We start from the raw sequence: 229,554 nt of genomic DNA, 5'->3' as shown, positions 1-229,554 counted from the left end.
GGTTGGATAGGTTTTGTAGGTCGTGGCTTTAGCCCGACGAGACGTGATTTGTTGCGGTCATGTTTTTTGTCGGCATATTTTCTAAAGGGTAAATCACGACCTACCAGATCGGCGTAAACCAAAAAAAGCGCAGTAAAACTTCGTGCGCGAAGGTTGGATAGGTTTTGTAGGCCTGATGAGGGAGGTACGACCGTGATCAGGCGTGAGACGTTACGTATACCGTTAACCGTCAGATCACGCCTTCGTTCCTCGGCTCATCTGACCTACAAGATCCACAGAAGTCGTTTAGCAATAATCATGACGATTAACAAAATGAAGGATATGTTTTATGTATATCGGAATTGATCTCGGCACTTCTGGTGTCAAAGTAATTTTAATGGCAGAAGACGGTAATGTCGTGGCAAGCTGCTCTTCGCCTTTGTCAGTGTCTCGGCCGTTTGATCTTTGGTCCGAGCAGAACCCAGAAGACTGGTGGCAAGCGACGGATTTGGCCATGTTACAGTTGGCTGCAGAGAATGATTTGCAGGGTGTTAACGCCATTGGTTTATCGGGTCAGATGCATGGCGCAACCTTATTGAATAAAAAGGGTGACGTACTACGGCCTGCAATCTTATGGAATGACGGCCGTTCCCACGAAGAATGTTTGCTATTGCAAAGGCGCTGCCCAGAAGTGCAAGCAATTACGGGTAATTTGGTGATGCCCGGTTTTACCGCGCCTAAGTTGCTGTGGGTAAAACAGCATGAACCAGAAATTTTTGGGCAAATTGCGAAAGTGTTGTTACCAAAAGATTACCTACGTTTTCGGATGACGGGCGAGTTTGCTACTGACGTTTCTGATGCGTCTGGCACACTGTGGTTAAACATGGAACAACGCGTTTGGAGTGACACCATGTTGAGCGCCACAGGATTGACGGCTGAGCAAATGCCTTGTGTGTTCGAAGGAACCCAAATCACTGGTGTGATTTATGACGATTTAGCAAAACGCTGGTCTATGCCCATTGTGCCTGTCGTAGCGGGGGGTGATAATGCCGCTGGTGCCGTGGGAATGGGCATTATTTCACCTCAGCAAAGCATGTTGTCATTGGGTACATCTGGGGTGATTTTTGCAGTAAGTGATGGCTTTACCGCCAATCCTGCGGCGGCTTTGCACAGCTTTGGTCATGCTATTCCAAACACTTGGCACACCATGTCAGTGATGTTGAGCGCGGCAAGTTGTCTTCATTGGGTGACGAAATTAGCTCAGTTTAGCAGCGTGGAAGCAGCGCTTTTAGCCGCGGAAAATCGCATAGATCACGATACTAACCTCACCTTTTTGCCGTATTTAAGTGGCGAAAGAACGCCGCATAATGATCCTAATGCAAAAGGTGTTTTTTGGGGAATGACCCATGAAACCACCGCAGCGGATCTTGTTCAGGCGGTGCTTGAGGGCGTGACCTTCGCTTTGTTGGATGGGTTAGATGCTGTACGTTCTGCGCAAACCATCAACGACAGTATTGATGTGATTGGCGGCGGCGCTAAAAGCGCGTATTGGCTACAAATGTTAGCCGATGTCTTTAATGTGCCAATGGATTCCCGAGAAGGTGGTGAGGTTGGTCCCGCTTTGGGAGCCGCACGATTGGCGGCAATAGGTTATCAAGGCCAAGAAGCGTTAAAGACCATTTGTACCAAACCCGAGCCTCATTAAACAGTATTTGCCTAATCAAGCAAACGCCACTCGATATACTGAAAAGCGCGAGCGCTTTCAGGCGTTATATCAAAGAGTAAAAGGATTTTGATGCGCGAGAGCGGTGCCTTATGACACCGCTCTTTTTATGACAAACTTTCTCTCATTACGATTTCTGTTATTCCCTTTCTGATTTTTATCATTCTCTAGAACTAATGGACTCTCAGAGAGTATTATCGAGCCAGCTAGAATAAAAATTAGAGACGCTTTTGTATGTTTGAAAAACGCTACCGACTCAATCTCGTGTTCAATGCCAACAAGGTCTACGATCGACAAGTGATCGAAGGAATTGGTGAATATTTGCAAGCCGCGCAATGTGACTGGGACGTTTACTTTGAAGATGATTTTCGCTCTCGCCTTGATGCGCTAAAGCATTGGAAAGGGGACGGCATTATTGCCGACTTTGATAACCCAGAAGTGGAAGAGATTCTTAAAAACACAGATATTCCCACCGTGGCAGTGGGAGGGTCTTATCACCATAAAAAAGACTACCCTAGATTGCCTTATGTGGCGACGGACAATGCGGCCTTAGTGCGCTGTGCGTACCAGCATTTAAAGCGTAAAGGCTTGCCGCAGTTTGCTTTTTACGGTGTCCCCAGTACAGATTACAGTCGTTGGGCCAGTGAGCGGGAGCATGCGTTTGTTGAGCAAGTCCGTTCTGACGGCTTTGAACCCCATGTGCATCAAGGTTTTTGTACGTCGGCGGAAATTTGGGAAACGGCACAGCATGCGCTTGAAGCTTGGCTGAATAATCTGCCTAACCCCATTGGCATTATTGCCGTTACCGATTCCCGCGCGCGCCATTTGTTGCAGGTCTGTGATCATTTGAATATCTTGGTGCCGGAGCAAGTTGCCATTGTTGGGATTGATAATGAGAGCATGGCAAGGTATTTAAATCGCACCGCCTTGTCTTCCGTTGAACAGGGTAGTAAGCAAATGGGCTATGAAGCGGCAAAAATGCTGCATAGAATGTTGTTAGGTTATCCTGTTGAAAATTCGTTGGTGGTGGTCGATCCCATCGGTATTGCGGAAAGACAGTCATCGGATTATCGCGCGTTGCACGACCCATATGTCATCCAAGCCATGCACTTTATTCGTCATAATGCTTGTCGCGGGGTAAAAGTCGCACAAGTTGTGGACTACATTGGTATATCAAGAACTAATCTAGAAACCCGCTTTATCGACGAAATTGGCTGCTCAATGCACGAACAACTTCACATGACCAAGTTTTATCGCGCTTGTGAATTGATCACCTCAACTGATTTACCGTTTGATGAAATTGCCCGAACTTGTGGCTATCCTTCCGTGCAATACATGTACACGGTATCACGTAAAAACCTAGGCATGACGCCAGGGGAATATCGCGTGTCGTCGCGGCTTGGTAAAGACAATAAGCTGTGATTTGAATATTTAAAAAAACTCTTGCTGCATTTTGGCAGTGCCGTTAAGTATACTTCCCTAAAAGCTATTGGGTTCTGGATGATTGTTTGACGAATAAAATGGGCTGGTAAGCGCTTGATCTATTTGTCTTTATTTGGAAAACTTGGCGAGCTTTACATCTAATTAAGATCGTTCATGAAAGGGGAGTATAAGTTTGTCTGCGACCATCAAAGACGTTGCGTTACGGGCTGGTGTATCGACCACGACAGTCTCTCATGTTTTGAATAAAACGCGCTTTGTGGCGAAAGCGACACAAGAACGGGTTCTCCAAGCCGCTGAAGAACTCAACTATGCGCCCAGTGCCGTGGCACGCAGCTTAAAGGTAAAAAATACCAAAAGCCTTGGCATGTTAGTCACCACCACCTTGAATCCCTTTTTCGCCGAATTGGTCAACGAAGTAGAGAAGTGTTGTTACCGAGAAGGTTACAACCTTGTGCTTTGTAATACCGATGGCGAGCTAGAAAAAACCAATTCTTATCTACGCATGCTAACGCAAAAACGTGTTGATGGTATTTTGGTCATGTGTTCCGCCTATGACGATTCGCTGTTTAGCTCTTTGATTGGCCAGCGTAATTTGCCTATGGTGGTAATGGATTGGGGCCCCTCTGATGACTATGTTGATCGCATTCAAGACAACTCAGTAAAAGGCGCGCATTTGGCTATTCAGCACCTTATTGAGCAAGGTCATAAACGCATTGCCTACATTGGTGGCCCGTTAGAAAAGTTGCCCGCGAAGCAGCGTTTAGACGGTTTCATTGAAGCCATGGAGCAAGCAAATCTGGTCGTTCAAGACGACTGGGTGATTGAATCTGACTTCGAATTTGAAGGCGGTAAATTAGGGATGCGCCAATTGTTATCTTGTGCGAGTTTGCCAAGTGCGGTGTTTATCGGTAACGATGCCATGGCAATGGGGGCCATGAGCGAAGCGCAATTGTCTGGTATTAAGATCCCGCAGCAATTGTCTGTCATTGGTTATGATAACTGCCTGTATTCTGCCTATTTTAGCCCGCCGTTAACCACCATTAATCAACCTAAAGAGCGATTAGCCGAGTTGGCAATCAGTACCATGATTGAGCGGATTGAGAATCCGCGCCAAGAAGGCAAGATGATCATGTTGGTGCTCAACCTAGTGGTTCGTTCGTCGGTCGCTGCTGTATCGACAATATAGCGCCAATGTCTTGTTATTTTCTGTGTATTTTCCTTTCAGATTGTTGGGCTCTCTGCTCGATTCTAGATGAAAAACGCGTTTTAAGATTGAGAATAGGGCTTGTTGGAAGTCTTTTTATAGAGAAAAGTCCTTATAATTCAGTCGCTTGATTGTTTGTCGTTAAATTACACCAGATATTCATGTTTTAGTGTCTTAACTGTTTGATAAATAGGGTTTTTTTCTTATCGGTCAAGAATTCATTGACAAGCTCCATATGCTTAAGATAAAAATAGCAAACGATTACGCAATCGTTTGCTATTCGATATATTTTAATAAAAATAAGCATACCGGAGACATACAATGAAAAAGAAAACCTTCTTGAAATCTTGCCTTGCTGCGACATTACTGACCTTGGCTAGCACCAGCGTTTTAGCTAGCAATGGTTTGATCGCCATTATTACCCCATCCCACGACAATCCATTTTTTAAAGCCGGTGCCGAAGGCGCTGATGCGAAAGCCAAAGAATTGGGTTATGACACCTTGGTGGCGTCTCATGACGGTGATGTAAACAAACAAAACCAATTGATTGAAACAGCCATTGCTCGTCAAGCCAAAGCGGTGATTTTGGATAATGCGGACGCAGACGCCAGTATTGGATCGCTAGAGCGTTTGAAAAAAGCCGGCATTCCAGCTTTCCTATACGACCGTGAAATCAATAAAACCGGTATCGCTGTCACGCAAATCGTATCGAATAACTTCCAAGGCGCTCAGCTTGCTGGTGAGAAGTTTGTCGAATTAATGGGCGAAGGCGGTGAATACGTTGAGCTAGTAGGGCCAGAGTCCGATACTAACGCGCAAGTACGTAGTGAAGGTTTCCACGATATCGTTGATAACTTCCCTGAGTTCAAAATGGCGGCTCGTCAGTCTGCCAACTGGAGCCAAACTGAAGCGTTTAGTCGTATGGAATCGATTTTACAAGCGAACCCAAACATTAAAGGTGTGTTCACTGGGAATGATTCTATGGCCTTGGGTGCCGAAGCAGCACTTCAAGCTGCGGGCCGTAAGGATGTTTTCATCGTGGGTTTTGATGGTCTAGATTACGCACGTGATTCGATTCTAAAAGGCTCCAACATCAAAGCAACCGTTATGCAACCAGCCTACGCTCAAGCACAGCGCGTTGCGGAACAAGCCGATCTTTACATTCGTACAGGCTCAACAGGATTGCCAGAAAAACAACTCATGGATTGTGTATTGATTGATGGTTCTAATGCGAAAAACCTAAGTAACTTCGCGCTCAAATAATAACAACCTGACTCGGAGTCCTCGCCTATGAGGGCTCCGGCTCTTTGGGTATCATTATGTCTTATAAAAAACTCTTTCAATGTATCGGGCTTATTGCCTGCCTTAATCTGCTGACAGCCTGTACTGTTACGGACTTAGATGCTGAAGGCAATCCTATTATCCCTAAAGATCCAAATGCCGTGGTTAGCTTTGCAGACTTTACTTTGTCGGAAGTAGCCGATCAGCTTTGGCAGCCAAAAGTCTTGCCTGAAGCAACACAAGCATTCACCCCGTGGGAAAGCATTAAGTCCCAGTTGGATGCGCAGCAAATTAACACCAAGCAAAGCTTTTTTGTGCGTTTAGATGGCACCATCGAAAGCGTGGATTTAGGCAAAATGAAAGGCGTGGTTAAGCTTAAAGTAGGCGATACCAATATCGATCTGCAAGTTGGTCGCATCATCAAAGGTAATGCGATTCGTGATGCCTCTCAATATGTGTTGTTTGATGATTTTAAAAACCAAATTCGTTTCGCTCAAATCTCCCGAGAGTTGAACAATCGCGCTATGGCGGCTATTGGTGAACCAGATGCTAGCTGGGTCGGTGAAACAGCTTCTGTTATTGCTGCGATTACCATAGATCAAAACGTCATCAGTGATGCTGTGCCAATACAGATTACTCGTGGAGGCAAATGATGAGCCAAGCTAACGCAGACATCGTCATTCGCGCTGAAAAAATCTCCATGATTTACCCAGGCACTATCGCGTTAAACGAAGTGGATTACCGAGTTTATCGTGGCAAGGTGAACGTCATCATAGGCGAAAATGGCGCGGGTAAATCCACCTTGATGAAAATTCTGGCGGGTGTTCAGCAGCCAAGCAAGGGTACTATTTATCTCAACGATGAAGCCGTGTCTTTTCAGCACACACGGGACGCTGCTGCCAAAGGCATTGGCATGGTGCATCAAGAGTTGAATCTGTTTGGCAACCTCACGGTGGCGGAAAATATTTTCTTGGGACGGGAAAAACAGCGAGGCCTGCTGCCGCTAGACACAGCGGAGCAACATCGAGTGACTGCTGAGCCTCATGGCGCGTCTTGATCAAGACATTGCGCCATCTGAATTACTGTCTAACTTGAAAGTTGGTCAGCAGCAGTTGATTGAAATCGCCAAAGCCTTGGCCGATGAAGCCGATGTGCTGATTTTGGATGAAGCTCCACTTCGGCGTTGAGTAAAACCGAAGTCGAGCTGCTTTTCAAAGTGATTCGAGATTTAACCGCTCAAGGTGTTTCTATCATCTATATCTCCCATCGCTTAGAAGAGCTGATGGCGATTGGTGATTACATTACGATTTTACGCGATGGGTATTTCCAATCTGAAGCGCAGGTCAAAGACATCGATGTGCCGTGGATCGTCAGAGAAATGCTGGGTAGCGATCCGGTGTCTACTTTCTTAAAACCAGGTCGTGAATTTGGCGAACCGGTGCTCAATGTCAAAAACATTAAGCTGATCAACGAAATGGGTCATACCTTGGTTGATGACGTGTCGATGAATGTGAAATCCGGTGAAATTGTGGGCGTGTATGGAGCTCATGGGAGCGGGTCGAACTGAGCTAATGGAATGTCTGCTTGGTTTGCAAGAATACTCAGGTGACGTGAAGATTGCGGGGCATAAAGTGCCTGCGAAAATGGACACCAGCGAACGCATTAAATTGGGCATTTGTTTGGTACCAGAAGATCGAAAAAAGAACGGTATTTTTCCCATTTCGTCAGTGAGCAATAACATGACGATTTCGAGCTTGTGGCGTCGACTTAAGCATCGTTTTTCCATCGATGAAAAAGCCGAAGCCGAGGCGGTGACGTCCGCTATTGGCGATTTATCCATCAAGGTATCGTCTCCTGATATTGAAATACGCGCATTGAGCGGTGGTAACCAACAAAAAGTGGTGATTGGTCGAACCTTGTTAACCAGTCCGAAAGTGTTGTTATTGGATGAGCCAACGCGTGGCATTGATATCGGTGCCAAGGGCGACGTGTTTAACATGATGGTGACACTTTCAGAGCAGGGAATCGGCGTGTTGTTCTCAACCTCTGACCTGAAAGAAATCATGGCGGTTTCTGATCGCATTCTGGTGATGTCCGGAGGCAAACTAACCGCCAATATACTTCGATCTGAAGCCACAGAATCTGCACTTGTGTCAGCAAGCGCGCAAGGACTTTAATATGAAAATTTCTCAAAATATGGCGTCTCAACCATCGTCGGTTTTCTCTGGCGAAAGTCTGTTATTACTGGCGTTAAAAATGCGCACCTTTATTGCGTTGTTTTTAATCCTCGCTTTCTTCACCTTTATGGTACCGGGTTTCTTGGCGGCGAGTAGCGTGATCATCATGGTGAAGCACATTGCCATCAACGCCTTTTTGGCACTTGGTATCACCTTCGTTATTATCACCGCAGGTATCGACCTTTCTATTGGTGCGATTCTGGGATTTTGTGGCATGGTTGCGGGTTGGCTGATTACTAAGGGAATCGTCTTGCCGATGTTTGGCATCGCCATTTTTCCTAGCGTTTGGCTGATTGTTCCTATCGTTTTGGTTATCGGTGGTTTGATAGGCGCTGTTAACGGTATTTTGATCACCCGTTATAACGTCGCGCCTTTTATTTGTACCTTGGGCACCATGTATGTTGTGCGTGGCGCGTCCATGTTGTTGTCTGGTGGTGAAACCTTTACGGGTTTATCCGGTAATGAACAGCTGGGCAATACGGGGTTTGAGTTAATTGGTTCTGCGAAACTCTTGGGTTTACCTTACGCCATTTGGATGATGTTTATCCTTGCCGGCGTGATTGCCTACATCGCCAAAAGAACGCAATTTGGTCGTCACGTGTTTGCCATTGGGGATAACGAACATTCTGCCGAATTGTCTGGTGTGAAAGTGCGCAGTGTCAAAGTTTGGGTTTACACCATTTCTGGTTTTTGTGCGGCGATTGCGGGCATTGTGGTGTCTTCACAGTTGGTGGCTAGTCATCCAGCAACGGGTGTCTCTTTTGAAATGAACGCCATTGCCGCCGTGGTATTAGGTGGAACCTCATTGGCTGGTGGTCGCGGCACCATTATGGGTACGCTGATTGGCGCTTTCGTGATTGGTATTTTAGCCGATGGTTTGGTGATGATGGGCGTGAGCGAATTTTGGCAAATGGTGATTAAAGGTGTGGTGATTATTCTTGCTGTCATCATCGACCAAAAACAAAGCCGCTTACAGCATAAAGCCGCCATCGTGCAGCAAAAATAGATTATCAATATTTGCTTTCAGCCTATCTGTGATTAGGGAAAAAACATGCTAAAAAATATAGATCCTTTGCTAAGTGGTGAATTACTGAACGTGTTACGTACTATGGGTCACGGTGATGACATCGTTTTGGTTGATCGTAATTTTCCAGCGGCTTCGATGGCGGCTGGAAAACCAGTTATTCGTTTAGATGGTGTGAACGTCATTCAAGCCGCTAAGGCAATTTTATCGGTACTGCCGTTGGATACCTTTGTTGAGCAGCCTGTGACTCGTATGCAAGTGGTGGGCGAAGACGAATCTGTGATGCCAGAAGTGCAGCAAGAATTCGCCGCTGTTTTAAAAGCGGCTGACAGTGACAATGCGGAAATGGGGTCGTTAGAGCGTTTTGCTTTTTATGACGCAGCAAAAAAAGCCTACGCTTTTGTTGTGACTGGCGAAGGGCGAGGTTACGGCTGCTTTCTATTGAAAAAAGGCGTGATCTTTTCTTAATTTTTCGTAAAACCAAGTCATAAAAAACACAGGCCAGCTTTCGTTGGCCTGTGTTTTTTTGTCTTTATTGGTTCAGCTCTTACGAATGAACCTATTTAAAAATATAGCCATTCACCATGTTTTCTAGCATCTCTTGACGACCAGACACTGGCTTAGGATCGATGTTGTTTTTCTCGGCGTATTCCGCAAGATCTTGCAATGTGTGTTTGCCCGCTAGAATATCGGCACCCAAGGTGTCATTCCATTTCGCATAGCGTTGATCTACAAAGTTCGCCAATTTCTCATCTTCGATCATTTTCACCGCCCGTTCTAATGACAGGGCCAAGGTGTCCATGGCGCCAATGTGACCGTGGAATAAATCTTCCAGATCCATCGATTGACGACGTAACTTGGTGTCGAACATGTAGCCGCCCGTTTTGAAACCGCCCGATTTTAGAATTTCATAAGTAACCAGCGTGTATTCTTCCACACTAGTTGGGAATTGGTCTGTATCCCAGCCTAATTGCGCGTCGCCTTGGTTGGCGTCGACAGAGCCAAGAATACCCAATGAGCAAGCCGTGGCAATTTCATGGTGGAAACTGTGACCTGCCAAGGTCGCGTGGTTGGCCTCGATGTTGACCTTGATCTCTTTTTCAAGACCAAACTCTTTTAAGAAGCCATACACCGTCGCCGTATCGTAATCGTACTGATGCTTGGTTGGCTCCGCGGGTTTTGGTTCGATCAACAAGGTGCCTTCAAAACCGATTTTGTATTTGTGCTCAACCACCATTTGCATGAAGCGGCCAAGCTGAGCGCGTTCGCGTTTTAGATCGGTATTCAATAGGGTTTCATAACCTTCACGGCCGCCCCACAGAACGTAGTTTTCGCCTTTAAGGGCTTTGGTGGCGTTCATCGCATGAAATACCTGAGTCGCTGCGTAAGCAAAGATTTCAGGGTTCGGATTGGACGCTGCGCCAGACATGTATCTTGGATTGGAAAAAGCATTCGCCGTGCCCCACAATAGCTTGATGCCAGTGGCTTCTTGCTTGGCCTGAAGAACCTCAACCATTTGCGCGAAGTTATTAATGTACTCTTTGATCGTGCGGCCTTCTGGGCTGACGTCCACATCGTGAAAGCTGTAATAGGGCACACCCAGTTTAGTGAAAAACTCAAAGGCAGCATCGGTTTTTAGCTTTGCTGCTGCCATTTCTGAATCCGCTTTAAACCAAGGACGATCAAAGGTATTTGCGCCAAATACATCGCTGCCTTGCCAACAGAACGTGTGCCAATAACATACCGCCACGCGTAAATGCTCCGCCATGGTTTTCCCCATCAACACCTTGTTCGCATCGTAATGTTTGAACGCAAATGGGTTGTTTGAACTCGCGCCTTCGTACTTGATAAATGGCACGGTTTTGAAAAATTCGCTCATTTTAAAAACTCCTGACTATTGTTATTTTTTGTCCCTACGAATCATTGATTTTTTAGACTGGAGCATCAATTACGAAATTTTCTGAGCGCGTTATTGAATTTGTTGGGCATTTTGTGTGGAGTTGTATGGGTTAATGGCTTTGCTCCGATCGGGGAAGTTGTAATAAGATTAGGGAACAATTATTACGGAGGGCAAAGGAATGCCAGTTATTAGTCGTTTTTACGGTATATTGATTGCTATGTATTTTAATGATCATAATCCACCACACTTCCATGCGAAGTATTCAGGGTATGAAGCGTTATTCGCATTTGATGGGAGGATACTTGAAGGGAGTCTACCGAAACGTGCATCTGCTTTTGTTCAAGAATGGATTGCAATGCATCAAGCAGAACTAGAAGAGAATTGGTCTCGCGCGAAAGCGGGTGAACCTCTAAATGACATTGCCCCATTGGAGTAAACAATGCTGCATATTACGTCCGCTAAATATTTATCAGGCTATAAGTTGTGGATTGCCTTTGATGATGGAACCTCAGGAGAAGTGGATTTGGCCAATGAGGCTCAAAGGCTCGATGTTCGAACCTCTTAAAGATTTGGCCGAGTTTCAGAATGTCTCTGTCGATCCAGAGCTAGAGACTATTGTTTGGCCTAACGGCGCAGATTTAGCACCAGAGTTTTTAAAGGTATTGCAGAAAAAGCAGAGTAGTGCGTTTTAATATAAATTTGAGTTTAAACAGTCACATTTTAAATTTTTTGTTCAGTCTTAATCCTATTCTTAAAAATAGGAAGCAGAGGAAAAAGAGATTAATTTGAGTGACTGAAATAGTTGTGAAGTTATTTTTTCAGTCATCGGGTCAATTGGTTTCGTTAGTAGGTGTAATCTTGGCTTATATTGAATCTAAAAATCTGCTAGCTCTGTTGCTAAGGTTGAGGGTGTGAGGTATGAAATTATCAGTCAGTGTGAATTAATTAAAGTATCAAGAGTTCACCTCGAAACTGTATGAACTCTTTAAGTAACTTTTATTAAAATTGATGACTTTTAGTTGTTTAAACCGAATAGTTGGTTTTAATTTATAGGAAGTTTCCATCGAGATTGAAGCGTGTGCGATTTTTAAAAGAGAAGAATCCAAAAAAATTGAAGGACGATTATGGATGGAAATGAAGTTATCATTATTTTTATGGCAATTATATGGATCCCTCTATGTTTATGGTTGTTAATTAAAATGCCTAACGCAAGAAAGTGTGGTTCATGCGGCCAACCTTTAAATATTCAACGTCAAAAAACGTATCATTTTTTTATAGATAAAAAAAATATTGAGATATGTAGAAATTGTTCCAAAAAATAACTCCATTCATTCCTGGAGAAATTAATTTTAAGAAAAATAGTCCAGTTAGTATCAGTGTTGAAAACAATTCAATTAGTGAAATTATTGAAGAAATAAATCCAAAAAATAGAAGTGGCATAAAGCAAAAAGTTGGCCTTGTCAGTGCTCTTGATAAAAGTATTTCAACTAGTGAAGTGTTTGAAGAGATAAATCCAAAAACTAGAAATAGCATGCCGCAACAAGTTTGCCAAATTAGTGCTCTTGGTGAAAATATTTCAATTAGTGAAGTGCTTGAAGAAATAAAGGCTAAAAATTGTCTTTGGCTGGATACCGAAACTACAGGCCTTTCTAGTAATGATGAAATTATTGAAATATCAATATGCACGCATGATAAACAAGTTGTTTTTGACTCAATACTAAGCTCAAAAGTTACCTGTAATGCACAAGCTAGGGCTGTACACGGTATAACTGATGAACAAATTTCTAATGGAATGCCGATAGAGTCAGCGAAAGCGATCTTACTTAAATTGTTGGAAGGGAAAACGATAATATCGTTTAATGTAGACTTTGATTGTCAAATGCTATTTCAAACCATTGGGCTGAAAACTAACAAAAGATTCTGTGTAATGAAGTGGAGTCAATCTGTTCTTGATTACGAAAGATGGCCTCGACTTGAAAAAGTTTGCGAACGGCTTAACATTAAACAGCTAGAAACACATCGTTCTTTTTCTGATACTATTACTACCATTGATGTATTCAATAAGCTGCTTGATCTTACAAGTAATCATAAATCTCTTCTACGTGACTTTGCATCGATTGATCTAAACACTATAGATCGACTGGACGATGGTGATACTCTATTTTTATCGCCTAATTCAAATATCTTTGCTTTTGATCGTCTCATAGACCGATATGGGAACGATATTATTGGCATCCGTTCAAAGGCTCTAAAGAGGATGCTTAAAAAAGAAGGAACAAGGGTTTTTGTAAAAAATACTCGTAAAGGAAAGACGTTAAAAGTTCAATATATTGGTGAACCTGATATGCGGCTGCCAATATCCATGGGAGAGTTGAGCAATAGATTGGGTATGTTGAAATTAAAGAAAACCAATCCAAATAAATACTTAAAATTAAATGCAACGATTGCTCTATCAAGTATAAATAAAGCTACAAATAATGTTGTAGATGGCATGTGCTATTTTCCTTCAATTGCTATTAACGCAAAGATATATGAAGACTTAGAGTGTTTGCCAATTTTTCATAACAGCGACAGAGATAGCATTGCTTTTATAATCACCCACCCAAAAAGCACACTGAAAAGGTTATTTGCTCTGGGATTACAAGGATACTCATCAATTCTAACAGTGGTTGAGCATGATAAAAAAATCACCATTACTGCTTATCATCTTCTGGATGCACAAAACATAACTATTTTAAATAGTTGGAGCCTTGATGGAGAGAAGGCATGGTCAGGTGATTACTAATCAACAACAAATTAAAGAATACCAAGCCACCCACCTTTAGAAGCCAGTCATAGCAAGGGATTGGGTTTTACTTGGTGATTAAATGCTGCAAATAATGCTTCTGTTTTTGTGAAAATGATGAATACTGAACAGGCAAGTTTGTTTTCGTCTAGTATGAATCGGAGTGGTTATGTCTTTTTTAGTGTCTATGTCAAAAGCCTTTTTTGCTTCTTATATTGAAGAGTTGATTGTGCAGTATGCGCGAGAAAATGTAGAGTCTGGTCGTTGGCAGAAAACAGGATCATTGTCCCGAGCCAGACGAGATATAGAAAGATTGTTACCGCGTGGAATCGACACGGACAACAATCATTTTTTTGAAATGAGAGTACCAGAAGAGAGCGAAACAGTCGGTATGATATGGCTGTCGTTAGAGAACAGTAGTACTACGAGTACGGTGTTTATTTACGATTTAGAAATCAAGGCAGAACATCGCCGCAAGGGCTATGCCAAGCTTGCTCTCAAGGAAATCGAAGACTTCGCCGCAACGCACAATATCGTCAATATTGGCTTGCATGTGTTTTCTCATAATGACGCGGCCCAAAAGTTGTACGCTAAAATGGGTTATGAAACGGTCAGTGTGAATATGGTCAAGAGAATAGATCAAGCGACAATGCCATAGCGCTGGTTTTGTATCTGCGTTCAACTCTGATTGCTTCAAGCGCTGCGTTGCTCAGCGCTGATCCTTGTATCCTCAACGTTATTTTTCCCTATAAATCATTGTCTGTTTAGACTTGAATTTCCTTGGCCTTTATTTCTGAGGCGGTGGCATAAAAATCCGTAAAGAGTCGAGCCTCTCGCCGCGAGCGTAAAAAAATAGGATTTGCATTTTCTATTAATAGAAATAATAATGATTCTTCTTATCGTTATCTATTTTGGAGAATAAGATGCCTTTTACCTTACCCGAATTGCCTTACGCTTATACCGCTTTAGAGCCGCACATTGATGCGTTGACGATGGAGATTCATCACAGTCGTCACCATCAGACTTATGTGAATGGATTAAATGCTGCTCTAGAAGGAACAGCTTATGCGGATTGGTCTCTTGAGCGTTTGTTGCGCGAGATTGCGTCATTGCCAGAAAACGTTCAGGGGGCGGTGCGCAATCATGGTGGTGGTCATGCGAATCACAGTTTGTTTTGGTTGGTGATGTCACCAGAAGGGGGTGGGGAGCCACAAGGACCATTAGCAGACGCGATTCAGCAAAGCTTTGGTAGTTTTGAAGAATTTAAACAACTGTTTATTAAGGCGGCATTGAGCCGATTTGGCAGTGGTTGGGCTTGGTTGGTGAAAGATCAGCAAGGTAAATTGCAGGTGACCAGCAGCGCCAATCAAGACAGCCCATTGATTGATGGATTGACACCGATTTTAGGCTTGGATGTTTGGGAACACGCTTATTATTTGCAGTATCAAAATAAACGTCCTGACTACGTTGCGGCATTTTTTAATGTCATCAACTGGTCGCAAGTCGCTGTGTGGTTTCAGGAGTAAGCATGAAGTTGACTCTGTTGTCGTTACCTAAGATCCGCGTGAGAAAGTGGATCGGAAGCATCATTTTAGTACTAGGTGCTTACACCGCCATCGATCAGTTTGTGGTGTTGTTACAACAACATTCTCAGGTGCGTTATGCTTTTTATGCGGGTGTTGTGGCGGCAGCGGCGACGGCTATGGGCGCATTGCCTGCTTTGTTTCTGCATCGCTTATCGCAAAAATTGCATGACGTTATGCTGGGGTTTGGTGCTGGGGTAATGTTGGCGGCTTGTATGTTCTCTCTGATTATCCCTGCTTTGGCGTTGTTGGAAGGCAGTGGTGCTTCGCCATGGTATAGCTCCAGCTCTGTTGGGGTGGCAATTCTGCTTGGTGGCGCATTTATGTTGGTGTTGGAACGGCTTGTACCACACCAACATTTTATTAAAGAGGAAGACAGGTTACGTGGTCAGACTTTGCGGCGCAGCTGGTTATTTGTTTTTGCCATTGCTCTGCATAATATCCCGGAAGGTTTGGCGATAGGTGCGTCTTTTGCCAGTGGTAATGTGTCGGCGGCTACAGCGTTGACAACAGGTATCTCGATTCAGGATATTCCTGAAGGATTAGTGGTTGCCATGGCGTTGTTAGCCGTGGGCTACAGCCGTTTATTGGCGGTGGGTATTGCTGTGCTGTCAGGTTTGACGGAGCCTGTTATGGCCGTTATTGGTTCGGTGGTGTTGGGGGAATCTAGCGTATTGTTGCCTTTAGGGTTGGCTTTAGCGGCTGGTGCTATGTTGTTTGTGATCAGTCATGAAATGATTCCTGAATCTCATCGTCAAGGTCATGAGTTGGCGGCAACAAAAGGCTTAATGTTGGGTTTTGTGCTTATGATGCTGTTAGATACGGCGTTGGCTTGATTGCATAAAAGTGGTGCACTAATGACGAAATGGGCTTTTTTGGCCCATTTTTTGTTGTTTGTTAGTGACTGGTGGTGTCAAAAAAATGCCTTGGGCCTTTAAAATAAAGCGTTCTGTATAACTGGCACACAATCTGCTACATCAAAAATGTTCGTACCCTTGGAAAGTCGAACATTACAATTTAGATTATCAATAGAGAGCTAGGGTTCCGATTTCGATCTTATCGAAATGACTGGTCCGAGAGCTTTCGACCTTGACAGTTTCAAGGTTACACGGCGGGACAAAAGCCCAGGAGACCACATGGCGATATGGCCAAGGGTACTCCGTGTGTAATTAAACAAACTGAAAAGGTAGCTTCCATGAAAAATTCCGCAAAAAAAGTAACCGTTCTACTGTTTACGCTTCTCCTGTCTGCAAACACCTTTGCTGCTGATAAATTTAAAGTGTGTTGGTCTATTTATGTCGGTTGGATGCCTTGGGCCTATGCGGCGCAAGAAGGTATTGTGAAAAAATGGGGCGACAAATATGGTATCGACATCGATGTGGTGCAAATCAATGATTATGTCGAATCCATCAACCAATATACCGCAGGCCAATTTGATGCCTGTGCGATGACGAACATGGACGCGCTGACCATTCCGGCGGCGGGTGGCATCGATAGTACGGCATTAATTGTTGGGGATTTTTCTAACGGTAATGATGCGGTTATCTTAAAAGATAAAAACCAGTTGGCGGATATTAAAGGGCAGAATGTCAATTTGGTCGAATTGAGTGTGTCTCATTATTTGCTAGCTCGTGCCTTGGACTCTGTGGGTCTTAGTGAGTCCGATGTGAAGGTAATTAACACATCTGATGCTGACATGGTGTCTATTTATGGAACCCGTGATGTGACGTCCGTGGTGACTTGGAATCCTTTGCTAAGCGAAATCACGTCCATGCCTAATTCAAACAATGTGTTTGACTCTTCACAAATCCCTGGTGAAATCATCGATATGCTGGTCGTTAATACCGATACGCTTAAAACGAATCCTAATTTAGGTAAAGCCTTGGTGGGTGCGTGGTATGAAGTCATGGCGTTAATGAGTGGTACGGATCAAGCAGCGATTGATGCGCGTACTGCCATGGCGGAAGCCTCTGAAACGGATTTAGAAGGCTACGATGCACAACTTGCCAGCACGAAAATGTTTTACACCCCACAATCCGCGTTGGCTTTAACAAACAGCAAAGAATTGATGGCAACCATGCAACATGTTGCGGAATTCTCTTTTGACCATGGTTTATTAGGTGATGGCGCGCCAGATGCCGGTGCCATTGGTATTGAAACATCAGCAGGTGTGTTTGGTAACGCCGACAATATCAAACTTCGCTTTGACCCCACTTACATGCAAATGGCTGCTGACGGCCAACTCTAATCATCCAAAGTAAACGCTCTGCTTAATTAACGATGTTTAAGTGGAGCGTCATGGGATAAAAGCATGAAAAAACTCATAAATTATAAGCCGAATCGAACGAACGTCATCTTACTGGGATTATTGCCATTCGCCTTGCTCATCCTCGTGTATATGGTGAACTCAGATGCCCGGCTGGCTATTAATCCAGACGACAAACTGTTACCAGCGTTTAGCCAAATGGGAGAGTCCATGTATCGCATGGCATTTGAACCCAGTAAGCGTTCTGGTGAGTTGTTGTTTTGGCAAGACACGGCAAGCAGCTTGACGCGTTTGGCTTTGGGGGTCGTGATTGCCGCCATTGTTGGCTTGTTTGTTGGGGTATTAACGGGTGCCTTGCCTATTTTTGCAGCGGGCTTTTCGCCTTTGCTTACGGTTGTGTCACTGGTGCCACCACTGGCCTTGTTACCGATTTTATTTATTGTCGTTGGCCTTGGTGAAGTGTCAAAAATCACCTTGATTGCAATAGGGATAACGCCCTTTATTGCCCGAGATATCCAGCGACGTACTCAGGAGATTCCAGCTGAGCAACTGGTGAAAGCACAAACCTTGGGGGCCAGTACCAGCCAGATTCTAATCCGTGTGGTATTGCCGCAAATTATGCCGAAGCTGATTGATGCCATTCGTTTGTCTTTAGGGGCGGGGTGGTTGTTTTTAATCGCGGCGGAAGCCATAGCGTCAACAGATGGGCTGGGTTATCGAATATTTTTGGTGCGTCGTTATTTGTCTATGGATGTGATTTTGCCTTATGTGGCGTGGATTACACTGCTGGCATTTCTGGTGGATTACCTGCTCAGTAAATTAAACCGTCGACTCTTTCCTTGGAGTGTGGAGGCGCAATCATGAGCGAGAAAAAAGTAGCAAGAACCATGATTCAAGCGAACAACATCGGCAAGCGTTATGGTCAAGATATTATTCTTGAGCGTGTCAATGTCAGGGTGCAAGAAGGAGAGTTTGTCACTTTAGTTGGCGCGTCTGGCTGTGGCAAAAGTACTTTTTTGAAAATGATCTTAGGTATTGAATCGGCCACTGAAGGCGAGTTGCTTTTGGATGGTAAGCCGATACCCAATGAGCCAGGTTCAGATCGCGGCATTGTATTTCAGCAATATTCGGTTTTCCCGCACATGACGGTGTTGGAAAATGTCATCGCGGCAAAAGGTTTTCAAAAGTCGTCTATTACTGGTTACTTGTTTGGTAAAGAGAAAAAAATCGCCAAGCAAGAAGCCAGTGAAATGCTAGCGCAAGTGGGTCTTGGTCATGCTTTAAATCGCTATCCCCATGAGTTGTCTGGCGGTATGAAGCAGCGTCTTGCTATTGCCCAAGCGGTGATATGTAAACCGCGTATTTTGCTTCTAGATGAGTCCCTTTGGTGCGTTAGACCCTGGCATTCGAGCGGATATGCATACCTTGGTATTGGATCTTTGGCGCAAGCATAAGCTGACTATTTTTATGGTCACTCATGATCTGAAAGAAGGCTTTTACCTCGGAACGCGTTTATGGGTGTTTGACAAACTACGCCATGACCCTCATGCACCAAATGCTTATGGTGCTTCTATTACCTATGACTTACCAGTCGGCCATATGGCTGAGCCACTTTTTGACGAAATTGATCAACGTATTCGGCCGCTCTCCAATGTTGACCAGAATACGGAGGACACTGCATTATGAAGAAATACAAAACCCTTATCCCCGCTGCCAGTCATTGGTCGCTTCGTGTGCGTCGAGGAATGCAAATGACTCTGACGGATATGGAAGGTGAGGCCAATGTGGGCATGGTGTTTTACAACCCAGAAAACGTACTGGAGCGTTACAACGCACCTGACACCTTAAAAGGTCAACATACTTTTAAACTCACTAAAGGTGATTGTTTATATTCCGATATGGGGCGTATTTTTGCTTCCATCATTGAAGACACTGTTGGCTGGCACGAGACGGTCAGTGGTAACTGTCATGCTTCACACATCGAATCGAAGTGGGGTAAACGTGACTATCAAAATGATCGTAATGATTGGATGCAAAATGGCCACGATGCCATGTTGGTAGAAATGGCTAAATACGGTTTAAGCAAAGCCGACATTGTGGCGAATTTGAACTTATTTAGCCGAGTGGGTACCGACGCCGAGGGCAATATGTCCTTGGTAGAGGGCAATAGCCCAGCGGGTTCCAGTGTCACCTTACGTTTTGAAATGGACACCTTGGTAATACTGCATACTTGTCCGCATCCATTGAGCAAAGCAACAGACTACCCAAGAAAGCCGATTTTTGTCTTGTTGGAAAAAGCCGCGCCTGTGGCAGAAGATGACTTTTGCAAAATATCTCGCCCTGAAAATCAACGGGGTTTTGCCAATAACGAACTTTATTACTTTGGTGCGGGGGCCTAATCATGATCAAAGAAAGCCTATTAAAAGCAGAAAGCGCCAATGCGATTTACCACGTGGATGCCGGTGATTATTTTATCGGCGTCGTGAAAGCAGGTTCTACGTTTCGAATTGTTGACTTAGAAGGCAACCAAGCCGCGGATACTTTGTTTTACAACGCTAATGATCCGGCTGAACGCTACAGCGCCACCGATACGATTCGTGAACAAGGTAATGTGTATTTAACCGCTGGGTCGGCAATCCGCTCCAATCAAAACAATGTCATGTTGGAAATCGTCGCTGATACCTGTGGTCGCCATGACACCTTGGGCGGCGCTTGTGCTACCGAGAGCAATACTGTGCGTTATGACTTAGAAAAACGCTGCATGCACGCCTGTCGAGACAGCTGGATGTTGGCGATTGCCGAAAACCCAGAATTTGGTTTATCGAAGCGCGACATCAGCCACAACATCAACTTCTTTATGAATGTGCCTGTTACGGAAGCGGGTGGTTTGACCTTTGAAGACGGTATTTCTGCACCAGGTAAATACGTGGAAATGATCGCTAAAATGGATGTCATTGTGTTGATTTCCAATTGCCCACAGTTAAATAACCCTTGTAACGGCTATAACCCAACGCCAGTGGATATGTTGGTTTGGAATGCTTAAGGGATCTGTTCAGACGGTAATTGTCGTTATTTCAATAGTCTATATCAACTCAGTGGACGGCCACTGATGTTTATCTCGCTCCAGGACGGCCCGGCCAAGGTTGAACCATGTTTAACAAGGTTTTAATTGCTAACCGTGGCGCTATCGCGACACGTATTATTCGTACTCTCAACAACATGGGTATAGGCTCGGTGGCGGTATACGCTGAATCTGATGCGAAGAGCTTACATGTCAAACGCGCAGATGAAGCGTTTTCTTTAGGCGAAGGTGGTGCCAGTGATACCTATTTGGATATGGAGAAAATCCTGCGCATCGCCAAACAGTCTGGTGTTCAAGCGATTCATCCAGGGTATGGTTTTTTGAGCGAGAATGCGTCCTTTGTGCGACGTTGTGAAGAAGAAGGTGTCGCGTTTATTGGCCCCACCGCTGAACAAATGATTGAATTTGGCCTAAAGCATCGAGCACGTGAATTAGCCGAAAAAGCCAAGGTGCCATTATCGCCAGGTTCTGAACTGCTCACTGATTTAGAAAGTGCTTGCCAAACAGCCAGTCAGATTGGCTATCCAGTGATGCTGAAAAGTACGGCGGGTGGTGGTGGCATTGGTATGCATTTATGCCACGATGAGAAAGGCCTGAGAGACAGCTTCGATTCCGTACGTCGTTTAGGTGCTAATAACTTTGCCGACGATGGTGTTTTTTTAGAGAAGTTCATTGCTCGCGCTCGTCACATCGAAGTACAGATTTTTGCCGATGGTAAAGGCGGTGCATTGGCTCTGGGCGAGCGAGATTGTTCCAGCCAACGTCGTAACCAAAAAGTCGTCGAAGAGTGTCCCGCGCCAAATTTAACCGACGACGTGCGTAAACAGCTTCATCAAACCGCAGAACTATTATTGTCATCTGTTCAGTACCGTAATGCTGGAACGGTCGAATTTATCTATGATATGGACACTGATAAATTCTATTTCCTTGAAGTAAATACGCGTTTGCAGGTTGAACACGGCGTGACGGAAATGGTTTACGGCGTAGACTTGGTGGAATGGATGATACGCCTTGCCGCTGGCGAAGACCTTGCGCTAGAAGAGAAACGTGTTTCGCTTAAAGCACATGGACATGCGGTACAAGTACGTTTGTATGCGGAAGATCCTTATAAAGATTTTCAGCCTTGTGCTGGCTTATTGAGTCAGGTTCAGTGGCCGCTTGCTAACACTAATTCTGATGCTGTCGCGGGTGTTCGCATCGACTCTTGGATCGAAACCGGCATTGAAGTGTCGCCTTACTTTGATCCTATGCTCGCCAAAGTCATCGTTCATCAAGAAGATCGCGATGCCGCCTTTGCTAAACTCAAAACGACGCTGGAAAACTGCGTTTTATATGGCACAGAAACCAATCTAGATTATCTCAAGCAATTGGTTGTTGATTCTCTGTTGTTACGTGGTGAAGTGAGCACTCGTTATCTTAATGCATTTGTCTATCAACCTAAACGCATTGATGTGTTAAGTGGAGGAACTCAAACCACGTTGCAAGATTTTCCTGGCCGTCAACATCATTGGAATGTTGGCGTACCGCCTTCAGGCCCATTCGATAATTATCATTTCCGTTTAGCGAATCGCTTGCTTAATAATCTGGATTCGGCCGCGGCCATGGAAATTACTCTACAAGGCCCAAGCTTAAAATTCAGCTTTGAAACCTGTCTTGTGGTTTGTGGGGCAGTGATTGACGCGAAAATTGATGGACAAGCCATCGAGCAAAATACTGTGGTCACCATACAAGCGGGTGAAACGTTAACCTTGGGGCGAATCAAAGAGCAGGGTGCGCGGGCGTATTTAGCCGTGGCGGGTGGTTTTGATTGCCCAGATTATTTAGGCTCAAAGTCGACCTTCACCTTAGGGCAATTTGGTGGTCACAACGGTCGTGCTATTCAAACGGGTGACGTGTTGCATGTGCTTGAATCTCAGGGATCACTAGCTTCTAGTGCTTTGCCTGCTGAGTTGATGCCAGTACTTGGCAATCAGCATGAATTGCGGGTAATTTACGGCCCTCATGGCTCGCCCGATTTCTTCACCCCTGAAGACATCGAGATGTTCTTCGGTACAGACTGGGAAATTCACTACAACTCCAGCCGCACGGGCGTTCGTTTGATTGGCCCGAAACCCAAATGGGCACGTAACAACGGCGGTGAGGCAGGGCTTCATCCATCGAATATTCACGATAATGCTTATGCGTTCGGTAGCGTCGATTTTACGGGCGACATGCCAGTGATTCTCGGGCCAGATGGTCCATCTCTTGGTGGTTTTGTCTGCCCTGCGACTGTTATTACGGCGGATTTGTGGAAGCTTGGTCAGTTACGTGCAGGCGATAAAATCCGTTTTATTCCTGTGACCTTGGAAGACGCCGTGGTGTTAGAAGCCTCGCAAAATGAAGGCTTAGCTAATCTATCGGCGTTTGAACAAGCTGTTTCACCTTGTGAGTTTTCTTGTGAAGTGCAGACGCCGATTCTGAAAACCTTATCGGCGGACCGTTTCGGTGATGAAATTGTCTACCGTGCGGCGGGCGATCATTTCTTGCTGGTGGAATATGGCGAGCAAATGCTCGATATTCGTCTGCGCTTTCGTGCTCATGCCTTGATGCAATGGTTAGAGCAGAACCCGTTAAACGGCATGCGAGAGCTTACGCCTGGAATTCGCTCCTTGCAGATTCATTACGACAGCCAACAGCTGAGTTACACCGATTTATTAGCCCATTTAGAAGCGGCGGAGCAAGCATTAAGCACACAGCTTGATGAACTCACCGTGCCGTCAAGAACTGTCTATTTGCCACTGTCTTGGGATGATAAAGCCTGCCAAGAAGCCATCGATAAATACGCCCAATCCGTGCGCTCTAACGCGCCTTGGTGCCCAAGTAACCTAGAGTTCATTCGTCGTATTAACGGCTTAGACAGCATTAACGATGTGAAAGATATCTTGTTCAGCGCGAGCTATTTAGTCATGGGCTTGGGGGATGTGTATCTCGGTGCGCCAGTGGCCACGCCGGTGGATCCTCGTCATCGTCTCGTGACCACTAAATATAATCCAGCGCGTACATGGACGGCAGAAAACTCGGTTGGTATCGGTGGTTCTTATTTGTGTGTGTATGGCATGGAAGGGCCGGGCGGTTATCAATTTGTCGGCCGTACGCTACAAATGTGGAATCGCTACCGTTTGACCAGCGCCTTTAGTAAACCTTGGTTATTGCGATTTTTCGACCAGATTCGCTTTTACGAAGTGAGTCACGAAGAACTTGATCAGATCCGTAAAGATTTTCCGCACGATACTTTTCATGGAAATAAGAGCCCAATACGAATCGAAGAAAGCACCTTTTCCCTTTCTGACTATCAGGCGTTTATCGATGACAACAGCGACAGCATTGATGACTTTAAAAAAATTCGTAATCAGGCGTTTGAAGACGAGCTAGCGCGCTGGCACGCCAATGGACAATTCCATTTTGATACGGACGAAGGTGAAGCCGTCGCCACAGACATCACTTGGAGTGAAGACGCTACCGTCGTTGATAGCCCAGTCTCCGGCAGCGTATGGCAAACCCAAGTGAAAGTAGGTGATCAAGTGAAAGCGGGGCAACTTCTGGTGGTTTTAGAATCCATGAAAATGGAGATTCCTATTTATGCGACATCGTCTGGCGTGGTGTCCGATTTGCTATTAAAAGACGGTAGTCGCGTCAACGCCGGCCAGGCCATCGTTGTGCTAGAAGAATTAGTGACGGAATTAGTGGAGGGAAAAGCATGAGCATCAGTATGACGACTAACAATACAAGTGAGAACACATTAGACATGGGGTTCAGCGCCTTGCGTGAGTCTTATAAAACAGGTATAGCAACACCAACCAGCGTGATGGCCGACATTCGTCAGCGCGCGGCTGATTATAAAGATCACAATATTTGGATTCATCTATTAACCGAATCGGAACAAGCGGTTTGGCTGGATGCTTTAAAAGACAAAGACATGGACACACACCCTTTATGGGGGATTCCCTTTGCCATTAAAGACAATATTGATCTGGCGGGTATTCCCACTACTGCGGGTTGTGAAATCTTTGCTTACACGCCAAAAAAATCATCTCAAGTGGTACAGCAGTTGATCGATGCTGGGGCGATTCCAGTAGGTAAAACTAATCTAGACCAATTTGCCACAGGCTTGAATGGTACACGTTCACCTTATGGAGCTTGCCATAACGCTTTTAATTACGATTATATCAGTGGTGGCTCCAGCTCGGGATCCGCTGTTGCTGTTGCTCTTGGGTTAGCGAGTTTCAGTTTGGGAACAGATACGGCTGGTTCCGGTCGTATTCCAGCTTGCTTCAATAACTTGGTTGGCGTGAAGCCGAGCATCGGTTTGTTATCGGCTACAGGTATGTTGCCGGCTTGTCGTAGTTTGGATTGTATGACGATTTTTGCCTACAACACGGACGATGCCAATATTGCTTTGGGGGCGGCAGAAGGTTTTGATGAGAGAGACGGCTATAGCCGTCAGAACCCATTTGATAACCAAGCACGTCATTATGGTTTACGTACTGGCCCTTTGAAAGTAGGCGTGATTCCAGCTCATCAATTGAAATTCTTCGGTGACAAGAGCTACGAAAAAGCCTACTTGCAAACCTTGGCGTTATTGAAAGAACAGGGCTTTGCTTTCCAAGAAATTGACTACGCGCCGTTCGATGAAATCGCCCAACTTTTGTACGAAGGTCCTTGGGTGTCCGAGCGTTATATTGCTACTCAGCCATTAATCGATGAGAACCCAGACGTGATTTTCCCTGTGGTACGCGAGATCATCTCACCGGGCGGCAAACCGCCAGCAACATCATTGTTTAAAGCACAATATCGCATTAATGATTTGAAGCAAATTTGCCTAGCGCAAATGGCACAGGTCGATTGTTTGCTGACACCTACAGCAGGTCGTCACTTTACCGTGGCAGAAATGCTAGTGGAGCCGATTAAACGAAATAGTGAGTTGGGTTATTACACCAACTTTATGAACTTGATTGACTTGGCTTCCATCGCCGTACCTACAGTGATGACAGAGAACGACATGCCATTTGGTATCACGCTCGTTGGGCCAACTTTTAGTGATCGTATGTTGATGTCCATTGCTAACCGCATTCAGCAAGCGCTTCCACTTAAAAAAGGGGCTTTAGAAGTAATGGCGACGCCAAGCAACACGACACCAGTGGGTAATAATCAAACCATCGATGTGATGGTTTGCGGTGCCCACTTAGAAGGCCAACCGCTCAACTGGCAATTAACCGAACGCGGCGCTAAGCTGAAAAGCAAAACCACCACAGCGCCGGTTTATCGTATGTATGCTTTGGCAGGCGGCCCACCGCTGCGTCCTGGATTGCTATTGGACGAATCGAATGGGGCGGCGATCGATGTCGAAGTTTGGTCTGTACCGACGACAAACTTCGGCAGCTTCGTCGCTGGTATTCCAGCTCCCCTTGGTATCGGTAAAGTCAGATTGGCAGACGGCAGTCAGGTGGCAGGTTTTATTTGTGAACCTTATGGCATGGAAAACGCGAAAGACATTACGCACTTAAATAGTTGGCGAGCGTATTTAGCTACATTGGAATAGTCTTTTTTTTCAAAGCCACCCACCTTTGCAAGTCAGTTAAATCAAGGGGTTGAGTTTTGACTTGCTGAATCATAAATATACTGTATATAATTACAGTATATTTTCTCAGGAAGAGGGAGCCATTATGCCGCAGCCAAGAAGTCAGCAAATCAACGTTAGTGATACGCCATACTACCATTGTGTTTCTCGTTGTGTGCGACGGGCCTTTTTGTGTGGTGAAGATCCGTTTTCAGGTGACAGTTTCGAGCACCGTCGTGGCTGGGTTGAAAACAGGTTGCTGTTTTTAGCCGGCCTCTTTTCTATCGATATATGCGCTTATGCTGTGATGAGCAATCACCTTCATGTGGTACTGCATGTCAATGTTGAAAAAGCGGCGAAATGGTCGACACTAGAGGTGTTAGAGCGTTGGCATAAGCTTCATAAAGGCACTGTATTTACGCAACAATATGTAAAAGGTGAGGTGTTGCCTGAGTTTGCGTTAAGCCTAGTCGAGGCTTCAGCAGAGACATTTCGCAATCGGCTGATGGACATCAGTTGGTTTATGAAAGAGCTTAATGAGCCAATTGCACGACAAGCTAACGCCGAAGACAACTGTACAGGAAGATTCTGGGAGGGCCGTTTTAAATCTCAAGCGTTACTGGATGAAGCGGCATTGATTGCCTGTATGGCTTACGTGGACCTCAACCCAATACGAGCCAAGGTAAGCGATGCGCCAGAAGAGGCCGACTTTACCAGTCTTAAAAAACGTGTGGACTCAGCTAAGATGCAAAGGCAGCCAAAGCGATTGTTGCCTTTTATTGGTAATCCGAGAGAAAACATGCCTAATGGCTTGCCATTTTTCTTATCTGATTACCTAGAATTGGTCGATACGACGGGACGTATTATTCGAGATGATAAACGAGGTGTAATAGATGGGTCATTACTGCCCATTCTTCAACGGCTTAATATATCATCAGAGAATTGGCTGAGCATTACGACACAGTTTGGTGAAAAAACAGGTCATGTCGTCGGTAAGGAGCATTCAATCGCCTATTATTGTGAAGCGCATCAGCGACAGCGTAAACCTCGAGGCAGCGCTAAGCTCCTTGCTTAAATAAAATCTTAAACTGCCAATCATGTATTAGGGTTGTTTTCAAAACCGCCTTGTCTTGCCTTGTCTGAAATCCTATTAAATGCACTTTTTCTAGAGTTGAAGATTGTCATCCCACGTTTCGCTTACTTATATCGTCAATTGTCGCTATTTTATCTGTGTGCTCTGGTAGTAATCTTTGATTATTAGAGTGTGTGTCTTAGTTAATAGTTAAAATGTGTGTCCTAATTGTTGGTAGACAAGCTTTGATTATTAGAGTGTGTGTCCTGGTTGTTGTTTGAGTATTAGAATGTGTGTCCTAGTTGTTGATGTATTTGGAGTGGAGGAGGTTGGGGTTAGATTCTTTTTTAGGATATTTACGGTGAATTTGTTACAGTTTGCCGTTAGTTAAAAAAATAAGGTAGCACTTCTTTATTATGCCCATTAGAAATTTATTCGCTTCACTGCCTATGTTTGCGGTTGAGCCTGACCAGTTCCATGTTCTGCAATCTGCCCTTAGTTTTCGAGAGTATTTATTAAAAGCGATTCATAATGCGACCTCTAGGATTTATTTGGTGGCTCTTTATCTTGAAAATGATGAAGCGGGCAGGGAGGTATTGACAGCGGCTTATGAAGCCAAGCAGCGTAATCCTAAGTTAGACATTGTTATTTGTGTGGATTGGCATCGTGCGCAGCGTGGTTTGATTGGCGCGGAAAAAGCTGCAGGTAACGCGGCTATGTATCAAGAGTTTGCAGCGAAATATGAATACGATATTCCTGTGTATGGTGTGCCAGTTCGTAATCGTGAAGTGTTTGGCGTATTGCATCTAAAAGGTTTTGTTGTCGATGATACGGTGATTTACAGTGGCGCGAGTTTGAATAATGTGTATCTGCATTATCAAGAGCGTTATCGATTTGATCGTTATCATGTTATTCAGAATGCGGCATTGGCAGACAGTATGGTGGGATTCATTCGCAATGAGATGATCCGTCATCCCGCGGTGAATAATCTTGCAGACGCCGGATTGCCGTCGACGAAAGAGTTAAAGTCAGTGATTCGACAGTTTCGAGTTTCACTGGGCAAATCTGCTTATGCTGGCGAAAAGCAATTTGTCGGTGATCAGCATGTAGCGGTAACGCCTATGGTGGGTGTCGGTAAACGTTTTAATGCTTTGAACCAAAAAATTACAACATTGCTGGCGGAGGCGAAACAAGAGATTGTTCTTTGTACACCGTATTTTAATTTACCGAAAGTCGTGTTGAGGGAAGTGAAGCGCGCTATTAAGCGCGGTGTGAAAGTGCATGTTGTGGTGGGAGACAAAACTGCCAACGATTTTTATATCGCGCCAGATCAGCCTTTTAAAGCCATTGGTGGTTTGCCGTATTTGTACGAGATGAATTTACGTAAGTTTGCCCGTGCAAATGAAAGCCATATTGCGTCGGGTGGTTTGTCGATTCATTTATGGAAACACGAGTCTCATAGTTATCACCTAAAAGGGCTTTGGGTAGATCGTCGTATCATGTTGTTAACAGGCAATAACGTTAACCCAAGGGCTTGGGCGTTGGATTTAGAAAATGGTTTATTGGTGGACGATCCGCAGCAGCATTTGCTGGCAAAGTTTACGGCTGAGTTTGATAATATTCATCAGCATACCCAACGGATTACGTCCTATAGTGAGTTGGAAACCATCCATGATTACCCTGACAAGATTCAAAGGCTGTTGAAGAAAGTCATTCGGACTCGGGCGGATAGACTGCTAAAACGGATTTTGTAATAACAATTTTATAACCCACCAAAACTAAAAAAGCGAATCAAACGATTCGCTTTTTTAGTTTTGGTGGGTGTTTTTTGTGTGGTAAAGCTGAGCAGTATCATGCTGTTTTATTTATCATTAAGGTTTTTTTGAACCGTATTGGAGTACCAGTTCAAAAAGTTGATCACACCGAATTCGTAGGTTTCGGAATACGGTCCAGGTTGGTAACCAATGGAGTTGATGCCTAGCTGGTTGCGTTCACCTAATACTTTGTCCTGTTCATTGGTGGCATCCCACACTTTTCGTAGCGTGTCTGTGTTGTAGTCTACGCCTTCTACGGCGTCTTTGTGGACGAACCATTTCGTGGTGACTATGCTCTCTTGGGCGGAAATAGGTAGCACACGGAAGACGATGAAATGGTCAGATTGCATGTGGTTCCATGAGTTGGGTAAGTGCAATATGCGCATGGAGCCCCAGTTCGCGGTTTTTGATTCGCCCCAAGGTTTTCGTGCAAGCAGCGGCTCCATCTATGGTCATCACCTTAGTGCCTTTTTTAAGTGGCATGCGCACAATTCGGTTGCGCTGTATTTCACCAAAGCTTTGATGTTTGTGAGGAATGCCTTCTGCATCCCATTGCGCGGCTTGGGCGTTGTAGTGGTCGAGGAAGTCTTGTGGTGCCCGCGGGTCCTCGGTGTCGTCCCATTCTAATAAGGTATTCAGCAGTTCAGGGTGACTACCGGCACAGTGGTAGCATTCACGGTTGTTTTCTAATACCAGTTTCCAGTTGGCGCGTTCGTACATGGTCGATTCGACGGCCAGTTTGGTATTTTCTACATCGTAGGGTTCCATGTATTCGTCAAGTGTTGTTAGGAAGTCATCAAATCCATCATCTGGGGCAGTTTTGCCTAGGCAGACAAAGATAAAGCCTCCGCCAGTTCTGCAAAACGCCGATTTTAGGCCGTGTTGTTTCATGTCGAAGTTTTTATTCATTTCTGTGCCAGCAAACAATAGGTTGCCTTTTAGATCGTAAGTCCACTGGTGATAAGGGCAAACCAAGTTGGCGACTTTGCCACGGTGCTCTGTGCAAATAACAGAACCGCGGTGACGACAGGTGTTATGAAATGCATTCACCTTGCCTTCGGCGTCACGTACGATCAGAACGGGGTTTTGTCCAATTTCGACGGTAAAATAGTCGCCTTTTTTCGGAATTTCGCTGGTCATGCCAACAAATAGCCATTCTTTTTGAAAGACCTCTTCCATATCAATTCGAAACATATGTGGATCATTGTAGAGCTGTGCGTCCAATGAGTAGTTGCTAGAACGTTTTTCCAGCAATGTTGACATGGCAGTTTTTGCTTCATCTAGAGAAGCGTGGCGTACATTCAGCAGGTCGTGTTGTTGATTCATCTTTCTGGGCCTTACATGACAAAAAGAGTGATGGACTGTTTAACAGTGTCGTTTGTTGTGAGGCTATATTGGCGTAATCGAGAGCGAAAGAAATGACTATTCACGACACGATAAGATACCTAAATCGACTGGCAATCTCTTGTCTCTTCTGACGTTGGCTGCCATGAGCAACTTATTGTCGCAGAGAGTTAACTTGCATGGCTCAACAGGATCCAAAATGGCTCGAAAAGGTGCGGTTCAATTATTTTAGATACGCTACATTTATTAAGAGACTTCCATATGACTAACTCTACAAAGACGGTGAACGCTGATTATTTGGCACCAGTACATACTCAGACTTGGGTAAATGGACGACATAATGTTCGTTGTGTGAAGGTAATTCATGAAACTTGGGACGTAAAAACCTTTTGTTTTATGGCACAGCAGCCCGTTATGTTCTTTTTTAAGCCTGGACAATTTGTCACGTTAGAGTTGGAAATCGAAGGTAAGCAGGTGATGCGCTCTTATACCATTTCGAGCGCACCATCTGTGCCTTATAGCTTTTCGATTACGGTAAAGCGGGTACCTGGTGGTGAAGTATCGAATTGGTTGCATGACAATATGACAGTGGGTTCTGAGCTAGCGGTTCATGGTCCGGTGGGGCAGTTTAACTGTATCGATTTTCCAGCAGAGAAAGTATTACTGCTTTCTGGTGGTGTTGGAATTACCCCTGTTATGTCGATGGCGCGTTGGTGGTTTGATACGAATGCGGATGTAGACATCACTTTTATTCATAGCGCGCGTTCACCTCGGGATGTGATTTATTCTCGTGAGTTGGACCACATGGCGGCTCGCTTGGATAATTTTGGTTTGTACTTAATTGTTGAGCGTATGGAAAATGGTTTGCCGTGGCAAGGCTACCGAGGGTATTTGGACGCGGCGAAGCTGGATATGATTTCACCCGATTTTATGGAACGTGAGATTTTTTGCTGTGGTCCTGCGCCCTATATGAAGGCAGTGAAAAACCTGCTTCAAGCAAGAGGCTTTGATATGAGCCGTTACCACGAAGAATCCTTTGGTGCAACGCCAGCAGAGGTAGTGGAAGACGCTATTGAGCAAGCCGAAGTCGCGCAGGCAGAAGCCGAAGCGATGAATCAAGCGGATTTATTGCGTGTTGAGTTTTCTGGTAGTGGTAAAAGTATTCAAGTGATTGCGGGGGAGACCTTGCATAATGCTGCGGCAAGGCTTGATCTTATGATACCCAAAGCTTGCGGGATGGGGATCTGTGGTACCTGTAAGGTATTTGTCAAAGAGGGCGAGACTCAAATGGATCACAATGGTGGTATTACCGATGATGATGTTGAGGCCGGTTATGTGTTGTCTTGCTGTACTGTACCTAAATCGAATGTGGTTATTGAATATTGATTTTTATTAAATAAGCGTTCAACAAAAGCGCAATGCTGGTCTATTTTAGTGCGTGATGCTATGTTCTACTGGTTGGTCTTTGTAGAACAGGGGAGAGGTGATTTTGCTTCATTAAATTGCTATTGCTCTTTAAGCCTTGTGATACTTTGACTTTGTATCTCCTTAAAAATAATAAAAGCGCTTCTTGTCGTTATTTAGGAATGCTATCTAGAAAGTGGTCTGGATTTTGCCTAAGAGAGAAAGGAAGCACACATATGAGGACATTGATATGGCAAATAACTCGACCCTAGCTTTTAGTGCAAGGGGCACAACAAGAGTAGGATTTTTACTGCTTGACCATTTTACTATGATTGCGCTTGCTTCGTCGATTGAGCCTTTACGAATGGCGAATCAGTTGTCAGCGGAAGAACTGTATAGTTGGAGTTTGATCTCTGAAAATGGGCAATCCGTAACGGCCAGTGACGGTTTGAGTTTGACGCCAGATCTGTCCATGGAGGATAACGCTGAGTTCGATTTGATTATTGTGGCGGGTGGTATTGATATTACTCGTACTTTTACTGCGAAACAGGTTTCTTGGCTGGTAAAGCAATCTCGTAAAGGTGTTCAATTAGGCGGGATTTGTACTGGTGCTTATGTTCTAGCCTATGCCGGCTTGCTCAATGGTTATCAATGTAGTGTGCATTGGGAATGTTTGACCGCCCTGCAAGAAACGTTTCCTAAAGTGAACTGCAATAATAAGTTGTTCTCCATCGATAAAGATCGCCTGACGTCTTCTGGTGGCAGTGCGCCGATGGACATGTTTTTGAACATGATGACTAAGCAGCATGGTCCTAAATTATCGAATGCCATCTCTGATATGTTTATTTGCGATCGTATTCGCAGTGAATCTGACCAGCAACGTATGCCAATGCGTCAGTTTAATAGTGTGGGTATGTGTACGCCTAAGTTGGTGGATGTGATTGAGTTGATGGAAAACAACTTAGAAGAACCCATTGAGCTAGATGAATTAGCCACTTTTGTGGATGTGTCCCGCCGTCAAATTGAGCGAATGTTTCATCGTCATTTGGATTGTTCTCCTTCCCGCTATTATCTGCGTTTACGGCTTGAAAGAGCGCGCAAACTATTGAAACAATCGAACATGTCGATTGTGGAAATTTCCATGGCGTGTGGCTTTATCTCGACACCGCATTTTAGCCGCTGCTATCGCAAACACATTGGCGTGTCACCTCGTGATGAGCGAAAAATTGCTTGGAAAGGAGAAGTGGCGGAGTCGCTACTTGAAGAAAAAGGGGCGGCTATTATGTACATTGCCCATGCGCAAGATGCGTTAAATCATTCACACAGTGAGCCCCAGTTATGGGTCGGTTGCGGTGTAGTTTGTTGGTTTAGTATGTCAATAAGGAGCCATGCAAAAGGCTCCTTATTTTGAGGAAAACGGATGTCTATGGATTGTGTTCACAATACATAAGACTTTCTTTTCCTATCACGCTTCTCTCTTCACATAGCCAGTTTGCATAGACAGTATGCTCTTTGTTGCCTTGTACGATGAAAAATGGCTTGCGCTGTGATAGTAGCCAAGAATCTAAGTCTGTCGAGCGTTGTTTGGCCTTACCGGCTGAATAGTATTGCGCCGAGAAAGGGCGTTTATGCAGGTAGAATAAATCGCTTTGTGTGGCTTCAGATTGTTGTTTCCAGTTTGCCATTATTTTGTCTTCGGAACGTTTTTCTACCCAATCAAAATGCAGCGCACTGATGAGAATAACCAGTAAAATAGGGGTTATAAATCCTACTTTGTAAAGCCAGTTTGCGAGCGGCTTCTGGTGGTGCAAATGCACAACTAATAGCGCAGTTGCTGGCAGGGCTGGCATCACGTAGCTGGCTAAGATGTTGCCCGAGAAACTGAATAGAATCATTGGTGATAGCATCCATAACAGTAAGAAGCTACCAAAGCCATCAGGGCTTTCTTCCACGTCTTTGGCGTCTTTTATCGAGCGAATCCACTGCCAAATAACCAATGGGCTCCATGGCAGCATGGAAATAAAAGCGTATACCCAAATCGTACCGCGTGTTCTTTCGTGTGCGCTGCCATAAAGGTCGCCTTGCCAGCCGCTGACGATGAAACGTTTAACATGCTCGCCAATGATGAAATAGTCTAAAAAGCCCGGTGTTTTGTATTCTGCAATAAGGTACCAAGGCACGGAAATGAGCAAAAAGAGCAGTGTGCCAACGCCCCAAGGCAAGGTGCGCCATAGTTTTTTCCAACGTGCATTGGGAAACAGCCACACGCTTAGGCTGATGCCAATTAATACCAGCGCCAATGGGCCTTTTGATAGCATGCCTAAGGCCAGACCGATAAAGAATAAATAACCCCAGACCTTGCCTCTGTTGTTCCATGCTTGCCAGAAGCTGACCATGCTAAGGGCGATCGAAAAAGTCAGAGCGGTATCTGTCATGACCGCGCCACTTAAGACAATGAATGAGATGGTTGAGGCTAAGATACTCGCACAAAAAATACCCATGACGGTGGATTGAAAATGGTCTTTGCCAAGTTTGTAAATTAAGCCAATAACTCCCATTCCAACAAGTAGGTGTGGTACGCGTGCCGCAAATTCATTAATGCCAAATAGACTGAAACCTAGGCTGCTGAGCCAAGTGAAAAGAGGCGGTTTTCCCCAAAAGGGCACATTGTAGTCAAACATGGGGGTGATCCAATTGCCTGTTTCAAACATGATGCGCGCCATTTCACCATAGCGTGCTTCAGTGGTGTCCATTAATGGATACAAAGCAAGCGACAGCAAGCGCAGCGTCAATGTGCTGATTAGCAAGGTAAGCAGCAGTTTGGCAGAGGGGAGAGAGAGCATTGGCTTTTGCATTATTCAGCGTCCACAGAGTGAAGAGTTGGTTTGGTTAGGGTGTTTTCCATAAGTACATACAAGGGGCGTTGTTTGGATTCAATGAACAATCGGCCAACGTATTCACCCAGTACCCCAATAGATAAAAGCTGAATGCCGCCTAAAAATAATACGACAAGAATGGTGGATGGATAACCTGCTACAGGATCGCCCCAGACGAGGGTTTTGCTAAGAATAATCAGTGCCATGATAAATGCGATAGCCGATGTTGTCAGACCGGCCATAGTGGCCCAGCGTAAGGGTTTGGTGCTAAACGATGTGATGCCTTCCAGCGCTAAATGGATAAGTTTTGAGTAATTCCACTTTGTGTTGCCTGCTAAACGAGGATCGCGGTCAAAGGTAAGTATTTTTCGGGTAAAACCAGGCCAAGCCAGCAACCCTTTCATAAAGCGCGTTCTTTCTGGCAAAGTGTTGATGACTTGCACGACTTTTTGATCCATCAAGCGAAAGTCGCCGACATTTTCTGTTATTGGGTGATCACTTATTTTTGACATAAAACGATAAAAACAATGAGCCGTGGTACGTTTAACCCAGCTTTCACCATGACGCTCGCGGCGTTGCATTTCGACCACTTGGGCACCATCTTGCCACGCTTTTACCATTTCCGGAATGTATTCTGGTGGGTCTTGTAAATCAGCATCCAATAAAATGACGCCGCGACCTTCAGCCATTTTCATGCCAGCGCTCATAGCAGCTTCTTTGCCAAAATTTCGGCTGAGGCGTAAGTTGCGCACTTGATGCAAAGGATGTTTCAATTGGCTTACTAATGCCCAGCTGGCGTCTGTGCTTCCATCATCAACATAGACGATCTCACAAGGCTGCTTAAGCAAAGAAAGGGCATCACAGACGCGTTGGTGGCACACTGCCAAAACATCCGCTTCGTTTAGGAAGGGAATAATCACGGACACGAAAGGTTGGGCTTTGACTTTGGGTTCTTTTGCGGCCTGTTTAACGTTTGCATATTGTCTGTATTGGATGGCTTTCATGGCGGTTCTCCTGCTCAGGAAAAGGTTCTTGAGCCTCATCCTACTTACTGTCTTGTCGCAAAAAGGTGATTCACTTTTTTTCATGCTGTTGTGTGACAATAGGCCTTTATTAGGCCACTCTTCTTATATTGGCATTTTGGATGGTTGAGATAACGATGAAATTACTATTAGTGGAAGACCATAAAGACATTGCGGGCGTTATTTTTGATTATTTTGAAATCAAAAACTACGTGTTGGATTATGCGAGTAATGGCCTGCAAGGGTATGAGTTGGCAAAAACCGAACATTATGATGCGATTATTTTAGACGTTATGTTGCCCAAAATGGATGGCTTAACTGTCTGCAAATCGTTGCGCGAAGCGGGGATTGATACTCCGATCCTCATGCTGACGGCGCGTGATACCAAGGACGATATTTTATCCGGTTTTGAGCATTTAGCCGACGATTATTTGATTAAGCCTTTTGATTTGGAGATTCTTGATTCTCGATTGCAGGCTCTGGTTCGAAGGCGTAAAGGCAGTGTGGCAAATAAGATGCTGACCTTTGGCCATTTATCATTGGATATGAGTACAAGGATATTACAGCGAGAAGGCAGTCGTTATTCTTTAAATCCCTCTCAATACACGATTTTGAAATGTTTGTTACAAAAAGCCCCTGACGTGGTATCGAAAGAAGAGGTGTGTGATGCGTTATGGGGAGATGAAGAGCCAGACAGCAAGGTGTTACGAAGTCATATTTATCAATTGCGGAGCCTAATAGACCGTCCGTTTGAGCATGCGTATCTAAGAACCGTTTCCAAAGTGGGCTATCGTCTGGTTGCCGAAGGTGACGAATGAAACCGATTAAAACCGCTAAGCAGTTAACTTTTACATATTTCTCTATAGTAGCGTTCGCTATTATTGCTTTTCACTTTTCTATGTTTACTTCAATGATTGAAAACATAGAAATGATTTACGCCGAAAATCGTATGCTTAAAGATAGGAACACAGCCGTATCTCTATTGAATGGTACAGAGCAGACGCATGTGTCTGTTCCACCTTTCTCTGAAGTTTATGTGGGGAAAGAAAATCTACCTGCATGGGTGATATTAAATCCAAAAATGACAAACGATAAACCCTATGAATTAGATGACGGATCCGATACGCCGCTGGAAATTTTTTCAATGCACTCTCAGTTGACTATAAACGGTGAGTTAAAAGATCTTTACGTACTTCATTATGATGAGATTTATGAAATTTCCGAAGAACAAATGTTTGAAACGCAAAGTACGCAGTTGATTTTATCTTTGTTGTTGCTGGTGGTGAGCTTGTGGGTGGTGATGAGAATCTCGGATCGTTTAACGAAACCGCTTGCTCAGCTGTCTAAAAGCCTTGGTGAAAAAACAGCAGCGAATTTGTCTGCCATAGAGTTGCCGGAAGGGGCTGCGACGAGAGAGATTCGTCATCTGGTGGATCGGTTAAACAGTTACCAAGACCAAATCAAAGATCTGATCGAGCGTGAGAGAGCATTTAATCGCTATGCAAGCCATGAATTACGTACGCCTCTAATGGTGATTAAAGGCGCTACCACTTTGTTGGGCAAGTCCGACTCTAAAGTGTTTTTAGAGAGACAACGCGTTCGCATGATGCAAGCATGTCAAGAGATGGAAGATTATATCACTACGCTGTTGTCTCTTACTCGAGATGAAGATTTAGACGCTATTGCGTCGCGTGTCGTGCAATCCAGTGAATACGAGAGTATTAAGCAAACGCATTTGGCTTACCTAGCGGACAAATCGGTAGCAGTTGATATTATTGAAACAGGTCAGGTGGTGACCAAGTTGCCAATTCCTACTTTGCATATTTTAGTGGGAAATTTGTTAAAAAATGCCATGGCTTGTACTGATGAAGGCCATGTGAATATTGTTGTGGCTGAGAATGAAATTGCCGTTGTGGATACGGGCTGTGGCTTAAGTGGTAAGCCAGGTGGCGAAAGTTACGGTTTAGGTTTAATGATAGTGCGGGATATATGTGCTAAGTATCATTGTTCGTTTTCACTGGCGGACAATGTTGGACAAGTAGGGTGTACGGCGAAAGTGGTCTTTCCAACGCCATCATAATTCGAGCGGCTTTGCTGTATTTTTATCTAAAATATCGATCTTTTGAAACCAATAACAGCATAAAACAATCGACTTAGTAGATGATACTATAGGTGCATTCGTTACACTATTTCTTGATGGAGAAACAATATGAGGCTCATCCATTTTAAAACGTATACCACTGCAAATGTTTTGGCCAACGTTTGATCCCTTTTTATTTTGTGCATTTCATAATGATACCTACCCCAAAGCCAACGCTTTTATGGGGCCTGATGCGCCGTTGAACAATCGTCCAATAGGGCAAGATTTTGGCGGTATTGATGGCTGGCGTATGTATCACGGTAAAACGATTCCTGGTTTTCCGGCCCATCCGCATCGTGGCTTTGAGACAGTGACTATTGTCAATAAAGGTTTTGTTGATCATGCTGACTCTATGGGTGCCGCGGGTCGCTATGGAGAGGGCGACACGCAATGGATGACAGCGGGAGAAGGCGTGCAACATTCTGAAATGTTTCCTTTGTTGAACCAAGACGATGTGAATCCTTTGGAGCTGTTTCAAATCTGGCTGAATTTGCCCAGTAAAAATAAAATGGTGCCACCACATTTCACCATGCTTTGGAATGAAGATACGCCTGTGGTTAATGTGCCAGACAGTAATGGCCTAGAGACACAGGTTAAGGTGGTAGCAGGGACTTTCCAGCAGGTCGAGCCTTCGCCTTGCCCACCAAACTCTTGGGCGGCGGACAGTAAAAACGATGTTGCTATCTGGTTGATTGATTTACCAGAAAATGGAGAGTGGGTATTGCCAGCGGCAGGAGCGAATTTGAGTCGAGCTTTATACTTTTTTGAAGGTGAAAAGGTCTCGTTAGATGATGCGAATGCGTCTATTAATGAAGCGTTTGTTTTAAAAAGTGATGCGGCTGTGGTGTTGCGTAATAAGGGTAAAAAAGCCAGATTTTTATTGTTGCAAGGTCGTCCAATTGGCGAGCATGTGGAGCAGCATGGGCCGTTTGTGATGAATACACGTGCAGAACTTCAGCAGGCGTTTCAAGATTATCAGCGTACGCAATTTGGTGGTTGGCCTTGGCCGCGCCATGATCAAGTACACGATAAATCGAAAGGGCGTTTTGCTGAGTATAGCGCGGAACAAGCCAAGGCTTGATTGTTAAAAAGTACAGTTGATTAAAGCTTAGAGGGATAAAATACCCAAAAGCGAGAGAAAACATAATTGAGCATCATGCCTATGGCTACGCCGGGTATCATGGCTAAATAAGGCCATAAAAGAATCAGTGTCGTGTTGGGTGTTGCTGGTGGGTGAGACATTAGTATCAGATAGCAGCCCCAATTGGGCACAAAGGCAACCACTGAGCCGCCTAAAAATTGCAGCCATTGTAATACGGCGGCTTTTTTGTTGTCTTGCTCTGCTTTTTTGAAGGTGATGACGCGGTTCCACCACCAATTTGAGCTGGCAGCGACCCAAAATGCCATGGCACGCGCTAGCAGAGGAGCAATCCACATCGACAGCAGCAGCATGCTGCTCAAGTCGACCAGAAAACCTACACCACCAACAATGGCAAAGCGAAAAAATGTGTGTTTAAAAATTGAGTTCATGATGGCATTCTAAATGGGGAAACATCAAAAAAAGGTGAAATCACCTTAATCTGGATTATTGCTTAACAAACGAAAAAGGATCGAACATGAAAATACTTGCATTTGGTGCCAGCTCAAGTCGTCAATCCATTAACAAGGCTTTGGCTGGTTACACGGCTAACTTGGTGGATGGCGCTGACGTGACCTTGCTGGATCTTAATGATTTTGAGATGCCATTGTTTAGTGAAGACATTGAAAAAGCATCAGGGGTGCCAGCACAAGCGCACGCTTTTGTGAATGCTATCGCACAGGCCGATGCGATTGTGGCTTCATTTGCCGAGCATAATGGTTCGTATTCCGCAGCGTATAAAAATATTTTTGATTGGGCGTCTCGTGTCGAAAAAGCCGTTTATCAAAACAAACCGGTTATTGTGCTTTCTACCTCGCCAGGCCTGGTGGGGCAAGCAGTGTGCTTGCGCAAACGGTGAATAGTATGCCGTATTTCAAAGGTAATGTGGTTGGAAGTTTGAGCGTGCCGAACTTCTATGATGTGATGAAAGATGGCGATATTGTAGATGAATCGGTGAAGCAGTCTTTGGCAGCGCTGGTCGCAAAACTATAAGGAGCTACTGATGCCTTATATCAATATCCGGATTACCGATGAAGGGGTAACCAAAGAACAAAAACAGGCGCTTATTAAAGGCGCGACAGATTTGTTGGTTAATGTGTTAGGTAAAAATCCAGCCACTACCGTCGTCGTGATCGATGAAGTCAATACGGATAACTGGGGTGTTGCTGGGGAGCAGGTAACCGAATTAAGAAAGAAATAAAAACCACTTGTTAGATTCCTGTTTGGAATCCAACAAATAAGTTTTATTCCTTTTACAAATACCGCTCTTGACCGCATGCTAGCGCTTTCTTGTATTCTTTAGGAAGCGTTAAAGCATGTGGATCTTCATTACTCTGTTCGCTGCAGGGTGTCAGTCAGTTCGAACAGCGTATCAAAATACCTTGGCTCGTCAAACTGGTTTCTTGCATGCCACTATGGCGCGCTCTTTGTACGGTATGCCCTTAGTCACTCTGTATCTGGTGTTTTGCTGGTGGCTATTCGGTTGGGTGTCGGTCGAAAATAAGTCTGTTTTTATTGTGGCAGCGACTCTCTGTGCCGTTGCGCAGATTATGGCGACCTATTTTATGCTGCGTGTTTTTCAGTCTGGTAGTTTTGCGCTAGGAACCTTGTTAGCTAAAACAGAAGCCGTGTTAGCGGCGTTAATTGGCTTGCCTTTACTGCATTATACTTTGACGTTCGGGTCTTGGTTGGGTATTGCGTTTGGTGTATTGGGTGCCATTGTGATGAGTGTCCAATGGAAAAATATCAAACAGGCCCATAAAGATTTGTCTTTGTTATTAGGCTTGGCGAGCGGATTGTGTTTCGCCATTACCTCAGTGACGGCGTCTATGGCGAGTCATGCCTTATCTGGTTCGATTATTACTCGCGCTGGTGTCACATTATGGTACGTTTTAGCCTTGCAGTCGGTTATTTTATGCAGTATTCAGATGTATAAAAGCAAAGATATCTTGGCACCATTCAGGCATGAGTTTGTGCTAAGTTGCAAGGTGGGTGTATTAAGCTCGTTAGGCTCCATTGGTTGGTTTACAGGATTCGCTTTAGTCAATCCTGCCTTGGTAAAAACGCTGGGACAAATTGAGATTCTAGGTACTCTGTATTATTCAAAAATGCGTTTTGCAGAAAAAATGACGAAGCAGCAATGGGTTGGTGGCGCTATGATATTGATTAGCGTTATCTTGGTGGTGACATCGACCATTAAGTGAGGGCAGTATGGAATCCAATAAAATTAATTATGTTGAATTACCCGCGCGGGATTTAGCGTTAAATAAAGCGTTTTTTAGCAAAGTATTTGGTTGGGGCTTCAAAGATTATGGCCCGGAGTATTCGGCTTTTGAAAACGCCGGTTTAGATGGCGGCTTTTTTCAAGCGAACTTTTGTTCGAGACCGCAAAATGGCGCGGCGTTGATTATCTTGTACAGTAATGAACTGGACGTGGTGTTTGAAAAAGTGCAGGCGGCGGGAGGCACAATTGAGCAGGTGATTTTTGATTTCCCCGGTGGCCGTCGTTTTCACTTTTTAGACCCGTGTGGTAATGAATGGGCAGTATGGAGTGAGCCTAATGAGTAAAAATATGGCCTTTGCACTGCGTCGTGTAAAGGCCATTTATAAGCATGCTTAGTATGATTGAGGCGTAAACTCACCGCAATAATTAGTATTCCACTTCTCTAAAACACCGTAATAGCTTTCGCCTGTGGCAATCAGCCAATGAAGCTTGCAGAAGGCTGCTTCTAAAGTCATGTCTTTGCCACTTAATACGTTCATTGACGATAGTATAGATCCCGCGGCATAAGCACCTTGAGAAACGCCACCGTGCAAGCATTGCGTTAAATTTACGATGTTTTTCTTGCGCAACATGGCTTCCGTTAAGAAGGATAAAAAGGCTGGATTCTGATCCGGTACATTACCAGCGCCATAGGTCAATAGTACGATGGCTCTGCAGTTATCGTCGTCTAAAAGGCTTTGATAGATAGTGGTTGGCTGGCTAGGATGCAGTGTGATAACACCAACGGCGCCTTCCCTAAAGCTGACAAGCTTATTTTCAAACCTTGTGTCGGACGTATCTCGGTTGCTGTCAATCATGCGAGCTGGGTACAACTGCATGTCGATGGCGAGTTCCCCTAATAAATCATCGTTTGGCGTATGAAAAGCTTCAAACCGGCCGCTACTGATTTTTTGAATACGGTTGCCACGCATCAGTTTGCCATCAAAAACAAGACTGACATCGGCTATTCTATGGGAGATCGCCAATGATAACGCGGCTTGCAAGTTAGAGGTGGCGTCACTGCGATTCATGCCAAGCGGGATTTGCGAGCCTGTAAGGATGATATTTTTCGCGCAAGCACCGAGCATGAACGACAAGGCAGAAGCCGTATACGCCATGGTGTCCGTACCATGAAGAATGACAAAGCCATCATAATCTCGCCAATGGGTTGCTAGAATGGACATTAGTTTTGTCCAATGTTTTGGCGTGATATTGGCACTGTCAATCAATGGCGATATTTCCAGTACTTCAAAAGAGGGAAGGGTATTTAGACTCATTCCCAATGCTATTTCTATACGTTCTTGTAAGCCAGAAGCAGGGGCTAAGCCCTGCTCTGTCTGAACCATGCCTATAGTGCCGCCCGTGTATAAAACCAGTACTTGCGCGCTCATATTACCACCTTACTAGGAGACAGCATGGATTGTGGGCTGAGCAAAATATTCACCTGCTCTTCCGTGAGTAGATTTTCCTCAATAACCAGAGCCTTGACAGTATTGCCAGTATGCAGTGCGGTGTTAGCAATGCGAGAGGCATTGGCGTAACCAATATAGGGCACCAGTGCGGTGATGATGCCGATGCTGTTTTCTACGTGGCCTGCGCAGACTGCTTCATTAGCCGTGATGCCGCGTATGCAGCGAGTTTCCAGCATCTGGCAGGCTTCTTTGAGCATTTTTAGGGAGTTTAGTACGTTATAAATGATCATCGGCTCCATGGCGTTTAACTGTAACTGACCAGCTTCAGCGGCTAAGGTGACTGCAAGATCAGAGGCGATAACTTGATAAGCCGTTTGGTTCATCGCTTCAGGAATCACAGGGTTTACCTTACCAGGCATAATGGAGGAGCCAGGCTGCATAGGAGGCAAGTTAATTTCCCCTAAGCCTGTACGTGGCCCACTTGAAAGCAGGCGTAAGTCGTTGCTCATTTTGCTTAATTTAATCGCAAGGCGTTTCAATATGCCGGAGAAAAAGACAAACGCTCCCATGTCCGATGTGGCTTCCACTAGGTTGCTGGCGGGTACCAGTGGCTTAGTTGAAATGGTGGCTAATTTTTCGACTACCAATTTGGCGTAACCTTCTGGCGTATTGATACCCGTACCGATTGCGGTGCCACCAAGGTTCACTTCACAAAGTAGTGCACATGCTTCACTGATGCGGTCAATATCTTCGCCCAGAGTAACGGCAAAGGCGTCAAATTCTTGTCCCAATGTCATGGGAACGGCGTCTTGAAGTTGTGTACGACCCATTTTTACAATGTGTGCGAATTCACGTCCTTTGGCTTCTAAGGCTTCTTTGAGTGAAGCAAGGCTAGGAACAAAGTTGTCGGCAGCAAATTGAATGCCTAGACACGCAGCGGTAGGGTAGGCGTCGTTGGTGGATTGCGAGCGGTTGACGTCGTCGTTTGGGTGTAGGTATTTGTATTCGCCTTTTTCGCGCCCTAATTTCATCAGCGCAATATTGGCAATGACTTCGTTGGCGTTCATGTTGGTCGAGGTGCCAGCACCGCCTTGGATCACGTCGACAATAAATTGGTCGTGATATTGGCCTTGGATCAAATCTTGGCAGGCATAGACAATGGCGTCGGCTTTTTCTGGCGTGAGCAGTTTCATTTCTTGGTTGGTTCTAGCCGCGGCCGCTTTTACCATCGCCAACGCTTTGATTAATTCAGGAAAGTGTGAAATCGGAACGCCAGTAATGGAAAAGTTCTGAGCGGCACGCAATGTTTGTATACCGTACAATGCGTCAGCGGGAACGTCCATATTGCCAAGTAAATCGTATTCAGAGCGAGTATTCATGATTTGCTTCCTGACGCCCCACTGTTGGTCAGTGGGGCGTTATCTAAGTTGAGTTATTGGTGGTTTTTGTCGTTGATTGACGGGGCGCTAGGCCAAGATGCTTGATCTAGATCCAAATCGGCGAATCGGTTGGCTTCGAACGTTGGCATTTTATTGCCCTGTTTGCGTTGATCGTCAAAGTCTTTCATGATGCGTTTGGCGACTTTAAAGAGTAGAGCAAGCGCAAACAAGTTAACCAATGCTAGTAAGCCCATGCTTAAATCCGCAAAAGCGAATACTGTGCCGAGATCAAGGATAGCGCCGGTACAGCAAAGGCAGATGATGATGACGCGGAAGGCATTCATGTAGAAGCCATGATTGTCGGATTTTGTTAAGTAACTAACGCTGTTTTCGCCCAAATAATAGTTGTACAAGATGGTGCTGAAACCAAAGAGTAGTAAAGCAATACTGACGAACATACGGCCATAGTCGCCCATGTGTGTCGCTAATGAGGCTTGTGTTAGGGCAACGCCTTGGACGGTATCGGTACTACTTGGGTCATACGCACTGCCAAGTAAAATGATCAGCGCCGTACAAGTACATAAAATAATAGTGTCAATGAAAACGGAAAAGGCTTGAACTATCCCTTGGTTTGCTGGATGTGGAATGTGTGCTACCGCCGCCACGTTTGGTGCGCTACCAAGACCTGCTTCGTTGGAAAATAGGCCACGTTTTACACCCATCATAATGGCGGCACCTATGCCTCCACCAATCGCCGGTTCTAGACCAAATGCACTTTTAACGATCATGATCAGCATATCTGGGATGGCGCTTAAATTCATCGCAAGCACGATAAGGGCGATGAGCAAATAGCCACCAGCCATAATAGGCACTAAAATTTCAGCGACCTGTGCAATACGTTTAACACCGCCAAAAATGATTAGGCCAACAATGAGCGCCATACCGATGCCGCTGTAATAAGGTTGTATACCAAAGGCGTCTTCTAGGGAGGTCGCAACGGAATAGGATTGTAAGGTGGTAAAAGCAATACCAAATGTGGCCAGTAGAAGGATGGAATACGTTACCGATAGCCATCTCCAGTGTTTGCCTAGACCGCGTTCGATATAAAATGCAGGGCCACCACGATAAGTGCCATCGGCTTCCGCTGTTTTGTAGGTTTGTGCCAGCATGCATTCGATGAAGCTGGTGGCCATGCCCATCAGGCCAACGACCCACATCCAGAAGATCGCACCTGGACCACCAATTGTTATGGCCACTGCAACGCCGGCAATATTACCGCCACCAACACGACCCGCGACGGATAAGATTAAGGCTTGAAAAGAACTTAAATGTTTGCCGTCCGCCTCATGATGTTTGGCGGTAAGGATGCTGAACATATTGCCAAAATAACGAAATTGTACAAAACGGGTTGCAATAGTGAACCAGATACCAATGCCAATTAATACGGCAATAAGAACCTTGCTCCAAAGTAAGTCGGTGAGAAGGGATAACATGAATGATGACTCCTAGTTTTTTAGATTTATTAAGGGGGAATTCAGACGCTCATTGGAGCGAAAAATTTCTAGGAAAGGGAGTTCGTAAATAGGCGCTATCTGATGCTAGTTGATACTGATGGAGCATCAACTAGCATCATTTTTTAAGTGTTTTTAACAAGAGGATTTATTACACTGCTGGTGTTTGATGTTGGCTTATTTAGGTGAGGTAAATAGTGGCTCAGGATTTTGCGGTTAACTTGCAGTTGTTGTGCAGCTATTATAAATCTGTGGCTGATGTGTGCCGCCGATTAAACATCAATCGTGCGCAATTTAATCGCTATCTTAATGGCACGACAGTCCCTAATCATAGTACACAGCGTCGTATAGGGGAGTTTTTTGGTGTTGAGTCCCAGTGAGATGGCTTTACCTCATAGGCAATTTATTATCTTGGTGCAAGCGCGTCCGATTCGTCAAAGCGAAGATGTCAAAACACTTGCCCCCGAGCAGCAACATTTTAATCAGCTTAATCAGTCCGGCCAACAGGGGTTGGCTAAATATTGTGGTTATTATTTTGAGTATTATCTTTCTATGGCGTGTCCAGGAAAGATTTTGCGTACCTTAGTATATATTGAGTCACAAGGTGATAAAACCTACTACCATAGAACTGAGCGGCTAAATCCAAGGAACCTAAAGAAGTCTTTTCATGGTGTGTATAGTGGGGTAGTGCAGTTGTTGTCAGATCGATTGTTTTTGATCGATTATGAAAGGCAAACCCATGTGGAAATGACCCAGACGATTCTTTATCCGTCTTTTCAGAATCGAGTGGAACGATTAACGGGTTTGCGTTTAGGTGTGTCTGGGAGTGGTGAAAGAGCGCCATGCTGTGCACGTGTCGTGTACGAGTATTTAGGTTTGAATGTTAATAAGAAGCGCGCTATGGCGCAATGCGGTCTGTACGATATGGACAGTGATCAGATAGACAAAGATATTTGCCAGTCAATCAAAAATGATATGAAAGAAGGTGACTGGCATTTTAGGGCGCGATTTTAAGCGTCTTTAGTTTGGTCTGTTTCAGGTGTTTCTGTTGCCGTGGCCAGATCTGGGTTTGCAATGGCTTCCGCTTCCATTTTGGCGCGCTCTGCTTTAGAAATGTACTTTGGTTTTGCTTTTTTTGGGTTCGCTTTCAAATTCGCTTGTTTAATACGTTTGGTAAGTATGTCTTTGATTTTTTTGCGGCGGTTCATGTTTTGTTCCTATAAATGATGCGGTTGTCTGATTTAATAACCCAAGAATGACATTCAAGGAACGAAAAAAAGCCCTGATCAGTGATCAGGGCTTTTTATGTTGGTACCAGTAGGCGGACTCGAACCGCCACACCCGAAGGCAACGGATTTTGAATCCGTCGTGTCTACCAATTCCACCATACTGGCCTTGAAAAAGGTGAGGCGTATTCTAGGTGATTTTTAGGATAAGTCAACTTCTGAAAACAGTATTTTTTATCTTTTTAATATCTGTTGGGTTGGAAGTACCCTTTTGAGTGGTTTTTCGCTAGAATAACGGGTCGTTTTTCCTAGGTAGCTTTCTTTTTATGCGCGTTTCTGATTATCACTTTGATTTACCTGACTCCTTAATCGCTCACTATCCGACGCCAGATAGAACGGCCAGCCGGTTATTACACCTTGATGGTTCTAGTGGGGGAGTGGTTCATCGTCAGTTCCCGGATGTCTTGGATTTGGTTCAGCCTGGCGATTTGATGGTGTTCAATAATACTCGCGTGATTCCTGCGCGCGTCTTTGGGCAGAAGGAGTCTGGCGGAAAAGTAGAGGTGCTCGTTGAGCGAGTTATTAATACAAACGAGGCGCTAGCGCATGTTCGTGCGAGTAAGTCACCAAAAGAAAACAGTAAGTTGCTATTAGGGCAAGACAAAGGCGAGCATATTGAAGCGACTATGGTTGGTCGTTCGGGAGCTTTGTTTCATCTTGTTTTTAATGAGCCTGTTTTAGATGTGCTAACGCGTGCTGGGCATATGCCGCTACCGCCTTATATTGAACGTCCTGATGAAAATAGTGATCAAGAGCGTTATCAGACGGTTTATAATCAAAAGCCTGGGGCGGTTGCAGCGCCAACGGCTGGGTTGCACTTTGATGAAGCTTTGCTAGAAAAAATCAAAGCCAAAGGGGTTGAAATAGCATTTGTTACCTTGCATGTTGGTGCCGGAACTTTTCAGCCTATGAAGGTCGAAAATGTAAAAGACCATATTATGCACGCTGAATATGTGGAAGTTGAGCCTAGTGTGGTTGAGCAAGTTAAAGCCACTAAAGCGCGTGGTGGTCGAGTGATTGCGGTTGGTACGACCAGTGTGCGTAGTCTAGAGTCGGCAAGCCAAGGTGGTGAAATCGCCCCAATGCAAGACGATACCAGTATTTTTATTTATCCAGGTTACGAATTTAAAACCGTAGATGCGTTGGTGACGAATTTTCACTTGCCAGAATCTACGCTGATCATGCTGATTAGTGCGTTCGCAGGTTATGATCATGTGATGGCTGCTTACAAAGTGGCAGTAGAGCAAAAGTATCGATTTTTTAGTTATGGCGATGCCATGTTTATTACACGAAATGCGCAGGCTAAAGGCCCGCAAGGTGAGGAATAAGACGAATGTCTGATAAACGTCCAGAATGTTTTATGGATTTTGAACTTCACACGACGTCAGGAAAAGCACGTCGTGCAACCTTGACGTTTCCTCGTGGGAAGGTTGAAACGCCGGCTTTTATGCCTGTTGGTACTTACGGTACGGTAAAAGGCATGTTGACCAAAGATATCGAGGAAATTGGTGCAGATATTATTTTGGGTAATACTTTCCATCTTTGGTTGCGTCCAGGAACAGAGGTAGTGAAGGCTCATGGAGATTTGCATGATTTCACACAATGGAAAAAACCGATTTTAACGGATTCAGGTGGTTTTCAAGTATTTTCACTCGGTGAAATGCGCAAAATTACCGAAGAGGGCGTAAGTTTTCGCTCTCCCATTAATGGCTCGAAAGTGTTTCTAAGTCCCGAGATTTCGATGCAGGTTCAGCGTGATCTTGGCTCTGATATTGTGATGATCTTTGATGAGTGTACGCCGTATCCTGCGACGCCAGAAGTGGCTGCCAAATCCATGCGCATGAGTTTACGTTGGGACTCAGCGTTCGAAGGACGAACATGGCGACAGCCCATCTGCGTTGTTCGGTATTATCCAAGGTAGTATGTATGAAAACCTTCGAGATGAGTCACTAGAAGGGTTAGTGAATATCGGTTTTGACGGCTATGCCATTGGCGGTTTGTCGGTTGGTGAGTCCCAAAGATGAAATGATGAAGGTGTTAGATCATATCACACCGAAAATGCCAGAAGATAAGCCACGCTATTTGATGGGAGTGGGAAAACCTGAGGATTTGGTGGAAGGTGTTCGCCGCGGTGTTGATATGTTTGACTGTGTGATGCCAACACGTAATGCCCGTAATGGTCATCTGTTTACTTCAGATGGTGTGGTGCGCATTCGGAACTCACAATATCGTCATGATGTGGGACCTCTTGATAAAGAATGTGATTGTTACACTTGTAAAAACTTTTCTCGGTCTTATTTACATCATTTAGATAAGTGTCAAGAAATGGTAGGGGCGCAATTAAATACGATTCATAACCTACGATATTATCAAACACTCATGGCGGGATTGCGTCTAGCGCTCGATGAAGGTAGATTTGACGCCTTTGTTGATGAGTTTTATGCAAAGCGAGGCCTAGATACGCCAGCTTTGAGTGAATAATAAACAAAATTATGTCAATTTCTTTACGTAAGAAATGACAACAGTTTCATAAACCATTGGAGAGTTAACACCATGATCGCATTGATCTCACCAGCTTACGCTGAAGGCGGCGCACCAGCAGATGCAGGTATTTTTAACCTAGTGCTTCTTGCGGGCTTCGTTGTCATTTTTTACTTCCTTATGTGGCGCCCACAAGCGAAACGTGCAAAAGAGCATAAAAACTTGATTGCATCGCTAGCGAAAGGTACTGAGGTAGTAACTGGCGGTGGTGTATTGGGTAAAGTGTCTAAAGTTGATGATAACTATGTAGTGCTTGAAGTCTCTGAAGGCATTGAAATGAAATTTCAAAAGTCTTCTGTTGCTGCGGTATTGCCAAAAGGAACGTTGAAGTCTATTTAACTTTCCTAGAAAGGCGCCTAATGTAGGCGCTTTTCTTTTTCCGATTTATTAAATTTTGAGATGTTTGCACTCTGTTGCGAATAATCATCTCATTTTAGGTGTAAAGGATTTTTCATGCTTAACAAGTACCCCTTGTGGAAGTATTTGCTAATTCTTCTTGTTTTGGCTTTGGGGCTACTCTATGCCTTCCCAAACCTTTATCCGGATGATCCAGCGCTACAACTATCTACCCAAAAAGCAACTGCGGTTGTTGATGAGCAAACTTTGCTAAGAGCAAAGAATGCGCTTGCCAATGCGAATATAGAATTAAAAGAAGCAGAGCTTACCTCTGCTGGCGGTACCTTGCGCTTTAATAGCGGTGAGGACCAACTTGCTGCTAAGCCAGTTGTGGCGGCAGCATTGGGTGATGACTTTGTAACAGCGCTCAACCTTGTTCCTACGACGCCGGAATGGTTGTCTTCGCTAGGAGCTGGGCCTGCTAAGTTGGGTCTTGATTTGCGTGGTGGCGTGCATTTTCTTTTGGAGGTGGATACGCCTGCGGCACTTAAGCAGAGACTTGAAGTGAGTGCCAGTGAGATGAAGGCGGTGTTACGCAAAGATCGTGTGCGTTACCGCAGTGTTGATATAGAAGATGGTGTGTTGTCGGTGCGTTTCTTGCAGTCTGGCGATATGGCATCGGCGGAAGTATTGTTAAAAAAAGAATTTCCTGAATACCGTTATGCCACTCGTCAAGAGACTGATGAGTTTTATCTGGACGTAAGTTTTACCGAAGCCGCTAAGAAAGAGATTGAAGCGTATGCTTTGCAGCAAAACTTAACCACACTGCGAAATCGTGTTAACGAACTTGGTGTAGCGGAGCCGCTTGTTCAGCGCCAAGGTAGTAGTCGTATCGTGGTTGAGTTGCACTGGGGTGCAAGACACTGCTGCAGCAAAACGTATCATCGGTGCAACGGCTAACTTAGAATTTCATCTAGAAGCTGGCTTGGAAGATAATGGCGCAGACATAGAGACTTTAACTTTTCGTGATGGCAGTGGGCGAACGGCGCGTTTAGAGCGTGACATCATTATCACGGGTGACAGTGTTTCTGATGCGAGGCTCTTCTTTTGATGAAAATGGCCGACCACAAGTGAATATTAGCTTGGATGGCAAAGGCGGCAAACAAATGAGTAAAGTGACTCGTTCTGCCGTTGGCCGAAACATGGCGGTTGTATTTATCGAGCATAAATCTCGTAGTCGTTTTGTTGAGACGGACGGCAAGATGGAGGAGGTGCGAAGAAGTTATAGCGAGAAGGGTATTATTTCTTTAGCCACGATTCAAACCACTTTAGGTAATTCATTCCGTATTACCGGATTAGATAGCCCTCGTGAGTCTTCCGAGCTTGCCTTGTTGTTGCGTGCTGGAGCCTTGGCTGCGCCCATCTATTTTGTTGAAGAGCGTACTATTGGACCGAGTTTAGGTGCTGAGAACATTAAGCTGGGGATTAACTCAGCGCAGATCGGTTTGCTGGTTGTTATGTTGTTCATGCTGGTTTACTACAAAGTATTTGGTATCTTTGCCAATGTGTCTTTGGCGTTGAATATTATTCTTCTGATGGCTTGTATGTCTATCTTGGGGGCAACCCTCACTCTGCCAGGCATTGCTGGTATTGTGTTGACGATGGGGATGGCCGTGGATGCAAACGTGTTGATTTTTTCAAGGATTAGAGAGGAATTGGCGAGTGGTATGCCAAGTCAGCAAGCCATTCACTCTGGTTTTAATCGTGCATTTACGACGATTCTTGATGCAAACATCACAACCTTGCTTGTGGCTGTTATTTTGTTTGCGGTAGGAACAGGCCCTGTTAAAGGTTTTGCAGTGACTTTGTCGTTGGGTATTCTAACTTCAATGTTCACGGCAATTGTGGTTACTCGTGCACAAGTTAACCTTGTGTATGGCGGTCGTAAAAACAAGAAACTGTATATTTAGGAGAGCGCCATGAAAGTGACAAATATTCCATTTATGGCAATGCGTAAAATCGTAGCTGCTTTTTCGATTGCGTTGATCCTTATTTCTCTTGGCTCTTTGGCGACTAAAGGTCTGCAGTTTGGCTTGGATTTTACCGGTGGGACCTTGATTGAAGTGGTATATCAAGAGGCGCCGGTATTAGACGACGTTCGTGATTTGCTTGCTCAAAATGGTTACAGTGATGTAGTTGTGCAGAACTTTGGTTCTCCTACTGATGTTGTTGTGCGGATGGCAAATGCTTATACGGCGACCTTGGGTGATGAGGTGTTGTCGACGTTGCAAAACAATGGCTCGAATCAGGTGACATTGCAGCGCTCGGAGTTTGTTGGTGCGCAAGTTGGTGAAGAGTTGCGTGAGCAGGGCGGTTTGGGCATGTTGCTTGCCTTGGCGATCGTGATGATCTATGTGGCTGTGCGTTTCCAATTTAAGTTCTCTGTTGCTTCTGTCGCAGCATTGATTCACGACGTTATCATCACTTTGGGTTTTTTCTCTTTGTTTGAGGTGGAGTTTGATCTGACCGTATTGGCCGCTTTGTTGGCGGTAGTTGGATATTCGCTCAATGATACCATTGTTGTATGTGATAGGATTCGTGAAAATTTTCGTATTATGCGTGATACCACCCCATATGATTTGGTGAATGATTCGATTAATCAGACTTTAGATCGTACTTTAATTACTTCTATGACCACGTTGTTTGTTTTGGTTGTGCTGTTTTTCTTGGGCGGTGAGCCGATTCATAATTTCTCTATGGCGCTGTTGGTCGGTATTATTATCGGTACGTATTCTTCTATTTTTGTTGCGGCAAATTTATTGTTGGCAATGGATGTGAAGAGAGAAGATCTGATTCCAGCTCCGAAAGAAGAGTTAGAGGACGATTTGCCTTGAGCTTTTTGCTTCTCTAAATAGCCAAAAAAGCCTGCTTTATGCAGGCTTTTTTGTGGGCTTTTGCTATGGCTATATTTGTCGGTATTATGGTTATTATTTATTCGTATAACATAAGGTGAATAGTTCAATATGCGTTTTCTGATGTTTGGTTCATTGCTCTTGTTGATTAGTCTTCAGGCTAAGGCTTTGGATTTCGGGGCGATGGATAAAACCGCTCAGAGCTTTTCGAACATTAAGACCGTTCATATTGCGCATAAGGGGCAAGTGGTTTGGGCAAAGGCCTACAATAAGGCTAATATTAATGCGGTGACGAATATTAAATCGGCGTCAAAATCGCTGATGTCGGCTATTGTTGGTATGGCGATTGATCGTGGCGTGATAGAGGGTGTGGATCAGCCTATTGCGTCTTTGCTGGCGGACCAATTTCCCAAGAATCCAGACCCTCGTTTAAATGATATTACCATTGGGCATTTACTTTCCATGCAAGCGGGGTTGGAGCGGACCTCTGGCCGTAACTATGGTCGTTGGGTGGTTAGTGATGATTGGGTTAAAACGGCTTTGTCATGGCCTTTTATTGATGAGGTTGGGGGTGATATGCAGTATTCAACGGGTAACACGCATCTGTTGTCCGCGATAATTATGCAGCAAACTGGTCAGCATACTTATCTTATAGCTAATCAGTGGCTGCAGGGTTCAGGTGTTCGAGTGCAAAGTTGGGAGACCAGTCCAACGGGTATTCCAATGGGGGGGAATCAGGTGGGTATGACGCCTTCTTCTTTGTTGGCGTTTGGGGAGCTGTATCGGCGCGGAGGTTTGACAGATAAGGGTCAGCGTTTACTTTCTAAAGAGTGGATTGCACAGAGCTGGACACCTAGAACGCAGTCTCGCTTTCATGAGGGTGAATATGGCTATGGTTGGTTTATTCAAACTTTTGCTGGTGTGCAAGGGTATTACGGTTGGGGTTATGGTGGGCAAATGATCTATGTGTTGCCTGACTTAGCGCTAACCATTGCGATTACTTCAGAAGAAACGCTGCCCTCTGGTCGAACGGGTTATCGGGATAGTTTGCATCAGATGGTGAGCAGAGATATCGTGCCAGTGGTCAGTGCAGCTCAATGATGAGGATAGAAAAGCCTGCTAAGAGCAGGCTTTCTAGGCTTGTTTGGATTCGCACTATTTCGTGACGACATTGCCAAAATGCATACCCATTTTTGTGGGGGTGTCAGCTTGCAATGACTCTTCCCAATTAACTGCATTTTTCCCAAATAGTACAATGGCGGTGGAGCCGAGTTTGAATCGGCCCATTTCTTCGCCTTTTTTGATTTCAATATTATTAAGTTCTTTATAGTCCCAAGTGACAATGTTTTTGTTAAAGGGTGTCACTTGCCCAGCCCAGACGGTTTCGATGCTGGCAACAATCATGGCGCCAACTAATATTACTGCCATTGGACCTGCCTCTGTATCAAATAAGCACACGGTGCGTTCATTGCGAGCAAAGACGTTAGGGATTTGTTCCGCTGTTACCTTGTTGACCGAAAATAGCTTCCCAGGTATGTGAATCATTTTTGTTAATTTGCCAGAAAGTGGCATATGTACGCGATGGTAATCTTTAGGGGATAAATAAACGGTGGCGAAAGAGCCGCCTAAAAACAGATTGGATAGTGATGCATCGCCTCCTAGTAGGCTAGTTAAGCTGTAATAGTGACATTTAGCCTGAAACAGCGTGCCATGTTCAATGTTGCCAAGTTGGCTAACGGCCCCATCGGCGGGGCAGGCGATACTATTTTCTTCGTTACAAATAGGGCGTAGTTCGGGGCGGATTGCGCGGGTAAAAAAGTCATTGAAGTTGCGGTATGACAGTGCGTCACTGTTGATGGCTTCGCTCATGTCTACTTGGTATTTTTTTACAAACTGACTGATAAAGGTGTTTTTAACCCAAGTGTTTTCACATTCGGCTATTTTGCCGATAGCACGTGATAGGGTTTTCTGTGGTGTGATGTGTTGTGCAAATGCAAACAGTTGATCTTTAGTCACGTTATTTATCCTGATAGATGAATTTATAGGGTGGTGTGGCTGATTAAAGAAACGATTTTCTTAAGCGTTTTGTAATCATTCTCACTGAATTTTGTTCGTGTTTCTAGCCAAAATATGACCATTTCGTTTGCTGATGTCTGTGTTGAGGCAAGCATAAGGTGGCTGTTTTTATCAATGATTTGGTCTGATTTGTGGGGTAATTCACTGACTATTTTGTCAAGTTTTGCTCCGGCCAAATGGGTGGCTGATGTTTTTTGAGACAATTTTTTAAAAATGCTTGAAGGGGTATTCCATTTAATGGCTTTAATGACTTCTATGTTGTAGCCAGACTGATACAGCGGAGACACTTTATTGTCCGAGTGTCTAAACAGAATGCTGTGTTGGGCGTTGGGGATTGCTTTTAAAATAGTCTTTAACGCTAGGCTGGCTTTTTGCTTTGTCCCCTGATTGTTTGACTTAACTACTGCTCTTCTGAGTTCAGCAAGTGGTGATAGAAGAGCGTTGGGGTTCGTAGGTGGTACGGCTCTTTGGTTGTAAAGATTGGGATCAAGGAGTTGTTGGGCGAGGGATATTTTTCCGCCTTTGTTAAAGAGCTTTGCTGCCTCAGTGCTTGCTAAATGAGCTATTTGGATGATCTCGCCGATGCGGCGGTGCATGATGGTGGCAACAACTCGGTAGAAGAAAGGTAAGTTTTTCGAGTCCCATTTCATACGGTTGGCTTCATGGGCTACTTTATTAGCACAGTATGAAAAAATAAGAGGGTTGTTAGTCAAAATAGTGAGTCTTTTATCTTCGGTAAAGCCCGGCAATTCATCTGGGTGGTGTGCTAAGTGGGCAAGTGTTTGTAGTTCTTTTGCGTTCGGTATGTGTTTGGTTAAAAATGATTCAATGACTTTGTTGGGGGTGTGCCAATGAGTGCAGAGGTGTACGGTAAGTTCATCAATGCGGCACCCTAAGGTGTTAAGTTCGGCTTGACTGGCTTTTTCCCCTCGTTGAATTTTTTGTTCTATTACAGTCATGGTTGGATAGGCATAAAACCACAATAGCCATCTGGCGGCATCGCGAAATAATGTGATCCAAAAAATATCATCTTCGTGGCTGGTCAGTTTTTCTATCGCCCAACGCCTAGCAATGGTTGCGGCTTCATAGCTGATTTGTATTTCGCTTAAAAAAGCGATTAACGGCGCTGGCTTTTCTTTCGCATTAAGATTGTAAGGAGCAAATTGTGGGAGTAATTTTTCTATGCCATTCATTCCGACCATGGCAGCAGCATGAAAGGGTGTTTTTATTTCGCTATTCTTATTTGGTACGATGCGATTTGCTTCATTCAGGATAGCAAAAGCCAACAGTGGGTCTGATGCTATGTTGGCTTGTATTCCATCCAATGTGTCTTCTGTTCGTTTGATTTGAGTTTTGAGACGAGCGAGGCTAACTGCTTGAACAGGAAATTTTTTGTTTTTCAGAAAATGTAGCCATTCATTTAGGCCAGAAGGTGACTTGTCTATCATAGCTGGTTACATTAGTGGCTCTTGTTAATGTGTGTTTAACGCGCTCTTATGTTTTTGATCTCATCAATCATACTGTATATTGAGTTGAGAGAATACTTTGTCAGTATTAAGGAATAAAATATGTTTGCATTAGCTGGCGTGTTAGTGGTGATTGTTAGTGTGGTGTTTGGCTATTTGGCATCACATGGAAAAATGCTGGCTTTATGGCAGCCTTTTGAGGTGATTATTATTTGTGGGGCTGCGTTGGGTGCTTTTATGATGGCCAATCCATTTGTTGTGCAGAAAAAAGTATTGGTCATGTTGCCTCAGGTATTCTCAGGGAGTCGACATAATAAGCGATTCTATACGCAGTTGCTGGGGTTGATGTATTGCCTGTTTCAAAAAAGTCGTCAAAATGGTTTTTTGGCAATTGAAGAAGACATTGAGTCACCTTTTACGAGTGAACTATTTAATCGTTTTCCGGACGTTATTCGCGATCATGAAGTGGTCAATTTTTTAACGGATAACTACCGTATTTTTACATTAACCGGCTTGCCAGCTTATGAGATCGAGGCAATTATGGATAATGAGATAGAGCAAATTCAGGAAGAGCTGGTTGCCCCGAGTCATGCGTTAAATCGGGTGGCGGAAGCCTTACCTGGATTCGGTATTGTTGCCGCTGTATTGGGTATCGTTATCACTATGGGGGCGATTGGTGGCCCGTTAGAAGAAATTGGTACTCATGTTGCTGCTGCGCTGGTAGGGACGTTCTTGGGTATCTTTTTGGGCTATGGTTTTGTCGGACCAGCCGCTACTCATTTAGAAAATCTTGGTACTCATGAATTGAAGGCGTATTTATGTATCAAAGCGTGTCTGAATTCGATTGTATCCGGTTATGCACCGCCTGTAGCGGTGGAGACTGGGCGTAAATTGCTACCGCCAGATATGCGTCCTAGTTTTATTGAATTAGCAGATGATCTTAAGCAGTACCGTTAATATGGACTACGGCACAGAGGAGAATAATTGATGGCCTTAGGTTCTAACGGATTGGTGATTCGGCGCGTTAAGAAAATAAAAAAAGGCGGACGTCATAGTGGTGCCTGGAAAATTGCTTTGGCCGATTTTGCTTTGGCAATGATGGCGCTTTTTTTGGTGTTGTGGATATTGAGTGTGGCTTCGCCAGAAGAATTGGCAAGTATCGAGGGATATTTTCAAGATCCTACAGGGGCTTCTACGGCGGGTTTTAGTGCTAATCCGATTGATTTGGGGGGAGTCCGGCAAAGAGTTCTGAGAGAAAATTGGATCTGCAATTGCCTGAGTCAGGGAGTGCGGATGTGACAACGAGAGATACGCAGATGGGGAATGGTCCTGACACTGCTGAGTCCAAAAGCCTTAACAATATGGTGCAAGAAGAGCTAGGGAAGATGAATGTCTTGCTTTCTCAACAGCAAAATATGCGCATTGAAATTACGCCGCTTGGCGTTCGAATTACATTATTAGATGACCCGAATAAGCCGATGTTTGAGCGTGGTAGTGCTCGTATGATGCCAGATATTGAGAATACGCTTTTAACAATGGCTCCGATTTTTAATAAAATCACTAATCCTATCGTGATTACTGGGCACACAGACTCTTCTAAATTTAATGATACCGGTAGTTTGGATAACTGGGATTTGTCTGCCATGAGGGCGAACGCAGCACGCCATATTTTAGAAGAAGGTGGGGTTGACGATAAGCGAATTGCTCAGGTGATCGGTTTATCTGATACCATACCTTATAATCGATTTGAGACTGATAGTGCTCAAAATCGACGTATTAGTATTACCTTGTTAACGGATGATGCGTACAAAAAATTGCTGGATCAGAATCGCCGCAATTTTGGCAACCCTGTCCAGCAATCAGATTTGAAAATCACACCTGAAACGGTGTTTTAAAAGGCTTGGTTTTCTCGAATAGACTGTTTTATCCGTAAAAAGCTTTGGAAGCGGTGTTCTGTGATTTTGCCTTCTGCTAAGGCTCCAAGAATGGCGCATCCAGGTTCTTTCTCATGGGCACAATCGCGAAAACGACAGTAACCAATGTGTGGCCGAAACTCTATAAAGCCATTTAATAGCTCTTCTTCAGAAATATGCCATAAGCCAAATTCACGTATACCTGGTGAGTCAATAAGATCGCCGCCTTTCGGCATATGGAACAGTCTGGCTGTGGTAGTGGTGTGTACGCCTTTTTTGCGTTTTTGAGATAACTCGCCCACACTGATGTCAATACTTGGTAGTAAAGTGCCTATAAGAGAGGATTTCCCTACACCGGATTGGCCAACAAAGACGCTGGTTTTGTCCTGCAGGAAGTTATAGAGCGCTTCCATGCCTGCCTGGTTTTTAATCGAGGTTCTGATGATCTTATAATTAAGATCTTCGTAGGTTTTAATCAGAGTGTCTAATTCTTCTTTGTTACTGTCGTCGATCAAGTCGCACTTATTGAGCAATATGACTGGAGGTATGCCAACGGTTTCTGCAGCCACTAGATAGCGGTCAATTAAGTTGGCATGTGCAACAGGCTCTGCAGCAATAACGACGATGATATGATCTATGTTGGCTGCAACGGGTTTTATTCTGCCGTGCATGTCTGGGCGAGATAGAGATGTATTTCTTGGTGTTGTTGCTACGACTACGCCACCTTCATTTTGTTTAGGGCGCCAAATGACTTTGTCACCTGTCACAAGCTGGCCTAAGTTGGCACGTAAATTACAACGTGTAGAGATGCCAATAAACGGTTCTTGAGTGCCTTCAACTTCTACTTGTGTGCCAAAGTGAGAAATGATGATGCCTTCTGTCTCGGGGCCGAGATCAGAGGATTGTAAAAGTTCTTCGGCGATATCTCCTCGTTTCTGAGTGCGTTCAACGCGCTCTTTATGAATTCTTTCGATTCGCCAAGTTTGTTGTTTAGTAAGTTTTCGCTTCGACATTAGATTCGTCTGGTCATAAAGTAAGGCGCATAGAGTATAATGCTTGGCATTGATAATAAAGGACTTGGAAGATTATGAGCTTAAATGAAGAGAATTTAGTGTGGATCGATCTTGAAATGACAGGATTAGACCCAGAAACCGATACCATTATTGAAATTGCGACGGTGGTAACTGACAAACATTTGAATGTTTTGGCTAAAGGGCCGAATCTTGTGGTTCACCAAGAGAAGGCCGTGATGGATGCGATGGATGAGTGGTGTACGAAACATCATGGAAATTCAGGGTTAACAGCAAAAGTGTTAGCATCAACAATTAGTATGGCGCAGGCGGAAGAAGAGACGATTAAGTTTTTGGCGCAATATGTTCCGGCAGGAAAATCGCCTATTTGTGGAAATAGTGTTGGCCAAGATCGTCGTTTTTTGTATCGCTACATGCCTAAATTGGAAGCGTTTTTCCATTATCGTTATTTGGACGTGAGTACGGTTAAAGAGTTGGCGAAACGCTGGAAGCCAGAAGCGCTGGATGGTTTTAGTAAAGCTGGTTCGCATTTGGCTTTGGATGATATTTTAGAGTCTATCGGTGAATTGAAACACTACCGTAAAACCATGTTTGGCTTGGACGATTAGGGCGGCCGTCCTTTAGTCAACGGTTAATTAACCTCTATAACGTTAGCGGACTTGTTGTCCGCTAATTTAGTCCGGAGATGCCATCCCATATCAGTTTTAACCCGGTTAAAAAAAGACAGCTATACATGGCTTTGAAGAACAGCGCTGTGGATATTTTATAGTGCAGCCATGCGCCAAGTTGTACCCCTAAAAAGGCGATAGGGGTGAAGCTAAGCGACAGCAGTATGTTTGATGTGTTGAGCTGTCCTAACATGCCATAGGGTATTAGTTTTACGTAATTGATGGCGGTAAAAATAACCGCAGCGGTGGCAACGTATTGGGTTTTATCTAGATTGGCTCTCAGCAAATATACGCTCATTGGTGGTCCGCCAGCATGGGCGATAAAGCTAGTGAATCCACCCAAGGCACACCACAGTTTTCCCGCTATGGCGCTAAGTGGTTTTCGTGTTGTGTTGGTGTTTTTTCTTGGCCATGAGTTCAGTGTAAAGCCTACTGCAATGACTCCGACCATGATTTTTAACCACTCTGTCGAGAACCAAGATGCGGTTAAGCCGCCAATAATCACGCCAACTATTGCCGCTGGAATGCATTTCAAGAGTTGTTCTGCGTTCCATTTTTTCCAGAACTTTTGCACGGTAAATATGTCCATGATACAGAGAATGGGCAGCATGATGGCGGCAGCAAGCGTTGGTGAGGTTTGCAGAGATATAAGTGGTACGGCAAGGATGCCAAATGCACCAGAAAATCCCCCTTTCGAAACACCAGTGATAAACACGGCAATACCAATCAGTGAGATGAGCAACCAATCCATAGGTATCCTTGTTAGTAGGGGATGTGTGTGAATGATAAAGTCTTGTTTACTAATTATGCGCCATTGATACTTGTTTCAAAAGACTTGTGTATTAGAATTGCCGTTATTGTTTTGGTTTGCCTGTATGTTGAAGTGAGAAGGGCTAGTTGGTGATGCGAATAGAAAAAGAGATTTATGGTGAAGAGGCGATGGAGGGCTTGGGTGCGATTGTTTCTTCCGCGCTAAAAGAAGGGGGTGTCGTCTATCTAGAGGGTGATTTAGGTATGGGCAAAACGACGCTAGTAAGGGGGATATTACGCGGTTTGGGGTATCAAGGGCCTGTAAAGAGTCCAACCTATACCATCGTTGAGCCGTATGAGTTTATGGGTCTGGAGGCTTATCATTTTGACCTTTATCGGGTTGGGAATGCCGAAGAGCTTGAGTTTATGGGGATTCGTGATTATTTCACTGTTGGCAGCTTATGCTTGATAGAGTGGGCTGAAATGGGGCGTGGGGTGCTTCCTGAGGCTGATCTGGTCATTTCTTTGGGATTGATCCGGCATGGACGTCATGTTTCTTTTATTGCGCAATCAGAAAAGGGGAATGTGGCGTTAAATGCACTAGCAAAGGTCATAACTTCTTGATGTATAGATGTCTTTACTATAAGTAAGATTGAGATCCACTTAATCAGCGGTTATAGTGTGACAGATATACTAGCTAGCTGTCTGATATGCATACTAAATTTCAAATTTGTCTTTTTGTTTTTATTAATTTAATCCTGTCTGTCGCATGTTTAGATGTGTTTGCGGCAGAGGTTCGAGATATTCGTGTTGCCCAACAGGAAGGGGTGACGCGTTTGGTCTTTGAGCTTTCTGAGCTTTCTGAGCATCGGATTTTTCCTCTTTCAAATCCAGAGAGGGTGGTCTTAGATGTGAGTGGCGTTAATCTAGAAGCGTCTGTGGTTGATGGGTTGTCAGCCTTGTCTTCAGATGTGTTGATGCGCGTTCGCTACGCTAAGCGTGATAATGGTGTGCGATTTGTGCTTGATTTGGCGCAAGCCGCTAAGGCCAAAAGCACCGTGCTGGCCGCCAATGGCACCTATGGTCCTCGTATATTAGTCGAGCTTGAGTACGGTGTTCGAAAGCCTGCCACTGTCGTCAAAAGCTTGGCGAATTTGTCGAAAGAGAAGCGTGACATTGTGATTGCGATTGATCCGGGGCACGGTGGAAAGGATCCTGGTGCTTTGGGGCAGCACAATGTTCGTGAAAAAGATATTGTGTTGTCTATTGGTAAAGAGTTGGCAAGCCGAATTAACGCCGTAGAAGGCTTTAAAGCTGTTTTGACTCGGTCTACCGACACTTATCTTCAGTTGCGTGATCGTTCTCGAGTGGCGCGTGAAGCCAATGCTGATTTATTAATTTCAATACACGCTGATGCGTTTACCAAGGCAAGTGCTCGTGGCGCTTCAGTGTGGGCGCTCTCGTTAAGTGGTAAAACGTCTGAAATGGGTCGATGGCTAGCTCAACAAGAAAATTCTGCTGACTTAGTTGGCGGTATTTCGCTTGATGATAAGGATCAGTTGTTGGCAGAGGTGTTGCTTGATATGTCTATGAACTCCACCATTCAAATGAGTTTGAATGTGGGTGACAGTGTTTTGGGAGAAATGAAGAATGTGGCTGTCTTGCATAAGGACAGTGTTCAGCAAGCAGGCTTTGTGGTTTTAAAGTCACCTGATATTCCATCTATCTTGATTGAAACAGGTTTTGTTTCCAATAGTACTGAAGCGAAAAACTTATCAAGTAAGACTTATCGTGTAAAGCTCGCAGCTTCAATAGCCAAAGGCGTGATTGGGTATTTCACTAAGAATGCCCCAGACGGCTCTCTGGTTGCATGGAAGCAAAATAAGCATACAGATCGTGTTTATACGGTTGGTAAAGGGGATACCTTGTCTGAAATCGCACGTCGCAACCAAGTTTCCTTGCCTGTTTTGCGTCAAGCCAATAATCTCAATAATGATGTTATTTGGATTGGTCAGAAACTTGTTATTCCTGCCGGATAACGCCATATTTAAACCCCTTGTGTCGGAAGGGGTTGTCATTTTTGAAGGTCGTTCATGCAAAGAATTAATCTTTTATCGCCACGTCTAGCCAACCAAATTGCTGCGGGAGAGGTGGTTGAACGACCCGCTTCCGTCGTAAAGGAGTTGCTTGAAAACAGTCTTGATGCTGGCGCCTCTCAGCTTGACATTGATGTTGAGCAGGGGGGCGTTAGGTGTATAAAAATACGAGATAATGGCTCTGGCATTATGAAAGAGGATCTTTCGTTGGCCTTGAGTCGTCATGCGACAAGCAAAATTGTCACCTTGGATGACTTGGAAGCGGTGCGTACTCTCGGTTTTCGTGGTGAAGCATTGGCCAGTATTAGCTCTGTGTCTAGGATGCACCTTACGTCTCGAGCCGAAAATGAACAAGAAGCTTGGCGTGTTGAGGCGGAAGGAAAAGACATGGCTACAGCGGTTCGTCCTGCGTCTCATCCTCAGGGTACGACCATTGAAGTACGAGATTTGTTTTTTAATACCCCTGCCCGTCGTAAATTCTTGCGTACTGAAAAAACGGAGTTCGCCCACTTAGAAGAAGTGGTTAAGCGACTGGCATTGAGTCGTTACGAAACGGGTTTTCGTTTAAGTCACAATGGCAAGCAGGTTTATGATCTTCGGCCCGTAACCGATCAGCTCCATGCTGAGCATAGACTCGCCACCTTGCTGGGGAAAAAGTTTATAGAAAACGCTTTGACGCTTGATGTTGAAGCGGCGGGGTTGCGTCTGTGGGGGTGGATTGGTCTACCGACATTCTCTAGGTCTCAGGCGGATCTGCAGTATTTCTTTGTGAATGGCCGTGTGGTTAAAGATAAGTTGGTGGCTCATGCTGTGCGCCAGGCTTATCGCGATGTTTTATATAACGGTCGGCACCCTACGTTTGTTTTGTACCTTGAGTTAGATCCTTCTACCGTGGATGTGAACGTGCATCCTACTAAGCACGAAGTGCGTTTTCGCGATGGGCGCTTAGTGCATGATTTTTTATTCAGTCGAATTCATAAGGCAATCGCGGATGTTCGGCCAGAGTCTGATGCTGCTCCTACCGGTATGAATGACCCCGTAGGGAGTGGTGAAGGTGCGCGCGCAGTGGATATTACTGAGCAATCGGCTTTGCCTTTATCTAATCGCGCTACAGCGTCCTCTATGGATTGGATGAGATCAGCGACGAATTCGGTGGCTGCCTCGGAGGTGCGCGGACAGCTTGATGGCATGCGCCGTCTATCGGGTTATGCGCAACAATATGTGTCTTCAACGGAAGTGGTTGACCCTGAAACAGGAGAGGTCAGGGAAGTCGCTCCTTTAAGCGATGTGGGGCAAAATGAGAACCCATTCGAGAGGTCAGAGTCTGATTATCAAACCGTGCCGCCATTAGGCTTTGCCGTGGCACAGTTGCATGGTGTGTACATTCTCTCAGAAAGTGAGCAAGGGCTTATTTTGGTGGATATGCATGCAGCTCATGAGCGCATTGTGTATGAGCGTATGAAGGCGGCTTTTTATCAAAAAAACATTTCATCTCAACCCCTTTTAGTTCCCATTAATATTGCTGTGTCGCAAAGTGAGGCAGATCTTGTTGAGGAAAGTGGTGAGGTGTTTGGTGCGTTTGGGTTCTGTGTAGAAAGAACAGGATTAGAAAGTGTTATGGTGCGTGAAGTCCCCGTTATACTTATACGGGGTGATGTGGAAGGTCTAGTGCGTGACGTCATCAGTGATTTGTCGGCGAACGGCGTCTCTGATTTGTTGGCGTCACGGGCAAATGAGTTGATGGCGTCAATGGCTTGTCATGGTGCAGTGCGTGCGAATCGTAAGTTAACCATTGCAGAAATGAACAGTCTTCTTCGTGATATGGAAGTCACTGAGCGGAGCGGGCAGTGTAACCATGGTAGGCCAACTTGGGCGCATTTGAGTATGTCTGATTTAGATAAACTCTTTTTGAGGGGGCGTTAATATGGCAAAGCCACATGTAGTTTGCTTGATGGGGCCGACGGCTTCAGGGAAGACTGGGTTGGCAGTTGAGCTTGCCCAGCACCATGATTTTGAAATTATTAGTGTGGATTCGGCGCTTGTGTACAAGGGTATGGACATAGGAACCGCAAAGCCAGATGCCGCTTTGTTGGTAAAGGCGCCACATAGACTGATTGATATTATCGATCCTGTTGAATCCTATTCGGCTGCCGATTTTGTTTTGGATGCCGTCGAGCACGCACAAGACATTTTGTCTAAAGGGAAAACCCCGCTTTTGGTGGGGGGGACCATGATGTATTTTAATGCATTGCAAAAAGGTTTGGCTGAAATGCCTAATGCAAATGCTGAAATGCGCGCTATGATTGAAGAGGAAGCATCTGAAAAAGGCTGGTCGTCATTGCATGAAGAGTTACAAAAGGTTGACCCTGAAGCGGCTTTGCGTATACATCCCAATGATCCACAGCGTTTGCAAAGGGCGATTGAGGTGTTTCGATTGACAGGAAAGTCTATGACTCAGCTTTGGGCGGAGCAGGAGTCTGTGTCTTTGCCGTTTGAGATGATTAATTTGGCCGTTATGCCGAAAGAGCGCAGTGTTTTACATCAACGTATCGAACAGCGCTTTTACGATATGATGGATCAAGGTTTTTTGGCTGAAGTGGAAGGGTTTTATCGACGTGGCGATTTGTCTATTGAGATGCCTTCTATGCGTTGTGTCGGTTATCGGCAATTATGGCAATATTTAAACGGTGACGATTTGCTAGATGATGCTATCTTTAAAGGTATCGTCGCCTCACGTCAACTGGCTAAGAGACAGCTTACTTGGCTGAGAGGGTGGGAGGATTTGATGATTTTTGACAGTTTGTCAAAAGATCTTGTGCCTGATGCCTTGAATTACATCGAAAGCAGGATTATATAGGGGAAATAGATAAAAAATTGGTGTAGTATCTACGGTATTGTTTTATCAATATTTAATTTAATTTTTTGCGCTTAACTTAAGGAGATTCCAATGTCAAAAGGGCAATCATTACAAGACCCTTATCTAAATATTCTACGCAAAGAAAGAGTGCCAGTGTCTATCTTTCTTGTAAATGGAATTAAACTTCAAGGTCAAATCGAATCATTCGATCAGTTTGTGATTCTGTTGAAAAATACCGTCAGTCAAATGGTTTATAAACACGCCATTTCTACGGTAGTACCTTCTCGTACTATCCGCGTCCCGTCTCCTGATCAGCCGGAAGATGCTGCTGAATAGCTTGTCTTTCACAGGGCAAGCAGAGGAATACCAGATTGTTTTTTGAACGTCCCGATAGTGGTGAAATAGCTGTATTGGTCCATATAGATTTTCGTGATCAAAGTGAATCTTATGGACCTGAAGAGTTTGTTGAGCTTGCTATTTCGGCTGGCGCAGATCCCGTTGCGGTTGTAACGGGATCTCGTCAGCGTCCTGATGCTAAGTACTATATTGGTACTGGCAAGCTAGCTGAAATAAAAGACATTGTTGATCGTGAAGGTGCGCAGGTCGTTCTTTTCGATCATGCTTTGTCTCCTTCCCAAGAGCGCAATTTAGAAAGTGTTTTTCAATGTCGTGTGCTTGATCGCACAGGTTTAATTCTTGATATATTCGCACAACGTGCACGCACCCATGAAGGTAAGTTGCAAGTTGAGTTAGCTCAGCTTCAACATATGTCAACTCGTCTTATTCGAGGTTGGACGCACTTGGAACGCCAAAAAGGCGGGATAGGTATGCGTGGGCCTGGTGAGACGCAGCTTGAAACTGACCGTCGTTTGTTAAGAGAGCGTATCAAATCTATTCAAAAGCGATTGGAGAAAGTTGAGTCGCAGCGTGACCAAAGTCGTCGGTCCAGAGATCGATCTGCAGTGCCAACGGTTTCTTTGGTTGGCTATACAAACGCAGGTAAGTCGACTTTGTTTAATCGAGCAACAGGGGCGGATGTGTATGCCGCAGATCAGTTGTTCGCGACATTGGATCCGACTTTAAGACGTCTCGACCTTGAGCAGATTGGCTCTATTGTCTTGGCGGATACGGTTGGGTTTATTCGTCAGTTGCCGCACCGCTTGATCAAAGCCTTTCAAGCGACCTTAAAAGAGTCGTCTGAGGCAGACTTGCTTTTGCACGTCGTTGACGCTGCTGACATTTCTCGTGATGAGAATATGGCGCACGTTGATTCTGTGTTAAAAGAAATTGGTGCTGATGAAGTGCCGATGTTAAAAGTATTTAATAAAATAGATGCTTTGGCAGATACGGAACCTCGAATTGATAGAGACGCTGACGGGAACCCTTTCCGAGTTTGGTTGTCTGCTCGTGATGGTCAAGGTGTTGATTTGCTGAAACAAGCCATTGCTGAACTGTTGGCTGAGGACGTTTTTAGCGAAACGCTTTATTTGTCCAGTAAGTATGGTCGTATCAGAGCAATGTTGTTTGAGCATGGGGCGGTCAGGTCGGAGTATTTTGATGAAACGGGTCGATTTGTTCTTGATGTGAAGCTGCCGAAAAAAGACTATTTACAGATTTTGGCTCGCGCAGGTATGTCTGAGGATCAGATAGAAACTGCATGAGTCGCACAGGGTTATCATTAAAATAAAGTGGAGACGTAGTATGGCCTGGAATGAACCGGGTAATAACGACAATGACCCATGGAATCCAGATAAGAACCGTAATAATGGTGCTGGGCGTCCGGACGGAGGTCGTGAGAAAGACGCCGATAATGATCCTTGGGGTCGTAAACCGACTGGAGGTAAAGATCAAAGTCCTCCAGATTTGGATGAGGCCTTCCGTAAACTGATGGATATGTTGGGGGTTAAAAAATCCCGCAAATCTGGCGGTTCTAACGGTGGTGATTCCGGCATGTCTGGCAAATTTGGTGGCAGTTTAATTGCAATTATTTTGTTGGCGTTGCTTGCCTTGTGGGCGGCAACAGGCGTGTATCAGGTGGATCAACAAGAGCGAGGTGTCGTGCTTCGTTTAGGTAAGTATCATTCTACGGTTATGCCTGGGTTGCATTGGAATCCACCAATGATTGACTCTGTCAGTAAAGTGAATGTTACAAAAGTTCGTTCTCATGATCATAAAGCACTCATGCTAACGGTTGATGACGCTATTGTTGAGGTAGGTGTTTCGGTTCAGTACTCAGTACAGGATCCGAAGGATTTCTTGATCAACGTACGTAATCCTGAAGAATCACTTGCTCAAATAACAGAAAGCGCGCTTCGTCATGTTGTCGGCAGTTCTGAGATGGATCAAATTCTAACGCAAGGTCGAGAATTGCTTGCGGAAGAGGTGAAAGTAAGAATTCAGGATTACAGCACGGCATACGGTACTGGTGTGTTGATTTCGAAAGTGAACGTGGAAAATACTCAGGCACCAACTCAGGTGCAGGAAGCGTTTGATGACGTTATCAAGGCGAAAGAAGATGAGTTGCGTGTGCGAAATGAAGCTGAGTCTTATGCGAATGGTATCATTCCAGAAGCTCGTGGTCGTGCGCAGCGTATTCGTGAAGAAGCTGAAGCTTACCGCTCTGAGATCGTTGCTCGTGCAAGTGGTCAGGCAGATCGTTTTGATCGCTTGTACCGTGAGTACACGAAAGCACCAGATGTAACGCGTCGCCGTCTGTATATTGAAACGATGGAAACAGTTTATAAAGATGTGAATAAGGTTGTTGTTGACACTGAGGGTGGAAATAACATGATGTATTTGCCTTTGGATCAGCTTATGAAGCAGCGTGCTGAATCATCTACAGGTACTGGCTCTATGAGGCTCCGGAAATATTGGAGCGTTAACTGATCAGGTGCTTGATGAGATACGTAAGCGCCAAAGTGCAACCATTCGTAGAGAGGGCAGAAACTAATGAAAGGCTTTTCTTTTTCAGTTTTATTTGTTGTTCTTCTCGGTGTGTTGATTGCTTCTCAGACGCTTTTTGTTGTCAAAGAAACAGAGCGTGCGGTTGTGCTTAAGTTTGGTGAGATTGTTCGGGAAGATGTTCAGCCTGGCCTTCACTTTAAGCTTCCGATTATGAATGAAGTTAAGAAGTTTGATGCACGAATTCTAACGATGGACTCTCGTCCTCAGCGTTATTTAACGCTAGAGAAGAAAGCTGTTATTGTGGATTCTTACGTTAAATGGAAAATTGATTCTGTTGCGAAGTTTTATCAAGCGACATCTGGCGATGAGTTTGTTGCGAACCGAGTGTTGTCTTCTCGTGTGGATACCGGGTTGAGAAATAAGTTTGGTGAGCGAACCATGCATGAGGTGGTTTCTGGTCAGCGAGATCAGTTGATGACCGAGTTGCGTGATGATTTAAATCGAGTTGCTCAGAATGAGTTGGGGATTTCTATCGTTGACATTCGTGTTAAACGAATCGATTTGCCGCCTGATGTTAGTGAATCTGTTTACCAGCGTATGAGAACGGAGCGTGAGCGTGAAGCTCGTGAGCACAGATCGAAAGGTTTGGAGCTGGCTGAAGGGATACGTGCGGACGCTGATCGTCAGCAGGTCGTTCTTGAGGCGGAAGCGCAACGTGATGCAGAAATGATACGCGGTGATGGTGATGCTAAAGCGGCCGCTATCTATTCAAAAGTGTATACGCAGGATCCAGAATTCTATGAATTTTATCGTAGTCTTCAGGCGTATCGCGAAAGCTTCAGCGGTAGCAGTGATTTGTTTGTACTTGAACCAGATAGCGAATTCTTCAAATATTTGAATAGTTCGACTCGTGGCGGTACGAAATAGCATCTATATTCGTCAATAATCGTACGTGAAGCCTATTTGTTAAAATGGGAAACATGGTACTATTACACAAACCGGGCCAAGCCCGGTTTTTTAATGGTCAAAATAAAGAGAATCTATGCAGGAATTGTTGCAGTCGCTGCTGGTTGGCGTCAGCCTTTTATTGATCGCCGAGGGTGTTTTACCTTTTCTGGCTCCCAATGTGTGGAGAGAAATAATGGTAAAAGCAATCGCGAGCTCAGATTTGAATTTGCGCATTCTGGGGGCGGTTAGTATGTTTCTTGGATTAATGCTTCTTTTGCTGACACGAAGCTAAGAGGATAATTTAATGACATTAGCAGATCGTTGGTTGCTTCCTGAGGGCGTTGATGAGGCGTTGCCTGAGCAGGCTGCTAAAATCGAACACCTTAGAAGAACTCTGCTTAATCTCCACGAAAGCTGGGGATATCAATTAGTAATACCCCCTCTTTTAGAGTATTTGGATTCCCTCCTTACGGGTGCTGGTTCAGACCTAGAAATTGAAACCTTTAAAGTGATTGACCAGCTATCGGGTCGGCTTTTGGGGATACGTGCCGATTTTACTTCCCAGGTGGCTCGTATCGACGCTCATTGTCTTAAGGATGATGGGGTTCAGCGTTTGAGTTATTGTGGTAGTGTCTTAAGAACTATGCCGGCTGGCTTAGATGGTACTCGTAGCCCTATTCAGTTAGGGGCGGAAATTTACGGTCATGGCGGTGTAGAAAGTGATATCGAAGTGTTGTCTTTGATGTTGCAAACCTTGTCTGTTGCTGGCTTGTCTAATGTTGTGCTTGATTTGGGGCATGTAGATGTCGTCAGTGGTGTTCTTTCCGCTTGCGATCTAACGGCAGAACAGGAGGGTAAATTAATTGAGCTTTACAAAGCGAAAGATTTGCCTGAGTTAGATCGATACGTAGATGGTCTTAACGGTCTGCGCGACGTTCAGAAACAGTGGTTGGTAGGGTTGCCGCGTTTGTGTGGTGACAAGAGTGTGTTGCAACGCGCGTCTGAATTGCTTGGCAGTGTTAATGAATCTATTCGTGATGCTATTGTTTTGTTGCAAGATGTGAGTCGTTCTATTTGTCAGCGTTTTCCTAATGTTGGGCTGCATTTTGATTTAAGTGATTTGGTTTCTTATAGCTATCACACTGGTGTGGTATTTGCGGCTTACGTTCCGGGTCATGGCAATGCGATTGCTCGGGGCGGGCGTTACAATAATATTGGCGAGGTCTTTGGTCGACCTAGACCCGCGACCGGTTTTAGCACGGATGTAAAAGCCTTGGTTGCTTTGACGGATATTGTTGTCAATAAACCAAAAACAGTACTGTCGCCAATTTGCTCAAGTAACGAGTTGTGGCTGAAGGTGAATTCTCTGCGTGCTGAAGGTTATCAAGTTGTAGAGGTTTTGGACGACCATTACACTGGAGAAGCGGATTTTAAGTTGGATTTTGTGGATGGGGCTTGGCAGTTGCTGCCGGTTCGAAGCTAGACTTTTCTTTAAGAACTATCTAAATGAGACCTGAAATTATGGGTAAAAATGTTGTTATTCTAGGCACTCAATGGGGCGATGAAGGTAAGGGTAAGGTTGTCGACCTGCTTACTGAGGATGTTGCTGCAGTTGTACGTTTTCAAGGTGGTCACAATGCTGGCCACACCTTGGTGATCGATGGCAAGAAAACCGTCTTGCATTTGATTCCTTCTGGTATCTTGCGTGATGGTGTTCAGTGCATCATAGGTAATGGTGTTGTCTTGTCTCCGGCAGCATTGAAGACGGAAGTGCTTGAACTTCTTGAGCAAGGTGTGCCTGCCGTCGAGCGCTTGAAAATCAGTGCTGCTTGTCCATTGATTCTGCCTTACCATATTGCGATTGATCAGGCTCGTGAGCTTGCTAAGGGTGAGAAAAAGATCGGTACAACGGGTCGAGGTATTGGGCCTGCTTATGAAGATAAAGTAGCTCGCCGTGCTATCCGAGTTGGTGACTTGTTGGACTCTGAGCGCTTTGCTACTAAGCTGAAAGAAGTGCTTGAGTACTATAATTTTATTTTGACGAATTACCACAAAGTAGAGCCTATTTCTTTTGATAAGGTTTACGCTGAAGGCTTGGAAATGGCCGAGTTTTTGCGACCAATGGTGGCGGATACCATTACTTTGTTGCATGATTTGCGTAAAGCGGGTGCGAACATTATGTTCGAAGGTGCGCAAGGTTCATTATTAGATGTGGATCATGGTACTTATCCTTATGTAACATCTTCCAATACAACTGCGGGCGGAGCGCCTGCCGGTACAGGGTTTGGTCCTTTGTACTTGGATTATGTGTTGGGGATTACCAAGGCTTATACAACTCGTGTAGGGTCTGGTCCATTTCCAACAGAACTGTTTGACGAAGACGGTGAGCGTCTAGGTCGTCGCGGTCATGAGTTTGGTGCGACAACGGGGCGTTCGCGTCGTTGTGGTTGGTTTGATGCGGTGGCTTTGCGTCATGCGGTTCAGATTAACTCTGTATCTGGTATCTGCTTAACTAAGTTGGATGTGCTCGACGGTTCGTCTGTCATTAAAGTTTGTGTTTCTTACGCTGATGCTAATGGTAATCCAGTTGCGGGTTCGTTGGTTGATAGTGAAGGGTATGAGCAAGCCAAGCCTGTCTATGTCGAGATGCCTGGTTGGACTGAATCGACGGTTGGTGCGCCAAGTTTCGAAGCTTTGCCTAAAAATGCTCAAGACTATATTCGTTTCTTAGAAGAGCAAGTGGGTGTGCCTGTGGATATTATTTCTACTGGTCCAGACCGTAACGAAACGATTGTACTGCGCGATCCTTTCAAGCACTAAGTCGTAGCGTATTTTATTGGATGGTAAAAAAGCCGCATTTTGCGGCTTTTTTTGTTCTTGCGCCTAGCTAAGTTCATCATATTAGTATTCTTTGTAAATAGAGTGAAAAGAGGGGGAGGAGTTTGCTGGGCACTAAGGTAATATTTACAATTGAATTTATGGCGATGTAACCGTCTGCTAAATAATGGAAAAATGAGAGGAAATATTTATGGTTAAGTTATTGCTTGCTGATGATGATGCTCGTTTGTCGGATCTAATAAAGGAATACTTTGATGGTGAGGGCTATGAGGTTGCTCATGCTTGGAATGGTCGTGAGGCTTTAGAGCTGATGGCGGCTGATATGCCAGATATTATTATTCTGGATGTTATGATGCCGGAATTGGATGGTTTTGAAACGTTAAAGCAGATTCGTAACAAGAGTGCTGTGCCCGTTATTATGTTGACAGCAAAAGGCGATGACATTGATCGTATACTTGGTTTGGAGATGGGGGCAGACGATTATTTGTCAAAACCGTTCAACCCACGTGAGTTGCTGGCGCGTATTAAAGCGATTTTGCGTCGAGCTAGCCAAGAGCGCGAAGATGATCCAACAGCAGATATCGATCTTTCTGGTGTGTTGTTGCGTCGTAAAGATCGTACGGTTTATCTTGAGGGTGAATTGGTAGAGTTAACTACCTCTGAATATACTTTGTTGGAGTGTATGTTGATGGCCCCTGGTCAGGTGCTAACTAAGCAGGAGCTTTCTGAAAAAGCATTAGGCCGTAAGTTGACTATGTATGACCGTAGTTTGGATATGCATATCAGTAATCTGCGCAAGAAGATCGGCAATTTGGAAAATGGCGATCCGCGCATTAAAACAGTGCGTGGTGTTGGTTATATTTTTGTGTCAAATGAGCAGGGTGCTTAATTTTTTATGAAAAATACTTTTCTGCGTGTGTTTCTGGTGGTGTTACTGTCCAATATTATTGTAGTTAGTATTGGTTTAGGGATGGTGCAGTTTATTCAGAAACGCAACCAGGTGTCCGCTGATTTATTGGGTGATGTCGGTGTTCAGCTGGTCGCTGGGTATGAAAAGTTTGGTATTGTTTCTTTGCAAGAAGAAACGAAAAAGGCTGAGAAGCGTTTGTCTGGGACCATTTACTTGTATCAAGAAAATGGTCGACCCCTTCTTAAGCCTTTACCGCGTAATTTTAGAGAGCAGAATACGCCGAGTTCATCCACTCGGCCAGCGGCGGATTTCTTGCATAGTCAGTTTATTCAGGTAATTGGCGGTAATAATGTCCAATATTTACTGATATTTAAACCTGACCCTGAAATTAGTTCATTAGCGCCTGAGGCTGTGGTTGGTTTTTCTTTGCTTGGTTTGCTTGTTTCAAGTGGTGTGTTGGCTTATTGGTTGTTGGGGCCTTTGCTCAAGTTGCAGCGTGTGGCGCGTTCTTTTGGGCAAGGGGATATGACCGCTAGGGTAGAAAATAAGTTAGCACGAAGAAGCGATGCCGTCGGTAAGTTGGCGCGTGAGTTTAATGAGATGGCGGTGAGAATTGAAACATTACTGTCGTCCAAAGAGCGTTTGATGCGAGATGTTTCTCATGAGTTAAGAACGCCACTTGCTAGGATTGAGGTGGCGCTCACTATTGCGGAAGATAAGTATGGAGCGGAAGCGCAAAAGGGTTATCTTCACCGCATACGCACCGAACTGCATGAGCTTGATGAATTGATTGGTCAGGTGTTGACTTTAAGTCGCCTAGAGGCTGCCTCTCTTATAAAAGAAGAGATGGATCTTCAGGAATGGTTAAGTGAAATTGTTGCGGATGTGAGTTTTGAGAGTCAGCTTAAAGGGATTTCGGTGACGAAAATTGGTCGTATCCCGAAAACCATTTTAGGCGACCCTCTTCAATTGCGTCATGCAATTGAGAATGTGCTTCGTAACGCCTGTTTTTATGCAGGTTGTGGTGGAGTGATTGAGGTTGAAACTCAGGAAAAGGCAGGCACGGCCTTTATTTATGTGCGTGACAATGGTCCTGGTGTTTCTGATGATAAGTTAGAGAAAATATTCCACGCCTTTTATCGCTCTTCTGAGGCGAGAGAGGCGAATAGTGGTGGGTTTGGTGTGGGTCTTACTATTTCTCAGCGTATTATTCGTGCGCACAAGGGGCAAATAATGGCTCGCAATCGTGAAGAGGGTGGATTGGAAGTGTGTTTCCAGCTGCCAGTGGCTTAGGTGGTCTTCTAGAAAGAGTGTTGTATTGCGCTTTTGGAAAAAAGCCCTTGTTATTGTCTTCATAGGTAAGTAACATGCCCGTCGCAAGTTGGCTAGGCAGTCGCCGCTCGATTTATTGGGGGAGGAAAGTCCGGGCTTCGCAGGGTAAAGTGCCAGGTAACGCCTGGGGGGCGTGAGCCTACGGAAAGTGCAGCAGAAAATACACCGCCTAAGCAGTTTACTGCCGGTAAGGTTGAAATGGTGCGGTAAGAGCGCACCGCGCGACTGGCAACAGTTCGTGGCTAGGTAAACCCCACTTGAAGCAAGACCAAATAGGAACTCTTTGGCGTGACCCGCGCTGAGTTCGGGTAGGTTGCTAAAGACGTGCAGTGATGTACGTATTAGATGAATGACTGTCCACGACAGAACCCGGCTTATCGGCCAACTTGCAATTTCTTCTTCCTTTTATGTTTCCCTTTCAGGCTCATGCAGTCGACCTAATGGCTAGGTTGTTCTTTTAGTCTCTCATTACCTGAATTTTCATTTTAGTCTTTTTTTGTTTTGTTTTTAATCAAATGCCGCTTCATGAGCGGTTTTTTTGTGCCCGTTTTTTGTCTGTTTTCATTTTTACGCAATATTTTTTTACTATTTTGATAAAAAGGTGTTAAATTGTGGGATAAAGTGTCGATAAGTGGGATATGGCAATGTTTCGTGGGATTCATCAAGTAAGTATGGATGCAAAGGGGCGTATGTCGCTTCCTGCACGCTTGCGTGATGATCTTGCCCAATACGACGATGACGGCGTAGTGGTTACCATAGATCCTGTTTCTCGGTGTTTACTGCTTTACCCCTTGTCTGAGTGGGAGTTGATTCAGCAAAAGTTAGACAAGCTGCCAACTTTTCAGCCTCAGGCTAGACGTCTTCAGCGTCTATTGGTGGGACATGCAACTGATTTGGAAGTGGATAACGCGGGTAGAATTTTATTGCCTGCACCGCTGCGTGAATTTGCTCGCTTAGATAAGAAATTGACCATCCTTGGACAAGGCAAAAAATTAGAAATTTGGAGCCAAGAGGAATGGGAAGCTCAGCGTGAAGATTATTTGTCCCAAGATGCTCTTGTGGACTTACAAACAGAAACCATGATGGATATTTCTTTATGACAAAGACGATGGCAGAACACATAAGCGTCATGCTTAATGAGTCCGTCGATATGCTAGTAACCGACGTGAATGGTCTTTATGTTGATGGCACGTTTGGTCGTGGTGGCCATACTCGTTTGGTGTTGGAAAAACTCAATAAAGGACGTTTACTCGGTTTTGATAAAGATCCGGTGGCTATTCGTCATGGTAAATCTTTAGAGCAAGAAGATACTCGTTTCACTATCGTTCAAGACAGTTTTGCGAATATGGCGGAGCATATTTCTGCTGTATTTGGCGTGAATAAAGTAGATGGTGTGATGATGGATTTGGGGGTTTCTTCTCCCCAGATTGATGATGCTGAGCGTGGTTTTAGCTTCATGAATGATGGTCCGCTGGATATGCGAATGAATCCAGAGAAAGGCATTAGTGCCGCTCAATGGATTGCTTCTGTTCATGAAAAAGAGTTAGCAGATGTGATGTATCAATATGGTGAAGAGCGTTTTTCCCGTCGTATTGCAAAAGCCATTTGTGAATACCGTTCACATACGCCGATTTTAACCACTCTTCAGTTGGCAAAAATTATTGCGGAAGCAAACCCTGCTTGGGAAAAAGGCAAAAACCCTGCGACTCGGGCTTTTCAAGGTATTCGAATTCATATCAATAATGAACTAGGGGATTTGGAGGTGGGGCTGGATGCCGCCGCGCAAGCTCTAAAAGTGGGTGGGCGTTTGGCCGTTATTAGCTTTCACTCTCTTGAGGATCGAATTGTTAAGCGTTTCATGAAGTTAAAAGCAAAAGGGCCTGAGTTGCCAAGACATTTGCCGATTCAAAACGCGCACCTTGATATTAAGTTTAAAGCCGTGGGTAAGGCGATCAAACCATCTCAATCGGAAGTGAGTGAGAACGTCCGGTCCAGAAGTGCTGTGTTGCGTGTTTTGGAGCGAGTCAGTGATTAACGCGCGTTTTTTGCCGCTGATATTTATTGTTGGGGTTTTGGTTTTGACCATGGTGTCCATGGCGGTGGTGATTCAAGTTTACGATTTTAGAAAAGACTTCTCTTATCTTCAAACGTTGAAGCAGGATGAAGTGGATTATGAAGTGAAATGGGGGCAGTTGTTGCTTGAGCAAAGCGCACTAACCCAACCAAGTCGCCTAGAACAGGCGGCAATTAAAGATTTGCAAATGCATGCACCTTCTCAGGATGAATTGATAATAGTGAAACCATGAATATTGAAAACAGTGTTCAAACCCCAGGAAAATGGCGCTTTATCTTCGTATACGGCTTCGCATTGCTGTTGTTTCTTGTTGCCGGAGGCCGTCTCTTCTACTTAACGGTGGTGGATAAGGATTTTTTACAAAATCAGGGCGAAATTCGAGCCGTGAGAACAGAGGCTATTCCAGCCACCCGAGGCATGATACTGGACCGCCGTGGCGAGCCTTTGGCAGTGAGTACGCCGACGTGGACCATTATTGCGAATCCTAAGGCATTGTGGAAGTTGCCGCGAGATCCTTCTCAAAACGTGGGACCCGAAGAGGAGATTAAGCGTCTCGCTGAGGTGATGGGTGTTGGTAGAGCTTGGCTGCAAGAAAGGTTTGAAGCAAATAAAAGTCGCTCTTTTATGTATCTAAAGCGGCAAATACCACCCCATGAAGCCGACGCTATCATGGCGGCGAACGTGGTTGGTGTGAGTAAAACAAAAGAATACAAGCGCTTTTACCCTGCTGGTGAAGTAGCTGCTCATGTTGTTGGTTTTACCAATATTGATGATAAGGGGCAGGAAGGCATTGAACTTGCCTATGATCAGGCTCTAGAAGGGCAGCCTGGTCGTCGCAGTTATGTAAAGGATCTGACGGGGAATATTATTCGCGGTGTGGGTGTGGAAGAGGCTGAGCACCCAGGTGAAAATATTGAGTTGAGTATTGATCTTAGATTGCAATATTTGGCTTATCGAGAGTTGAAAGCAGCGGTGACAGAGCATCGTGCTACATCGGCGTCTGCGGTGATTTTGGATGTGAAAACGGGTGAAATTCTGGCGATGGTTAACCAGCCGTCCTACAATCCTAATGATCGCTCTAAACTTGAATACGAAGAGTTGCGTAATCGTGCGGTGATTGATCTGTTTGAGCCTGGCTCAACAATGAAGCCTTTCACTATTTCTGCGGCGTTGATGTCTGGACAATATACGACAGAAACGACGATTAACACGTCGCCAGGCTTTATGAGATTTGGGCGTTTTACCATTCGTGATGCGGCTAATTATGGTGTTATTGATTTTGAAAAACTGTTAATCAAGTCAAGTAACGTTGGTGCTTCTAAGATAGCCTTGTCACTTCCACAAGATGCTATTTGGAATATGGATTATGAGTTAGGAATAGGTTCTCCGGTGGGGATTGGTTTTCCTGGAGAGGCGTCAGGTGTGTTGCCTTCTCATCCTAAGTGGCACCCGTCAGAAATTGCAACCCTATCCTATGGCTATGGCTTGTCTGTTTCCACTCTTCAGCTGGCGCAGGCTTATATGACGCTGGCTAATGGCGGCTATCGAGTTCCAGTTACTATTTTCAAACAAGATGCTCCGGCCGACGGAAAGCAAGTGATTCCGAATAAAGTTGCTCAAGATGTGGTGAAAATGATGGAAGCCGTTGTGCAGCGAGGATCCGGCAAGGCCGCACAAATTCCAGGATACCGTGTAGCGGGTAAGACGGGTACGGTTCATAAAGTGGGTTCAAAGGGGTATGAATACGATCAATATATTGCTCTTTTCGCGGGTGTTGCTCCAGCATCTGACCCAAGACTGGCGATGGTAGTCATGATTAATGACCCTAAAGGTCGAGAATATTATGGTGGTGAAGTTGCTGCCCCTGTTTTTTCTCGGGTCATGGAAGGGGCGCTGACAACATTGAATATTTACCCTGATTTACCTGAAGGGACTCAGAGAAGTGCGTTTGCAGCCTAAGAAAGCGCCTTACCAAGTGGTGCAGGGTGGTTAGATGGGTCAAATTCATCATACTCAATTACTCGATTTGGCGGGGTGTCCTTTAGAGGACATTCCGCATTTTGCTGTTTATAGCCATTTGGAGACTGACAGTCGAAAAGTGGATGGCGATGCGGTGTTTTTTGCTTTGCCGGGCGTCGCATCAAATGGTTGGGATCACCTGGACCAAGTGGTTGCATTAGGTTGCAAAGTAGCGGTCGTTCCTGAATATCTTCATTTGCAGCGCAATGATATTGAGCTTCTGTCAGTTGCTGATCCAGCCAAGTTGTTAGTTGTATGTTTGCATGCATGTTTTGGACGCATGCCGAAAAACATGGTGGCGGTGACTGGTACGAATGGAAAATCTTCTATTTGTTTCTATGTGGCTCAATTGGCTCAATTTGTTGGCTTTAAGAGTGGTTTGGTGGGGACGTTTGGTGTGGGTCCCTTGGATAAATTGTCTGAGTCAAAACAAACAACGCCAGATCTTTTGTCAATGCACCTTATTTTGATGGCAATGGCGGACTCAGGTGTGGATTTTGTCGCTTTTGAAGCCTCTTCTCATGCTTTGGATCAGGGGCGTCTTGAAGGCGTACCCTTTCAGACTGCAGTGTTTTCAAACCTTTCTCGTGATCATCTTGATTATCATGGTGATATGAATTCATACGCACTGGCAAAGCAACGACTTTTTGCCTTTCCTAGTGTGGCGCATGCCATACTGTGTCTTGATGATTCCTATGTTGGTCTTATGGCTGAAGGTGCGGTTGATGCACATCGTTATTATTACAGTGAGCAACATTCAGCGGCCGACTTTTATGTTAAGCAGTTAGTGCTGGAGTCAGCAGGATGTCGATTTATTCTGTGTCATCCAGACGGTGAAGTGCCGGTGTTTTTACCCTTATTGGGTCGGTTCAACGTGCAAAATGCATTAGCTGCTTTGGCCAGTCTTTGGGCTTATGTTGATGACAAAGAGCGTTTGATCGCTGGTTTGTCCTGCTTGTCTGGCGCACCTGGTCGAATGGAAAAAGTCCATTTACCTCATTCACCGCTTGTTGTGGTGGATTATGCCCACACTCCCGATGCGTTAGCGGTGGCGTTACAAGCCTTGAAAGCGCATTCCAGTAGTCGGCTGATTTGTGTATTTGGTTGTGGTGGTGATAGGGATAGAGGTAAACGACCTTTAATGATGGCGGCGGCTATGCAAAATGCTGATTATGTATGGTTAACATCTGATAATCCTCGCACTGAGTCGATAGAGCAAATTTTTTCCGATATTTTAGCGCAAACCGATCAAGGAGAGGCTTTTAGTTTTGAGCCTGATCGTCGTGTTGCGATACGTCAGGCTATCTTATCCGCTGGCCCAGAGGATGTGATTTTGATTGCTGGTAAAGGGCATGAAACTTATCAAGATATTGAAGGTGTTAAGCATCATTTTGATGATAAAGAAGAGGCGTTGAGGGCGGTAGAAGCTTATGTTAATTGATTTGACTCTTTCGGATATCGCTCTGGCCTGTAATGGCAAGCTTGTTGGTGAGAACTGCGCTCTAAATGCGGTTGTCACTGATACTAGGAAGTTGTCTCCTGGTTGTCTTTTTGTGGCGTTGAAAGGTGCCCGCTTTGATGGGCATGACTATGTGAAGCAGGCGATTGATAATGGTGCGATCGCGGTTGTGTCTGAGTATGATGTTGATGTGCCTAATTATGTCAAAGTGGCAGATACCTCATTGGCTTATGGTGCCATTGCCCGCTTGATCCGTGGTGCTTTTAAGGTGCCTGTTGTATGTATTACTGGCAGTAATGGTAAAACAACCGTAAAGGATTGGTTAGCGCAGTCACTTTCTGGCAAAAATGTGTTAAAAACACGCGCCAATTTGAACAATCAGATAGGTGTGCCGCAAACGCTGCTTGAATTGGAAAAGCATCATGATGTTGCCGTGGTTGAGACAGGTACTAGTTTTTTGGGTGAAATCCCTTTATTGGCTAGAATTGCTTTTCCTGACGTAGTGGTCTTGACGAATGCGACTGGCAGTCATTTTGAAGGATTGGGTAGTCTCGAAGGCATTGCTAAAGAAAAAGGTGGTTTGATTTCGGGCGCTGCTCCTGATGCCAACATTATTCTTAATTCAGATGATGCCTTTTTTGATTATTGGTGTGGTATCGCGGACGGTAGAAAAGTGTATTCTTTTGGTTTTACTGAGTCTGCGGATTTGTATGCCTCTAATTTAGAATTGGGGGCGGAATCGAGCAGGGCGGTATTTCATTATCGAGGCGTTGCTCTTCCTGTGTGTGTTGGGGGCGCTGGTCGGCATCAGATTGCAAATGGCATGGCTGTGGTGTTGGCTATGTTAGTCATCGGAGTTGATTTTAAAGAAGCGGTCGCTAAATTGGCTTCGCCAGTGTTGGTTTCAGGCAGGTTAGAGCGTCTAAAAACAAAAAATGGCGCGCTATTAATTGATGATTGTTATAATGCCAGCCCGTCATCGGTCAAAGCGGCAATTGATGTATTGGCGATACAGTCGGTAGAAGAAACTTGGTTGATTTTAGGTGCGTTAGCCGAGCTTGGGGATCAGCGAGACAGTATTCATCACGAGTTAGGGGTGTATGCTAAGAGTAAAGGGATTTCGTGTTTGATTTGTGTTGGTCCTATAGCAGGTATTGCTGGCGCGGCTTTTCGAAGCGAAGGTGGTAATGCAATATTTTGTAATACGCATAATGAAGCGGCGACAGTAGTTCGTCCATTAGATAAAAAACACGCCATTTTAGTCAAAGGTTCTCGCTCGGCTAAGATGGAAAATGTCATTGAAGCATTAATTAATTAGGATATTCCTTACCAATGTTACTTCTCTTAACGGCTTATTTAAGTAAATACCATACATTTTTTACTGTATTTAATTATTTGTCTTTGCGCGCTATTTTGGGTGTTCTTACGGCATTGGCTATTTCTCTTCTTATTGGCAATAAAGTCATTGTCTTGTTGCAACGTTTACAAATTGGTCAAGCAGTACGTAATGACGGCCCTCAGACGCATTTGTCGAAAGCGGGAACGCCAACAATGGGCGGGGCGCTGATTATTTTTTCCATTTCTGTCAGTACCCTTTTGTGGGGGGATTTGCGCAATCAGTATGTTTGGGTCGTGCTGCTAGTGATGTTGGCATTTGGCGTTGTTGGCTGGGTAGATGATTACCGAAAAGTGGTAGAGAAAAACCCACGTGGTCTCCCTGGGCGCTGGAAATATTTTTGGCAAAGTGTATTTGGTCTCGCCGCTGCGTTTTATTTGTATTACACCGCCAGTACGCCCGCGGAAACAGCGTTGATTGTGCCTCTATTTAAAGATGTGGCTATTCCTTTAGGCGCGTTTTTTATTGTGCTGACGTATTTCGTTATCGTGGGTACTAGTAACGCAGTGAATTTAACCGATGGTTTGGATGGGTTGGCTATCTTGCCAACGGTCTTAGTGGGCGGTGCGCTGGGTGTTTTTGCGTATTTAACCGGCAATATTCGTTTTGCCGATTACTTGCTTATCCCTTATGTGCATGGTTCTGGAGAGCTGCTGGTGTTTTGTGCTGCGCTGGCTGGGGCGGGGTTGGGCTTTTTATGGTTTAACACCTATCCTGCTCAAATTTTTATGGGGGACGTGGGTTCTCTGGCGTTAGGTGCGGCGTTAGGCACGATTGCTGTTATCGTTCGTCAAGAGTTGGTGTTGTTTATTATGGGTGGCGTTTTTGTGATGGAAACAGTCTCCGTAATACTGCAAGTCGCTTCCTATAAGTTAACCAAACGACGAATATTCCGAATGGCACCGATTCACCATCATTTTGAGTTAAAAGGTTGGGCTGAGCCAAAAGTGATTGTGCGTTTTTGGATTATTACGGTTTGCCTCGTTTTAGTGGGTTTTGCCACCTTAAAAGTACGTTAGGAGTTTAGCATGTCGTTGATCGGGTCAGATCGGGTAAGAGCCGTTGTCGGCTTGGGTGTGACAGGCTTGTCTTGCGTACGCTTTTTAGCCAGCAAAGGCATTGAGTTTTATGTGGTGGATTCCCGTGAGAATCCACCTGGTTTAGAGCAAGCAAAAGCGTTTTGTTCCGAAGATCGTATTTTTACCGGTGATCTAGATGTGCTTGAAACGCTAGGGGTGACTGAGTTGTTTGTCAGTCCTGGTATCGCATTGCGTACACCTGTTTTGGCGCGCTTGGCTGAGCGTGGTGTGGCGATGCGCGGTGACATCGATTTGTTTTGTGATTATGTTGACGCACCCTTTGTTGCTATTACAGGGTCTAATGCGAAAAGTACGGTGACGACTTTAGTGGCGATGTTGCTGCAAGCTTGTGGTAAAAATACCAAAGCAGGTGGTAATTTAGGCTTGCCAGCGTTGGATCTTCTTTCTCCTGGTACGGATTTCTACGTGCTTGAGTTGTCTAGCTTCCAGCTTGAAACAACTCACGCCCTACAAGCTGATTTGGCTTGCCTACTGAATGTGTCTGAAGATCATATGGATCGTTACAAGGATCTTTATGAATATCAACGAGCCAAACAGAAAGTATATCGTGGCTGTAAAGCCGCTGTTTGCAATAAGCAAGATATTTTAACCGCTCCCCTGTTGGCGGAAGGTGTTCCTGTTCGTGCTTTCACTACAAAGAGCCCTGATCTAAAAGAGTATGGCATGCTCAAAGATGGGGATGGCGCTTGGTTGTGCAAAGGTGTTGAACGCCTTTATCACACGTCTCAAATTGCCCTAAAAGGCTCGCATAATCACGCTAATGTGTTGGCGGCTTTGGCCATGCTTGAGTTGCTTGGCGTAGACGTTATGTCTGATGCAGTAGGGGAGGTATTGAAAACCTTTGGTGGTTTGCCTCATCGCTGTGAAACCGTTCGAGTGCTAGACGGTGTAACGTATATTAATGATTCTAAAGGAACCAATGTCGGCGCTACGTTAGCGGCGTTACAAGGGCTTGGTTCTACAGCCAATAAAAAGGTGTTGTTGATAGCCGGTGGTGAAGGAAAGGGTGCAGATTTTCGTGCTCTTGCTAAGCCCATTCAGGATCTTGTGCGCATTGTTTATTTATTTGGTAAAGACGCGAATCGTATTGCTGAGGTGTTGTCGCCAGATGTCGAGGTTAAGCATTTCGACACATTGGATCAGATTGTATTAAGTATTGCTAAGGACAGTCAGGAAGGAGAGATTGCTTTGTTTTCTCCAGCCTGCGCGAGCTTAGATATGTATAAGAACTACGAAATGCGCGGTCGGCACTTTGCTCGTTTGGTTGCAGAGTTATGACATGGCTCAGCATATTTGATCGTGTGTCTTGGCGCGAGTTTGTAAAGGTTGATGCGCTTTTTCTTGCCGCTGTCATTTCTATTTTGGCACTGGGCATGGTGATGGTGTCCAGTGCGTCAATCTCCATATCAGAAAGTATTCACGGCCATCCTTATTTTTTTATGAGAAGGCAGCTGCTTTATCTTGTTCTGGGGTTGGCTTTTGGTTGGCTGCTGTTGTCGTTGCCTACAAGCCAATTACAGCAATGGGGCATCCTTATGATGGGATTGTCTTTAATTTTGCTGATTCTTGTACTGGTTCCTGGTATTGGGAAAAGCGTCAACGGCAGTCGTCGTTGGATCAATTTGGTGGTGTTTAATCTTCAGGCCTCTGAGGTCGCAAAAGTTTGTATGGTGGTCTATGTCTCTGGCTATTTGGTTCGAAGAGCGGATCGCGTTAGGGAAAGTTGGGTAGGGTTCGTTTTACCTCTTTGTCTATGTAGTATCTTTCTTCTCTTTTTGCTATTTGAGCCAGACTTCGGGGCTTCTGTTGTCTTGCTGGGTACCGTGATGGTGCTGCTTTTTTTGGGTGGGGCGCCTTTGTATCAGTTTTTATTACTGATGGTGGCAGCGGTTTGTATGCTTGGTGTCGTGGCGATTTCAGAAAGTTACCGTTTGAAGCGTCTGTTGAATTTTATTGATCCATGGGCTGATCCTTTTAACGAGGGGTATCAACTTAGTCAGGCGTTAATAGCTTATGGCCGAGGTGAGTGGTTTGGTTTGGGCTTGGGAAATAGCGTACAGAAATTGGCTTATTTGCCAGAAGCGCATACGGACTTTGTGTTTTCTATTTGGGTCGAAGAAACGGGCATGTTTGGTGGGCTGTTGCTGATTTGTTTGTTTGCTTTAATGGTCGGGCGTGCTTTCAAAATCGGTCATAAAGCCATGGCTCTTTCTCGTCCTTTTGCTGGTTATATGTGCTTTGGTTTTGCCATTTTGATTCTAGCGCAAGTGATTATAAATATCGGAGTGAATACGGGTTTTTTACCGACAAAAGGTTTGACATTACCTTTGATTAGTTATGGTGGTAGTAGTCTAATTATTACTTTGGGTAGTCTGTTTGTTGTGGCGCGAGTGGATGTCGAGAATCGTCGGGTCGAGTATGGCGTTAACACGGATTCATCTGATGTAAGTGGCATGAAAGAGAGCAGGAAATGAATAAGGTAAAAAAAGTCATTATAATGGCTGGCGGAACAGGAGGGCATATTTACCCAGCCTTGGCCTGTGCGCAGAACTTTAAGGATCAAGGGGTCCACGTACAGTGGCTTGGTTCTAAAGGTGGAATGGAAGAGTCTCTTGTGCCTAAACATGACATAGATTTGCATTCTTTGTCGATTAAGGGGGTAAGGGGGAAGGGTATATTTGGCCTGCTAGCGGCCCCTTTTAGAATTTTACACGCCGTTGGTCAGGCGGTGGCTGTTTTGCAAAAAGTGAAACCGGATATTGTTTTAGGTATGGGGGGGTTTGTTGCAGGACCAGGTGGTTTGGCTGCTCGACTTTTAGGTATACCGTTAGCGATACACGAGCAAAATGCCGTTGCCGGAACAACGAATAAGCTACTTGCCAGAGTTGCAAGTGTGAGGTTGCAGGCTTTCAACGGTGCACTTAACGACGCTATTAGTGTTGGCAACCCTATTCGTAGTGATATTTTAAAGCAGCGTGTTCGAGAGCCAAGAAGTGGCAGTGCAAGGCCATTGCGATTGCTCGTTGTTGGAGGCAGCTTAGGGGCGAAAGCTATCAATGATGTGATACCGCAGGTTTTGGTAAAATGGCCGTTTTCTCAGCGTCTGGATGTTTGGCACCAAACGGGTATGCGTCATTTTGAAGAAGTTTCTGAGCGTTACCAAGAGGCGAACGTAGAGGCTCGTGTTGAAGCCTACTTAGATAACATGGATCAGGCCTATTATTGGGCAGACATTGTATTGTGTCGAGCAGGTGCCATGACAGTGAGTGAGTTGGCTGTAGCAGGACTACCTTCTATTTTGGTGCCTTATCCACTTGCAATTGATGATCACCAGACTGCAAATGCTCGTTATTTAGAACAGGTTGGGGCGGCCTATCTGCTGCCTCAGACGCAGTTGAACTGCGAAAAAGTTATTTCTTTGCTTTCTGGTTTTATAGATAGTGAGGAGACGTTATTGAAAATGGGTGAGCAAGCGAAATTAATGGCTCATCCCAATGCGACACAAGATGTTGTTGCATATTGTTTAAGGTTAATAAAATCATGATTGATAATAAAGCTCAGTACGATATTCCTACCATGCGCCGTATTCAGAATATCCACTTTATCGGTATTGGCGGTGTGGGTATGTGTGGTATCGCTGAAGTATTGCATAACCAGGGTTACCAAGTGTCTGGCTCTGATTTGAAAGCGTCATCAACAACAGAGCGCTTAGTAGGGCTTGGTATTAAGGTATATCTTGGGCACGTGGAAGAAAACGTTTATGACGCTCACGTCATTGTTGTTTCTACGGCGATCAATGAGAAAAACCCAGAAATTATTTGGGGTAAAGAGAATCGTATTCCTATTGTTCGTCGAGCGGAGATGCTAGCAGAATTGATGCGTTATCGTCATGGCATTGCTGTTGCGGGTACGCATGGAAAAACCACGACCACGAGTTTAATGGCGTCTATTTTGGCGGCGACTGGTGAAGCGCCAACCTTTGTAATAGGTGGTCGTTTGACAAGTGCTGGTGCCAATGCGCAGCTAGGTAGTAGTGCTTATCTTGTGGCGGAAGCGGATGAGAGTGATGCGTCATTTCTGCATTTGCAGCCGCAAACCGTAATCGTCACCAATATCGATGCAGACCATATGGACACCTATGACGGTGACTTTGAAAAGGTCAAGCATACCTTTATCGAGTTTGTGCATAATTTGCCTTTCTACGGTCTCGCTGTGATGTGTATTGATGATGAAAACGTTCGTGAAATTTTGCCATCATTGAGTCGACCTATTTTGACGTATGGCATCGATCAAGAAGCGGATTTTTATGCGACGGATATTGTGCAAATCGGACGCTATTGTGAGTTTTTGGCGCACCGTCCAGATGGTGATTCGCTGAAAATTCGCCTGCCTATGCCGGGTCGTCATAATGTGCTGAATGCCCTGGCGACCATTGCAGTTGCAACGGATTTGGGAGTAGATGCCGCGGCTATTCAAGCTGGCCTGATGGGGTTTGAGGGGGTTGGGCGTCGTTTTCAAGAGCAAAAACCGTTGGCATTATCAGATGGCTCAAGCGTGATGTTCGTCGATGATTACGGTCATCATCCTAGTGAAGTGCTGGCAACGATAAAGGCGATTCGTGCAGGTTGGCCCGAAAAGCGTTTGGTAATGGTCTATCAGCCGCACCGCTACACTCGAACTCGTGATCTGTATGAGGATTTTGTACGCGTTTTGTCTCAAGTGGATGTGTTGCTGTTGCTTGATGTGTACTCGGCGGGTGAAAACACGATCAATGGGGCGGACAGTCGTTCATTATGCGGCAGCATTCGCCAGCGTGGCAATGTTGATCCTATTCATGTTGGCAGTGAAGCGGATTTGCGTTCTATTTTGAGTAACGTTTTGCGTGATGGGGATTTGTTGATTACGCAAGGGGCAGGCGATATTGGTATGGTATCCAAAAAATTATCAGTGAGCGGTATTTAACATGGTTCAAACACTTAAAGATTCCGTTATCGCAGTGATTTATGGTGGGCGCTCTGCTGAGCGCGATGTTTCCATGCAGAGTGGGCCTCTGGTGGCAGAAGGGCTGCGTTCAAAAGGATTTAATGTTGTCGAGCCTCGACCTTTATGGGCCTGATGCGTCATTCGATCCTATTGTCCAGTTGCAATCGATTGAGTTTGATCTGGCTTTTATTGCTCTTCACGGCGGTGAAGGGGAGGACGGGCGAGTTCAGGCATTGCTTGAAATGCTCGGCAAGCCCTACACAGGAAGTTCACCTTTGTCATGTGGTCTTGCAATGGACAAGGTCTTAACGAAACGTTTTTGGAGTGGTATTGGCATTCCGACACCGGCTTATTTGTCTTTTGTCAATCATGCAGATGCCGATGTGATTGAGCAACAAATGTCTTACCCAATGATTGTTAAGCCTTCTAGAGAAGGTTCTACCATTGGTATTAACAAAGCGATGAATCGATCTGAGCTCGATGAGGCTCTTTTGAAGGCGCTTGAATATGATTCTGACATCTTGGTTGAAGAGTTTATTGATGGGCCTGAATTCACGATTACGATTATTGATGATGTTGCTTATCCGCCAATAGGTTTAAAGCCTGCTCCAGAGCATAAGCTTTATGATTATGAGGCGAAGTACATAGCAAATGATACGCAGTATCTATTGCCGTGTGGATTGAATGAAGATGATGAAAATGAATTGCAAATGTTGGCGCTAGATGCATATCGCTCATTGGGTTGTTCTGGTTGGGGGCGTGTGGATGTAATGCGTGATCAAGCGGGTGTGTTTTGGGTGTTGGAGGTTAATACAGCGCCTGGGATGACATCGCACAGTTTGGTCCCTATGGCGGCTAAATATGTGGGGATTGATTATGCTTCTTTAGTCGAAAAAATTGCGCAAAATGCTTGGGATAAAGTAGGGCGTGATTGATTTATGAGAATAGCGGCACTAATAGGGGCGGTTTTATTGATAATCGTTGCCACTTTTCAGGGCGATGATTCCCCCGATACCTGGTTTGCTATTCAAAAGATTGAAATTAAGGGGCAACTAAAATATGCAACGAAAGAAGAGTTGCAGTCCGATTATTCTTCTTTGTTGGGTCAGAGTCTTTTGAGTGTCTCTTTGTCGAGTGTGATGGATGTTGTTTTGTCATCAGAATGGGTGGCAAGTGCAGAGATTCGTAAAGTTTGGCCAAATACGTTGCAGGTCCTTGTTCATGAGCATACGCCTCTTGCATACTGGGGAGATGGGCAATTGATCTCCACCTCGGCGGTTATTATTGCGCCGCCTAAGCTACCAGATTTGCCGCTTACTCGGTTTTATGGTCCAGAAGATTCCAGCGGTATTGTGCTTGAGCAGTTCGGTCTGATTAGTCAGGTGCTTGCTTCTACTTCTTTGCGTGTTGCTACTCTTACTTTAGAGCCAAGGGGCGCTTGGAATATCATTTTTACCAATGGTGTAGAGGTTAAGCTAGGTAGAGAGGATATTTTAGAAAGATTACAGCGCTTTATAGCCGTGTATAAGAGTGATTTATCGGGTAGAATAGACCAAATAACATCAGTCGATGCTCGTTATCCTCATGGGATAGCGGTAGGTTGGAAGCAAAATAAATGATATTGGCCTGTTTGTTGCTTTTTTAAACAGTAATGAAGGGCTTGTCATAACAACACGTGATGCCGGGAAGGTGAAATGATAGTCGGTTTGGATGTAGGCACATCGAAAGTTATTTGTTTGGTTGGCGAAGTTCTGGCTGATGGTAGTTTGGAAATTGTCGGTATTGGCTCTCATAGTTCAAAAGGCATGAAGCGTGGTGTTGTTATAAACATAGAGTCAACGGTTCAATCGATTCAACGTGCAGTTGAAGAGGCGGAGCTAATGGCGGGTTGTAACATACATTCAGTTTATGTCAGTGTGGCAGGTAGCCATATTCGAAGCTTGAACTCGCATGGCATTGTTGCTGTTAAAAATGGTGAAGTGCAAAAAGAAGATATTGATCGAGTGATTGATGCGGCTCAAGCTGTGCCGATTTCCTCTGACCAGCGAGTGTTGCATATTTTGCCTCAGGAATACCATATAGACTCTCAAGAAGGTATCAAAGATCCTCTGGGTATGTCTGGTGTACGTCTTGAAGCGAATGTGCATTTGATTTCTGGTGCGGTTAACGCCGTCATGAATGTTGAGAAGTGTATTAAGCGCTGTGGACTGGGAGTAGATGGTGTTATTTTGTCTCAGCTAGCTTCCAGTGAGTCATCTTTGAGTGAAGATGAAAAAGATTTGGGTGTGTGCTTGATTGATATTGGTGCCGGAACATCTGATATTGCTGTCTGGCTTGATGGTGCGTTACACCATACTGCCGTTGTGCCTGTCGCAGGTGATCAGGTGACCAATGATATTTCAATGGCTTTGCGCACCCCGACCCAACATGCTGAAGAGATTAAAGTAAAATATGCTTGTGCTATGTCCTCAATGGCGTCTGCAGATCAGGTTTTGCAAGTACCCAGTGTGGGCGATCGTCAGCCAAGATCCATCACTCGTCATGCTTTGACTGAGGTGGTTGAGGCTCGATATGAAGAAATTTACAATTTAATTTTAGATGAGTTAAGACGCAGCGGTTATGCCGAGCGAATCCCTGCAGGCATTGTAATTACTGGGGGGACGTCGCTTATGGAAGGTGCGGCAGAGCTGGCAGAAAAGGTATTTCAGATGCCAGTTCGATTATCTTTACCAGATTGTACTAAAGGAATGTCTGACATTGTCGATAACCCTATATATTCAACAAGCGTTGGATTATTGGCTTATGGTAGTAAAGAGGCTGACGTAACTGAAATCTCGAAACGGATGATGTCTAAGACGCAAACTAAACGAGAAACATCAGTTCTGGCTCCTAAAGAAATCGGACCATCTTTCAGTGCAGCGAAGGCGTGGCAGAAATTAAAACACTGGTTTCAAAGTTATATTTAGTCAGAATTGATTATGAATTTATTGAGGAGCGATAAGCCCATGAATGTCTTTGATTTAGCCGAAGATAATCTATCAGATAACGCTGTTATAAAAGTAATTGGTGTTGGCGGTGGCGGTGGTAATGCTGTTCGTCACATGCTCGAAAATCGATTGGAAGGTGTTGAGTTTATTTGTGCCAACACGGATTCAAAAGCACTAATCGGTTTCGAAACGGGTGTTTCTTTGCAGTTAGGCTCAACTATCACCAAGGGGTTAGGGGCTGGTGCCAATCCAGAGGTTGGTCGTGATTCTGCTCTGGAAGATCAGGAAAAAATCACCCAGTTACTTACGGGTGCTGACATGGTGTTTATCACGGCTGGTATGGGCGGTGGTACAGGAACGGGGGCTGCGCCAGTAATTGCAAAAGTCGCTCGTGAACTCGGCATACTGACGGTTGCTGTTGTAACTAAGCCTTTTCCTTTTGAAGGCCGTCGTCGTGCCAGAGTAGCAGAAGATGGTGTAAGAGAGTTGCGAGAAAATGTCGACTCTTTGATCACGGTTCCAAATGAGCGTCTTTTGCCTGTTTTAGGTAAGAATATTTCGTTGTTGAAGGCATTTGGCGAGGCGAATAACGTTTTGTTTAATGCGGTTCAAGGGATAACAGATTTGATTATGCGACCAGGTTTAATCAACGTTGACTTTGCAGATGTAAGAACGGTTATGTCTGAGATGGGGATGGCGATGATGGGGACAGGGTCTGCTTCTGGTGACGATAGAGCAAGAGTGGCTGCTGAGGCCGCAATTCATAACCCGTTATTGGAAGATATTAATCTCAGAGGTGCGCGAGGCGTGCTGGTAAACATTACTGCTAACGAAGAAGTTGGTTTGTCTGAGTTTACTGAGGTTGGTGCGATTATTGAAGAATATGCGTCTGAAGACGCTACTGTCGTGATTGGTTGTGCAATTGATCCTAGTGTAGGGGATGAAATGCGAGTCACGGTGGTTGCAACTGGTTTAGAGGGTCGCTCTACAGCTGAAATTCAATCTGCTGTTGGTGAATCTGTTGTCTCTCAACCGGTTATGGCAAAGGTCGGGCAATCTGCTGAAAGTAGTAGCGATGTAAAAGCGGCTGTTGCTCAGCCTGTGTCGAAGCCTTCATCTACGATGAAGGTGGAAAAGGTGGAGAAAGGCTTGAGTGAGAAGAATGAGTCAGTAGATTCAACTTCGATTTCAGGTGGCGATAAATTATCGTATTTGGACATTCCGGCATTTTTACGTCGTCAAGCTGACTAGTTTGAGTAAAAACGATGCAATATCAGTATGTTGGATTGTATAAAAAATGTGTTATTGATACTATTTTTTATAAGAATAGTATCCAGTCATAAAAATGTAGGAATATAATGGTACGCCAACACACACTAAAAAACATTATTCGAGCAACTGGAGTGGGACTTCACTCTGGCGAAAAGGTGTATTTGACACTAAAGCCTGCCCCTGTTAATACAGGTATCATATTTGTTCGTACAGACTTGGATCCAGTTGTTGAGATTCATGGTGATGCACGAGCAGTTGGGTCAACAAATTTTGCTACGGCTTTATGTCAAGGTGATGTGAAGGTTAGTACTGTAGAGCATTTGTTGTCTGCCATGGCAGGATTAGGTGTTGATAACGCTTATGTGGAAGTGAGTGCTAGTGAGATTCCGCTTATGGATGGAAGTGCTAGTCCCTTTGTTTTTCTTCTGCAGTCAGCTGGTCTAGAAGCGCAAAATGCTTTGAAACGATTCATTCGAGTCAAAAAACCGATTCGCGTTGATGAAGGTGATAAGTTTGCTTCTTTGGAGCCTCACTCAGGTTTTCGTTTGTCCTTTACTATTGACTTTCAGCATCCAGCCATTGGTGAAGATGTTCAGAGCACATCATTTGATTTTTCAACGACAACTTTTGTTAAAGAGATTAGTCGTGCAAGAACATTTGGTTTTATGAAGGATCTTGAGTACTTTAAAAACAATAATCTTGCTCGTGGAGCAAACATGGAAAATGCCATCGTTCTTGATGACTACCGTGTTTTAAACGATGAAGGTTTACGTTACCGCGATGAGTTAGTGCGCCACAAGATATTGGATGCGATTGGTGATCTGTATCTTCTCGGGCACAGCCTTATTGGTGAGTACAAAGCTTACAAATCAGGTCATGCCCTAAACAACAAGCTTTTGCTGGCATTACTTGAGCATCAAGATGCTTGGGAATACGTGGTATTTGAAGATGAAGCTCAAATGAATCCGATTTCTTATGTAGAGCCAGCATTTGTTGGTGCTTAGTAAGTGATTAATTCTTGATCGGATTGTGAAAAACCAGACTATATGTCTGGTTTTTTTGTATTTAGGTCCTTGATATTTCATGTTTTGTCACACATTACCATGATAGACTGTCTTTATTACTAATTGGCTACGATGAGTTCAAGATGTTAGGAACTGTAATTAAAAAAATTGTCGGCACAAAGAATGACCGAGAAGTTAAACGATACAGAAAAATCGTTGTACAAATTAATCAACTTGAAGAGTCCTTCCATAAGTTATCTGATGATGATCTATCTGGGAAAACCAGTGAATTTCGTGATCGTCTTGATAAAGGGGAATCACTGGATTCTATTTTACCGGAGGCATTTGCTGTTGTCCGAGAAGCCAGTCAGCGTGTAATGGGAATGCGTCATTTTGACGTACAGCTCATTGGCGGGATGGTGCTTAACGAAGGCAAGATTGCAGAAATGCGGACGGGTGAAGGTAAAACGCTGGTTGCGACATTGGCTGTATACCTAAACGCTTTATCCTCTAAAGGTGTCCATGTTGTCACAGTGAACGATTATCTGGCGAAGCGTGATGCTAACTGGATGAGACCTCTTTATGAGTTTCTAGACATGAGTGTCGGTGTGGTTTTTTCCGGACAAGACCGTGACGATAAAAAAGCGGCTTATCTGTGTGACATTACATACGGTACTAATAACGAATTTGGTTTTGATTACCTGCGTGACAATATGGTCTTTCGTTTAGAAGATCGTGTGCAGCGTGATTTGCATTTTTCTGTTGTCGATGAGGTTGACTCTATCTTGATCGATGAGGCCAGAACGCCGCTCATTATTTCCGGTGCGGTTGAAGACAGTTCTGAGCAGTATCGAAAAATCAATATGCTTGCTCCTCTTCTGGTCAAACAAGAAGAGAGCGAGACTGAAGAGTCCACCGGACACTATATTTTTGATGAATCACAACGCAGTATTGAATTGACTGAAGATGGTCACTCGTTTGTTGAAAATTGGCTGGTTGAACAAGGGATGTTAGCTGAAGGAGAGAGCCTCTACGCGGCAGGTAATCTTTCTCTTTTGCATCATGTGCATGCCTGTTTAAAAGCTCATGTGATTTTCAAGAAGAACGTAGATTATGTTATTCAAGGTGATCAGATTGTCATCGTGGATGAACATACTGGTCGAACTATGGCTGGTCGTCGTTGGTCTGAGGGGATTCATCAGGCGGTTGAAGCAAAAGAGGGTGTGACTATCCAAGCGGAAAGTCAAACGCTTGCCTCAACCACTTTTCAGAATTACTTCCGTTTGTATGAAAAACTGTCTGGTATGACAGGTACGGCTGATACCGAGGCGTTTGAGTTTCAGCAAATATACGGATTGTCGGTCATTGTTATTCCGACCAATCGCCAAGTGCAGCGTAAAGACTTCAATGATTTGATTTACATGTCAACGGAGGACAAGTTTGAAGCCATTGTGTTGGACATTGAAGAGAATGTAAAACAAGGCCGACCTGTTTTGGTGGGTACCGCTTCTATTGATTATTCAGAGCCTCCTTTCTAATTATCTTCTTAAAAAGAATGTTAAGCATAATGTTTTGAATGCGAAGCAGCATGAGCGTGAAGCTGAAATTGTTGCTGAAGCGGGGCGTCCAGGGGCGGTTACCATTGCGACAAACATGGCTGGCCGTGGTACTGACATTGTGTTAGGTGGTAATTTACAGGTTGAGTTGGCGCAGTTAGGCGAAAACGCCAGTCAAGAGCGTATTGACGCGTTAAAAGCTGACTGGAAAATGCGTAACGAGTCTGTTTTGGCGGCAGGTGGTTTGCATATTATTGGTACTGAGCGTCACGAATCACGACGTATAGACAATCAGTTACGTGGTCGTGCTGGTCGTCAGGGCGATGTGGGGTCGTCTCGTTTCTACTTGTCCCTTGAAGACAACTTAATGCGCATTTTTATGTCTGATCGTATTAAAAAGATGATGATGGCGCTCGGTATGGAAAAAGGTGAGGCCATTGAGCATAAGATGGTTTCCAACGCGATTGAAAAAGCCCAGCGTAAAGTCGAGGGTCGTAACTTTGATATTCGTAAGCAGTTGTTGGAATATGATGACGTTGCTAACGATCAAAGACAGGTTATATACCGCCAGCGTTTTGAAATGATGGTGTCTGAAGATCTATCTGAAGCCATTTTAGCGATGCGTGAAGAGGTAGTGGCAGGGCTGATTGATGAGTTTATTCCGCCGCAAAGTATCTTTGATATGTGGGATCTTCCAGGTTTGGAAGAAAAAATTCGCAATGAATTTGGTTTGTCTTTGCCTATTGTTAAATGGGTTGAAGAGGATAAGAAGCTATATGAGGAGCCATTACGTCAGAAGATATTGGACAGCTTCTTAGAAGATTATCAAGCGAAAGAAGCGATTGCAGGTGAGCAGCCATTTAGATCGTTTGAAAAGCAGGTGCTTTTACAGGTGCTCGATACCTTGTGGAAAGAGCATTTGCAAACCATGGATATGCTGAGACAGGGTATTCATCTACGTGGTTACGCGCAGAAAAATCCTAAGCAAGAATATAAGCGTGAGGCGTTTGAATTATTTCAGGGTTTGTTAGAGCAAATTAAGTTTGAAGTGATTCAAATCATTACTCGTGTGAAAGTTCAGTCGGCTGAAGAGGCTTCGAAAATTGAAGAGGCCCGTAGAAAGCAAGAAGAGAAAATGACGATGAGCATGATCCATGATTCTTTGGATGCACTGTCTGACTCTCCTGCAAGCGCGGATGATTCTCAGGAGTATCCTAAAGTGGGTCGAAATGAACCGTGTCCATGCGGCTCAGGTAAAAAATACAAACAATGTCACGGTCGTCTGATTTAATTGGAGAGTGTTTAAATGGCGGTAGGATTACATGATTTTCCAGCTATCCCAGAAATAAAAGGGATTCGGATAGGTGTTGCTGAAGCGGGTATCAAAAGACCGAATAAAAAAGATGTCGTTATTTTTGAAGTATGTGAAGGCGCATCGGTAGCGGGTGTTTTTACTCAAAACGCTTTTTGTGCTGCTCCTGTTAGAATTTGCCAGCAGCATTTGGGGTTGTCTGGAAGTCGCTATTTGCTGATTAATACCGGTAATGCTAACGCAGGAACGGGCAAATTAGGTTTGGCTACTGCGTTAAAGACGTGTGAGTTTCTGGCTGATCAAACAGGCGTGAACGTAGAAGCCATCCTGCCGTTTTCAACGGGTGTTATTGGTGAGCCGCTGCCGGTTGATAAGATTATTGCTGCTATTCCTGCTGCGTTAGCTAACTTGTCGGCAAATAACTGGCATTCAGCCGGTGTTGGTATCATGACGACCGATACTCTGCCAAAGGGGTCGATTCGTACTTTTGATTTTGAAGGCAAAACTTACAGTATTGCGGGTATTTCAAAAGGCGCGGGTATGATTCGTCCTAATATGGCGACTATGCTGGGATACGTGTGTAGCGATATTGCTATGGATGTTTCAGTGCTCCAGTCAATACTGAAAGACGTTGTTAATAAAAGTTTTAACCGCATTACTATTGATAGTGATACGTCAACCAATGATTCTTGCGTTGCCATTGCGACAGGCGTGGCGGGTAATGCTAAAGTAACGTCTGTCGATGAGCCTCTTGCTCAAGCCTTTATTGTGGCATTTACCGAAGTGATGCAAGAGTTGGCTCATGCGATCGTTCGAGATGGCGAAGGGGCGACGAAATTTGTGACGGTTGAGGTTGTCGGTGCTGCTATTCAGTCTGATGCAACCAAAACGGCATTTGAAATTGCACATTCGCCTTTGGTTAAGACGGCATTGTTTGCTTCTGATCCAAACTGGGGGCGCATTTTAGCCGTTGTGGGTCGTGCTGGTGTGCAAGATTTGGATGTTGATAAAGTGCAGTTGCATATCAATGGTTTTGAGGTGGCTCGTAATGGTGGTCGTTCTCCAGATTATTTGGAGGAGCACGGTAAGCAAGCTATGGCGCCACAAGAAATTCATATAGTGCTTGATCTAGGTATGGGAGACGAATCTGACGTGGTTTGGACGACAGATTTTTCTCATGAATACGTTACTATCAACGCAGAGTATCGCACCTAATGTTGGTGAAAGTAGCGGCTGGGGTCATTCTTCGGAATGGTTCTGTTTTTATTGCCCTTAGACAATCGAATCAGCATCAAGGTAATCTGTGGGAGTTTCCTGGTGGCAAATGTGAGCCTTCCGAGGCTGTCGATGTTGCCTTGGTGCGTGAATTAAAAGAGGAATGTGGTATTGCCGTAACGGAGTATTCTTTTTTTAAAACGATCTCGCATGATTACGGTGATAAACAAGTTGAATTGCATTTCTATAAAGTCACTGGTTTTGAAGGTGAGCCAATGGGTAAAGAAGGGCAAGAGGTGCGCTGGGTGATAGTGTCTGATTTGCTGTCTTATGAGTTTCCTGAGGCAAACAAAGTTATTGTTGAAGCTTTGATAGCGGAAGTAAAATAGTACAAGCGTAGACTGTGAGTCAGTGTGCTGATATTAAGCGCCGTGTAGGTAAAAAAAGAGCTTCAAATTGAAGCTCTTTTTTTATTTTAGCTGAGTATTTTAGCCAGCAGTTTTCTGACGACGCTGGGTTCAAAAGGTTTACCACATATCGCATCCACACCTTCTTGGGCTATATTTGATAATTGGCTATCTTCTGAGTTTGAGCTTACCATTAGGATTGGGATATGGGCTAGTGCGGGGTCTCTTCGCACTGCTTCGGTCAGTTCTCGGCCATCCATTTCTGGCATATTATAGTCTGTCACAATTAGGTCAAATTCCATTTTACTGAGTAGTTCGATGGCTTCTTTGCCATTTTCTGCGAATTGAATGTCTTCTATTCCCATCGTATTGAGTGTTCTGCTGACGTGCTTTCGAGCCATAAGGCTATCATCGGTCACTAGCACACGTAGCATTTTGGGATCGAACATTTCTAGGTCTATTTCCTCTTCTACGATAAGATCCAGAGTTGCGTAAATGGCTCGTTGTAAGTCTGTTTTACTAAAAGGCTTGGGAAGTATGGCAAGAACGCCAGACTGTCTTAAGTGTTCGAGGTGATCTCTGTTACGCTCGCTGGAAATGAGCATGAAACATTGGTTTTCTGTTTCTTGATTGGCTCTGATTTTGTCAATTAAATCATTGGCACTGCCATCAGGTAAGTACATGGATGAGATAACTAGATCGGGTGGGAATGACGCCAGCGATTCTATGGTTTCTTGGATATTGTTTGCATAGTCTATTTTTCTTATGCCTGCTTCTTCCAGTGCTTTGGTGATGATTTTCTTTTGAGTGTCTGAGGGTTCCACAAGGAGAAAGGAAAGATCACTTATTGCTGCGTAGCTGCTCATACTGAAAACTGCCTATATTGATGTTAATACTGCTTTTTTTGCTCAGACTAATTTAAGCTTAATGATTGCTTATAGTGAATTCCATTATACTAAATAGGTTAACATGTTTTATCTAGTAAATTTGAATGTTAGGGGGTTTGATGTCGACAGCAAGTGCGTGTCATATTTTGGTGAAAACAAAGGCGGAAGCGGAGTCGCTTAAAGAAAAATTAGACAAGGGGGCCGATTTTCATAAATTAGCCAAGCAATTCTCTACTTGCCCATCAGGCAAGAAGGGAGGTGATCTTGGTGAGTTTCGTAAAGGTGATATGGTTGCTGCTTTCGATAAAGCCGTTTTTACTGGGCCTTTATTAAAAGTGCAAGGGCCGATTAAAACCCAGTTTGGTTTTCATCTCATTAAAGTGTTATATCGTTCCTGAGTCTATATAAGAGGAGAAAGGCTATGAGTCATCCTGTTCAGCTTGATGAATTGTATTTTGTGGCGCCCCAGCTTACTGAGTCTGATATTGCTTTACTTAAGGCGCAGGGATTTGAGCGAGTCATTAATAATCGTCCGGAGGCCGAATCGGATGATCAGCCTTCTGGTGATAGTTTACGTGCAGTGGCTGAATCCTTAGGTATGGAGTATGTTAGCAACCCTATCAATTTGGCGGCACTTTCTCAGGATCAAGTTGATTTTCAGAGACATGCTTTGTTGAATGAGAAAAAGACCTTGGCGTTTTGTCGAACTGGTACGCGCTCTTCGGTTTTGTGGGTGTTGTTAGAAAATAGTAAGGGAGTCGATTATAGCGAGCTGGTCGAGAGGGTATCAGGTAAAGGGTTTGACCTTTCTCGTTGTACGTCTGCTATGGCTCCATTGCTTAAATAGACTTTTTTGAGCTTTTTTAAAATAGTATTGGGAAATTATGGTTAGTCGTCCGTCACTAGAAACTGCTACCGCGTCAGATCCAGACCGATTTGTTGAGCCTTTGGAGCTTGGTAAGCGAGTAAAAGAAATTCGTCTTGCAAAAGGCTGGACACTTGAAGAGGTGGGTAAAAGAACTGGTATTGCTCGTTCCACACTGTCGAAAATTGAGAATGATCAAGTGTCGCCAAGTTTTACCATTGTACAGAAGCTGATTAAAGGCTTGGAAATGGATTTGCCGCAATTGTTTGTTGAGGCTAGTGAGCATTCTATTGCGGGAAGGCGTGACATTACTCGAAAAGGTAAAGGTGAGCCTCATCCGACGGCGACATATGAGCATGAGCTGTTAAATTATTCCATTAGTCGTAAAAAGATGGTGCCTTTTAAGACAACCGTTCGAGCTAGATCTTTTACCGAGTTTAAAGAGTGGGTTCGTCATGATGGTGAAGAATTTCTGTTGGTATTGCAGGGAAAGATTAATTTTTTCTCTGAGGCTCTATGAGCCAATTGAATTAAAAGAAGGTGACAGTGTGTATTATGATGCCACTATGGGGCATGCTGTTGTGTCAACATCAATAAAAGATGCAGAAATACTTTGGGTGGTTGCCCGTTAATAAGTGATTTATAGAAGAAGGTTGTAGAACATTATGAAGCAGTGGGAATTGACAAGTTGGAGAGAAAAGACGGCACTACAACAGCCGGTTTATCCTAATGCGGAGCATTTAGCTCACGTCGAGAAAACATTAGGGAAAATGCCTCCGCTGGTTTTTGCTGGTGAGGCGCGGCAGTTGAAAAAAGCCCTAGCGCAGGTCGCCAATAGACAGTCATTTCTACTGCAAGGTGGGGATTGTGCGGAGAGTTTCGCGGAGTTTCATGCGAATAATATTCGCGATACGTTTAAGGTTATGTTGCAAATGGCCGTCGTTTTGACTTATGCCGGTAAATGCCCAGTTGTTAAAGTTGGGCGAATGGCTGGGCAGTTTGCCAAACCAAGATCGGCGGGAACAGAGACAATAAATGGTGTTGAGCTGCCGAGTTATCGCGGTGATATTATTAATGGTATTGAGTTTACGGAGCAAGCTAGGGTTCCAGATCCTGAGCGTTTACTGCAAGTTTATAATCAAAGTGCATCGACCATGAATTTACTTCGTGCCTTTGCTCAGGGTGGATTTGCAGATTTGCATCAGGTGCATCAATGGAATTTAGATTTCTTAAGTGCGAGTCCAGCTGGTAGTCGTTATCAAGGAGTCGCCGACAAGATAGATGATGCATTACAGTTTATGGAAGCTTGTGGTATAGGTCCTGGTTTAGCGCAACTTAGAGAGACAGATTTCTATACTTCTCATGAAGCGCTGTTGTTGCCATATGAGCAATCTTTAACTCGTAAGGATAGCTTGACGGGGGATTGGTACGACTGTTCCGCGCATATGTTGTGGATTGGTGACCGGACTCGCCAGTTGGATGGCGCACACGTAGAATTTCTGCGCGGCGTAAAAAATCCTATCGGTGTTAAAGCTGGTCCATCTATGGATCCTGAGGACCTTTTGCGTCTGTGTGATGTGTTGAACCCTGAGAATGAAGCCGGTCGTTTGAATATTATTGTTAGGATGGGTGTTGATAAAGTGGCGGAGGGAATGCCTAAGCTTATTCGTGCCATTCAGCGCGAAGGTAAGCAAGTGGTTTGGAGTAGTGATCCGATGCACGGCAATACAGTAAAGGCATCAACGGGCTACAAAACGCGCCGTGTAGATGACGTGTTAAGAGAAGTTCAGCAATTCTTCCAAGTTCACAATGCAGAAGGTACTTATGCCGGCGGTGTGCATTTTGAAATGACAGGGCAAAACGTGACTGAATGCGTTGGTGGTGCCTTTGAGGTGACGGAAGCGGATTTGGCGGATCGATATCACACACATTGTGATCCTCGTTTGAATGCAGATCAGTCTTTAGAGTTGGCTTTCATGATTTCTGAGACGCTAAAAAAAGCAAGAGCGTGATGTGCTGACAGCATAAAAAGGCCCAGATTGAATTGTCATCAATCTGGGCCTTTTTATTTGCAGAGATGATCAGCCTTTACGGCGACGAAATGCAGACGTGGCAGATTTAGATGTTACATCAATTTTTGCCATGATGAGTGCCATTTCTTCTGCTTCAGCTTGTTGCTGTGACTTCAATTTTTCTTCGCGTTCCTTTTTGGCGGCTCTTTCCGCCTCGTTTAGCATTTTTTGAATGCTGGCTTTGCTTTTGGCGCGAGGGGGCGCTTTTTTCTTTTCAGTCGCGGCAGCAACAGGTGTTCCTAGTCTGTCTTCACCGATAAGCTCGCCAAAAAAAGATTTGGCCGTTGGGGCGGGCTCAATTGTCTTTTTTGGTAGTTCTACTGTTTTTTTTCCGCAACTTTTCTTACTTTTTTAGGTTGTTCTGCTGTTGATACGCCATTTGAATCAAATAGCGCTTTTTTGCCAAAGTTTAGGTTGACGGATTTTTCAGCCGTCTGCGCAATTTTATAGCCTCGCAAACTTTCGCCGTTATAAATAGAAATATAATCCGTTTCTAATTCATAAAGCTCTTCTTTGTCGCTTGTTTCAAATAGTTCTTCAACTGTAAAAGCTTCAACGCCATTCTCCCTAATGTCGTTGTATAAAGGAAAGTCCAAACCTTCGCTTGTTGCTTCTACGTACTGCTCGAAACGTTGGAAGCCACTATTGAAAGACGTTCCAATGTAGTGTTTGCCGGAGATGTTATTTGTGATTTTAAAAACGACCAAAATCGCTGCCTCTTACGTAATATCTTTTTAATAGCACATAAACCCCAGTCACCAGAGGTAATCCAAAGGTGACTGGGGTTTATAAGAAATGGGTTTAGTGTTTTACGACGATGTTGAGACCGTCACGAACATTCAAATGAACATTCTCAACTCGTGTGTCTTGCGCAATTAAGCGGTTGACCTGATTTACAGCGACGTCGCTGTTTTCTTTTGGGTCTAGAACTCTTCCTTGCCATAAGGAGTTATCAATGATGATAAGGCCGCCAGACTTAACAAGCGGTAGTACTGCTTGGTAGTAATTTAGATAGTTGCGCTTATCGGCATCAATAAAGACAAAGTCAAATTCCCCTTCAAGGGATTCGATTGTATCGAGCGCCGGGCCAAAAATCGTTTGGATTTTTGTGCCATGCTCGCTACGATCAAAAAATGATTGAGCGAATTCAATCGCTCTAGGGTTAGTTTCACAGCAAATGAGTTTGCCATCGCTAGGCATGCCCTCGGCGATAGAGAGTGCAGAATAACCAGTAAACATACCGATCTCTAGTGCGCGTTTAGGTCGGGCTATTTTTGCCAGGAGCTTCAAGGTGCGGCCAATGGTTTTTCCTGATAACTTGTTCGGGTAGCCCATTTCAGAATAAGTTCTTTCAACTAATTCAATTAATAGGTCAGGTTCTGCTTGAGTAGTCTCAATGCAGTAGTCGTCAAGGGTTGAAAGATCCATAGAGCCTTTTGATAAATGAAGTCTGTGTGAAACGGATGCTAATTTTACTCTGCATGCAGAGAATGTCTATGCCTTAAAGACAGAAAAAAGGCTTGATTTTTGTATGTTACTGTTTAGCGCCACTATAAACAGCAATTAAATTAGATTCGCATGCATAATCGAAAAATGCTAATTTATGCGCTGAAATTTACATGTGCTCTTTGGTATGGAGCACCACTGACTCCGATAGGGGAATAAAATGCCTGTAATTACTTTGCCTGATGGCAGCCAACGCTCTTTTTCAAATCCTGTTACTGTCATGCAAGTGGCTGAGGATATTGGTCCAGGTCTTGCTAAAGCCACTGTTGCTGGTCGTGTAAATGGTCAGTTGGTTGATGCCTGTGAGCTGATTTCTGATGACGTTACCTTAAGCATCATTACTGGAAAGGATTCTGAGGGTGTAGAGATTATTCGTCACTCTTTTGCGCACCTTGTTGGGCATGCTGTTAAGCAGCTATACCCGACTGCCGAAATGGCAATTGGTCCTGTGATTGATGAAGGGTTCTATTACGATATCGCTTATGAGCGCCCCTTTACTCCAGAAGATTTGGTGGCTATTGAAAAGCGTATTGGTGAGTTGGTTAAAACCGATTACGATGTTGTTAAGAAAATGACACCGATTGGTGATGCGCGTCAGCAATTTGTTGAACGTGGCGAGACCTATAAGGTCGCCTTGATTGATGATATGGACGAATCTGTAAAAGAAGTCGGTTTGTATCATCATCAAGAATACATGGATATGTGTCGTGGCCCTCACGTGCCAAACACTCGAGTGTTGCGTCACTTTAAGTTGATGAAGCTGGCGGGTGCATACTGGCGTGGTGATTCTAATAATGAAATGCTACAGCGTATCTATGGAACGGCGTGGAATGATAAAAAAGAATTAAGCGCTTATTTAACTCGAATCGAAGAAGCTGAAAAGCGCGACCATCGTAAGTTAGGTAAGAAATTAGATCTTTTTCATCTTCAAGAAGAAGCGCCTGGAATGGTATTTTGGCATCCTAAAGGGTGGCGTCTATACCAAGCCGTTGAGCAATACATGCGTCAGAAGCAACTTGATAACCACTATCAAGAGGTGAAGACACCACAAATTGTTGACCGTGTGCTGTGGGAGAAATCTGGGCATTGGGGCAAATATCATGAGAATATGTTTACTACGCATTCTGAAAATCGTGATTATGCCGTTAAACCGATGAACTGTCCTTGCCACATTCAGGTTTATAATCAGGGGCTGAAAAGTTACCGTGATTTACCATTTCGTATGGCGGAATTTGGCTCTTGTCACCGTAACGAGCCTTCTGGTGCGTTACATGGTATTATGCGTGTGCGTAATTTCGTTCAAGACGATGGTCATATTTTTGTAACTGAAGGTCAAATTCAACAAGAAGTGTCTGAATTTATTGCTTTGTTGCACGAAGTTTATGCAGACTTTGGTTTTGACAATATTATTTATCGCTTGTCTACTCGTCCTGAACAGCGTGTGGGATCAGATGAAGTTTGGGATAAGGCTGAAAAATCTTTATCAGACGCTTTGGATTCTGCCGGTTTGGAATGGGAAGAGTTGCCAGGTGAAGGTGCTTTCTACGGACCAAAAATTGAGTTCTCTTTGAAAGATGCCATTGGTCGTGTGTGGCAATGTGGCACCATTCAGGTAGATTTTTCAATGCCAACTCGCTTGGGTGCGCAATATGTGTCGGAAGATGGTTCACGCCAAACGCCGGTAATGTTGCACCGAGCGATAGTAGGATCACTTGAGCGTTTTATCGGTATTTTGATTGAAGAGACAGAAGGTGCCTTTCCGGTCTGGCTTGCGCCTGAACAAGTTGTTATCATGAACATTACAGACCGCCAAGCAGACTATTGCTCTGATTTGGCAAAAACATTGAATTCAAATGGCTTTAGAGCAAAACTTGACTTGAGAAACGAGAAGATCGGGTTTAAAATCCGCGAGCATACTCTTCAACGAGTGCCGTACATGATTGTAGTTGGTGATAAAGAAGTAGAGCAGAAACAAGTTGCTGTTCGTACTCGTACTGGCGAAGATCTTGGAGTGATGAGTATTTCCGAATTTGAAGGTTTGCTTCAAAAAGAAGTTGCTCGCCGTAGCCGTAAACAAGAAATGGAGATAGTACTATAAAAGGTAATATGAATCGTGGACGTACCGCTAGTAAGCAGCGTCCTCTAATCAACGAGAACATTCGAGCTACCGAAGTGCGTTTGATCGCTGCTGATGGTGAACAAGTTGGCGTTGTCTCTCTTGAAGAGGCACTAAAAGCAGCTCAAGAGGCTGCTTTAGACTTAGTGCAAATTGCTGATTCAGATCCGATTGTTTGCAAAATCATGGACTACGGCAAGCATATTTTTGAAGCGAAGAAAGCGAAAGCTGCGCAAAAGAAAAATGCGAAGCAGATCCAGGTTAAAGAAATGAAATTCCGTCCAGGGACGGAGGAAGGGGATTATCAGGTGAAACTCCGCAACCTGATACGTTTCCTTGAAGGCGGGGATAAGGCCAAAGTGTCGTTACGATACCGCGGTCGTGAAATGGCCCATCAGGAGCTTGGTATGCAGCTTATGAATCGAGTCGCAGCAGACTTAGAAGATTATGGTGTAGTAGAGCAAGCTGCGAAAATGGAAGGTCGTCAATTGACTATGGTGCTAGGCCCCAAAAAGAAGAAGTAATTTTAAGTAATTTGGCTTTAAGGGCTTCGGCTCTTAAAGACTAAACTATGGAAAAATTACACTAACATTAACGAATGCGAGAGTGGTTTTATCATGTCCAAAATTAAGTCACACAGTGGCGCAGCTAAGCGCTTCAAACGTACCGCGAATGGTTTTAAACATAAACAGTCTCATACTAGTCATATTTTGACTAAAAAATCGACTAAGCGTAAGCGTCATCTTCGTCCTATGGGACAGATCGCGCAGTGCGATAAAGCGTCTATTGTACGCATGTTGCCATACATCTAAGTCTAGATTTTTTTAGTTCATTAATTTATTAGTAAAAGGTTTATATTATGCCTCGCGTAAAACGTGGTGTTCAGGCTCGTCGCCGTCACAAAAAGATTTTAAAGCAAGCTAAAGGTTACTACGGTGCACGTAGCCGTGTATTTCGTGTAGCAAAACAAGCTGTTATCAAAGCTGGTCAGTATCAGTACCGTGACCGTCGTCAGCGTAAACGTCAATTCCGCGCATTGTGGATTGCTCGTATTAACGCTGCTGCACGTATCAATGGTCTGTCTTACAGCCGTTTCATTGCTGGCTTGAAACAAGCAGCTATTGAAATTGACCGTAAGGTTTTGGCTGACCTAGCTGTGTACGAGAAAGAAGTTTTTGCTGCTATCGTTGAAAAAGCGAAAGTAAGCTTGGCTTAATTTCTGACGTAGCCTTAGGGTGATTCAATCTTGATAGATGTAATCTTAATAGAGCGAGTCATTCAATGCAGTCTTTGATAGGGGAAGAGCCAATGGTTCTTCCCCTATTTTATTTTTTGGAGTGTGTAAATGGAGAACCTAAAGCAGATTCTTGCTGATGCGCTAAGCGCAGTGGCTGCGTCTGAGAGTGAGTCCGCTCTGGATGATGTACGTGTACATTATTTGGGTAAGAAGGGCGCTCTGACTGCTTTGTTGAAACAGCTTGGTAATGTTTCTGCAGAGGACCGACCAAAATTCGGTCAAATGGTCAATGAAGCAAAAGACCAAGTTCAGGAAAAAATTACTGAGCGTAAACAGTTTCTTGCAGAAGCGGCACTAAACGCTAAATTAGCAACCGAAACAATTGATATTTCTTTGTCTGGTAAAGGTCAGGACGTGGGTGGCTTGCATCCTGTGACTCGTACCATGGAGCGTATCGAAACTTTTTTCCGTGGTATTGGTTTCGATGTGGCTGCAGGGCCAGAAATTGAAGACGATTATCACAACTTTGAAGCGTTAAATATTCCTGCGCATCACCCTGCACGTGCAATGCAAGATACCTTCTATTTTAATCCATCAACCGTACTAAGAACGCATACATCTCCAGTTCAAGTACGCACAATGGAAACGACTCAGCCGCCAATTCGTATTATTTGCCCTGGTCGTGTGTATCGTTGTGATTCAGATCAGACTCATACGCCTATGTTTCATCAGGTTGAAGGTCTGCTTATTGATGAAAATATTTCATTCGCAGATTTGAAGGGGATTTTGCAGCAATTTCTGAATGTTTTCTTTGAAGACGATTTGAAAGTGCGTTTTCGTCCTAGCTACTTCCCATTTACTGAGCCTTCCATTGAAGTGGATATCATGCGAACGAATAGCAAGGGCGAAGAGTCTTGGTTGGAAGTGTTGGGTTGTGGCATGGTGCACCCGAAAGTCCTTGAAATGTCAGGAATTGATTCCGAAAAATACACAGGCTTCGCTTTTGGCATGGGGGTAGAGCGTTTCGCTATGCTGCGCTATAAAGTGGATGACCTTCGTATGTTTTTTGAGAACGATTTGCGTTTCCTTAAACAGTTCAAGTAACCAGTCGACCTAGGATATTGTTATGAAAATTAGTGAGAATTGGCTAAGAGAGTGGGTCAATCCAGGTATCAGTAGTGATGACTTGGCTGCTCAGATTACCCTAGCTGGCCTTGAAGTGGATGAAGTATTACCCGTAGCGTCGGCATTTACAGGTGTTGTCGTAGGAGAAATTATCAGTGCTGAACCTCATCCGGATGCCGATAAATTGCAAGTGTGCAAAGTATCTGATGGCGTAGAAACTTTTCAGGTTGTCTGTGGCGCACCAAATGCACGTCCTGGTATCAAAATACCTTTTGCTAAAATTGGTGCCGTATTGGGTGCGGATTTTAAAATCAAAAAGGCCAAACTGCGTCAAGTGGAATCCTTTGGAATGCTTTGCTCTGCTTCTGAATTGGGCTTGAGTGATGACCATGATGGCATTATGGAACTGCCCGTCAGTGCCCAAACGGGCGAAGATTTCCGAGCGTTTTTAGGGCTTGATGATCAGATTATTGATGTCGACTTAACGCCTAACCGCAGTGACTGTTTGAGTGTTGCTGGTTTAGCTCGTGAAGTGGGCGTGTTAAATAAGTTGGATGTGACTCCGGTACAAATTACACCCGCTACGGTTGTTGTGGATGATGCTTTCCCAGTGCGAGTTGAGGCGACAGACGCTTGTCCTCGTTATTTGGGGCGTGTTGTACGTGGCGTTGATGTAAGTGCTCAAACGCCTCTGTGGATGGTGGAGAAGCTTCGCCGCAGTGGCATTCGCTCTATTGATCCAATTGTCGATATTACCAACTACGTCATGCTTGAATTAGGCCAGCCTATGCACGCCTTCGATTTGGCGAATTTGTCGGGTTCGATCGTTGTGCGCATGGCGAAGAAAGATGAGCAAATTGTCTTATTGGATGGTCAGAAAGTAACGCTTCGTGATGATACCTTGGTGATTGCCGATGAGAATGCACCATTGGCTATTGCTGGCATAATGGGAGGAGAAGGCTCTGGTGTAAGTGCACAGACGAAAGACATCTTTCTTGAAAGTGCTTTCTTTGCTCCATTGGCGTTGGCTGGTAAGGCCCGTTCTTATGGTTTGCATACGGATTCTTCTCACCGTTTTGAGCGTGGTGTGGATGCCACACTTCAAGATAAAGCCATTGAGCGTGCTACCGCGTTGGTTATTGAGATTGCTGGCGGTCAAGTGGGGCCTATCACTCATGCCGTAGCTGAGTCGGCGTTGCCAGACGCTGCGATTGTGACGCTACGTCGTAAAAAGCTAGATCAGTATTTGGCAATGTCGATTGACAAGGACTTGGTGACAGACATTCTAACACGTCTTGGCCTAGAGATGATTGAGGTGACAGACGATGCTTGGACGACCAAAGCGCCATCCCATCGTTTTGATATTGCGATTGAGGCTGATTTAATCGAAGAGGTGGCTCGTATCTATGGTTACGATAACCTTCCTTCTTCTATGCCTCAAGCGGCGGTGAATTTTACGTCTTTGCCTGAGTCGAAAACACAGATTCAAGTGTTGCGCTCTATTTTGGTATCGCAGGGTTATCAAGAGGCGGTCACTTACAGTTTTATCGATCCCGTATTGAGTAAACAATTTTTGCCGAATATTGAGCCAGTGCCATTAGCGAATCCTATTTCGGCTGATATGGGAGTAATGCGTCCTAGTTTGGTCCCAGGCTTAGTGAGAGCGTATCTTTATAATCAAAATCGTCAGCAGTCTCGTGTTCGCCTATTTGAAACAGGTCGCCGCTTTATTGGATCTGTTGAGGCATTGGCAGAATTAGACCAGCAGCAACAGATCGCGGGTTTAATTGCAGGCTCTCGTCATGCTGAAGCTTGGTACCACGGCAATGAGAAAGTCGACTTTTATGATCTAAAAGCACATGTAGAAGCTTTGTTTGCTTTGAATAATGGCGGCAAACCAACTTATGAGCGTTCTGAGTGCGAGTTTTTACACCCAGGTCGTTCTGCTGATATCTTCTTGGATGGTCAGTTTGTCGGTTTGATGGGGGAGTTGCATCCTCAGCTCTCTAAGACATTAGGTGCAAATCAGCCTATTTATGTTTTTGATATTGCTTTGTCGGCTGTGTTAAATGCGACCTTGCCAGAATACGAGGCGGTTTCTCGTTTCCCTGAAGTTCGTCGTGACTTGGCCTTGTTGGTTGATCGTTCTGTGCCTGTTAGCGCGTTGGAAAAAGTCATTGCTTCGGCTGCCGGTGATGCGCTAAAAAATGTTTTGGTTTTTGATGTTTATCAGGGGCAAGGCATTGATGAAACGAAAAAAAGTGTCGCTTTGGGCTTGACGTGGCAGCATCCTTCACACACTCTTAGTGATGAAGAAGTGAACAACTCAGTCGAACAAACTGTCGCAGCCTTGTCTGAGCAGTTGGGAGCCGTTGTAAGGGGGTAGATTTATGGGATCGTTGACAAAAGCGGATCTTGCTGAAAACTTGGTGGACACCATTGGTTTAAGCAAAAAAGACGCAAAAGACCTTGTGGAAGGTTTTTTTGATGTCGTGCGTCATTCTTTAATAGAAAGACAGCAAGTTAAGTTGTCGGGGTTTGGTAACTTTGAAGTGCGCGAGAAGAGTCAGCGTCCTGGTCGAAATCCTAAAACGGGCGAAGAAATCCCAATTACAGCGCGTACCGTTGTTACTTTTCGACCTGGGCAGAAGCTTAAGTCGAAAGTAGAAGACTATATGCAAGAGTAAGGTTGCTATTTAGGTTATTAAAAGCCATCCAGTAGGATGGCTTTTTTAATTCTACAGGATAGGGAGATCCTGTTGAGTCTTTCTGGGGCTTTCTATGTGATATTTGCCACACCCTTCGATGTTGGTCATAAACTTGAACGAGAAAGATATTTAGATCAATGTTTAAGCAGTTATCTGGCTGAATTTTAGTATGATGATTAAATTGAAAAAAACTTAATAAAAGTCTTCCCTTTTCAATTTGTTATAGTAATATACGCACCCGCTGACAGAGACAGAGTTTAACTCTTTCAATGTAAGTTTTCGGGGCGTAGCGCAGCCTGGTAGCGCACTAGCATGGGGTGTTAGTGGTCGCAGGTTCAAATCCTGCCGTCCCGACCAAAATTTGAGAAATGCCGCTATAGCTCAGTTGGTAGAGCATCTGACTTGTAATCAGAGGGTCCCGAGTTCGACTCTTGGTGGCGGCACCAGTTTTGGTCGAAGTTCTTTTCTTGATTATGGGAAAGAGCAAAAAAAGATTTTACTTTTAGTAAAGCCGCTATAGCTCAGTTGGTAGAGCATCTGACTTGTAATCAGAGGGTCCCGAGTTCGACTCTTGGTGGCGGCACCACTTCTTAGGAAGTTTTTAAAAGTAAACTGCGTCATGTAATGCCGCTATAGCTCAGTTGGTAGAGCATCTGACTTGTAATCAGAGGGTCCCGAGTTCGACTCTTGGTGGCGGCACCATTTACTTATAGATAATAAGTAAATCACAATTTGATTTAGCGTTAAGCCGCTATAGCTCAGTTGGTAGAGCATCTGACTTGTAATCAGAGGGTCCCGAGTTCGACTCTTGGTGGCGGCACCATTTACTTATAGATAATAAGTAAATCACAATTTGATTTAGCGTTAAGCCGCTATAGCTCAGTTGGTAGAGCATCTGACTTGTAATCAGAGGGTCCCGAGTTCGACTCTTGGTGGCGGCACCACTTACTTAATAAGTAAGTTTGGCAATAGCGTTGGATATTGTTGGGTGTGTAGCTCAGTTGGGAGAGCGTCGCCCTTACAAGGCGAATGTCGGGGGTTCGAACCCCTCCACACCCACCATCTTGCCGATGCAAAATGGCACGTCTGATGAGACGTTAAAAACAGTTGTGTTGGAGTGGTAGTTCAGTTGGTTAGAATACCTGCCTGTCACGCAGGGGGTCGCGGGTTCGAGTCCCGTCCATTCCGCCATCTTCTTCCCAGAGGATGTAAAACTAACGAGCGGGTGTGTAGCTCAGTTGGGAGAGCGTCGCCCTTACAAGGCGAATGTCGGGGGTTCGAACCCCTCCACACCCACCATCTTGCCGATGCTAAAGGCACGTCTGCTGAGACGTTAAAAACAATTGTGTTGGAGTGGTAGTTCAGTTGGTTAGAATACCTGCCTGTCACGCAGGGGGTCGCGGGTTCGAGTCCCGTCCATTCCGCCATCTTCTTCCCAGAGGATGTAAAACTAACGAGCGGGTGTGTAGCTCAGTTGGGAGAGCGTCGCCCTTACAAGGCGAATGTCGGGGGTTCGAACCCCTCCACACCCACCATCTTGCCGATGCTAAAGGCACGTCTGCTGAGACGTTAAAAACAATTGTGTTGGAGTGGTAGTTCAGTTGGTTAGAATACCTGCCTGTCACGCAGGGGGTCGCGGGTTCGAGTCCCGTCCATTCCGCCATCTTCTTCCCAGAGGATGTAAAACTAACGAGCGGGTGTGTAGCTCAGTTGGGAGAGCGTCGCCCTTACAAGGCGAATGTCGGGGGTTCGAACCCCTCCACACCCACCATCTTGCCGATGCAAAAAGGCACGTCTGATGAGACGCTAAAAACAGTTGTGTTGGAGTGGTAGTTCAGTTGGTTAGAATACCTGCCTGTCACGCAGGGGGTCGCGGGTTCGAGTCCCGTCCATTCCGCCATCTTCTTCCCAGAGGATGTAAAACTAACGAGCGGGTGTGTAGCTCAGTTGGGAGAGCGTCGCCCTTACAAGGCGAATGTCGGGGGTTCGAACCCCTCCACACCCACCATCTTGCCGATGAAAAGTGCACGTCTGTTGAGACGTTAAAAACAGTTGTGTTGGAGTGGTAGTTCAGTTGGTTAGAATACCTGCCTGTCACGCAGGGGGTCGCGGGTTCGAGTCCCGTCCATTCCGCCATTATTTTTGCTATTCAAATAATGGATGCAGTTAACGACTAAGTTTTGCACTTAGACTTAACGCAGAGTTAAACAGAGTGAAGTAGGTGACGCTTTGCAAATCTAACAAAGTACGAAAGTACATGTGACTCACTTCTCAGTTAATTCCTTTTATTTTTACTTTCTCCTCTTACTTATACTGTCATAAAGCTTTTTTTATCTTTATGTTACGTTATTTCCCAATATGTTAAATTCTCTGCTACCTTTCTATTAGTTCGTTATCTAGATGCTATTTTTTCTTGGCTGTTTTTGTTTTTTCGAATGATATTGTGTAAATATGCTATTGCGGAAGAAATACTTACTGGTAATATCAGGGTATGTGCTTCTATACTTGAAGCGTATATGTGTTTTGTAAGATCACAATATAATTCCCAATAAAAATAACAATGGAGCTTATTTATGACTACCTCCTCAAAATTCTTGTTTAGAGCAAGTCTTGTTGCGGCCTCTGTGGCAGCAGCGTCTTCTGCATACTCAGCGGGTTTTGCTTTAAATGATCATAGTGCGACAGCGTCAGGTAAAGCCTTGGGTGGTGTCGCGGCGTCTAATGCGGATATCTCTGCCAGCTTCTGGAACCCTGCGCTTTTTGTGAATGCTAAAGAAACGACTGTGTTTGTGTCTGGTGCTTACGTTATGCCGAGTATGGATGTGACGAACATTAGTGCTAATAATGCAACCGCTGCTGGTGGAACGGCTATTGCGGGTTCTACGACGAACAGTGATTCTGTTGATAATACATTTGTACCGTCGTTTTACTTTGCAAAGCCTTTGTCTGATAAAACAGTAGCGGGCATATCTTTGAATGTGCCGTTTGGTTTATCAGGCGATTATGGTGATGATTGGGCGGGGCGTTTTCATGCAACGGAAACATCACTTCAAGATATTGCCTTGAGTTTTTCTCTTGCCCATCGTATGAATGATTGGGTTTCTGTTGGTGCCAGTGTGCAAGTCCATAAAGCCGAAGTGGTTTTAGGGTCAGCTGTCGGTATTTCGGGTGTAGAGGGTGATGGGCGTATTGAAGCAGATGATACTGGTTATGGGTATAGCTTCGGTATTGCGATGGAGCCAAGAAAAGGGACTCGCCTTGGTTTGGGCTACCGCAGTGAAGTGGATTTCGACTTTAAGGGTGATGTCAAATATAAGAATGTTGCTACTTTAAATGCTAGTGCGCTTACTACTGGATATGACCTAATTGATACAACTGTATCGGATTCAATTACTTTGCCCTCTGTTCTTACTTTAAGTATGGAGCAAGATCTAACACAGAAATTGATTTTTGGATTGTCCGCTATTAGAACTGGCTGGGGATCTATGGACGGCCTGAATATCGATTTTGATAGCGCTCAACCAAATTCTGTTCTAACCTTTGGTTTCGAAGATCAGTGGATGTACTCTGCAGGTTTGACTTATGTCTATTCTGATCAGTTAACGCTCCGAACTGGTGTGGCTATGGATAATTCTCCTGTAACCGATAAATACCGCTCAGCACGTACACCTGATGGCGATCGTAAGTGGATATCCGTTGGTGCGACGTATGACTTTAATGATATGACATCGGCTACGTTCGCTTTTACTCATGTGATGATCGACGATGTGTCAGTTAGTCGAGATGGTACTGGTGAGGACCGCGCTCGTGGTAAGTTAAGTGCTGATTATAGTTCCTCTGCGAATGTTGTTTCTGTTGCGATGAACATGGCGTTCTAGCGTTTTCAGTTCACTCATTTGATTTGATTCAAAAGCCAGTGTTCTATTATGAATGCTGGCTTTTTTGTGTCTGAATTAAGAAAGGCATAGATAAACGGAAAAGGACTGATGGCGTCAGTATACCATGCGAAGTTCTTTTGCTTTGGCATTATCTTTGGCTGTCCAATCCGACATTGGTGACGGTTTGGCGAAGTAGTAGCCTTGCAGTGTATTGCAGCCGAGTGCAGCAAGAAGGTTGGCCTGCTCTTTGGTTTCTATGCCTTCAGCAATAACGGTCATACCAAGAGACTCTGCGAGCTGAATGGTGGATTTTACAATATCAACATGGCGCTGATCTCCAGGTAGTGGAGAAACAAAGCGACGATCTATTTTGAGTATGTTGGCAGGGATATCAACAAGCTGGCCTAAAGACGCTTGGCCAGTGCCAAAGTCATCTATGGCTATTGAGTAACCATATTGTGACAAACTCCTTAGGCGTTTGTGGATAAGTGGATGCGTCATAACAGAACTGGTCTCTGTTATTTCTAACTCCAACATGTCTTTTAGCCAAGGATTATCGGCAACTAGCGTCATTAACAGTGCAAAAAAAGCATCGTTCATCAATTCTTGACCGGCTAGGTTAAAAGCAATCGGAGTGTAAATGTGTTCTTTGTGCCATGAAGATAGTGTGTTAACGAGTTCTCGAACGAGATTTTCCGCAAGCAGTGGTAATAATCCCAATTTTTCGGCAATTTTAATAAAGGTGGTCGGGGGGATAAATTGCCCATCATTTTGCCAGCGAGCCAGTGCTTCAAATGAGCAAATTTGCCCGTTTGGCCTTACTTGAGGTTGCAACCATATACTAATTTGTTTGTTCTTAATGGCCGTACTAAGTTTTAGGCCGAGTTTGTGTTCTTCTATGAGCTTGTTTTCTAGGTTGCGGTTGTAATAGGAGAAACGCTCAGAGCTACTGGAGTATTCTAATGCCATTTCACAGTGTTCTAGTAGTTCCTCAGCTGTTTTACCATCCGTTTGATAGTAGGCAATGCCTACTTGGTAGTCCATATTCAATCTATTGCCGTCAACGGTTATCTGGCTAGGCAGAACAGAATGAATGAGAGCGGAGAGGTTTTTTTGAATGAGGTAAGCCTGACTCAGTGGCACGAAGCACGAAAACTTAACGCCACGTAGTCGACCAATAATGGTGTGTTCTGAGAGCTTTTTTTGCAGCATTTTGGCAAAATTGAGAATGACTTTGTTAGCATTGTCTTTACCATATTGTTTATTAAGCAGTTTGAACTGACTAATGCGTATAATGAACATGGCGCCAGTTAGATGTCGGTCTTGTTCATTAATACGTTGATTGGTTTGACTGCAAAAATGCCTGTAATTAGGCAAGAGAGTGAGTAAATCAAAATGGGCGAGGCGACTATTGGTTTGTTGTGTGCTTTCGAGTTGTTGCTGTATGGCTTTTAGTTGCGTGGTGTTTTGTAAGTGCAAAACATAGTAACCATGTTGTGTTAATGAGGCTCGACGTACCTCAATATGAACGTTGTTTTTTTGTTTTAGGGTGCATTCTACGATGTTAGATTGCCAAAAAAATTTTCCCGCTTCGCCTGTTGGAGATAGCCAATTCGCGATAGTGGAGTTGGTAACAGTATTTTCTTCCGAATCAGATAATAGCTCTCGAGCGAGTTGATTGGCTTTTAGTATTTTTCCGCGCTGGTCACAAAGTAAGGTTGGTGTGCCTGTATTCTCAAAGAACTCTTCATATAGCGCATAATTGTCATTGAGTTTTTGGTAAAGCTGTTGCATGTGCGAAGCGTTGTCTTCAAGAGTCTGAATAATACGAGAAACGGCAAGTGGCAAGCCAATATTGAGTGTGACAAAGGTGAGCAGTTGAAAGTAAAAAGACGCGGTAAGATCGGTTTGTAGGCTGCTAAGGTTGTCTGTTGTGATCAAATAAAAAGGGTATATATTGATCACCATTGCTACCAGCGAGGCTCTAAAACTAAAGAGCAGTCGTGTGATCAAGGGTAACGAATAAAGAGAGATTAGAGCGTACTTTTCAGCGTTAAATTCGTTACTTAGAGTCAACAACAAAAAGCTGCTAGTAATTAATGTAAGCAGAAATAAGATGGCGGTGAGTTGAGTGTACTTTCTACTAAAGTACAGTAAGCCAGTGAGTAAGCAGAGGTAGCCTGCGTTTATCGTTAGAAAAGACGTATCGTTAATAAAATAAAGAGTGTGCAGCTCAGAAACAGCAAAGATAAAGATAGTAAGGGCGAGTAAAATCCTTAACGCGCTTTGCTGGAAGACTTTTTCGTGTCCTTCAGCCGCTGAGTCAGAATTAAGTAAAAAATATCGCTTTAGAAAATGAATAAACATTAATCAACTTCATAATGTCAAAAAAGAAGCCGCAGTTATTTGCGGCTCTAAAATAGACATTACCTAAAAAATATAAATTTCACCATGTTAGTTTTTAATTTTTGATGAAAATTTATATATTAATGTGCCTAAAGTGGTTATCCCACTGGATGTTGGTATGATTTTTGACCATTTTACTGGTGTTTTGTACTGGGTTGCTTTTTAGTTGTGCCCCAGTGCCACTGGTTAATAGAAACTCATGGGCATTGCTTGTTGCCACAAGGCCGCAAACATCACGGCAATTTTCAACGCCTAAGAAGGTTTTCGTATCCACATGCCAATAGGCGACTAAGCCACCTCTGGGGGTACTGATAGCCAAGATATCACCAGACTTATCGAAACAAACGCTTCCACAGTACTGCTTAAAACGAATTCTAATGTCGTCCGGCATAGAAAGGTAATCCAGTTCGGGGTGCTCTAGTCGAGATAAAGCCACCAATGGAACTTGATCCCATATATCGCCTTGATACTGAAAACCCAGTGCAACCGTACCTTTTGCGTTCACATCAAGATGCCGAATACTCAATTGGTGTAATTCGTCACGATGGGAAGCTTGATTTAAAATACGACCATCTTTCAAGGAAAGGTAAGTGACATTGGGTTGCATGGTATCAAGGTTTAAAATATCTCTGTCTTCTCTTGGGTGGGTCATGAGCTCCACCGTTGGCGATAATCAACACTTGGTCATTTAAAAAAACAGACTCATGGGGGCCTATTCCATTGCTGTTGAACGATTGTAAAATGTTTCCACTTGGCCAATCCCGTATAAAGATCCTTCCTTCGCCAGTTGGATAGTAATTTTCCTGTGTGATTAGCTGAGTCCCATCAGCGGAAAACAGTGCATGACCATAGAAATGATGGTCTTTACTTGGTTCAATACGTTTTATTCTCTGGTTGCTTGATACGTCAAAGAAATCTATAAAAAAACCTGGTCGTCTACCGACAATACCAACGATGCTCTGGTTAGGGTGGACAACTGGCGCATGGGACTCGATGCGGCAATGGTGCTGTCCAAAGGATCGTACCTTCATCGTTAAATAAGCCAAAAAAATGCGTATTTTTGTCGAGTGAGTAGGCTGAAGCGTATAGTGTATCGCCTGTTTTTTGCTGACTAAGAGCCGCCCACGATGATGTAGTTATAAGAGCGCCACTCAACAGTAAAAATGATCGTCTCGATAACATGCTTAATCTCCGTCCCTACTGTTAAAACCAATTTGAAAGCCAAGTTTCGTTACGAGACTGGATAAATAAGATTGGCTGTTTGAGATGGATTTTACGAGAGGTTGTGCAAGATCAAAGCGTTGCTCTTTTGTGTAGTTACCGTGAAAAAAGTCATCGGGCAACTGTAGCGCTAATTTGGTGTTTTCCGTTAACTGCTGCTCTAATTGCTCGGCCAGATTTGCATCGCTTTGTTTGGCAAGGTCAAACAAAGAAGGCGAACCCGTGTGATAAATTTCTCGGTAGGTCTGCACGTTTTTTTGTATAGCTTTCAAAGAAAGGTCGCTACGATAAAATTCAGCAAGTTTGAGATTTTCTCGGCTATTATAACCAATAGGAGTTTCAAGCTTAGCGTCTTTTACTGCCGACATGTGTTCTAGCCATTGTTGTAAAAATTGCTCTAATGCTACTTTTTCTGGATCAAAGCCCATGCCTTCTTCGTCGAATACCCAGTCTTGTGCCTTACCTTCTTGCCATTGTTTAAATACAGCTTCAGCGCTCTTTGCGTGATGTGCTGTGATTTTCTCAAGTAGCAGGCAATGGCTGGTTGATTGTACTGGCGTAAAATCAGGATGATAAAGTAGGCTTTCGATGGCTGTTAAACCTCTTACCGCTATGCTAGCGGATGTCCAAAATTTTGGCGCATCCATGACAGATGGATCTCCTTGTGCCAGCGCTCTTAACTGACGTTGAGTAACCCCTTTTTTATCTGGCCAATATTCGAAGGCGTAATAGCGCATGAAATACGTAACAGGACCGAAATTCAGCCACTGTACCTGCTGCCAGTCTTGAGCGTTGATTTTAAAGGCGGTCTTTGCTGCTTCTAATGTTTGTGCTGATGGCGAAGCACACAAGGCGCTACTAAGATCTTGTAATGACTTTGAGGACGCTGAGTAGGCTTGATAACCTTGGGTAATAACCTGAGACGTGATGCCAGTAAGAGGGCCTTCCCACGTACCGGCTGAGGCAAACAAAGGTGTAATTGTACTAATGGTGAATGCCATTAGTTTTGACAGGTGTTTCATTAGAGAGACTCCAGAAAATAAATGAGTTTGTTGCGATGCTCTTTGTGTAAGCTTTTATAAAATTCTTGACTGTCTTTGGCTTCACCGCCATGCCATAAAATGGCTTCTTCAATATTTCTCGCTCGACCATCATGAAGAAAGCCCACTCTGCCGGACACTTTTTCAGACAAGCCGATTCCCCATAAAGGTGCTGTGCGCCATTCTCTCGGACTGGCTGAAAAGCTAGGAAACCCGCTAGCAAGACCTTCTCCCATATCGTGCAGTAGCATGTCCGTAAAAGGGTAAAAGGTACGGTGGTTGAGCACAGCAAAGCTTGAATAGCCTCCAGTTTGCATTTTGGGAATATGGCAGCTGGCACAGCCACCGTCGTCAAAAAGACGTTTCCCATCTAAAAAGTCTGTGCTGGTTAGGTTTCTCATTGCAGGGGGAGGAGAGGGAAATGAAAAGATCAACGAGTCTGGCTTGTTGCTTGTCAACTTCTAGGTTGTCTAAATGTATGCTATTACCGTTTGCGCTAGTCATGCAGTCTGTTTGGAATTCGGTACAGTCACCTGAGGCTGACGGATTTAGTGGTGTTGATAGTCCCAAATCGGTATTAAAAGCGGACTGGTTTTGCGCGCTGATATTGGCCACAGACGCCTTATAGCCAAAACGACCAATCACTTTTTCTTGGTTATTAGAGATCCAACTTACTCGGCCACTAATACCATCGTTATTTTTATCATCAGGATCAGCATTTGCCATAATCGTTTCGTCTGGAATGTTATTCAATAATCCCATTCCAACGAGGGCTGGTGATACCAACATAGTAAACCCCGTATCGGTTTCGAAATCGCCATAGTGAAGCGTATTCCAGTGCAGGTTAGGTTGTCTCAGTGTGACTTGGGTGCCATCTTTTAATGTTTCAATATGCGTGCTGTAGGTAAGAGAATAATCACCTTCAGCTAAAACGCCAAGGGTGCTTTGGCTTTGAAACTGATGGCCGTAACGTTTGTCGCCTACGTGGGGATAGATCGTGTTTTCATCCAATACGGGATAGCTCTTGCCTAGTCTAATTAAAAAAGACGGTACGGATAGGCCGCTAATATTCGCTTCTGGGGCGTGTCCTCGACCATTGTTGATGTGACAATTGTTGCAAGAACGAGTATTGAATAGAGGACCTAATCCATCGCTGGCTGTTGTCGAAGATGGGGCGGGCACCCAAAATTTTTGAAAAACACCTTCACCTATATGAAATTCAAATTTGTCTTCTACTCGAATACCTGACAACGGCGTGGAATAATCACTGGCCATTGCCAGGTTCTGAAAGCAAAAAAAGCCAGCGCACGCGCCAGCAACGAAAAACACACAAGCCTTGAAATTTGCTGTCATAAACAGACGAATACCACAACTTAATATACAGAGACCTTTACCTTACGGCAGTAAAGGTCTCATATTACACATTTTATTCATCCATGTTTTAAATGCAGAGCCGTTTTTATTGCAAGCGCATAATTAATTGCCAAAGACAGCACTTGGGTTATCCAAGCTGTCTGAACCTTCTAGTGCAATGCCTTCAAGGTTGAGTAGGTGGATAATGTCTTCGGTAGTGCGAGTTTCATCGACCAATGAATCGACAAAATTTTGCACAAGTTGGTTGCCTTTGGTGTTGTTCATGGCAATCAAGACATCAAAGGTTTGGCCTTTTTCTGCGGCATCAACCATTGCTTGTGCTGCGGCCTCAGTATCATTAAGTTTTTGCTTCATTTCGTTGTCGAGCTGTTTGTTTTGCTTAGCAACGAGGTTAGACAAAGACGCGCCTTTCACCCAGCTACCGTCGACACGCTGATATTCGCCTAAGTACGCATTTTTGATGCCTTTTGCATCATAGTAATGTGACCAATGTGTGTTATCAGAAAAACAATCGTGCTCTTCTTCAGGGTCGTGTAGCATCAAACCAAGTTTCGTTCTTTCGCCGCCCAACTCACCGTACGCAAGGCTTCCCATACCAGTAAGAATAGTCGCAAGGCCTTGCTCTGGCGTTTGCTCTAATAAAGCAACACGAGCAGCACCACCTTGTTTCCAATTGTTTGCCATTTCTTCTAAGTCTGAAATAAGCAAATCGGTAGCCGCCACTAAATAATCTCGGCGACGATCGCAGTTGCCATTTGTGCAGTTATTTACATCAAAATCCGTTGCAGGGCGTTCGCCAGCGCCTGGATTGGTGCCGTTTAGATCTTGCCCCCACAGTAAAAACTCAATAGCGTGGTAACCGCTAGCAACGTTGGCTTCTACACCATCGGCTTCCTGTAAGCTTTCGGCAATAAGCTCAGGAGTAATATTAGTGGTGTCTACTTTTACGCCACCAATGACTAGGCTAGTGGATGCGATAACATTGGCTGCGTAAAGCGGGTTTAAGTCGGATTCTGTGCCGTAGCTATCAGCTGCTACATAATCAATCAAGCCTTCGTCTAGAGGCCAAGCATTCACCTTGCCTTCCCAGTCATCTACGATCGGATTACCGAAACGGTAAACTTCACTTTGCTGATAAGGTACACGAGCAGCAACCCATGCCGTACGCGCCGCTTTTAGGTTTGCTTCATTAGGGTTGGCTAATAAGGTGTCGATAGCAGTACGCAGAGTCTGCGCTGTTGTGAGTGAATCGGTGTAAACCGCTTCGGCAATGTCTGCATAATGAACAACAACAGAATTGGCAGTAACAGTCGCAGATTCATTTTTTAGGGCAGCAGGACTGCAAGCTGTGAGCATCGCACCAGTCACACAAATTGCGATAGGGGTTAACAATCGTTTCATCTTGGAGGCTCCAATATTTTTATGTGCCAACATAGTATTAGAAATGAAAACGATTATCAACTGTGATATTTGCGCATTTTTTACAATTTATTGATTGTTTGTCATGGCACAGTCTTCAGTGGCACTGATATTGAAAGGTATTGCCAGCAGAGCTTGCTAAATCATATTCACAAGCTTTGTAGCGCATTAAGCTTTGTCCTTCCCACGAGACACTCATACTAACAGGTGACTTATTTTTGTAGCTCGGAATAAAACGATAGGCCGCGATAACTTCGATTGTGCTGTTTGGGCCTAGTTGTACAGATTGGCCGATAAGTCTCTGACGTGTTTCAGTGTTATAGAGAGTGTAGTCAGTGGTGTATTCTTGGTCGCCGTTTTCATGAGAAAAGTTTAACCAGATTTTGCGATAAGTTTGTGGTTTTTGCGTTGGATTACTAAAGCGTAACTTTGTGTAGATAATCTGTGCCCGAGACAAACTCGTTTGTGCGTTTTGGCTGACTTTGACGTAAGAGGTGCTGTCTTCTTGCCAAGGCATGTTGGTGCCAAACGATGCATCCACAATTTGAATTGTCTCTTTTGCAAAAACGGATTCTGTATATTTTAGTAGGTCTTTCACGGGGGCGTATAAAGCCAATGCAACAACACCAAATAGTGCAATTTTATGAATAGTATGAGTGGGGCTTAGTAGCTTGATCATATACACATCCTTTAAGCTATCTTTACTGTTTATTTATACAGTACTGTATATCCGAACAGTATAAGCTTACAAGTTATTTTTTCAAAAATAGTTTGCATTTTTTAAAAAAATTACTGGGATTTTGCGAATCGGCGCTTTTTTAAATTATTGAAAATAATGTTTGATTTTATATAGTTGATTGAATTTAAAGGGAATATTCATGATTCCCACAGCCTTCTTAACGGTTTCTGTGGACAAGATTTTAATTTTCTTTTTCCTAAGGATCGTTAACCAGCATTTGATGGTAATTAAAGAATCAGACACTATAATGCAGCCACTAATAAGTGATGAGGTAGGTTGTGGATAAAGTGGATGTGATCGTCATTGGTGCTGGTGCGTCAGGCTTAATGTGTGCGGCAACGGCAGGTTATCGTGGTAAAAAAGTGATGGTATTGGATCACGCGAATAAAGCAGGGAAAAAAATTCTCATGTCAGGTGGTGGTCGCTGTAACTTTACCAACATGGATGCATCCCCCAAGCATTTTCTATCTGACAATCCATATTTTTGCATTTCTGCACTACGTCGTTTTTCACCACAAGATTTTGTTGATCTCGTTGATCGTCATGGCTTGGATTATGTTGAAAAAACGCCTGGACAATTATTTTGCGAGCATTCTGCAAAAGACTTGCTTGATATATTACTGACAGAGCTTGAATGGTCCGGCGCAGAGTTAAAGTTAAACACCAAAATTCACCATATTGATTTTCAAGACGGACAGACTGTCCTTAAAACCAATCAAGGGGATTTTGCTTGCGAATCTCTTGTTATAGCAACGGGTGGTTTGTCAATTCCAACCATGGGTGCGACAGGTTTTGGCTACGACATCGCCAAGCAAGTCGGTCATGACATATTACCGACTCGTGCTAGTCTCGTTCCTATTACCATTCAGCCTGATCGGAAAGCACAGCTTGCTGAACTCTCTGGTATTGCTTGTGAGATAGCAGCAACAGCAGGGGGCGTCACTTTCCAAGAACCAATGTTGTTTACTCATCGCGGTGTCAGCGGCCCTTCCATTTTGCAAATTACCAATTTTTGGCAACCAGGCGAAATGCTTGCCATTAATATTGCACCGACCTTATCACTAGACGACTTACTCGACGTTCGACAAAGCACTCCGAAAAAAAGCTATGAAGGTGTTTTATCTCATCTCCTACCAAAACGCTTAGTAGAACTGATTAAAATAGAGTTCCCTTGGCTCAGCGAACGCAGCGCACAAACATCCAATGAACAGATCGACAGTTTGTTTCACTACCTGTCTCATTTTGATATAAAACCCAATGGCACAGAAGGGTACCGAACCGCGGAAGTGACGCTTGGCGGCGTAAACACCAATGAAGTGTCTTCGAAAACCTTCGAATCACAAAAACAAAAAGGGCTTTATTTTATTGGTGAAGTGCTCGATGTGACCGGTTGGCTCGGCGGCTACAACTTCCAATGGGCGTGGGCCAGTGGTTATTGTGCTGGGCAGTATGTCTGATCGAGTTAATTACATAAGCGTTTACTGAACCTATATTGGTGCTACTGCGTACAATCAATAACGATTACGAGGATGGTGCTGATGAAAGGGTTTTTGTGGTTAATGTTATGTGTTTGGTCTGCCGTCAGTTGGGCGGACGCTGCGGCTTGGCAGGCGTGGCGAGATGGCAAGGCGGTGCTGATTATGCGTCATGCTTTGGCTCCAGGTGTTGGTGATCCTGTGGGCTTTGTGCTTGAAGACTGCAACACACAACGCAATCTAAATGACGTAGGGCGGTCGCAATCGTTGGCTTGGGGCAAACACATACGTGAACAGTATTCTGGCTCCATTGAGGTTTACAGCAGTCAATGGTGTCGTTGTTTGGAAACAGCGAGATTATTGTCTGGAGATGATGTAACGCCTTTGCCGATATTAAATTCATTTTTTGCCGGTCAGGGAGATCGTGTAGAACAAACTCAATCACTATTGCAAATGTTTTCTCAGCAATCGGTCACTAAGCCAACCCTATTGGTAACACACCAAGTTAATTTTACCGCCCTCACACAGGTGTATCCAAGCTCAGCGGAAGCCGCTATTTTATCTCTGCCTTTGACTCTGCCAGCAAAGATACTGGCGCGCATTCAGTTAGAGTAAAAAGCGCGTATTTAAACAACAAAAAAACCAAGGCTCATGAAGGTATTTTCATGAGCCTTGGTTTTTTGAGCATTCAAGGGTTGTGGCTATTATTGATGAAGCATATTGCGCAATACGTATTGTAATATGCCGCCGTGTTTGTAGTAGTCCCATTCTTTCGGGGTATCAATACGCAGATCGACGCGGGTGTTGATTGTTTCCCCATTGTCTTTTATTGCGACTAAGGTGACTTCAGTCACTTTGTCTTGCAAGCCATCGATAGAAAATATTTCCTGTCCGGTTAATCCTAGAGACTCATGGCTTTCCCCATCTTTAAATTGCAATGGCAAGATACCCATTCCGATCAAATTGGAGCGGTGAATTCGCTCATAACTTTGCGCAATAACGGCCTTGACGCCCAGTAGTAACGAGCCTTTTGCGGCCCAGTCGCGAGATGAGCCAGTACCATATTCTTTGCCCGCCAAAATAATTAGTGGAGTGTTTTGATTTTGATAGCTCATGGCGGCGTCATAAATGCTAGCGAGATTGTTATCTGGTTGGGTGCGTGTCACGCCGCCTTCTGTACCGGGTGCGAGAAGGTTTTTTAAACGTATGTTGGCAAAGGTGCCTCGCACCATGACATCGTGATTACCACGACGAGAGCCATAAGAGTTAAATTGCGATTTTTCAACACCATTCTCCTGTAAATACAGGCCTGCGGGTGAATCTGTTTTAATCGCCCCCGCTGGAGAAATGTGATCGGTCGTGACAGAATCGCCGAGTTTCGCCAAGCAACGGGCGCCTTTTATGCTTGGTATGCCGGGAGGATCGATCGTCATCGTATCAAAGAAGGAGGCTTTTTTAATATAGGTTGAGGTGTCATTCCAGTCATACAGTTTGCCATCGGGTACTTGGATTTGTTGCCAGCGATGGTCGCCTTGATAGACATTGGCATAGTTTTTTTCAAACATGCTTTTGGTGACGGTGTTTTTAACCAAGTCGCTGACTTCCTTAACACTTGGCCAAATGTCTTTTAGATAAATGTCATTACCTTGTTTATCTTGCGTTAATGGCTCTTTGTAGACATCAATATCGGTTCGACCGGCAATGGCATACGCCACGACAAGGGGCGGTGAGGCCAACAGATTCATTTTTACATCTTGGTGAATACGGCCTTCAAAGTTTCGGTTACCTGACAAAATAGAACTGACAATGAGTTGATGTTTTTGAATCGCGTCTGATATTTCGCTTGCCAATGGGCCAGAGTTGCCGATGCACGTAGTACAACCGTAACCCACTAAGTTAAAGCCAAGGTCGTTTAAATCGTCCATCACACCGGCTTTTTGCAAATAATCAGTGACGACTTTAGAGCCAGGGGCGAGGGAGGTTTTCACCCAAGGTTTAACATTAATTCCAAGTTGCTTGGCTTTTTTTGCCACCAAACCTGCTGCCAAGATAACGCTTGGGTTAGAGGTGTTGGTACAACTTGTGATCGCAGCAATCACGCAAGCGCCGTCGGTTAGCTCAAATTCTTGTCCTTGAAATGTCACATTGGCAGCGCCTTTAAATGAGGCTTCATTAAATTGCTCGTCGGTATCAGTGACTGGGCCTTCACTCTCGATAACCACTTGCTGCTGATCGCTTTTCTCGCGGCGCTCAATGCGCTCGTTTTGAAACGCTTTTAGATGCTTGCGTAACACGTCGCCAGCTTGATCAAGGGCAATTCGGTCTTGCGGTCGTTTTGGTCCTGCTAGGCTAGGCACCACATCGCCTAATTTTAACTCAAGATAATCCGTGTAGTCGGCTTCGTCGCCATGATTACGCCACAAGCCTTGATGTTTGGCATAGGCTTCCACAAGGTTAAGTTGTTCTTCATCGCGATTGGTTAGGCGTAGATAATTGATGGTTTCGTCATCAATGGGGAAAAGGCCGCAGGTCGCACCGTATTCTGGCGCCATATTGGCAATGGTGGCTCTGTCGGCCAGTGGTAAATCAGCAAGGCCATCACCATAAAATTCGACAAACTTCCCAACGACACCGTGTTTTCGCAGCATTTCAGTCACGGTAAGCACCAAATCGGTTGCGGTTGTGCCTTCTGGTAATCGGCCACTTAATTTTACCCCAACCACCTGCGGTATAAGCAAACTAATCGGTTGGCCTAACATAACGGCTTCGGCTTCAATACCACCGACGCCCCAGCCAAGAACCCCTAAACCGTTAATCATGGTGGTATGAGAGTCGGTCCCCACTAGTGTGTCAGGATAGGCGAATTTTTTGCCATGACTGTCTTTATGAAAAACAACACGCGCCAAGTACTCTAAATTTACTTGGTGCACAATACCTGTTGCCGGCGGCACGACTTTCAAATTATCAAATGCGGTCTGTCCCCAGCGCAAAAACTCGTAACGCTCTTTGTTACGGTCGTACTCCAGCTTAGCGTTTAAATCAAATGCCCCATCATTACCGTAACCATCCACTTGTACTGAATGGTCGATAACAAGCTCAACGGGGGAAAGTGGGTTTATTTTCGCTGGGTCGCCACCCAGTCTTTCCATGGCATCGCGCATGGCGGCTAAATCTACAATGGCTGGTACGCCCGTAAAATCTTGCATGACGACACGGGCCAGGGTGAAGGCGACTTCTATGGTGGGTTTGGCTTGAGGATGCCAATCGAGTAAAGCCTGAATGTCTTCTGTCTTAACATTGACACCGTCTTCATGACGAAGCAAATTTTCAAGTAAAATTTTCAAAGAAAAGGGCAGTCGTCTTGCCTTGTTACCAAGCTCTTTTAAGGAATGAATATGAAACGCTTCGCCATTCACAGTGAGTGGTTGATGGGTGTTGAAACTGTTGTTCATTATGTCCTCCTGCCGTATTGATAAGGATGATTAAGGCCTCTTCAAAAAATTAAGTATAGATTATCTTAACCTGTTCAGACGGTCGTGAAGCATGGGAAGTGGTCAAATCTAATTGGCTGGACTTTATTTCCTTATTCTATAAGGGGGTTTCATAATACAGTTGATTCAAATTACTTAAGTGACCATTAAGAGAAACACAAGGTTTTCTCTTAATGGTCTTGTAGAAATTACTTTATCACTTTATAAACGGCGGCCATGTCTTCCTCTCCGAAGCCTGCTTTGATCGCTTGTTTAAAGGCTTCGTTAGCAATAGCGGCGGTTGGAAGAGGCTGGTCAAGCTGATCACCCAGTGCGACGGCCAAACGCATATCTTTTTGCATATGTTTGAGCGGGAAGCTGGTGGTGTAGTTTTCATTTAATAGCATCGCGCCTTTGCCTTTAAACATCGGATTCGACATGGCGCCAGCGTCAACAATGTCTAAAATCTGCTGACCGTCTAAACCGGCTTTTTGCCCCAGAGACAGGCCTTCGCTGAAAATGCTCAACATGCCACCCATCATCATATTTACGACCAGCTTCATATTGGCGCCTTGACCTACATCGCCAAGGTAAGGTGACATCTTACCCATCACCTCAAAAGCAGGTTTGACATCGTCATAAAGGGATGGATCGCCCGCAGCGAGAATAATCAACGTACCGTCTTCAGCGGGCTTCTTAGTACCAGAAACGGGCGCTTCCAAAAAACGTCCGCCAGCTTGGGTGATTAATCCCGCAATGGTTTTAGAGGTTATGTCGTCCACGGTGGACATATCCACATAACCACGGCCAGTACCAATGCCTGCTGCAACACCATCTGGGCCTTGGCAAAGGGCGAGGGCGGCTTCGGGATCGGACACCATGGCAAAAGTAATATCGCAATGTGCCGCCACGTCTTTGGGTGTCGCTCCTTGGCGAGCGCCCAGCGCGACTAACTCAGCGCATTTTGCTGCATTACGATTCCAGACCGTCACATCAAATCCCGCTTTTATTAAATTCGCAGCCATGGCTTTGCCCATGATGCCTAACCCTAAAAATCCAATACTTTTCATAAATTACTCTCTTAATCGGTGTTATTTTCTATATGTGAATGGCAGCAGTTATAGCAGATAAAAATGGCAATATCGTAGCGCTCGTTTTAACCATAGAGATGGTTATGGCAGCAGCTTCACCACAATAAAACCAGTGAATAAAGCGATGCTTACTGAAAATAGTGAGCCCCAGCATGACGTATTCGGTGAATTTTCTATCGTGGGCTTCCCGTAGATCCCCCATGCGGAAAATGGATTTCGCTGCGAGTACAAAGCCGACTGCGGTGTATTGGCCGTTTAGTATAAAGGTCAGCACTAAGACGCGTTCAAGGTAGCCCAAATACTGGCCGGCATTCGGTAAGGATTGAGCTTTCTTGTTTTGTGAGTCGCACACATCGGCTTCCAAGTCCGCCGACCATTTAGATAAAATTTCACCGATGATAATAGACGCCGGTTTGAGCATCATCACATACGCCAGAGTGACGAGGAGAGGCGCGCTGTAATCTATGTCATTGATGAGCGTTTTGATTTGTTCTATCGCGGTATCAAAGAGATAAAACCATAAAAATAGGATGCTTAGGACATGAAGTAACTGGTCGATAATAAACCACAAAAAGCCTTGTCCAACTTTCACTTTTGCATAATCGATTAGGCTATGAATAACGGCGAATAGTAAGCCGATAAAGAGCGAGACTAACAAGCTGGCGGCGGTTGCGAAACTAATAATCACTAAGACAATGGCGCCATGAACCAGCCCATGATAATACAAAGCGCTCGAACGGCCTTGGTGCGTATTTTTGTCTTTCACCCATGAGTTTGGCTGTAAAAAGAAATCGCCAATCACATGTCCGAGTAACAACATAAGCAACACAGGCAAACCATCGAGCTGAAACATCACGACATACTCCTTATTAACGTGGTTTCTAATGCATCCAAGGTGTCTAGTATCAAGCTGGCATTTGCCCGTTGCAAGCGTGAGGCTAACGAACGGCGATGAATCCCGGTCTTAGCTGATAGCGCATCTTGCGTTAATTCAGGGTAGAGTAGGCGAGGGAACAACACCTCAGCCTGTTTTTCACTGAGGCCTGTCATCATAAAATCTAAGTGACGAATCAATAAATCACGGCTGGGGTTGGCTTCAACTGTATCTTGCAAAGACAGCTTAAGGCGTTCTTCATCCATGTCTTTTAAAGCGCGCCCAGAGAGTTGAAAAGCTTCACCTTTGGCGGTTTTTCTCAGCTCAGTCTCGATCTGTTTATACTTGCCAATACCAACAGACACCCGAGCATCCGCGCCTTTTACACACTTCATCAGCGCGAGCCTTAGCAGCACAGCACAGCGTAGAGCGTCTTTCGGGTTGGGCACAAACACCTGAAACTCGTCACCACGGAACACATCGCCCTGAGCATGGAATTCATCTTGGAAAATGGCAATGGCTTGCTCAACCTGCTGTAAACAGGCTTGATGCTCAGCATCCGACAAAGCACTGGAGTTGACAATGTCTCCAGTGATAACACCGCCTGTATTCATATCATTAGCGACATTATTAATAGATGTCATTGAATTATCCTCCTTCACCACAACATACGGCTTTCATATATGATATCAAAGCATAATTTATTGACCAAAGCTAATTTGGTCAATAAAAAGTGACCATTTTATGTTTGGTCAGTATTTTAAATCATGCTTTTTCGTGAGAGAGTTAATACTGTAAGACGGTTTGCTTGTGCAATTTGTTGGTACAGACAATATTTTATCGACTTCAGCAAACAATGATTCATTAAATATAAACCAACCTTCCTTAGCTGATACCGAATTTACAAGTAAACGACGTAAAACTCGTAAAGAACTTTTTCTTGGTCATATGAATGAGTTGATTCCATGGCAGTAGCTTGAAGTACAGATTGAGCCTTTTTGTCTCAAGCTAGGTAACGTCTGTTGTCCCCAGCGGCTTGGTACTATGTTTCGCCTTCATGGTTTTACCACCACAATTGCCACTATTTATTTCGCGATAATCAGTGCGGCTAAAGATACGCCACCAGTTCCCAAACTAAAAAAACCAGCCACTTTTTAGAGGGGCTGGTTTTGGTTTAGCACAAATACTGAAGGGATCAGTTTTTATTCAGTGCTGTATTGTTGAGGCTTTGATCTACGCTGTAAATAGTCCAGCGTTGGTTGGCAAACTGTTGTTTGGCGAACACTTCAGCAACGACTCGGCGGTTTTCTTTTCTACCGTCTTCAGTTTCATTGCTGGCGACAGGACGAGTTGCGCCATAGCCTATACCTTTTACTCGATCTGGAGCAATCCTGAAACTGTCTACCAAAACATTAGCGATAGCGGTTGCCCGTTGTTGAGAGAGTTCTTGGTTTAATTCCGCTGAACCTTGACTGTCAGTGTGGCCTTCGATAACTACATTGCTAGTTGGGTTATCTTGTAAAAATTTAGCAAGTTCTTTTAGTTCAGTGTAGAAGCGGGGTTTGATATCCGCTTTGCCCGTATCAAATAAGACGTTAAGTTCGACGGACAGCAACTTTGATGTTTGGTCAGGGCAGCCATAGTTATCTACTGCTGCTCCTTCCGATGTATCTGGGCAAAGATCTCGAGCATCAATGACGCCATCTCTGTCTGCATCCGCTAGGCGAGACTGTATATTTGTTGCATACAAGCTTTCTGCAAAAACAGAATGGCTAGAGGCCAATAATGCCCCAATCAAGCCTATGGTGCTTATAACAGTCTTCATGACACTATTGCCGCCCTTTTTAGCTCTATGATGTTCACAGCTTAGAAAAAATTAGCCAATACTACTATTGGCTTTTTGTAGCGTTGTTTAATCAAATGAATGTTTTGTAATGAAATGTAACTACCAGCTGCCGACATTTTCCATAGAAGCCCATGGTTCTACGATTTCAAGAGAGCCGTCTTTTTGTAGAAGTTCGATTGAAATACCATTAGGGTCTTTAATAAATGCCATGTGACCGTCGCGTGGTGGACGCAATATGGTGACACCTAAAGATTGCAGTTTTTCACACACTTGATAAATATTTTCTACTTCAAATGCCAAATGGCCAAACTGATCACCACCTGTATAGGTTCGATCGCTCCAGTTATGGGTTAGTTCGACTTCTGGGGCGCCTTTTTCAGTAGCGTAGTAGATAAGAGAAAACTGACCTTTTTCACTGTCCATACGTCTGGTTTGGATGGTTCCTAGACCTTCTGTGTAAAAGGTATGACTTTCTTCTGGTTTGTCTGTTCTTATCATGGCGTGTAGGTATCGAATAGACATGATAACTCCCTAATCTGGTGAATAAATGTAGTGGCATTATTACAGGATCAGAGAGGTAATTCAAAGCGAACGCAAAAGACTCACTTTAGATTCTTATTCTTCCCATACCCAGCGAATAGGGTCGCCAAAGTCATCATAGATGATTTTTTTCTTAGGGCGTTTTTTAGGTGAGGATGTGATTGCTGGAGATTTGCTGTGTTTTCGCTGTTGAATAGCCGCAACAACGTGATTTAATGGTGTGCGATCTTGTTTTGGCTCGTTAAAGCCTATGTGGCTCGTGTTATACTTGCCATCGACCAAACCAGATTCACCCATGTCGACTTGTTGGATGGTTCCATTCTGCTTGATAAATTGATCTACCAGAGACTCCAGTTCTTTTCGCGTGTCTCTCTTTGTGGTTTTGGGTTTTATCATAGTGTTTTGGTTTGGGAAGATCCTATACTAGTAAATGGGTTAAAAAATGATCGTAATCGTCCATAATAAACGTAAGAGGTAGCCGGTGTCTATTAGCAACTTAATTGTGCATGAGATTCAAAAGCATGAAGGTGAGCGTAAAGCGATACTGATTGCACGTCCAAATGAAAATCCAGTTGACGGTCAAGCTGAAGCCTTGTCTGCTCAGGTTACGAATCTCTTTAACCGTTCTGGAATGAACACCGGACGTTTTGTGAACCCTCAGGGAAGCGAAGAGGGGGCACAATTACCAGCCTTGCTGTTTAAGCATTTTAAAAACGATACTTTTGTGGATTTTGCCAGTTTTACAAAAGAGTGTGCAGCTGAATATCTTAAGTATTTAGAGCAAGTGGAAGAAGCGGAAGGCGGTCTGTTGTGGTTCAATCATTATGAGCTTCATGATACGCATTTTTTGTACATAGTGATGTTAAAACGTAAAAAAGGCATTGGTCTTGGTGCGGATCTTAGTTTGTCGCAAATCGAGCAAATTGAGATGGAAAAGTTACACATGTCGTTGCGTATTAATTTGACCGCGTGGCAAGCTGGCGATGAAGGGCGTTATATTTCGTTTCGCTTTGGGCGTGCACCCAAATCTGAAAGTGAATATTTTACGCAGTTTATTGGTTGTGATGAACCGAAGGTGGCAGCCAAGGAAACCCGCAAGTTGGTGGATTTGACGTCTGCTTTTTGCCAGTCCGAAGGTTTGCCGTCTAAACAAGCGAATGAATTTAAGAAAGTCGTATCCGAGCACTGCCAAGCGAAAGCGCAAGATCGTGAACCTTTAGCCATTAAGGATATTGCCTCTCAAGTTGAATCTCGGTTCTCTATCGAGCAAGCGAATAAGTTTTTAGAAATCGCTGACTCTGACAGTTTTAAGATGGAAAAAGAGATTTTCGTCGAAAAAGCCGCGCTGAAAAAGCTGACTCGCTTATCTGGAAGTTCTCGTGCGTTGACAATTAGTTTTGACAGTGACTTACTTGGAGAGTCCGTTGTGTTTGATGCAGACTCTGGCACGCTGACCATAAAGGAGTTGCCTAAGAGCCTGCTAAAACAGCTGCAATCTATGTCTAATTAGAGAGTTGCGTGCTCTCTATCTATAACTAGAAGGCTTGTTAAATGCCTAGTAAGTCTTCTAGTTCTTTCATTGTTTTGAAGCACTCTGTTGCACCTGCAGCCAGTTGCATGTTGGCATCGAGTGTTTCGCTGAAAGCGAGAACCCGCATTCCAGCGGCTCGCCCTGCTGTGATACCTGCAATAGAATCTTCAATAACCAAACAATCTTTGGGGGCAACATTCAGCGCTTTGGCGGCAGTTAAATAAAGGTCTGGCGCGGGTTTGCCATTTTCTACGTCTTCGACACAGAAACGAGTAGAGAATCGGGCAGACAATTGAATTTTGTCTAATTTGAAGTTCATTTCTTGGCGTCGTGCATTCGTCGCCATGGCAATAGGTACGGAAATCTTATTGAGTAAGTCACGAACACCAGCAATAGGTTCAAGGTCTGCTTCGATAATCGCGTGAAAACGCCGTCTGTAATCTTCATCAAAAGTAGCGGGTAACGGCTTACCAAGAAGTTTTTCTGCGTTAATTAGGTTTTCTTTGTTCGTGAACCCGGTAAATTTCGCGTGTAATGTCTCATTATCGAGTTCAAGACCGCATTCACTTAACATGGATTTTAAAATGGAATTAGAGATGTTTTCTGTATCGACAATAACGCCATCGCAATCAAAGATTATTGCTTTGTAAGAATAGGACATAAATAAAATAGTTTCGTTGTGAATGAAGGTTGATCATAACGAATTTTGAGGAGGTTAAGGAAGGGAGGGAGGTTTTATTATTTTTCTCCCCTTAAAAAAAACTAACACTTTACGCTATACTAGCACCCCATTGTTGTGGGGGTTATTCTTTTTGCACTTAGTTACTTGCTTGACTAAGTTGCTGTGGGCGAGCGCTTTCTTTTTTGATCGCTTTGAATGCGTTTTTGAAGAAAGTGACAACGGCTTTGATGCGACGAGCACGTCTTTGACGGCGAGCGTGATCTTCAACAGTTGTGTCGGCATAGCCCCATTTTGCTAGTAATGCTTCGTATTGTTGTTGAGAGTCCATAGTATTCTCCAAGTTGGTTATTTAAGAAATGTTGTTTTATTACAACAATACTAATATTAGAGAAGCTTGACCGATTGAACAAACGATCCTTTTTCACTTGTTAGGTTAGTTTTTTTCATCATTTGATTTGTTGGCGTTTTCATTCACTAAAGGACACTTCCTTGTACCAATCGTTAGAACATTTTTCAAAAAATTGGATTTTTAAACGTAACGATCCAAAAGTAGAGCCAGAAGATTTACAGGCTATTCGCTTGCTAAGTGAGCAGCGTGCAGGGCAGATTTGGCGAGATTACATTAGTGATGAACAAGTGCATCCAGATCATTTTACCGAGCGCGATTGGTTGAAAAAAACCACGTCACAGCTGCCTGTGACTAAGCTTCAATGGGAAAAAGCGTGGGACAGTGATCGGGCTGAATTACCTGATGAGCTTTTAGTGCATTTCTCTGCTTGGGGTGACGATACCACGGTGTATTTTTGCTGTCATAATGAGTTGGTGTTTGAACTTTCTTGGGGCGTATTTAAGCGGACTTGGAAGGCGTTTTTGTTTTTGGATAATGGGCCGATTTTAGTCGGTAAAAAGAAAAAGCAAGCCGCACAGTTTTATTCAAATGGTTGGGTGAATCTACTTTTCAGAGAATCTTGATGTCGATTGAAATAAAAAAATCTCGTCATTGCGTTTTAGATTTGGGCGTTTCCGCCACGTTGTCGACTGATCAGGCAGTGCTGGTTAAACGCTTTATAATAGTTGAGTAGTTGTTGGCTGTGTTCTTTGTGCCCTAATGTGTCCAAGAGCATGGCTGTTACCTCCGCTGTGGCAAATTGCATTTCATGACTGGAGTGTCGAACAAGAAAAGAGCGTTGTGCTTCACTGTTAATTTCAAAGTGTGGAATGTTTTTTAGCCAATTGCTTTGGTGAAACATTTTGCTAGCTTGTTTCCAGTGTTCCGTCCAAGATAATAAAAGTGTGCTTGTCATCGCCCTTGGCGCTTGATGGGATCACGCTTCGAAACGGTCTTTTCTGTTCTTTTGCTTTTTCCGTGTTGGGGAACAATATTGTGCAATTGCCTTGCTTGTTTGCTATGTGATCAAGCAATGTTTGTTGCGGCTCAGTTCTACTCCAAAGATAAGCTTGAGTGTCATCTGGGAATAAATCGGCAATGAGCCGACCGCTGTTGGTCGGTTTGTGAATTTCGTCGCGATGGATAAGCAAAATAAATTCTACAGGAGAAGTTTGGTTCTCCCTTAAGTGGCAAAAACAAGCAAACTCTGTCATTAGACAGTGGGGGCAGCGAGCCGCCCTTGAACCTCTTGCTGTGAAGGGGCGAATCGATTCTGTTTTACATAGCTCACGTAACAAATCGACACAATGCTTGTTGGGTGATGTTTTCATGGATAAGATCTTTTATTCTGACGGCGCGCTATTATCGATTTTTTGCTTTGGATGTCTAGGTAAACTTTTTCGGGTTTTGTTCGGTGGCGCCATGATAGGGAATAGGGCAGATTGATGACGAATAGTGGCTTAATTGTTTAAATTTGTAACTAAGGATTGCTAATCTTTAGTCTTTGTTGGCGAAAAGTTTACGGAAAATATGCAAATACAAAGGAATGCGTTGAAACAGGCTTGTTGCTTCTGTTCGTTGTCATCAAGTCGCGATATGGTGTGAGATATTATTTTTCCGTTATGAGCTGTCTATGAGTCGTTATATCTCTCCGGTCTTATACATTCTTCTCATGCTAGTAGGGTGTGTTGCATTTATCTCCATTGCCGGTGTTCGTGTTGGAATTTTTGAACCAATAACGGGCTTTTCCATGTTGCGAAAAAGTGTGGTTGCTTCGTTACTTTTATCCTTGCTTGCGGCTTTATCGTTGGGCGCTTGTCGTAAAGAGTGTAATCTCGCTAGTCGACGTTTTTTTATTCTCGTACTCCTCGTTTCGCTGGTTTACAGTCTTATGTGGATTGGCTTTTATTTACAGCGTGCCAGCCTACCCGATATCAATGACATCACAACTGATACAGAAGTTCCTCCTACTTTTCTTAACGTGAATTTTATCCGCAGCTCCCAAGAGAATGAATTAAGCTACAACAGTGAATGGGCACCGATTCAAGCCAAATATTATCCCAATGTTCAACCTTTGTTTTCTTCAAAAGAAAAATCAGTGGTTTACAGTGCTGCGGCAACGTTAGTGGATGAGCGTGGTTGGGATGTTGTTGCTGTGTATGCTGGAGCAGGCATTATTGAAGCGACGGCCCGTACGCCAATTTTTGGGTTTCGTGATGATGTTGTTATTCGTATTACTCAGGTAGAAAATGGACTGGTTCGTGTCGATATGCGCTCTTGCTCAAGAGTTGGAAGTGGTGATTTTGGCGTGAATGCTGAGCGTATTGAATCTTTCATGAAAGACCTGTCCGATGCTTTGAATAAACCCAGTATGCCTAGTGTGAATTCCTTGCGCTAACGTTTCATATAGTAAATTGCACTCGTCATTGAAAATCAGACAGGCTAGACTCTCCTAACTTCTTACTTGGGGGAACGTGAAAGTGAGTCTTCGTCAACAACAAAAAGCCAATACCCGATCCAAAATCAAAACCATTGCTAAGCAAGCATTTCTAACCCAAGGCATTGAAGCCACCAGTACGCGTTACTTAAGTGATCAGGCTGGTATTGCTGTAGGTACCTTGTTTGTTCATTTCCCAGATAAATTGGCGTTGGTAAAAGATATTTTTTTTGATGAGATGGATGCGGCGCTGCGTGCGGCAGTGGTTGCTCAAAAAGCCAGTGCTTCCCCAATTGATTACCTGTTGCAAATGGCACAAGTGTTGTTTGATTTTTACGATCAGTATACAGAATTTACACGACTGGTGCTTTTAGATAGCTTGGCTAAAGGTGGATTTCACACCAAGCAGATGACGGTGATTTCAGACGGTATTATCAAGCGATTTAAGCAAGTTGGCGTGGACGACAAGACGGCAAGTATTTTTGCAGACAATATGATTGCTAATTATTGGTTTGTTTTATTAAACGCTGTGCCGAAAGGTATTTTGGGGCAGGAGGCCATTGAGCATTTGAAAAAATTGAACTTACCCTTTGAGATGTCTTATCGAAGCGCCTTAAAAAATCGCGGTTAATTATGTTTTAATTGAGATGGTTGGCTTTGCGATATGGACCTTGATAATCAAACAGCCTTTCAGTGACTTGCCAATGTTGTGTTTGTTTTTTAGCGATTACAAAGTCGGGTATTGGTAAGTAAGGTAAAAAGCGTTCTACCTCTTCAAGCGTTTCAAACTCAATAGATTGGCTGCCATTGGCTATTCTGCGTGCAAAGACATCATTAAACATTTTTCGTGACTTTTTAAAGTTAAAACGAAATGTTTCCGATAGAGTTAAGCCGTCTTCATCATGGTAGGTGATTTTAAGACTCTTATCTTTGCTGTCTATTTTGGGTGTGATGCCAGCACAGCGCAGTACTTTGTTGTCTTTTAAGTTGAGCGCGCTTCTGAGTATGTCGTCGGCGTCGATCAGTTTTTCAGCGCAATGTTGACACTGTCGTGCGGCGATATCATTTTCTTCATTGCAATAGGGGCAGCGCTTAAATCGAAAGTGGTAGGTGCACTGTTCTTCTATACCGTCCACTTCGATTAAGCCATGGCAGCGGCGCCCAAAATGTTCAAGGATGTTGCCTTCAGCGTCTTTTCTCCCCCAGAAGGTGTTGGCAAAATCGCAGGCAGGACAGTGAATTTGTACCGCAACGGAATCTTGAGTGGGACGCTTTTCGCCAATTTCAGGCTGAAAAATATTGTAGCCGTTGTTCGTGTAATCCAAGACGAGACAGTCTGTTTTATCTGGGCTTAAGCGTAGCCCTCGGCCAACGATCTGTTGAAATAGGCTGATGGATTGTGTTGGACGTAAAATAGCAATAACGTCCACATGTGGCGCGTCAAATCCAGTGGTTAATACCGATACATTGACGAGGAATTTAATCTCTTTGGCTTTAAATGCTGAGATCAAGGTGTCCCGTTGCTTTAGCTTGGTTTTGCCTGTCACGAGCGCGGTTTTGTCGGCAGGTAGGTACCCGGCAATTTCTTTCGCATGATCAATCGTCGCGGCAAAAATCATCACACCTTGTCGATCGGTACTAAGCTGAAGGATCTGTTCGGTGACGGCTTGTGTCACACGTGGGTGTTTGTGAATAAGTTCATTTAACGCGATATCGTCGGTATTTTGCTCACCATCCAGGCTTTCTGTTAGAAGGCTAAAATCATAATGAGCGATGGCCGCGTCATAATGAATTGGCGGTGTTAAATAGCCTTTCTTCACCATGTGTTGCAAGGGGAGTTCAAAAATGCATTTTTTGAAAAATCCATCAGGGCAATGTCGAGTGTAGCCATGGTAATGATGTTGGTAGATCCATCCGCTGCCTAAGCGGTAAGGTGTGGCGGTTAAGCCAAGAATTTTTACTTGTGGATTCAGTGTGCGAAAATGCTCGATGGTCTTGAGGTATTGACCTTCGTCTTCTATGCCAACGCGATGACATTCGTCGATAATAATTAAGCTGGCTGGAGCGTTGAAATCAGAGAGATTGGCAGATAAGGATTGAATGCTGGCGAAAGTGGTTTTTTCTGTGCTGTTTTTGTGTCTTAGCCCGGCTGAAAAAATGCCCGCCGACGTGCCTGTTGCGACAAATTTTGCGTGATTCTGTTCGACAAGTTCTTTGACATGAGCCAAACAAATGACACGACCTTTTGCCAATCTACTGAGTTCTGCTATGACCAAACTTTTTCCTGCGCCAGTAGGAAGTACAATAACTGCAGGATCATTAGTATGACGAAAATGCGCCAAACAGGCGTCTACGGCTTGTATCTGATAGTCGCGTAATTGAAAGGTTTGGGTCATAAAAGGGCGAAATCTTGGTGTTTTGTGTGTGTGGCTACAGTATCATAACAGCCTACGTTATTTTGCCTTTTTAGAAGTGATTAATCTATCTATGTCTACCCATGTGTTTCCAGCCCCCCATCTTTATGTTGAGAATTCTATTCCTGCTTTTAGCCGTGAAGAACCGTTTGAAAATCTATTGATGGATTTGCAAACGAAAGGTTGGAGTGTTCAAGATGAATTTTTTTCTACTAACTTCACCCAAGCGCTTATGGATGAAGCAGAAAGCATACAAAATGCTTTTATGCTTCAAGCGGGTGTGGGTCGAAAACAAGACCATCAAATTGTCTTGGATGCGCGCCGTGATTACATTCAATGGATTGATCCTGATAAGCCAATCCGTAAAGATTTTTTAAAAATGATGGCGGAATTGCGTGTCGCGCTCAATCGTCGTTTGTTTCTTGGGTTGTTTGATTATGAGGCGCATTTTGCTCGTTACGAAGAGGGTGCGTTTTATGAAAAGCACATTGACGCGTTTAAAGGCGAGAGTAATCGTATTTTATCTACGGTGTTGTATTTGAACGAGGAGTGGCAAGAAGGCGATGGTGGTGAGCTGGTGATTTACGACGAAAATGACCCATCCATTGAAGTCGGACGGTTTTTTCCAAAGAAAGGCCGCTTGGCGGTGTTTCTCAGTGAGTGCTTTTATCATGAGGTAAAAGTGGCTAAACGTACTCGACACAGTATTGCTGGCTGGTTCCGCGTGAACAATACCACGGGTACGGTGTTAGATCCGGATCAATAGAGTCTTGCTTTAAGCTATTTATGTATTTTTCCTCGAAAATTGCTCTATAAATCTCTATAATGCGCGCCGTGTTTAATTGCTCTGGTTTTACGTTCCAGATCGCATAGGAGAAAAATATGTCAAAAGTCGTAGTGTGTGCCTTGTATAAGTTCGTTGAATTGCCGAACTTTGAATCCCTTCGTGCTCCCTTACAAAAGACCCTAGAAGATAATGGTATCCGTGGTACTTTGTTGCTTGCCAGTGAAGGTATTAATGGTACGGTTGCGGGGGCTCGTGAAGGTATTGATGCCATGTTAGCTTGGTTGGATCAACAGCCTGGTCTTAAAAACATTGTTAGTAAAGAATCTTACGATGACGAAATGCCGTTCTACCGTACTAAGGTAAAACTGAAGAAAGAAATTGTTACCATGGGTGTAGAGGGCATTGACCCGAAACGCGTGGTCGGCACCTACGTAAAACCAAAAGACTGGAATGCGCTGATTTCTGATCCAGATGTCGTATTGGTCGACACACGAAACGATTACGAAGTGCAAATCGGTACGTTTAAAAACGCCATTAATCCAAAGACAGAAACCTTCCGTGAGTTTCCATCCTATGTGAAAGAGAACATGGATCCGACTAAACATAAGAAAGTCGCTATGTTTTGTACTGGTGGTATCCGTTGTGAAAAATCCACCGCTTATATGCTAGAGCAAGGTTTCGAAGAGGTGTATCACCTCGAAGGTGGAATCTTAAAGTACTTGGAAGAAGTTCCAAAAGAAGAAACCCTATGGGAAGGTGAGTGCTTTGTTTTTGATAATCGTGTGTCTGTCAATCACGATCTGAAAAAAGGTGAGTACGACCAATGTCATGCGTGTCGTATGCCAATCACAGAAGCAGAAAAACAAGATGAACGTTATGTTCAAGGCGTAAGCTGTGTGCATTGCTTTGATAAATTCACGGACGAACAACGCCAACGTTTTATTGAGCGTGAGCGTCAGGTTCAACTTGCTCGTGCGCGAGGCGAAGAGCATATTGGGGCTGAAGTACTGGATGCCGTTGAGAAGCATCGTCTAGAAAAAGCCCTAGAAAAAGAGCGTCAGCGCAAAGTGCGTGAAGCAAAAGCAAATTAGAGATGTTAAACATTTTGCCTGACGTGGTCGGGCAAAATGGTTTCTAAATCCAAGCTGTTGATCTTTATAGTGAAGTTTTTTTGGTTATTTGTCTCGATTACCTGTCATCCTGTGCATCAAGAGTGGTTTCGAAATTGCTCGGACTGCCGTACAATAAAAAATCGCTTTTTATTAGCCAGTATCCATCATGAGTTATCAAGTTTTAGCACGTAAATGGCGCCCACAGACGTTCCTTGAAATGGCTGGGCAAGACCATGTACTCCAAGCGTTGGTGAATGCTTTACGCCAACAGCGTTTACATCATGCCTATTTGTTTACCGGAACTCGCGGCGTCGGTAAAACCACGATCGCGCGTATTTTCGCTAAATGCTTGAACTGTGAAACCAATGGCATTTCGCCAGAGCCTTGTGGCACCTGTGATAGCTGTAGAGAAATCGCTGAAGGTCGTTTTGTCGATCTAATTGAAGTGGATGCGGCATCACGCACAAAGGTAGAAGATACTCGTGAATTGCTTGAGAACGTGCAATATGCACCGACTCGCGGTCGCTTTAAAGTCTACCTGATAGACGAGGTGCACATGTTATCTACGCACTCGTTTAATGCCTTGCTAAAAACCCTTGAAGAACCACCCGCTCACGTTAAGTTCTTGCTGGCGACGACCGATCCTCAGAAGCTTCCTGTTACTATTTTGTCTCGTTGTTTGCAGTTCAATTTGAAGAACATGTCTGCGCAACGCGTGGTGGATTATTTACAAACCGTCTTGACCACCGAGCAGGTTAATTTTGATCAACCTGCATTGTGGCAGATTGGTCAGGCTGCCAATGGCAGTATGCGTGATGCATTGAGTTTGACAGATCAAGCCATTGCTTTTGGTAACGGTACGATTACCGAATCGGGCGTCACCGCCATGTTAGGCTTGGTTAATCAGGCGCAAGTCTTGGATTTGCTAGAAAGTGTGGCGTCTAAAAATGCGGCACAAGTTTTGACTCGAATAGAACAGCTTGCCGATTACCAGCCCGATTTTACAGCGATTTGTGGCAGTTTATTGGATGTGTTGCACCGTGTGGCGATAGAGCAGCAAGTGCCAGGCGCATTAATGGATCAGCTGGGTGATTTGGCTCGGATTCAGGGTATTGCCGCCAGTGTTAGCTCTGAAGAAATACAAATCATGTATCAGAGCTTATTAATTGGTCGCCGTGATTTGCATTTGGCGCATTCTGCCCGTGCAGGCTTCGAAATGCTGATGTTAAGATTGATCGCCTTTCGACCTGCGCCACCTATGGTGGTCAGTCATGAAGTGCCACCAGTGGTTTCTTCAGCGACAACGCGCTCGCCAGACACAATGAGTTCAACGTCAGAACCCGACTCTACGGCGGCGTCGAAGGCAGAAAAAAACATCGGCCGTTGACATTGAAGTCCCAGCGGTAAAGTCTACTGAGTCTATTCCTGAACAAGTGTCTTCAAAGCCGATGTCCGCGGCGGAACGCCCGCCGTGGGAAGCGTCGCCAGAAGAAATGGCCATATCTGACGATGTACTGGATACCGAGGTTGAGAGCGCTATCACGGATCAGGAAAGTGTCTATAATGATGAGATGGCGCAAGCGGTTGTTACAGAAGAAGTTGAGTCGTTTCATACAGCGGATGTTGATCCTCAGCATGATGCGCCACTAGATCAGAACGAGCCATCTGAATCGATGTCCGTTGCTGCGCAGCAGATTAAGGCAGACAAGGAGAGTCAGCCAGAGCCTAAACCTTTTGTCATCGCAGACGATTCATTCTTAGCATCTGACGATGTGATGGAAGATGAAGACGATGATGAGGAAGCCGAAGAGCGTGCTATTGCGGATGTCATTGATCCATTTAACCCCGCAGCAGATTTAGTGGACGCTTTAGGTGTGGAACCAATCGAGTCACCTGCCGTCGAAGCAAGCAAAGAGCCGGATACACGTTTGTCAAAATTGCCTGATACCATTGCCCAGCCCGCATTAGGTATGCCTTTGCCCGAGTTAAACCACTATAATCAGCTGACGATGAAGCTTTGGTGGTTGGTGGCACCGCGATTGCCTTTGACAGGCTTGGTACAGAATATTTTAATGAATTCCAGTTTGGTGGATGCCAGCGATCAAGGCATACGTCTTGAAGTGCCTTTAGAGTATGGGCACATGCTGAACCAAGTACGTTACGAACAAATACAAGGTGCCCTGAGCGATTTCTTTGCCATGACGGTGCCTTTGATAATAGACACAGTGGAAGATACCACAGGCGTGACTGCAGAAGAATTTGCCGCCAGTAAGCGCGCAGAGGCCCTGCAGGTAGCCATTGAATATTTGAATACACATCCGGTTGTACAAGCCTTATCGACAACGATGGGTGCACAATTGGTTTACGATACAGTTAAAGTTAAAGCTTAATTTGGAGAGCAAAGATATGTTTAAAGGTGGAATGGGTAACATGATGCGTCAAGCGCAGCAGATGCAAGAGAACATGCAGAAGGCGCAGGAAGAAATCGCCAACATGGAAGTCGAAGGTCAAGCGGGTGCTGGCTTGGTGAAAATTCTGATGACAGGTCGTCATGATGTGAAACGTGTTTCTATTGATGATTCTTTGTTTGGTGATGATAAAGAAATGTTAGAAGACTTGATTGCCGCCGCCGTTAATGATGCTGTGCGTAATATTGAAGTCACTCAAAAAGAAAAAATGGCCGCAGCGACAGCGGGCATGTCTTTGCCACCAGGCTTTAAGATGCCTTTCTAGGAGCAAGCTTTGTTTAGTCCCTTAATTAAAGAATTGATTGAATCGTTGCGTTGCTTGCCGGGTGTCGGTCCAAGATCAGCGCAAAAGATGGCGTTGTATTTATTAGAGCGTGATCATCAAGGGGCGGATAGACTGGCAAATGCATTGCGAGAGGCGTTAGATAAAGTGGGGCGCTGTTCCAGCTGCCGCACTTTGACGGAAGAGTCAGAGTGCGGTATCTGCAAAGACACTGAACGCGATGCCAAGCGCTTGTGTATTGTTGAGACACCAGCCGATGTGATCGCCATTGAGTCAGCAGGCACCTATACTGGCCGCTATTTTGTTCTCTTGGGACATCTGTCGCCAATTGATGGCATAGGTCCAGAAGAGTTAGGCTTGGATCGTTTAGAAAGTTTGGTACAGCATAACGAAGTGGACGAAGCCATTATTGCCACGAACTCAACGGTGGAAGGTGAGGCTACTTGCCATTATATCGCTGAAAAATTAAAAACATTGAACATCAACGTCAGTCGTATTGCCCATGGCGTGCCCATGGGTGGGGAACTGGAATACGTTGATGGTAACACTCTGGCTTTAGCGCTAGAGGGACGGAAGAAGCTCTAGTATGAATGATCAAGATGATGCTCTGAATATTGTTTGGGTGGCGGATAACGAATCGTTGGCAAGTTGGTGCGATTACTGGGACCAATTGCCTGTAATCGCCGTTGACACAGAATTTATCCGACGTTCTACCTATTTTCCGATTACGGGGTTGATTCAAGTGAGTGAGGGTGAAAAGGCTGTGCTTATTGATCCATTAACGATTGATGAGTGGCAACCGCTTCGTGACTTAATGGTAAACCCATCTGTGATGAAGGTTTTTCATGCTTGTTCTGAAGATATGGATGTTTTTGATCGTTTATTGGGGGTACTGCCAACGCCTTTTTATGATACGCAGATCGGTGAAGCCTATGCCAGTGCACAATGGTCACTGAGCTATGTGAAGCTGATCCACGAATACCTGCAAATTGAAGTGGCTAAAGACGAAACACGTTCAGATTGGATTCAGCGACCATTGACTGACGCCCAGAAGCGATATGCAGCGCTGGACGTGGTGTATTTGGCGAAAGTGTATCCGTTGCAAATAGCGCGTTTAAACGCCAAAAATATGCTCGACTGGGCCATGGAAGACTGTGAATCGCTGAAATGGCAGTACCAAATGAACGCCGACCCAGAGCAAAACTGGGATGGCATCAAAACCGCTTGGCGTTTGTCTCCTGAGAGCTTAACTCTTTTGCGTTTGTTGTTTATTTGGCGTGATGAGCAAGCTCGAAAAGAAGATGTTCCAAAAGGGCAAATTTTAAAAGATAGAACGCTTTGGTCGCTAGCGAAAACATTGCCGTCTCACCACAAAGCCATCTCTGAAGCAGAAGAAATAACGGGGCGTCAGCATCGTTTGTATGGTGAGGTAATTCTGCAAAACGTAGCGTTAGTAAAGGAATTATCACCGGATGAGTATCAATTGCCGTTAGAAATTCCCCTGCCATCTCAAGCGGGAGAGCTAACGAAAGCCGTTAAAGCTTTTGTACGTGAACGAGCAGAAGCTTTAAATATAGCACCAGAGGCCATGATGAAGCGCAAACTGCTTGATCCATTAGTACGTCATTTGTTTGATGGTACTGAGATTGATTGGCAGAACCCAGCACTAACGGGCTGGCGCCGTGAAGAAATAGTCAACCCTGTGTTAGAAAAATTTAAAAAGTCCTAATATGGCGTGATATCGCCAAGAGAAAATTATGAAGCAACATTTAATTGTCGAAGTATTTCGTTCATCCAAGCACGATGGTATGTACTTGTATGTGGAAAAAAGCAAAGGACTGAAAGACATTCCAGAAGCGCTTATGGAGCGTTTTGGTAAAGGCATTAGTGCCATGACAATGCTGTTGACGAACGAGAGCAAACTGGCTCGGGCAACACCCGAGAAAGTAGCCAGTGAGATTCGAGAAAAAGGCTTTTACCTACAATTGCCGCCAGTCAAAGATGATTATTTGCTGGATTTGTATAAAACGCCGACGCAAGCCGTGTACTAATTAGTTGGACTCAGAGAATGATTGCCAAGCGTTACGAACCTTTTTGGAAAACCACTGCGTTGGAGCAAATGTCACCTGCGGAGTGGGAGTCTATTTGCGATGGTTGTGGAAAATGCTGCCTGCAAAAATTGCAAGATGATGATACGGAAGAGGTTTATTATACTAATCTTTCTTGTCATCAACTCAATATCGCGACTTGTCAGTGTAAAGTGTATGAGACTCGACAAGAAAAAGTGGCAAGCTGTATAACGCTTACGCCAAACCAAATAGATGATTTTCAATGGTTGCCTGATACGTGTAGTTATCGTGTACTGCATGAAACCAAAACTTTGCCTAATTGGCATCCGTTGGTAGTAGGAAGCGATAAAGAAATGCTTCGTCAAGGTTTAACGGTTCGACATTATGCGGTCAATGAGCATAATGTTGAAGAAGAGGAATGGGAAACTCATATTATAAAATGGGTACATGGAATGCCGGAACCGTATGATCTAACGTGATAGCGGTTGCTAATTTCAACAAAGTAAATTGTTCAAGGAGTTCGCAGACGTGAAATGGTTGAAAATAAATACTGTGTTGTTATCAGCTGCCCTGTCTCTTTGGGTACCACTTAGTCAAGCGGATACCCAATTTCGTGTTATTGTGGATGCCTCTGGTAGTATGCTGATCAGTGATCCTGATAAGCTGACATCGGAGGCGTTGCGCCTCATGTCGAACCTCGCTCCTGAAGAGCAAGCAACGCTAGGTATCTGGCTATTTGGCGAAGAGCCTCGCGTATTGTTGCCAGAAGCGAATGTTAATAAAGTCACTAAAGCGAAACTGGCTAGCTATGTCGACAGTTATGTTACCCAAGACGTCGAAACCGATTTAGAAGCCATTATTAAGTTGTTGTTAGAAACACCAGATTCGGGTGATTTGGCGTCGGGTTTCAATCGTCATTGGATATTGGTGACGGATGGCATGGTAGATATCAGCTTAGATGAAGCAATTAATAAAGCTTCCCGTGATCGTATTCTCAATGAGTTGACCGCCAAATTAGAAGAACGTGGGATTCACCTTCACACTATTTCCATGACGGGTTACACAGACAAAGCGCTGTTGGAATCATTGTCCCTAAGAACAAATGCCATTCATACAGAGGTTGCCCTTCCTGAAGACCTATTGGATGTTTTTGAGCGTATTTTTACGCAAGCGGCGCCAGTGGATGAGCTACCCTTTGATGGCAATCGCTTCTTAGTGGATGATGCTATCAAAGAACTGACGCTCGTTGTCTTTCATGAAAGCAATGTAAAACCACTCATTACCAAGCCTGATGCCAGCACCTTGTCCTTGCTTAATGCTCAGAATGTATCCGTTTCCACATCCGATCATTATACCTTAATTACTGTTCGCGATCCTGATGCAGGGGAGTGGCAGGTCAGTAATGTTGATTTAGAGCGTAGTAGTGTCAGAGTTATCACGGATTTAAGCGCACAAGCCACAAAAGTGGCCCCCGTTATTTTTGTGAATGAACCTATTTATTCAACGATCGGATTGTTTCAGAGCGATGTCATGATCAAAGATGATGACGTGCTGAATCTGCTAAAGGTAACTCAAACTTTAAAACAATTAAGTGGCGAAACAGAAGAGTCCATCTATAGCAATGAATTGGCCCGAACAAATGGTCAGTTCAAACAGCGTATGGTAGGTATTACTGAGCCAGGTAATTATGAGTTGGTGACCTTGGTGGATGGCAAAACCTTTTCACGTCAGCTGAGTCAGTATTTTACAGTTCATCCAGCGATTGAATTTACCGGGGCGAGTCAAGGTGACGATTTGGTCGTTTTTACCGCCAAACCCGTTAATCTAAAACTCAATGTATTACGCTCCAATATCAAATTAGAGTTTTCCTATGGGAATGGCACCATTGAGACAGAAGAAATGCCATTAATCGGACAAGGTTACTGGGAAAAAGTGATCCCCGTATCCGTTGGTGATAACGTAAAAGTCCGAGCAAAGTTGGTGGGCATGACGCAAACTGGTTTGCGATTTGATTACAGAACGCCTTCTTGGAGTCTCTCTCGAGAAGCAGGGCATCCTGCCGTCGTGACCTTAGAAAACAACGCTTTGGAAGCGGACACGCTAATGACGCCATTCTCTTCTGAACAAGAGGTTGCCCCTGTATCGTTTGCACCTGCCGTTTCTGTGGTAGAGGAGGCGCAAGAAATTGAAGACCCTACAGAAAATGCGGATACCAATGTTGTTGAGACGTCTCAAATGGAAAAAATCCGTGACAAAGCAAACAGCATTACCACTCGAGATTGGATTATGTACGGTGCTTTAAATCTCGGCGGCATTCTGATCATTGGTAGTGGTGTTTTATTGTATCGCCGGATGAAAAGCCGTAAATCTACTAAGAGAGATAATCTAGACGATGTGTGAGTTATTGGGCATGAGTGCCAATGTGCCAACAGACATATGTTTCAGCTTCTCGGGCCTGCGTGCTCGTGGTGGGCGCACGGGGCCGCATAAAGATGGCTGGGGCATGGCCATGTACCGTGATGGTTACGTATGGGCGATTCATGACCCTAGACCAAGCGCCGATTCAGATATGGCCGAAGTGATGAGCAAGACATCACTGAAATGTGACATCGTCATTAGTCATATTCGTCAAGCCAATGTCGGGGCCGTGAGTCTGTTAAATACTCATCCATTTCACCGTTTGCTTTGGGGGAAAACCTGGACTTACGCGCACAATGGTCAATTAGAGTCATCTGGCTCGTTACCCATAGCGCATCACCATCCATTGGGTAGCACTGATTCGGAGAGAGCGTTTTGCTGGATTATCGAGCGCCTACAGGCCTGCTTTGGTGAGTGCGAACCAGAGTTGAATGCATTATCGTCAAAACTGGCTGAACTGGCTTTGCAGTTAAAATCCATGGGCGTCTTCAATATGATGCTGTCCGATGGTATACGCTTATACTGTTTTTGCACCACCAAATTGCACTGGATCACCCGCCGAGCGCCGTTTAAAAAAGCCACTTTATCGGATGAAGATGTCATAGTCGACTTCAAAGAAGTCACCACAGACAAAGACGTTGTCACTGTTATCGCTACACAACCCTTAACCCACGACGAAACATGGCAGCAAATGGAATCAGGTGAGTTGTGTGTTTTTGATGCCGGCGAAGTGATTTGTCAGATCAAAGCCAACGGCTTGGTAGCAGCGCTATAACTTATTATGGCTTAATATATTTTGTCCCCAAGAGATTTTATGACAGTAAAACTAGATGACATAGAATGGGCTATTGAGTTTGCTTCCTCTGGTTGCGGAGACAGCGAGGCTTACCTTGATACTGAAAGTGGTGCTATATATTACATCGGTGATGCGGTTGAAGAACCAATACCAGATGATTTGTATGACAGTGATAAGTATTTGCAAATACCGGATAAACGCGAATTAGATTTAGGCAAGCATCTGGTAATTCGTTTTACATCAGAGAAGATTCCAGAGCATCTCGACACTGTTTATGACATGTTTCGTAAGCAAGGAGCATACTCTCGCTTAAAAGATTTATTAGGATCATTAGAGTTACTAGATGCTTGGTATACCTACGAAGAGTTAGCGTTAAAGCAAGCGACAATAGATTGGTGCAAAGCAAACAATATCAATTTTAGCAGCGACATTTAACAAACCAATCAAGGCACTCGCTCCGCTGGGCTATGAAAAGAAAGAAATGGCAGTCTCGCGAGTTCGTTTTTACCACAAAGGTAAAGATGCCATGCAATTGCTACATAAACCTCACCCTAAGAATGAGCTGAAAGGCGGCGCTTTAAAATCGGTGAAGCTGCATTTGATACAAGAAGGTTGGTTATGACTTATCTGCGATATAAAGATTATTTAGGCACTATTGAACCGGAGCTGGAAAGCAATACGCTTTTTGGCAAGCTTGCTTTCATTCGTGACACAGTAACCTATGAAGCGACGACGTTGAAAGAGCTTGAAGTTGAGTTTCGTCGTTCGGTAGATGAATACCTTTTATCCTGTGAAGAGCTTGGGCGTGAGGCTCAAAAGCCTTGTAAAGGCTCATTTAATATTAGAACTGGTGAGGCGTTGCATCGAGAAGCCGTTATTGCAGCTGAAGGTCAAAGTTTAAATGCTTTTGTTTGTGATGCTATCCGAGAGAAAATAGCAAAGACGAATCAGTACAGATTGGGTTAGCTACGTCTCGTTTTTATCATGCTTCAAAAACTGTTATCCTGACGTCATTATTGATGTAACAGAGTAGAACGAATGATTAATGAAAATGATGTAATTGACACCCTTGATGAGCTTGAGACGTTTTTGCGTTTAATAGAAGCGGGTGGTTTGGGATTGAATAATGTATCGGGCGTGGCGTTGGCAACAAACAATGCCAATGGTCGTCCGTTTGTGGCGGTGCTGGATGATAATCAGCAGCTATTGTTAGGGCGCTGGGTAACCCCTTATGTTTTTGAGAATGGCAAAGACATGGTGCGTTATGGTACGAAGAAACCGCATTAATTGGGTAAAAAAGTGACCCCTCCCTAACCCTCCCCTTGGAAGACATAAGGGGAGGGAAGCCGTTTGCTCCTCCCCCTTACTAAGGGGGAGGTCGGGAGGGGGTTATCAATGTTAATGATTACTGAACCAATTCGTTGTCGGTAAATTCACCTTCAAACAAAGCGGTTGATAGGTAACGCTCGCCTGAGTCTGGCAAAACCACGACGATTTTCTTGTCTTTAAATTCGGCCAATTGGCTCAAGCGTTCTGCGGCAACCACGGCAGCACCACAAGAAATGCCGCACAAGATGCCTTCTTCACGCATTAAACGTTTTGCCATAGCAATGGCGTCTTCGTTTGTCACTTGCTCTACACGGTCAACCATCGAAAGGTCTAGATTTTTTGGTACAAAGCCTGCACCGATGCCTTGGATTTTGTGTGGTGACGGTGTTGGGTCTTCGCCGTTTAGGGTTTGTGTAATAACAGGCGAGCTGGTGGGTTCTACTGCCACACTGATGATGGCCTTGCCTTGAGTGTTTTTAATGTAACGACTCACGCCTGTGATAGTACCGCCAGTGCCAACGCCAGCAACAAATACATCAATTTCGCCATTAGTGTCTTGCCAAATTTCTGGGCCAGTGGTTTTTTCATGAATTTCAGGGTTGGCTGGATTGTTGAATTGTTGCAGTAAAACGAAGTTTTCGTCTTGAGCAATTTCTTCGGCTTTAGCAATTGCGCCTTTCATGCCTTTTGCGGGTTCCGTTAGGACGATCGTCGCACCAAGCGCTTTCATGACTTGGCGGCGTTCAATACTCATGCTGGATGGCATAGTGATGGTAATCGGATAACCACGAGACGCGGCAACGAAACACAAGGCAATGCCTGTGTTACCACTCGACGCTTCCACAATGGATTTGCCTTTTGTCAGAATGCCTTTCTTTTCTGCATCCCACACCATGTTGGCGCCAATGCGGCATTTTACTGAAAAAGCAGGGTTACGAGATTCGAGCTTGGCCCAAATATTGCCATTGCCAATACGGTTTAAACGTACAAGTGGCGTGTTGCCAATGGTAAGAGAGTTATCTTCGAATACTTGATGAGACATACCATTTCCTTTTTTATTGGTCTGTTGAGGGTGAAAACAACGTATTAGATACGTTGCTAATGTTGATCACTATAACCCTTACCTTGGGATTGATGTTAGAATTTACAACTATATCGATAGAGGTTTTCTTACCACCACTAAGCTGGTTGTTTGCCATTTAGTGCCAAGCCCTCTAATACCAACGGCGCGTTACTTATCATTACTGTTTTCTCTGCGCCAAGTTAAAGGATACAAATTTACTTATCATGTCGACAAATGCCGTAATGACGCGCGATCGTCATCTTATTGATCAAAAACAAGCACAGCTTACCAAGCGTCAAAAAGACGGTTTGCCTTTTGACAAAATGCAGTCTGAGTTGAATGCGCTCATTGAACAGTCTGAGACCTTATATCAAACGCGTTTGTGTCGCTTGCCAAAAATCACTTACGACGAAAGCTTGCCTGTGGCCGCTCGTGCCGATGAAATCATCAAGGCGATTCAAGAAAACCAAGTGGTGATTATTGCGGGTGAAACGGGCTTCAGGTAAAACCACGCAATTGCCTAAGATGTGTTTGCAAGCAGGTCGCGGTATCGCAGGTCTTATTGGACACACACAACCAAGGCGAATTGCGGCGCGTAGCGTGGCGGAACGCATCAGCGATGAGTTACAAGTTAAGCTGGGTGAGCAAGTAGGTTTTCAGGTGCGTTTCAGTGATGAAAGCAACGAAGAAACGCTTATCAAGCTGATGACAGATGGTATTTTGCTGGCCGAGATCCAACAAGATAAGCGTTTGTATAAGTACGACACCATTATTATTGACGAAGCCCATGAGCGCAGCTTGAACATAGACTTCTTACTGGGCTATTTGAAGCAAGTGTTGGCGGTTCGACCCGATCTAAAAGTCATTGTTACCTCAGCGACTATTGATGTTGAACGTTTCTCTAAGCACTTTGATAATGCGCCCATTATTGAGGTGTCTGGCCGTACGTATCCGGTAGAAGTGCGTTATCAGCCCTTGATGAGCAAGTCGGATTCTGAAGAGCTAGACGAAGACCAAAGCATGGAGCAAGGCATTCTTGATGCGGTAGAGCTGTTGATTGCCGAAGAGCGTCAATCTGGCTATCGCGGTGCAGGGGATATTTTGGTGTTTTTGCCAGGGGAGCGAGAAATTCGCGAAACCGCTGAGATCTTGCGTCGTGCCGAGTTGCGCAATACCGAAGTGTTGCCGCTTTATGCTCGATTGAGCTCCAGTGAGCAACAACGTATTTTCAAATCCCACTCTGGGCGTCGTATTGTCTTGTCGACCAACGTGGCAGAAACGTCATTGACAGTACCGGGGATTCGCTACGTCATTGACCCAGGTTTAGCGCGCATTAGTCGTTACAGTGTACGTTCAAAAGTTCAGCAACTGCCCATTGAAAAAATCAGCCAAGCCAGCGCCAACCAAAGGGCGGGGCGATGTGGTCGTGTGGCGGACGGTATTTGTATTCGACTCTATGACGAAGCGGATTTCAACAACCGTGCCGAGTTTACCGACCCAGAAATTTTCCGTACCAACTTAGCGTCGGTTATTTTGCAGATGGCCAATCTAAAGTTGGGCGCGGTAGAAAAATTCCCTTTTGTTGAAATGCCAGACAAGCGCATGATCAACGATGGTTATCGCGCCTTGACGGAGTTGGGGGCGTTGCATAAAGAGCGACTGACGCCGATTGGTCGTCAGCTGGCTAAGTTACCTATTGACCCGAAATTAGGGCGAATCTTGATCGCCGCCGAGCAGCACAGTGTGCTCAAAGAAGTAGCGATTATTGTTAGCGCCTTGTCCATTCCGGACCCTCGTGAGCGTCCCCAAGATAAGAAAACCCAGTCTGATCAAGCCCACGCGGTCGATAAAGACGAAGACTCTGATTTCGCCGTATTCTTGAATTTATGGGAGCGGTTTGAAGAACAGCGTCAAGCGCTATCGCAGAACCAGTTACGTCAATATTGCCGTAAGCAATTTTTGAACTTCATGCGTATGCGCGAGTGGCGCGATATTCATCGCCAAATCATGATTGCCTGTAAGCAGCTAGGCTTTAAAGAAGTGCACCATGAAGAGCGTCATTACGAAGCGATACATCGCGCTTTGTTGGCGGGTATGTTTACGCAAGTGGCCAATAAAATAGAAGACAGCAAAGAAATGCTGGGTTGTCGCTCGCGTAAATTGGCGATTTTTCCAGGTTCCATGTTATTCAAAAAACCGCCTCAGTGGATTATGGCGGCCGAGCTGGTGGAGACCAGTAAGCTCTATGCGCGTGTGACGGCTCGTATTGATCCCGCTTGGATCGAAGAATACGCCGCTCCGTTTGTAAAACGTCAATACTTTGATCCGCATTTTGAGCGTAATCAAGGCCGCATCATGGCCCATGAGCAAGTGTCGCTTTATGGTTTGGTGATTGTGGCAAAACGCCGAATTGATTATGGACACGTCAATCCAGAAGAAGCTCGAGAGATTTTCATTCGTTCTGGGCTGGTGGAAGGTGAGCTGCGCACCAAACAGGCCTATTATCGCAAGAACCAAGCGCTAATTGAGTCCCTAGAAACCCAAGAAGCCAAGCTTAGAAAACGGGATATTCTGGTCGATGACGAAACGGTTTTCGCTTTCTACAATCAGCGTTTGCCTAGTCATGTGCACAATACCAAAAGCTTAGAGCATTTTGTTAAAACCTCCCCCGATGCTTTATTAATGACTCGGGATGACTTGGTAAATCAAGATGTGAAAGTCGATGACATGGCCTTTCCCGATTCGTTTGGATTGAATGGCGTCGCCTTACCGATTGATTATAAATTTGAACCCGGTCAAGAATCTGATGGTGCGACTCTAAAAGTCCCCGTTGGCTTGTTGCGTCAGCTGAATCTAGAGGATTTAGGTTGGGCGGTGCCCGGTTTTATCAAAGAGCGCTGCGAAGCCTTGCTGCGTGCTTTACCCAAAGCGTTACGTCGCCGCTTTGTACCAATTCCGCAGTTTGTAGATCGTGTTTATCCCAACTTGTCGAAAGAAAAAGGCGATTTACTTGAGCAGTTGAGCTTGCAAATCAAGCGCGAGACCTTGATTGATATTCCGCTCAATGAATGGAATGCGGAAAAACTAGACTCTCATTTAACCTTGAATTTAGAAGTGGTGGATGAACGAGGAAAAGTGCTTGGTGTAGGGAAAAACTTAGCACAACTTCAAACTCAGTTTAGCGATTTGGTTGAAGAAAGCTTCGCGAAGTTTGGTACTAAACAGCATGAACAAGAAGGCTTAACAACATGGCCAGAGCAGGGCATTCCAGAGCGTCAAGAGATCAAACAAGCGGGCATTAAGGTAACGGCGTTTCCTGCGCTGGTGTCGCAAGGCGATCATGTGTCATTGAAAATGTTTGATGACCAAAATACCGCTGTGGAAACTCATCGAAAAGGCGTGATCACATTACTCAAGTTAACCTTGAGTAAAGAAATGCGCTACTTGCAAAAGAACCTACCGCACTTAAAAGAATCCATGTTAATTTTTTCGCCATTAGGTCAAAAAGAAGCGTTATTGGATGATCTTCTGAATGCGGTGCTAGATAAAGTCTTCTTAGATGGGCGGACTTTGCCACGGACAAAAGCCGATTTTGAAAGCTGTGTGGTCAGTCATAAATCACAATTAGTCAGTGTCGCGAATGACATGGCAGAGCAGCTTTATCGAGTATTATCTTCTTATCAAGCCGTTGCTAAGAGAATGAAAGGCAGTATTCCTTTACCATGGACGCGTATCTACGGTGATATTAAAGTGCAGTTAGAACACTTAATTTATCCAGGGTTTATTGGTAATACGCCGTTGTTTTGGTTGGGGCAATTACCGCGCTATTTCAAAGGAATTGAAGTACGCTTGGAACGTTTTCAAAATCATTTGAACAAAGAGAATCAGTACGTGTCTGAGTTGGAAGGTCTTTGGCAGACCTATATTCGTCAGAAAAAAGCCCATGATGAAAAAGCGCTTTATGACCCTGAGTTGATTAAGTATCGCTGGATGCTAGAAGAATATCGTATTTCCTTGTTTGCTCAATCGGTTGGTACGCTAGAGCCTATCTCAGATAAACGCTTAAATAAGCAATGGCAAGAAGTGAAAAAATTGGTTTGATGTTATAGATAAGGTTTTGTTTTTTTTAGTCAGACGCTGTGTGAAGTCTTATACGTTAAGGGTACTGAAAATGTTGAAAGCAATAGGAACGTTACTTTTTGGCTCTTTGTTGTTGCTTGTGCAATCTTGTGCGCAGGTGCCAGTAGAAACCAAAGAAGATCCATGGGAGGGTTTTAACCGTTCTATGTTTACTTTTAATGATGCGGTAGATGGTGCTGTTTTAAAGCCTATTGCTGAAGGGTATAAGGCCGTTACCCCGAATCCTGTTCAGAAGGGCGTAAGTAATTTTTTCTCTAACTTAGGTGAAATCGGTAATATTGTTAACAACCTTCTACAAGGAAAGTGGGACGCGACAGCTTCATCCAGTTTTCGTTTTTTGATTAACAGCACAGCAGGCTGGTTTGGGATTTTTGATGTTGCCAGTGAAATGGGGTTGAAGAAATACGATGAAGACTTTGGACAAACCCTAGGTTACTGGGGGGTGTCTTCTGGTCCTTATCTTGTACTACCTTTTTTTGGTCCTTCTACTGTGCGTGATGGTTCAGGTTTAGCCATTAAATATACCTACCTTGATGAAACAAGTATCCTCGACTTAAATGATGATGAGGAGCTTGGTTTATTAGCCTTAGATGTTGTGCAAACGCGCGCGCGTTTGCTCAGCGCCGAATCCATGATCATTGGCGATCGATATAGCTTCATTCGTGATGTTTACTTGCAAAGTCGAGCTTACGATGTGTATGACGGCAATCCGCCGAAGAAAAATAAAGCGATTGAAACCCCTGATCCCGCTAACGATAGCTGGGGTGAAGACGCAGCAGGAGATAGTTGGGGTGATGAAGCATCGAGTGACAGTTGGGGAGATGGCTCATCTACCAGCGAAGAGACGGATGTTTTATCAGAGGGTGATTTTTCCACGGACTCGAGTTGGTCTGAATAACGTAATATATGGTATGGAATGAATAAACAACTGTCGACATCGCATTGGTTTAATGAAGCCCTTTTTAATGACGCTCTAGTGAAAGGTTTTTTGCTGGTTATTGGAACGGCTTGCTCAGTGCTAATAGTGGTGAATCTATCGATGGCGAAATATCAGCTGGCATTGATTGAAATCGTTTTGCTGATGTTGACCATTTTTTTGTGGTTCAGTTCTAAAGAGTCACGCTTTTATAAATGGAGCATATTTATTTATGTCGCGTTTATTTTTGCGTGTATTTTGACCGGCATAAGCTATTCACCACTGCACTCTGGACGACAAGTCTGGGTGTTGATCTTCCCAATGACTTCCTACTTGATGTTAGGTAAGCAAGCTGGTGTTTGGTTAAGTGGTGTTTGCTTATGTCTAGTGAGCAGTATTCTCTATCTGCGGTTCTACAGTGATTTTGGAAAAGAGTTGATCAGTGTGGTGATCAATTTGAGCTTCGCTTATGTCTTCTTGTGGGGATTAACACACGGGGCTGAGCGAGTTCACAAAAAGATGTTATATACATTAAAGAAAATAGCGTCTACGGATCCGCTAACGGGGCTTGCTAATCGCCGTAATATTAGCCAGCATTATCAATTTCAGCTGCAGCAAGCGGTGGGCCTTAGCCCTTGTTTTGATTGATTTAGACAACTTTAAAAAGATTAATGATACCCATGGGCACGATGTGGGCGACGCTGTATTGGTAGACTTTGCTGAGCGTCTTAGAGCACATGTCGATGACCATGATCAGCTTTTTCGCTTAGGTGGAGAAGAGTTCTGTGTATTGATGCCCGCTGGGATTAGTAAAGACTGGTCAACCTCTTTTTGCAAATACGTGCAAGATACAGTGTTTCATCTGGATGACCTAGCTATTCATTACACGATCAGCATTGGTGTATCTTACAGTCTTGAAGATGAGGGGGATTTTAAGTCTCTGTATAGGCTCGCTGATCAACGCTTATATATGGCTAAAAATCTGGGTCGTAACCGTATTGTGTTAACCGATTAAAATTGTTCTATCAGTGTAATTTGTAGTGGTCTAATAGAGTCAGAGTGAGGAGCTTAATAGAGGCTCCTGACTCTGACTTTTTTCTTTTCTTTTTATGAGTGCTTAATGAACACTTAGCCCACTTTTTTGAGGCTACTTTCGATTGCTAATGTTATTTTTAAAAGTTTCCCTGAGTCCGTACCGATGTACAGCGCTCCTGTGGAATCTTGTGCAATAGAGCGAAGGCGCTCATCGAGATCTTCCAAATAGCGAGTTTCGGTGCTGTCGCCATTTTGTTCAATTTTCACTTTATTTAAGTGCCGTAGTGCCAACGCTGTCGAGAGAAAATCCCCGTTCCAGTTAGAAAATAGCATACCTTTGTAACGCAATAAGCTGCTTGGCGCGATGGAAGGAATAAACACCTTGATAGGGTTGTCTATGCCGTCTTTTTCGACACCGTCACCCACGCTAACTGGTCCCCAATACTCTTTACCATGAGACACGATCGGCCAGCCGTAGTTAGCGCCCGGGCGAATAAGATTGATCTCATCACCACCTCTTGGACCATGTTCATTTGACCAAAGAGTGTGCGTATCCGTGTCATAGAAAAGGCCTTGAGGGTTACGATGACCATAACTCCAGATTTCATTGCGGATATTGGCATGTGTGACAAACGGATTATCCGCTGGCACACTACCGTCTAAATTAAGACGAATGATACTGCCAGCATGGTTGTTAAGATTCTGAGCGTTTTCACGCACGCCGCGGTCACCAATGGAGAAAAACACGTGTCCTTTATCGTCAAACGCTATGCGACCACCGAAGTGCTTTGAATCGGAACTGGCTGAGTCTGACACCAATAAATCCTGCCATTTAGTCAAATCATTATTGATCAGTTTGGCTCTGGCTAACGTGGTTTTTGCGCCTTCATCGGTCGGTTTTGAGTAAGTAAAATAGACCCATTTCTCCTCATCGAAAATAGGGGATTTGGCGACATCCAGCAGTCCACCTTGGCCTCGATTATCCACTTCAGGTAATCCATTTAGGGCTTGTTGTTTGCCATTGGCCAAATTTACCTTGTAAGCCACACCTTTTTTAACGGTGACAATAGCTTCTTGGTCATTCAATAGCGCAATGCCCCAAGGCGTGCCGTCAAACTGAGTGACTTCTTCAACATTAAGTGAACCGTCTACGATGGTTTTTGAGGCGTTCGCATCTAGTGCCAATAGACTGGCTAAAAATAGAATCCACGTTTTCATGAAGCAACCTCTTTAATTTGCTAATTTGACTGAAGTATATAGCAAATAATCGAAACAGGCGGGGAGAGCCGAGCATTTCCTTAGCAATTGCCAATTGCTTACCTAGTTGAATGAAGTATTCAGGTAAGCCGAAAATAAGGCTTTAACAAAGGACGTTTGCTAGGACTGTGCAAAAAAGTGCATTGGCGAGTGAGCGCATAAAAGCGTATCGATTGGTTATCCAAAGTAGCGTTCATTATCGGCGATGTGTCGAGTGACCACCGCATTCGCAGCGATAATAGCGTTATCGCCAATCTTAATGCCAGGGAGGATTTTTGCTCCGCCGCCAATCCAGACTTTGTTACCTATGGTAATAGGGCGCGCAAAGCATTCGCCAGAGGCGCGTTGTTCGGCGTCTCTTGGGTGATCTACCGTATAAAGATGCACGCCCGGCCCGATGAGTACATCGTCACCAATCTTGATCTTGGCGCTGTCGAGGAAAACACAGTGGAAATTAATAAAGACCCGTTCGCCAAGATGAATTTGCGAACCATAATCGCATTGAAAGCCCGGTTCAATCACCACACTACCAAATTCTGCAAACAAGCGGGTGACGTGACGAAGGTTGCCTTTGCTTGGATGTGCATTGAATTTAGCACAAGCAAGACGAGCGGCTTCTCTGCGTAGACGAAGATCTAGGTCGATCGCATTGAATGTTTCGCCATGGATCATTTTTTCAAATTCTGTTGTTTCGGTCATCTTTTGTTCTTCTGGTGAGAAATAAAAAACGCGACCGAGGTCGCGTTTTAACGTACTTGCTTCTATTTTATAGCATAGACGCTAGCGTCACTTCTAACTTACGCTGATCCGCTGCGAAGTTACGAATGCCTTCAGACAATTTTTCTGTCGCCATGGCGTCTTCGTTCATTGCCCAACGGAATGCCGCTTCTGTGATCGCAGCAGGTGCCGCTTTCACACTGGTCGCTGGAACCAATTTACGCTCAAGTTTGCCTTCGTCTTTTTTCAATTCTTCAAGCAGGTTAGGGCTGATAGTCAAACGGTCACAGCCAGCAAGCTGCTCGATTTCGCCGATGTTACGGAAACTCGCGCCCATTACAACGGTCTTGTAACCGTGTTGTTTGTAGTAGTTGTAGATTTCAGTCACAGATACAACACCTGGATCAGTCTCAGCTGTGTACTCTTGGCCAGTCGATTTTTTGTACCAATCAAGGATACGACCAACGAATGGAGAAATCAGGTAAACGCCAGCTTCAGCACAGGCTTGTGCTTGAGCAAAAGAGAACAACAAGGTTAGGTTGCAGTTGATGCCTTCTTTTTCTAGTTCTTCTGCGGCTTTGATGCCTTCCCAAGTAGACGCTGCTTTAATCAACACGCGGTCACGAGACACGCCAGCTTCTTCATATAGCGCAATCAGTTTACGTGCTTTCGCTAGTGTCGCTTCTTTGTCAAAAGACAAACGTGCATCCACTTCAGTCGAAATACGACCAGGAATGTACTTTAGGATTTCGGTACCAACAATCACGGCCAACTTGTCGCCAGCGTCTAGAATTTGCTGATCTTTGTCGTTGCTTTGTGTTTTAGCCCAAGCGATGGCTTGATCTATAAAAGGAGCGTATTCAGGGATTTGTGCGGCTTTAAGCATCAAAGATGGGTTAGTAGTCGCATCTTGTGGTAGAAAATCTTTGATCGCCGTGATATCGCCCGTGTCGGCCACAATGGTCGTGAACTCTTTCAATTGAGATAACTTATTGCTCATTGCTCTTATCCTTTGCGTTGATGATGTTTGACCAAATCAATGGCCTCTAATAATACATTTATCTGTGCGTCGGCTTTATGACCGTTTTCAGAAAGGTAGCGACGGAACTGTTTGCCGCCGGCTTCGCCTTGAAAGATACCCAAAATATGTCGGGTTAGGTGCATTAAGCGTTCGCCTTCTTGCAGCTTACGTTCAACATAAGGAACGAAAGCTTCTAGCGCCTCGTAGCGATCATGAACCAACGGCTGACCGCCAAATAATACATTGTCGACTTGGCTCAATATCCAAGGGTTATGATAAGCCTCACGGCCCACCATCACACCATCGACATGCGCTAATTGTTCTTGGCATTCTTCTACTGTTTTTATGCCACCGTTTATAATGATTTCAAGCTCTGGGAAATCTTTCTTCAACTGATGCACATAATGGTATTTCAGCGGTGGTATTTCACGATTCTCTTTCGGACTTAAGCCCGCCAGAATCGCATTACGAGCGTGGACAATAAAGGTCTTCACACCAGTTGTCGCAATATCACCAACAAAATCTCGTACCACACTGTACTCTTCTTGGTCGTCTAAACCAATGCGATGCTTAATGGTCACAGGAATAGTACAGCTGTCCTGCATGGCACGCATGGCATCCTTCACCTTATCAGGGTGAGCCATCAAACACGCACCAATCAAACTGTTTTGAACTCTATCGCTCGGGCAGCCGACGTTAAGATTAACCTCATCAAAACCCGCTTGCTCCGCCATTTTTGCGCATTTACCCAACGCAATCGCATCAGACCCGCCTAATTGAAGAGCAATAGGGTGTTCGCAACCATCGTATCGTAGGAATCTTTCAGGATGATTGCCTTGCAGCAAAGCCCCCGTCGTCACCATCTCGGTATACAGCAGCGTATTTTTGCTAAGTGTTCTAACGAAAACTCGGTAGTCGCTTGTCGTCCACTCCATCATTGGGGCAATAGAAAATCGGCGATCAAGCTTAGTGCTTGAATTTACTGGGGTTACCCCATTATCTAATGGCATTGTGTACGTATCGAATAAGTTCAAAAAAGCGTCGCAACATAGGGAAATGACTTCCTGCGACAGATGCACAACATTATGTCATAAAATTACAAGATATCTAAGAGAGAAGAGGGTCTAGTTTTAAACTAATGGGAAAACAACTCCACGAGCAAAAACAACTTTCCGCCCCCACAGACAATCTAGCGCTAGCGGAAAAAGACAGCTATTCCCTCCAAGGAAGGCAACTGCTCAACAACATCGTCAAATCCATGCAGATACAAAGCGACCCCGTTGTCGTTCCATCAAAAGAACTCATCGACCTAATCCAAGCAGTTCGCACTTTCCTAACAAAAGAAGCAACAGCAAATAGCACGACTAGCTTTTTAATTCAGGTAAGCAGGCTGGGTAAACGACAACATCACCCGCGTCAAAGACTTCACCCAACGCAACTTTGTAGACTTCTAAGCCGCAAGCAGCTAAAGCCCAATGTGGGCTTTAGTTGTTGGTAGGTTGGATAAGTTGCTTTAAAGTAAGGAAAGGATTGTATGACAGGTATGTCGTGAACGATAACATCTTGAGTTCATACATTTATTTTTAACCAGTATGAAGAAAATATGATGTATTTTCTTCTTTTGCTTAAGTGATTTTAAATGTCTAACAATAGAGCCTCTTCCAGAGATTATAACGGAGCTTTTTATACTACTGTCGATCAGGATACGATTGATAAAGAAAATAAAAGGTCGTTATTGCTTGCTGAACAAAGAACCCAAAAAGACAAGGATACATTGGAGCGTATTCTCGGTGCCAAACAAAAAGCAGAATCAAATAATGCCTTGATTATACCTGTTGTTAACATGGAGGCAGACCGAAGAGCGAGTATAATCTCAAACTCTCCGGCTATATTCGAAATCAATGAGAACCCTAGTGCAGATTCAAGTGAGCCTTTTATTGAGATTGATTTTTTCGATGAGGTAGATGGGAAAGAAGAGTTGTATGATAGTGCTGGTGAAGAGATGGGTATCGATGCTGACTTTTTAAAAGCGATAGCCTATATGGAAACAACACACGGCTACTATGATTATTTAGGTGTTCTACCTGGCGTTAAAATTAGCTCATTCCGCCCAATGAATGTGAGATATGATGGTTGGCAAGAGCTTGCCCAATCTCTAAATTATTCAAAAGAAGATATCGAAAATAATACAGAGGCAAATATACGACTAGGTGCTTTGATTTTAAAGCGCATATGGGTAAGGGTTCAAAATCCAACTATTCGGAAAGTCTCGAGTATTTACAATTTTACTGGTGCTGAAAAAGTCAGAGATTACGGTGCTCGGGTAAATTATATTTATGTACATAAGTTATGGAAGAACGATTAATGACGCGCAAACGCTACTATATACCGTTGATTATATCTTTTCTTGTCACTTGTTTTGTGGCGATTGTGTTTGGGCTAAATAATCATGCAGGCGATTATTGCGTTAGTTCCATCACACTGGACCCAGATAACTGCCCTATAGATTATCCCTTACTATTAAAGACTTTGATTGTTCCTGTGTTTTTCTGGTTTACTGTTATTTCATATATGCCTGTCATTTTGTGGAAATTGATTCGTAAGTTATGGCGCTTTAGGACAGATAAAAAATAACCCTTTAACCACTTCAAACCCAAACATCTCCAAGCCCATCCCTGATGGGCTTTTTCGTTTCTGTCCTTCCATTTTTATCTAAGGAGTAATCATGCGTCAGATGATGTCGCTCGGTGGTTTTGTGTTTTCGCTGAGCGAAGGCACGCCATACGAGGGTTTGCAGCGCACTAGCGACGGCGGTTGGGTCGCGGTGGCGCGTTACGGTCAAACGACTTAATAAGACACCCATCGTAACTTGACAAACGACTTAATAAGACACCCATCGTAACTTGACGATTTTTCTTAATATTGTATATTTAACCAGTATTTTTCTTATGGAAGAGAGAGGTTTCGTCATGCCAATAGCCAGAAGTCAGCAAATTAGTTTACAAGATACGCCTTACTATCACTGTGTCTCACGCTGTGTTCGTAGCACGACTTAATAAGACACCCATCGTAACTTGACGATTTTTCTCAATACTGTATATTTAGCCAGTATTGTTTTTTCTCATGGAAGAGAGGTTTCGTCATGCCAAGAGCCAGAAGTCAGCAAGTTAGTTTACAAGATACGCCTTACTATCACTGTGTCTCTCGCTGTGTTCGTAGGGCGTTTTTGTGTGGAGAAGATCCTGTCTCTGGTGCAAGCTTTGAGCACCGTCGTGACTGGGTTGAAAAGCGTTTGTTATTTTTAGCCAGTGTCTTTGCTATCGATGTTTGTGCGTATGCGGTAATGAGTAACCATCTTCATGTGGTGTTGCATATCAATACAGAAAAAGCCTCGAAGTGGTCTACATTAGAGGTTTTGCAAAGGTGGCATAAGTTACATAAAGGCACCGTGTTTACTCAGCAATTTGTACGAGGTGAGTCATTGCCTGACTATGCTATGACGTTGGTGGAATCGTCTGCCGAAACCTTTAGAAATCGTCTTACAGACATTAGCTGGTTTATGAGGGAATTGAATGAACCTATTGCTCGCCAAGCGAATTTTGAAGACAAGTGCACAGGAAGGTTCTGGGAAGGGCGTTTTAAGTCCCAAGCCTTGCTGGATGAATCGGCATTAGTGGCTTGTATGGCCTACGTTGATCTTAATCCACTGAGAGCAAAAATAAGCCAGACACCAGAAACTTCAGAATTCACCAGTGTTAAAAAACGTGTGACCGCTGCAAGGCATCAAAAGCAACCAAAGTTGCTTTATCCTTTTGTTGGTAACCCCAGAGAAAGCATGCCAGATGGTCTACCTTTTGAATTGTCAGATTACCTTGAGTTGGTTGATATGACTGGGCTAATCATCCGAGAAGATAAACGAGGTGCGATAGACGCTTCATTGTTACCGATTCTTCAACGACTCAACATATCCTCAGAAAATTGGCTGTGTATTGCGACAGAATTTGGCGCAAGAACGGGGGCTGTTGTTGGTGCTGAACATTCCATTGCTCATTATTGTGATTCAAACAAACTAAATAGAAAACCAAGATCCAGTCATAACCGACTACTCGCCTAGCTTCATTCCATCCACCATTCATCGTCTTTCTTTACTAATCATATATTAGTAAATTCATTCGCCTAACAACCTAATAACCAGCCTTTTAGTAGTGAATTGCACCTTACCAAAACGATAAAAGATGAATTTCATATAAATATCATCTCTGGATAAGATCGTTTGGTATGGTGCGGCTGTTTTTAACATGGGGGTCTCATAAATTTGTCAGCTGTTTTTAACATGGGTGTCTCATAAATTTAGACAGCTTAGCGCTAGCGGAAAAAGACAGCTATTCCCTCCAAGGACGGCAACTGCTCAACAACATCGTCAAATCCATGCAGATACAAATCGACCCCGTCGTCGTTCCATCAAAAGAACTCATCGACCTAATCCAAACCGTCCGCACTTTCCTAACAAAAAACAACAGCAAATTGCCCAACTAGCTTTTTAATTCAGGCAAGCAGACTGGGTAAACGACAACATCACCCGCGTCAAAGACTAGCCCAACGCAACTTTGTAGACTTCTAAGCAGCAAACAACTAAAGCCCAGATCTGGGCTTTAGTTGTTGTTTGTATTGGAGTAAAAAGATAAATTTCTTGTTGGTTAAATGAAAGTTATTAGTCGATTTACTTCATTCAGTGGGTTGTAGGGGCTAACACATATCTCATATTGCGGAGTAAGAATCTAAAAATGAAAAAACAAATCATCATTATATTAAGTGCATTACTTTTTCTAGCAGGTTGCGCACCACCTCATTATTCATTAAATAATGGACAATGGGTTCAGAGTTCACTTTCAGAAACCCAAGAAAAGAAGGTTTTTGAGGAGACTAATGGGGAGTTTACATTGGTTAAGTCTGTCTATCCTATATATCCAGTTAAGGCACGGAAAGAAGGTATTGAAGGCCGCGTAATTGTCAGTTTTTTAGTGAATAAAAAAGGAAAGCCGGAAGATATTCAGGTAACTAAATCCGCTGGAGAGCTATTAGATAAAGCATGTCTTGATGCTATTTCAAAGTGGCGCTTTTTACCAATATTGGATGGACAGGAACGACTTATTAAAAGATTGAATATGCTATTTGATTTTAAGCTTGAAGACTAAGTTGAGAGAACTTGGTAACGCTTAACAAGCCAGATTTTTTAAGGTTCTTAGCATATGTACTATTAAACAGCTATTTACAGAATCGCTTTTTAACAGGATAACCATCTTTCAAACCCAGTCATAGAAAAGATTCTATGCGTTGAGCTATTGCATTGGGATCAGATGAAAATTAACCCTTAATTCCTTAAAAACTAAACTACCCCCACAAGCCCATCCTTCCGATGGGCTTTTTTGAACTTAATGAGACACCCATTGTAGCTTATCTTTGGGAGTCAGGAATAATATGGGAGAGTGCTAAGTAATATTTTTTGAGAGTTTGAGATTGATGAAAAGTAGAACTGAATCTTCATCGATCTCAAAAAGCTCCGCTAAAGCTACGACAACCTAACCACCGCCCAACAAGCCAGCCAAGACGATCTCATCAAAAGCCAACGCCAAGGCACCAGCGTCACACTCGACGCCCTTATTGACTAGATACGGGCAACCCAACTCGTCGCAGAAGGCATCCTCACCCCAAACGACACCTTCCCACCAGAAATGAAAGGCAACTGGTCCATCGACAAAGTCACCGCACGAGGCGACAGCAAAGCAGGGTATCGGTGAACCGTGGTGGCGAGTGAGGTTGCTTGATTTAAAAATGGTTTACGGTGAAAAATGAAAGTGGTTGGGATCGGGCTTTAAGGGCAGGAAAGGGAAATTATAGGCATTAAAAAAGCCACCATTTGGCAGCTTTAATGAAATCGATTATTTTGCGGAAAGAGGGACGTTAATGAGACACCCATCGTAACTGAGGTATTTAATATGGGTCTCATAAATCGCTAATGGGGTTGGTAAAGTGAGCCAAAAAGTGGAAAGCTTAGTTTGCTGGCTGTTTCCAAATGTCGATGCCAGATATACTGCTTTTTTTAAGTCACCAGATGGATGAAGTATGAAAGGGCGATGGCAGCACAGTAATAAACTAATAGTAAAAGGGTATGTGTTTGCTTTAACGTCGGTACTGGTTTGGACGGGTTTTATTTTGATATCGCGCGCTGGTGCGCTGGCTGCTTTGTCTTTGCCCGATATGATGATGGTGCGTTTTGGTACAGCATTTTTGGTGTTTTTTCCGTTCATTTGGATTCACCGTAAGGCGATTTTTCAAGTGCGAATGATGTTGCTAGGGTCTATTGGTGGCTTGGCTTATTCGCTTTCTGTTTTTAACGGTTTTCAATCAGCGCCCGCGACTCATGCGGCTTTGTTATTGCCCGGTTTAATGCCAATTATGATTGCCGTGCTTGCCTATTTTTGGGCTGGAGAGAGGCATTCTCGATTTGCTTGGATGGGGATTGGCATTAGTAGCCTGGGCATTTTTGCGTTATTACTAGAAACGCTATTATCTGGCGTGTCATATTGGGTTGGTGATGTTAGCTTTGTCGTTGCCTGCCTATTTTGGGGGATATTTACTGTATTATTAAGGCGTTGGAAGTTTCCACCGTGGCACGCCACTTTGGGGGTGATCACTGCAACCACTTTACTATTTACTCCTTATTACCTCACTCGGTTATCCCATGCTTTTAACGATGTTTCTCATAGCATGATTGCCTTGCAGGCTTTTTATCAGGCTATTATGGCGATTGCAGTGCAATTTGTTTGTTACGGAAAAGCGGTACATATTCTAGGTGCGACAAAAATGGGAGCGCTTATGGCGTTGGTTCCTTTGTTGGCTAGTATGTTTGCTGTCCCATTATTTGGCGAGCCTGTGACAAGTGGTCTGCTTATCGCTTTGGTATGCATTTGTGTGGGAACGATAGTCGGGAACGTGTTGCCGCTTAGACGGCCATTTTAGAATTCAAAGGGCAGAGTCGTTGATTTCAGCTTTTTAGTTCAATCAAGTAGGCTGTAGGCTGGGTTACGCGCCAGCATCATCCATCACTAATATTTTATAAACACTGACTTGCCCAGATCTTATCCACAAACTCAGGGTGATCGATAAAGGGATTTCGGTTGCCTTGCAGCTTTTGTACTCGGTCGTTACGGCGTTTTTCGAAGTCGGTTACTGGGAATTCTTCGTTCCATCTAACCAGCGTACATAAGTCGCCAATGGTCGGCTCTCCGCTTTGTTTTTCGTTGCCTTTGACGATGCGTAGGTCTGGCATGTTTTCCGGTGGGGCGTTGTCGCCAATTTCGTAGCGTGTCGCCATGTAGAAGATCATGCGGGCGATTTGGCCTTTGGCTCGGTCGGTGGGTTCGAAGGATTCATTGGTTTTGTCCACATAAGTGCCGCTGTAGACTTTGCTGCCATCGCCTAAGGTGTCGTAAAACGGTGTGCCACCCACGGCGTACCCATAGTTGCTGTGCGCGCCGTTTATGTTCCGGTCAGCGGGACGCAAGTGGTGCAGGTCGGTGTAACCGTCTTGGCTTTGTTTGGCAAAGCCACGCGACTTTGGCCAAACATGTTCTCTGTCCCATGAGTCGTCATTGCTTTTACCTCGGTTCGCTTGGTCAATGTGCCTTACATCATCAAGGTAAAGCATTTGCACAAGGCCGCATTTGGGTTGCTCGCTGGGGCAGGCTGAGTCGGTATAAACCAAGGCTTCCCACACGTCTATATCTTTACCATCGTACCAATCGGTATTGCCGCTTTGGGTGTACTTAAGCGGCTGTTGACCATCGATGATACTGTGTAATTTGGATTTCAATGCATCGCCGCTAAGGCCTTCCGTTCCATCGTAGTAACTTGCTGATACACATACCGAGAACAACATAAGCAACACAAAAAAACAGTGACGCATGGCCCATTTCCTGAGGAGTAAATTCGGCTGGATTGTAGGGCTTCTTCGATGTCAGGAATGCGTCGAGATTTGCAGTGTTTTGTGAGTAAGTGTATGAGTTCTATGAGGGTTGTGTGATGGTTTGTTCGACGCTCTTTTTCTTTAAGAATAAACACCTAATGTCCAGTAAATATGCAAGTTGATTGTTTGGGGTGTTATCTGGTGGCTATGTCCTTATAGTTAAAAGTAAGACTTGATAAGGCGATGGCGGTGTTAAGTTAGGGTCATTTCCTTGGGACTTAAAGGAGGCAAGCTATGAACAAGACATTAGTTATTGGTGCAAGTGGCCAAATTGGTCAGTTAATCACAAAAGCATTGGTGGAAACGAGCGAGCCAGTTCGAGCTTTGGTACGAGACAAGAGTAAATTGGCGCACCTTAAAAGTGATGAACTCGAGGTCATGGAAGCGGATTTAGAAGGGGATTTCAGTCTCGCTTTTGCTGGTGTGAGTAATGTTATTTTTGTGGCAGGCTCAGGAGGTGCGACGGGTGCAGATAAAACGTTGTTAATTGATTTATGGGCTGCCAAAAAAGCGGTGGATTACGCAAAAGACAATCAAGTTAAGCAGTTTATTATGCTAAGCAGCATTGGTGCCGATAATCCTGATTCCATTGAGTCGGATATCAAGCCTTATTTGGTCGCCAAATACATGGCAGATAAATATTTAATGGTGTCTGGCGTGCCTTATACCATTGTTCGTCCAGGTCCATTAACGAATGACGAGGGTGAGGGAAAAATCACCGTAAAACGACCCAATAGTCGTGAAGAAATGGCGATTCCGCGTGCCGATGTGGCTAAGTCAATACTGTTTATCCTAACCAAGGATAATTTGGACGGTAAGATATTTGAGCTGTTTAACGGTACTTATGATGTGGATAATGTGCTTGTTTAAATAATAGACTAAATAAATGACAGTGTTTTGTTGAGAAGTGAGCTCCCAATACCAGTTTTTTGCTTTGGTTGGGGCTGCCACTTCGCATTTTTAGGTGTTTATCAACACAGATTAGGCGGGTTGTGATTTGCCGTTCTGATCTTGATCATTTTCTTGTGATTCAGCGGCTCGAATGCGCTGATAAATTTCTTCACGATGCACACTGATTTTTTTAGGTGCTTTGATGCCAACCCGAACTTGGCTGCCTTGTATTCCTAGAATGGTGACTTCCGTGTCGTCCCCGATGTGAATGGTTTCACCAGGGCGTCGAGTGAGAATTAACATAATTTCTATCCTTTGATTGTTATCGACACAGTCAAAATACAGTTTATGCTGTATGCGCGTCAACAGTTAATATTGTTTTTGTTATTTTATACAGAAATGTCACGCTAAATTGCTGGGTGCTTTTGCAAGCGATTTAGAACAACACTCGAGCTTGTGTCACCACACCAATAATGACTAAGCCTTCGGAGACTTCAATGGGGCGGTAGTTCGAATTTAACGGTTTTAGGTAGGTATGCCCAGTGTCTATGACCAATTTTTTGAACGTCACTTCATTGTGGGTAATTATTTTCGCCACCACTAAATCGCCGTTTTTAGCCGTACGATCTGGCTCCACCAGTATCAAATAGCCCTCGGGGATGCTGATACCTGAGGTTGATGTCATGCTATCGCCAATAACCTTTAACCAAAATGCAGAGGGGGAGGTATCTGGCGGCGTGTCTAAATAAGCCTGCGGCTCGATGGCCTGTGAATGGTTAGACCATTGCGCCGCTTGAAAGACGCTAATAATAGGTCTTTGGTGTTGGCTCAGTGAGGTAGGTGGTGCGCTGTCGTTACTGTAATGTGAGCTACTTTCTCTGACTTCTGTTGTGGTTCCAAGCTGTAGCCATTCTGGGCTGCAGTTTAGCTCTTTGGCCAAATTCAGTAATTTGCGTGGGTTTTGTGTTCTGCCGTCTTCGATTTTTTGCAGAGATTGCTGTGTGATGCCAACACGCTTCGCTAACTCGGCTTGAGTTAGTCTATGTTGGGTTCTTTTTTGTCTAACGCGATCTGCAATACTCATGATGGGAATGATTACAACTTTATCTGTATTTGACAAACAATAAAAACTGTCATTAGATACAGTAAAGGTTGTTAAGGGAGGTTATATGTCAGCCATCGCTAAAGCGGTCGAAATTGTAGGGAGTCAAACGGCGCTCGCTAAAATGCTAGGAGTGAAACAAGCTCATGTTTGGAATTGGTTGCATGTTCATAAGCGCTCTCCAGCAAAATACATCCGGCGCATCTCGCAAGCAACGAATGGTCAGGTCACAGAAAGTGATTTGCTGAAAGATCATGAGGGTAAATAGTCTGTTAGTGATCCGGTTTAATCGCATCGTTCTGATGCCCTGTAATGAGCCTAATGACTAAAGAGTGGATTAAAACAGAGACTAGAAGGGGTCTTAAAGACCATAAAAAACGCCTTTTACTACACTGTAGTAAAAGGCGTTTTGGCTATCCGGCCCAGTGGTTTACCGTCACCTTAGAGTCTTTCTAAGGTGACGCTCTCGTCACCCGTCGCTCGGTTGTTCACCCGGTGGTATTTGAACGTGGCCTTTTGTTTCATTGTCTAAATCTTTGTTGCCAGCCAATGGACGAATGTGGCCGTTGTCGCGGTAGAAGCCGATGTCTTTTAAGTAGTGATCGTCAAGCTGACGAAAAGCTTGGTTAGTGCGACGAGCTTCGAAATACTCTTTAGCGGCGTTGAATAGGGCGATGATGCTCATAAGTTTTCTCCAAAATTAACATTTAATAGTGTGTTTTGGCGGAACTTACGGGGTGTTTCTTACAGAGGTGACCGCGTAAATTCCGCGGTCAATGGTGTATTACACAGGCATTGAACGCGTGGACAAAGTTTTACGTACTCGATTATTAATTCGAGTAGCGATGGAGGAAGTAGAATGATGTAGCGTGTAAATAGTCATTGTGCTTCTCCTTAACTTTGGGTTGTATTGATTGCGTAATGCATTGTGTAATTTTTGCTCATTAATGAGCTTTTTCATTGAGCCTTTTTTTGAGCCTTATGTCAATCACTTATATCGAAATAACAGTTCTTTTTTTGGGCTTAACAAATACGTTTATGACGAGAAAAAACAGTCTGTTTAGTGCGGTATTAGCGGCGTTTTTTGCTGTACAATTCGTCGCGATTTTCTGGTTCCTCTTTTTTCATCGTTAATAAACCTAGTAAGTGAGCGCATGGCAACGAAAGCAACAATTTATAAAGCATCGGTTCAAGTATCCGATATGGATCGAAACCATTACCAAAGTTATGAATTGACCTTGGCATTACACCCTTCTGAAACGGAAGAACGCATGATGGTGCGTTTGGCGGCGTTTGCTTTATTGGCTGATGAGAAAGAAGGCAGCGAGCAGTTGAGTTTCAGTAAAGGTATTAGCACCGAAGACGAGCCAGATCTTTGGCAGAAGAATTACTCTGATGAAATTTTGCTTTGGGTCGAGCTAGGACAGCCAGACGAGAAACGTTTGCGCAAGGCGTGCGGCCGAGCGCAACAAGTGATTGTTGTAAACTACAATGATAAATCGGACATCTGGTGGGAACAAAACAAAGGCAAAAACAGCCGCTTTGAGAACATGCGTGTGTTGCGTTTCCCTGAGGTGCAAGTGGAAGCCTTAGCGAAGATTTGCACTCGATCTATGCAATTGAATGTGACGATTCAAGATGGTGATATGTGGATTTCGGGTGAGCTAGGCGAGTGCCAGATGACACCAATGTGGCGAGGCGAGCAATAAGCTCACCTCGTTTCTTGTCGTTGAGTGTGAGTGTTGAATGATCAAGCTTTATGCAAGGTGCGTTGAAATAACGCCACGGCTTTGTTGTAGCATTCTAAGGCGAGGGCAGGGTCGTAACGATCGCCTTCGTCACGCATAAAAGCGTGTTGGCCGTTGAATTCATGCCAAGTGAATAGGCGGTCCGTATCGATCAATTGTTGGTAAATTTTCTGACGTCCTACCGTGGAAACGTGCGGGTCTTGTTTGCCCCACACCATGACTAATTCCCCTTGAATCTCCTTGGTGCGCGTGAAAGAGTCATTGCCTTCGTTGCAAGGGATGGTGTTTGAATGAATGTCTGTCGCGTACAAACAAAAAGACGCCTGAATGCGAGGGTGAAGCGCCGCACGATACGCTAAATGGCCACCCAAGCAAACGCCCATAGAGCCGAATTGTCCTGTGCAGTAAGCTTGTTGTTCGAAGTGCGTTAGCATGGCCACCGTATCGCTATCATGAGCTTCTAGGGTTTTGGTAAATTTGTCTGCGTTGCCTTTGTCCTTACCTTCATCGTCATAGCTTAACACTGTGCCGATGGGGTTAAGTTCGTGAAACACTTCTGGAACAATCACCACAAAGCCATGGCCCGCCATCATGGCAGCGGAACGCGCAATGGGCGCGGTTTGTTGGAAAATCTCGGAATAGAAGAAAATACATGGAAAGCGGCCGTCTGCTTTAGGGTGATAAACGGTACAGCGCATCGTGCCTGTTGGCGTGTTAATATCTTCGTCGTGGCGTTGAATGATCATGGTTTTCCTCAAAGAATGTGTTACTGGCTTACATGATATTCGACCCAACTCTGATGAGCCAGCCGCAAACGCAAAATTAAACAGATGAGTGGGAAAAGTACGGTGCGAATTTTATTGATAAGTGCTTATGAAGCCAGCAGCCATAAAGCATGGGCGCACACCTTAATGAAAGGGCTGAGTCAGCACGATTGGGAGTATTTGTCTTTGCCCGCTCGACATTTCGCATGGCGAATTCGCGGTAATGCCATGAGCTTTGCGTTTGATCCAAAATTTAAGTCCATTTTAGAAAAGTCCTACGATTTGGTCGTTGCCACATCGATGACGGATTGCGTTGGCTTAAAGGCGTTTTGCCCTGATTTGCAGAATATTCCTTGGATACTGTATTTCCATGAAAACCAATTTGCTTACCCAGCCAGCGATAAGCAACAAGGCTTAATAGAAATGCAGATGGTGACCTTATACAGTGCTTTGGCGGCGGATTGCTGTGTGTTCAACAGCCAGTTTAATAAAGCGTCTTTTTTTGCCGGTGCTCGGGCCTTGTTGAAGAAGCTGCCGGATTATGTCTCTCCAGATTGGCTCAATAACACCGAAGATAAAGCACAGGTTTTGCCTGTGCCTTTGGATATTGCGCATTGTGCAGAATTGAAAGGGGCCACGGGGCGTTCTGGTCGTGTCCGCTTGGTATGGTCTGCACGTTGGGAGTTTGACAAAGGGCCAGACCGGTTACTGGCGATTTTAGAAGAATTAGAGCGTCGCCAAATAGACTATGACATAGCCATTCTCGGCGAGCAATTTCGTTCTATTCCAAAAGAATTTGATCTTATCCATGCCAAGTTCGCCCACCGAATAAGGCAATTTGGCTACGCGCCGAGTCGAGCGGATTACCTAGATTTTCTGGCGTCGTCTGACCTTGTGTTGTCTACCGCATTGCACGAGTTTCAAGGGCTTGCGGTATTGGAAGCGGTTGCGCTTGGTTGTGTGCCGGTATTGCCGAATAGGCAGGTTTATCCTGAATTGTTTGGCGATCAGCGCAATGATATGCCATATCTTTATCAAAGTGATCTAAAAGACATTCACCATGAAGCGAAACAAGCCGTGGACTTGATTCAGTCTGTTGTCGCGAATGATGTTAAAGCCCCCGATGTGAGTCAGTATCAAGTCGAATATTTATTGGCGAAATATGAGGAGCTGATCAGACAATCCATATCTTGAGTCTTTATGTATAGACAACTTAAAAATTTAGTCTTCAGATAAAAAAATCCTTCCTCTTTTTTGTGATGATCTGCTTCAGGTAGTTGTGATTCAATTAAGCGCATAATTCTTTATTTTGCGCTTATTATGTGCGATTCTCTCAGCCTTGATGGTCAAAATAACAATAATCGAATATTAGTCCTAAGAGAAAATAAGCATTTTTAGCGTATTTTTATATGTATATACATGTTGGTATGTTTGTTGCTTTTTATCTTGTGATTAATAACCTTCTCATAGGAAGTCTTCACATGAATGCTACTGATCCAAAGTCTGGAGCCGTGTCTCCACTGTCTCTTCTTAAACTCATTGCCTATAGCTGCATTGGTATTTTTGTTTTTTTCATTCCGATCAGCGTCGGTGGAAAAGAAACCATACCGCTTGATCATATTGTGTCTTGGTTACGTGGTGACTACGCTCAAATGACGGAAATCTACGCTATTTTAGTGGTGTTGGCTGGCGGTGCCTATCCGTTTATTTCTGGGAATTGGAAAGCCAGTAAAACTCAAACAGTTTTGTCGATTTTTAAAGTTTTGGGTGTGGTAACGGCTGCGATGGCATTCTTCTCAGTTGGGCCTGCTTTTTTATTCGAAAAAGACATGTTGCCTTTCTTGTTTAGTAAATTGGTGGTGCCGGTTGGTTTGATCGTGCCGATTGGTGCGGTGTTTCTGGCGTTTCTGATTAGTTACGGTTTGCTTGAGTTTGCTGGCGTGCTGTTGCAGCCAATTATGAAACCCTTGTTTAAAACGCCGGGGAAATCGGCAATTGATGCGGTGGCGTCTTTTGTGGGCAGTTATTCTATTGGTTTGTTGATTACCAACCGCGTTTATAAATCAGGTCAATATTCTGCGAAAGAAGCGGCCATTATTGCGACGGGTTTTTCTACAGTATCCGCTACTTTTATGGTGATCGTCGCGAAAACCTTGGGCTTGATGGAAGTTTGGAACGTCTTTTTCTGGGCAACCTTATTGATTACCTTTGTGGTCACTGCCATCACAGTGAGATTATTCCCGCTGAGCAAAATGGACGATACGGCAGAAAGTCGTGAAGTGGAAAAGTTCCAGCATTCTCGTTTCAAACAAGCTGCATTAGAAGGTCTGGAAGTAGCGAACAATGCCGCTCCCATTGCTCGTAACATTCTACAAAACATCAAAGAAGGCATGTTAATGGCAATGAGTATTTTGCCTTCTATTATGTCTGTTGGGTTGTGTGGTTTGTTATTGGCGAAATACACACCGGTATTTGAATGGATTGGTTATTTGTTTTACCCATTCGCATGGATCGCACAATTGCCCGATCCAATGATGGTGGCCACAGCATCTGCAACAGGCTTGGCTGAAATGTTCTTGCCAGCGTTGATCGCTGCGAAAAGCGTATTCGTGGTGAAGTTTGTGGTTGGTGTGGTGTCTATTTCATCGATTCTTTTCTTCTCTGCGTCGATTCCTTGTATTTTGTCGACCGAGATTCCGCTAAGCATTAAGCAAATGCTGATTGTTTGGTATCAGCGAGTCGCGTTGACTATTTTGATCGCCTCGCCAGTGGCGTTTTGGGCGGAGCAATTTATTAAGTAAGTGACTTAATTGAGAAAGCGAAATAAAACACGCTAAATTGATGCCATTTCATCCATTTGGTGTGTTTTACTCTTTCTTGCAAAATGTCGAATTTCTTCAATTAATACCGATCCCTAGTCGTTAGGATCAAGCTTCAAATGTATTTTTTGAGGAGGTCTTAATATGTCAAATCGAATCAATTATTTTGCTGCAGCACCACAAGCGTTCGAGCTTTTACTAAAGCAAGAGGAAATCTTAGGCAAGCAATTTGCTGAAATACCCAGCTTAGGTAAGACTATATTGGAGCTAGTGAAGCTTCGTGTATCACAAATAAACCAATGTGCTTTTTGCTTGGATATGCATAGTTCACAAGCATTCGAAATGGGTGAAACGTTTGAGCGTATGATCGCTTTGAGTGCGTGGCAAGATTCTCCACTATTTTCTGATCAAGAGCGTCAAGCTCTGGCTTGGGCAGAGCATCTTATAGCAGGTTATTCTGTTGATGATGTTCATTACGAAGAAATGCTAGCCAATTTTGGTGAATCTGGATTAACCTATTTAACCATTGCGATAAATGCTATTGCTAGTTGGAATCGAATGGTAAAAGTCTTTAAACCAGAGGTTGGCAGTTTTCGTTAAATAAGCGGTTTCTGCTCATAGTAAGTTAGAGGATTAACATGTCATCGCCCTTGTTGTTCGAGATCCATTTTCCTCAAGGGCGGCTTTCTTTATGGGTACAGGCTATTTGGTCGGCACAAGTCCTAATCGGTCAACAAGGCGTGACTCGCCGTTTGGTTGCGGATGCAGGTAGCGGAATCTTGTTTAACCTTGGAGTGCCTGTGCTGATTGACAAGCAGGAATGTCAAGATCAGGTGATGTTCCAGCCAACGAATCAACGGGACTCATCTAATTCATTTACCGTCTGGAACGGATTTAGTAGGTGTGCGTTTTCAGCCCGGAATGGGGCGCTTATTTCAGACAAAATTGACAAAACAACATGACAAGACGGACTCACTGCAAACGTCTGAATTTATTCAATCTTTGTTGATACAATTACAAGACTGTACGAGCATTCAAGAGCGTATCGATTTATTGGAAAAGGCGTTTAGCCAAATTGTTTTTGGTATGGCAGACATTCAGGATCCTGTTATGAAAGCGATAGAATTGTTACAGCAATCTTCGAGGGTCGATTTGTTAGAGGTACTTCCACTTAGCCAGCGTCAAATAGAGCGCCAGTTTCAGTGTCGTTTGAGTATGTCGCCAAAGTACTTTCAGCGATTGAGAAGAGTTCGGGCCGTTTTGTTGGCCTTGCAGCAAACTGAACACCATTCTAGACTCGCGGAGCTTGCACTTGAGTATGGTTTTTCTGATCAAGCGCATATGACGCGAGAATGTCAGTTAATCGCGGGTATTACGCCAAAGCGTTATATCAATCGTAAGCGGTCGCCGTAAGCTGTGTGTTTTTGATGGTGCCTATTGCCAACTTTATTTATCATTCGTAAATGATTCAGAAACTTCAACATAAATCCATCTATATGCCTGTGCTCTTGATGCTCTGGCTTGGTTTGTTTCTTGATAGCCAGTCGTTGGCTGAGCAAGTTCAATACACTCAATGGGCCACCAATGGCTTGGTGCTGTTTTGCTTTGCGTGGGTGTATTCTCGCGTTACGTCCAAAATCAAAAAATTGATGTTGTACGGTGTCGTACTGGCACTTCTTGGCGAAGTGATTTTTTCTATTCTGTTGGGCATGTATGAATATCGGCTGGAAAACGTTCCGCTTTATGTTCCCCTTGGTCATAGCCTTATTTATGCTGCTGTATTTTCTCTGCAAAAAGAAAAAACTATCCAGCGCCACAAGACACGCATTGTGTCGTTTCTGTATTGGGGGATGGTGGTTTATTCCAGCCTATGGTTGGTGTTTGATAAAGACGTATTTGGCTTTCTTTGTATGTTGGGTATTCTCTTCTTTTTGAAAAAGATCCCTGGCAATGAATTGTTTTTTCTTCTCATGTTTTACATGGTGGTGTATTTAGAATTACTGGGCACCTATTATCAGTGCTGGGTTTGGCCTGATATTTGGTTCGACCAGATTTCTTTTATTCCTAGCAGTAATCCACCGAGTGGGATCAGCGTGTTTTACTTCGGTTTCGATATTGGTTGTCTGTGGATTTATAAAAAACTGAATGGCAAAACTTGGCGCCGCATGAAAACACTGCGACGTCTATCTTTCCTCAAGCAAGTCTGAGCGGTCAGCTGGAGTGGCTGTTTGGTGCATTGCGCTGTGAGGGATCTCGCTTCAAATCTTTTACCAATGTGCGTGGGTCAAGAACTTCACGCTGTTGTTTCGTCGCGGCTGCCCACCACCAGAGCTGATTAAAAGTACGTCCTAAATAATCTTGCCAGTGTTCTTTGTCTTGTAGATAGTCGCCATTTTGCTGAAAAACCGTTTGAGCTTTGGGAATATGTATCATGGCCGATACGGGCAAGCAGCCAAGCTCTGCCAAAAAAGTGCGCATGTTTACAGCCGCGCGTGCGCCACCCCATTGCCCAGCAGAATAGGTAACAATGGCGCTGGGTTTATAAGAAAACAGCGATGCGCCAAAGTGGTTGAGAAGATTCGCGAGTGCTGGACTCATAGAGTGGTTGTATTCTGGACTAATCATCACATAAGCATCGGCTTGGGCGATTTTTGTGGCGAGAGCATCCAATTGCTCTGGCACCTTGTTTTGATGGTAGGAAAAATGGGGCTTAAAAATTGTATCCAGTGGATAGTTTAGCGGGTCGATCAATTCAACTGACAGATCAGAAAAATGTTCTTCAAGATAGTTAACGCAGGCAAGAGCGACTCGTTCGCCCAGTCTGGCAGGAGAAGGGGGAGTGCTATCTCGAACGCTTCCTAAAAATACCAGTAATCTCATGGTGTTCTCTTTATTGATAACGTGAGTGAATGTTTTACTCTTTTCGATTAAGAGCCGCATGGTGCAATGAGAGTGCTTAGTCTGATCTAATGACCTGTTTATCATCAGCGTCTACAATACATTCGCTGTCTTTCTTATTACAGTATTACAGTTCAACCAAGTGTTAAAATATATGAATAATCGTATATTTGATTGTTCATATGTTCAACGTATTCTTAGAAGTCACCGTATAAAAAAATGCCAGCCTACTTTTTAAAGATAAGCTGGCATGATCCTGATGCATAAAGTTTCTAGGATTGAAGGCCTATAAGTCGGCTTCAATCTCCGCCACAAGCGCATCGTCCTTAGGTGTCACATCTGGCGAGAAGCGATGAACTTTGCCTTCTTTGGTGATCAAGAATTTTTCAAAGTTCCACACCACTTCAGGCGCTTTAGTTGCTTCTATTTTATGACCGGCCAACATGGTGACCATAGCATCACGATTTGGCGTAACAGGTGCCGCAGCAATCAAGCTTTTGTACAAAGGATGCTTGTCTTCACCAGTAACAACAATCTTGCTGAACATGGGGAAGGTGACGTCGTACGTTAGACTGCAAAACTGCTGTATTTCTTCATTGCTGCCTGGCTCTTGTCCTGCAAAATCGTTCGCCAGGAACCCAAGAATTTCCAACCCTTGCTCATGGTATTTTTTGTATAAGGCTTCAAGGCCTTCGTACTGTGGCGTTAATCCGCATTTAGACGCGACGTTGACAATTAAAACTGTTTTGCCTTGATAAGTGGATAAATCGACGCTTTTGCCTTGAATGTCATTAACCGTTAGGTTTAGCGGGTGACTCATAAAAACTCCTTATTAATTTGTGTGCAATGCTAACAGCTTAGCGGTTTGTTGCTAAATATAATGCGGAAAAAATGCATAACCTAAGAGCGAGTGTGTTTAGGGCTTTAACGGACCACCTTGATCTGACAGTAATTCACGCAGTTTGCAGAACACCTCTGGCGATTGACGCACGCCATCGTGCTCATAACTGTTAGTAAGCCAAATTTGAGTATTAGCGACTTGCTTGGCGGTTTTTAATGACAGTTCACGCGGCACATACATGTCATTGTGATACACCGCTGCCACCACAGGTACTTTGTTTTTTGACAGCTTCTCTAGATCGTACAAGGGCGTATAATCCCTATAGTTGGCTAGGGCATTTGCCGCGCCCGAAAAAGGTCGTAACGATGCAATTTGCTCAAACATCCATGGGTAAATCATTTCGCCAGTTAACATCAGAGGCGAATGGGAGACGTCAAATTCACTAAATTGCTCACGGAGCTGTTGTGCGGCCCAACTTGTGCTTTCGTTAGGTCGGCCATAAATGCTTTCATGGATGACCGCAAAAAGAGGGGCTTCGTGATAACTGGTTATATTCATGACTTGCTCTAAAAATACATCGCTAAGTCGCGTTTTATCACTGCCAGCAAAGGCTTCATCGATTAACCAATGTACCTGATCAATGCCCGGTCCCATCCCCAGCAGGATGCCGATGCTTTGAAATCGTTCAAGGGTGAGTTGGTCGCCATCAGGTAAAAGCACTTTCTCGTTGGTTAGACATTGTGCAACCTTTGCCAGAACCTTGGCGTCTTCTGGGTAGCGAGCATAATAGTCTTGGTTTTTATCGATCACGTGTTGGTAAGTTAACTGGTAAATCTCTTGTGCAGATTCTTCTAGCCCAGCTAATCCGCCCGTTACATAACACGCTGCTAGGCCTTCAGGTGCTTGGGATAGATAAGCCAGAGTGATAAAACCACCGTAGCTTTGACCCAATGTCTCAAATAAACGGCCGCCATAAATCGTTTTACGTAAGTGCTCGCAGTCGGCCACTATGCTGTCGGCGCGGAATTTAAGCAGATAATCACGGCCTTCTTCGGCAGACAATTTACTAATTAGATTGGCATCGATCCGACTGCTGCGGCCAGTACCACGTTGATCGATTAAAATAATGCGGTGCGTTTTTAAGGCTTCTACCATCCATGACGGGGAACCTGGCATAGGGCGAGGGATTTGCCGCCAGGGCCACCTTGTAAAAATAGTAATAAAGGTAACTCATCATCGGCGCGGTTTACATCCACCACCTCGCGAGCAAACAGCGTGATGCTTGGACTGTTGTTAGGGGCCTTCCAATCCAAAGGAACTTCTAGTTCGTGATTGGTTATGAGCATCCCTTTCATATTGTATTGTTGGCTGATTGCGTTCATTAATATCCTATTATCGTGAGACTTTAAGTTTGTGTCTTTGTTGAAAGCGCTCTATGGCGAGCGCTATTAATTGGGTCACCAGCGTTTGTTGTGATATGCCGGAATGTTCCCACAGTTTGGGGTACATGCTGATGTTGGTAAATCCAGGCAGTGTATTGATCTCATTAATGAAAATGGTGTCATCGGGCGTTAAAAACATGTCTACCCGTGCCAGTCCTGAACAGCCAAGTAGCTGATAGACCTGAATGGCTGTGGCTTGAATTCTGGCCGTTTGGTTTGCGCTAATGCCGGCAGGGATTTTCAATTCGGTTGCGTCTGCGTCAATGTATTTGCTTTCATAGCTGTAAAACTTGTCACGGGTAATGATTTCGCCAACACATGAGGCCATTACTTTGTCATTGCCAAGGATAGACACTTCCAATTCACGTCCTTCTACCGCTCTTTCTACAAGTACTTTTTGATCGTATTGGAAAGCATTGGTTATGGCTTGAATGAGTGTTTCTTTGTTGTTTGCTCGGCTTACCCCAATTGACGATCCCATGTTTGATGGTTTGACAAAAACTGGGTAGCCATATTGGGCTTCGATAGCATCGACATTCCATTCGTTTTGCCAATGGTAGAGTGTTGTAAACTCGGCGTTATGGATTCCTGCGTCACGTAAAAGACGTTTCATTATGTCTTTATCCATGCCGATAGCACTGGCTGTTACATCAGCACCAACGCAGGGTAAATTCGCCATTTTGGCTAATCCTTGAATGGCGCCATCTTCACCGTAGGGACCATGCAGGACAGGAAATAGAACATCGATTTTCCCAAGTACTTCTTTATTGTCCATGCGAACAAGCTGTCTTTCTGGTCCATTAGGAATCAGGCCAACTTGAGGGGAGGACACGTTGAGGGAAATGTCTTTTGGATTATCTGCATGGAATAACTGAATAGACTCTTCGTTCAGAAACCAACGTCCATCCCGGTCTATGCCAATTAGCACAGGAGTGAATTGCTCTGGATCAAGGGAGCGAATAACATTCTGAGCCGATTGCAATGATACTTCATGTTCGGCTGAGCGTCCGCCAAATACAATGGCAACTGTGATTTTGCCTGATGTCATACTAATCCCTAATGCGTTATTAAAGCGTTTAATGTTACGTCTGTATAATGAGTAAGCGCAATAGTCTGAGGAGAAGAGATTGCTGGGGTTAATTTTCTGAAAATAACTCCTTTAGCATTGGCCCAGGATTGTTTAAAAAGGCTCTGGTGACTCCGTAATGTTCGGTGTCTTCGTATTTGACTGGGTAAATGCCGGTTTTATCGATTTGGTAAATCTTTGCGCCAGGGTAGGCCATAAGGATTGGTGAATGTGTAGCTATAATGAATTGAGATTGGTTGTTTATCAGTTGATGCATTCGACTCAATACGGCCAGTTGTCTTGTCGGCGAGAGGGCAGCCTCAGGCTCGTCAAGAAGATAAAGGCCATTGCCACCGAAACGTTTCAACATAAGTGCGAGAAAGGATTCACCATGAGATTGCTGATGCAGCGATTTTCCGCCATAGCTGTCTTTAATAAATGGCGCTGGTGCAGGATCCTCATCGAGTTCGTCAATATTAGTGGCAACGTTATAGAAGCTTTCTGCCCTCAGAAAAAAACCATCTCGGTAGCGTTTAAAAGATTTTGAAAGGCGTAGATAACTATGTAGATCTGAATGAGTTGTGCGTGTACCGAAGTTGAAGTTTTTTGTGCCACCTTCTGCGTTGAATCCCAGACTCACTGCAATGGCCTCGAGCAAGGTGGATTTGCCACTGCCATTTTCCCCAACAAAAATAGTGACTGCTTTATCGAACTCAATAAAATCCAGTTCCTTTACCGCAGGGATAGAGAAAGGGTAAACCTCAAAAGAGTCGATTAAATCTCTTTTAAGTTCGATGGTTTTTAAATATGGCAGCGGTTCCATGCTCATTACTCTTGCTACTTTTTAGTGTGTTTGAACACATAAAAAAGAGCCTCAAGTGTGAAGAGAGACTCTTTTTATTACTTCTAAGCATAATAGCAATTTAATACTAAGCAATCCAAATCTGTTGCACGTTGACAAATTCGCGTATGCCTTGCGGGCCAAGCTCACGACCATAACCGGATTTACCAATCCCGCCCGATGGCAATCTTGGGTCGCTTTTTACGATGCCATTGACGGCAATTTGTCCTGACTCCAGTGTTTCAATGGCTCGATCTATGGTCGCTTGATTACTAGTCCAAATGCTGGCGCCTAAGCCATACTCCGTGTCGTTCGCCAGTTCCAGCGCTTGATCAATAGTCTCAATCGGCGTCACGCTGAGCACTGGCCCAAAGGTTTCCTCTTCAAACACCGTCATGCCGGGTTTGACGTCGACCAATAACGTTGGTGGATAAAAGAACCCCGAACGAGATGGCAAATCGCCTCCTGTTAAACAGCGTGCACCGGCGTCGATGCTTTGCGATACTTGGCGATGCAGCTGATCACGCAAATCTTCTCTCGCCAATGGACCTAGATTGTTATTTTCGTCTCTTGGATCACCGCATTTAAGTTTGCTAAAGCGTTCTCGCAGCGCTTCACAGACTTTGTTGTAAATGGATTTTTCAACAAACAAACGCTTCACAGCGATACAGGATTGCCCCGCGTTAATCATCCTCGACAAGGTAATAATGTCGAGGGCTTTTTCTAAATCTGCATCGGCCATCAGAATACAAGGATCGGAACCGCCAAGCTCTAATACGGCGGGTTTTAATCCCGCTGCGGCTTGCGAGGCAATGAACTGGCCTGCCTTGCTAGAACCCGTAAACGACACGGCTTTCACTTTCGGGTGATCGATCATTTTACTGGCTACCGAGTTAGGTACTGCCAGATTGGCGACTGCGTTTTCAGGTACGCCAGCTTGATAAAAACATTCGACCAATTTGTTTGCCGTGGCAGGCACATTCGGGTCCGCTTTTAGCACGCAAGTATTGCCCGCCATTAAGGCTGGAGCCAGAAAGCGTAATGCCAACCAAACTGGCGCGTTCCAAGGCAAGATGCCTAATACGGTACCAAGAGGCGGGTATTGCACATAGCTGTGACTGGCATCGGATTCAAGCGATTCAGGCGCTAAAAAATCGGCACCGTGTTCGGCATAGTAGTCGGCACACCAAGCGCTTTTCTCCACTTCGGCAAGGCCTTCTTTTATTGGTTTGCCCATTTCTAACGCCATTAAATTGGCCAGTTCGTTTTGGTTGTCTCGTAACGAAGCCGCTACGGCTTTTAACACAGCCGTTCGCTTAGCAAAGCTTTTGACTTTCCACTCGGCGAAGCCGCTCGCCACTTTATCGATGGTGGCGTGTGCCTGTTCTAAGCTTAATGACGGGACTCGGTGGTAGGGCTTGGCCTGTGGTTGGATTGATGGTTTCTAACATAATCACCTCGTATCAGCTGGCTGCTTTTTCGGCTTGCTTGGCATGTGATTTGGCTTTTTTACTCTCTTCTTGTGCTGGCCGTGTATTGGACAGATCAATAGCGAGTTTTGTTGTTTCTTGTCCAGTGCTTAGGGGTTTAACGGTGAAATCTCGATCTAAGTTAAAGAAAGAACGACAACCGTCTTCGGTGATTTCGATGGTGTCTGAAATGCCGCAGGTTTTATTGCCTTCGATGCCCCACATCCATGGAATCATATGAAAAGTCATGCCCGGTTTGAGCACCGCAGAATTACCCTGTTTTAAGCTGATGATGTAGCCTTCGTCCCAGCTGGGCGGGAAAGCGATACCAATGGAATACCCCGAGCGTGTGATCAAGCTGGCACCCACTTGATTGTCCATGATGATATTGCGCACCATGTTGTCCACGTCCGACACCGTCATACCCGGTTGCACCACTCGATGGATTTCATTGAGCGCGCGTTTCATTATTTCTTGTGATTGATACATGGCGTCCGATAATTCGCCCAAAATAACCGTACGCATCATGGCGGTGTGATAGCGACGATAACAACCACCCACTTCTAAAAAGACGTGCTCGTTGGGTTGTACCGTGCGGCCTTCAAAAGTGGCGTGACCAATCATGGTTCTTGGTCCAGAGGTCACATAGGGCATGACGGCCGGTGTTTCGCCACCAGCGCGAAACATGGCGGCCGCGATTTCAGCGCCGATTTCATTTTCGGTAATGCCGGGGCGACAAATTTCAATGCCCGCTTTCATGCCCGCTTCGGTTGCCAACGCGGCGCGACGCATAATGGCGATTTCTTCTTGCGATTTGCAGATTCGGCCTTCTTCCACAATACCGAAGCAATCCATGAGTTTGGCGTTCTTTAAGGTGGTATGAATGCAATCCTGCTGGTACGCAGGGAAAAAGTAACTGTTGCGTTCATAGCCAATGCGTTTGTCGGCCAAACCAAATTCGCGTAGGGCGTCCACCAACATTTGAATGGCATCCCCCGTATCTGGGTAAGGGCGCGTTAATTCGACCCAAGTACGAGCAAAAATATTCGATTCTTCCAACGCCCGAGTGATCATAAAAGGCTCTTTTTCGAGGGGAATCACCAGCGCCTGAAAAAAGGAATAGCCTGTGGTTTGATAGTCGGTTAAATAGGTAATATTTTCCGGATCGGTGACCACGATGGCATCCAAACGGCGCTCGGCAATGCGAGCGCGCAGTTCACCCAAGCGGCGTTGATATTCTGCAAAAGTAAAGGTCATGTCATCGCGTTCAATCATGCGGCTTCCTCCATCACAAAACGTACGGCGTCTTTCAATATATCCAACCCTTCTATTAAATCCGCGTCAGGAATCGTCAAAGGGGGAATAATCTTTAATACACGTCCACCGCTGCCGCATGCGCCCAGCATCAAGCCTTTTTGGAAGCAACGCTGCACCACCTTCGCTGCCACATCGCCGCTACCCATGTCGAGACCAAGGATCAAACCTTTGCCACGCAGTTCTTTGGCGCTGTGTTCGCTCACCAAAGGTTCTAGCGCATGACGCACTGTGTTTACTTTTTCCACGACTTCCGACATTAGCTTGTCGTCTTCAAAGTAACTTAGGGCGACTTCCCCCGCGACAAATGACAAATTTTGTCCACGGAAAGTGCCTGTGTGCTCGCCTGGTGACCAATGCTTATCCAAATCTGGATGAACCAAGTTCATTGCCATCGGTGTGCCTGCGCCACCAATGCCTTTGGCCAGGGTAATGATGTCGGGGTTGATGCCCATGTCATCAAAGCTAAAATAAGACCCCGTGCGACCGCAGCCCACTTGAATGTCGTCAACGATCAATACAGAACCGAACTCTTTGGCAAGCTTTTCTAACTTCTGCATCCATTCTTTGCTGGCGACGTTGACGCCACCTTCTGCTTGAATAGTTTCTACCATAAAAGCTGCTGGTGGTTTGATACCACTGGATGGGTCACGGTATTGATGACCTAAGGCATCTAACGCTGTGAGAGCGGCTTCATGATCATGCTCTTGGTCAAACAACTCATGGCTGACATGCAATAAAGGCACGCCAGAGGCTTGACGGAAATACTCGTTGGCCGTTGCGGCTAATGCGCCCAATGTCATGCCGTGAAACCCCTGACTAAAGGCGACAATGTTATGGCGTCCCGTGGCATTACGAGCCAGTTTCATGGCGGCTTCGACCGCATTGGTGCCGGTTGGTCCCATAAACTGCATGCGATGGGGCATGTTTCTTGGCTTTAAAATCACGTCGGTAAATTTCTGCATAAACTGCGCTTTGGCTTGAGTTTGCATGTCCAAACTGTGCAATACGCCGTCCTTTTGCAAATAATCGATCATGGCTGCTTTCATGTGAGGGTTGTTATGCCCAAAGTTAAGCACCCCAGCACCCGCGAAGAAATCAATGTATTCCTTACCGTCTTCGTCAATTTGACGGGCGTTTTTTGCCGTAACAAAAACCGTTGGGTACGTGCGAGCGTAAGCTCGAATATTGGATTCTCGTTGTTCGAAAATAGTCATAACGCCTCCTATCAACCTCTGTTTACAGCGGTTGTTGGTTCGTGTTTTTTTGGGTTGTTACTCTTCTAGTGAGTGCATAGGTAGTGATTGATCGGCGAGGCCTGCGAGTTGGCAAAACCAACGGCAGACATCGGCAATCAATCGGTCATTGAAATCGTAATGTGGGCTGTGACAAGCCACGCTGTGCGCATCGCCATCGTTACTGCCAATTAAGGCAAAGGCACCGGGAACGGCTTGTAGGTAATAGCTAAAATCTTCTGATGCCATGATTGGCAGAGCTTGCCCATGATGTAATGCGGATTGACCGTACAGCGATTGCCACTCTTTACGAGCCTCGGGTGGCTTGGTCTTTATGATTGATGGTGGCTTGATAGCGCATTTCATGATCAATCGTACACTTTACGCCATAGGCGGCCGCGGTGTAGGTGGCCACCTCGGAAATGTGTTGGTTGAGCTGCTGACGGGTATCCTCGTCAGGAACACGAATACTACCGCTTAACGTCGCCGTTTCTGGGATCACTGTTGGCGCAGTGCCGCCATGTATTTGCGTGACGCTGATCACGGCTGTGGCTTGTGGGGCTATACGACGGCTGACGATTTGCTGTAAGGCTACATTCACCGCGCTGGCTGCCAGAATAGGGTCAGCACACAGTTCTGGTTGGCTAGCGTGACCACCGCGACCTTTGAATATGATATTGAAGGTGCCATTACCGCACATGACAATGTCGTCAGGGCACGCCATGGTGCCATAAGGTAGGGCAGGCCAGTTGTGCCAGCCATAAATCGCGCCGACGTTGTCTAATGCGCCGTCTTTGATCATTTCGCGAGCACCATGCAAGCCTTCTTCGGCTGGCTGAAAAATCAGCACAACCGGTTGGGGTAGTTCTGTTTCAAAGTGTTTTAACCAACGTGCTGTTGCTAGCAAGGTGGCTGTGTGTCCATCGTGACCACAAGCGTGCATGCAGCCTTGATTGACGGATTGCCATTCTTTTCCGGTCTGCTCCTCAATGGGTAAGGCATCCATATCGCCGCGCAAAGCAATCGCTGTGCCTTGAGCGTCTTTGTTGAGCCAAGCAATGGTGCCGGTGTCGGCGCAAGCGCGCCATGGGATATCTAATGCATCAAGCTGATAGCGTATTAAGGATGCTGTATTTTTTTCCTGCCAACCGAGCCTCAGGATGAGCGTGCAACTGCTTGCGCAGTTTTTCAGCGAAGAGAATGTTTTCTTGCCATAAATTCTGCATAACGCCTCCCTGAAAAAAGATTAAATACGTAGCGAAATCTGAAAGCTTCATACAGTAGTAATTAAATAATGGTGAGGTTGCAAGTGCAAAAAATAATAATACCGTCAATAAAATGTAGAAATGAAACTAAAATAAAAGAAAAGACTGCAAAAAAAACGCTCAAAACAAACACATAGAAAAATATGTAAAAAATGAAAAAAAATTTAAAAAAATCTTCTAAATCAATAATAAAAGGCTCTTTTGTCTGCTCTAAAAATGCGCGTCAACGCCCTAAAAATAGGCATTTGTCATGATTTTTGCGTAAAAATAAATATCATGTCAAATTATTTGTTGTGTAAGTATTAATTCGTTAAGAGTTTATATGTCTAAATATAGTGGGCGTTTTATTTAAGAGAGTTAAAGATAAACAAAGTGACTATGTTGGTTTTATTGAGTAACAGAGTGGAAGGCTATTTTGGCCAAAAAAATGCCAATCTATTTAATAATAGACTGGCATTGAATCCTATCTACAGCGTCTTTTATGACTTAACTGTCATAGTTCGCTAGTTTCTGAATGTTTAGAAAGGGTAGTGTTGGTTTGGATCTTCAATGGTGATCCAGCGTAAGTCGCTAAACTCTGCGATCCCTGCTTTACCGCCAAAACGACCGTATCCAGAGTCTCCTACACCACCAAACGGCATTTGAGGTTCGTCTGCGACGGTGGGTCCATTGATATGGCAAATACCGCTTTCTATTGCATTGGCGCAGGCCAATGCTCGGTTGATGTTCTGTGAGAAAACAGCGGAAGATAAGCCGTACTCAGTGTCGTTGGCGACGCGAATAGCTTCTTCATCATCTTTCACTCGAATAATGGACTTCACTGGGCCGAAACTTTCTTCCTTGTAAATACGCATATCTGAACTGACATTATCGAGCAAGGTGGCAGAGAACATCGAGCCGTTGCTGTCCCCACCACACACTAATTTCGCCCCTTTGCTGACGGCATCGTCGATTAAGTCATGCATTTTTTTCGAGACATCTGGATTGACCAGTGAGCCAAGTACGACCTGATCGCGCGGGTTGCCCCAAGGTAATTTAGACGCACGTTCGGCCATTTTAGAGACAAATTCATCGGCAATGGCATCGGCTACGATTAATCGTTCAGTTGACATACAGATTTGCCCCTGATTCATAAACGCGCCAAACAAGGCCGCATTCACTGCGCCGTCGATATCAGCATCGTCCAATATAATTAGCGGCGCTTTACCACCTAACTCTAGCAATGCGGGTTTTAGGTTTTCCCCAGCCAGACGCCCAATAATACGACCAACGGCACTAGAACCGGTGAAGTTAACGTGGCGAACTTCTGGCGCTTCGATCAAAGCTTTCACAATATCCGCTGCATCTTCGGGTGCATTAGACACAAAGTTGATAACCCCTTTGGGTAATCCTGCTTCAATAAAACAATCGACGATCAAACGGTGAGTGAGAGGGCAAAGCTCAGAGCTTTTGAAAATCACCGAGTTACCGCAAGCGATAGGGGTTGCCACAGAGCGGGCGCCCAGAATAATCGGCGCGTTCCATGGTGAAATTGCCAAACATACGCCTTTTGGTTTTTGCACTGCCATGGCAAAGGTGCCGGGTTTATTGGCAGGTATGACTTCGCCACCCATCTGGCTGGTTAATGCGGCTGCTTCACGAATATGACCCGCTGCCAACATGACATTGAACCCTGCCCAAGGTCCTGTCGCACCCGTTTCGGCGATCATGGCTTGGATGAAAGCGTCTTGTTTGCTTTCCATAATGTCTGCGGCTTTGTTGAGGATAGCTCTGCGCTCGCTTGGTCCCGTTTTTGCCCAGCTTTTGAAGGCACTGTTTGCTGATTGCACCGCAGCTTTTACGTCATCAAGCGTGGCACGGGCAGACACTGAGGCCACTTCACCAGTAACTGGGTCTAAACGTGAGAACGTGCTTTGGTTGCTGGCTGAAAGATCTTGTCCACCGATACTAAGTAAGACTGTCATGGTATTCTCCTCTGATTAAAGTGCTAATTCTTCAATGGTAACGGAGGCTTCTAAGCCACCATCTGTTGCAATATGATTGCCGTTTATACAGCAATACCTCATAAGAACCTTCTTCTCATTTTTGTGGTTGTTGATAGCAGTGCATGCGAGCTAGGGTGGGGCGACCGTGATCCACCGCACTTCGGTAAATTCATCTACGCAAGCTTCGCTACCAAAACGTCCGTAACCACTGGACTTAAGTCCGCCAAAAGGCATTGATGGGTCGTCTTTTATGGTTGCGGAGTTGATGTGGCACATGCCGGATTCGAGTTGACTTGCCATGTTTCTTGCCAACGTCAGGTCGCGAGTGAAAATGGCGGCAGCAAGCCCATATTCACAATTATTGGCTACAGTTATCGCTTCTTCGGGGGAATCGACTCGATAAATACCAGCAATGGGCCCAAAGCATTCTTCTGAGTAGATCCGCATCATCGGCGTGATATGGTCGAGTAAGGTGGCGTCGATAAATTGGCCTCGACGAGCAGCCCCAGCGATTTGTGTTGCTCCTTTATCGAGCGCGTCTTCAATCAGTGCCGACAATCGAGCGGCGATCGATGCGCTGGCGACTGGCCCTAGTTTGACGTGTTTGTGGCGAGGATTGCCCGACACTAGATCGGTAACCATGCTTTTTAAAACCTTGATAAAGTCATCCGCAATGGCTTGTTCCACAATGATTCGATCTGTGGCCATGCAGATTTGCCCTTGGTTCAAAAAAGCCCCATAGACGGCGGCTTTTGCCGCTAACTCTAAATTGGCGTCTTTTAATACGATCAGCGGCGATTTACCACCTAACTCTAGCAGGCAGCGTTTCAGGTGTTGCGCGGAAATACTGGCGATGATTTTGCCGATACGAGTTGACCCCGTAAAGTTAATACGTCTGACTGCAGGATTGGCTATAAAACTGCTAATAACTTCTTCTGCATGCTCAGGTGCATTGGTCATCACAGAAAGAACGCCTTTTGGGACGCCTGCCTCGTCAAGCACTTCGGCAATGAGTGAGTGCGTTGCTGGAGACAATTCAGAAGCTTTAAGAATGACACTGTTCCCGAACGCTAGAGGAAAGACAATTGCACGCATAGCTAAAACAATCGGTGCATTCCAAGGAGCGATTGCAAGGCATACTCCCGCCGGTTGGCGTATGGTGTAGGAATCTGATGTTTCATCTGTGTGTAATGTCGATGGATATTTGAGCGCCAGATTCACCGCCGCCTCGATGGCATTCGCGGCCACTTGGATATTGAAATCCACCCAGTCATCAACAGCGCCGATTTCACTCAACATTAATTGAGCAAACCGATCTCGATATTTAGGAATAAGTGCTTTTGCACGGCGAAGAACGGCAGCGCGTTCGAGCACATCTGTGGCGGCCCACTTTGCAAAATTAGCCGCCGCAACAGCAACCATGTGTTCGGCATCTTCAGATCGACCACAGGCTGCACGAGAGGCCACCAAGTTTGTACTTGGGTCCAATCTTTCAAAATACCCCCAGCCATAGCTGGCGTGGGTTTACCGCCAATGAATAAGTTTACCTTAGGTGCTGTAGATACATTTGTATCGCTGTACATGATGCTCAAAATTTCACCTTATCGCTATTATATTTTTTATTTGTCGATGAGCCTGTTTTCAATATTAACAGGTATATTGCTTATAAATATGTTAATTTATGGGTTATTGTTGTTGATTTCTGGTTTATTTGGTCGATTTTTTGGGGGAAGTCTATGTTGGCAAATATCATAGGCACTATGGTGCGGTTTGAATTTATTCAACCGAGTTTACAATCTCGGGTCTTTAGCACAGGAAATGACAATTTTGCGGATTTCAATTTAATTGGGCTGGTACAACTTGGCGGTGCAATAGTGACCATGGAAGAAACGCACCATATTGCAGAGATGTCAATTTTTTGCATTCCGCATAAAAAACTGGCTAAAGTATCGGTGCCAGCAGGTACTCAAATTTGGCTATTAGGTTACCGTAATGAGCCTCAGTTCACTGGTTACTGGCTCCGATTCGGACAGTGTGAAACTAGCAACATTGATGCGGCAATTCACCATTACACCTTGTTCAAAAATAGACATCCATGAAGAAATTTTGCCGCTGTTAAAGCTGTTAAATGCAGAAATATCTTCGCTTAACAAACGCTCCCGCTCCGTCATTTGTTCTATCATGCGGATTTTACTAATCAGTATTTATCGACTGAGCAATATCGAATCCATTCGTCTTACTCATTCGCCAGATGAATTGGCGCTGCAACAGTTCCGTCAGCTGGTTGAGATTGAGTATAAAAATAGGCGCACAGTCGCCTATTATTGTGATGAACTCATCATGACGTATGACCGATTACATGCAATTTGCCAGCGCAATCTGAAAAAGTCGCCTTTGCAGCTAATTAACAATCGAGTGTTAATTGAGGCCACCACAAAGCTGAAGCGCTCAACGGAATCAATACAGGCTATCGCCAATGACCTTGGCTATGGCGATGCCAGTCAATTTAGTCATTTTTTTAAAAAAGAGATGGGGATTTCGCCAAGTCAGTTTAAGCGTCAATATAATGAAAAAAACGTTCCTGACCGCGATGAACACACACCAGACTTTTCAGATTGGCCATAGGTCGGATTGGCTGTGTTTCACCGCTTGGGTTAACTAATACGCATGATAGCAATTGTCATACGGTTTATAGCAAAGCAAACCGACTCTATTTAGACGTGGTGTGGTTGGGTAAAAATACTCCGATGAGTACGGCTGCAGCGAGAGCAATGACGAACGATACGAACATAGCTTCGCTGGTGCCACTCATGAACGCCGCACGCGCCTGCTCGGTGAACTCAGTACTTTGTGTGCCCAACTCTTGTGCGATCGACAATGCCGCGGCCAGTGACGATTCCGCAGTCGTTCGTAAGGCTTCGGGCAGTTCAGTAGGTGCTTTAGCAATATTGGTTGAGAAGCCAGAAGAAATCATTGAACCGAGTACAGCGATGCCAAGTGCACCGCCCAACTCCCTCGTGGTGTCATTGATAGCAGACCCCATGCCTGAGCGATTTTTAGGGACGGCTGCCATCATCATATTTGTTGCTGGTGTCATCACAAAAGTCATCCCAATGGTGACCGTGCCCATCCCTACCAAGAATTGCCAATACTGCACTTCAACTGGCCATTGGGACATAAATAGGAAGCCCGCAGCAATAAGAACGAGTCCTGGCGCGACTGTCCATTTTGTGCCAATATGATCAACTATCTTGGGGATTATTGGGCTGAGAATCATCATTGGCAGCATAACGGGGAAAAAGGCAATGGAGGACATGAAAGTGCCGTACCCCATGATTAATTGGAAAATCTGACTCATCCCATAGAATGCACCCATCATTGCGAAGAACGTTAGCGTCACAGCAAGTGCTGATAGTCCAAATTCAGGGTGTAAGAATAGGCGGACATCGAGCAATGGACTGGATGCGCGTAATTGTTGCCAGACAAACCCAATTAAAGACAGAGAGCCTAGTACTAACCCAGTTGCGACCCAAATGTTGCTAATACCCATTGATGGTGCCTCAATGATTGCGTAGACAATGCCGCTAAGAGCCACAGTGATCAATGCACCGCCAACCCAATCCACAGGGCTTTTGAACTCATCTTGAGTTTCAGGGACAAGTACATGGTTGAACATAAGAGCAAAGGCTGCGAGGATCGCGCCAAAGATAAAAGTCGAGTGCCAGCTGAAGAATTCAAGAAGCATCCCCGTAATTATTGATCCGAACATCATGCCGACCCCCGAAACAGCCGACCATATAGCAATTGCTCGTGCGCGCTCCACGGACGGAAAGACAAGGTTGACGATGGATAGTGTCGTTGGCATAACAAAGGCGCCACCAACCCCCATGACTAATCGGGCAGCAATAAGCTCAGTCCCACTGCGGGCTATAAAAGCGGCGTAAAGTGAAGCAAGAGCGAAGACAAATAAGCCAATTTGCATCGCTAATTTGCGACCATAGCGATCTGCAATGGCGCTTGTAATGAACAATAGAGTTGCAAAAATTAAGGTGTACGCTTCGATTGACCAAGTCATTTGCAACTGTGTCATATTAAGTGCGAGAGCAAGTTCGGGTAATGCAAGGTTGAGACTCATGTTGGCAATCATTACCGTCAACAGAGACAAGCACAACACAGCAAGAATGCGCCAACGTCTGTTGAAAGTGTGTTCAGAAATGCCTTCTGTGAGTGCATCTGCTAACGTTGCTTGTACAGTTGTCCTTTTGGTCACAGTAATCCTTATTTTGATCTTTGATGGGCAAAATTCAAATTACTACATGAAGCCTAAACTAACAATAGGATTCCTTAGAGGACTATTCTTAGAGGAAATCTGTGTTTCTGAGTAATATTGAAGAACGTAATTATATTTTTACTATTCGATCACAGAAGATACTACCTCCGAAGGCTAATAGGCATTCATAGCCTTGATTGTCGAGTTGGCGAATCGCGACAGCTGTTGCTTTCGCTGGCGTCATAATAAATGCAATTTGTACAGAAGCGTGACGGGATGGTTTGTGGCTTAAAATTTCTTAAACCACTATCTTTTCACTAAAGCTCTACGCCATCGCCATTCTAAAATAGGGTGATGACTCCAGCACAAGATGCCGCTATACCATCAAGGAATAGAATATTACGACGACAGTCCATATCTTTGAAGGCTCCGATTTTAGTCACTCAAATGGTTGTTAATTCACTATGATTCTAGGGTTAGCTTAGGCCATTGCTTCAGCCACTTTTTTGATGAAAGACGATGTTCAAATATGGCTTTCGTGCGTTTTGGGTTGTGACTTAGCTTTAAGTCAAATAGTGAATCAAAGCCGAAGGCTGATACGCATTCATAGTCTTTATTTTCGAGTTGGCGAATCGCGAAAGCTGTTTCTTTTTCAGGCCAATAGCTCATTGCATCGATCAAGTTTAGATAGGGTTTATCGCCATTTCTTAAATGCATTTTGGCTTGGTTACGAACTTGCCAATTTAGCCCTGGCATCAAGGCTGACAAGCGAGATTCATATTCTAGATGCGCGGTCTCGTTGCTTTCGTTGGTGTCATAATAAATAACGTCAACATCATTTAACGACGTTGGTATTTGTTTGTTATGTAACGAATCCCAGACTAAATTTCTTACGAATCCCGCAGCAATATAGCACTGAGGTAAATCCAGAGAAGCGACACACTCAAGCGCTCTTATTCGAACCTGGTCTTTTTCAATTAACTGAATGATTTTATTTATCATGTAGTATTTTATCGAACGGTTGACTTATTGATATACCAAGTATCCTACTGTTGTCGGGTCTATTTACGAAACTTGGCCATATGACTGCTTGGCAAACGGATGTTGAACCGTTGCTCACTGTGATTGATGGCGAACCATGCAGTGCGTAACCTCAGACACTCTTGCGCAGAATTCCGAGTTATTTAAGCCATTTAACAGTCTATAGACGGGTAATCCATTAGATGGGGCTTTGCTGTCCATTTGCATACTTGCCTCCGTGTAAACTGATTTATTGTGTTTTAGTTAGTAATTTACTTTATACCGGAAAAATGTCGAGTCAAAACATAGAAGTCACTTTCTACATTGGTAATGTCATAGCCCAATTTCTTATAAAACTTTACGGCTTTTTCATTGCGAATGAAACTAGACAGTGTGATTGATTTTCGTTGCTCAGATTGGGCTAATTGATGTACATAATCCATAGTCATATAACCTAATCCCTGATTTTGAAAATCTGGAAACACAATTAATAGATGCACATGATAGGAATTTTCATATGGTTTATAGCAAAGCATACCGATTCTATGATCGTTGTTGTAAATCCAGTAAAACCAAGTCGGGTCATATTCATCAATCAGTCTTTTACGTTGAAAGTCATCGTCCCAGCCGAAAACGGCATCGACATGCTCATAGATGGCTTCCTTAACGATAGAAAACCTTAGCTCATACTCTTGCTGCAAAATTGGTTTTAACGTGATTTCCATTGGCTTTATTTACCACACTAGACGGTCTATTTTTCTCTAGTTGCTCATTGTGTGAACGCGAGCTAACGCGTTCCGAACAATTAAAACATGAAAGGGAAGAATGGTTTTAAGGTAGATTTTTCCACCGATGTTATGGGGATGAACCCATGTTGATAAAAATACTCGTCCATCTTGAGAGATGACAGACACCCTAAAGTCCAAGTGTTTATCGTCAAATCCCGCAATCAATTCATGATCATTTTTTGATTCAACAGGGAAAAAGCCAACCTTATCTGAGGCTTCTGGCCCATCGCTTGATAAGCCAAATTTAGAAACCACAGAATTGCGTATTTTAACCAATAGACGCGCCCAATCAGGGAAATCGGTAACAATGTCGGTTGCTTGGAGAGGTGATAGATTGGACGGAACTGAGTAGCAATCGACAAAATCGGATGGTTGAATACGATGGCGAAGCAGACTGTCTTGAGGCAACTCCGTTTTTATTACCTTGTTCATAGCAAATCATCCTGTTGATTGTCGGTGTCTTCTAATAGTCTAGCTGTTTTTTTGGCTGAATCTAAAGCGCTATTTGCGTACAACTCCCAATTCCAAACATTCTCCTTCCATGGCTTTGGCATCCTCAGTATCGTGGGTGACGAGCAGTGCGGGTATGTTCGCTTGGCGTATTTCGTTGAGAACAAAAGCTCGAACGTCGCGTCTGAGGGCTGGGTCGAGTTTGCTGAAGGGTTCGTCGAGCAGTAGGTAGTCAGGTTTGGAAAGCAAGGTGCGGAGCAGGGCGACGCGGGCTTGTTGGCCACCGGAGAGTTCTTTCGGCAGAGCGTTGGCTTTGTCGGGAATACCGAGTTTTGCCAAGGCGTGTTGTGCCATGTCGATGCGTTCGATTTTATTGATGTTGGCAGGGATGGCAAAGAGCAGATTTTCAATGATGCTCATGTGTGGGAAGAGCAAGGGCATTTGTTGCAACAGGCCGACCTTTCTATCTTGAATGGATTTAGTGTGCAATGCCTCGTCGTTTAAAAAGGCTTCGCCTGTGGTCGTTAAGTTAGGCGATAAAGAGCCACTGAGAAAATGCAGTAGGCTGGATTTACCAATGCCGCTTGGCCCCATGATAGACAAGATTTGCCCAGCGGCAATCTCAAAGTTCAAGTCTTGAATGAGTGTCTTGCCGTCCAATGACAATGAAAACGCTTTTACACTGAGCACTTTTGATTCCTTTTACTGTTTTTGTTAAAGAGCGTTTTGAGCGCCAAGCGCCATTTTGTCCAACGGGGTGGAATGACTAACGCCAGCCAAAATACCAAAATAGGAAAAACGGCTTGCAAGAGCGCCATGCTGCCTACTTGTTTCCTGTCCCCCGATGCCGCTTGCGCTACGGCTTCGGTGGTTAAGGTGCTATAACGGCCTTCGCCTGCAATAAGCGTTGGTAAATATTGGGCAATGCTGACGGAAAAACCAATGGCGAAAGCCGTAAATATGGCGGGTTTTAGCATGGCGATTTTCACTAAGACATAATTGCGCCAAGGACGGTGGTTGAGTCGATTGGCTTGCAGCAAGTAATCTTCTTCATACGCCAAATACGGGCCTTTTAGGGTCAGATACACATAAGGCAATACATACATCAGATGCAGGGCAATAATGGCGCACAGATCGCCATTGAGGTTCAGATAAATCAGCAATACATGCAAACCAAATAAGAAGCCAATTTGGGGCAATAAAATTGGCACATAAATCAGCCAATCAAACACATGAGGCTTGCTGAGTGCGGTGGCTGTTGTGGTGGCGTGGCGTTTGGTTTCCAGCATCACTAAGCTAATCCCGCAGGCAATCAATGTTGCAATGAATGCAATGATCAAGGTATTGCGGCTAAGTTCTATCAGCAGCGGCATGGCGCGGTCAATGTTGTCCCACGTCCATTGGCTTGGTAAGGCATCGGGAAAGCGCCAGCGCCTAGCAAGGGACCAAATTGGCAACAAAGCCAGAGCCACAAAGGCATTCAATAAGGCGAGTAAACCTAAAACAACCCCCAATCTGAGCACGCTGTCGGTTAATCCAAAACGCTTACCATTACTGCGTTCAGCTCGGGTTAGCTTGCTAAACAACAAGTGCGCCATTTCCCAGCCCGCGAAGACGAAAATAATGATCAACATAAGAGACATCGCGCCGGCACTGGCCATTAATCGCATGGATAAATCCGGATCGTTAAACCAGCGCAATAGCGTAACCGCTAGCGTAGACGGAGTATTGGGGCCAATCACTAAAGCCAAATCCACTACGGTAAGACTAAAAGCGATGACAATAAAAATGGGCAAACGAATGATTGGATACAACTGAGGGATTAACACTTTACGCCATAAGGTAAAACGACTGTAACCAAGGGCTTGGGCGACTTGCAGGCTTTCTCGTGCCTTGATGCTTTTCATGGTAGCAAGCATGACATACAAGAGGTAAGGCATTTCTTTTATCACTAGGGCAAGAATTAGTGAAATGCCATAGGGATCTTGTACTGTGATCCAATTGGGTGGGCGATCAAATCCCGTTAGCCAAGGGCTAAACAAACGCATTAACCAACCAGACGGGGCTCAACAGAAACAACAAGCCAATAGCAATGGCCGCGTGAGGAATCGCCAAAACCGGTGAGAGCAAGGCCTCTATTTTACGAAAAAACGGCCGTTGATAACCCCACGCCAAGAGGGACAATGCCAACCAAAGAGATAGTAAGGGGGCACCAATGCCCGTGATCAGCGTGAGCTTTAAACTGGCGTAGAATTCCCCTTGAGCAAATAAATGACGCCAAGGCGCTAAGGAAATCCTATATTCGCCAAGGGGCGGGAAATACGCAAATGCAGGGAGCAATATGCCGACCAAGCCAATGACAAAGGGAAATATCAACAATAGGGTGATGATTCCTGTGATCCATTTCGCGTGTTTTAACGGCATCTTGCTTCTTATTTCGCTAATTATTGGGCGTAACGCTTACGCCATTCCGTTTCTAACGCACCCATCCAGCTACTGTGTGGCTCTGGCAAGGTTTGCCCCAATTCTTCAATGCTGAGTGTGGCGATACCACGAGGTATCTCATCAAACTGAGCTTGCTCGGCGGGGGACAATTTGGCATAGGATAAAACACTTAAATCGCCCCAAATGGTTGGCGTTTGCTTTTTGATTTGTGCTTCTGGCGACAACAAAAAGTTGGCAACCACTTGTGCGCCCGCTGTTGCGCTGCTGTTATAGGGAATGGCTAAAAAGTGTGTATTACCAATGGTACCGTTAGTAAAGACATAAGAACGTACCGTATCTGGCAAGTTTCCTTGGTCGATTTGAACGGAAGCCGCGGAAATGTCAAAGCTCAAGGCCACGTCGATTTCTTGGTCATCAAGCAAACGCATCATTTCTTCCGAGCTGGATGGAAACGTCTGACCATTACGCCATGCGACTTTATGTAGCTGATCTAAGTAAGCCCACAAAGGCGCCGTAACCGTATCGAAATTCACACTGTCTGCCGGTTGTGAAAGCGCTTGGCGATACGCGGTTAATTCGTACAAGGCTTGTTTCAAAAAAGTCGAACCAAGGAATTGCGGCGGCTCAGGGTAGGTGATGCGTCCTGGGTGCGCTTTAGCAAAATTGAGCAGTTCGGCCATGGATTTAGGAGGGCTGCTTAACGTTGCGGTGTCATACATAAAGATGACCTGCGCCATTCCCCATGGGGATTCCATGCCATCCACTGGTGTGCCGAAATCTTGAGTTAGGCTTTGACGGGCATTTTCATCTACGTAAGTGATGTAGTTTGGTAGAGATTGGCTGAATGGGCCAAATAGAAGGTTATTGTCTTTCATGGTGCGGAAGTTTTCGCCATTGAGCCAGATCAGATCGATTGAACCATTGCTGTCCTTGCTTGCGGCTTTTTCGGCCAATACTCGGTTTACGGCGTCGGAAGTGTCAGTCAACTTCACTTGTTTTAGCGTGACGTCGTATTCTTCTTTAATACGGTCTGCCGCCCATTGAATGTAATCGTTAATGTTATCGGCACCGCCCCACGCATTAAAATACACGGTTTGGCCTTTGGCTTGATCCAAGGTGTCTTGCCATAGATAACTGGTTTCGGCTTGCGCGGTTAGACTGGTCAGCGCGAGCGAGGCCATAATGGAGGCCGCGATTAACGATTTTTTCATTCCTTTCTCCTTAGGTTCTTTCGTTGTTGTCATCTTTACGAGTTGTTAGACGTAAATAGAGTGTTGTTTCTTACAGCCTTTATTTAAGGAATTGGTTTTTATTAAAAATGGGTTTTAGCGTACCATGTTGCAGGCTCAATTTGGGCGAATGTTTCACGGCTTTTTTGCGAGGTGTTATGTCTTATCAAATTTACTCTCATATATTACCGAGCGCGACACCGGGTACCCAGCGAATTTTAAAGGCCCATCATTTTGGTGAAACCGGCGCGCGCCCTAAAGTCTATTTTCAGGCGGGTTTGCATGCCGATGAATGGCCCGGTTTTTTGGTGCTGAATACCTTGTTAAGAAAGCTGAAAGCAGCCGACGATAAGGGCTTGATTCAAGGGGAAATTGTCATTGTCCCCGTGGCGAACCCGATTGGCTTGGCGCAAAATTTTCATGGTTATATCCCAGGACGCTTTGCGTTCTCTGATGGTGGCGGCAATTTTAATCGTAACTGGCCGCAGTTGGGGGCAAAAGTCGAAAAGCGCATCAAAGGCGACGTGACTGGTGATATTGAACGTAACATTGATCTGGTTCGCCAAGCGATTCATGAGGAATTGGCCTTGTTGCCAGAAACTACCGAGTTGCAAGGCATGAAGAAAAATTTGCTGGCCTTGTCGATGGGAGCGGATGAAATTATTGATTTGCACTGCTCCGGTGAAGCCAGCATGCACGCCTACGTTGCGCAAGAATTTGAAGGTCACTTTAAACCGTTATTGGCGCTATTGGGTGCAAAAGTGGGCTTGTCTGAGTTGGAAACGGGCGCCGCTTCGTTTGATGAAACCAATGTCAGCGTATGGCGTGATTTAAAGGCCCACTATGCGCATTTGATTCCTTGGGGAAGTCGTTCTTTAACGGTAGAATTGCGTGGTGAAAATGATATATCCAACGAGTTTGCCGAACAAGATGCGCAAGCTTTATTTGATTATCTTGTGTTGCGAGACGTAATCGCTGGCAAAACGCCATCGATTGATGACAGCGAAGTCGAATATTACCCACTGGATGCCATGGACTTAGTCAAAGCGCCCTGTGCAGGTATTGTGTGTTACCACAAGGCGATTGGCGAAGAAGTGGAAGCGGGCGAGGTGATTGGTGAAGTGGTCAATCTAATGGACGATGACGTGGAAACGTCGAGCTATCCTTTAATAGCGCGTACAAATGGCGTATTTTTCGCTCGCGTGCAGCGTCGCTTAGTGGTGTGTGGCGAATCGATTGCAAAAATCGCTGGCAAAGAACACCTCGCCTTTCGTGAAATTGGTAAACTCTTTGAAGATTAAAATAGGTTCGATGTTCGTCATCCATTTCCCCATTGTACAAGACTAGGCAAGATTATTTTGACACAGGTTCAGCCCAATACGGAGGTGACTACCTCGTTAACCGATGAGCAAACGCTTGTTGTAAATCATGATCTCGCCACACCCGCGAAAGTGATTGCCGTCGCGGGTGCGGGCAAAACCACGACCTTAATTTCTCGCATTGAGCATTTGTTGGCTCAGGGTGTGGACCCGTCTCATATCGGCGTGTTTATGTTCAACAAAAGTGCGCAGGAAGAGTTCTCTGAGCGTTTGAGTAAGCGACTCATGACAGCTGGACATTTCCGCTCTCCCAGTGTGATGACTTTTCATGCGTTTGGCATGAAATTTTGTCGTCGCTTGGAACAGCAAGGTTGGCTGGCTTCTGCAAAGCTCGTTACCGACGATTTCAGCTTAGTGAAAATGTTACGTGAGGCCCTACAGCGTCTGATTCGCAATGGCGAAAAAATTGCCATTTTGGATGAAAAAGATTGGTTAGAAGACGTGCTGTTATTTGTTGATCAAGTGAAAGCATCACATCAACCTGCGCAGATTGTGTTTGAAGCCTTAGGTTGGTCAAACGAACGTAAGTTTTTCCCCGCGCTCTACAACGAGTTAGAAAAGCTGCGTAAGCGTAATAATATTCGCTTTTTTGCCGATTTGCTCAGTGATCCCTATGAGCTAATCAGCGAATTAGGAGAGCCTGAGCGAGTGAGAGTTCGTGGCTTGGTGCCGGATTTTCGTTACTTATTAATTGACGAGTTTCAAGACATCAACCCTTGCCAATATGAGCTACTAAAATTGCTTTATCCTATGCCTTGTCAATGGATGATTGTGGGCGATGTGCAGCAATGTATTTATGAATGGCGCGGTGCCAGCCCAGAGATTATGGCGAGCCAGTTTGATCAGGATTTTGGTCATGTGGTGACCTATCCATTGAGCACCAGTTTTCGTTTTGGTCATGCGGTCGGTTTAATGGCGTCGAGTGTGATCAGTGAAAATGATCCAGACGCCTTGGTGATTGGTGCTGGTGCGCGTACGCGTGTGTCTTTTGCCCGCGCACCGAAAACAGGTAAGGCGTTATTGGGTGAGCTAAAAGCGTGGGTCGATGAAGGACGGGCATTGAGCGATACCGCGGTATTGGTGCGTTTGTATAGCGACATGGTGCCAGTACAGTTGGCTCTGATGCACAAAGGCGTGCCGTATCAATTACACGGTGACTCTCCACTGTTGGAAAATCGCCAGATTCGTATGCTGATGGCGTATCTTGCCGTTATTGCAGGTGGCTTGGAAAGTCCAAGCACGTTTTTTCACCCCGATGATATTGAGTATCTATTAACGGTACCCAGTCTTGGTGGTGCCATGGCGCAACGCAAAACCTTGATCCAACAAGCCAAGCAATCACCGCATTTGTTGCCGCAGATTATTGAATCCGTGGCGGATGCAACGGACGGTTGGCGTGCGAAAAAACTCTATGAGCGTGCTGACTGGTTGCGCAGTTTAAACATCTATCGTACCGATCCAGCGCAAGGTTTGGCGCACACTTTGGAGAAATTGGGCATTTATCGCTACTTTGAAAGTACCAGCAGCAAAGACATTCAGACCCAAGAAAAGATAGCCACTTGCGATGCCTTTATGGCCTATGTGCGCGGGGTGGGTGGCGATGCCAAATCGATTTTAGAGCAGCTTGCTACGTTGAACGAAAAACAAACCGATGACAGTCACGGCGTGCACTTGATGACGATTCATAAATCGAAAGGTTTGGAGTTTGATCAGGTGTTACTGTCCGGCTTACAAGAAGGGCGCTTTCCTTACTATGATGAAGATTTGAGCGCCATAGATAAGCAAGCTGCCAGTGATTTGGCGTCTGAGCGTCGTCTCTTTTACGTGGCCATCACGCGCGCCAAACAGAAGCTTGTTTTGCTAGAAACGCCCAGTGCCGACGAGCATAAACGCATGAAGCAGGGCGACATTCCCCGCGTGGCATTAAAAAGTTTATCCTTATCGCGTTTTGTATTCGAATCTCAGCCCTATGCCGTGAGTCGGATTTGTGAGGCGTGGTATGAAGATAAGACTGGCACGCAAATTGATACAGAAAAAGGTTCGGTGTTTCAGCGTTATTTAAACGCGGTTGATCCTTCCCCATCACTGACTTTTCGTCATCGGATTGAAGGCCAAAATCTCTTACAACCTGGCGACAAGGTCCGCCATGACCAATTTGGTCAGGGCGTTGTCGTAAGACAAGAGCGAGACGCCAAGCAAATGATTTTTGTGGATTTTGGCGAAATGGGTTTAAAACGCTTTAATCCCAAGCACACACAACTTATTAAACTGTCTTCCAGAGCCTAAGGAACACTGAATGTCCATTCCATTGATTGATTTATCCAAGCTGACCCACGAGAGTGAATCTGTTCGTCAAACTGAAATAAACACCCTAGACAAAGCGTGTCGAGAAATTGGTTTCTTTTATCTCATCAATACAGGCATTCCGACAGAATTGATGTCGGCGTTAATGCGTGAAGCCAAGCGATTTTTTAATCAGCCGCAAGAGGTTAAAAATCGCATCGATATTAAAAACAGCATTAACCATCGCGGTTACGGCAATATCGGTGAAGAGCAACTGGACGAAATTGGTCATGCCGACTGGAAAGAAACCTTTGATATGGCATTGGATTTTCCTAAGGACCATCCTTTGGTGGCAAAATACCCCACCATGTACGGGCCAAATCAAAATCCAAGCGACCCGACAACCGTTGAAGTATTGCAAGAATACTATGTAAAAGCGTTCCAAGTGGCACAAACGTTACTAACGGCCATGGCACAAGCGTTGTCGTTGGACGATGATTTCTTCACTCGTTGTTTTAAAGATCATGTTACCGTTTTACGAATGATTCATTATCCACCACGTCCAGCCAGCGACCATGACAATGGCGCAGGAGCCTCACACAGACTACGGTTGCGTAACCTTACTGCTACAAGATCAGGTTGGTGGCTTGCAGGTGAAAAACCGCAAGGGAGCGTGGGTAGATGCGACGCCTATCGCCGATGCGCTGGTGGTGAATATTGGCGATTTGATGCAACGTTGGACCAATGATGAATACGTTTCGACAGCTCACCGCGTGCGCGCGTCTTTGCCAGATGTGCATCGTTACTCCTTCCCATTTTTTGTGGAGCCAGATTACGAAACCAAGGTTGCGTGTGTGCCGAGTTGCGCTACCGCAGACAAACCTGCTAAATACGACGCTATTTTGAGTGGTGATTGGATTCAGTCACGCTTTGATGCGACTTACGCCTATCGAGAAAAAGAGAGCGCATAAGCTCTTAGCAAACAGGCGTTTAGCAAAAGCGCGGTCCTGACCTAAAAAATACCTATACGATGAAAAATGACCGCTAGGCGGTCATTTTTAGTAATTCGGGTAACGGTTGAATTTGGTAGTTTTGTCCTTTGATTTTGGCAATGTGTCCCGCTGGAACTTGTGTCCAACTGTCGCTGCAATGGTCGAGGGGTTCTGAGCCAATTACTGTGTGTTTTGCAAATTGCTTGCAGTATAAGCTTGGTGCTTGTTCATCGCTAGAAAATCGAATAGCGGTGATTTCTTCCCCATCTGAAAAAACCGCTGTGAAGCGCAAAGGGTCTTTGATGTTCTTCTGTTTCATCATCCCTAGAATTTGAGCTAGAGTCACTTCTATGGCTTTTTCTGGATTATCTTCGAGTCCATTAGCGATCATCAATAAGAAAATGACTTCTGAGTCTGTCGCGCCATGTCGATGGCAATAAAGGTGCTCCGGAATCAAGCGATCTAGTTGCCAACGAAGAAATTCATAGCCGCCAATTTGTCCGTTGTGCATGAATAGCCAGTTTTTATAGCTGAATGGATGGCAGTTTGAACGGTTGGTTTCTGTGCCGGTAGAAGAGCGCACATGGGCAAAGAATAGGCCGCTTTTGATGTGCTTTGCTAAGCTTTTTAAATTGCTGTCACTCCACGCTGGTAACACTTCATGGTAGAGGCCAGGTTCTTCTCGTTCATCGTACCAGCCCAACCCAAACCCATCGGCGTTTACGGTAACCTCCGACTTTCTGGCGCTTAGACTTTGATGAATTAAAGAATGCTCTTGTTTAAAAAGCAACGACTCAAGATAAACAGGTTCACCTTGATACGCCATCCAACGACACATGATTTTCTCCTAGGAATGAAAGCAAAAGGAAGCAACGAGTTGCTTCCTTCATGGTAATCTAATCTTCTCTTTTTCAGTAGATCTAGACTTTGAAATAGCTGATTTTCGCGGACAATTGTGTTGCCAATGTTGCTAATTGATCCGCAGAGTTACTAATAGCATGAATGGATTTGGTAGTGCGTGATGCGATGTCGTTGATATTGGCAACATTGCGACTGACTTCTGCTGTCACCGATGCTTGCTCTTCAGCGGTGGCTGAGATGCGATCATTCATATCACGAATCTTAGACACAGATTGGTTAATGTTTTTAAGTGATTCTTCTTCATGCTTCACTTGGCTCACCGCATCGGTAGAGCGCTGGTGACTAGACGTCATGGCTTTTACCGCAGAGGCTGTTCCTGTTTGTAAGAGGCTGATCATTTTTTCAATTTCTTGTGTAGCATTCTGAGTGTTTTGAGCTAAATGACGCACTTCATCGGCCACGACAGCAAAGCCACGACCTTGCTCACCAGCACGGGCTGCTTCTATCGCCGCATTAAGCGCAAGTAAGTTGGTTTGCTCTGCAATACCAAGAATCACGTTGAGAATATTGCTGATTTCCTTGGTGTTGCTCTGTAGTTCATTAATGGTGCTTGCCGAAGTGGATATTTCAGCCGCCAACTCTTGGATGCTTTGAATGGTTTTCGTGACGATGATCGTACCCTCATTGGCGGCTGTCTCAGCAGTATGAGCCGCTTGACTGGCGTCATTAGTGGATTCGGAAACATGCACGGCGGTGGCTTGTATCTCTTGTACGGCTTGTGAAATAAAGTTGGTTTCTTCCTGCTGACGATCCACCATTTCGGAGGACTCATCCGTGATACGGTTTAAGTCATTTGCAGCACTGGTCAGCATGGAACTTGATTCCGCGACATCGTGTAAAATACTGCGTAACTGAACCACCAGTTTATCCATAGCGATTTCTAATAGACCAATTTCGTCAGTGCGTTTGCTGGTTACCTTAGGCTCAACCAACTCGCCTGAGGCAATTTCTTCTGCGCGACGTACGGCTCGAATTAAGGGTCTACAAATACCGTTCACTATGATAATGCTGATGAGAATACCGGCGGTAATTAACACTGCCGCTAAGACACCACTGGCATAAATCGTTTGGTCTAATTTGCGGTTTTGGTTTTCGGCAACGAGGGTGTTGTATTCATTAATAGACGTGATGATTTCTTCCATCTGTTGATTGACTGCGATTAGGCTGTCGTCGGCGGCACGTCGAGACTTACCGGCTTTCATGGTATTAAGTTTAACCCACCAGCTGTAGGTTTCCGTGCTGGCTTCAAGAAACACGGCTTGCTGTTCTTCTAAGGTGGATATTTGCGCTAAAAGGTTATTTAAACCGTCATTCACTGGCATGGTGGCAAGAATGCCTTTTACGTTTTCGATGCTGGTTAACAGCTCATTGGTATAAGTTTTGAATTTCTCTTCTGATTCGGCAATTTGCTCCGTGCCATAACCGCCAATGGATTTAGCAATGGACACTTGGAAAAAACCGCGCTCAAACTCTACTGATTGTTGCAGTAGTAATTGACGGCTTTTTTCTAGGTTTCTCATCAGTTCCAAGCTTTGTGAAGAAAGGTCTTGTAGTTTTGCTGAAACGGATTTGCTTGATAAGGCAGAGCTTACGCTAATGCCAACGATGACCAATGAGAAGAGGGCGATGAGAGCGAGTATTTTAGTACGTACAGACAGGTTTAGCATACTTAATCCAATGAGTTAATCGTGTTGGTCGGTATCTCTTGTCCAGCAATACTTATGCCAATCAAGTTGCAATATTGTGCGTGTTTTGCGCCGTTTCGCGAAAAAAATGGCAAACTGTTTACAGGATTTGAGAATATTTGATAAAGCGTGTTGCATTACTAATCTGTTCTAATCGCGACATTGTATGAAATGTGCAAAAAAAACTATATCGCACTAAGATAACGCAAAGTTAAGTAGGAAGCATAGTGATATTTTATCATTATGCCCCATTATTGTGCATTTCTTGTTTTAACAAAGAGGGGCTGAGCCGATAACCACATTTTCGCCATCGACAGTGAAGAAAAAGCAATCACGACGGTTGGTGTGGCAAGCTGGACCTTGTTGATCCACTTTTACCAAAATAGCATCACCGTCGCAGTCAAAGGACATAGAAACCAGTGTCTGGCGATGACCAGAGCTTTCGCCCTTACGCCAGTAGGTTTGGCGAGAACGAGACCAATAACACACCTGGCCTGTCTCCAAGGTTTCACGAATGGACTTCTCATTCATGTAGGCCAACATGAGTACTTCGCCCGTATCATGTTGCTGTGCAATGGCCGCGATCAAGCCATGCTCGTCTGTTTTTAAATTGGCTAACACCGTGTCTAGAGAGAGTGTTTCGCCTTTGGCGAGATGTTCGTAGTCTTTTAAACTCATACCGTTACCTATTCTAATGAAGGCGATTCACGTAATGCTCACATCTGGGGCGTATTGGCTAAGCGGATACCTTATGCTCTGAAATAGCGCCTTTGCCGATGCCTTCAAAGCCATGAGCTTCAATGTGCGTTCCTGGGTTTTCCTTCGCGAGCACATCGGCAATATGTGCTGAAAGCGACTCCACTGTGGTATCACAGTCGAGCATGTAAACTTGATTGCTGTCGATTTTTAGCTCAAACAATCCTTGCTGGCTGGTGTAACGGAAACAGTGATAATTCACGCTGTTTTCTGTGATCTCTCTGTCTAAGTCTTCTTGAGTGCCTAGGTAGATATCTTCCCAACGCTTAGCCCAATCGTGTTCCATGGCGGCGTTGCGCACACCATCGGCGTAAATCTCAACGGTAGAGCGGTGGCCGTGAGCAATACGCTGACAATTACCAGCGTGTTTTTTCAAGCCATGGCTGTATTGGTATTGCGCGCCAGTGATGTGCTCTGGTGTAAAACGCACGCTTACTGCTTCTAACTCAGCAGGAAGTAGGTTCAATATTTGTGCTTCAACCCACTTGGCAACGGCGTCTGGTGTGACTTCGGCCATGGGTAATACGCAAATGGCTTGAGTTGGCGCGTCACACTGAAACACACGTTTGTCGTCAGCGGCTTCTTTACTGTGATCAAAGAGAAAAGCAACACGATCATTCGCTAATGGCGTGAGCATAGAACCATCATGCTCGGCAGGAATCGCCAACATATGATCAATATTGTCATCCAGCCATTTCTTGATTTGTTTTTTCACGATACCGAAATCACAAATCATGCTCTCATCGTTTAACTTACCCGTCAGCACAATGTCTGTCTGCCAGCTTTCGCCCAACAAACCACGCTTGGCATCAAAATAGGAAAAATCCACGTGGGTCAGGTTCTTTACAAATAGCTTCAACTCGCTACTCCTATGATTCTTAATGGCGCGTATCTTACCGTAAATATAAGCCGCGTTATAGCTCGACACGAAAAGCAACAGAGTAGAGAAAGTGTAAGGAAGGGCGACAATCGATAAGTATATGAAAATACATAAGAAAGGCGGTTGATATTTCGAATTGGCTGCGTATAATTGCGTCCCAAGGTCAACAAGCCTCCTTTATGGTGTCTCTGCTGGTCCCCTCGCAACGATAAACCGTTAATCTGGTCAGGTCCGGAAGGAAGCAGCCACAGCGGTGGACTTGTGTGCCGAGGTGCGGCTGGTAGAGATGCCACCTTAATCTCCCCAATGTTCTAAATTCTTCTTTTTTACTTCAATACTTACTTCATTCCTTAGCGTTTCTACAAAACTCTTTTGATGCATTGTTACGCCTTTTGGTGTTGTCACACCGACTTGAACCTGCCTTGTTCCTCACTTCTGAACCTAAACAATATCACTTGTAAGGCACGATAAGCGAAGCGCAATCTGCCGCACAAACCATTTTTTATCTGATCCCGATAGATTTTTATCCAGCGTAAACCCATCACCATACGCACCATAGAGCATTGGTGTCAAAGCCTCAGCGACGACGTTGTCATCAAGTTCACCAGCCACGACATACGCAAACTCGCCCGCGACAGTTAGCACGAAAAGAAGAGCAGGGATCGACTGGGCTTTCTGATAATGGAAAGAGGGGAAATGCGACTCAACCACGAACGCGACGGACTGGACAAACACTACATGCACACCCATTCGAGAGAGCAGATGCGCAAAGCGCTGGGGGAGTGGGGCTTTAAGCTAAAAAATATTATTGTGCCGCTGTTTTATGAAATTATGTAGGTGATTGATCTGTATAGTAATCGCGCTATATTGTACGAAACAGCACATAGTTGATCTTTGCCAACATGATAATTTGAGTTTACAATAAGATTTTGACGATGATGTCATAATTTCATTGAGGTTTATTAACATGCCTTTACCTAAAGCAAGACAAGAAAAGCCAAAAGCGACCGCGAAAGACGTTAAGTCTGCTGCTGCCGTTGGTGACGCTGTGTTTGCTTACTTCCAAAAGCACGGCAAGTTTCCTACTTCTAAAGAGCAACTGAAACCAGCTAAGGGTTAACTTGGCGATTGTACAGACAGCCTCTATTTTTAGAATGGCTCCTGACTGGGAGCTTCACAAAAATACTTTTGAATCCTACAAGCTTAATGGTGAACAGCCAGATTTTTATGGTCGTGACGCATCATTGAGTCACCCTTATGTTCATCATATACACCTCGCTCAAACCAAGAGTTAGCCAACCTTTGGGCTAAACGACACCCTAGAATTGATCAGGTCTATTATCGCACTACTCGAATGGGTGATCCTGACAATGATTATTGGCTGATTTATGCCTTTGATGATTTTGAAGAGAAGTATCTGTTGTTAACCATTTTAGGGCCAGATGCCCACAACAACGCGCAATGGCGTGCTTATCTTACAAGCCTTTACACGCAATTTGTGCAGCCTTGGATCAATGGCAAGTTGGATGATGTTGTTTAGCTTTCTAACAGTTCTTTTGCCATATTTTCAATATTTAATATGAATTTGGGGGCAGATGAAAAATTGATTGTAAACGACGCTGCCAAATCCTTTTTTCATAGCAGAAAGCATCGCTGTCGTACCCGCCACCGACATCACTGCCATGAGCCAAACTATCCGAAACTACCAGCAACAAGCCGTCCGAATTCAAACCAACCCCGCATGGGTCGACCAAACCATCGAATGCGTTAAAAGCGCTATGCCCGTCTTTGTTGTTTTTTCGAATGTATAAAGTCTAGATCAAAAACACTTAAGTGAAATAACTGAAAAAAAACATGGATGTTTTCAGATATTTCATTTATGTTTGGGGTTACTGAGGCTAGCTTTTAGTTTGCCTTGATAGTGTTAAGGGTGAGAGGTTACTCGAATGATGAAAACCAATTTAAATGTTGAGCCGGATACCAGTGCAATAATCAAAGCGCAGCAGTACCTGAAGCTGCATCAAGCGGATCTTGATAAGTTAAAAATTGATGTGTTACTTAAAAATGGTCAAAAAGCTGAATTTGAATTGCCCAAATTGACGCTTGATGCACTTGTTCAAGTGTTAGGTCAATTGGCTAAGGATGGCGATGATCAGTTTTTTGAACAGCAGGTTGACTTGGAGAAAATGGTGAGTCCTGCTGTGGCGGCTAAGTTTCTTGGAATGTCACGACCAAAAGTAACAGGTTATATTTTGGCTGGGCAAATTCCATCTATGAAGGTAGGCACTCATCATCGTGTAAAAATGGCAGATGTCTTGTTATTTAAGGAGAAGCTTTCTAGTGCTAAGGGGTCAAGAGAAGAGACTCTTAGTTTAATTGCCAACTTTGAGCAAGAGTCAGATTCTATGTAAGGGGTTGTTATGGATGATAAAATTTTGCTGGATGCAAATACCCTATATTCACAACCATTGAGGATGATGCTTCTTAATTTGATGCAGTTAGATGGGTGTACTACTCAGTTTTTTTGGACTGATAAGATAGATGCCGAATGGTCTAATGCTTTAATTCGTAGGCATCCCGAAAGCAAAGACGTCATTATTAAGCAGGTATATTCGATTAAGGCATCCTTTTTCGATCGCTATGTTTTAGGTTACGAGCCATTAATAAATCAGCTTGACCTTCCTGATCCAGATGATCGTCATGTTCTTGCTGCTGCAGTAAAAACGGGTTGTAATATTATTGCGACAGATAACATTAAAGACTTTCCGGCAAAATTATTGGCTGAGTATGGTATTAGAACGATGACAAGAGACGAGTTGATGTGTTTCTTGTTCACTAAAGAAAAAGATAGTGTCATGAAAGCGTTAGATAATTTTGCACGTGTACATAAAGACCCGGAGCTTACAGTTGAAGATTTGTTAATAAAGCTTGATCGTTCAGTGCCAAGTTTTACACATTTAGTAAGAGAGTCGTGACTTAAAAATCCTGTATAGCTTTAAAAATACCACCTTCGGGTGGTTTTTTATGCCTGTTGAAAATGCTTTTGCTCTTCTGTGGAGCGCTCTTCTTACAAAAAATCATTTGGCCTTTTCCGTGATTTAAAATTATACTGTATATCCATACAGTATAATTTGGTGTTTATCATGCGTGTGACGTATCTTGGTGTGTCTGAGTCGGCGGCGTTTATCGCGGCCAACAGTGTGCGAATCCCACTTTATGTGGATTCTGTGTCGGCGGGGTTTCCTTCGCCTGCTCAGGATTTTGTTGAGAAATCGTTGGATTTGAATGCGTTTTGTGTGGCGCATCCTAATGCGACGTTTTATGTGCGTGCTCAGGGGGATTCGATGATTGATGTAGGGATTCATTCGGGTGATGTGTTGGTGGTAGACCGTTCACTAACGGCGCGACATGGGGATATTGTGATTGCCTGTATCCACGGAGAAATGACGGTGAAAACGTTAGAGTTGAAACCCAATGTGTTGCTGCGTCCGAAGAACAAAGCTTATAAGGCCATTCCTATTACCGAGGAGTCGGGGTTGGAGATTTTTGGTGTGGTCGCGGGTGTGGTTCGCAAATATGAGCGCGGCTAAGAATACGGCTTTTGCTTTGGTCGATTGCAATAATTTTTACGCGAGTTGCGAGAAGTTGTTTCGGCCTGACCTAAGGCATACGCCTGTTGTGGTGCTGTCGAACAATGATGGCTGCATCGTCGCGCGTTCTAAAGAAGCGAAAGCATTGGGTATTAAAATGGGCGTGCCCGTTTTTCAGGTTCAAGACGCGCTAAGAAAACACGGTATTGTGTGTTTTTCGTCGAATTATGCCTTGTATGCGGATATGTCGAATAGGGTGATGACCACGTTAGAAGAGGAAGCGCCGCGGCTTGAGATATATTCTATTGATGAAGCCTTTATGGATTTAACCGGTGTCGAACATGTGACAGATCTGCTGGCGTTTGCTCAACGAGTAAAAGCAAAGGTCGATAAATGGACGGGCATCACGGTTGGGGTGGGTATTGCACCCACTAAAACCTTGGCGAAGTTGGCGAATCATGCGGCAAAAAAGTACCCCGCAACGGGGTCTGTGGTGGATTTGATGAATCCAGATAGGCAAAAACGCTTGTTAGCCTTGGTCGATGTGGGTGATGTGTGGGGTGTTGGTCGTCGAACCACAGCAAAGCTCAAAGCAAAGGGTATTCATACGGCGTGGGATCTGGCGAACGTGAACGCCAAGGTGATGCGCAGTGAGTTTTCTGTGGTGATGGAGCGAACGATTCGAGAGTTGAACGGTGTGTCATGTTTGGATTTGGAGTGGGTTAGGCCTACAAAGCAGCAGATCATTTGCAGTCGATCATTTGGGCATAAAGTCACAGATAAGCGTGAACTAGGGGAGGCCATCGCCAAATATATGACCCGTGCCGCTGAGAAGTTACGTAGCGAGCAGCGTTTTTGTCGCGTGGCCAGTGTGTTTATTCGTACCAGCCCTTTTATTCCAAACGAACCGCAGTATTCCGCGTCGCTTACCGTTGAGCTGCCGAATCCAACCGATGATACACGAGACTTATTGGCGGTCGCTGAGGGTATTTTTCATCGCCTGTATCGTGCTGGTTATCGTTATGCCAAAGGTGGTGTCATGCTTACTGATTTTTATGAGCCAGGAACGGTTCAGCAAGACTTCCTGTGTGTTGATAGCACAAAAACCAATTCAAAAGCCTTAATGGGCGTCATGGATAAGATCAACCGCAGTGGCATGGGCCAGGTTTTCTTTGCTTCGCAAGGGGTGTCGCCACAGTGGGCAATGAAACGAGAGCATTTATCGCCAGCCTACACGACCAAGTGGGATGATTTGCCCAAAGTGTGGTAAAGGCTGATTCGTAAGCTTTAGCAAGCGTTTTGCTCTCATTAAGGTCATGTGGCAATAAAAAATGCCCTTATTGCCATTTGGCGATAAGGGCATTTTATGTGCATTCACAGATGGGCTTGCTCATCAAGTTGGTTATCGTTGTTGATGAACCGATATTGGCTTAAGTAAGCGCTGTTGCGTTATTCGCTAGGCGTCTTTTAGGCTTTCTACCGCCTGTGCCAACGCCGATTTTCTTGAGTCACAAAAAGCGTTGTGAGGCAAACGGCTTAATATCCCCAGTTTCTCCAAACGTTCTGTTGTTTGCCCGTTGGGACTAAAGATATACACCGCGCAATTGGCGTCTATCGCGTCTTTGATGGCGTTTTCCAGTGCTAAACCAATGGTGAGATCCATCATGGGGACAGCGCTTAAATCTAATACCACGGCTTTATAATTGTGTATGCGGTTGTGGTGCTTGGCGATGGCTTTGCTGGCGCCAAAGATCATTGGGCCAGACAGATAGAACAATAATACTTTGCCGTCGGCTTGATCTAATAATATTTTTTCTTCTTTTGACAGGGGAATGTCGTCGTCCGCATCGCTGATCGCTTTTACATTTCCTGATTGTAAGCGGCTGAGTTTTTCGATGGTCATGATGTTGGCAATAAAGACACCAATGCCTACCGCGACCATTAAATCCACAAATACGGTAAGCGCCATAACGCCATACATGATAATAGTCGGCGATAAAGCGACTTTATGCGCGCGCTTCAGGAAGCTCCAATCGAGGATATTGATACCAACATACAATGCGATACCCGCGAGCACCGCCATAGGAATAGGGCTGATCAGTTCCGATGCGCCGAGTACGACGAGTAATAGAATGAGCGCTCTCGTGATGCCTGCAAGGGGGGATTTACCACCAGATTGTATGTTGACGACTGTGCCCATGGTCGCTCCCGCGCCAGGTAATCCACCCAACAAACCGGAAAAGAAGTTAGCGGTCCCTTGGCCGATGAGCTCTCGGTTTGAGTCGTGCTCTTTGCGCGTGAGGTTGTCGGCGATGACCGCGGTTAAGAGTGTGTCAATACAGCCTAGCGTGCCCAACACTAAACCATTAATAATGATCTCAATAAATACCGAGCGTTCAAATGTAGGCCAGTGAATAGAAGGCAAGCCAGACGGGATGACGCCGATACGGCGAACATCAGAGTCGCTGAATAGAATGACAGAAATGAGAGTAATAGTGACTAGGGCGACGAGTTGTGGTGGCACATATCGACGCCAATGTTTCGGCAAATAGAACAACACGCCTACCGTCAGTAAGCCTAAAAATAACTCGGAAAATTTAAGGTTAAGTATTAGGTTCGGTAAGGCGCTTAAGGTGCCCATTACGCCACCTGATGGTGAAGGGTGCCCCAAGAAAGGTGCAATTTGTAAAATAATCAGAATGATACCAATGCCAGACATAAAGCCTGAAATGACACTGTAGGGCATTAGGGTGATGTATTTGCCTAACTTTAGATAACCTAATGTTATTTGAAATAAACCTGCGATCATCACCACGGTAAACGCCATGGCGACGCCACCCTCAGGGCTGCTCGCCATCATGCTGGTAAGCACGGCTGTCATGATAACTGTCATTGGGCCGGTGGGTTCAGATATCAGGCTGGTCGACCCTCCAAATAGCGCGGCAAATAAGCCGACTATTATAGCTCCCCAAAGCCCTGCTTCGGCACCAGCACCTGAGGCTACGCCGAAAGCAAGCGCCAGCGGCAGTGATACAATGGCCGTGGTTGCTCCGCCAAATAAGTCGCCAGTAAGAGTCCAGTCTTTGAAGCGAGAAAAATCAATGATCATTATTTGTTTACCTGTCCGTTATCTGTCTTTAAATCAATCCTTTGAAGTAATCCATCGTAGTCTGTTACAAAAGAGCCCGCAGTTGCGGCTTCTTTGTATTTTTCATCAAAATGCGCTGCGTTATTCTGCGTGCGTTTCTGATGTTGTTTCTGTGTTATTGTCTTCACGAGCAATTCGAGGGTCGTTTTTAACGCGACCTGTCGATCCACGACGACGAGACGATGCTGCTTTGCGTTTTTGTTCTTGCTCTAAGCGTAGCTTTTCTTGTTGAGCTAAAATAGCAGCGGGCAATTCTACTGGCGCTTTCGCTTCAGCGTTAGCCGGTTTAGTGGCAGGTTTGCCACGTCCACGGCGAGGTGTTCGAGTCGTACGAGCGTTATTGTCCGCTGGTTCTACTGTGTTGTCTTCTTTGCTCGCTTCTGTCGTCTCAGCTTGGCTTTCAGATTGAACGTTCTCTGTCTCTACCACTGTAGTGTTAGATTGAGGTGTGTCTTCTGTCGCCACGGCAGGTTTTGCCTCTGCTTGAGTCGTTTCTGCTTGCTCTGCTACTTGGGTCGCTTCTTCTTTCGCTTCAACTGGAACGGCCACGGTTTCAGGTTGAGTGTCAGTTGTGTCTGCTGTTGGTAGCGTTACCTCAGGTGTTTCTTGTTCAATTTGCTCAATTTTTCGCATTTGAGCTTTGACCGACATCTTAGGTTTAGCAGGTTTCACCTCAGGTGCGCTGTCTTTATCTGCAACATCCTCTGCAGTTACTGACGCATCGTCTGATGGTGCTTCAACGGCTTGAGGCTTATCTTCTTCTGTTGAGGCTTTTGGCGCTTCCACAGCATCAGCTTTATTGTCTGCTTTTGTCTCCACTTCGGCTTGTACTTTTGCCTCTACTTCGGGTTTAGACGCCGCATCTTCCATTATGCTTGTTGCGTCGGTGTTTTTTGTGTCAACGGATGACGCGTCTGTTTTTTCTACTGGAGCTGTAGTCGTTGTTGATTGCGCATCAACGTTTTCAGACTCAGTGTTTTCTTGCTGTACGCTGTTGTCTTCTTTTTGTGGACGACGTGAGCGACGTGAGCGACGAGAACGACGTTGAGGTTCATCACCGTTTTCGTTGTTTTCCACCTCAGCGTTTTGAGCGGCTTCAACTAGAGCGGCATCTTCTTGCTCTTGCAACTTAGCGGCTTCAAGAGCTTCTTCTTTCAGCTTACCATTACGGCGACGGTTGTCATTGCGTTCGCGTTTGCGTTCTTTAACTTCAGGAACTTCTTTCTGAGGCTGGCGTGGCGCTGCTTTTACAGCGGCTTCCTGCTTTTCAGTTCTTGGTTCTTGAGCATCCGTCTTGTTGTTGCGGTTGTTGCGACGGTTATTGTTGTTGCCTTTTGTTGCTGCTTCCGCTTGTTCACGGCGAGACTGACGAGTAGAGCGATTGTTTTCTGCTGTGCTCTGGTTGTCATCACGGTCTGCATTCTGATGCTTAACCGTACGCTTGTTGCGGTTTGTGCGATTGTTTACTGGTTTGCTTGACGCATTGCGTTCAGCTTGAGGTGCTGTGTTTGAGCTAGGTGTTGCACTCGCGGCTTTTGGCTTAGCTTTTGTTTCTGTGCTACCAAATAGAGCGGTGACAATACGTTTAAACAAACTAGGTTTGCTGGGCTGGCTCTTCGCTGATTTTGCTGTTGCTACCGTTGCTGGAGTTGTGTGCTCTGGCGCTGGTGCTTTTGGTGCAATACTTGTTACAGCCGCTTGTGCGCGCACGTTTTCGCTTGCTTTACGAGGCTCATACGGTGGCTGCTCTGGCGTTTCTACTAAGGTATAGCTGTTTTCGTTTTGAGTGATAACCGTACTGTCATCACGAATACGTTCTACTTCAAAGTGCGGTGTTTCCATATGAGGATTTGGCACAAGAATGATGTGAACGTTATTGCGTTTTTCGATTTTAGCGATATTTGTGCGTTTCTCGTTGAGCAAGAAAGTAGCGACAGACACAGGTAAAACAGCACGAATCTGAGCAGTACGTTCTTTCGAACATTCTTCTTCGATTAGGCGAAGCACAGACAGAGCGAGTGATTCTACGTCGCGGATGAAGCCTTGGCCATTACAGCGAGGACAAACGATACCACTGGTTTCGCCAAGAGAAGGGCGCAAACGCTGGCGTGACATTTCCAATAAGCCAAAGCGAGAGATGCGACCAAGTTGAACGCGAGCACGATCCGCTTCTAGCGCGTTCTTCATGCGGGTTTCAACTTCTTTCTGGTTGCGTACTGGTGTCATATCGATGAAGTCGATCACCACCAAGCCACCGATATCACGTAGACGCAATTGACGAGCAATTTCGTCTGCGGCTTCTAGGTTAGTTTGTAGCGCTGTTTCTTCAATGTCTCCGCCTTTTGTTGCGCGAGCCGAGTTGATATCGATAGAAACTAGTGCTTCTGTCGGATCGATAACAATAGAGCCGCCAGAAGGCAAGCGAACTTCACGCTGGAAAGCCGTTTCGATCTGAGTTTCGATCTGAAAGCGGTTAAACAGCGGTGTAGAATCGGTGTACATTTTAATGCGTGACTTGAAGTGTGGCATGACTTGCATGACAAAGTTAATCGCGTCTTGATACGCGTTTTTCTCGTCAATTAACACTTCACCGATGTCTTCACGTAGGTAGTCGCGAATGGCACGGATAACGATATTGCTTTCTTGGTAGATTAAGAAAGGAGCCGGTTTTTCAGAAGCGGCTTTGGTGATAGAAGACCACAGTGTATCCAGGTAATCCAAATCCCACTGAAGCTCTTCTGTTGAACGACCTACGCCGGCAGTACGAACAATTAGACCACCATTTTCTGGTGTGTTCAGACCTGACATGGCTTCTTTTAGGTGCGAACGGTCGTCACCGTCAATACGACGAGAGATGCCGCCGGCACGTGGATTGTTTGGCATAAGAACCAAGTAACGTCCAGCTAAGCTAACGAAGGTCGTCAGTGCGGCGCCTTTGTTGCCGCGTTCTTCTTTATCAACCTGAACGATGACTTCTTGGCCTTCGCTTAGTACATCTTTGATGTTGATGCGGCCATCATGGTTTGATTTTTTCGAAAAATACGTTTTGGATATTTCTTTTAATGGTAAGAAGCCGTGGCGATCAGCACCAAAATCTACGAAAGCAGCTTCTAAACTCGGTTCTATGCGAGTGATGCGGCCTTTGTAAATATTGGACTTCTTTTGTTCGCGTGAACCGGATTCTATGTCTAGATCATATAGACGTTGACCGTCTACTAGGGCGACGCGCAACTCTTCTTGTTGAGTTGCATTGATAAGCATTCTAATCATTGTATGTGTGAACTCTGTGAGCTGATTCGAAAGAGTCACAACAGTGATAGGTAACCATTAATAAATCTGACTCAGCATGAGAGCAAGTCATTCAGTCTTTTCTGGCGAGAGGAGTACGCGATTCGTTTACTTTATGTTAAACGCTTTCATGCGGTCGCTGCCGTGATCAATACCAAATAGTCTCTTTAACCGGTCTCGTTTCTTTGCCTTTTTACGAAACAACGCGAACGCGCGGTCGAGCAATTTAATGAGAGTTCCTTCCACTGAAGCGGATTTTTCCGAATCATGCGGTTTATTATTTAAGATTAACTGTTACAGAGGTAAGATAGGGGGCCAAAGTGTCGCTTCGGCAATTGTCATTCAATTCTTGCATCTTATCTTCGAGGTGTTTTGTTGCCTCTTACCCTTTGCGAATGTGAATATAACAGTAAAAACTAAGTGCTTCAATTATAAAGGAAACCAATCTTAGCTTATGTCGGACTCAGAACTTAATTTAACAGAGCGTCCCGCGGTTCGTTACGTCACGATTGACGACAATAATACGGGTCAGCGAATCGATAATTTTTTGGTTACTTTTCTCAAGGGGGTTCCGAAAGGCAAGATTTACAATCTGCTAAGAAAAGGCGAAATTCGCGTCAATAAGAAGCGCACTAAACCCGATTATCGCCTTCAAAACGACGATATCGTGCGTATTGCGCCGATTGTAATTGCGCCAGAATCGGATAAGCCTGTGCTGTCTGATCGCTTAAAAAACGAGATAGAATCACGCATTGTCTATGAAGATAAAGGTTTAATTGTGATTAATAAACCTTCTGGCTTAGCGGTGCATGGTGGTAGTGGTTTGAGCTTTGGTTTGGTGGAAGTAATTCGCCAAATGCGACCATTAGAAAAATTCATTGAGCTTGTTCATCGATTGGACCGTGATACTTCTGGTCTTATCATGGTGGCGAAAAAGCGCTCGGTACTCAAAGAGTTGCATACGGCGCTACGTGAAAAAGAAGGTGTGCAAAAAACCTATTTGGCGTTGGTTTATGGTAGCTGGCCTAAGCGTAAATTACAGGTTAATGCCCCGCTACTCAAAAACGAGTTGCAATCTGGGGAACGTATTGTCCGAGTGCATACGGATGGCAAAGACAGTTTGACGCGATTTAAGTTGGTTCGACAATTTGAGGGATACAGCTTAGTTGAGTGTGAAGCCCGTCACAGGACGTACACATCAAATTCGAGTTCATACCCAGTATGCGGGTTATCCTATTGTCGGGGATGACAAGTACGCGCCAGCTGAGTCGATAAAAGAGTCAAAAGCGTTGGGGTTTAAACGCTTGTGTCTGCATGCGACGCGATTGGAGATCATGCTTAATGGTGAACGTATGTTGTTTGAAGCGCCACTTGATAAAGAATGGCAAACTCTGATGAATGAAAATTTAACGGATATTTTTTCTTAGTTCGTAAAAAAACCACCGTTTTGACGCGGTGGTTTTTTGTCAATTTTGCGCTTAAGAAATTTTGAAACGTTCGGTTAACGATTTTAGCTGATGGCTTAATGTTCTTAAGTTACTCACTGCGCGTACCGATTCTGCAGAACCTTCTGCGGTTTCATCGGCAAGCAATCGAACGTTTTCAACGCTTCGGTTAATTTCTTCTGAGACTTGGGATTGTTCTTCGGACGCGGTCGCAATTTGCAGCCCCATATCTTGCATGTAACCAACTTGTTTGCTGATGTTTGCAAAGAGTGTTAATACTTCTTTGGCTTGCTCAGCGTTACTGGTGGATAAGTCACGGCTAGTTAACATCTTCTCTAAAGAATCTTGGGCGCCGTTTTGCAATTCAATAATTAAATCTTCAATTTCTTTGGCTGAACTTTGTGTACGACTAGCGAGCCCACGAACTTCATCGGCTACAACCGCAAAGCCTCGGCCAGCTTCACCTGCACGTGCTGCTTCAATGGCAGCGTTGAGTGCCAGTAAATTGGTTTGTTCTGCTACCGCTTTTATCACTTCTAACACATTGCCAACATTGTCTGTGCGTGTTTTTAGATGTTCCATTGATTTGCTTGTGGCGGTCAAATCACTGGCAAGTGATCCAATAGAGGCGACAACACCAGATACCATTTGATTGCCTTGGTTGACTATTTTATCGGCTTCGGTAGTGGCTTCCGCTGCCGTTTCTGCATTTCGAGCGACTTCCGCAACGGTGGATGACATTTCGTTGATGGCCGTGGCTACTTGGTCGGTTTCATCTTTTTGCGACAGCATCATTTTTTGACTTTGTTTTGAAATGGTTTCTAATTGCTCACTGGTTGAGCTTAAATTTAGAACGCCAGAAACGACTTCAGAGATAAGCGTGTTCAAGGTGGTGCTCATGGTGCCAATATTGTTATAGAGCCGTCCTAACTCATCTTTTCGGTCTGTGTGCAATTGTTGTGTCAAATCACCAGAAGCGATTTTTTCGACCGCGGCCATAACTTCCTTCATTGGCGTTACTATCATGTGGCGTATAATTAGCGCGAAGAAAATCCCCATTAATATAGCAATTGCGGTGATAGCCGTCACAATAAGAGAAATTGTATTGCCGTCTTCTTTACTTCTTTGTTCTTGCAATACCGTGATTAAATCAATGTTCTTATCCATTCTGCTGGCTATTGCCATGATGTTATCTTTTGATGTCATCAGTTCATTGTTGACAGCAGGGTTACTTTTACCAAGGGTGTCATATTGACTCAACAGTGAAAGTGTCTCTTGCTTTACATTGTTTAGCTCATCAGGAACGGCTAGACGTTGAGTGGCAGCAACAATAGATTGAAAATCCGTTGTGACCAGTTTTAGGGGGATGTTTTCTTTTTTGGATACGTAAGTATTAATGGCAAAAGTAAGCGCATACCAGTTTCTAGAAATGTCTTGCGCAGAGATAAGTACGTCTGTGTCGTTACTTTGACTAAGTTGCCCTATAATGCCGCTATAATTATCAAAGATCTTGTCACGAATAACATTGGCATTGTTATCCACCGCCTCCCATTTTTGACGCGCCTCAGCTAATGTGGATATGGCTTTTTTATATTCTACAAGATCCATATCGGTTTTTTTTACGATGTCACGAATATCTGCGCCATTGTATAACGTTTTTGCTTTATCAACATACGTACTGAATATTTCGGCACGGTTGATTAAGGTGTTCTTGTCTTCGCTTGAGCCTGACAGCATGAAGCGTTCTCTTGCAAACCTTACATCAATGAGCGCATCGTCTAAATCGTTTGATAATCGAACCTTATCGGCTCGGCTAAGTAGCGTATTAACACCGGAAATTCCGGCCATTCCTACGATGAGCACGAGTATTAAAACGGACCCAAATCCTAGGCCGAGTTTGGTGCCAATTAGCCTGTTTTCTAAAAACTTCTTCATTATCTGTTTCCTTACTTGTCCAGATAGGTGGTGCGAGGGGGGTAGGGGAGGTGTTTAATTTTTACAAACTGATACAAAGTTGTATGATAACGGTTGTGTCTCCTAGTGATAATGAAGAAATGTGCACAAAATGAGATATGTTAAGTTTTGATAATATCTGACTTGATTCTACATAGTGTGCAAATGTGATTTTGCACGGAGAGGTTTTCATAGAGGGGATTATTTTTTCAAAGATAGATTTTTTTAGGACGACTTTTTCAGAGGTTGTTTTATCCTTGTTGATGAATACAATGTATTCTTTGAACTAACCCGCCTACGCTGAGTAATTAATGAGCACTGAATTTTCCATTTTGTCTGCCACCTTGTTATTTTTATTTGTTATTGATCCGTTTGGAAATATTCCCATTTTATTATCGGTAATGAAGGGGGTGCCACAAAAACGTCAATATCAGATCGTTGTTCGAGATGGCTTGATTGGCTTAATTATACTGGTGTGCTTTTTATTTTTTGGTGCTGAGTTTTTGGCCTTACTGCATTTGGAAACCGAGTCTATTTCGATTGCCGGTGGTGTGGTGTTGTTTGTGATTGCATTGAAGATGATCTTTCCTTCGCCTTATACAAAAGACGCCGGCCCAGTGATGGAGCCTTTTATTGTTCCTATCTCAATTCCTATGTTGGCTGGGCCATCGACGTTAGCCACCTTGCTGGTCATGGTGAAAAGCTACCCAAATGATCAGCAAGACCTGCTGCTTTCAGTGGGCGCGGCATGGGGGATTTCTGTGGTGATTTTAGCCATGGCGCCTTTATTGAATCGGATACTGAAAGAAAAAGGCTTGGCCGCATTAGAGCGACTAATGGGCATGTTGTTGCTAATGATGTCGGTGCAAATGTTGGTAAATGGCGTGCGAAGTCTGTTTACTCATACCTTATCCGCTTTGTAATCAAGGCCGTGCTGTTTAAGGTAAGGCTAATGGCTGTTTTGAGACGGCAATACCATTTAGATCACAATAGATATAGTCTCCTTGTGAAACAGAGATGCCAGCAAAGCGTAATGTTCTTCCAATATCACCTAGGCCACGTTTTTCTGTTGGCATAGGATGGGCGCATAAAGCATGAATGCCAATGTTGAGTTGTGATTGGGCTGTAACATCACGGATTGCGCCATATATAACAAAACCTTCCCAGCCATTGTTAACCGCCTTTTCCGCCAGCATATCGCCAAGCAGAGCACGTCGTTTGCTGCCGCCGCCGTCAATCACCATGACCTTTCCTTTGCCATTTTCATTGACGAGGCTCTCGGATTCGGCTGTTATCTTCAAAGCAAGATACGGTGACAACTTGCCCATAAAAATGACATCGTTTTCCGTATGAGGTGAAAATAGCGTCGGCGATTTGTAATTGCTCAGGGTATAAATCACAAAGATCTGGGAGGAGGTCTTTCATCTAATTCACCTATTTAGAATCAAAAAACGATGTATTTGACTCTAAATAAGCGATTGTGAAATGGCCAGTTTTTCTAGCGCATATTGACTATTCAGTAAGGTAATTAGTCTTCTATGGCGGGGATGTCACTGGGGTCGATCAGCCCATGTTCAACGGCTATTTGCAGCAATTGGATTATGAGTTCATCGGGCGGCAATAGGTGCAATGGTGTTGTTTGGCCTTGTTCTGCTAAGGCGTCGTCTAAGTCTACATCGCGTTCTTCAAACCAAGAGTGAATGCTTTGCACTTCGAAGCTGGGCTCCATTCCCTTGATGTCGTAGACGGTTTCGATTAATAGGCTGATGGGTTCAGGTTCAAGTGCGTAAATGACGTCGGTATCAAATTCATTGATCCATTCGGCTAGAATGTCGCTGGCTTCGTAGCCAAATTCGTAGAGTTGTTGTTCATCAAGGTCGAGGGCGTTGGGACTCGATGCGGTGTAGTTCCAACCATTCGTCGTCAGGTATGACCAGAACTTCTTTTACTTGTGCCTCGTGTGTGGACCAGGTGAAAAGTAGCGGAAACGCTGGCTCGTCAGAAGAATTGGCGACAGCCGTCATGAATATAGGTAAACTTGCCATAATTTAGAACCAATGTTTGATTGTTAAGGAAGAATAAATGACCAGCCGAATCAAGATCAGTAGTGCGTTTGATGGCGGTAATATCTCCGTTATTGAAGCCTCGGAGCCGGACAATATTAGAGTAAAGATCCCTAATGATACAAACTCTAAATTTTTGCAGTGGTTTTATTTTCGTCTACAGGGGGGATGGGTGAGCAATGTGTCATTCAATTTGAGAACGCCAGCGATGCAGCGTACCCTGATGGTTGGGTGGATTATCAAGCAGTCGCATCTTATGACCGTGAATATTGGTTTCGTGTACCGACTGAATACGTGGATGGTAAATTGGTGATTACTCATCAACCAGAGCAAGACAGTGTGTATTATGCCTATTTTGCGCCTTACAGCTATGAACGTCATTTAGATATGATTGCTTGGGCGGCAAGTCATGAAGATTGTATTACGGACCACTTGGGTGAAACCGCGGAAGGTCGTGATATTACTTTATTAGAGGTGAGTAAAACCCAAGGTCTGGCAAAAAATATTTGGATTATAGCTCGCCAGCATCCTGGCGAAACGATGGCCGAATGGTTTGTTGAGGGTTTGCTTGAGCGGTTGTTTGATGAATCGCATCCGATCGCCCGTGCGCTACTAAAGCAATGTCGTTTTTATGTTGTGCCAAATATGAATCCAGATGGCGCGGTGCACGGTAACTTGCGTGTCAATTCCAAAGGCGTGAATTTGAATCGTGAATGGAAAAACCCAACCGCTGAATTCAGTCCAGAAGTGCTGGCAGTACAAAAGAAAATGGCTGAAACCGGTGTGGATTTATTTTTGGATATTCATGGTGATGAGACCCTTCCAGCGAATTTCGTTGATGGTTGTCAAGGCGTGCCGTCGTTTGATGCGCGTATGGAAGCCATGGAAACCTTGTTTAAAGATGCTTTTCTTGCTGTTAGCCCAGATTTTCAAACAGAAATTGGTTATACGCCTGCTCAATTTGGCGAAGCCAATTTAACAGTAGCCACCAAATGGATAGGGGAAACGTATAAATGCTTGTCTTTCACCTTGGAAATGCCGTTTAAAGACAATAAAAATTTACCAGATGAGGTGGTGGGTTGGTCTCCAGAGCGTGCGAAAATTCTCGGTGCCGATGTGCTTTATCCTATTTATCAAGTCATTATGAAGCCCTCATATGAAGGCGAATGATTAATCCATGTCAGATAATCTAGACTCCTTGGTAACGTTAAAACGTGCCATGCGCCAATTTGCACAAGATAGAGAGTGGGAGCAATTCCATTCTCCTAAAAACTTGTCGATGGCCTTGGCTGGAGAAACGGCAGAGTTGCTAGATTGTTTTCGTTGGTTAACGGAAGAGGCGTCTTATCAATTAGACCCTGAACAATTGTCTGCTGTGCAGGATGAATTGGCCGATGTGTTGTTATTTACGGTTCGTCTGGCTGATAAACTGAACCTTGATTTATTTGCCGCGGCGCAACAAAAAATGGCGAAAAATGCTGAGCGTTATCCCGTTGAAAAAGTGAAGGGCAGCGCTAAAAAATACAATCAATACTAGTGCTTTGCCAATAAGCCTTCTATTTGTTGTTATTTTCCGTTATTTGTAAGGTAAATCTTGATTTAGTATCTAGCGAACGAAGGCAAACTGGATTAGGATCTGGCATTCAAAATGGCAATGAATTTAATGCCCATATTTATTTTTATAAAACGTAATTTTAGGACGAAGAAAAATGCCTAAGGCAAGTGAGATCAAAAAGAATGTTGCTATTAGCTATGACAATAAAACGTACATAGTAAAAGACATTGAGCGTTCTGTACCACAAGGTCGTGCGGGTGGTAGCCTGTACCGCATGCGTATGTATGACGTGGTATCGGGTCGTAAATTGGATGAGACGTTTAAAGATTCAGACATGATCGATCTTGCCGATCTTGTTCGTCGTCAAGTGATGTTTTCTTATTCTGATGGCGATGAGTATGTTTTCATGGATAACGAAGATTATACGCCTTACAGTTTGAATAAAAGCGCTATAGAAGAAGAGGTGCTTTTTATCAATGAAGAAACGCATGGTATTCAAGTTGTGTTGGTTAATGAGGCTCCTGTTTCTATTGAATTGCCGACCAACGTTGAATTAGAAGTGGTTGAAACCGATCCTTCTATTAAAGGTGCTTCAGCGACGTCTCGTAACAAGCCAGCTAAATTGTCGACGGGTGCTGTTATTCAAGTGCCTGAGCATATTTCTACAGGTGATCGAATCAAGGTTAATGTGGAAGAGCGTAAATTTGCCGGTCGCGCAGAGAAGTAAGTTTACTTATTTGTCGAATGCTAAAAAAATGCAGCCCATGGGCTGCATTTTTTTAGGTGATATTGTCAGAATATGACGGTTTGTCTACTCGTCTTTGGCCTCTTCTTTGAGGGCTTCTTTGGCTTTTTTCTCTGGATGGTTGTTTGCTTCTGTTAACCCAGCTTCGCGCTGTATGGCCGCCAAGACGCCTCGTAAAATTCCCAATTCTTGTTTTTCAGGGCGAGATCGATTGAAGAAACGATGTAGTTTATCCAGCACTTTGCCTGGGTGATTGCGGATAATAAAATTGATACCGTAAAGCGTTTCTTCTAAATGCTCATAGAAAAGGTCCATGTCTTTTTTATGAGGATATTCAGGCGTTTCTTTTTGATATTTGTCTTTGTTTTGATTCGCCATCCAAATTTCGTAGGCAACGATTTGCACAGCTTGTGAAATATTTAAGACAGGGTATTCATCGTTTGCGTCTATGTACACTTGTCGATGGCATTGAGCGATTTCATCGTTTAATAAGCCTGTCGTTTCACGGCCAAAAAGAATCGCAACATTATGATCCACCGCTTCAGGTATCACGCTTTCTGCGCATTCACGGGCATTCATTATTGGCAATTGAAAAGTGCGATGACGGGCACTTGTGCCAATAACAAGGCTGCAGTCTGCAATGGCTTCTTCGAGTGTGGAAACAATGGTGGCATTGTCAAGTAGATCGACGGCGCCAGCAGCGCGACTGGTGGCTTCTTCAGACGGGTAGTCATTTGGGTCAACCAAATAGAGATTGGTTAAGCCCATGTTTTTCATAGCCCGCGCAATGGCGCCAACGTTACCTGGGTGAAAAGTGTTGATTAATACGATTCGGATGTTACTTAGCATGGGTTTTGAAGTACTCAGGGTTGTTTGTCTCTTAGATACCTTTTCACGACTACTGTGCTTGCCAATACTTTGTTAAAAATAGACTCAAAATGCTCATTTATAACTCATAAACTCCGCTTTCTCGTCTATTTTTGCTTCGTCTTGGCTTCGCTCGTGACTTCGTGCAAAGGTCTCCAATAGGCTGATTAGGGTGATAGCGTGAGTGTCTGCTCAGTGCTAGCGAAATCGACCTTATCTAAGATGACTCTAGTTGTGTCGTTAAAGAGGAATTGGTTACAAGCGTGATGATACAGGGAACCGGTCTCTAACACCAATCGGTAGTTGCCTTTCGGGATGTAATTGGCGGCATAGGCTTGTTTTCCATAGAGATAAATAGAAAAAGGCGCTTTGCCATCATAGGATTCAAAGGTGAGTATGCTGTGTTCTGGCAGTTGGTTTAGTATGCGTAGTCTACTGTTGCCGTTCGCCTGGCCAATTAATTCACCATGTTGTGGTGCGATGCCCGGTTGTCCAAAGCAGCCTGTTTGAATGGCCTGCTGAACGCTGCCAAAACCGATGTTTTTTGCCTGTACCCAGCCGCTCATGCCGTCATAGCGCACTGTTAGCCAGTTGCCTTGTAACTTAATGCTCTGAATATCTGATTGCGCTGGAATGGTTTGCAATAAGGCGCTGGAGACATCTGGTTCCGCGTAAAGTGGCGTACTGTTTAAGGTATAGCTTATTCCAATGCGAAACTGCGGATATAGACCTGTGATGTACGTCGTCGCGCTGGACTCGGGTGTGGTTTCTTCTGAAGAAGACTGCCAATACAGTGTGCTGTACACGCCCGCCGCAAAAAACGCGATGTAGGTCGCGGCTCGAAAAGCGGCTTTAGCCACATCTAGCCGAATAGGTTGACTTACTGGCTCATCATAGTATGAGTGTGTTGATTGCGCGTATTCCTCCTCGTCGTCTACGAAGGATTGATAAGGAGGAATATTGGTCGCTTTTTCTTTTGTATTCGTATTATCTGTGTAGCTAAAACCTTGTGTGTTGAAATCTTTTGACGCTTTGAATGCCTCTTCGTATAAGGCTTTGACACGTTTTTCGTTTAGGGTGTTTCGAGCCGCCTTGATGGCTTCGGCGCGGGTTTTTTCATGATGAGCGTTGTTGCGTTTCATTTCCTCATAGGCACGTTGACGCTCTCTGACAAAGGCCGCTTGTTCTTTATCTGTCGCCGTAGAAAAGTGGGTGTAACGATTTTTTGCCGCAGAGCTTTGAGTGTTTTCTTTGGTGAAGGTAAAAGGCTTCCAGTCCGTGACTTGTGCGCTTTGACGAATAGCATTGGTCACATTTTCATAAGCGGCTTGCAGTCGCTGAAAAAGCTCAGTCGTGTCTCTATCTGGGTTTTTGTCAGGATGATAACGTCTAGCCAACCGTCTAAACGCGATTTTTGCTTCCTGCTCACTGGCGGTAGTAGGAATCTCCAGTAGTTGATAATCGTCTATTAGGCTCATGGGATGTCAGCTACATAACCGTTTTTTGTCGTGGTGGGGTGAATATATAAACGCTCAATGCATTATGCACGATTTGTTGGCGTTGACAAAGGCGGAACTGTTTTATCCAAAAGAGTCAGGTAGTCAGTGGGTGACATGGGGCGGTATAGATGATATCCCTGTCCCACTTGGCAGTGCCAACTTTTTAATAATTGCAGTATGCCGTCAGACTCAATGCCTTCGGCGACACTGATAATATCGAGGTTTTTACTCAGGTCTATCATGTTACGAGATAAAATTTGACTTTGGGTATCATCGAGTAAGTTCGTAATAAAAAATCGGTCTATTTTCAATTCATCCGTTTCTAAAGCCACAAGATTTTGCATGGAGCTATAGCCGACACCAAAATCATCAATGGCCAGTTTGAAACCAGCCTGATGTAGCTGTTTAACGTTATTGTGTACCAAGGCATTATTTTGAAAAACACTGGTTTCAGTGATTTCTATGGTGAACTTATTGGCCACTAATTGATACTTGCTTAAGTGTTCCAAGATTCGTTGGGCAAAATTTTCTTGTAGTAGGTCTAGTGCTGAAATGTTTATCGACAAGCGTTGTGTGGATAGTGCTTTGGGGTGTTGTGATGCCCATAAAAAAACACTTTCTAATAGTTTATCGGTGAGTTTATAAATAAGGCCTGTTTGTTCTGCAAGTGGAATGAATTCACCCGGTGAAACTTGTCCTATATGGTCATTGTGCCAACG

The 229,554-nt window shown here is 44.6% G+C and carries 217 protein-coding genes, 17 tRNA genes, 2 other RNA genes, 14 pseudogenes and 1 riboswitch (1 of these 251 only partly in view); of the genes and pseudogenes, 168 read left to right on the top strand and 82 right to left on the bottom strand.

The features are described 5' to 3' along the window. Positions 1-328 precede the first annotated feature (328 nt). The 11 genes from xylB (at position 329) to AC0L6V_RS07450 (ending at position 9,359) form a co-directional block, all read left to right on the top strand. Entirely contained in the window at positions 329-1,684 is a 1,356-nt protein-coding gene (gene xylB, locus AC0L6V_RS07500; RefSeq protein ID WP_346433254.1) for a xylulokinase, read from the top strand. A gap of 252 nt (positions 1,685-1,936) precedes the next feature. After that, a complete protein-coding gene (locus AC0L6V_RS07495) occupies positions 1,937-3,124 on the top strand; it encodes a XylR family transcriptional regulator (RefSeq protein ID WP_409419614.1) in 1,188 nt (395 codons plus the stop codon). Positions 3,125-3,317: 193 nt separating this feature from the next. After that, complete coding sequence (locus AC0L6V_RS07490; protein WP_418138887.1) at positions 3,318-4,331, top strand: substrate-binding domain-containing protein; 1,014 nt, start codon at positions 3,318-3,320, stop codon at positions 4,329-4,331. Positions 4,332-4,670: 339 nt separating this feature from the next. Beyond that, the gene (locus tag AC0L6V_RS07485; protein WP_111606098.1) at positions 4,671-5,612 is read left to right on the top strand and encodes a D-ribose ABC transporter substrate-binding protein; all 942 of its coding nucleotides are present in this window, start codon (positions 4,671-4,673) and stop codon (positions 5,610-5,612) included. A 56-nt stretch (positions 5,613-5,668) separates the two neighbouring features. Then, positions 5,669-6,283 carry a DUF2291 family protein gene (locus AC0L6V_RS07480; RefSeq protein ID WP_265220808.1) on the top strand — a complete coding sequence of 205 codons (615 nt, stop codon included), beginning with the start codon at positions 5,669-5,671 and terminating at the stop codon, positions 6,281-6,283. Next, entirely contained in the window at positions 6,280-6,687 is a 408-nt protein-coding gene (locus AC0L6V_RS07475) for an ATP-binding cassette domain-containing protein (RefSeq protein ID WP_418138886.1), read from the top strand. The genes AC0L6V_RS07480 and AC0L6V_RS07475 overlap by 4 nt, the downstream gene beginning before the upstream one ends. Beyond that, positions 6,674-6,817, top strand: a complete 144-nt coding sequence (locus AC0L6V_RS07470; protein ID WP_418138885.1) for an ATP-binding cassette domain-containing protein — start codon at positions 6,674-6,676, stop codon at positions 6,815-6,817. The genes AC0L6V_RS07475 and AC0L6V_RS07470 overlap by 14 nt, the downstream gene beginning before the upstream one ends. Next, positions 6,814-7,197 (top strand): sugar ABC transporter ATP-binding protein, encoded by a 384-nt coding sequence (locus AC0L6V_RS07465; RefSeq protein ID WP_265220811.1) that lies wholly within the window; start codon positions 6,814-6,816, stop codon positions 7,195-7,197. The genes AC0L6V_RS07470 and AC0L6V_RS07465 overlap by 4 nt, the downstream gene beginning before the upstream one ends. Next, positions 7,169-7,807, top strand: a complete 639-nt coding sequence (locus AC0L6V_RS07460; protein ID WP_418138884.1) for an ATP-binding cassette domain-containing protein — start codon at positions 7,169-7,171, stop codon at positions 7,805-7,807. Before AC0L6V_RS07465 ends, AC0L6V_RS07460 begins: the two co-directional genes overlap by 29 nt. A 1-nt stretch (position 7,808) precedes the next feature. Continuing rightward, the gene (locus AC0L6V_RS07455; protein ID WP_111606095.1) at positions 7,809-8,873 is read left to right on the top strand and encodes an ABC transporter permease; all 1,065 of its coding nucleotides are present in this window, start codon (positions 7,809-7,811) and stop codon (positions 8,871-8,873) included. Positions 8,874-8,918: 45 nt separating this feature from the next. Beyond that, a complete protein-coding gene (locus AC0L6V_RS07450) occupies positions 8,919-9,359 on the top strand; it encodes an RbsD/FucU family protein (protein WP_123096770.1) in 441 nt (146 codons plus the stop codon). Positions 9,360-9,450: 91 nt separating this feature from the next. On the opposite strand, the gene xylA is transcribed toward AC0L6V_RS07450, so the two are convergent. Then, on the bottom strand, positions 9,451-10,770 hold the full coding sequence (gene xylA / locus AC0L6V_RS07445; RefSeq protein WP_111606093.1) for a xylose isomerase: 1,320 nt from the start codon (positions 10,768-10,770) through the stop codon (positions 9,451-9,453). Between the two features lie 199 nt (positions 10,771-10,969). Here xylA and AC0L6V_RS07440 point away from each other — a divergent pair, with 199 nt between their 5' ends. The 15 genes and pseudogenes from AC0L6V_RS07440 to pssA all read left to right on the top strand — a co-directional run bounded on the left by AC0L6V_RS07440 (position 10,970) and on the right by pssA (position 28,929). Further along, complete coding sequence (locus AC0L6V_RS07440) at positions 10,970-11,227, top strand: DUF4160 domain-containing protein (RefSeq protein WP_265220813.1); 258 nt, start codon at positions 10,970-10,972, stop codon at positions 11,225-11,227. Positions 11,228-11,230: 3 nt separating this feature from the next. Then, positions 11,231-11,483, top strand: a pseudogene (locus tag AC0L6V_RS07435) (DUF2442 domain-containing protein). 614 nt (positions 11,484-12,097) lie between these two features. After that, a complete protein-coding gene (locus AC0L6V_RS07430) occupies positions 12,098-13,576 on the top strand; it encodes a 3'-5' exonuclease (protein ID WP_418138883.1) in 1,479 nt (492 codons plus the stop codon). 169 nt (positions 13,577-13,745) lie between these two features. Further along, positions 13,746-14,234, top strand: coding sequence for a GNAT family N-acetyltransferase (locus AC0L6V_RS07425; protein WP_265220816.1), 489 nt, complete (start codon positions 13,746-13,748; stop codon positions 14,232-14,234). Positions 14,235-14,499: 265 nt separating this feature from the next. Further along, positions 14,500-15,102, top strand: a complete 603-nt coding sequence (locus AC0L6V_RS07420; RefSeq protein WP_265220817.1) for a superoxide dismutase — start codon at positions 14,500-14,502, stop codon at positions 15,100-15,102. 2 nt (positions 15,103-15,104) lie between these two features. Next, a complete protein-coding gene (locus AC0L6V_RS07415) occupies positions 15,105-15,995 on the top strand; it encodes a ZIP family metal transporter (RefSeq protein WP_265220818.1) in 891 nt (296 codons plus the stop codon). 189 nt (positions 15,996-16,184) lie between these two features. After that, positions 16,185-16,292: riboswitch (guanidine-I (ykkC/yxkD leader) on the top strand. A 62-nt stretch (positions 16,293-16,354) separates the two neighbouring features. Then, a complete protein-coding gene (locus AC0L6V_RS07410) occupies positions 16,355-17,407 on the top strand; it encodes a putative urea ABC transporter substrate-binding protein (protein WP_265220819.1) in 1,053 nt (350 codons plus the stop codon). A gap of 63 nt (positions 17,408-17,470) precedes the next feature. Further along, positions 17,471-18,289, top strand: coding sequence for an ABC transporter permease (locus AC0L6V_RS07405; RefSeq protein ID WP_265220820.1), 819 nt, complete (start codon positions 17,471-17,473; stop codon positions 18,287-18,289). 23 nt (positions 18,290-18,312) lie between these two features. Continuing rightward, positions 18,313-19,111 (top strand): annotated as a pseudogene (locus AC0L6V_RS07400) (ABC transporter ATP-binding protein). Then, a complete protein-coding gene (locus AC0L6V_RS07395; RefSeq protein ID WP_265220824.1) occupies positions 19,108-19,824 on the top strand; it encodes an urea amidolyase associated protein UAAP1 in 717 nt (238 codons plus the stop codon). The pseudogene AC0L6V_RS07400 and the gene AC0L6V_RS07395 overlap by 4 nt, the downstream one beginning before the upstream one ends. 2 nt (positions 19,825-19,826) lie before the next feature. Continuing rightward, on the top strand, positions 19,827-20,468 hold the full coding sequence (locus tag AC0L6V_RS07390; RefSeq protein WP_265220825.1) for an urea amidolyase associated protein UAAP2: 642 nt from the start codon (positions 19,827-19,829) through the stop codon (positions 20,466-20,468). 107 nt (positions 20,469-20,575) lie between these two features. Continuing rightward, positions 20,576-24,247, top strand: coding sequence for an urea carboxylase (uca, locus tag AC0L6V_RS07385; protein WP_409419610.1), 3,672 nt, complete (start codon positions 20,576-20,578; stop codon positions 24,245-24,247). Then, positions 24,244-26,085 carry an allophanate hydrolase gene (gene atzF, locus AC0L6V_RS07380; RefSeq protein WP_409419609.1) on the top strand — a complete coding sequence of 614 codons (1,842 nt, stop codon included), beginning with the start codon at positions 24,244-24,246 and terminating at the stop codon, positions 26,083-26,085. The genes uca and atzF overlap by 4 nt, the downstream gene beginning before the upstream one ends. A 124-nt stretch (positions 26,086-26,209) precedes the next feature. Then, positions 26,210-27,178: a transposase gene (locus tag AC0L6V_RS07375; protein ID WP_265220829.1), complete on the top strand. Its 969-nt coding sequence runs from the start codon at positions 26,210-26,212 to the stop codon at positions 27,176-27,178. 413 nt (positions 27,179-27,591) lie between these two features. Continuing rightward, positions 27,592-28,929, top strand: coding sequence for a CDP-diacylglycerol--serine O-phosphatidyltransferase (pssA, locus tag AC0L6V_RS07370; protein WP_265220830.1), 1,338 nt, complete (start codon positions 27,592-27,594; stop codon positions 28,927-28,929). Between the two features lie 107 nt (positions 28,930-29,036). Here pssA and AC0L6V_RS07365 read toward each other — a convergent pair. Continuing rightward, a pseudogene (locus AC0L6V_RS07365) lies at positions 29,037-30,252 on the bottom strand (aromatic ring-hydroxylating oxygenase subunit alpha). Between the two features lie 342 nt (positions 30,253-30,594). Here AC0L6V_RS07365 and AC0L6V_RS07360 point away from each other — a divergent pair. Beyond that, positions 30,595-31,719: an FAD-binding oxidoreductase gene (locus AC0L6V_RS07360; protein WP_321160399.1), complete on the top strand. Its 1,125-nt coding sequence runs from the start codon at positions 30,595-30,597 to the stop codon at positions 31,717-31,719. A 268-nt stretch (positions 31,720-31,987) separates the two neighbouring features. Continuing rightward, a complete protein-coding gene (gene gbdR / locus AC0L6V_RS07355) occupies positions 31,988-33,148 on the top strand; it encodes a choline metabolism transcriptional regulator GbdR (RefSeq protein WP_418138882.1) in 1,161 nt (386 codons plus the stop codon). A gap of 13 nt (positions 33,149-33,161) precedes the next feature. On the opposite strand, the gene AC0L6V_RS07350 is transcribed toward gbdR, so the two are convergent. Both AC0L6V_RS07350 and AC0L6V_RS07345 read right to left on the bottom strand, forming a co-directional pair. Next, positions 33,162-34,592, bottom strand: coding sequence for an ArnT family glycosyltransferase (locus tag AC0L6V_RS07350; RefSeq protein WP_265220832.1), 1,431 nt, complete (start codon positions 34,590-34,592; stop codon positions 33,162-33,164). Continuing rightward, positions 34,592-35,617 (bottom strand): glycosyltransferase family 2 protein, encoded by a 1,026-nt coding sequence (locus tag AC0L6V_RS07345; RefSeq protein ID WP_409419607.1) that lies wholly within the window; start codon positions 35,615-35,617, stop codon positions 34,592-34,594. Before AC0L6V_RS07345 ends, AC0L6V_RS07350 begins: the two co-directional genes overlap by 1 nt. Before the next feature lie 155 nt (positions 35,618-35,772). Here AC0L6V_RS07345 and AC0L6V_RS07340 point away from each other — a divergent pair, with 155 nt between their 5' ends. The 3 genes from AC0L6V_RS07340 (at position 35,773) to AC0L6V_RS07330 (ending at position 38,856) form a co-directional block, all read left to right on the top strand. Then, positions 35,773-36,453 carry a response regulator transcription factor gene (locus AC0L6V_RS07340; protein WP_265220835.1) on the top strand — a complete coding sequence of 227 codons (681 nt, stop codon included), beginning with the start codon at positions 35,773-35,775 and terminating at the stop codon, positions 36,451-36,453. After that, positions 36,450-37,715 carry a sensor histidine kinase gene (locus AC0L6V_RS07335; RefSeq protein WP_265220836.1) on the top strand — a complete coding sequence of 422 codons (1,266 nt, stop codon included), beginning with the start codon at positions 36,450-36,452 and terminating at the stop codon, positions 37,713-37,715. The genes AC0L6V_RS07340 and AC0L6V_RS07335 overlap by 4 nt, the downstream gene beginning before the upstream one ends. 166 nt (positions 37,716-37,881) lie before the next feature. Beyond that, the gene (locus tag AC0L6V_RS07330; RefSeq protein ID WP_418138881.1) at positions 37,882-38,856 is read left to right on the top strand and encodes a pirin family protein; all 975 of its coding nucleotides are present in this window, start codon (positions 37,882-37,884) and stop codon (positions 38,854-38,856) included. A 20-nt stretch (positions 38,857-38,876) separates the two neighbouring features. On the opposite strand, the gene AC0L6V_RS07325 is transcribed toward AC0L6V_RS07330, so the two are convergent. Next, positions 38,877-39,305: a GtrA family protein gene (locus AC0L6V_RS07325; RefSeq protein WP_265220838.1), complete on the bottom strand. Its 429-nt coding sequence runs from the start codon at positions 39,303-39,305 to the stop codon at positions 38,877-38,879. Positions 39,306-39,391: 86 nt separating this feature from the next. Here AC0L6V_RS07325 and AC0L6V_RS07320 point away from each other — a divergent pair, with 86 nt between their 5' ends. The 5 genes from AC0L6V_RS07320 to AC0L6V_RS07300 all read left to right on the top strand — a co-directional run bounded on the left by AC0L6V_RS07320 (position 39,392) and on the right by AC0L6V_RS07300 (position 41,481). Beyond that, positions 39,392-39,772 carry an NADPH-dependent FMN reductase gene (locus AC0L6V_RS07320; protein ID WP_418138880.1) on the top strand — a complete coding sequence of 127 codons (381 nt, stop codon included), beginning with the start codon at positions 39,392-39,394 and terminating at the stop codon, positions 39,770-39,772. A 5-nt stretch (positions 39,773-39,777) separates the two neighbouring features. After that, positions 39,778-39,906: a hypothetical protein gene (locus AC0L6V_RS07315; RefSeq protein WP_418138879.1), complete on the top strand. Its 129-nt coding sequence runs from the start codon at positions 39,778-39,780 to the stop codon at positions 39,904-39,906. Positions 39,907-39,916: 10 nt separating this feature from the next. Further along, complete coding sequence (locus AC0L6V_RS07310) at positions 39,917-40,114, top strand: 4-oxalocrotonate tautomerase family protein (protein WP_265220840.1); 198 nt, start codon at positions 39,917-39,919, stop codon at positions 40,112-40,114. Between the two features lie 115 nt (positions 40,115-40,229). Further along, on the top strand, positions 40,230-41,117 hold the full coding sequence (locus AC0L6V_RS07305) for an EamA family transporter (protein WP_265220841.1): 888 nt from the start codon (positions 40,230-40,232) through the stop codon (positions 41,115-41,117). 7 nt (positions 41,118-41,124) lie between these two features. After that, positions 41,125-41,481 (top strand): VOC family protein, encoded by a 357-nt coding sequence (locus AC0L6V_RS07300; protein ID WP_409419606.1) that lies wholly within the window; start codon positions 41,125-41,127, stop codon positions 41,479-41,481. A 48-nt stretch (positions 41,482-41,529) separates the two neighbouring features. On the opposite strand, the gene AC0L6V_RS07295 is transcribed toward AC0L6V_RS07300, so the two are convergent. From AC0L6V_RS07295 to AC0L6V_RS07285, 3 genes are read right to left on the bottom strand one after another with little or no spacing between them, the layout of a single operon-like run. Further along, positions 41,530-42,567, bottom strand: a complete 1,038-nt coding sequence (locus AC0L6V_RS07295) for an asparaginase (protein WP_265220842.1) — start codon at positions 42,565-42,567, stop codon at positions 41,530-41,532. Then, positions 42,564-43,967 (bottom strand): aspartate ammonia-lyase, encoded by a 1,404-nt coding sequence (locus AC0L6V_RS07290; RefSeq protein WP_265220843.1) that lies wholly within the window; start codon positions 43,965-43,967, stop codon positions 42,564-42,566. The genes AC0L6V_RS07295 and AC0L6V_RS07290 overlap by 4 nt, the downstream gene beginning before the upstream one ends. Before the next feature lie 53 nt (positions 43,968-44,020). Then, on the bottom strand, positions 44,021-45,460 hold the full coding sequence (locus AC0L6V_RS07285; protein ID WP_265220844.1) for an alanine/glycine:cation symporter family protein: 1,440 nt from the start codon (positions 45,458-45,460) through the stop codon (positions 44,021-44,023). A 215-nt stretch (positions 45,461-45,675) separates the two neighbouring features. Between AC0L6V_RS07285 and AC0L6V_RS07280 the strand changes: the two genes are divergently transcribed. Further along, the gene (locus tag AC0L6V_RS07280; protein ID WP_418138878.1) at positions 45,676-45,858 is read left to right on the top strand and encodes a hypothetical protein; all 183 of its coding nucleotides are present in this window, start codon (positions 45,676-45,678) and stop codon (positions 45,856-45,858) included. After that, positions 45,842-46,492: an XRE family transcriptional regulator gene (locus AC0L6V_RS07275; RefSeq protein WP_418138877.1), complete on the top strand. Its 651-nt coding sequence runs from the start codon at positions 45,842-45,844 to the stop codon at positions 46,490-46,492. The genes AC0L6V_RS07280 and AC0L6V_RS07275 overlap by 17 nt, the downstream gene beginning before the upstream one ends. Here AC0L6V_RS07275 and AC0L6V_RS07270 read toward each other — a convergent pair. Continuing rightward, complete coding sequence (locus tag AC0L6V_RS07270) at positions 46,489-46,686, bottom strand: DUF2986 domain-containing protein (RefSeq protein ID WP_409419604.1); 198 nt, start codon at positions 46,684-46,686, stop codon at positions 46,489-46,491. The two genes, AC0L6V_RS07275 and AC0L6V_RS07270, sit on opposite strands and share 4 nt — an antisense overlap. 101 nt (positions 46,687-46,787) lie before the next feature. Next, positions 46,788-46,872, bottom strand: a tRNA-Leu gene (locus tag AC0L6V_RS07265). 158 nt (positions 46,873-47,030) lie between these two features. Here AC0L6V_RS07265 and queA point away from each other — a divergent pair. The 6 genes and pseudogenes from queA (at position 47,031) to AC0L6V_RS07235 (ending at position 53,654) form a co-directional block, all read left to right on the top strand. After that, positions 47,031-48,092, top strand: a complete 1,062-nt coding sequence (gene queA / locus AC0L6V_RS07260) for a tRNA preQ1(34) S-adenosylmethionine ribosyltransferase-isomerase QueA (protein WP_409419603.1) — start codon at positions 47,031-47,033, stop codon at positions 48,090-48,092. Positions 48,093-48,124: 32 nt separating this feature from the next. Further along, positions 48,125-49,245: pseudogene (tgt, locus tag AC0L6V_RS07255) on the top strand (tRNA guanosine(34) transglycosylase Tgt). Between the two features lie 72 nt (positions 49,246-49,317). Further along, a complete protein-coding gene (gene yajC / locus AC0L6V_RS07250) occupies positions 49,318-49,644 on the top strand; it encodes a preprotein translocase subunit YajC (protein ID WP_012070335.1) in 327 nt (108 codons plus the stop codon). Between the two features lie 114 nt (positions 49,645-49,758). Further along, positions 49,759-51,611: pseudogene (gene secD, locus AC0L6V_RS07245) on the top strand (protein translocase subunit SecD). A gap of 9 nt (positions 51,612-51,620) precedes the next feature. Continuing rightward, on the top strand, positions 51,621-52,535 hold the full coding sequence (gene secF / locus AC0L6V_RS07240; RefSeq protein WP_265216698.1) for a protein translocase subunit SecF: 915 nt from the start codon (positions 51,621-51,623) through the stop codon (positions 52,533-52,535). A gap of 129 nt (positions 52,536-52,664) precedes the next feature. Then, complete coding sequence (locus AC0L6V_RS07235) at positions 52,665-53,654, top strand: serine hydrolase domain-containing protein (RefSeq protein WP_409419600.1); 990 nt, start codon at positions 52,665-52,667, stop codon at positions 53,652-53,654. A gap of 54 nt (positions 53,655-53,708) precedes the next feature. Here the strand turns inward: AC0L6V_RS07235 and asd are convergent, their stop codons facing one another. Then, complete coding sequence (asd, locus tag AC0L6V_RS07230) at positions 53,709-54,569, bottom strand: archaetidylserine decarboxylase (protein WP_265220847.1); 861 nt, start codon at positions 54,567-54,569, stop codon at positions 53,709-53,711. Positions 54,570-54,592: 23 nt separating this feature from the next. Next, positions 54,593-56,077 (bottom strand): HDOD domain-containing protein, encoded by a 1,485-nt coding sequence (locus tag AC0L6V_RS07225; RefSeq protein WP_265220848.1) that lies wholly within the window; start codon positions 56,075-56,077, stop codon positions 54,593-54,595. A gap of 120 nt (positions 56,078-56,197) precedes the next feature. On the opposite strand from AC0L6V_RS07225, the gene motA reads away from it, so the two are divergent. Genes motA through AC0L6V_RS07210 form a run of 3 tightly spaced genes read left to right on the top strand, consistent with a single transcriptional unit; the run spans position 56,198 to position 57,990 of the window. Continuing rightward, positions 56,198-57,052 (top strand): flagellar motor stator protein MotA, encoded by an 855-nt coding sequence (motA, locus tag AC0L6V_RS07220; RefSeq protein WP_265220849.1) that lies wholly within the window; start codon positions 56,198-56,200, stop codon positions 57,050-57,052. Between the two features lie 30 nt (positions 57,053-57,082). Further along, positions 57,083-57,394, top strand: a complete 312-nt coding sequence (locus AC0L6V_RS07215) for a flagellar motor protein MotB (RefSeq protein WP_265220850.1) — start codon at positions 57,083-57,085, stop codon at positions 57,392-57,394. Continuing rightward, positions 57,391-57,990: an OmpA/MotB family protein gene (locus AC0L6V_RS07210; protein ID WP_265220851.1), complete on the top strand. Its 600-nt coding sequence runs from the start codon at positions 57,391-57,393 to the stop codon at positions 57,988-57,990. The genes AC0L6V_RS07215 and AC0L6V_RS07210 overlap by 4 nt, the downstream gene beginning before the upstream one ends. On the opposite strand, the gene rsgA is transcribed toward AC0L6V_RS07210, so the two are convergent. Next, positions 57,987-59,021, bottom strand: coding sequence for a small ribosomal subunit biogenesis GTPase RsgA (gene rsgA / locus AC0L6V_RS07205; protein WP_265220852.1), 1,035 nt, complete (start codon positions 59,019-59,021; stop codon positions 57,987-57,989). The two genes, AC0L6V_RS07210 and rsgA, sit on opposite strands and share 4 nt — an antisense overlap. 74 nt (positions 59,022-59,095) lie before the next feature. Between rsgA and orn the strand changes: the two genes are divergently transcribed. Beyond that, positions 59,096-59,647 carry an oligoribonuclease gene (orn, locus tag AC0L6V_RS07200; protein WP_265220853.1) on the top strand — a complete coding sequence of 184 codons (552 nt, stop codon included), beginning with the start codon at positions 59,096-59,098 and terminating at the stop codon, positions 59,645-59,647. Positions 59,648-59,708: 61 nt separating this feature from the next. On the opposite strand, the gene AC0L6V_RS07195 is transcribed toward orn, so the two are convergent. Further along, a complete protein-coding gene (locus AC0L6V_RS07195) occupies positions 59,709-60,458 on the bottom strand; it encodes a sulfite exporter TauE/SafE family protein (protein ID WP_409419598.1) in 750 nt (249 codons plus the stop codon). Positions 60,459-60,610: 152 nt separating this feature from the next. Between AC0L6V_RS07195 and tsaE the strand changes: the two genes are divergently transcribed. The 34 genes and pseudogenes from tsaE (at position 60,611) to mutT (ending at position 97,108) form a co-directional block, all read left to right on the top strand. Beyond that, complete coding sequence (tsaE, locus tag AC0L6V_RS07190; RefSeq protein WP_265221150.1) at positions 60,611-61,081, top strand: tRNA (adenosine(37)-N6)-threonylcarbamoyltransferase complex ATPase subunit type 1 TsaE; 471 nt, start codon at positions 60,611-60,613, stop codon at positions 61,079-61,081. 86 nt (positions 61,082-61,167) lie between these two features. Then, on the top strand, positions 61,168-62,496 hold the full coding sequence (locus AC0L6V_RS07185) for an N-acetylmuramoyl-L-alanine amidase (protein WP_265220855.1): 1,329 nt from the start codon (positions 61,168-61,170) through the stop codon (positions 62,494-62,496). A 54-nt stretch (positions 62,497-62,550) separates the two neighbouring features. Beyond that, on the top strand, positions 62,551-64,476 hold the full coding sequence (gene mutL / locus AC0L6V_RS07180; RefSeq protein ID WP_409419597.1) for a DNA mismatch repair endonuclease MutL: 1,926 nt from the start codon (positions 62,551-62,553) through the stop codon (positions 64,474-64,476). Position 64,477: 1 nt separating this feature from the next. After that, positions 64,478-65,410 (top strand): tRNA (adenosine(37)-N6)-dimethylallyltransferase MiaA, encoded by a 933-nt coding sequence (gene miaA / locus AC0L6V_RS07175; RefSeq protein ID WP_265220856.1) that lies wholly within the window; start codon positions 64,478-64,480, stop codon positions 65,408-65,410. 90 nt (positions 65,411-65,500) lie between these two features. After that, positions 65,501-65,746 (top strand): RNA chaperone Hfq, encoded by a 246-nt coding sequence (gene hfq / locus AC0L6V_RS07170; protein WP_111607252.1) that lies wholly within the window; start codon positions 65,501-65,503, stop codon positions 65,744-65,746. A 35-nt stretch (positions 65,747-65,781) separates the two neighbouring features. After that, on the top strand, positions 65,782-67,071 hold the full coding sequence (gene hflX, locus AC0L6V_RS07165; protein ID WP_265220857.1) for a ribosome rescue GTPase HflX: 1,290 nt from the start codon (positions 65,782-65,784) through the stop codon (positions 67,069-67,071). 40 nt (positions 67,072-67,111) lie between these two features. Next, positions 67,112-68,360 (top strand): annotated as a pseudogene (gene hflK, locus AC0L6V_RS07160) (FtsH protease activity modulator HflK). Further along, positions 68,360-69,241 carry a protease modulator HflC gene (hflC, locus tag AC0L6V_RS07155; RefSeq protein ID WP_265220859.1) on the top strand — a complete coding sequence of 294 codons (882 nt, stop codon included), beginning with the start codon at positions 68,360-68,362 and terminating at the stop codon, positions 69,239-69,241. Before hflK ends, hflC begins: the two are co-directional and overlap by 1 nt. A gap of 115 nt (positions 69,242-69,356) precedes the next feature. Then, complete coding sequence (locus AC0L6V_RS07150) at positions 69,357-69,554, top strand: DUF2065 family protein (protein WP_111607256.1); 198 nt, start codon at positions 69,357-69,359, stop codon at positions 69,552-69,554. 12 nt (positions 69,555-69,566) lie between these two features. Then, complete coding sequence (locus AC0L6V_RS07145; protein WP_409419596.1) at positions 69,567-70,745, top strand: ATP phosphoribosyltransferase regulatory subunit; 1,179 nt, start codon at positions 69,567-69,569, stop codon at positions 70,743-70,745. A gap of 38 nt (positions 70,746-70,783) precedes the next feature. Next, positions 70,784-72,082 (top strand): adenylosuccinate synthase, encoded by a 1,299-nt coding sequence (locus tag AC0L6V_RS07140; protein ID WP_265221151.1) that lies wholly within the window; start codon positions 70,784-70,786, stop codon positions 72,080-72,082. A gap of 208 nt (positions 72,083-72,290) precedes the next feature. Further along, entirely contained in the window at positions 72,291-72,989 is a 699-nt protein-coding gene (locus tag AC0L6V_RS07135; protein WP_111607258.1) for a response regulator transcription factor, read from the top strand. A 6-nt stretch (positions 72,990-72,995) separates the two neighbouring features. Then, a complete protein-coding gene (locus AC0L6V_RS07130; RefSeq protein ID WP_265220861.1) occupies positions 72,996-74,303 on the top strand; it encodes a sensor histidine kinase in 1,308 nt (435 codons plus the stop codon). Between the two features lie 84 nt (positions 74,304-74,387). Then, positions 74,388-74,735, top strand: an RNA gene (gene rnpB, locus AC0L6V_RS07125) — RNase P RNA component class A. Positions 74,736-74,986: 251 nt separating this feature from the next. Continuing rightward, positions 74,987-75,442 carry a division/cell wall cluster transcriptional repressor MraZ gene (gene mraZ, locus AC0L6V_RS07120; RefSeq protein WP_265221153.1) on the top strand — a complete coding sequence of 152 codons (456 nt, stop codon included), beginning with the start codon at positions 74,987-74,989 and terminating at the stop codon, positions 75,440-75,442. Further along, a complete protein-coding gene (rsmH, locus tag AC0L6V_RS07115) occupies positions 75,439-76,377 on the top strand; it encodes a 16S rRNA (cytosine(1402)-N(4))-methyltransferase RsmH (RefSeq protein ID WP_409419595.1) in 939 nt (312 codons plus the stop codon). The genes mraZ and rsmH overlap by 4 nt, the downstream gene beginning before the upstream one ends. Continuing rightward, positions 76,370-76,648, top strand: a complete 279-nt coding sequence (gene ftsL, locus AC0L6V_RS07110) for a cell division protein FtsL (RefSeq protein WP_265220862.1) — start codon at positions 76,370-76,372, stop codon at positions 76,646-76,648. The genes rsmH and ftsL overlap by 8 nt, the downstream gene beginning before the upstream one ends. Beyond that, positions 76,645-78,375 carry a peptidoglycan D,D-transpeptidase FtsI family protein gene (locus AC0L6V_RS07105; RefSeq protein ID WP_418138876.1) on the top strand — a complete coding sequence of 577 codons (1,731 nt, stop codon included), beginning with the start codon at positions 76,645-76,647 and terminating at the stop codon, positions 78,373-78,375. The genes ftsL and AC0L6V_RS07105 overlap by 4 nt, the downstream gene beginning before the upstream one ends. A 34-nt stretch (positions 78,376-78,409) precedes the next feature. Beyond that, positions 78,410-79,876, top strand: a complete 1,467-nt coding sequence (locus AC0L6V_RS07100) for a UDP-N-acetylmuramoyl-L-alanyl-D-glutamate--2,6-diaminopimelate ligase (RefSeq protein ID WP_265220864.1) — start codon at positions 78,410-78,412, stop codon at positions 79,874-79,876. Next, positions 79,866-81,212 (top strand): UDP-N-acetylmuramoyl-tripeptide--D-alanyl-D-alanine ligase, encoded by a 1,347-nt coding sequence (locus AC0L6V_RS07095; RefSeq protein ID WP_265220865.1) that lies wholly within the window; start codon positions 79,866-79,868, stop codon positions 81,210-81,212. The genes AC0L6V_RS07100 and AC0L6V_RS07095 overlap by 11 nt, the downstream gene beginning before the upstream one ends. A 14-nt stretch (positions 81,213-81,226) precedes the next feature. Continuing rightward, on the top strand, positions 81,227-82,309 hold the full coding sequence (mraY, locus tag AC0L6V_RS07090; protein WP_265220866.1) for a phospho-N-acetylmuramoyl-pentapeptide-transferase: 1,083 nt from the start codon (positions 81,227-81,229) through the stop codon (positions 82,307-82,309). Between the two features lie 9 nt (positions 82,310-82,318). Then, positions 82,319-83,668: a UDP-N-acetylmuramoyl-L-alanine--D-glutamate ligase gene (gene murD / locus AC0L6V_RS07085; RefSeq protein ID WP_409419592.1), complete on the top strand. Its 1,350-nt coding sequence runs from the start codon at positions 82,319-82,321 to the stop codon at positions 83,666-83,668. Further along, a complete protein-coding gene (ftsW, locus tag AC0L6V_RS07080; protein ID WP_265220869.1) occupies positions 83,665-84,864 on the top strand; it encodes a putative lipid II flippase FtsW in 1,200 nt (399 codons plus the stop codon). The genes murD and ftsW overlap by 4 nt, the downstream gene beginning before the upstream one ends. Then, positions 84,861-85,934 (top strand): undecaprenyldiphospho-muramoylpentapeptide beta-N-acetylglucosaminyltransferase, encoded by a 1,074-nt coding sequence (murG, locus tag AC0L6V_RS07075; RefSeq protein ID WP_265220870.1) that lies wholly within the window; start codon positions 84,861-84,863, stop codon positions 85,932-85,934. Before ftsW ends, murG begins: the two co-directional genes overlap by 4 nt. Continuing rightward, positions 85,931-87,352, top strand: a complete 1,422-nt coding sequence (gene murC, locus AC0L6V_RS07070) for a UDP-N-acetylmuramate--L-alanine ligase (RefSeq protein WP_265220871.1) — start codon at positions 85,931-85,933, stop codon at positions 87,350-87,352. The genes murG and murC overlap by 4 nt, the downstream gene beginning before the upstream one ends. Before the next feature lies 1 nt (position 87,353). After that, on the top strand, positions 87,354-87,506 hold the full coding sequence (locus AC0L6V_RS07065) for a hypothetical protein (protein ID WP_418138875.1): 153 nt from the start codon (positions 87,354-87,356) through the stop codon (positions 87,504-87,506). Beyond that, positions 87,478-88,308: a D-alanine--D-alanine ligase gene (locus AC0L6V_RS07060; protein ID WP_418138874.1), complete on the top strand. Its 831-nt coding sequence runs from the start codon at positions 87,478-87,480 to the stop codon at positions 88,306-88,308. Before AC0L6V_RS07065 ends, AC0L6V_RS07060 begins: the two co-directional genes overlap by 29 nt. A gap of 3 nt (positions 88,309-88,311) precedes the next feature. Continuing rightward, entirely contained in the window at positions 88,312-88,992 is a 681-nt protein-coding gene (locus AC0L6V_RS07055; RefSeq protein WP_265220873.1) for a cell division protein FtsQ/DivIB, read from the top strand. 75 nt (positions 88,993-89,067) lie between these two features. Continuing rightward, positions 89,068-90,339, top strand: coding sequence for a cell division protein FtsA (ftsA, locus tag AC0L6V_RS07050; protein ID WP_265220874.1), 1,272 nt, complete (start codon positions 89,068-89,070; stop codon positions 90,337-90,339). Between the two features lie 39 nt (positions 90,340-90,378). Next, positions 90,379-91,611, top strand: a complete 1,233-nt coding sequence (gene ftsZ, locus AC0L6V_RS07045) for a cell division protein FtsZ (protein ID WP_265220875.1) — start codon at positions 90,379-90,381, stop codon at positions 91,609-91,611. Between the two features lie 107 nt (positions 91,612-91,718). After that, positions 91,719-92,636, top strand: a complete 918-nt coding sequence (gene lpxC / locus AC0L6V_RS07040; protein ID WP_111607275.1) for a UDP-3-O-acyl-N-acetylglucosamine deacetylase — start codon at positions 91,719-91,721, stop codon at positions 92,634-92,636. Positions 92,637-92,779: 143 nt separating this feature from the next. Next, a pseudogene (gene secA / locus AC0L6V_RS07035) lies at positions 92,780-95,483 on the top strand (preprotein translocase subunit SecA). 15 nt (positions 95,484-95,498) lie between these two features. Continuing rightward, a complete protein-coding gene (gene argJ, locus AC0L6V_RS07030; RefSeq protein WP_409419589.1) occupies positions 95,499-96,719 on the top strand; it encodes a bifunctional glutamate N-acetyltransferase/amino-acid acetyltransferase ArgJ in 1,221 nt (406 codons plus the stop codon). Further along, on the top strand, positions 96,719-97,108 hold the full coding sequence (gene mutT / locus AC0L6V_RS07025; RefSeq protein WP_265220876.1) for an 8-oxo-dGTP diphosphatase MutT: 390 nt from the start codon (positions 96,719-96,721) through the stop codon (positions 97,106-97,108). Before argJ ends, mutT begins: the two co-directional genes overlap by 1 nt. An 86-nt stretch (positions 97,109-97,194) precedes the next feature. Here mutT and AC0L6V_RS07020 read toward each other — a convergent pair whose 3' ends face one another. After that, the gene (locus AC0L6V_RS07020; protein ID WP_265220877.1) at positions 97,195-97,992 is read right to left on the bottom strand and encodes a response regulator; all 798 of its coding nucleotides are present in this window, start codon (positions 97,990-97,992) and stop codon (positions 97,195-97,197) included. Between the two features lie 140 nt (positions 97,993-98,132). Here AC0L6V_RS07020 and ppiC point away from each other — a divergent pair, with 140 nt between their 5' ends. The 4 genes and pseudogenes from ppiC (at position 98,133) to AC0L6V_RS07000 (ending at position 100,890) form a co-directional block, all read left to right on the top strand. Then, on the top strand, positions 98,133-98,411 hold the full coding sequence (gene ppiC / locus AC0L6V_RS07015; RefSeq protein ID WP_321160400.1) for a peptidylprolyl isomerase PpiC: 279 nt from the start codon (positions 98,133-98,135) through the stop codon (positions 98,409-98,411). 23 nt (positions 98,412-98,434) lie between these two features. Beyond that, the gene (locus AC0L6V_RS07010) at positions 98,435-98,860 is read left to right on the top strand and encodes a protein tyrosine phosphatase family protein (protein WP_265220879.1); all 426 of its coding nucleotides are present in this window, start codon (positions 98,435-98,437) and stop codon (positions 98,858-98,860) included. Positions 98,861-98,897: 37 nt separating this feature from the next. Then, a pseudogene (locus tag AC0L6V_RS07005) lies at positions 98,898-99,510 on the top strand (helix-turn-helix domain-containing protein). 33 nt (positions 99,511-99,543) lie between these two features. Next, positions 99,544-100,890, top strand: a complete 1,347-nt coding sequence (locus AC0L6V_RS07000) for a class II 3-deoxy-7-phosphoheptulonate synthase (RefSeq protein WP_265220880.1) — start codon at positions 99,544-99,546, stop codon at positions 100,888-100,890. 69 nt (positions 100,891-100,959) lie between these two features. Here AC0L6V_RS07000 and AC0L6V_RS06995 read toward each other — a convergent pair whose 3' ends face one another. From AC0L6V_RS06995 to AC0L6V_RS06985, 3 genes are all read right to left on the bottom strand, one after another. Then, entirely contained in the window at positions 100,960-101,115 is a 156-nt protein-coding gene (locus AC0L6V_RS06995) for a hypothetical protein (protein ID WP_418138873.1), read from the bottom strand. Positions 101,116-101,267: 152 nt separating this feature from the next. Further along, complete coding sequence (locus AC0L6V_RS06990) at positions 101,268-101,657, bottom strand: GIY-YIG nuclease family protein (protein WP_418138872.1); 390 nt, start codon at positions 101,655-101,657, stop codon at positions 101,268-101,270. 94 nt (positions 101,658-101,751) lie between these two features. Then, positions 101,752-102,378, bottom strand: coding sequence for an O-methyltransferase (locus AC0L6V_RS06985; protein WP_265220883.1), 627 nt, complete (start codon positions 102,376-102,378; stop codon positions 101,752-101,754). Between the two features lie 238 nt (positions 102,379-102,616). Between AC0L6V_RS06985 and thrS the strand changes: the two genes are divergently transcribed. From thrS to AC0L6V_RS06865, 24 genes are all read left to right on the top strand, one after another. Further along, entirely contained in the window at positions 102,617-104,554 is a 1,938-nt protein-coding gene (gene thrS / locus AC0L6V_RS06980) for a threonine--tRNA ligase (protein ID WP_265220884.1), read from the top strand. 8 nt (positions 104,555-104,562) lie between these two features. Beyond that, positions 104,563-105,096: a translation initiation factor IF-3 gene (infC, locus tag AC0L6V_RS06975; RefSeq protein ID WP_265220885.1), complete on the top strand. Its 534-nt coding sequence runs from the start codon at positions 104,563-104,565 to the stop codon at positions 105,094-105,096. 93 nt (positions 105,097-105,189) lie between these two features. Then, positions 105,190-105,384: a 50S ribosomal protein L35 gene (rpmI, locus tag AC0L6V_RS06970; protein ID WP_111607288.1), complete on the top strand. Its 195-nt coding sequence runs from the start codon at positions 105,190-105,192 to the stop codon at positions 105,382-105,384. A 47-nt stretch (positions 105,385-105,431) separates the two neighbouring features. Next, complete coding sequence (gene rplT / locus AC0L6V_RS06965) at positions 105,432-105,788, top strand: 50S ribosomal protein L20 (protein ID WP_012070283.1); 357 nt, start codon at positions 105,432-105,434, stop codon at positions 105,786-105,788. 129 nt (positions 105,789-105,917) lie between these two features. Then, entirely contained in the window at positions 105,918-106,913 is a 996-nt protein-coding gene (gene pheS, locus AC0L6V_RS06960) for a phenylalanine--tRNA ligase subunit alpha (protein WP_409419587.1), read from the top strand. A gap of 22 nt (positions 106,914-106,935) precedes the next feature. Then, positions 106,936-109,320, top strand: a complete 2,385-nt coding sequence (gene pheT / locus AC0L6V_RS06955; protein ID WP_265220886.1) for a phenylalanine--tRNA ligase subunit beta — start codon at positions 106,936-106,938, stop codon at positions 109,318-109,320. Positions 109,321-109,324: 4 nt separating this feature from the next. Continuing rightward, a complete protein-coding gene (locus tag AC0L6V_RS06950; protein WP_111607291.1) occupies positions 109,325-109,621 on the top strand; it encodes an integration host factor subunit alpha in 297 nt (98 codons plus the stop codon). A gap of 301 nt (positions 109,622-109,922) precedes the next feature. After that, positions 109,923-109,999, top strand: a tRNA-Pro gene (locus tag AC0L6V_RS06945). Positions 110,000-110,012: 13 nt separating this feature from the next. Next, positions 110,013-110,088, top strand: a tRNA-Thr gene (locus AC0L6V_RS06940). A gap of 64 nt (positions 110,089-110,152) precedes the next feature. Beyond that, a tRNA-Thr gene (locus AC0L6V_RS06935) sits at positions 110,153-110,228 on the top strand. A gap of 40 nt (positions 110,229-110,268) precedes the next feature. Continuing rightward, positions 110,269-110,344 (top strand) — tRNA-Thr (locus AC0L6V_RS06930). Positions 110,345-110,389: 45 nt separating this feature from the next. Further along, positions 110,390-110,465, top strand: a tRNA-Thr gene (locus AC0L6V_RS06925). 45 nt (positions 110,466-110,510) lie between these two features. Continuing rightward, positions 110,511-110,586: transfer RNA gene (locus AC0L6V_RS06920), tRNA-Thr, on the top strand. 42 nt (positions 110,587-110,628) lie between these two features. Continuing rightward, positions 110,629-110,704, top strand: a tRNA-Val gene (locus AC0L6V_RS06915). Positions 110,705-110,756: 52 nt separating this feature from the next. Beyond that, positions 110,757-110,833: transfer RNA gene (locus AC0L6V_RS06910), tRNA-Asp, on the top strand. A gap of 32 nt (positions 110,834-110,865) precedes the next feature. Then, positions 110,866-110,941, top strand: a tRNA-Val gene (locus AC0L6V_RS06905). 51 nt (positions 110,942-110,992) lie between these two features. Then, a tRNA-Asp gene (locus AC0L6V_RS06900) sits at positions 110,993-111,069 on the top strand. A gap of 32 nt (positions 111,070-111,101) precedes the next feature. Beyond that, positions 111,102-111,177: transfer RNA gene (locus tag AC0L6V_RS06895), tRNA-Val, on the top strand. A gap of 51 nt (positions 111,178-111,228) precedes the next feature. Continuing rightward, positions 111,229-111,305 (top strand) — tRNA-Asp (locus tag AC0L6V_RS06890). Between the two features lie 32 nt (positions 111,306-111,337). After that, positions 111,338-111,413: transfer RNA gene (locus tag AC0L6V_RS06885), tRNA-Val, on the top strand. Positions 111,414-111,465: 52 nt separating this feature from the next. Further along, a tRNA-Asp gene (locus AC0L6V_RS06880) sits at positions 111,466-111,542 on the top strand. Positions 111,543-111,574: 32 nt separating this feature from the next. Then, positions 111,575-111,650, top strand: a tRNA-Val gene (locus AC0L6V_RS06875). A gap of 51 nt (positions 111,651-111,701) precedes the next feature. Further along, positions 111,702-111,778, top strand: a tRNA-Asp gene (locus AC0L6V_RS06870). Between the two features lie 437 nt (positions 111,779-112,215). Then, positions 112,216-113,520 (top strand): OmpP1/FadL family transporter, encoded by a 1,305-nt coding sequence (locus AC0L6V_RS06865; protein ID WP_265220887.1) that lies wholly within the window; start codon positions 112,216-112,218, stop codon positions 113,518-113,520. A gap of 114 nt (positions 113,521-113,634) precedes the next feature. Here the strand turns inward: AC0L6V_RS06865 and AC0L6V_RS06860 are convergent, their stop codons facing one another. The 8 genes from AC0L6V_RS06860 to AC0L6V_RS06825 form a co-directional block, all read right to left on the bottom strand. Continuing rightward, entirely contained in the window at positions 113,635-115,887 is a 2,253-nt protein-coding gene (locus AC0L6V_RS06860; protein ID WP_265220888.1) for a GGDEF domain-containing phosphodiesterase, read from the bottom strand. Between the two features lie 112 nt (positions 115,888-115,999). Continuing rightward, complete coding sequence (locus tag AC0L6V_RS06855; protein ID WP_265220889.1) at positions 116,000-116,578, bottom strand: DUF1513 domain-containing protein; 579 nt, start codon at positions 116,576-116,578, stop codon at positions 116,000-116,002. Further along, complete coding sequence (locus tag AC0L6V_RS06850; RefSeq protein WP_418139077.1) at positions 116,538-116,957, bottom strand: DUF1513 domain-containing protein; 420 nt, start codon at positions 116,955-116,957, stop codon at positions 116,538-116,540. The genes AC0L6V_RS06855 and AC0L6V_RS06850 overlap by 41 nt, the downstream gene beginning before the upstream one ends. Positions 116,958-117,110: 153 nt before the next feature. Beyond that, positions 117,111-118,169 (bottom strand): imelysin family protein, encoded by a 1,059-nt coding sequence (locus AC0L6V_RS06845; protein WP_265220891.1) that lies wholly within the window; start codon positions 118,167-118,169, stop codon positions 117,111-117,113. Then, on the bottom strand, positions 118,169-118,588 hold the full coding sequence (locus tag AC0L6V_RS06840; protein WP_265220892.1) for a di-heme oxidoredictase family protein: 420 nt from the start codon (positions 118,586-118,588) through the stop codon (positions 118,169-118,171). Before AC0L6V_RS06840 ends, AC0L6V_RS06845 begins: the two co-directional genes overlap by 1 nt. Continuing rightward, complete coding sequence (locus AC0L6V_RS06835) at positions 118,539-119,540, bottom strand: di-heme oxidoredictase family protein (RefSeq protein ID WP_418138871.1); 1,002 nt, start codon at positions 119,538-119,540, stop codon at positions 118,539-118,541. The genes AC0L6V_RS06840 and AC0L6V_RS06835 overlap by 50 nt, the downstream gene beginning before the upstream one ends. A gap of 123 nt (positions 119,541-119,663) precedes the next feature. Further along, positions 119,664-120,962 carry an imelysin family protein gene (locus tag AC0L6V_RS06830; RefSeq protein ID WP_265220894.1) on the bottom strand — a complete coding sequence of 433 codons (1,299 nt, stop codon included), beginning with the start codon at positions 120,960-120,962 and terminating at the stop codon, positions 119,664-119,666. A 115-nt stretch (positions 120,963-121,077) separates the two neighbouring features. Next, positions 121,078-121,659, bottom strand: a complete 582-nt coding sequence (locus AC0L6V_RS06825; RefSeq protein WP_265220895.1) for a hypothetical protein — start codon at positions 121,657-121,659, stop codon at positions 121,078-121,080. A 338-nt stretch (positions 121,660-121,997) separates the two neighbouring features. Here AC0L6V_RS06825 and AC0L6V_RS06820 point away from each other — a divergent pair, with 338 nt between their 5' ends. Continuing rightward, the gene (locus AC0L6V_RS06820; RefSeq protein WP_265220896.1) at positions 121,998-123,176 is read left to right on the top strand and encodes a BaiN/RdsA family NAD(P)/FAD-dependent oxidoreductase; all 1,179 of its coding nucleotides are present in this window, start codon (positions 121,998-122,000) and stop codon (positions 123,174-123,176) included. Between the two features lie 81 nt (positions 123,177-123,257). Beyond that, positions 123,258-123,809, top strand: coding sequence for a histidine phosphatase family protein (locus AC0L6V_RS06815; protein ID WP_265220897.1), 552 nt, complete (start codon positions 123,258-123,260; stop codon positions 123,807-123,809). 89 nt (positions 123,810-123,898) lie between these two features. Here AC0L6V_RS06815 and acnA read toward each other — a convergent pair whose 3' ends face one another. The 7 genes from acnA to AC0L6V_RS06780 all read right to left on the bottom strand — a co-directional run bounded on the left by acnA (position 123,899) and on the right by AC0L6V_RS06780 (position 131,411). After that, on the bottom strand, positions 123,899-126,646 hold the full coding sequence (gene acnA / locus AC0L6V_RS06810) for an aconitate hydratase AcnA (protein WP_418138870.1): 2,748 nt from the start codon (positions 126,644-126,646) through the stop codon (positions 123,899-123,901). A gap of 227 nt (positions 126,647-126,873) precedes the next feature. Next, positions 126,874-127,734: an NAD(P)-dependent oxidoreductase gene (locus AC0L6V_RS06805; RefSeq protein WP_265220898.1), complete on the bottom strand. Its 861-nt coding sequence runs from the start codon at positions 127,732-127,734 to the stop codon at positions 126,874-126,876. A gap of 28 nt (positions 127,735-127,762) precedes the next feature. Further along, positions 127,763-128,608, bottom strand: coding sequence for a DUF3307 domain-containing protein (locus AC0L6V_RS06800; RefSeq protein WP_418139076.1), 846 nt, complete (start codon positions 128,606-128,608; stop codon positions 127,763-127,765). After that, positions 128,608-129,273: a SatD family protein gene (locus AC0L6V_RS06795; RefSeq protein WP_265220899.1), complete on the bottom strand. Its 666-nt coding sequence runs from the start codon at positions 129,271-129,273 to the stop codon at positions 128,608-128,610. The genes AC0L6V_RS06800 and AC0L6V_RS06795 overlap by 1 nt, the downstream gene beginning before the upstream one ends. A 551-nt stretch (positions 129,274-129,824) precedes the next feature. Next, positions 129,825-130,454: an OmpA family protein gene (locus AC0L6V_RS06790; RefSeq protein WP_265220900.1), complete on the bottom strand. Its 630-nt coding sequence runs from the start codon at positions 130,452-130,454 to the stop codon at positions 129,825-129,827. 120 nt (positions 130,455-130,574) lie between these two features. Further along, positions 130,575-130,997: a VOC family protein gene (locus AC0L6V_RS06785; RefSeq protein WP_418138869.1), complete on the bottom strand. Its 423-nt coding sequence runs from the start codon at positions 130,995-130,997 to the stop codon at positions 130,575-130,577. Positions 130,998-131,090: 93 nt separating this feature from the next. After that, positions 131,091-131,411, bottom strand: a complete 321-nt coding sequence (locus AC0L6V_RS06780) for a hypothetical protein (RefSeq protein WP_265220901.1) — start codon at positions 131,409-131,411, stop codon at positions 131,091-131,093. 85 nt (positions 131,412-131,496) lie between these two features. Here AC0L6V_RS06780 and AC0L6V_RS06775 point away from each other — a divergent pair, with 85 nt between their 5' ends. After that, positions 131,497-132,525: a nucleoid-associated protein gene (locus tag AC0L6V_RS06775; protein ID WP_265220902.1), complete on the top strand. Its 1,029-nt coding sequence runs from the start codon at positions 131,497-131,499 to the stop codon at positions 132,523-132,525. A gap of 37 nt (positions 132,526-132,562) precedes the next feature. On the opposite strand, the gene AC0L6V_RS06770 is transcribed toward AC0L6V_RS06775, so the two are convergent. Then, a complete protein-coding gene (locus AC0L6V_RS06770) occupies positions 132,563-133,207 on the bottom strand; it encodes an HAD family hydrolase (protein WP_265220903.1) in 645 nt (214 codons plus the stop codon). Between the two features lie 157 nt (positions 133,208-133,364). Further along, a complete protein-coding gene (locus AC0L6V_RS06765) occupies positions 133,365-133,556 on the bottom strand; it encodes a hypothetical protein (RefSeq protein ID WP_265220904.1) in 192 nt (63 codons plus the stop codon). A 161-nt stretch (positions 133,557-133,717) separates the two neighbouring features. On the opposite strand from AC0L6V_RS06765, the gene AC0L6V_RS06760 reads away from it, so the two are divergent. Continuing rightward, on the top strand, positions 133,718-134,200 hold the full coding sequence (locus AC0L6V_RS06760; RefSeq protein WP_265220905.1) for a DUF2947 family protein: 483 nt from the start codon (positions 133,718-133,720) through the stop codon (positions 134,198-134,200). Positions 134,201-134,235: 35 nt separating this feature from the next. Here the strand turns inward: AC0L6V_RS06760 and AC0L6V_RS06755 are convergent, their stop codons facing one another. Both AC0L6V_RS06755 and AC0L6V_RS06750 read right to left on the bottom strand, forming a co-directional pair. Next, complete coding sequence (locus tag AC0L6V_RS06755) at positions 134,236-134,478, bottom strand: DTW domain-containing protein (protein ID WP_265220906.1); 243 nt, start codon at positions 134,476-134,478, stop codon at positions 134,236-134,238. A 4-nt stretch (positions 134,479-134,482) separates the two neighbouring features. Beyond that, complete coding sequence (locus tag AC0L6V_RS06750) at positions 134,483-134,947, bottom strand: DTW domain-containing protein (RefSeq protein ID WP_265220907.1); 465 nt, start codon at positions 134,945-134,947, stop codon at positions 134,483-134,485. A 302-nt stretch (positions 134,948-135,249) separates the two neighbouring features. Here AC0L6V_RS06750 and AC0L6V_RS06745 point away from each other — a divergent pair, with 302 nt between their 5' ends. Beyond that, positions 135,250-136,014, top strand: coding sequence for a DUF1499 domain-containing protein (locus AC0L6V_RS06745; RefSeq protein ID WP_265220908.1), 765 nt, complete (start codon positions 135,250-135,252; stop codon positions 136,012-136,014). A gap of 82 nt (positions 136,015-136,096) precedes the next feature. Continuing rightward, the gene (locus tag AC0L6V_RS06740; RefSeq protein WP_409419581.1) at positions 136,097-136,684 is read left to right on the top strand and encodes a TetR/AcrR family transcriptional regulator; all 588 of its coding nucleotides are present in this window, start codon (positions 136,097-136,099) and stop codon (positions 136,682-136,684) included. 7 nt (positions 136,685-136,691) lie between these two features. On the opposite strand, the gene radD is transcribed toward AC0L6V_RS06740, so the two are convergent. Then, on the bottom strand, positions 136,692-138,449 hold the full coding sequence (radD, locus tag AC0L6V_RS06735; protein ID WP_409419580.1) for a DNA repair helicase RadD: 1,758 nt from the start codon (positions 138,447-138,449) through the stop codon (positions 136,692-136,694). Between the two features lie 28 nt (positions 138,450-138,477). On the opposite strand from radD, the gene AC0L6V_RS06730 reads away from it, so the two are divergent. From AC0L6V_RS06730 to AC0L6V_RS06665, 14 genes and pseudogenes are all read left to right on the top strand, one after another. Beyond that, positions 138,478-139,233: a 2OG-Fe(II) oxygenase gene (locus AC0L6V_RS06730; protein WP_265220910.1), complete on the top strand. Its 756-nt coding sequence runs from the start codon at positions 138,478-138,480 to the stop codon at positions 139,231-139,233. A 116-nt stretch (positions 139,234-139,349) separates the two neighbouring features. After that, a complete protein-coding gene (trhO, locus tag AC0L6V_RS06725; protein ID WP_409419579.1) occupies positions 139,350-140,345 on the top strand; it encodes an oxygen-dependent tRNA uridine(34) hydroxylase TrhO in 996 nt (331 codons plus the stop codon). Positions 140,346-140,532: 187 nt separating this feature from the next. Then, a pseudogene (gene dnaX / locus AC0L6V_RS06720) lies at positions 140,533-142,756 on the top strand (DNA polymerase III subunit gamma/tau). Between the two features lie 16 nt (positions 142,757-142,772). Beyond that, the gene (locus AC0L6V_RS06715) at positions 142,773-143,099 is read left to right on the top strand and encodes a YbaB/EbfC family nucleoid-associated protein (protein WP_012070231.1); all 327 of its coding nucleotides are present in this window, start codon (positions 142,773-142,775) and stop codon (positions 143,097-143,099) included. A 9-nt stretch (positions 143,100-143,108) separates the two neighbouring features. Next, positions 143,109-143,702: a recombination mediator RecR gene (gene recR / locus AC0L6V_RS06710; RefSeq protein WP_409419577.1), complete on the top strand. Its 594-nt coding sequence runs from the start codon at positions 143,109-143,111 to the stop codon at positions 143,700-143,702. Position 143,703: 1 nt separating this feature from the next. Continuing rightward, positions 143,704-144,846, top strand: coding sequence for a ribonuclease D (gene rnd, locus AC0L6V_RS06705; protein WP_418138868.1), 1,143 nt, complete (start codon positions 143,704-143,706; stop codon positions 144,844-144,846). Between the two features lie 28 nt (positions 144,847-144,874). Further along, the gene (locus AC0L6V_RS06700; RefSeq protein ID WP_409419575.1) at positions 144,875-145,168 is read left to right on the top strand and encodes a YcgL domain-containing protein; all 294 of its coding nucleotides are present in this window, start codon (positions 144,875-144,877) and stop codon (positions 145,166-145,168) included. A gap of 17 nt (positions 145,169-145,185) precedes the next feature. Next, positions 145,186-145,665, top strand: a complete 480-nt coding sequence (locus AC0L6V_RS06695; RefSeq protein WP_265220913.1) for a YcgN family cysteine cluster protein — start codon at positions 145,186-145,188, stop codon at positions 145,663-145,665. Between the two features lie 49 nt (positions 145,666-145,714). Beyond that, positions 145,715-147,586: a VWA domain-containing protein gene (locus tag AC0L6V_RS06690; protein WP_418138867.1), complete on the top strand. Its 1,872-nt coding sequence runs from the start codon at positions 145,715-145,717 to the stop codon at positions 147,584-147,586. Beyond that, positions 147,579-148,379: a class II glutamine amidotransferase gene (locus tag AC0L6V_RS06685; protein ID WP_409419573.1), complete on the top strand. Its 801-nt coding sequence runs from the start codon at positions 147,579-147,581 to the stop codon at positions 148,377-148,379. Before AC0L6V_RS06690 ends, AC0L6V_RS06685 begins: the two co-directional genes overlap by 8 nt. 39 nt (positions 148,380-148,418) lie before the next feature. Continuing rightward, positions 148,419-148,835 carry a UPF0158 family protein gene (locus tag AC0L6V_RS06680; RefSeq protein ID WP_409419572.1) on the top strand — a complete coding sequence of 139 codons (417 nt, stop codon included), beginning with the start codon at positions 148,419-148,421 and terminating at the stop codon, positions 148,833-148,835. Next, complete coding sequence (locus AC0L6V_RS06675; RefSeq protein ID WP_409419856.1) at positions 148,792-149,022, top strand: type II toxin-antitoxin system HicA family toxin; 231 nt, start codon at positions 148,792-148,794, stop codon at positions 149,020-149,022. Before AC0L6V_RS06680 ends, AC0L6V_RS06675 begins: the two co-directional genes overlap by 44 nt. Next, a complete protein-coding gene (locus tag AC0L6V_RS06670; RefSeq protein WP_409419571.1) occupies positions 149,019-149,366 on the top strand; it encodes a type II toxin-antitoxin system HicB family antitoxin in 348 nt (115 codons plus the stop codon). The genes AC0L6V_RS06675 and AC0L6V_RS06670 overlap by 4 nt, the downstream gene beginning before the upstream one ends. 72 nt (positions 149,367-149,438) lie before the next feature. Continuing rightward, the gene (locus tag AC0L6V_RS06665) at positions 149,439-149,687 is read left to right on the top strand and encodes a hypothetical protein (protein WP_111607345.1); all 249 of its coding nucleotides are present in this window, start codon (positions 149,439-149,441) and stop codon (positions 149,685-149,687) included. A gap of 118 nt (positions 149,688-149,805) precedes the next feature. Here AC0L6V_RS06665 and cysK read toward each other — a convergent pair whose 3' ends face one another. Then, complete coding sequence (cysK, locus tag AC0L6V_RS06660; RefSeq protein WP_409419570.1) at positions 149,806-150,771, bottom strand: cysteine synthase A; 966 nt, start codon at positions 150,769-150,771, stop codon at positions 149,806-149,808. A gap of 195 nt (positions 150,772-150,966) precedes the next feature. Here cysK and hrpA point away from each other — a divergent pair. The 4 genes and pseudogenes from hrpA to AC0L6V_RS06640 all read left to right on the top strand — a co-directional run bounded on the left by hrpA (position 150,967) and on the right by AC0L6V_RS06640 (position 156,863). Then, a pseudogene (gene hrpA / locus AC0L6V_RS06655) lies at positions 150,967-154,893 on the top strand (ATP-dependent RNA helicase HrpA). Positions 154,894-154,963: 70 nt separating this feature from the next. Then, positions 154,964-155,830 (top strand): MlaA family lipoprotein, encoded by an 867-nt coding sequence (locus AC0L6V_RS06650; RefSeq protein ID WP_265220925.1) that lies wholly within the window; start codon positions 154,964-154,966, stop codon positions 155,828-155,830. Between the two features lie 18 nt (positions 155,831-155,848). Then, positions 155,849-156,496: a hypothetical protein gene (locus tag AC0L6V_RS06645; RefSeq protein ID WP_265220926.1), complete on the top strand. Its 648-nt coding sequence runs from the start codon at positions 155,849-155,851 to the stop codon at positions 156,494-156,496. Then, positions 156,489-156,863 carry a GGDEF domain-containing protein gene (locus AC0L6V_RS06640; RefSeq protein WP_265220927.1) on the top strand — a complete coding sequence of 125 codons (375 nt, stop codon included), beginning with the start codon at positions 156,489-156,491 and terminating at the stop codon, positions 156,861-156,863. Before AC0L6V_RS06645 ends, AC0L6V_RS06640 begins: the two co-directional genes overlap by 8 nt. Before the next feature lie 113 nt (positions 156,864-156,976). Here AC0L6V_RS06640 and AC0L6V_RS06635 read toward each other — a convergent pair whose 3' ends face one another. From AC0L6V_RS06635 to dusA, 4 genes are all read right to left on the bottom strand, one after another. Then, entirely contained in the window at positions 156,977-158,101 is a 1,125-nt protein-coding gene (locus AC0L6V_RS06635) for a PQQ-dependent sugar dehydrogenase (RefSeq protein ID WP_409419568.1), read from the bottom strand. Positions 158,102-158,317: 216 nt separating this feature from the next. After that, positions 158,318-158,839, bottom strand: coding sequence for a sugar O-acetyltransferase (locus AC0L6V_RS06630; RefSeq protein WP_265220929.1), 522 nt, complete (start codon positions 158,837-158,839; stop codon positions 158,318-158,320). A gap of 67 nt (positions 158,840-158,906) precedes the next feature. Further along, positions 158,907-159,857, bottom strand: coding sequence for a transaldolase (gene tal / locus AC0L6V_RS06625; protein WP_265220930.1), 951 nt, complete (start codon positions 159,855-159,857; stop codon positions 158,907-158,909). A gap of 5 nt (positions 159,858-159,862) precedes the next feature. After that, positions 159,863-160,888 carry a tRNA dihydrouridine(20/20a) synthase DusA gene (gene dusA, locus AC0L6V_RS06620; RefSeq protein ID WP_409419567.1) on the bottom strand — a complete coding sequence of 342 codons (1,026 nt, stop codon included), beginning with the start codon at positions 160,886-160,888 and terminating at the stop codon, positions 159,863-159,865. A 128-nt stretch (positions 160,889-161,016) separates the two neighbouring features. Between dusA and AC0L6V_RS06615 the strand changes: the two genes are divergently transcribed. The 5 genes from AC0L6V_RS06615 (at position 161,017) to AC0L6V_RS06595 (ending at position 166,898) form a co-directional block, all read left to right on the top strand. Further along, entirely contained in the window at positions 161,017-161,376 is a 360-nt protein-coding gene (locus AC0L6V_RS06615; RefSeq protein ID WP_265220931.1) for a hypothetical protein, read from the top strand. Positions 161,377-161,517: 141 nt separating this feature from the next. Continuing rightward, positions 161,518-162,243: a hypothetical protein gene (locus tag AC0L6V_RS06610; protein WP_409419566.1), complete on the top strand. Its 726-nt coding sequence runs from the start codon at positions 161,518-161,520 to the stop codon at positions 162,241-162,243. 777 nt (positions 162,244-163,020) lie between these two features. Further along, positions 163,021-163,992: a transposase gene (locus AC0L6V_RS06605; protein ID WP_265220934.1), complete on the top strand. Its 972-nt coding sequence runs from the start codon at positions 163,021-163,023 to the stop codon at positions 163,990-163,992. A gap of 670 nt (positions 163,993-164,662) precedes the next feature. After that, positions 164,663-165,073, top strand: a complete 411-nt coding sequence (locus tag AC0L6V_RS06600; protein WP_265220935.1) for an energy transducer TonB — start codon at positions 164,663-164,665, stop codon at positions 165,071-165,073. A gap of 928 nt (positions 165,074-166,001) precedes the next feature. Then, a complete protein-coding gene (locus AC0L6V_RS06595) occupies positions 166,002-166,898 on the top strand; it encodes a DMT family transporter (RefSeq protein WP_265220936.1) in 897 nt (298 codons plus the stop codon). A gap of 94 nt (positions 166,899-166,992) precedes the next feature. Here AC0L6V_RS06595 and AC0L6V_RS06590 read toward each other — a convergent pair whose 3' ends face one another. After that, positions 166,993-167,844 carry an endonuclease I family protein gene (locus tag AC0L6V_RS06590; protein ID WP_265220937.1) on the bottom strand — a complete coding sequence of 284 codons (852 nt, stop codon included), beginning with the start codon at positions 167,842-167,844 and terminating at the stop codon, positions 166,993-166,995. A gap of 294 nt (positions 167,845-168,138) precedes the next feature. Here AC0L6V_RS06590 and AC0L6V_RS06585 point away from each other — a divergent pair, with 294 nt between their 5' ends. After that, on the top strand, positions 168,139-168,774 hold the full coding sequence (locus tag AC0L6V_RS06585; RefSeq protein ID WP_265220938.1) for an SDR family oxidoreductase: 636 nt from the start codon (positions 168,139-168,141) through the stop codon (positions 168,772-168,774). 111 nt (positions 168,775-168,885) lie between these two features. Here the strand turns inward: AC0L6V_RS06585 and csrA are convergent, their stop codons facing one another. Together csrA and AC0L6V_RS06575 are read right to left on the bottom strand one after the other, a co-directional pair. After that, complete coding sequence (csrA, locus tag AC0L6V_RS06580) at positions 168,886-169,098, bottom strand: carbon storage regulator CsrA (protein WP_265220939.1); 213 nt, start codon at positions 169,096-169,098, stop codon at positions 168,886-168,888. Positions 169,099-169,231: 133 nt separating this feature from the next. Next, the gene (locus AC0L6V_RS06575; RefSeq protein WP_265220940.1) at positions 169,232-169,879 is read right to left on the bottom strand and encodes a LexA family protein; all 648 of its coding nucleotides are present in this window, start codon (positions 169,877-169,879) and stop codon (positions 169,232-169,234) included. Positions 169,880-169,964: 85 nt separating this feature from the next. Between AC0L6V_RS06575 and AC0L6V_RS06570 the strand changes: the two genes are divergently transcribed. Continuing rightward, positions 169,965-170,165 (top strand): helix-turn-helix domain-containing protein, encoded by a 201-nt coding sequence (locus AC0L6V_RS06570; protein ID WP_111608825.1) that lies wholly within the window; start codon positions 169,965-169,967, stop codon positions 170,163-170,165. A gap of 201 nt (positions 170,166-170,366) precedes the next feature. Here AC0L6V_RS06570 and AC0L6V_RS06565 read toward each other — a convergent pair whose 3' ends face one another. Continuing rightward, complete coding sequence (locus tag AC0L6V_RS06565) at positions 170,367-170,582, bottom strand: DUF1127 domain-containing protein (RefSeq protein ID WP_111608824.1); 216 nt, start codon at positions 170,580-170,582, stop codon at positions 170,367-170,369. Positions 170,583-171,051: 469 nt separating this feature from the next. Between AC0L6V_RS06565 and AC0L6V_RS06560 the strand changes: the two genes are divergently transcribed. Further along, positions 171,052-171,606: a YaeQ family protein gene (locus AC0L6V_RS06560; RefSeq protein ID WP_265220941.1), complete on the top strand. Its 555-nt coding sequence runs from the start codon at positions 171,052-171,054 to the stop codon at positions 171,604-171,606. Between the two features lie 41 nt (positions 171,607-171,647). On the opposite strand, the gene AC0L6V_RS06555 is transcribed toward AC0L6V_RS06560, so the two are convergent. After that, positions 171,648-172,391, bottom strand: coding sequence for a dienelactone hydrolase family protein (locus AC0L6V_RS06555; RefSeq protein ID WP_265220942.1), 744 nt, complete (start codon positions 172,389-172,391; stop codon positions 171,648-171,650). A gap of 102 nt (positions 172,392-172,493) precedes the next feature. Between AC0L6V_RS06555 and AC0L6V_RS06550 the strand changes: the two genes are divergently transcribed. The 6 genes from AC0L6V_RS06550 (at position 172,494) to AC0L6V_RS06525 (ending at position 177,435) form a co-directional block, all read left to right on the top strand. Further along, positions 172,494-173,603, top strand: coding sequence for a tRNA-queuosine alpha-mannosyltransferase domain-containing protein (locus AC0L6V_RS06550; RefSeq protein WP_265220943.1), 1,110 nt, complete (start codon positions 172,494-172,496; stop codon positions 173,601-173,603). Between the two features lie 287 nt (positions 173,604-173,890). After that, positions 173,891-175,210, top strand: a complete 1,320-nt coding sequence (locus AC0L6V_RS06545) for a YjiH family protein (protein WP_409419565.1) — start codon at positions 173,891-173,893, stop codon at positions 175,208-175,210. Between the two features lie 162 nt (positions 175,211-175,372). Continuing rightward, the gene (locus tag AC0L6V_RS06540) at positions 175,373-175,828 is read left to right on the top strand and encodes a carboxymuconolactone decarboxylase family protein (RefSeq protein ID WP_265220946.1); all 456 of its coding nucleotides are present in this window, start codon (positions 175,373-175,375) and stop codon (positions 175,826-175,828) included. A gap of 38 nt (positions 175,829-175,866) precedes the next feature. After that, positions 175,867-176,190 carry a hypothetical protein gene (locus AC0L6V_RS06535; protein ID WP_418138864.1) on the top strand — a complete coding sequence of 108 codons (324 nt, stop codon included), beginning with the start codon at positions 175,867-175,869 and terminating at the stop codon, positions 176,188-176,190. After that, positions 176,174-176,641: a helix-turn-helix domain-containing protein gene (locus tag AC0L6V_RS06530; RefSeq protein ID WP_265220948.1), complete on the top strand. Its 468-nt coding sequence runs from the start codon at positions 176,174-176,176 to the stop codon at positions 176,639-176,641. The genes AC0L6V_RS06535 and AC0L6V_RS06530 overlap by 17 nt, the downstream gene beginning before the upstream one ends. 50 nt (positions 176,642-176,691) lie before the next feature. Beyond that, on the top strand, positions 176,692-177,435 hold the full coding sequence (locus AC0L6V_RS06525) for a hypothetical protein (RefSeq protein WP_265220949.1): 744 nt from the start codon (positions 176,692-176,694) through the stop codon (positions 177,433-177,435). A gap of 4 nt (positions 177,436-177,439) precedes the next feature. On the opposite strand, the gene AC0L6V_RS06520 is transcribed toward AC0L6V_RS06525, so the two are convergent. The 14 genes from AC0L6V_RS06520 to AC0L6V_RS06455 form a co-directional block, all read right to left on the bottom strand. Then, on the bottom strand, positions 177,440-178,108 hold the full coding sequence (locus tag AC0L6V_RS06520; protein ID WP_265220950.1) for an NADPH-dependent FMN reductase: 669 nt from the start codon (positions 178,106-178,108) through the stop codon (positions 177,440-177,442). Positions 178,109-178,412: 304 nt separating this feature from the next. Continuing rightward, complete coding sequence (locus AC0L6V_RS06515) at positions 178,413-178,946, bottom strand: glutathione peroxidase (protein ID WP_265220951.1); 534 nt, start codon at positions 178,944-178,946, stop codon at positions 178,413-178,415. A gap of 96 nt (positions 178,947-179,042) precedes the next feature. Further along, positions 179,043-180,122, bottom strand: coding sequence for an alpha/beta fold hydrolase (locus AC0L6V_RS06510; RefSeq protein ID WP_418138863.1), 1,080 nt, complete (start codon positions 180,120-180,122; stop codon positions 179,043-179,045). Beyond that, on the bottom strand, positions 180,116-180,349 hold the full coding sequence (locus tag AC0L6V_RS06505; RefSeq protein WP_418138862.1) for a hypothetical protein: 234 nt from the start codon (positions 180,347-180,349) through the stop codon (positions 180,116-180,118). Before AC0L6V_RS06505 ends, AC0L6V_RS06510 begins: the two co-directional genes overlap by 7 nt. A gap of 10 nt (positions 180,350-180,359) precedes the next feature. After that, positions 180,360-181,457, bottom strand: coding sequence for a D-alanine--D-alanine ligase (gene ddlA, locus AC0L6V_RS06500; RefSeq protein WP_265220953.1), 1,098 nt, complete (start codon positions 181,455-181,457; stop codon positions 180,360-180,362). 88 nt (positions 181,458-181,545) lie between these two features. Further along, positions 181,546-182,298, bottom strand: coding sequence for an AAA family ATPase (locus AC0L6V_RS06495; protein WP_265220954.1), 753 nt, complete (start codon positions 182,296-182,298; stop codon positions 181,546-181,548). 106 nt (positions 182,299-182,404) lie between these two features. Then, the gene (locus AC0L6V_RS06490) at positions 182,405-183,751 is read right to left on the bottom strand and encodes an NAD-dependent succinate-semialdehyde dehydrogenase (protein WP_418139075.1); all 1,347 of its coding nucleotides are present in this window, start codon (positions 183,749-183,751) and stop codon (positions 182,405-182,407) included. Positions 183,752-183,779: 28 nt separating this feature from the next. Then, positions 183,780-185,060 carry an ectoine hydrolase gene (doeA, locus tag AC0L6V_RS06485; RefSeq protein WP_265220956.1) on the bottom strand — a complete coding sequence of 427 codons (1,281 nt, stop codon included), beginning with the start codon at positions 185,058-185,060 and terminating at the stop codon, positions 183,780-183,782. Further along, entirely contained in the window at positions 185,057-186,316 is a 1,260-nt protein-coding gene (locus AC0L6V_RS06480; protein ID WP_265220957.1) for an aspartate aminotransferase family protein, read from the bottom strand. The genes doeA and AC0L6V_RS06480 overlap by 4 nt, the downstream gene beginning before the upstream one ends. A 57-nt stretch (positions 186,317-186,373) precedes the next feature. After that, on the bottom strand, positions 186,374-186,583 hold the full coding sequence (locus AC0L6V_RS06475; RefSeq protein WP_418138861.1) for a hypothetical protein: 210 nt from the start codon (positions 186,581-186,583) through the stop codon (positions 186,374-186,376). A 58-nt stretch (positions 186,584-186,641) separates the two neighbouring features. Then, a complete protein-coding gene (locus tag AC0L6V_RS06470) occupies positions 186,642-187,427 on the bottom strand; it encodes an amidohydrolase (RefSeq protein ID WP_418139074.1) in 786 nt (261 codons plus the stop codon). A 10-nt stretch (positions 187,428-187,437) separates the two neighbouring features. After that, the gene (locus tag AC0L6V_RS06465; RefSeq protein WP_265220960.1) at positions 187,438-187,560 is read right to left on the bottom strand and encodes a hypothetical protein; all 123 of its coding nucleotides are present in this window, start codon (positions 187,558-187,560) and stop codon (positions 187,438-187,440) included. Positions 187,561-188,117: 557 nt separating this feature from the next. Then, positions 188,118-189,563 carry an aldehyde dehydrogenase gene (locus tag AC0L6V_RS06460; RefSeq protein ID WP_409419560.1) on the bottom strand — a complete coding sequence of 482 codons (1,446 nt, stop codon included), beginning with the start codon at positions 189,561-189,563 and terminating at the stop codon, positions 188,118-188,120. A gap of 150 nt (positions 189,564-189,713) precedes the next feature. After that, a complete protein-coding gene (locus tag AC0L6V_RS06455) occupies positions 189,714-191,072 on the bottom strand; it encodes an aldehyde dehydrogenase family protein (protein ID WP_418138860.1) in 1,359 nt (452 codons plus the stop codon). A 248-nt stretch (positions 191,073-191,320) separates the two neighbouring features. On the opposite strand from AC0L6V_RS06455, the gene AC0L6V_RS06450 reads away from it, so the two are divergent. Both AC0L6V_RS06450 and AC0L6V_RS06445 read left to right on the top strand, forming a co-directional pair. Next, positions 191,321-191,683, top strand: coding sequence for a hypothetical protein (locus AC0L6V_RS06450; protein WP_418138859.1), 363 nt, complete (start codon positions 191,321-191,323; stop codon positions 191,681-191,683). Then, positions 191,637-192,209 carry an AraC family transcriptional regulator gene (locus tag AC0L6V_RS06445; RefSeq protein WP_418138858.1) on the top strand — a complete coding sequence of 191 codons (573 nt, stop codon included), beginning with the start codon at positions 191,637-191,639 and terminating at the stop codon, positions 192,207-192,209. Before AC0L6V_RS06450 ends, AC0L6V_RS06445 begins: the two co-directional genes overlap by 47 nt. A gap of 85 nt (positions 192,210-192,294) precedes the next feature. On the opposite strand, the gene AC0L6V_RS06440 is transcribed toward AC0L6V_RS06445, so the two are convergent. The 8 genes from AC0L6V_RS06440 to AC0L6V_RS06405 all read right to left on the bottom strand — a co-directional run bounded on the left by AC0L6V_RS06440 (position 192,295) and on the right by AC0L6V_RS06405 (position 199,768). Beyond that, positions 192,295-193,854 carry an MFS transporter gene (locus tag AC0L6V_RS06440; RefSeq protein ID WP_409419558.1) on the bottom strand — a complete coding sequence of 520 codons (1,560 nt, stop codon included), beginning with the start codon at positions 193,852-193,854 and terminating at the stop codon, positions 192,295-192,297. A gap of 462 nt (positions 193,855-194,316) precedes the next feature. Continuing rightward, entirely contained in the window at positions 194,317-194,856 is a 540-nt protein-coding gene (locus AC0L6V_RS06435; RefSeq protein ID WP_265220966.1) for a nucleotidyltransferase family protein, read from the bottom strand. Between the two features lie 290 nt (positions 194,857-195,146). Further along, a complete protein-coding gene (locus AC0L6V_RS06430) occupies positions 195,147-195,599 on the bottom strand; it encodes a GNAT family N-acetyltransferase (RefSeq protein ID WP_265220967.1) in 453 nt (150 codons plus the stop codon). A 36-nt stretch (positions 195,600-195,635) separates the two neighbouring features. Continuing rightward, positions 195,636-196,094 (bottom strand): DUF2867 domain-containing protein, encoded by a 459-nt coding sequence (locus AC0L6V_RS06425; RefSeq protein ID WP_265220968.1) that lies wholly within the window; start codon positions 196,092-196,094, stop codon positions 195,636-195,638. Positions 196,095-196,163: 69 nt separating this feature from the next. Then, a complete protein-coding gene (locus AC0L6V_RS06420; RefSeq protein WP_265220969.1) occupies positions 196,164-196,802 on the bottom strand; it encodes an ATP-binding cassette domain-containing protein in 639 nt (212 codons plus the stop codon). Then, positions 196,790-198,160, bottom strand: a complete 1,371-nt coding sequence (locus tag AC0L6V_RS06415; protein ID WP_418138857.1) for an ABC transporter permease — start codon at positions 198,158-198,160, stop codon at positions 196,790-196,792. The genes AC0L6V_RS06420 and AC0L6V_RS06415 overlap by 13 nt, the downstream gene beginning before the upstream one ends. Beyond that, entirely contained in the window at positions 198,147-198,536 is a 390-nt protein-coding gene (locus tag AC0L6V_RS06410) for an ABC transporter permease family protein (RefSeq protein ID WP_418138856.1), read from the bottom strand. Before AC0L6V_RS06410 ends, AC0L6V_RS06415 begins: the two co-directional genes overlap by 14 nt. 20 nt (positions 198,537-198,556) lie before the next feature. Next, a complete protein-coding gene (locus AC0L6V_RS06405; RefSeq protein WP_265220972.1) occupies positions 198,557-199,768 on the bottom strand; it encodes an ABC transporter substrate-binding protein in 1,212 nt (403 codons plus the stop codon). Between the two features lie 176 nt (positions 199,769-199,944). Between AC0L6V_RS06405 and AC0L6V_RS06400 the strand changes: the two genes are divergently transcribed. The 4 genes and pseudogenes from AC0L6V_RS06400 to AC0L6V_RS06385 all read left to right on the top strand — a co-directional run bounded on the left by AC0L6V_RS06400 (position 199,945) and on the right by AC0L6V_RS06385 (position 204,419). After that, on the top strand, positions 199,945-201,087 hold the full coding sequence (locus AC0L6V_RS06400) for a succinylglutamate desuccinylase/aspartoacylase family protein (RefSeq protein ID WP_409419556.1): 1,143 nt from the start codon (positions 199,945-199,947) through the stop codon (positions 201,085-201,087). A gap of 57 nt (positions 201,088-201,144) precedes the next feature. Then, positions 201,145-203,451 carry an ATP-dependent helicase gene (locus AC0L6V_RS06395; protein WP_409419555.1) on the top strand — a complete coding sequence of 769 codons (2,307 nt, stop codon included), beginning with the start codon at positions 201,145-201,147 and terminating at the stop codon, positions 203,449-203,451. 10 nt (positions 203,452-203,461) lie between these two features. Beyond that, positions 203,462-203,782: pseudogene (locus tag AC0L6V_RS06390) on the top strand (2-oxoglutarate and iron-dependent oxygenase domain-containing protein); the annotation flags it as partial. Positions 203,783-204,023: 241 nt separating this feature from the next. Beyond that, positions 204,024-204,419, top strand: a complete 396-nt coding sequence (locus AC0L6V_RS06385) for a 2OG-Fe(II) oxygenase family protein (protein WP_418138855.1) — start codon at positions 204,024-204,026, stop codon at positions 204,417-204,419. Between the two features lie 73 nt (positions 204,420-204,492). On the opposite strand, the gene AC0L6V_RS06380 is transcribed toward AC0L6V_RS06385, so the two are convergent. From AC0L6V_RS06380 to AC0L6V_RS06365, 4 genes are all read right to left on the bottom strand, one after another. Next, positions 204,493-205,278 (bottom strand): class II glutamine amidotransferase, encoded by a 786-nt coding sequence (locus AC0L6V_RS06380; protein ID WP_409419554.1) that lies wholly within the window; start codon positions 205,276-205,278, stop codon positions 204,493-204,495. A gap of 82 nt (positions 205,279-205,360) precedes the next feature. Next, positions 205,361-207,028 (bottom strand): methyl-accepting chemotaxis protein, encoded by a 1,668-nt coding sequence (locus AC0L6V_RS06375; RefSeq protein ID WP_265220978.1) that lies wholly within the window; start codon positions 207,026-207,028, stop codon positions 205,361-205,363. A gap of 288 nt (positions 207,029-207,316) precedes the next feature. Further along, complete coding sequence (gene hisI, locus AC0L6V_RS06370) at positions 207,317-207,724, bottom strand: phosphoribosyl-AMP cyclohydrolase (RefSeq protein WP_265220979.1); 408 nt, start codon at positions 207,722-207,724, stop codon at positions 207,317-207,319. Between the two features lie 58 nt (positions 207,725-207,782). Next, positions 207,783-208,661, bottom strand: a complete 879-nt coding sequence (locus AC0L6V_RS06365; protein WP_265220980.1) for a 6-carboxytetrahydropterin synthase — start codon at positions 208,659-208,661, stop codon at positions 207,783-207,785. A 210-nt stretch (positions 208,662-208,871) separates the two neighbouring features. Between AC0L6V_RS06365 and ffs the strand changes: the two genes are divergently transcribed. The 8 genes from ffs (at position 208,872) to umuC (ending at position 213,542) form a co-directional block, all read left to right on the top strand. Then, positions 208,872-208,968, top strand: an RNA gene (ffs, locus tag AC0L6V_RS06360) — signal recognition particle sRNA small type. 410 nt (positions 208,969-209,378) lie between these two features. Further along, complete coding sequence (locus AC0L6V_RS06355) at positions 209,379-209,519, top strand: hypothetical protein (protein WP_265220981.1); 141 nt, start codon at positions 209,379-209,381, stop codon at positions 209,517-209,519. Positions 209,520-209,649: 130 nt separating this feature from the next. Further along, positions 209,650-209,802 carry a hypothetical protein gene (locus tag AC0L6V_RS06350; RefSeq protein ID WP_265220982.1) on the top strand — a complete coding sequence of 51 codons (153 nt, stop codon included), beginning with the start codon at positions 209,650-209,652 and terminating at the stop codon, positions 209,800-209,802. Positions 209,803-210,036: 234 nt separating this feature from the next. Beyond that, positions 210,037-210,222, top strand: coding sequence for a type II toxin-antitoxin system YafO family toxin (locus AC0L6V_RS06345; RefSeq protein ID WP_265220983.1), 186 nt, complete (start codon positions 210,037-210,039; stop codon positions 210,220-210,222). A gap of 406 nt (positions 210,223-210,628) precedes the next feature. Next, positions 210,629-211,093, top strand: coding sequence for a helix-turn-helix domain-containing protein (locus AC0L6V_RS06340; RefSeq protein ID WP_265220984.1), 465 nt, complete (start codon positions 210,629-210,631; stop codon positions 211,091-211,093). 9 nt (positions 211,094-211,102) lie between these two features. Further along, the gene (locus AC0L6V_RS06335) at positions 211,103-211,657 is read left to right on the top strand and encodes a PIN domain-containing protein (RefSeq protein ID WP_265220985.1); all 555 of its coding nucleotides are present in this window, start codon (positions 211,103-211,105) and stop codon (positions 211,655-211,657) included. Between the two features lie 168 nt (positions 211,658-211,825). Next, entirely contained in the window at positions 211,826-212,272 is a 447-nt protein-coding gene (umuD, locus tag AC0L6V_RS06330) for a translesion error-prone DNA polymerase V autoproteolytic subunit (protein WP_265220986.1), read from the top strand. Beyond that, positions 212,259-213,542, top strand: coding sequence for a translesion error-prone DNA polymerase V subunit UmuC (gene umuC / locus AC0L6V_RS06325; RefSeq protein WP_265220987.1), 1,284 nt, complete (start codon positions 212,259-212,261; stop codon positions 213,540-213,542). The genes umuD and umuC overlap by 14 nt, the downstream gene beginning before the upstream one ends. Positions 213,543-213,728: 186 nt before the next feature. On the opposite strand, the gene AC0L6V_RS06320 is transcribed toward umuC, so the two are convergent. Both AC0L6V_RS06320 and rne read right to left on the bottom strand, forming a co-directional pair. After that, positions 213,729-215,381 (bottom strand): SulP family inorganic anion transporter, encoded by a 1,653-nt coding sequence (locus tag AC0L6V_RS06320; protein ID WP_409419553.1) that lies wholly within the window; start codon positions 215,379-215,381, stop codon positions 213,729-213,731. Positions 215,382-215,501: 120 nt separating this feature from the next. Beyond that, positions 215,502-218,690, bottom strand: coding sequence for a ribonuclease E (rne, locus tag AC0L6V_RS06315; RefSeq protein WP_409419552.1), 3,189 nt, complete (start codon positions 218,688-218,690; stop codon positions 215,502-215,504). Positions 218,691-219,162: 472 nt separating this feature from the next. On the opposite strand from rne, the pseudogene rluC reads away from it, so the two are divergent. Further along, positions 219,163-220,135: pseudogene (gene rluC / locus AC0L6V_RS06310) on the top strand (23S rRNA pseudouridine(955/2504/2580) synthase RluC). Positions 220,136-220,186: 51 nt separating this feature from the next. Here the strand turns inward: rluC and AC0L6V_RS06305 are convergent. Continuing rightward, a complete protein-coding gene (locus tag AC0L6V_RS06305; RefSeq protein WP_265220992.1) occupies positions 220,187-222,088 on the bottom strand; it encodes a HAMP domain-containing methyl-accepting chemotaxis protein in 1,902 nt (633 codons plus the stop codon). Between the two features lie 329 nt (positions 222,089-222,417). Here AC0L6V_RS06305 and AC0L6V_RS06300 point away from each other — a divergent pair, with 329 nt between their 5' ends. Beyond that, the gene (locus AC0L6V_RS06300; protein WP_409419551.1) at positions 222,418-223,029 is read left to right on the top strand and encodes a MarC family protein; all 612 of its coding nucleotides are present in this window, start codon (positions 222,418-222,420) and stop codon (positions 223,027-223,029) included. A 15-nt stretch (positions 223,030-223,044) separates the two neighbouring features. Here the strand turns inward: AC0L6V_RS06300 and AC0L6V_RS06295 are convergent. Together AC0L6V_RS06295 and AC0L6V_RS06290 are read right to left on the bottom strand one after the other, a co-directional pair. Continuing rightward, positions 223,045-223,531 (bottom strand): annotated as a pseudogene (locus tag AC0L6V_RS06295) (putative 4-hydroxy-4-methyl-2-oxoglutarate aldolase). Positions 223,532-223,634: 103 nt separating this feature from the next. Beyond that, on the bottom strand, positions 223,635-223,817 hold the full coding sequence (locus AC0L6V_RS06290; RefSeq protein WP_265220995.1) for a hypothetical protein: 183 nt from the start codon (positions 223,815-223,817) through the stop codon (positions 223,635-223,637). A gap of 371 nt (positions 223,818-224,188) precedes the next feature. Here AC0L6V_RS06290 and AC0L6V_RS06285 point away from each other — a divergent pair. The 4 genes and pseudogenes from AC0L6V_RS06285 to efpL form a co-directional block, all read left to right on the top strand. Further along, positions 224,189-224,466 (top strand): annotated as a pseudogene (locus tag AC0L6V_RS06285) (M14-type cytosolic carboxypeptidase); the annotation flags it as partial. A 90-nt stretch (positions 224,467-224,556) separates the two neighbouring features. Beyond that, positions 224,557-225,339 carry a M14 family metallopeptidase gene (locus AC0L6V_RS06280; protein ID WP_418139073.1) on the top strand — a complete coding sequence of 261 codons (783 nt, stop codon included), beginning with the start codon at positions 224,557-224,559 and terminating at the stop codon, positions 225,337-225,339. Between the two features lie 7 nt (positions 225,340-225,346). Next, a complete protein-coding gene (locus AC0L6V_RS06275) occupies positions 225,347-225,706 on the top strand; it encodes a nucleotide pyrophosphohydrolase (protein WP_265220996.1) in 360 nt (119 codons plus the stop codon). A gap of 172 nt (positions 225,707-225,878) precedes the next feature. Further along, positions 225,879-226,451 carry an elongation factor P-like protein EfpL gene (gene efpL, locus AC0L6V_RS06270; protein ID WP_265220997.1) on the top strand — a complete coding sequence of 191 codons (573 nt, stop codon included), beginning with the start codon at positions 225,879-225,881 and terminating at the stop codon, positions 226,449-226,451. 84 nt (positions 226,452-226,535) lie between these two features. On the opposite strand, the gene trmJ is transcribed toward efpL, so the two are convergent. From trmJ to AC0L6V_RS06255, 3 genes are all read right to left on the bottom strand, one after another. After that, positions 226,536-227,318 (bottom strand): tRNA (cytosine(32)/uridine(32)-2'-O)-methyltransferase TrmJ, encoded by a 783-nt coding sequence (gene trmJ / locus AC0L6V_RS06265; protein WP_265220998.1) that lies wholly within the window; start codon positions 227,316-227,318, stop codon positions 226,536-226,538. Between the two features lie 185 nt (positions 227,319-227,503). Then, complete coding sequence (locus AC0L6V_RS06260) at positions 227,504-228,814, bottom strand: J domain-containing protein (protein ID WP_265220999.1); 1,311 nt, start codon at positions 228,812-228,814, stop codon at positions 227,504-227,506. Positions 228,815-228,876: 62 nt separating this feature from the next. Continuing rightward, positions 228,877-229,554, bottom strand: partial view of an EAL domain-containing protein gene (locus AC0L6V_RS06255; RefSeq protein ID WP_418138854.1) — the final stretch only. It continues 834 nt past the right edge of the window; 678 of the gene's 1,512 nt are visible here — the last part of the coding sequence; its start codon lies off the right edge, out of view; it ends in the stop codon at positions 228,877-228,879.

The sequence above is a fragment of the Marinomonas sp. G8-14 genome (assembly GCF_055808935.1).
This window is presented reverse-complemented; position numbering and strand designations above follow the sequence as displayed.

What these genes read in the sequence shown, in the direction of transcription:
- AC0L6V_RS06715 (WP_012070231.1), top strand. Translation starts at nt 142,773, where the DNA reads ATGTTTAAAGGTGGAATGGGTAACATGATGCGTCAAGCGCAGCAGATG.
- AC0L6V_RS07340 (WP_265220835.1), top strand. Translation starts at nt 35,773, where the DNA reads ATGAAATTACTATTAGTGGAAGACCATAAAGACATTGCGGGCGTTATT.
- trhO (WP_409419579.1), top strand. Translation starts at nt 139,350, where the DNA reads ATGTCAAAAGTCGTAGTGTGTGCCTTGTATAAGTTCGTTGAATTGCCG.
- motA (WP_265220849.1), top strand. Translation starts at nt 56,198, where the DNA reads ATGTTTGCATTAGCTGGCGTGTTAGTGGTGATTGTTAGTGTGGTGTTT.
- murG (WP_265220870.1), top strand. Translation starts at nt 84,861, where the DNA reads ATGAATAAGGTAAAAAAAGTCATTATAATGGCTGGCGGAACAGGAGGG.
- infC (WP_265220885.1), top strand. Translation starts at nt 104,563, where the DNA reads ATGAATCGTGGACGTACCGCTAGTAAGCAGCGTCCTCTAATCAACGAG.
- pheT (WP_265220886.1), top strand. Translation starts at nt 106,936, where the DNA reads ATGAAAATTAGTGAGAATTGGCTAAGAGAGTGGGTCAATCCAGGTATC.
- AC0L6V_RS07330 (WP_418138881.1), top strand. Translation starts at nt 37,882, where the DNA reads ATGTTTTGGCCAACGTTTGATCCCTTTTTATTTTGTGCATTTCATAAT.
- murC (WP_265220871.1), top strand. Translation starts at nt 85,931, where the DNA reads ATGATTGATAATAAAGCTCAGTACGATATTCCTACCATGCGCCGTATT.
- AC0L6V_RS07270 (WP_409419604.1), bottom strand. Translation starts at nt 46,686, where the DNA reads ATGAACCGCCGCAAAAAAATCAAAGACATACTTACCAAACGTATTAAA.
- AC0L6V_RS06635 (WP_409419568.1), bottom strand. Translation starts at nt 158,101, where the DNA reads ATGAAAACGTGGATTCTATTTTTAGCCAGTCTATTGGCACTAGATGCG.
- AC0L6V_RS06480 (WP_265220957.1), bottom strand. Translation starts at nt 186,316, where the DNA reads ATGACTATTTTCGAACAACGAGAATCCAATATTCGAGCTTACGCTCGC.
- mutT (WP_265220876.1), top strand. Translation starts at nt 96,719, where the DNA reads ATGTTGGTGAAAGTAGCGGCTGGGGTCATTCTTCGGAATGGTTCTGTT.
- lpxC (WP_111607275.1), top strand. Translation starts at nt 91,719, where the DNA reads ATGGTACGCCAACACACACTAAAAAACATTATTCGAGCAACTGGAGTG.
- AC0L6V_RS06745 (WP_265220908.1), top strand. Translation starts at nt 135,250, where the DNA reads ATGAGTCGTTATATCTCTCCGGTCTTATACATTCTTCTCATGCTAGTA.
- hisI (WP_265220979.1), bottom strand. Translation starts at nt 207,724, where the DNA reads ATGAGTTTAAAAGACTACGAACATCTCGCCAAAGGCGAAACACTCTCT.
- AC0L6V_RS06540 (WP_265220946.1), top strand. Translation starts at nt 175,373, where the DNA reads ATGTCAAATCGAATCAATTATTTTGCTGCAGCACCACAAGCGTTCGAG.
- queA (WP_409419603.1), top strand. Translation starts at nt 47,031, where the DNA reads ATGCGCGTTTCTGATTATCACTTTGATTTACCTGACTCCTTAATCGCT.
- AC0L6V_RS07130 (WP_265220861.1), top strand. Translation starts at nt 72,996, where the DNA reads ATGAAAAATACTTTTCTGCGTGTGTTTCTGGTGGTGTTACTGTCCAAT.
- AC0L6V_RS07335 (WP_265220836.1), top strand. Translation starts at nt 36,450, where the DNA reads ATGAAACCGATTAAAACCGCTAAGCAGTTAACTTTTACATATTTCTCT.
- AC0L6V_RS07235 (WP_409419600.1), top strand. Translation starts at nt 52,665, where the DNA reads ATGCGTTTTCTGATGTTTGGTTCATTGCTCTTGTTGATTAGTCTTCAG.
- AC0L6V_RS06780 (WP_265220901.1), bottom strand. Translation starts at nt 131,411, where the DNA reads ATGATAAAACCCAAAACCACAAAGAGAGACACGCGAAAAGAACTGGAG.
- AC0L6V_RS07185 (WP_265220855.1), top strand. Translation starts at nt 61,168, where the DNA reads ATGCATACTAAATTTCAAATTTGTCTTTTTGTTTTTATTAATTTAATC.
- AC0L6V_RS07215 (WP_265220850.1), top strand. Translation starts at nt 57,083, where the DNA reads ATGGCCTTAGGTTCTAACGGATTGGTGATTCGGCGCGTTAAGAAAATA.
- AC0L6V_RS06545 (WP_409419565.1), top strand. Translation starts at nt 173,891, where the DNA reads ATGAATGCTACTGATCCAAAGTCTGGAGCCGTGTCTCCACTGTCTCTT.
- AC0L6V_RS07325 (WP_265220838.1), bottom strand. Translation starts at nt 39,305, where the DNA reads ATGAACTCAATTTTTAAACACACATTTTTTCGCTTTGCCATTGTTGGT.
- AC0L6V_RS06445 (WP_418138858.1), top strand. Translation starts at nt 191,637, where the DNA reads ATGCGGCAATTCACCATTACACCTTGTTCAAAAATAGACATCCATGAA.
- AC0L6V_RS07475 (WP_418138886.1), top strand. Translation starts at nt 6,280, where the DNA reads ATGATGAGCCAAGCTAACGCAGACATCGTCATTCGCGCTGAAAAAATC.
- AC0L6V_RS07360 (WP_321160399.1), top strand. Translation starts at nt 30,595, where the DNA reads ATGACTAACTCTACAAAGACGGTGAACGCTGATTATTTGGCACCAGTA.
- pheS (WP_409419587.1), top strand. Translation starts at nt 105,918, where the DNA reads ATGGAGAACCTAAAGCAGATTCTTGCTGATGCGCTAAGCGCAGTGGCT.
- AC0L6V_RS06575 (WP_265220940.1), bottom strand. Translation starts at nt 169,879, where the DNA reads ATGAGTATTGCAGATCGCGTTAGACAAAAAAGAACCCAACATAGACTA.
- AC0L6V_RS07415 (WP_265220818.1), top strand. Translation starts at nt 15,105, where the DNA reads ATGAAGTTGACTCTGTTGTCGTTACCTAAGATCCGCGTGAGAAAGTGG.
- AC0L6V_RS07300 (WP_409419606.1), top strand. Translation starts at nt 41,125, where the DNA reads ATGGAATCCAATAAAATTAATTATGTTGAATTACCCGCGCGGGATTTA.
- tal (WP_265220930.1), bottom strand. Translation starts at nt 159,857, where the DNA reads ATGAGCAATAAGTTATCTCAATTGAAAGAGTTCACGACCATTGTGGCC.
- AC0L6V_RS07375 (WP_265220829.1), top strand. Translation starts at nt 26,210, where the DNA reads ATGCCGCAGCCAAGAAGTCAGCAAATCAACGTTAGTGATACGCCATAC.
- rpmI (WP_111607288.1), top strand. Translation starts at nt 105,190, where the DNA reads ATGTCCAAAATTAAGTCACACAGTGGCGCAGCTAAGCGCTTCAAACGT.
- AC0L6V_RS07320 (WP_418138880.1), top strand. Translation starts at nt 39,392, where the DNA reads ATGAAAATACTTGCATTTGGTGCCAGCTCAAGTCGTCAATCCATTAAC.
- umuC (WP_265220987.1), top strand. Translation starts at nt 212,259, where the DNA reads ATGAGCGCGGCTAAGAATACGGCTTTTGCTTTGGTCGATTGCAATAAT.
- AC0L6V_RS06670 (WP_409419571.1), top strand. Translation starts at nt 149,019, where the DNA reads ATGACTTATCTGCGATATAAAGATTATTTAGGCACTATTGAACCGGAG.
- AC0L6V_RS06750 (WP_265220907.1), bottom strand. Translation starts at nt 134,947, where the DNA reads ATGAAAACATCACCCAACAAGCATTGTGTCGATTTGTTACGTGAGCTA.
- AC0L6V_RS06685 (WP_409419573.1), top strand. Translation starts at nt 147,579, where the DNA reads ATGTGTGAGTTATTGGGCATGAGTGCCAATGTGCCAACAGACATATGT.
- AC0L6V_RS07305 (WP_265220841.1), top strand. Translation starts at nt 40,230, where the DNA reads ATGTGGATCTTCATTACTCTGTTCGCTGCAGGGTGTCAGTCAGTTCGA.
- xylA (WP_111606093.1), bottom strand. Translation starts at nt 10,770, where the DNA reads ATGAGCGAATTTTTCAAAACCGTGCCATTTATCAAGTACGAAGGCGCG.
- mutL (WP_409419597.1), top strand. Translation starts at nt 62,551, where the DNA reads ATGCAAAGAATTAATCTTTTATCGCCACGTCTAGCCAACCAAATTGCT.
- AC0L6V_RS07455 (WP_111606095.1), top strand. Translation starts at nt 7,809, where the DNA reads ATGAAAATTTCTCAAAATATGGCGTCTCAACCATCGTCGGTTTTCTCT.
- AC0L6V_RS06335 (WP_265220985.1), top strand. Translation starts at nt 211,103, where the DNA reads ATGGATGATAAAATTTTGCTGGATGCAAATACCCTATATTCACAACCA.
- AC0L6V_RS07150 (WP_111607256.1), top strand. Translation starts at nt 69,357, where the DNA reads ATGCAGGAATTGTTGCAGTCGCTGCTGGTTGGCGTCAGCCTTTTATTG.
- AC0L6V_RS06460 (WP_409419560.1), bottom strand. Translation starts at nt 189,563, where the DNA reads ATGACAGTCTTACTTAGTATCGGTGGACAAGATCTTTCAGCCAGCAAC.
- AC0L6V_RS06570 (WP_111608825.1), top strand. Translation starts at nt 169,965, where the DNA reads ATGTCAGCCATCGCTAAAGCGGTCGAAATTGTAGGGAGTCAAACGGCG.
- AC0L6V_RS07390 (WP_265220825.1), top strand. Translation starts at nt 19,827, where the DNA reads ATGATCAAAGAAAGCCTATTAAAAGCAGAAAGCGCCAATGCGATTTAC.
- AC0L6V_RS06695 (WP_265220913.1), top strand. Translation starts at nt 145,186, where the DNA reads ATGATTGCCAAGCGTTACGAACCTTTTTGGAAAACCACTGCGTTGGAG.
- radD (WP_409419580.1), bottom strand. Translation starts at nt 138,449, where the DNA reads ATGACCCAAACCTTTCAATTACGCGACTATCAGATACAAGCCGTAGAC.
- AC0L6V_RS06300 (WP_409419551.1), top strand. Translation starts at nt 222,418, where the DNA reads ATGAGCACTGAATTTTCCATTTTGTCTGCCACCTTGTTATTTTTATTT.
- rsmH (WP_409419595.1), top strand. Translation starts at nt 75,439, where the DNA reads ATGACAAAGACGATGGCAGAACACATAAGCGTCATGCTTAATGAGTCC.
- AC0L6V_RS07065 (WP_418138875.1), top strand. Translation starts at nt 87,354, where the DNA reads ATGGTTCAAACACTTAAAGATTCCGTTATCGCAGTGATTTATGGTGGG.
- AC0L6V_RS06680 (WP_409419572.1), top strand. Translation starts at nt 148,419, where the DNA reads ATGACAGTAAAACTAGATGACATAGAATGGGCTATTGAGTTTGCTTCC.
- AC0L6V_RS07395 (WP_265220824.1), top strand. Translation starts at nt 19,108, where the DNA reads ATGAAGAAATACAAAACCCTTATCCCCGCTGCCAGTCATTGGTCGCTT.
- yajC (WP_012070335.1), top strand. Translation starts at nt 49,318, where the DNA reads ATGATCGCATTGATCTCACCAGCTTACGCTGAAGGCGGCGCACCAGCA.
- AC0L6V_RS06520 (WP_265220950.1), bottom strand. Translation starts at nt 178,108, where the DNA reads ATGAGATTACTGGTATTTTTAGGAAGCGTTCGAGATAGCACTCCCCCT.
- rsgA (WP_265220852.1), bottom strand. Translation starts at nt 59,021, where the DNA reads ATGTCGAAGCGAAAACTTACTAAACAACAAACTTGGCGAATCGAAAGA.
- murD (WP_409419592.1), top strand. Translation starts at nt 82,319, where the DNA reads ATGTCGTTGATCGGGTCAGATCGGGTAAGAGCCGTTGTCGGCTTGGGT.
- AC0L6V_RS07100 (WP_265220864.1), top strand. Translation starts at nt 78,410, where the DNA reads ATGGGTCAAATTCATCATACTCAATTACTCGATTTGGCGGGGTGTCCT.
- AC0L6V_RS06380 (WP_409419554.1), bottom strand. Translation starts at nt 205,278, where the DNA reads ATGTGTCGTTGGATGGCGTATCAAGGTGAACCTGTTTATCTTGAGTCG.
- AC0L6V_RS07145 (WP_409419596.1), top strand. Translation starts at nt 69,567, where the DNA reads ATGACATTAGCAGATCGTTGGTTGCTTCCTGAGGGCGTTGATGAGGCG.
- AC0L6V_RS06700 (WP_409419575.1), top strand. Translation starts at nt 144,875, where the DNA reads ATGAAGCAACATTTAATTGTCGAAGTATTTCGTTCATCCAAGCACGAT.
- AC0L6V_RS06400 (WP_409419556.1), top strand. Translation starts at nt 199,945, where the DNA reads ATGTCTTATCAAATTTACTCTCATATATTACCGAGCGCGACACCGGGT.
- mraZ (WP_265221153.1), top strand. Translation starts at nt 74,987, where the DNA reads ATGTTTCGTGGGATTCATCAAGTAAGTATGGATGCAAAGGGGCGTATG.
- AC0L6V_RS06375 (WP_265220978.1), bottom strand. Translation starts at nt 207,028, where the DNA reads ATGCTAAACCTGTCTGTACGTACTAAAATACTCGCTCTCATCGCCCTC.
- AC0L6V_RS06805 (WP_265220898.1), bottom strand. Translation starts at nt 127,734, where the DNA reads ATGAAAAGTATTGGATTTTTAGGGTTAGGCATCATGGGCAAAGCCATG.
- AC0L6V_RS06385 (WP_418138855.1), top strand. Translation starts at nt 204,024, where the DNA reads ATGACAATGGCGCAGGAGCCTCACACAGACTACGGTTGCGTAACCTTA.
- AC0L6V_RS06785 (WP_418138869.1), bottom strand. Translation starts at nt 130,997, where the DNA reads ATGTCTATTCGATACCTACACGCCATGATAAGAACAGACAAACCAGAA.
- AC0L6V_RS06560 (WP_265220941.1), top strand. Translation starts at nt 171,052, where the DNA reads ATGGCAACGAAAGCAACAATTTATAAAGCATCGGTTCAAGTATCCGAT.
- AC0L6V_RS06995 (WP_418138873.1), bottom strand. Translation starts at nt 101,115, where the DNA reads ATGCTAAACGAGGCGGAAAGAGCCGCCAAAAAGGAACGCGAAGAAAAA.
- AC0L6V_RS06525 (WP_265220949.1), top strand. Translation starts at nt 176,692, where the DNA reads ATGATTCAGAAACTTCAACATAAATCCATCTATATGCCTGTGCTCTTG.
- AC0L6V_RS07345 (WP_409419607.1), bottom strand. Translation starts at nt 35,617, where the DNA reads ATGAAAGCCATCCAATACAGACAATATGCAAACGTTAAACAGGCCGCA.
- tsaE (WP_265221150.1), top strand. Translation starts at nt 60,611, where the DNA reads ATGCGAATAGAAAAAGAGATTTATGGTGAAGAGGCGATGGAGGGCTTG.
- AC0L6V_RS07140 (WP_265221151.1), top strand. Translation starts at nt 70,784, where the DNA reads ATGGGTAAAAATGTTGTTATTCTAGGCACTCAATGGGGCGATGAAGGT.
- AC0L6V_RS07480 (WP_265220808.1), top strand. Translation starts at nt 5,669, where the DNA reads ATGTCTTATAAAAAACTCTTTCAATGTATCGGGCTTATTGCCTGCCTT.
- argJ (WP_409419589.1), top strand. Translation starts at nt 95,499, where the DNA reads ATGGCGGTAGGATTACATGATTTTCCAGCTATCCCAGAAATAAAAGGG.
- AC0L6V_RS06585 (WP_265220938.1), top strand. Translation starts at nt 168,139, where the DNA reads ATGAACAAGACATTAGTTATTGGTGCAAGTGGCCAAATTGGTCAGTTA.
- AC0L6V_RS07290 (WP_265220843.1), bottom strand. Translation starts at nt 43,967, where the DNA reads ATGAATACTCGCTCTGAATACGATTTACTTGGCAATATGGACGTTCCC.
- AC0L6V_RS06630 (WP_265220929.1), bottom strand. Translation starts at nt 158,839, where the DNA reads ATGACCGAAACAACAGAATTTGAAAAAATGATCCATGGCGAAACATTC.
- AC0L6V_RS06510 (WP_418138863.1), bottom strand. Translation starts at nt 180,122, where the DNA reads ATGGTAGAAGCCTTAAAAACGCACCGCATTATTTTAATCGATCAACGT.
- AC0L6V_RS07450 (WP_123096770.1), top strand. Translation starts at nt 8,919, where the DNA reads ATGCTAAAAAATATAGATCCTTTGCTAAGTGGTGAATTACTGAACGTG.
- trmJ (WP_265220998.1), bottom strand. Translation starts at nt 227,318, where the DNA reads ATGCTAAGTAACATCCGAATCGTATTAATCAACACTTTTCACCCAGGT.
- hfq (WP_111607252.1), top strand. Translation starts at nt 65,501, where the DNA reads ATGTCAAAAGGGCAATCATTACAAGACCCTTATCTAAATATTCTACGC.
- AC0L6V_RS06790 (WP_265220900.1), bottom strand. Translation starts at nt 130,454, where the DNA reads ATGAAGACTGTTATAAGCACCATAGGCTTGATTGGGGCATTATTGGCC.
- AC0L6V_RS06800 (WP_418139076.1), bottom strand. Translation starts at nt 128,608, where the DNA reads ATGTTTCAGCTCGATGGTTTGCCTGTGTTGCTTATGTTGTTACTCGGA.
- AC0L6V_RS06840 (WP_265220892.1), bottom strand. Translation starts at nt 118,588, where the DNA reads ATGAGAAACCTAACCAGCACAGACTTTTTAGATGGGAAACGTCTTTTT.
- AC0L6V_RS06825 (WP_265220895.1), bottom strand. Translation starts at nt 121,659, where the DNA reads ATGATCAAGCTACTAAGCCCCACTCATACTATTCATAAAATTGCACTA.
- AC0L6V_RS07135 (WP_111607258.1), top strand. Translation starts at nt 72,291, where the DNA reads ATGGTTAAGTTATTGCTTGCTGATGATGATGCTCGTTTGTCGGATCTA.
- AC0L6V_RS06600 (WP_265220935.1), top strand. Translation starts at nt 164,663, where the DNA reads ATGAAAAAACAAATCATCATTATATTAAGTGCATTACTTTTTCTAGCA.
- AC0L6V_RS07405 (WP_265220820.1), top strand. Translation starts at nt 17,471, where the DNA reads ATGAAAAAACTCATAAATTATAAGCCGAATCGAACGAACGTCATCTTA.
- AC0L6V_RS07495 (WP_409419614.1), top strand. Translation starts at nt 1,937, where the DNA reads ATGTTTGAAAAACGCTACCGACTCAATCTCGTGTTCAATGCCAACAAG.
- AC0L6V_RS06465 (WP_265220960.1), bottom strand. Translation starts at nt 187,560, where the DNA reads ATGCAGAATTTATGGCAAGAAAACATTCTCTTCGCTGAAAAACTGCGC.
- AC0L6V_RS06860 (WP_265220888.1), bottom strand. Translation starts at nt 115,887, where the DNA reads ATGTTTATTCATTTTCTAAAGCGATATTTTTTACTTAATTCTGACTCA.
- AC0L6V_RS06555 (WP_265220942.1), bottom strand. Translation starts at nt 172,391, where the DNA reads ATGATCATTCAACGCCACGACGAAGATATTAACACGCCAACAGGCACG.
- AC0L6V_RS06405 (WP_265220972.1), bottom strand. Translation starts at nt 199,768, where the DNA reads ATGAAAAAATCGTTAATCGCGGCCTCCATTATGGCCTCGCTCGCGCTG.
- AC0L6V_RS06845 (WP_265220891.1), bottom strand. Translation starts at nt 118,169, where the DNA reads ATGAAACACCTGTCAAAACTAATGGCATTCACCATTAGTACAATTACA.
- AC0L6V_RS06275 (WP_265220996.1), top strand. Translation starts at nt 225,347, where the DNA reads ATGTCAGATAATCTAGACTCCTTGGTAACGTTAAAACGTGCCATGCGC.
- AC0L6V_RS06320 (WP_409419553.1), bottom strand. Translation starts at nt 215,381, where the DNA reads ATGATCATTGATTTTTCTCGCTTCAAAGACTGGACTCTTACTGGCGAC.
- orn (WP_265220853.1), top strand. Translation starts at nt 59,096, where the DNA reads ATGAGCTTAAATGAAGAGAATTTAGTGTGGATCGATCTTGAAATGACA.
- AC0L6V_RS06340 (WP_265220984.1), top strand. Translation starts at nt 210,629, where the DNA reads ATGATGAAAACCAATTTAAATGTTGAGCCGGATACCAGTGCAATAATC.
- AC0L6V_RS07440 (WP_265220813.1), top strand. Translation starts at nt 10,970, where the DNA reads ATGCCAGTTATTAGTCGTTTTTACGGTATATTGATTGCTATGTATTTT.
- mraY (WP_265220866.1), top strand. Translation starts at nt 81,227, where the DNA reads ATGTTACTTCTCTTAACGGCTTATTTAAGTAAATACCATACATTTTTT.
- AC0L6V_RS06260 (WP_265220999.1), bottom strand. Translation starts at nt 228,814, where the DNA reads ATGAGCCTAATAGACGATTATCAACTACTGGAGATTCCTACTACCGCC.
- AC0L6V_RS07470 (WP_418138885.1), top strand. Translation starts at nt 6,674, where the DNA reads ATGGCGCGTCTTGATCAAGACATTGCGCCATCTGAATTACTGTCTAAC.
- AC0L6V_RS06850 (WP_418139077.1), bottom strand. Translation starts at nt 116,957, where the DNA reads ATGAAGGTACGATCCTTTGGACAGCACCATTGCCGCATCGAGTCCCAT.
- AC0L6V_RS06645 (WP_265220926.1), top strand. Translation starts at nt 155,849, where the DNA reads ATGAATAAACAACTGTCGACATCGCATTGGTTTAATGAAGCCCTTTTT.
- AC0L6V_RS06450 (WP_418138859.1), top strand. Translation starts at nt 191,321, where the DNA reads ATGTTGGCAAATATCATAGGCACTATGGTGCGGTTTGAATTTATTCAA.
- AC0L6V_RS06755 (WP_265220906.1), bottom strand. Translation starts at nt 134,478, where the DNA reads ATGTTTCACCAAAGCAATTGGCTAAAAAACATTCCACACTTTGAAATT.
- AC0L6V_RS07410 (WP_265220819.1), top strand. Translation starts at nt 16,355, where the DNA reads ATGAAAAATTCCGCAAAAAAAGTAACCGTTCTACTGTTTACGCTTCTC.
- rne (WP_409419552.1), bottom strand. Translation starts at nt 218,690, where the DNA reads ATGATTAGAATGCTTATCAATGCAACTCAACAAGAAGAGTTGCGCGTC.
- AC0L6V_RS06605 (WP_265220934.1), top strand. Translation starts at nt 163,021, where the DNA reads ATGCCAAGAGCCAGAAGTCAGCAAGTTAGTTTACAAGATACGCCTTAC.
- AC0L6V_RS06280 (WP_418139073.1), top strand. Translation starts at nt 224,557, where the DNA reads ATGATTGCTTGGGCGGCAAGTCATGAAGATTGTATTACGGACCACTTG.
- AC0L6V_RS06410 (WP_418138856.1), bottom strand. Translation starts at nt 198,536, where the DNA reads ATGCCGTTAAAACACGCGAAATGGATCACAGGAATCATCACCCTATTG.
- pssA (WP_265220830.1), top strand. Translation starts at nt 27,592, where the DNA reads ATGCCCATTAGAAATTTATTCGCTTCACTGCCTATGTTTGCGGTTGAG.
- csrA (WP_265220939.1), bottom strand. Translation starts at nt 169,098, where the DNA reads ATGTTAATTCTCACTCGACGCCCTGGTGAAACCATTCACATCGGGGAC.
- AC0L6V_RS07285 (WP_265220844.1), bottom strand. Translation starts at nt 45,460, where the DNA reads ATGTTATCCCTTCTCACCGACTTACTTTGGAGCAAGGTTCTTATTGCC.
- AC0L6V_RS06795 (WP_265220899.1), bottom strand. Translation starts at nt 129,273, where the DNA reads ATGACATCTATTAATAATGTCGCTAATGATATGAATACAGGCGGTGTT.
- secF (WP_265216698.1), top strand. Translation starts at nt 51,621, where the DNA reads ATGAAAGTGACAAATATTCCATTTATGGCAATGCGTAAAATCGTAGCT.
- AC0L6V_RS06595 (WP_265220936.1), top strand. Translation starts at nt 166,002, where the DNA reads ATGAAAGGGCGATGGCAGCACAGTAATAAACTAATAGTAAAAGGGTAT.
- AC0L6V_RS06565 (WP_111608824.1), bottom strand. Translation starts at nt 170,582, where the DNA reads ATGAGCATCATCGCCCTATTCAACGCCGCTAAAGAGTATTTCGAAGCT.
- AC0L6V_RS06950 (WP_111607291.1), top strand. Translation starts at nt 109,325, where the DNA reads ATGGGATCGTTGACAAAAGCGGATCTTGCTGAAAACTTGGTGGACACC.
- ftsA (WP_265220874.1), top strand. Translation starts at nt 89,068, where the DNA reads ATGATAGTCGGTTTGGATGTAGGCACATCGAAAGTTATTTGTTTGGTT.
- AC0L6V_RS06650 (WP_265220925.1), top strand. Translation starts at nt 154,964, where the DNA reads ATGTTGAAAGCAATAGGAACGTTACTTTTTGGCTCTTTGTTGTTGCTT.
- AC0L6V_RS06415 (WP_418138857.1), bottom strand. Translation starts at nt 198,160, where the DNA reads ATGCGTTTGTTTAGCCCTTGGCTAACGGGATTTGATCGCCCACCCAAT.
- hflC (WP_265220859.1), top strand. Translation starts at nt 68,360, where the DNA reads ATGAAAGGCTTTTCTTTTTCAGTTTTATTTGTTGTTCTTCTCGGTGTG.
- atzF (WP_409419609.1), top strand. Translation starts at nt 24,244, where the DNA reads ATGAGCATCAGTATGACGACTAACAATACAAGTGAGAACACATTAGAC.
- AC0L6V_RS06665 (WP_111607345.1), top strand. Translation starts at nt 149,439, where the DNA reads ATGATTAATGAAAATGATGTAATTGACACCCTTGATGAGCTTGAGACG.
- xylB (WP_346433254.1), top strand. Translation starts at nt 329, where the DNA reads ATGTATATCGGAATTGATCTCGGCACTTCTGGTGTCAAAGTAATTTTA.
- AC0L6V_RS07425 (WP_265220816.1), top strand. Translation starts at nt 13,746, where the DNA reads ATGTCTTTTTTAGTGTCTATGTCAAAAGCCTTTTTTGCTTCTTATATT.
- rnd (WP_418138868.1), top strand. Translation starts at nt 143,704, where the DNA reads ATGAATGATCAAGATGATGCTCTGAATATTGTTTGGGTGGCGGATAAC.
- AC0L6V_RS06835 (WP_418138871.1), bottom strand. Translation starts at nt 119,540, where the DNA reads ATGACAGCAAATTTCAAGGCTTGTGTGTTTTTCGTTGCTGGCGCGTGC.
- AC0L6V_RS06855 (WP_265220889.1), bottom strand. Translation starts at nt 116,578, where the DNA reads ATGACCCACCCAAGAGAAGACAGAGATATTTTAAACCTTGATACCATG.
- AC0L6V_RS06985 (WP_265220883.1), bottom strand. Translation starts at nt 102,378, where the DNA reads ATGGATCTTTCAACCCTTGACGACTACTGCATTGAGACTACTCAAGCA.
- thrS (WP_265220884.1), top strand. Translation starts at nt 102,617, where the DNA reads ATGCCTGTAATTACTTTGCCTGATGGCAGCCAACGCTCTTTTTCAAAT.
- AC0L6V_RS07295 (WP_265220842.1), bottom strand. Translation starts at nt 42,567, where the DNA reads ATGAGCGCGCAAGTACTGGTTTTATACACGGGCGGCACTATAGGCATG.
- efpL (WP_265220997.1), top strand. Translation starts at nt 225,879, where the DNA reads ATGCCTAAGGCAAGTGAGATCAAAAAGAATGTTGCTATTAGCTATGAC.
- AC0L6V_RS06865 (WP_265220887.1), top strand. Translation starts at nt 112,216, where the DNA reads ATGACTACCTCCTCAAAATTCTTGTTTAGAGCAAGTCTTGTTGCGGCC.
- ddlA (WP_265220953.1), bottom strand. Translation starts at nt 181,457, where the DNA reads ATGACATCAGGCAAAATCACAGTTGCCATTGTATTTGGCGGACGCTCA.
- AC0L6V_RS06345 (WP_265220983.1), top strand. Translation starts at nt 210,037, where the DNA reads ATGGGTGATCCTGACAATGATTATTGGCTGATTTATGCCTTTGATGAT.
- AC0L6V_RS06505 (WP_418138862.1), bottom strand. Translation starts at nt 180,349, where the DNA reads ATGAACGCAATCAGCCAACAATACAATATGAAAGGGATGCTCATAACC.
- AC0L6V_RS06815 (WP_265220897.1), top strand. Translation starts at nt 123,258, where the DNA reads ATGAAAGGGTTTTTGTGGTTAATGTTATGTGTTTGGTCTGCCGTCAGT.
- umuD (WP_265220986.1), top strand. Translation starts at nt 211,826, where the DNA reads ATGCGTGTGACGTATCTTGGTGTGTCTGAGTCGGCGGCGTTTATCGCG.
- AC0L6V_RS07460 (WP_418138884.1), top strand. Translation starts at nt 7,169, where the DNA reads ATGGAGCTCATGGGAGCGGGTCGAACTGAGCTAATGGAATGTCTGCTT.
- acnA (WP_418138870.1), bottom strand. Translation starts at nt 126,646, where the DNA reads ATGAACAACAGTTTCAACACCCATCAACCACTCACTGTGAATGGCGAA.
- miaA (WP_265220856.1), top strand. Translation starts at nt 64,478, where the DNA reads ATGGCAAAGCCACATGTAGTTTGCTTGATGGGGCCGACGGCTTCAGGG.
- cysK (WP_409419570.1), bottom strand. Translation starts at nt 150,771, where the DNA reads ATGTCTCATCAAGTATTCGAAGATAACTCTCTTACCATTGGCAACACG.
- AC0L6V_RS06830 (WP_265220894.1), bottom strand. Translation starts at nt 120,962, where the DNA reads ATGAAACGATTGTTAACCCCTATCGCAATTTGTGTGACTGGTGCGATG.
- ftsZ (WP_265220875.1), top strand. Translation starts at nt 90,379, where the DNA reads ATGAATGTCTTTGATTTAGCCGAAGATAATCTATCAGATAACGCTGTT.
- AC0L6V_RS07000 (WP_265220880.1), top strand. Translation starts at nt 99,544, where the DNA reads ATGAAGCAGTGGGAATTGACAAGTTGGAGAGAAAAGACGGCACTACAA.
- doeA (WP_265220956.1), bottom strand. Translation starts at nt 185,060, where the DNA reads ATGATTGAACGCGATGACATGACCTTTACTTTTGCAGAATATCAACGC.
- AC0L6V_RS06615 (WP_265220931.1), top strand. Translation starts at nt 161,017, where the DNA reads ATGGGAAAACAACTCCACGAGCAAAAACAACTTTCCGCCCCCACAGAC.
- AC0L6V_RS07310 (WP_265220840.1), top strand. Translation starts at nt 39,917, where the DNA reads ATGCCTTATATCAATATCCGGATTACCGATGAAGGGGTAACCAAAGAA.
- ftsW (WP_265220869.1), top strand. Translation starts at nt 83,665, where the DNA reads ATGACATGGCTCAGCATATTTGATCGTGTGTCTTGGCGCGAGTTTGTA.
- AC0L6V_RS07105 (WP_418138876.1), top strand. Translation starts at nt 76,645, where the DNA reads ATGAATATTGAAAACAGTGTTCAAACCCCAGGAAAATGGCGCTTTATC.
- AC0L6V_RS07010 (WP_265220879.1), top strand. Translation starts at nt 98,435, where the DNA reads ATGAGTCATCCTGTTCAGCTTGATGAATTGTATTTTGTGGCGCCCCAG.
- AC0L6V_RS07020 (WP_265220877.1), bottom strand. Translation starts at nt 97,992, where the DNA reads ATGAGCAGCTACGCAGCAATAAGTGATCTTTCCTTTCTCCTTGTGGAA.
- AC0L6V_RS06435 (WP_265220966.1), bottom strand. Translation starts at nt 194,856, where the DNA reads ATGATAAATAAAATCATTCAGTTAATTGAAAAAGACCAGGTTCGAATA.
- AC0L6V_RS07095 (WP_265220865.1), top strand. Translation starts at nt 79,866, where the DNA reads ATGTTAATTGATTTGACTCTTTCGGATATCGCTCTGGCCTGTAATGGC.
- AC0L6V_RS06350 (WP_265220982.1), top strand. Translation starts at nt 209,650, where the DNA reads ATGCCTTTACCTAAAGCAAGACAAGAAAAGCCAAAAGCGACCGCGAAA.
- AC0L6V_RS06425 (WP_265220968.1), bottom strand. Translation starts at nt 196,094, where the DNA reads ATGAACAAGGTAATAAAAACGGAGTTGCCTCAAGACAGTCTGCTTCGC.
- AC0L6V_RS06515 (WP_265220951.1), bottom strand. Translation starts at nt 178,946, where the DNA reads ATGAGTCACCCGCTAAACCTAACGGTTAATGACATTCAAGGCAAAAGC.
- AC0L6V_RS06770 (WP_265220903.1), bottom strand. Translation starts at nt 133,207, where the DNA reads ATGTCCTATTCTTACAAAGCAATAATCTTTGATTGCGATGGCGTTATT.
- AC0L6V_RS06535 (WP_418138864.1), top strand. Translation starts at nt 175,867, where the DNA reads ATGTCATCGCCCTTGTTGTTCGAGATCCATTTTCCTCAAGGGCGGCTT.
- rplT (WP_012070283.1), top strand. Translation starts at nt 105,432, where the DNA reads ATGCCTCGCGTAAAACGTGGTGTTCAGGCTCGTCGCCGTCACAAAAAG.
- AC0L6V_RS07195 (WP_409419598.1), bottom strand. Translation starts at nt 60,458, where the DNA reads ATGGATTGGTTGCTCATCTCACTGATTGGTATTGCCGTGTTTATCACT.
- AC0L6V_RS06495 (WP_265220954.1), bottom strand. Translation starts at nt 182,298, where the DNA reads ATGGAACCGCTGCCATATTTAAAAACCATCGAACTTAAAAGAGATTTA.
- AC0L6V_RS06765 (WP_265220904.1), bottom strand. Translation starts at nt 133,556, where the DNA reads ATGGACTCTCAACAACAATACGAAGCATTACTAGCAAAATGGGGCTAT.
- dusA (WP_409419567.1), bottom strand. Translation starts at nt 160,888, where the DNA reads ATGCCATTAGATAATGGGGTAACCCCAGTAAATTCAAGCACTAAGCTT.
- AC0L6V_RS07420 (WP_265220817.1), top strand. Translation starts at nt 14,500, where the DNA reads ATGCCTTTTACCTTACCCGAATTGCCTTACGCTTATACCGCTTTAGAG.
- gbdR (WP_418138882.1), top strand. Translation starts at nt 31,988, where the DNA reads ATGGCAAATAACTCGACCCTAGCTTTTAGTGCAAGGGGCACAACAAGA.
- AC0L6V_RS07055 (WP_265220873.1), top strand. Translation starts at nt 88,312, where the DNA reads ATGAGAATAGCGGCACTAATAGGGGCGGTTTTATTGATAATCGTTGCC.
- uca (WP_409419610.1), top strand. Translation starts at nt 20,576, where the DNA reads ATGTTTAACAAGGTTTTAATTGCTAACCGTGGCGCTATCGCGACACGT.
- AC0L6V_RS06475 (WP_418138861.1), bottom strand. Translation starts at nt 186,583, where the DNA reads ATGGCATCAGAAGATTTTAGCTATTACCTACAAGCCGTTCCCGGTGCC.
- AC0L6V_RS06590 (WP_265220937.1), bottom strand. Translation starts at nt 167,844, where the DNA reads ATGCGTCACTGTTTTTTTGTGTTGCTTATGTTGTTCTCGGTATGTGTA.
- AC0L6V_RS06610 (WP_409419566.1), top strand. Translation starts at nt 161,518, where the DNA reads ATGTCTAACAATAGAGCCTCTTCCAGAGATTATAACGGAGCTTTTTAT.
- ppiC (WP_321160400.1), top strand. Translation starts at nt 98,133, where the DNA reads ATGTCGACAGCAAGTGCGTGTCATATTTTGGTGAAAACAAAGGCGGAA.
- AC0L6V_RS06430 (WP_265220967.1), bottom strand. Translation starts at nt 195,599, where the DNA reads ATGGAAATCACGTTAAAACCAATTTTGCAGCAAGAGTATGAGCTAAGG.
- AC0L6V_RS06305 (WP_265220992.1), bottom strand. Translation starts at nt 222,088, where the DNA reads ATGAAGAAGTTTTTAGAAAACAGGCTAATTGGCACCAAACTCGGCCTA.
- AC0L6V_RS07315 (WP_418138879.1), top strand. Translation starts at nt 39,778, where the DNA reads ATGCCGTATTTCAAAGGTAATGTGGTTGGAAGTTTGAGCGTGCCGAAC.
- AC0L6V_RS07485 (WP_111606098.1), top strand. Translation starts at nt 4,671, where the DNA reads ATGAAAAAGAAAACCTTCTTGAAATCTTGCCTTGCTGCGACATTACTG.
- AC0L6V_RS07350 (WP_265220832.1), bottom strand. Translation starts at nt 34,592, where the DNA reads ATGCAAAAGCCAATGCTCTCTCTCCCCTCTGCCAAACTGCTGCTTACC.
- AC0L6V_RS06355 (WP_265220981.1), top strand. Translation starts at nt 209,379, where the DNA reads ATGCGACTCAACCACGAACGCGACGGACTGGACAAACACTACATGCAC.
- AC0L6V_RS07225 (WP_265220848.1), bottom strand. Translation starts at nt 56,077, where the DNA reads ATGATAGACAAGTCACCTTCTGGCCTAAATGAATGGCTACATTTTCTG.